205 protein-coding genes, 2 tRNA genes, 5 pseudogenes and 2 riboswitches (2 of these 214 only partly in view) are annotated in these 230,686 nt (G+C 67.3%); of the genes and pseudogenes, 133 read left to right on the top strand and 79 right to left on the bottom strand.

Annotated elements, in window-relative coordinates; all coding sequences use genetic code 11:
- Window positions 1-166: the start of an Lrp/AsnC family transcriptional regulator gene (locus ABLE92_RS03340; RefSeq protein WP_348803150.1), read on the bottom strand. 878 nt of this gene lie to the left of the window's left edge; the window shows 166 of its 1,044 coding nt (coding positions 1-166); its start codon is at window positions 164-166; its stop codon lies beyond the left edge, outside the window.
- A gap of 126 nt (window positions 167-292) precedes the next feature.
- Between ABLE92_RS03340 and ABLE92_RS03335 the strand changes: the two genes are divergently transcribed.
- Window positions 293-1,759: an MFS transporter gene (locus ABLE92_RS03335; protein WP_348803149.1), complete on the top strand. Its 1,467-nt coding sequence runs from the start codon at window positions 293-295 to the stop codon at window positions 1,757-1,759.
- Here the strand turns inward: ABLE92_RS03335 and ABLE92_RS03330 are convergent.
- The 5 genes from ABLE92_RS03330 to ABLE92_RS03310 all read right to left on the bottom strand — a co-directional run bounded on the left by ABLE92_RS03330 (window position 1,725) and on the right by ABLE92_RS03310 (window position 6,030).
- The gene (locus ABLE92_RS03330; RefSeq protein ID WP_348803148.1) at window positions 1,725-2,966 is read right to left on the bottom strand and encodes an ABC transporter permease; all 1,242 of its coding nucleotides are present in this window, start codon (window positions 2,964-2,966) and stop codon (window positions 1,725-1,727) included. The genes ABLE92_RS03335 and ABLE92_RS03330 overlap by 35 nt on opposite strands.
- Window positions 2,963-3,859 carry an ABC transporter ATP-binding protein gene (locus tag ABLE92_RS03325; RefSeq protein WP_348803147.1) on the bottom strand — a complete coding sequence of 299 codons (897 nt, stop codon included), beginning with the start codon at window positions 3,857-3,859 and terminating at the stop codon, window positions 2,963-2,965. Before ABLE92_RS03325 ends, ABLE92_RS03330 begins: the two co-directional genes overlap by 4 nt.
- Entirely contained in the window at window positions 3,856-4,503 is a 648-nt protein-coding gene (locus ABLE92_RS03320; RefSeq protein ID WP_348803145.1) for a hypothetical protein, read from the bottom strand. The genes ABLE92_RS03325 and ABLE92_RS03320 overlap by 4 nt, the downstream gene beginning before the upstream one ends.
- A 32-nt stretch (window positions 4,504-4,535) precedes the next feature.
- Window positions 4,536-4,817: a helix-turn-helix transcriptional regulator gene (locus tag ABLE92_RS03315; RefSeq protein WP_348803144.1), complete on the bottom strand. Its 282-nt coding sequence runs from the start codon at window positions 4,815-4,817 to the stop codon at window positions 4,536-4,538.
- Between the two features lie 61 nt (window positions 4,818-4,878).
- The gene (locus tag ABLE92_RS03310) at window positions 4,879-6,030 is read right to left on the bottom strand and encodes an NAD(P)-binding domain-containing protein (RefSeq protein ID WP_348803143.1); all 1,152 of its coding nucleotides are present in this window, start codon (window positions 6,028-6,030) and stop codon (window positions 4,879-4,881) included.
- 83 nt (window positions 6,031-6,113) lie between these two features.
- Here ABLE92_RS03310 and ABLE92_RS03305 point away from each other — a divergent pair, with 83 nt between their 5' ends.
- The 3 genes from ABLE92_RS03305 to ABLE92_RS03295 all read left to right on the top strand — a co-directional run bounded on the left by ABLE92_RS03305 (window position 6,114) and on the right by ABLE92_RS03295 (window position 9,458).
- Window positions 6,114-6,725, top strand: a complete 612-nt coding sequence (locus tag ABLE92_RS03305; RefSeq protein WP_348803142.1) for a hypothetical protein — start codon at window positions 6,114-6,116, stop codon at window positions 6,723-6,725.
- A gap of 40 nt (window positions 6,726-6,765) precedes the next feature.
- Window positions 6,766-7,497 (top strand): enoyl-CoA hydratase, encoded by a 732-nt coding sequence (locus ABLE92_RS03300; RefSeq protein ID WP_348803140.1) that lies wholly within the window; start codon window positions 6,766-6,768, stop codon window positions 7,495-7,497.
- A 203-nt stretch (window positions 7,498-7,700) separates the two neighbouring features.
- Entirely contained in the window at window positions 7,701-9,458 is a 1,758-nt protein-coding gene (locus ABLE92_RS03295) for a purine-cytosine permease family protein (RefSeq protein WP_348803222.1), read from the top strand.
- Here ABLE92_RS03295 and ABLE92_RS03290 read toward each other — a convergent pair.
- From ABLE92_RS03290 to ABLE92_RS03275, 4 genes are read right to left on the bottom strand one after another with little or no spacing between them, the layout of a single operon-like run.
- Window positions 9,411-10,493: an XdhC family protein gene (locus tag ABLE92_RS03290; protein WP_348803139.1), complete on the bottom strand. Its 1,083-nt coding sequence runs from the start codon at window positions 10,491-10,493 to the stop codon at window positions 9,411-9,413. The two genes, ABLE92_RS03295 and ABLE92_RS03290, sit on opposite strands and share 48 nt — an antisense overlap.
- A gap of 36 nt (window positions 10,494-10,529) precedes the next feature.
- Complete coding sequence (locus ABLE92_RS03285; RefSeq protein WP_348803138.1) at window positions 10,530-11,870, bottom strand: D-arabinono-1,4-lactone oxidase; 1,341 nt, start codon at window positions 11,868-11,870, stop codon at window positions 10,530-10,532.
- Window positions 11,867-13,135 (bottom strand): alanine racemase, encoded by a 1,269-nt coding sequence (locus ABLE92_RS03280; protein ID WP_348803137.1) that lies wholly within the window; start codon window positions 13,133-13,135, stop codon window positions 11,867-11,869. Before ABLE92_RS03280 ends, ABLE92_RS03285 begins: the two co-directional genes overlap by 4 nt.
- Window positions 13,119-13,733 (bottom strand): TetR/AcrR family transcriptional regulator, encoded by a 615-nt coding sequence (locus ABLE92_RS03275; protein ID WP_348803220.1) that lies wholly within the window; start codon window positions 13,731-13,733, stop codon window positions 13,119-13,121. Before ABLE92_RS03275 ends, ABLE92_RS03280 begins: the two co-directional genes overlap by 17 nt.
- A gap of 152 nt (window positions 13,734-13,885) precedes the next feature.
- On the opposite strand from ABLE92_RS03275, the gene ABLE92_RS03270 reads away from it, so the two are divergent.
- Genes ABLE92_RS03270 through ABLE92_RS03260 form a run of 3 tightly spaced genes read left to right on the top strand, consistent with a single transcriptional unit; the run spans window position 13,886 to window position 17,866 of the window.
- Entirely contained in the window at window positions 13,886-15,070 is a 1,185-nt protein-coding gene (locus tag ABLE92_RS03270; protein WP_348803136.1) for an MBL fold metallo-hydrolase, read from the top strand.
- Window positions 15,071-15,072: 2 nt separating this feature from the next.
- Complete coding sequence (locus ABLE92_RS03265; protein WP_496560763.1) at window positions 15,073-17,613, top strand: HAD-IC family P-type ATPase; 2,541 nt, start codon at window positions 15,073-15,075, stop codon at window positions 17,611-17,613.
- Between the two features lie 4 nt (window positions 17,614-17,617).
- Window positions 17,618-17,866: an antitoxin gene (locus ABLE92_RS03260; protein WP_348803134.1), complete on the top strand. Its 249-nt coding sequence runs from the start codon at window positions 17,618-17,620 to the stop codon at window positions 17,864-17,866.
- A 5-nt stretch (window positions 17,867-17,871) separates the two neighbouring features.
- On the opposite strand, the gene ABLE92_RS03255 is transcribed toward ABLE92_RS03260, so the two are convergent.
- The gene (locus ABLE92_RS03255; protein ID WP_348803133.1) at window positions 17,872-18,519 is read right to left on the bottom strand and encodes a DNA-3-methyladenine glycosylase; all 648 of its coding nucleotides are present in this window, start codon (window positions 18,517-18,519) and stop codon (window positions 17,872-17,874) included.
- On the opposite strand from ABLE92_RS03255, the gene ABLE92_RS03250 reads away from it, so the two are divergent.
- From ABLE92_RS03250 to ABLE92_RS03230, 5 genes are all read left to right on the top strand, one after another.
- Entirely contained in the window at window positions 18,497-18,934 is a 438-nt protein-coding gene (locus tag ABLE92_RS03250; protein ID WP_348803131.1) for a type II toxin-antitoxin system Rv0910 family toxin, read from the top strand. The two genes, ABLE92_RS03255 and ABLE92_RS03250, sit on opposite strands and share 23 nt — an antisense overlap.
- A gap of 53 nt (window positions 18,935-18,987) precedes the next feature.
- Window positions 18,988-20,757 carry a VWA domain-containing protein gene (locus ABLE92_RS03245; protein ID WP_348803129.1) on the top strand — a complete coding sequence of 590 codons (1,770 nt, stop codon included), beginning with the start codon at window positions 18,988-18,990 and terminating at the stop codon, window positions 20,755-20,757.
- A gap of 99 nt (window positions 20,758-20,856) precedes the next feature.
- Complete coding sequence (locus ABLE92_RS03240; RefSeq protein WP_348803128.1) at window positions 20,857-21,366, top strand: FMN-binding protein; 510 nt, start codon at window positions 20,857-20,859, stop codon at window positions 21,364-21,366.
- The gene (locus ABLE92_RS03235; protein WP_348803127.1) at window positions 21,329-22,312 is read left to right on the top strand and encodes an FAD:protein FMN transferase; all 984 of its coding nucleotides are present in this window, start codon (window positions 21,329-21,331) and stop codon (window positions 22,310-22,312) included. Before ABLE92_RS03240 ends, ABLE92_RS03235 begins: the two co-directional genes overlap by 38 nt.
- Window positions 22,313-22,338: 26 nt before the next feature.
- Window positions 22,339-23,874, top strand: coding sequence for an FAD-dependent oxidoreductase (locus tag ABLE92_RS03230; protein ID WP_348803219.1), 1,536 nt, complete (start codon window positions 22,339-22,341; stop codon window positions 23,872-23,874).
- Between the two features lie 29 nt (window positions 23,875-23,903).
- Here ABLE92_RS03230 and ABLE92_RS03225 read toward each other — a convergent pair whose 3' ends face one another.
- Window positions 23,904-24,794 carry a LysR family transcriptional regulator gene (locus tag ABLE92_RS03225; RefSeq protein WP_348803126.1) on the bottom strand — a complete coding sequence of 297 codons (891 nt, stop codon included), beginning with the start codon at window positions 24,792-24,794 and terminating at the stop codon, window positions 23,904-23,906.
- A gap of 94 nt (window positions 24,795-24,888) precedes the next feature.
- On the opposite strand from ABLE92_RS03225, the gene ABLE92_RS03220 reads away from it, so the two are divergent.
- The 4 genes from ABLE92_RS03220 to ABLE92_RS03205 are packed head-to-tail and all read left to right on the top strand — an operon-like array spanning window position 24,889 to window position 28,425.
- Entirely contained in the window at window positions 24,889-26,112 is a 1,224-nt protein-coding gene (locus tag ABLE92_RS03220) for an acetyl-CoA C-acetyltransferase (RefSeq protein WP_348803124.1), read from the top strand.
- Window positions 26,109-26,885: a 3-oxoadipate enol-lactonase gene (gene pcaD, locus ABLE92_RS03215; RefSeq protein WP_348803123.1), complete on the top strand. Its 777-nt coding sequence runs from the start codon at window positions 26,109-26,111 to the stop codon at window positions 26,883-26,885. The genes ABLE92_RS03220 and pcaD overlap by 4 nt, the downstream gene beginning before the upstream one ends.
- A complete protein-coding gene (locus ABLE92_RS03210; protein ID WP_348803121.1) occupies window positions 26,882-27,670 on the top strand; it encodes a CoA transferase subunit A in 789 nt (262 codons plus the stop codon). Before pcaD ends, ABLE92_RS03210 begins: the two co-directional genes overlap by 4 nt.
- Before the next feature lie 50 nt (window positions 27,671-27,720).
- The gene (locus tag ABLE92_RS03205; protein WP_348803119.1) at window positions 27,721-28,425 is read left to right on the top strand and encodes a CoA transferase subunit B; all 705 of its coding nucleotides are present in this window, start codon (window positions 27,721-27,723) and stop codon (window positions 28,423-28,425) included.
- On the opposite strand, the gene ABLE92_RS03200 is transcribed toward ABLE92_RS03205, so the two are convergent.
- The 5 genes from ABLE92_RS03200 to benA form a co-directional block, all read right to left on the bottom strand.
- On the bottom strand, window positions 28,371-30,893 hold the full coding sequence (locus ABLE92_RS03200; RefSeq protein ID WP_348803118.1) for a helix-turn-helix transcriptional regulator: 2,523 nt from the start codon (window positions 30,891-30,893) through the stop codon (window positions 28,371-28,373). The genes ABLE92_RS03205 and ABLE92_RS03200 overlap by 55 nt on opposite strands.
- Before the next feature lie 403 nt (window positions 30,894-31,296).
- Complete coding sequence (locus tag ABLE92_RS03195; RefSeq protein WP_348803117.1) at window positions 31,297-32,562, bottom strand: HNH endonuclease; 1,266 nt, start codon at window positions 32,560-32,562, stop codon at window positions 31,297-31,299.
- 713 nt (window positions 32,563-33,275) lie between these two features.
- The gene (benC, locus tag ABLE92_RS03190; protein WP_348803116.1) at window positions 33,276-36,089 is read right to left on the bottom strand and encodes a benzoate 1,2-dioxygenase electron transfer component BenC; all 2,814 of its coding nucleotides are present in this window, start codon (window positions 36,087-36,089) and stop codon (window positions 33,276-33,278) included.
- Between the two features lie 15 nt (window positions 36,090-36,104).
- On the bottom strand, window positions 36,105-36,692 hold the full coding sequence (gene benB / locus ABLE92_RS03185) for a benzoate 1,2-dioxygenase small subunit (protein WP_496560756.1): 588 nt from the start codon (window positions 36,690-36,692) through the stop codon (window positions 36,105-36,107).
- A gap of 52 nt (window positions 36,693-36,744) precedes the next feature.
- Entirely contained in the window at window positions 36,745-38,151 is a 1,407-nt protein-coding gene (benA, locus tag ABLE92_RS03180; RefSeq protein WP_348803114.1) for a benzoate 1,2-dioxygenase large subunit, read from the bottom strand.
- A 230-nt stretch (window positions 38,152-38,381) separates the two neighbouring features.
- Between benA and ABLE92_RS03175 the strand changes: the two genes are divergently transcribed.
- The 6 genes from ABLE92_RS03175 to ABLE92_RS03150 all read left to right on the top strand — a co-directional run bounded on the left by ABLE92_RS03175 (window position 38,382) and on the right by ABLE92_RS03150 (window position 43,887).
- Window positions 38,382-39,359, top strand: coding sequence for a LysR substrate-binding domain-containing protein (locus ABLE92_RS03175; protein ID WP_348803113.1), 978 nt, complete (start codon window positions 38,382-38,384; stop codon window positions 39,357-39,359).
- Window positions 39,356-40,456 (top strand): mandelate racemase/muconate lactonizing enzyme family protein, encoded by a 1,101-nt coding sequence (locus tag ABLE92_RS03170; RefSeq protein WP_348803112.1) that lies wholly within the window; start codon window positions 39,356-39,358, stop codon window positions 40,454-40,456. The genes ABLE92_RS03175 and ABLE92_RS03170 overlap by 4 nt, the downstream gene beginning before the upstream one ends.
- 14 nt (window positions 40,457-40,470) lie before the next feature.
- Window positions 40,471-40,755 carry a muconolactone Delta-isomerase gene (gene catC, locus ABLE92_RS03165; protein WP_348803110.1) on the top strand — a complete coding sequence of 95 codons (285 nt, stop codon included), beginning with the start codon at window positions 40,471-40,473 and terminating at the stop codon, window positions 40,753-40,755.
- 71 nt (window positions 40,756-40,826) lie between these two features.
- Window positions 40,827-41,708 (top strand): catechol 1,2-dioxygenase, encoded by an 882-nt coding sequence (gene catA, locus ABLE92_RS03160; protein ID WP_348803109.1) that lies wholly within the window; start codon window positions 40,827-40,829, stop codon window positions 41,706-41,708.
- A gap of 33 nt (window positions 41,709-41,741) precedes the next feature.
- The gene (locus tag ABLE92_RS03155) at window positions 41,742-43,325 is read left to right on the top strand and encodes an AAA family ATPase (RefSeq protein ID WP_348803108.1); all 1,584 of its coding nucleotides are present in this window, start codon (window positions 41,742-41,744) and stop codon (window positions 43,323-43,325) included.
- 16 nt (window positions 43,326-43,341) lie between these two features.
- Window positions 43,342-43,887 carry a molybdenum cofactor biosysynthesis protein gene (locus tag ABLE92_RS03150; RefSeq protein ID WP_348803107.1) on the top strand — a complete coding sequence of 182 codons (546 nt, stop codon included), beginning with the start codon at window positions 43,342-43,344 and terminating at the stop codon, window positions 43,885-43,887.
- A 4-nt stretch (window positions 43,888-43,891) separates the two neighbouring features.
- On the opposite strand, the gene ABLE92_RS03145 is transcribed toward ABLE92_RS03150, so the two are convergent.
- The 5 genes from ABLE92_RS03145 to ABLE92_RS03125 form a co-directional block, all read right to left on the bottom strand.
- Window positions 43,892-44,839 carry a proline dehydrogenase family protein gene (locus tag ABLE92_RS03145; RefSeq protein ID WP_348803106.1) on the bottom strand — a complete coding sequence of 316 codons (948 nt, stop codon included), beginning with the start codon at window positions 44,837-44,839 and terminating at the stop codon, window positions 43,892-43,894.
- Between the two features lie 12 nt (window positions 44,840-44,851).
- Complete coding sequence (gene pruA, locus ABLE92_RS03140; protein ID WP_348803104.1) at window positions 44,852-46,486, bottom strand: L-glutamate gamma-semialdehyde dehydrogenase; 1,635 nt, start codon at window positions 46,484-46,486, stop codon at window positions 44,852-44,854.
- Window positions 46,487-46,711: 225 nt separating this feature from the next.
- Window positions 46,712-48,343, bottom strand: a complete 1,632-nt coding sequence (locus ABLE92_RS03135; RefSeq protein ID WP_348803103.1) for a PucR family transcriptional regulator — start codon at window positions 48,341-48,343, stop codon at window positions 46,712-46,714.
- A gap of 105 nt (window positions 48,344-48,448) precedes the next feature.
- On the bottom strand, window positions 48,449-50,620 hold the full coding sequence (locus tag ABLE92_RS03130; RefSeq protein ID WP_348803102.1) for a glutamine synthetase III family protein: 2,172 nt from the start codon (window positions 50,618-50,620) through the stop codon (window positions 48,449-48,451).
- A 147-nt stretch (window positions 50,621-50,767) separates the two neighbouring features.
- On the bottom strand, window positions 50,768-51,892 hold the full coding sequence (locus tag ABLE92_RS03125) for an FUSC family protein (RefSeq protein ID WP_348803101.1): 1,125 nt from the start codon (window positions 51,890-51,892) through the stop codon (window positions 50,768-50,770).
- A 103-nt stretch (window positions 51,893-51,995) separates the two neighbouring features.
- Between ABLE92_RS03125 and ABLE92_RS03120 the strand changes: the two genes are divergently transcribed.
- A complete protein-coding gene (locus tag ABLE92_RS03120) occupies window positions 51,996-52,454 on the top strand; it encodes a MarR family winged helix-turn-helix transcriptional regulator (RefSeq protein WP_496560762.1) in 459 nt (152 codons plus the stop codon).
- 17 nt (window positions 52,455-52,471) lie between these two features.
- A complete protein-coding gene (locus ABLE92_RS03115) occupies window positions 52,472-53,764 on the top strand; it encodes a DUF2254 domain-containing protein (RefSeq protein WP_348803098.1) in 1,293 nt (430 codons plus the stop codon).
- A 22-nt stretch (window positions 53,765-53,786) separates the two neighbouring features.
- Here the strand turns inward: ABLE92_RS03115 and ABLE92_RS03110 are convergent, their stop codons facing one another.
- Complete coding sequence (locus ABLE92_RS03110; RefSeq protein ID WP_348803096.1) at window positions 53,787-54,437, bottom strand: DUF305 domain-containing protein; 651 nt, start codon at window positions 54,435-54,437, stop codon at window positions 53,787-53,789.
- A complete protein-coding gene (locus tag ABLE92_RS03105) occupies window positions 54,434-55,951 on the bottom strand; it encodes an LVIVD repeat-containing protein (RefSeq protein ID WP_348803094.1) in 1,518 nt (505 codons plus the stop codon). The genes ABLE92_RS03110 and ABLE92_RS03105 overlap by 4 nt, the downstream gene beginning before the upstream one ends.
- A gap of 253 nt (window positions 55,952-56,204) precedes the next feature.
- Between ABLE92_RS03105 and ABLE92_RS03100 the strand changes: the two genes are divergently transcribed.
- Entirely contained in the window at window positions 56,205-57,815 is a 1,611-nt protein-coding gene (locus ABLE92_RS03100) for a GMC oxidoreductase (RefSeq protein WP_348803092.1), read from the top strand.
- Here the strand turns inward: ABLE92_RS03100 and ABLE92_RS03095 are convergent.
- Window positions 57,804-58,367, bottom strand: coding sequence for a TetR/AcrR family transcriptional regulator (locus ABLE92_RS03095; RefSeq protein ID WP_348803091.1), 564 nt, complete (start codon window positions 58,365-58,367; stop codon window positions 57,804-57,806). The two genes, ABLE92_RS03100 and ABLE92_RS03095, sit on opposite strands and share 12 nt — an antisense overlap.
- A 139-nt stretch (window positions 58,368-58,506) precedes the next feature.
- Between ABLE92_RS03095 and ABLE92_RS03090 the strand changes: the two genes are divergently transcribed.
- Both ABLE92_RS03090 and ABLE92_RS03085 read left to right on the top strand, forming a co-directional pair.
- A complete protein-coding gene (locus tag ABLE92_RS03090; protein WP_348803090.1) occupies window positions 58,507-58,938 on the top strand; it encodes an SRPBCC family protein in 432 nt (143 codons plus the stop codon).
- 52 nt (window positions 58,939-58,990) lie between these two features.
- On the top strand, window positions 58,991-59,794 hold the full coding sequence (locus ABLE92_RS03085) for an SDR family NAD(P)-dependent oxidoreductase (RefSeq protein WP_348803216.1): 804 nt from the start codon (window positions 58,991-58,993) through the stop codon (window positions 59,792-59,794).
- A gap of 4 nt (window positions 59,795-59,798) precedes the next feature.
- On the opposite strand, the gene ABLE92_RS03080 is transcribed toward ABLE92_RS03085, so the two are convergent.
- On the bottom strand, window positions 59,799-61,169 hold the full coding sequence (locus ABLE92_RS03080; protein WP_348803089.1) for an NAD(P)/FAD-dependent oxidoreductase: 1,371 nt from the start codon (window positions 61,167-61,169) through the stop codon (window positions 59,799-59,801).
- 22 nt (window positions 61,170-61,191) lie between these two features.
- A riboswitch (ZMP/ZTP riboswitch) is annotated at window positions 61,192-61,271 on the bottom strand.
- A gap of 136 nt (window positions 61,272-61,407) precedes the next feature.
- A riboswitch (SAM riboswitch) is annotated at window positions 61,408-61,491 on the top strand.
- Between the two features lie 7 nt (window positions 61,492-61,498).
- Here ABLE92_RS03080 and ABLE92_RS03075 point away from each other — a divergent pair.
- From ABLE92_RS03075 to ABLE92_RS03045, 7 genes are read left to right on the top strand one after another with little or no spacing between them, the layout of a single operon-like run.
- Complete coding sequence (locus tag ABLE92_RS03075; protein ID WP_348803088.1) at window positions 61,499-62,632, top strand: LLM class flavin-dependent oxidoreductase; 1,134 nt, start codon at window positions 61,499-61,501, stop codon at window positions 62,630-62,632.
- On the top strand, window positions 62,632-64,260 hold the full coding sequence (locus ABLE92_RS03070; RefSeq protein WP_348803087.1) for an ABC transporter substrate-binding protein: 1,629 nt from the start codon (window positions 62,632-62,634) through the stop codon (window positions 64,258-64,260). The genes ABLE92_RS03075 and ABLE92_RS03070 overlap by 1 nt, the downstream gene beginning before the upstream one ends.
- Before the next feature lie 8 nt (window positions 64,261-64,268).
- Window positions 64,269-65,264, top strand: a complete 996-nt coding sequence (locus ABLE92_RS03065; protein WP_348803086.1) for an ABC transporter permease — start codon at window positions 64,269-64,271, stop codon at window positions 65,262-65,264.
- Window positions 65,257-66,147 (top strand): ABC transporter permease, encoded by an 891-nt coding sequence (locus ABLE92_RS03060; protein WP_348803085.1) that lies wholly within the window; start codon window positions 65,257-65,259, stop codon window positions 66,145-66,147. Before ABLE92_RS03065 ends, ABLE92_RS03060 begins: the two co-directional genes overlap by 8 nt.
- Complete coding sequence (locus ABLE92_RS03055; protein WP_348803084.1) at window positions 66,144-67,715, top strand: dipeptide ABC transporter ATP-binding protein; 1,572 nt, start codon at window positions 66,144-66,146, stop codon at window positions 67,713-67,715. Before ABLE92_RS03060 ends, ABLE92_RS03055 begins: the two co-directional genes overlap by 4 nt.
- On the top strand, window positions 67,708-68,901 hold the full coding sequence (locus tag ABLE92_RS03050; protein WP_348803083.1) for an LLM class flavin-dependent oxidoreductase: 1,194 nt from the start codon (window positions 67,708-67,710) through the stop codon (window positions 68,899-68,901). The genes ABLE92_RS03055 and ABLE92_RS03050 overlap by 8 nt, the downstream gene beginning before the upstream one ends.
- A gap of 12 nt (window positions 68,902-68,913) precedes the next feature.
- Window positions 68,914-70,281 carry an NtaA/DmoA family FMN-dependent monooxygenase gene (locus ABLE92_RS03045; RefSeq protein WP_348803082.1) on the top strand — a complete coding sequence of 456 codons (1,368 nt, stop codon included), beginning with the start codon at window positions 68,914-68,916 and terminating at the stop codon, window positions 70,279-70,281.
- 3 nt (window positions 70,282-70,284) lie between these two features.
- Here ABLE92_RS03045 and ABLE92_RS03040 read toward each other — a convergent pair whose 3' ends face one another.
- Window positions 70,285-70,653, bottom strand: a complete 369-nt coding sequence (locus ABLE92_RS03040; RefSeq protein ID WP_348803081.1) for a cupin domain-containing protein — start codon at window positions 70,651-70,653, stop codon at window positions 70,285-70,287.
- A gap of 56 nt (window positions 70,654-70,709) precedes the next feature.
- On the opposite strand from ABLE92_RS03040, the gene ABLE92_RS03035 reads away from it, so the two are divergent.
- A complete protein-coding gene (locus ABLE92_RS03035) occupies window positions 70,710-71,162 on the top strand; it encodes a MarR family winged helix-turn-helix transcriptional regulator (RefSeq protein ID WP_348803080.1) in 453 nt (150 codons plus the stop codon).
- A gap of 9 nt (window positions 71,163-71,171) precedes the next feature.
- Here the strand turns inward: ABLE92_RS03035 and ABLE92_RS03030 are convergent.
- The 4 genes and pseudogenes from ABLE92_RS03030 to ABLE92_RS03015 form a co-directional block, all read right to left on the bottom strand.
- Window positions 71,172-71,681: pseudogene (locus tag ABLE92_RS03030) on the bottom strand (GMC oxidoreductase); the annotation flags it as partial.
- 59 nt (window positions 71,682-71,740) lie between these two features.
- Window positions 71,741-72,109, bottom strand: a pseudogene (locus ABLE92_RS26105) (M24 family metallopeptidase); the annotation flags it as partial.
- Window positions 72,110-72,725: 616 nt separating this feature from the next.
- The gene (locus ABLE92_RS03020; RefSeq protein ID WP_348803076.1) at window positions 72,726-73,760 is read right to left on the bottom strand and encodes a helix-turn-helix domain-containing protein; all 1,035 of its coding nucleotides are present in this window, start codon (window positions 73,758-73,760) and stop codon (window positions 72,726-72,728) included.
- Window positions 73,757-74,371: a hypothetical protein gene (locus tag ABLE92_RS03015; protein WP_348803075.1), complete on the bottom strand. Its 615-nt coding sequence runs from the start codon at window positions 74,369-74,371 to the stop codon at window positions 73,757-73,759. Before ABLE92_RS03015 ends, ABLE92_RS03020 begins: the two co-directional genes overlap by 4 nt.
- A gap of 312 nt (window positions 74,372-74,683) precedes the next feature.
- On the opposite strand from ABLE92_RS03015, the gene ABLE92_RS03010 reads away from it, so the two are divergent.
- The 3 genes from ABLE92_RS03010 (at window position 74,684) to cobF (ending at window position 76,386) form a co-directional block, all read left to right on the top strand.
- Window positions 74,684-74,756 (top strand) — tRNA-Arg (locus ABLE92_RS03010).
- Between the two features lie 37 nt (window positions 74,757-74,793).
- Window positions 74,794-75,627, top strand: a complete 834-nt coding sequence (locus tag ABLE92_RS03005) for an SDR family oxidoreductase (protein ID WP_348803073.1) — start codon at window positions 74,794-74,796, stop codon at window positions 75,625-75,627.
- A 3-nt stretch (window positions 75,628-75,630) separates the two neighbouring features.
- Window positions 75,631-76,386 carry a precorrin-6A synthase (deacetylating) gene (gene cobF, locus ABLE92_RS03000; RefSeq protein ID WP_348803072.1) on the top strand — a complete coding sequence of 252 codons (756 nt, stop codon included), beginning with the start codon at window positions 75,631-75,633 and terminating at the stop codon, window positions 76,384-76,386.
- Between the two features lie 20 nt (window positions 76,387-76,406).
- On the opposite strand, the gene ABLE92_RS02995 is transcribed toward cobF, so the two are convergent.
- Entirely contained in the window at window positions 76,407-77,150 is a 744-nt protein-coding gene (locus tag ABLE92_RS02995; protein WP_348803071.1) for a 3'(2'),5'-bisphosphate nucleotidase CysQ, read from the bottom strand.
- Between the two features lie 25 nt (window positions 77,151-77,175).
- Between ABLE92_RS02995 and ABLE92_RS02990 the strand changes: the two genes are divergently transcribed.
- Genes ABLE92_RS02990 through ABLE92_RS02975 form a run of 4 tightly spaced genes read left to right on the top strand, consistent with a single transcriptional unit; the run spans window position 77,176 to window position 80,153 of the window.
- Window positions 77,176-78,078 (top strand): Fpg/Nei family DNA glycosylase, encoded by a 903-nt coding sequence (locus ABLE92_RS02990; RefSeq protein WP_348803069.1) that lies wholly within the window; start codon window positions 77,176-77,178, stop codon window positions 78,076-78,078.
- Between the two features lie 14 nt (window positions 78,079-78,092).
- Complete coding sequence (locus ABLE92_RS02985; RefSeq protein WP_348803067.1) at window positions 78,093-78,863, top strand: N5-glutamine methyltransferase family protein; 771 nt, start codon at window positions 78,093-78,095, stop codon at window positions 78,861-78,863.
- 17 nt (window positions 78,864-78,880) lie between these two features.
- Entirely contained in the window at window positions 78,881-79,624 is a 744-nt protein-coding gene (locus ABLE92_RS02980; RefSeq protein ID WP_348803066.1) for an SDR family oxidoreductase, read from the top strand.
- Window positions 79,625-79,634: 10 nt separating this feature from the next.
- A complete protein-coding gene (locus ABLE92_RS02975; RefSeq protein ID WP_348803065.1) occupies window positions 79,635-80,153 on the top strand; it encodes a hypothetical protein in 519 nt (172 codons plus the stop codon).
- 5 nt (window positions 80,154-80,158) lie between these two features.
- Here the strand turns inward: ABLE92_RS02975 and ABLE92_RS02970 are convergent, their stop codons facing one another.
- Complete coding sequence (locus ABLE92_RS02970; protein WP_348803064.1) at window positions 80,159-80,839, bottom strand: hypothetical protein; 681 nt, start codon at window positions 80,837-80,839, stop codon at window positions 80,159-80,161.
- An 18-nt stretch (window positions 80,840-80,857) separates the two neighbouring features.
- Between ABLE92_RS02970 and ABLE92_RS02965 the strand changes: the two genes are divergently transcribed.
- Window positions 80,858-81,394 carry a hypothetical protein gene (locus tag ABLE92_RS02965; protein WP_348803062.1) on the top strand — a complete coding sequence of 179 codons (537 nt, stop codon included), beginning with the start codon at window positions 80,858-80,860 and terminating at the stop codon, window positions 81,392-81,394.
- A gap of 23 nt (window positions 81,395-81,417) precedes the next feature.
- Here ABLE92_RS02965 and pgi read toward each other — a convergent pair whose 3' ends face one another.
- Together pgi and ABLE92_RS02955 are read right to left on the bottom strand one after the other, a co-directional pair.
- On the bottom strand, window positions 81,418-83,091 hold the full coding sequence (pgi, locus tag ABLE92_RS02960; protein WP_348803061.1) for a glucose-6-phosphate isomerase: 1,674 nt from the start codon (window positions 83,089-83,091) through the stop codon (window positions 81,418-81,420).
- A 56-nt stretch (window positions 83,092-83,147) separates the two neighbouring features.
- Window positions 83,148-83,522, bottom strand: coding sequence for a chorismate mutase (locus ABLE92_RS02955; RefSeq protein WP_348803059.1), 375 nt, complete (start codon window positions 83,520-83,522; stop codon window positions 83,148-83,150).
- A 47-nt stretch (window positions 83,523-83,569) separates the two neighbouring features.
- Here ABLE92_RS02955 and ABLE92_RS02950 point away from each other — a divergent pair, with 47 nt between their 5' ends.
- Window positions 83,570-85,540 (top strand): hypothetical protein, encoded by a 1,971-nt coding sequence (locus tag ABLE92_RS02950; protein WP_496560755.1) that lies wholly within the window; start codon window positions 83,570-83,572, stop codon window positions 85,538-85,540.
- Window positions 85,541-85,564: 24 nt separating this feature from the next.
- Here the strand turns inward: ABLE92_RS02950 and ABLE92_RS02945 are convergent, their stop codons facing one another.
- Complete coding sequence (locus ABLE92_RS02945) at window positions 85,565-86,179, bottom strand: hypothetical protein (protein WP_348803057.1); 615 nt, start codon at window positions 86,177-86,179, stop codon at window positions 85,565-85,567.
- Entirely contained in the window at window positions 86,176-87,147 is a 972-nt protein-coding gene (locus ABLE92_RS02940; RefSeq protein ID WP_348803056.1) for a hypothetical protein, read from the bottom strand. The genes ABLE92_RS02945 and ABLE92_RS02940 overlap by 4 nt, the downstream gene beginning before the upstream one ends.
- 343 nt (window positions 87,148-87,490) lie before the next feature.
- Here ABLE92_RS02940 and ABLE92_RS02935 point away from each other — a divergent pair, with 343 nt between their 5' ends.
- Window positions 87,491-89,971 carry a UvrD-helicase domain-containing protein gene (locus ABLE92_RS02935; protein WP_348803055.1) on the top strand — a complete coding sequence of 827 codons (2,481 nt, stop codon included), beginning with the start codon at window positions 87,491-87,493 and terminating at the stop codon, window positions 89,969-89,971.
- A 348-nt stretch (window positions 89,972-90,319) separates the two neighbouring features.
- On the opposite strand, the gene ABLE92_RS02930 is transcribed toward ABLE92_RS02935, so the two are convergent.
- Entirely contained in the window at window positions 90,320-91,435 is a 1,116-nt protein-coding gene (locus tag ABLE92_RS02930; RefSeq protein ID WP_496560754.1) for a M23 family metallopeptidase, read from the bottom strand.
- A 363-nt stretch (window positions 91,436-91,798) separates the two neighbouring features.
- Between ABLE92_RS02930 and sucC the strand changes: the two genes are divergently transcribed.
- Together sucC and sucD are read left to right on the top strand one after the other, a co-directional pair.
- Window positions 91,799-92,962 (top strand): ADP-forming succinate--CoA ligase subunit beta, encoded by a 1,164-nt coding sequence (gene sucC, locus ABLE92_RS02925; protein WP_348803053.1) that lies wholly within the window; start codon window positions 91,799-91,801, stop codon window positions 92,960-92,962.
- A 13-nt stretch (window positions 92,963-92,975) separates the two neighbouring features.
- Complete coding sequence (gene sucD / locus ABLE92_RS02920) at window positions 92,976-93,878, top strand: succinate--CoA ligase subunit alpha (RefSeq protein WP_348803052.1); 903 nt, start codon at window positions 92,976-92,978, stop codon at window positions 93,876-93,878.
- A 79-nt stretch (window positions 93,879-93,957) separates the two neighbouring features.
- On the opposite strand, the gene ABLE92_RS02915 is transcribed toward sucD, so the two are convergent.
- Window positions 93,958-94,428 carry an SRPBCC family protein gene (locus ABLE92_RS02915; protein WP_348803051.1) on the bottom strand — a complete coding sequence of 157 codons (471 nt, stop codon included), beginning with the start codon at window positions 94,426-94,428 and terminating at the stop codon, window positions 93,958-93,960.
- Between the two features lie 112 nt (window positions 94,429-94,540).
- On the opposite strand from ABLE92_RS02915, the gene ABLE92_RS02910 reads away from it, so the two are divergent.
- From ABLE92_RS02910 to ABLE92_RS02880, 7 genes are all read left to right on the top strand, one after another.
- Window positions 94,541-95,302 carry a hypothetical protein gene (locus ABLE92_RS02910; RefSeq protein ID WP_348803050.1) on the top strand — a complete coding sequence of 254 codons (762 nt, stop codon included), beginning with the start codon at window positions 94,541-94,543 and terminating at the stop codon, window positions 95,300-95,302.
- Window positions 95,295-95,906, top strand: coding sequence for an RDD family protein (locus ABLE92_RS02905; RefSeq protein ID WP_348803049.1), 612 nt, complete (start codon window positions 95,295-95,297; stop codon window positions 95,904-95,906). Before ABLE92_RS02910 ends, ABLE92_RS02905 begins: the two co-directional genes overlap by 8 nt.
- Window positions 95,903-97,753 (top strand): carboxyl transferase domain-containing protein, encoded by a 1,851-nt coding sequence (locus ABLE92_RS02900; protein WP_348803048.1) that lies wholly within the window; start codon window positions 95,903-95,905, stop codon window positions 97,751-97,753. Before ABLE92_RS02905 ends, ABLE92_RS02900 begins: the two co-directional genes overlap by 4 nt.
- Before the next feature lie 55 nt (window positions 97,754-97,808).
- On the top strand, window positions 97,809-98,219 hold the full coding sequence (locus tag ABLE92_RS02895; RefSeq protein WP_348803047.1) for a hypothetical protein: 411 nt from the start codon (window positions 97,809-97,811) through the stop codon (window positions 98,217-98,219).
- A gap of 86 nt (window positions 98,220-98,305) precedes the next feature.
- Window positions 98,306-98,926: a nitroreductase family protein gene (locus ABLE92_RS02890; protein WP_348803046.1), complete on the top strand. Its 621-nt coding sequence runs from the start codon at window positions 98,306-98,308 to the stop codon at window positions 98,924-98,926.
- Between the two features lie 58 nt (window positions 98,927-98,984).
- On the top strand, window positions 98,985-99,644 hold the full coding sequence (locus tag ABLE92_RS02885; protein WP_348803045.1) for a TetR/AcrR family transcriptional regulator: 660 nt from the start codon (window positions 98,985-98,987) through the stop codon (window positions 99,642-99,644).
- Entirely contained in the window at window positions 99,641-100,297 is a 657-nt protein-coding gene (locus ABLE92_RS02880; protein WP_348803043.1) for a hypothetical protein, read from the top strand. The genes ABLE92_RS02885 and ABLE92_RS02880 overlap by 4 nt, the downstream gene beginning before the upstream one ends.
- 360 nt (window positions 100,298-100,657) lie before the next feature.
- Here ABLE92_RS02880 and ABLE92_RS02875 read toward each other — a convergent pair whose 3' ends face one another.
- Complete coding sequence (locus ABLE92_RS02875) at window positions 100,658-102,148, bottom strand: serine/threonine-protein kinase (protein ID WP_348803042.1); 1,491 nt, start codon at window positions 102,146-102,148, stop codon at window positions 100,658-100,660.
- Between the two features lie 409 nt (window positions 102,149-102,557).
- Between ABLE92_RS02875 and ABLE92_RS02870 the strand changes: the two genes are divergently transcribed.
- On the top strand, window positions 102,558-103,298 hold the full coding sequence (locus ABLE92_RS02870) for a DUF5336 domain-containing protein (protein ID WP_348803041.1): 741 nt from the start codon (window positions 102,558-102,560) through the stop codon (window positions 103,296-103,298).
- A gap of 53 nt (window positions 103,299-103,351) precedes the next feature.
- Here ABLE92_RS02870 and ABLE92_RS02865 read toward each other — a convergent pair whose 3' ends face one another.
- Window positions 103,352-106,888, bottom strand: coding sequence for an indolepyruvate ferredoxin oxidoreductase family protein (locus ABLE92_RS02865; RefSeq protein ID WP_348803040.1), 3,537 nt, complete (start codon window positions 106,886-106,888; stop codon window positions 103,352-103,354).
- Between the two features lie 244 nt (window positions 106,889-107,132).
- Between ABLE92_RS02865 and ABLE92_RS02860 the strand changes: the two genes are divergently transcribed.
- The 13 genes from ABLE92_RS02860 (at window position 107,133) to ABLE92_RS02800 (ending at window position 125,099) form a co-directional block, all read left to right on the top strand.
- Window positions 107,133-108,728: a carboxyl transferase domain-containing protein gene (locus ABLE92_RS02860; protein ID WP_348803039.1), complete on the top strand. Its 1,596-nt coding sequence runs from the start codon at window positions 107,133-107,135 to the stop codon at window positions 108,726-108,728.
- A gap of 8 nt (window positions 108,729-108,736) precedes the next feature.
- On the top strand, window positions 108,737-110,854 hold the full coding sequence (locus ABLE92_RS02855) for an acetyl/propionyl/methylcrotonyl-CoA carboxylase subunit alpha (RefSeq protein WP_348803038.1): 2,118 nt from the start codon (window positions 108,737-108,739) through the stop codon (window positions 110,852-110,854).
- A gap of 61 nt (window positions 110,855-110,915) precedes the next feature.
- A complete protein-coding gene (locus ABLE92_RS02850) occupies window positions 110,916-112,061 on the top strand; it encodes an acyl-CoA dehydrogenase family protein (RefSeq protein ID WP_348803037.1) in 1,146 nt (381 codons plus the stop codon).
- A complete protein-coding gene (locus tag ABLE92_RS02845; RefSeq protein WP_348803036.1) occupies window positions 112,058-112,552 on the top strand; it encodes a MaoC family dehydratase in 495 nt (164 codons plus the stop codon). The genes ABLE92_RS02850 and ABLE92_RS02845 overlap by 4 nt, the downstream gene beginning before the upstream one ends.
- 58 nt (window positions 112,553-112,610) lie before the next feature.
- A complete protein-coding gene (locus ABLE92_RS02840) occupies window positions 112,611-113,489 on the top strand; it encodes an HpcH/HpaI aldolase/citrate lyase family protein (protein ID WP_348803035.1) in 879 nt (292 codons plus the stop codon).
- A 4-nt stretch (window positions 113,490-113,493) separates the two neighbouring features.
- Window positions 113,494-115,143, top strand: a complete 1,650-nt coding sequence (locus ABLE92_RS02835; protein ID WP_348803034.1) for an AMP-binding protein — start codon at window positions 113,494-113,496, stop codon at window positions 115,141-115,143.
- Complete coding sequence (locus ABLE92_RS02830; RefSeq protein ID WP_348803033.1) at window positions 115,140-117,143, top strand: acetoacetate--CoA ligase; 2,004 nt, start codon at window positions 115,140-115,142, stop codon at window positions 117,141-117,143. Before ABLE92_RS02835 ends, ABLE92_RS02830 begins: the two co-directional genes overlap by 4 nt.
- 487 nt (window positions 117,144-117,630) lie before the next feature.
- Entirely contained in the window at window positions 117,631-118,911 is a 1,281-nt protein-coding gene (locus ABLE92_RS02825) for a DUF5336 domain-containing protein (protein WP_348803032.1), read from the top strand.
- 147 nt (window positions 118,912-119,058) lie between these two features.
- Window positions 119,059-120,672, top strand: coding sequence for a cell division protein PerM (locus ABLE92_RS02820; protein ID WP_348803030.1), 1,614 nt, complete (start codon window positions 119,059-119,061; stop codon window positions 120,670-120,672).
- A 117-nt stretch (window positions 120,673-120,789) separates the two neighbouring features.
- Window positions 120,790-121,371 carry a phosphoribosylglycinamide formyltransferase gene (gene purN / locus ABLE92_RS02815; protein WP_348803213.1) on the top strand — a complete coding sequence of 194 codons (582 nt, stop codon included), beginning with the start codon at window positions 120,790-120,792 and terminating at the stop codon, window positions 121,369-121,371.
- Window positions 121,368-122,945 (top strand): bifunctional phosphoribosylaminoimidazolecarboxamide formyltransferase/IMP cyclohydrolase, encoded by a 1,578-nt coding sequence (gene purH, locus ABLE92_RS02810; RefSeq protein WP_348803029.1) that lies wholly within the window; start codon window positions 121,368-121,370, stop codon window positions 122,943-122,945. The genes purN and purH overlap by 4 nt, the downstream gene beginning before the upstream one ends.
- Before the next feature lie 138 nt (window positions 122,946-123,083).
- Window positions 123,084-123,830: a sulfite exporter TauE/SafE family protein gene (locus ABLE92_RS02805; RefSeq protein ID WP_348803028.1), complete on the top strand. Its 747-nt coding sequence runs from the start codon at window positions 123,084-123,086 to the stop codon at window positions 123,828-123,830.
- 321 nt (window positions 123,831-124,151) lie between these two features.
- Complete coding sequence (locus ABLE92_RS02800) at window positions 124,152-125,099, top strand: TauD/TfdA dioxygenase family protein (RefSeq protein WP_348803026.1); 948 nt, start codon at window positions 124,152-124,154, stop codon at window positions 125,097-125,099.
- Window positions 125,100-125,186: 87 nt separating this feature from the next.
- On the opposite strand, the gene ABLE92_RS02795 is transcribed toward ABLE92_RS02800, so the two are convergent.
- Window positions 125,187-125,993: a hypothetical protein gene (locus ABLE92_RS02795; RefSeq protein WP_425476228.1), complete on the bottom strand. Its 807-nt coding sequence runs from the start codon at window positions 125,991-125,993 to the stop codon at window positions 125,187-125,189.
- Between the two features lie 288 nt (window positions 125,994-126,281).
- Here ABLE92_RS02795 and ABLE92_RS02790 point away from each other — a divergent pair, with 288 nt between their 5' ends.
- Genes ABLE92_RS02790 through ABLE92_RS02780 form a run of 3 tightly spaced genes read left to right on the top strand, consistent with a single transcriptional unit; the run spans window position 126,282 to window position 127,719 of the window.
- A complete protein-coding gene (locus ABLE92_RS02790; RefSeq protein ID WP_348803023.1) occupies window positions 126,282-126,650 on the top strand; it encodes an ArsR/SmtB family transcription factor in 369 nt (122 codons plus the stop codon).
- Complete coding sequence (locus tag ABLE92_RS02785; RefSeq protein WP_348803212.1) at window positions 126,644-127,138, top strand: SRPBCC domain-containing protein; 495 nt, start codon at window positions 126,644-126,646, stop codon at window positions 127,136-127,138. Before ABLE92_RS02790 ends, ABLE92_RS02785 begins: the two co-directional genes overlap by 7 nt.
- Window positions 127,135-127,719 carry a TIGR03086 family metal-binding protein gene (locus ABLE92_RS02780; protein WP_348803022.1) on the top strand — a complete coding sequence of 195 codons (585 nt, stop codon included), beginning with the start codon at window positions 127,135-127,137 and terminating at the stop codon, window positions 127,717-127,719. The genes ABLE92_RS02785 and ABLE92_RS02780 overlap by 4 nt, the downstream gene beginning before the upstream one ends.
- 5 nt (window positions 127,720-127,724) lie before the next feature.
- Here ABLE92_RS02780 and ABLE92_RS02775 read toward each other — a convergent pair whose 3' ends face one another.
- On the bottom strand, window positions 127,725-128,201 hold the full coding sequence (locus tag ABLE92_RS02775) for an OsmC family protein (RefSeq protein ID WP_348803021.1): 477 nt from the start codon (window positions 128,199-128,201) through the stop codon (window positions 127,725-127,727).
- Window positions 128,202-128,397: 196 nt separating this feature from the next.
- On the opposite strand from ABLE92_RS02775, the gene ABLE92_RS02770 reads away from it, so the two are divergent.
- Together ABLE92_RS02770 and ABLE92_RS02765 are read left to right on the top strand one after the other, a co-directional pair.
- Complete coding sequence (locus tag ABLE92_RS02770; protein ID WP_348803020.1) at window positions 128,398-129,843, top strand: sigma 54-interacting transcriptional regulator; 1,446 nt, start codon at window positions 128,398-128,400, stop codon at window positions 129,841-129,843.
- A 12-nt stretch (window positions 129,844-129,855) separates the two neighbouring features.
- Complete coding sequence (locus ABLE92_RS02765) at window positions 129,856-131,841, top strand: vWA domain-containing protein (RefSeq protein WP_348803019.1); 1,986 nt, start codon at window positions 129,856-129,858, stop codon at window positions 131,839-131,841.
- Window positions 131,842-131,870: 29 nt separating this feature from the next.
- On the opposite strand, the gene ABLE92_RS02760 is transcribed toward ABLE92_RS02765, so the two are convergent.
- On the bottom strand, window positions 131,871-132,446 hold the full coding sequence (locus tag ABLE92_RS02760) for a hypothetical protein (protein ID WP_348803018.1): 576 nt from the start codon (window positions 132,444-132,446) through the stop codon (window positions 131,871-131,873).
- A gap of 144 nt (window positions 132,447-132,590) precedes the next feature.
- Here ABLE92_RS02760 and ABLE92_RS02755 point away from each other — a divergent pair, with 144 nt between their 5' ends.
- Window positions 132,591-133,199: a DUF1707 SHOCT-like domain-containing protein gene (locus tag ABLE92_RS02755; protein WP_425476232.1), complete on the top strand. Its 609-nt coding sequence runs from the start codon at window positions 132,591-132,593 to the stop codon at window positions 133,197-133,199.
- A gap of 9 nt (window positions 133,200-133,208) precedes the next feature.
- Here ABLE92_RS02755 and ABLE92_RS02750 read toward each other — a convergent pair whose 3' ends face one another.
- The gene (locus ABLE92_RS02750) at window positions 133,209-133,853 is read right to left on the bottom strand and encodes a TetR/AcrR family transcriptional regulator (protein ID WP_348803016.1); all 645 of its coding nucleotides are present in this window, start codon (window positions 133,851-133,853) and stop codon (window positions 133,209-133,211) included.
- 84 nt (window positions 133,854-133,937) lie between these two features.
- On the opposite strand from ABLE92_RS02750, the gene ABLE92_RS02745 reads away from it, so the two are divergent.
- On the top strand, window positions 133,938-135,443 hold the full coding sequence (locus ABLE92_RS02745) for an MFS transporter (RefSeq protein WP_348803015.1): 1,506 nt from the start codon (window positions 133,938-133,940) through the stop codon (window positions 135,441-135,443).
- A 46-nt stretch (window positions 135,444-135,489) separates the two neighbouring features.
- Here ABLE92_RS02745 and ABLE92_RS02740 read toward each other — a convergent pair whose 3' ends face one another.
- A complete protein-coding gene (locus ABLE92_RS02740) occupies window positions 135,490-136,422 on the bottom strand; it encodes an AEC family transporter (RefSeq protein WP_348803014.1) in 933 nt (310 codons plus the stop codon).
- A gap of 148 nt (window positions 136,423-136,570) precedes the next feature.
- Between ABLE92_RS02740 and ABLE92_RS02735 the strand changes: the two genes are divergently transcribed.
- The 3 genes from ABLE92_RS02735 (at window position 136,571) to ABLE92_RS02725 (ending at window position 138,273) form a co-directional block, all read left to right on the top strand.
- Window positions 136,571-137,227 (top strand): DUF4190 domain-containing protein, encoded by a 657-nt coding sequence (locus tag ABLE92_RS02735; protein ID WP_348803013.1) that lies wholly within the window; start codon window positions 136,571-136,573, stop codon window positions 137,225-137,227.
- 150 nt (window positions 137,228-137,377) lie between these two features.
- Window positions 137,378-137,551: a 50S ribosomal protein L32 gene (gene rpmF, locus ABLE92_RS02730; RefSeq protein ID WP_348803012.1), complete on the top strand. Its 174-nt coding sequence runs from the start codon at window positions 137,378-137,380 to the stop codon at window positions 137,549-137,551.
- An 83-nt stretch (window positions 137,552-137,634) separates the two neighbouring features.
- Window positions 137,635-138,273 (top strand): trimeric intracellular cation channel family protein, encoded by a 639-nt coding sequence (locus ABLE92_RS02725; protein WP_348803011.1) that lies wholly within the window; start codon window positions 137,635-137,637, stop codon window positions 138,271-138,273.
- Between the two features lie 376 nt (window positions 138,274-138,649).
- On the opposite strand, the pseudogene ABLE92_RS02720 reads toward ABLE92_RS02725, so the two are convergent.
- Window positions 138,650-139,419 (bottom strand): annotated as a pseudogene (locus ABLE92_RS02720) (SDR family oxidoreductase).
- A gap of 167 nt (window positions 139,420-139,586) precedes the next feature.
- Here ABLE92_RS02720 and ABLE92_RS02715 point away from each other — a divergent pair.
- The 9 genes and pseudogenes from ABLE92_RS02715 (at window position 139,587) to ABLE92_RS02675 (ending at window position 149,390) form a co-directional block, all read left to right on the top strand.
- Window positions 139,587-140,534, top strand: coding sequence for an AurF N-oxygenase family protein (locus tag ABLE92_RS02715; protein ID WP_348803010.1), 948 nt, complete (start codon window positions 139,587-139,589; stop codon window positions 140,532-140,534).
- On the top strand, window positions 140,534-142,117 hold the full coding sequence (locus ABLE92_RS02710; protein WP_348803009.1) for an FAD-dependent oxidoreductase: 1,584 nt from the start codon (window positions 140,534-140,536) through the stop codon (window positions 142,115-142,117). Before ABLE92_RS02715 ends, ABLE92_RS02710 begins: the two co-directional genes overlap by 1 nt.
- Window positions 142,118-142,134: 17 nt before the next feature.
- Window positions 142,135-142,505 (top strand): annotated as a pseudogene (locus ABLE92_RS02705) (DUF2834 domain-containing protein).
- A gap of 103 nt (window positions 142,506-142,608) precedes the next feature.
- On the top strand, window positions 142,609-143,295 hold the full coding sequence (locus ABLE92_RS02700) for a response regulator transcription factor (RefSeq protein WP_348803008.1): 687 nt from the start codon (window positions 142,609-142,611) through the stop codon (window positions 143,293-143,295).
- 182 nt (window positions 143,296-143,477) lie between these two features.
- Window positions 143,478-144,896 carry a HAMP domain-containing sensor histidine kinase gene (locus ABLE92_RS02695; RefSeq protein WP_348803211.1) on the top strand — a complete coding sequence of 473 codons (1,419 nt, stop codon included), beginning with the start codon at window positions 143,478-143,480 and terminating at the stop codon, window positions 144,894-144,896.
- Between the two features lie 153 nt (window positions 144,897-145,049).
- The gene (locus tag ABLE92_RS02690) at window positions 145,050-146,630 is read left to right on the top strand and encodes a S1C family serine protease (protein WP_348803007.1); all 1,581 of its coding nucleotides are present in this window, start codon (window positions 145,050-145,052) and stop codon (window positions 146,628-146,630) included.
- Between the two features lie 86 nt (window positions 146,631-146,716).
- Window positions 146,717-147,346, top strand: a complete 630-nt coding sequence (locus tag ABLE92_RS02685) for a MogA/MoaB family molybdenum cofactor biosynthesis protein (RefSeq protein ID WP_348803005.1) — start codon at window positions 146,717-146,719, stop codon at window positions 147,344-147,346.
- A 639-nt stretch (window positions 147,347-147,985) separates the two neighbouring features.
- Entirely contained in the window at window positions 147,986-148,645 is a 660-nt protein-coding gene (locus ABLE92_RS02680) for an MspA family porin (RefSeq protein ID WP_348803004.1), read from the top strand.
- A 67-nt stretch (window positions 148,646-148,712) separates the two neighbouring features.
- On the top strand, window positions 148,713-149,390 hold the full coding sequence (locus ABLE92_RS02675; RefSeq protein WP_348803003.1) for an MspA family porin: 678 nt from the start codon (window positions 148,713-148,715) through the stop codon (window positions 149,388-149,390).
- Between the two features lie 321 nt (window positions 149,391-149,711).
- Here the strand turns inward: ABLE92_RS02675 and ABLE92_RS02670 are convergent, their stop codons facing one another.
- The 3 genes from ABLE92_RS02670 to ABLE92_RS02660 all read right to left on the bottom strand — a co-directional run bounded on the left by ABLE92_RS02670 (window position 149,712) and on the right by ABLE92_RS02660 (window position 151,859).
- The gene (locus tag ABLE92_RS02670; protein ID WP_348803002.1) at window positions 149,712-150,113 is read right to left on the bottom strand and encodes a hypothetical protein; all 402 of its coding nucleotides are present in this window, start codon (window positions 150,111-150,113) and stop codon (window positions 149,712-149,714) included.
- 76 nt (window positions 150,114-150,189) lie between these two features.
- A complete protein-coding gene (mscL, locus tag ABLE92_RS02665; protein ID WP_348803210.1) occupies window positions 150,190-151,035 on the bottom strand; it encodes a large conductance mechanosensitive channel protein MscL in 846 nt (281 codons plus the stop codon).
- A 167-nt stretch (window positions 151,036-151,202) separates the two neighbouring features.
- Window positions 151,203-151,859 carry an SAF domain-containing protein gene (locus ABLE92_RS02660; protein ID WP_348803001.1) on the bottom strand — a complete coding sequence of 219 codons (657 nt, stop codon included), beginning with the start codon at window positions 151,857-151,859 and terminating at the stop codon, window positions 151,203-151,205.
- Between the two features lie 263 nt (window positions 151,860-152,122).
- Here ABLE92_RS02660 and nhaA point away from each other — a divergent pair, with 263 nt between their 5' ends.
- From nhaA to ABLE92_RS02645, 3 genes are all read left to right on the top strand, one after another.
- Window positions 152,123-153,484 (top strand): Na+/H+ antiporter NhaA, encoded by a 1,362-nt coding sequence (gene nhaA, locus ABLE92_RS02655; RefSeq protein ID WP_496560761.1) that lies wholly within the window; start codon window positions 152,123-152,125, stop codon window positions 153,482-153,484.
- Window positions 153,485-153,591: 107 nt separating this feature from the next.
- Window positions 153,592-153,924: an FmdB family zinc ribbon protein gene (locus ABLE92_RS02650; protein WP_348802999.1), complete on the top strand. Its 333-nt coding sequence runs from the start codon at window positions 153,592-153,594 to the stop codon at window positions 153,922-153,924.
- Window positions 153,925-154,100: 176 nt separating this feature from the next.
- Window positions 154,101-154,556, top strand: a complete 456-nt coding sequence (locus ABLE92_RS02645; protein ID WP_348802998.1) for a hypothetical protein — start codon at window positions 154,101-154,103, stop codon at window positions 154,554-154,556.
- Between the two features lie 52 nt (window positions 154,557-154,608).
- On the opposite strand, the gene ABLE92_RS02640 is transcribed toward ABLE92_RS02645, so the two are convergent.
- Entirely contained in the window at window positions 154,609-155,193 is a 585-nt protein-coding gene (locus ABLE92_RS02640) for a 5-formyltetrahydrofolate cyclo-ligase (RefSeq protein ID WP_348802996.1), read from the bottom strand.
- 73 nt (window positions 155,194-155,266) lie between these two features.
- Between ABLE92_RS02640 and ABLE92_RS02635 the strand changes: the two genes are divergently transcribed.
- The 3 genes from ABLE92_RS02635 to ABLE92_RS02625 all read left to right on the top strand — a co-directional run bounded on the left by ABLE92_RS02635 (window position 155,267) and on the right by ABLE92_RS02625 (window position 158,370).
- Complete coding sequence (locus tag ABLE92_RS02635) at window positions 155,267-156,220, top strand: UTP--glucose-1-phosphate uridylyltransferase (protein ID WP_348802995.1); 954 nt, start codon at window positions 155,267-155,269, stop codon at window positions 156,218-156,220.
- A gap of 128 nt (window positions 156,221-156,348) precedes the next feature.
- Window positions 156,349-157,653, top strand: a complete 1,305-nt coding sequence (gene glp, locus ABLE92_RS02630) for a molybdotransferase-like divisome protein Glp (RefSeq protein ID WP_348802994.1) — start codon at window positions 156,349-156,351, stop codon at window positions 157,651-157,653.
- Between the two features lie 60 nt (window positions 157,654-157,713).
- Window positions 157,714-158,370, top strand: a complete 657-nt coding sequence (locus tag ABLE92_RS02625; RefSeq protein WP_348802993.1) for a GNAT family N-acetyltransferase — start codon at window positions 157,714-157,716, stop codon at window positions 158,368-158,370.
- A 244-nt stretch (window positions 158,371-158,614) separates the two neighbouring features.
- Here ABLE92_RS02625 and ABLE92_RS02620 read toward each other — a convergent pair whose 3' ends face one another.
- Complete coding sequence (locus tag ABLE92_RS02620) at window positions 158,615-159,499, bottom strand: hypothetical protein (RefSeq protein WP_348802992.1); 885 nt, start codon at window positions 159,497-159,499, stop codon at window positions 158,615-158,617.
- Between ABLE92_RS02620 and ABLE92_RS02615 the strand changes: the two genes are divergently transcribed.
- Entirely contained in the window at window positions 159,498-160,148 is a 651-nt protein-coding gene (locus ABLE92_RS02615; RefSeq protein ID WP_348802991.1) for an SIMPL domain-containing protein, read from the top strand. The two genes, ABLE92_RS02620 and ABLE92_RS02615, sit on opposite strands and share 2 nt — an antisense overlap.
- 134 nt (window positions 160,149-160,282) lie before the next feature.
- The gene (locus tag ABLE92_RS02610) at window positions 160,283-161,575 is read left to right on the top strand and encodes a SepX/GlpR family protein (protein ID WP_348802990.1); all 1,293 of its coding nucleotides are present in this window, start codon (window positions 160,283-160,285) and stop codon (window positions 161,573-161,575) included.
- Here ABLE92_RS02610 and ABLE92_RS02605 read toward each other — a convergent pair.
- Window positions 161,532-162,311, bottom strand: a complete 780-nt coding sequence (locus tag ABLE92_RS02605; RefSeq protein WP_348802989.1) for a hypothetical protein — start codon at window positions 162,309-162,311, stop codon at window positions 161,532-161,534. The two genes, ABLE92_RS02610 and ABLE92_RS02605, sit on opposite strands and share 44 nt — an antisense overlap.
- Window positions 162,312-162,417: 106 nt before the next feature.
- Between ABLE92_RS02605 and ABLE92_RS02600 the strand changes: the two genes are divergently transcribed.
- Window positions 162,418-162,490 (top strand) — tRNA-Ala (locus tag ABLE92_RS02600).
- A gap of 246 nt (window positions 162,491-162,736) precedes the next feature.
- Here the strand turns inward: ABLE92_RS02600 and ABLE92_RS02595 are convergent.
- The 4 genes from ABLE92_RS02595 to ABLE92_RS02580 form a co-directional block, all read right to left on the bottom strand.
- Window positions 162,737-163,561, bottom strand: coding sequence for a formate/nitrite transporter family protein (locus tag ABLE92_RS02595; protein ID WP_348802988.1), 825 nt, complete (start codon window positions 163,559-163,561; stop codon window positions 162,737-162,739).
- 363 nt (window positions 163,562-163,924) lie between these two features.
- Window positions 163,925-164,323: a PIN domain-containing protein gene (locus ABLE92_RS02590; protein ID WP_348802987.1), complete on the bottom strand. Its 399-nt coding sequence runs from the start codon at window positions 164,321-164,323 to the stop codon at window positions 163,925-163,927.
- Window positions 164,320-164,577, bottom strand: a complete 258-nt coding sequence (locus ABLE92_RS02585) for a hypothetical protein (protein WP_348802986.1) — start codon at window positions 164,575-164,577, stop codon at window positions 164,320-164,322. The genes ABLE92_RS02590 and ABLE92_RS02585 overlap by 4 nt, the downstream gene beginning before the upstream one ends.
- A gap of 61 nt (window positions 164,578-164,638) precedes the next feature.
- Complete coding sequence (locus ABLE92_RS02580) at window positions 164,639-166,456, bottom strand: hypothetical protein (protein ID WP_348802985.1); 1,818 nt, start codon at window positions 166,454-166,456, stop codon at window positions 164,639-164,641.
- Window positions 166,457-166,724: 268 nt separating this feature from the next.
- Between ABLE92_RS02580 and ABLE92_RS02575 the strand changes: the two genes are divergently transcribed.
- Together ABLE92_RS02575 and ABLE92_RS02565 are read left to right on the top strand one after the other, a co-directional pair.
- Window positions 166,725-167,798 (top strand): GGDEF domain-containing protein, encoded by a 1,074-nt coding sequence (locus ABLE92_RS02575; protein ID WP_496560753.1) that lies wholly within the window; start codon window positions 166,725-166,727, stop codon window positions 167,796-167,798.
- A gap of 9 nt (window positions 167,799-167,807) precedes the next feature.
- The gene (locus tag ABLE92_RS02565; RefSeq protein ID WP_348802984.1) at window positions 167,808-168,758 is read left to right on the top strand and encodes an esterase/lipase family protein; all 951 of its coding nucleotides are present in this window, start codon (window positions 167,808-167,810) and stop codon (window positions 168,756-168,758) included.
- Window positions 168,759-168,774: 16 nt separating this feature from the next.
- On the opposite strand, the gene ABLE92_RS02560 is transcribed toward ABLE92_RS02565, so the two are convergent.
- Both ABLE92_RS02560 and ABLE92_RS02555 read right to left on the bottom strand, forming a co-directional pair.
- A complete protein-coding gene (locus ABLE92_RS02560) occupies window positions 168,775-169,098 on the bottom strand; it encodes an AzlD domain-containing protein (protein WP_348802983.1) in 324 nt (107 codons plus the stop codon).
- Window positions 169,095-169,860: pseudogene (locus ABLE92_RS02555) on the bottom strand (AzlC family ABC transporter permease). Before ABLE92_RS02555 ends, ABLE92_RS02560 begins: the two are co-directional and overlap by 4 nt.
- 19 nt (window positions 169,861-169,879) lie before the next feature.
- On the opposite strand from ABLE92_RS02555, the gene ABLE92_RS02550 reads away from it, so the two are divergent.
- A complete protein-coding gene (locus ABLE92_RS02550) occupies window positions 169,880-170,464 on the top strand; it encodes a helix-turn-helix domain-containing protein (RefSeq protein ID WP_348802981.1) in 585 nt (194 codons plus the stop codon).
- 61 nt (window positions 170,465-170,525) lie between these two features.
- Here ABLE92_RS02550 and ABLE92_RS02545 read toward each other — a convergent pair whose 3' ends face one another.
- The 3 genes from ABLE92_RS02545 to ABLE92_RS02535 form a co-directional block, all read right to left on the bottom strand.
- The gene (locus ABLE92_RS02545; RefSeq protein WP_348802980.1) at window positions 170,526-171,347 is read right to left on the bottom strand and encodes a hypothetical protein; all 822 of its coding nucleotides are present in this window, start codon (window positions 171,345-171,347) and stop codon (window positions 170,526-170,528) included.
- A 130-nt stretch (window positions 171,348-171,477) separates the two neighbouring features.
- The gene (locus ABLE92_RS02540) at window positions 171,478-173,004 is read right to left on the bottom strand and encodes a 4Fe-4S binding protein (protein WP_348802979.1); all 1,527 of its coding nucleotides are present in this window, start codon (window positions 173,002-173,004) and stop codon (window positions 171,478-171,480) included.
- Window positions 173,005-173,067: 63 nt separating this feature from the next.
- Window positions 173,068-174,069, bottom strand: a complete 1,002-nt coding sequence (locus tag ABLE92_RS02535; RefSeq protein WP_348802978.1) for an AurF N-oxygenase family protein — start codon at window positions 174,067-174,069, stop codon at window positions 173,068-173,070.
- Window positions 174,070-174,280: 211 nt separating this feature from the next.
- Between ABLE92_RS02535 and ABLE92_RS02530 the strand changes: the two genes are divergently transcribed.
- Window positions 174,281-176,071, top strand: coding sequence for a cation:proton antiporter (locus ABLE92_RS02530; RefSeq protein ID WP_348802977.1), 1,791 nt, complete (start codon window positions 174,281-174,283; stop codon window positions 176,069-176,071).
- 25 nt (window positions 176,072-176,096) lie between these two features.
- Here the strand turns inward: ABLE92_RS02530 and rpsR are convergent, their stop codons facing one another.
- The 4 genes from rpsR to rpmB are packed head-to-tail and all read right to left on the bottom strand — an operon-like array spanning window position 176,097 to window position 177,101.
- The gene (rpsR, locus tag ABLE92_RS02525; protein ID WP_348802976.1) at window positions 176,097-176,351 is read right to left on the bottom strand and encodes a 30S ribosomal protein S18; all 255 of its coding nucleotides are present in this window, start codon (window positions 176,349-176,351) and stop codon (window positions 176,097-176,099) included.
- 44 nt (window positions 176,352-176,395) lie between these two features.
- The gene (gene rpsN, locus ABLE92_RS02520) at window positions 176,396-176,701 is read right to left on the bottom strand and encodes a 30S ribosomal protein S14 (protein ID WP_348802975.1); all 306 of its coding nucleotides are present in this window, start codon (window positions 176,699-176,701) and stop codon (window positions 176,396-176,398) included.
- Window positions 176,701-176,865, bottom strand: coding sequence for a 50S ribosomal protein L33 (gene rpmG / locus ABLE92_RS02515; protein ID WP_348802973.1), 165 nt, complete (start codon window positions 176,863-176,865; stop codon window positions 176,701-176,703). Before rpmG ends, rpsN begins: the two co-directional genes overlap by 1 nt.
- Entirely contained in the window at window positions 176,865-177,101 is a 237-nt protein-coding gene (gene rpmB, locus ABLE92_RS02510) for a 50S ribosomal protein L28 (protein ID WP_348802972.1), read from the bottom strand. Before rpmB ends, rpmG begins: the two co-directional genes overlap by 1 nt.
- Window positions 177,102-177,222: 121 nt before the next feature.
- Between rpmB and mrf the strand changes: the two genes are divergently transcribed.
- The 8 genes from mrf (at window position 177,223) to ABLE92_RS02470 (ending at window position 186,381) form a co-directional block, all read left to right on the top strand.
- A complete protein-coding gene (mrf, locus tag ABLE92_RS02505; RefSeq protein WP_348802971.1) occupies window positions 177,223-178,584 on the top strand; it encodes a ribosome hibernation factor-recruiting GTPase MRF in 1,362 nt (453 codons plus the stop codon).
- Entirely contained in the window at window positions 178,581-178,889 is a 309-nt protein-coding gene (locus ABLE92_RS02500; RefSeq protein WP_348802970.1) for a type B 50S ribosomal protein L31, read from the top strand. Before mrf ends, ABLE92_RS02500 begins: the two co-directional genes overlap by 4 nt.
- Before the next feature lie 111 nt (window positions 178,890-179,000).
- Window positions 179,001-179,546, top strand: a complete 546-nt coding sequence (locus tag ABLE92_RS02495) for a hypothetical protein (RefSeq protein ID WP_348802968.1) — start codon at window positions 179,001-179,003, stop codon at window positions 179,544-179,546.
- Window positions 179,543-181,363, top strand: coding sequence for an FAD/NAD(P)-binding protein (locus tag ABLE92_RS02490; protein ID WP_425476244.1), 1,821 nt, complete (start codon window positions 179,543-179,545; stop codon window positions 181,361-181,363). Before ABLE92_RS02495 ends, ABLE92_RS02490 begins: the two co-directional genes overlap by 4 nt.
- 1 nt (window position 181,364) lies before the next feature.
- Complete coding sequence (locus ABLE92_RS02485; protein ID WP_348802967.1) at window positions 181,365-181,805, top strand: hypothetical protein; 441 nt, start codon at window positions 181,365-181,367, stop codon at window positions 181,803-181,805.
- The gene (locus ABLE92_RS02480; protein WP_348802965.1) at window positions 181,802-183,427 is read left to right on the top strand and encodes an FHA domain-containing protein; all 1,626 of its coding nucleotides are present in this window, start codon (window positions 181,802-181,804) and stop codon (window positions 183,425-183,427) included. The genes ABLE92_RS02485 and ABLE92_RS02480 overlap by 4 nt, the downstream gene beginning before the upstream one ends.
- Window positions 183,428-183,455: 28 nt before the next feature.
- On the top strand, window positions 183,456-185,549 hold the full coding sequence (locus ABLE92_RS02475) for a cation:proton antiporter (RefSeq protein ID WP_348802963.1): 2,094 nt from the start codon (window positions 183,456-183,458) through the stop codon (window positions 185,547-185,549).
- Window position 185,550: 1 nt separating this feature from the next.
- Window positions 185,551-186,381: a protein kinase domain-containing protein gene (locus ABLE92_RS02470; RefSeq protein ID WP_348802962.1), complete on the top strand. Its 831-nt coding sequence runs from the start codon at window positions 185,551-185,553 to the stop codon at window positions 186,379-186,381.
- Window positions 186,382-186,434: 53 nt separating this feature from the next.
- Here the strand turns inward: ABLE92_RS02470 and ABLE92_RS02465 are convergent, their stop codons facing one another.
- Window positions 186,435-188,171 (bottom strand): serine/threonine-protein kinase, encoded by a 1,737-nt coding sequence (locus ABLE92_RS02465; RefSeq protein WP_348802961.1) that lies wholly within the window; start codon window positions 188,169-188,171, stop codon window positions 186,435-186,437.
- A gap of 128 nt (window positions 188,172-188,299) precedes the next feature.
- Window positions 188,300-188,614 carry a hypothetical protein gene (locus ABLE92_RS02460; RefSeq protein ID WP_348802960.1) on the bottom strand — a complete coding sequence of 105 codons (315 nt, stop codon included), beginning with the start codon at window positions 188,612-188,614 and terminating at the stop codon, window positions 188,300-188,302.
- Between the two features lie 205 nt (window positions 188,615-188,819).
- Between ABLE92_RS02460 and ABLE92_RS02455 the strand changes: the two genes are divergently transcribed.
- The 7 genes from ABLE92_RS02455 (at window position 188,820) to ABLE92_RS02425 (ending at window position 196,131) form a co-directional block, all read left to right on the top strand.
- Complete coding sequence (locus ABLE92_RS02455) at window positions 188,820-189,683, top strand: universal stress protein (RefSeq protein WP_348802959.1); 864 nt, start codon at window positions 188,820-188,822, stop codon at window positions 189,681-189,683.
- Window positions 189,684-189,699: 16 nt separating this feature from the next.
- Window positions 189,700-190,146: a redox-sensitive transcriptional activator SoxR gene (gene soxR / locus ABLE92_RS02450; protein WP_348802958.1), complete on the top strand. Its 447-nt coding sequence runs from the start codon at window positions 189,700-189,702 to the stop codon at window positions 190,144-190,146.
- A 71-nt stretch (window positions 190,147-190,217) separates the two neighbouring features.
- Entirely contained in the window at window positions 190,218-191,243 is a 1,026-nt protein-coding gene (locus ABLE92_RS02445) for a patatin-like phospholipase family protein (RefSeq protein ID WP_348802956.1), read from the top strand.
- A gap of 43 nt (window positions 191,244-191,286) precedes the next feature.
- Window positions 191,287-192,501, top strand: a complete 1,215-nt coding sequence (locus ABLE92_RS02440; protein WP_348802955.1) for an MFS transporter — start codon at window positions 191,287-191,289, stop codon at window positions 192,499-192,501.
- A gap of 264 nt (window positions 192,502-192,765) precedes the next feature.
- Complete coding sequence (locus ABLE92_RS02435; RefSeq protein WP_348802954.1) at window positions 192,766-194,010, top strand: arginine deiminase; 1,245 nt, start codon at window positions 192,766-192,768, stop codon at window positions 194,008-194,010.
- A 40-nt stretch (window positions 194,011-194,050) separates the two neighbouring features.
- Complete coding sequence (locus ABLE92_RS02430; RefSeq protein WP_348802952.1) at window positions 194,051-194,446, top strand: GntR family transcriptional regulator; 396 nt, start codon at window positions 194,051-194,053, stop codon at window positions 194,444-194,446.
- A gap of 32 nt (window positions 194,447-194,478) precedes the next feature.
- Window positions 194,479-196,131 carry a BCCT family transporter gene (locus tag ABLE92_RS02425; RefSeq protein WP_348802951.1) on the top strand — a complete coding sequence of 551 codons (1,653 nt, stop codon included), beginning with the start codon at window positions 194,479-194,481 and terminating at the stop codon, window positions 196,129-196,131.
- A 54-nt stretch (window positions 196,132-196,185) separates the two neighbouring features.
- On the opposite strand, the gene ABLE92_RS02420 is transcribed toward ABLE92_RS02425, so the two are convergent.
- Window positions 196,186-197,784 (bottom strand): dolichyl-phosphate-mannose--protein mannosyltransferase, encoded by a 1,599-nt coding sequence (locus tag ABLE92_RS02420; RefSeq protein WP_348802950.1) that lies wholly within the window; start codon window positions 197,782-197,784, stop codon window positions 196,186-196,188.
- Window positions 197,785-197,854: 70 nt separating this feature from the next.
- On the opposite strand from ABLE92_RS02420, the gene rsmI reads away from it, so the two are divergent.
- The 3 genes from rsmI to ABLE92_RS02405 all read left to right on the top strand — a co-directional run bounded on the left by rsmI (window position 197,855) and on the right by ABLE92_RS02405 (window position 199,389).
- Window positions 197,855-198,703, top strand: a complete 849-nt coding sequence (rsmI, locus tag ABLE92_RS02415) for a 16S rRNA (cytidine(1402)-2'-O)-methyltransferase (RefSeq protein WP_348803207.1) — start codon at window positions 197,855-197,857, stop codon at window positions 198,701-198,703.
- Window positions 198,704-198,766: 63 nt separating this feature from the next.
- Entirely contained in the window at window positions 198,767-198,973 is a 207-nt protein-coding gene (locus ABLE92_RS02410) for a DUF2191 domain-containing protein (RefSeq protein WP_348802948.1), read from the top strand.
- Complete coding sequence (locus ABLE92_RS02405) at window positions 198,964-199,389, top strand: PIN domain-containing protein (RefSeq protein ID WP_348802947.1); 426 nt, start codon at window positions 198,964-198,966, stop codon at window positions 199,387-199,389. The genes ABLE92_RS02410 and ABLE92_RS02405 overlap by 10 nt, the downstream gene beginning before the upstream one ends.
- Here ABLE92_RS02405 and ABLE92_RS02400 read toward each other — a convergent pair.
- From ABLE92_RS02400 to metG, 3 genes are read right to left on the bottom strand one after another with little or no spacing between them, the layout of a single operon-like run.
- Window positions 199,333-200,130, bottom strand: a complete 798-nt coding sequence (locus ABLE92_RS02400) for an SGNH/GDSL hydrolase family protein (RefSeq protein ID WP_348802946.1) — start codon at window positions 200,128-200,130, stop codon at window positions 199,333-199,335. The genes ABLE92_RS02405 and ABLE92_RS02400 overlap by 57 nt on opposite strands.
- On the bottom strand, window positions 200,115-201,323 hold the full coding sequence (locus ABLE92_RS02395) for an aminodeoxychorismate synthase component I (protein WP_348802945.1): 1,209 nt from the start codon (window positions 201,321-201,323) through the stop codon (window positions 200,115-200,117). The genes ABLE92_RS02400 and ABLE92_RS02395 overlap by 16 nt, the downstream gene beginning before the upstream one ends.
- A gap of 9 nt (window positions 201,324-201,332) precedes the next feature.
- A complete protein-coding gene (gene metG, locus ABLE92_RS02390) occupies window positions 201,333-202,919 on the bottom strand; it encodes a methionine--tRNA ligase (RefSeq protein ID WP_348802944.1) in 1,587 nt (528 codons plus the stop codon).
- Window positions 202,920-203,076: 157 nt separating this feature from the next.
- Here metG and ABLE92_RS02385 point away from each other — a divergent pair, with 157 nt between their 5' ends.
- Together ABLE92_RS02385 and ABLE92_RS02380 are read left to right on the top strand one after the other, a co-directional pair.
- Complete coding sequence (locus ABLE92_RS02385) at window positions 203,077-204,192, top strand: alpha/beta hydrolase (protein WP_348802943.1); 1,116 nt, start codon at window positions 203,077-203,079, stop codon at window positions 204,190-204,192.
- A 156-nt stretch (window positions 204,193-204,348) separates the two neighbouring features.
- Entirely contained in the window at window positions 204,349-205,464 is a 1,116-nt protein-coding gene (locus ABLE92_RS02380; protein WP_348802942.1) for an alpha/beta hydrolase, read from the top strand.
- 38 nt (window positions 205,465-205,502) lie between these two features.
- On the opposite strand, the gene ABLE92_RS02375 is transcribed toward ABLE92_RS02380, so the two are convergent.
- Complete coding sequence (locus ABLE92_RS02375; RefSeq protein WP_348802941.1) at window positions 205,503-207,857, bottom strand: glycoside hydrolase family 65 protein; 2,355 nt, start codon at window positions 207,855-207,857, stop codon at window positions 205,503-205,505.
- Entirely contained in the window at window positions 207,854-208,564 is a 711-nt protein-coding gene (locus tag ABLE92_RS02370; RefSeq protein ID WP_348802940.1) for an HAD family hydrolase, read from the bottom strand. The genes ABLE92_RS02375 and ABLE92_RS02370 overlap by 4 nt, the downstream gene beginning before the upstream one ends.
- A gap of 135 nt (window positions 208,565-208,699) precedes the next feature.
- On the opposite strand from ABLE92_RS02370, the gene ABLE92_RS02365 reads away from it, so the two are divergent.
- From ABLE92_RS02365 to rsmA, 4 genes are all read left to right on the top strand, one after another.
- Window positions 208,700-209,542, top strand: a complete 843-nt coding sequence (locus ABLE92_RS02365) for a PhzF family phenazine biosynthesis protein (protein ID WP_348802939.1) — start codon at window positions 208,700-208,702, stop codon at window positions 209,540-209,542.
- A gap of 47 nt (window positions 209,543-209,589) precedes the next feature.
- Entirely contained in the window at window positions 209,590-210,582 is a 993-nt protein-coding gene (locus ABLE92_RS02360) for a TatD family hydrolase (RefSeq protein ID WP_348802938.1), read from the top strand.
- A gap of 121 nt (window positions 210,583-210,703) precedes the next feature.
- Entirely contained in the window at window positions 210,704-211,786 is a 1,083-nt protein-coding gene (locus ABLE92_RS02355; protein WP_348802936.1) for a resuscitation-promoting factor, read from the top strand.
- Entirely contained in the window at window positions 211,750-212,670 is a 921-nt protein-coding gene (gene rsmA, locus ABLE92_RS02350) for a 16S rRNA (adenine(1518)-N(6)/adenine(1519)-N(6))-dimethyltransferase RsmA (RefSeq protein WP_348802934.1), read from the top strand. Before ABLE92_RS02355 ends, rsmA begins: the two co-directional genes overlap by 37 nt.
- Here the strand turns inward: rsmA and ABLE92_RS02345 are convergent.
- Window positions 212,656-213,660, bottom strand: a complete 1,005-nt coding sequence (locus ABLE92_RS02345) for a TIGR03557 family F420-dependent LLM class oxidoreductase (RefSeq protein WP_348802933.1) — start codon at window positions 213,658-213,660, stop codon at window positions 212,656-212,658. The genes rsmA and ABLE92_RS02345 overlap by 15 nt on opposite strands.
- A 170-nt stretch (window positions 213,661-213,830) precedes the next feature.
- On the opposite strand from ABLE92_RS02345, the gene ABLE92_RS02340 reads away from it, so the two are divergent.
- Genes ABLE92_RS02340 through ABLE92_RS02325 form a run of 4 tightly spaced genes read left to right on the top strand, consistent with a single transcriptional unit; the run spans window position 213,831 to window position 218,511 of the window.
- Window positions 213,831-214,463 (top strand): HAD family hydrolase, encoded by a 633-nt coding sequence (locus tag ABLE92_RS02340; RefSeq protein WP_348803206.1) that lies wholly within the window; start codon window positions 213,831-213,833, stop codon window positions 214,461-214,463.
- A 28-nt stretch (window positions 214,464-214,491) separates the two neighbouring features.
- Window positions 214,492-215,451, top strand: a complete 960-nt coding sequence (locus ABLE92_RS02335; RefSeq protein WP_348802932.1) for a 4-(cytidine 5'-diphospho)-2-C-methyl-D-erythritol kinase — start codon at window positions 214,492-214,494, stop codon at window positions 215,449-215,451.
- Between the two features lie 11 nt (window positions 215,452-215,462).
- A complete protein-coding gene (locus ABLE92_RS02330; RefSeq protein WP_348802931.1) occupies window positions 215,463-216,608 on the top strand; it encodes a lipase family protein in 1,146 nt (381 codons plus the stop codon).
- Between the two features lie 43 nt (window positions 216,609-216,651).
- Window positions 216,652-218,511: an ABC-F family ATP-binding cassette domain-containing protein gene (locus tag ABLE92_RS02325; protein ID WP_348802930.1), complete on the top strand. Its 1,860-nt coding sequence runs from the start codon at window positions 216,652-216,654 to the stop codon at window positions 218,509-218,511.
- Here the strand turns inward: ABLE92_RS02325 and ABLE92_RS02320 are convergent.
- Window positions 218,445-219,257 (bottom strand): alpha/beta fold hydrolase, encoded by an 813-nt coding sequence (locus ABLE92_RS02320; RefSeq protein WP_348802929.1) that lies wholly within the window; start codon window positions 219,255-219,257, stop codon window positions 218,445-218,447. The two genes, ABLE92_RS02325 and ABLE92_RS02320, sit on opposite strands and share 67 nt — an antisense overlap.
- A 99-nt stretch (window positions 219,258-219,356) precedes the next feature.
- Between ABLE92_RS02320 and ABLE92_RS02315 the strand changes: the two genes are divergently transcribed.
- Both ABLE92_RS02315 and ABLE92_RS02310 read left to right on the top strand, forming a co-directional pair.
- The gene (locus ABLE92_RS02315) at window positions 219,357-221,648 is read left to right on the top strand and encodes a carbon starvation CstA family protein (RefSeq protein ID WP_425476245.1); all 2,292 of its coding nucleotides are present in this window, start codon (window positions 219,357-219,359) and stop codon (window positions 221,646-221,648) included.
- Entirely contained in the window at window positions 221,645-221,863 is a 219-nt protein-coding gene (locus tag ABLE92_RS02310) for a YbdD/YjiX family protein (protein WP_348802927.1), read from the top strand. The genes ABLE92_RS02315 and ABLE92_RS02310 overlap by 4 nt, the downstream gene beginning before the upstream one ends.
- Window positions 221,864-221,869: 6 nt before the next feature.
- On the opposite strand, the gene ABLE92_RS02305 is transcribed toward ABLE92_RS02310, so the two are convergent.
- Window positions 221,870-223,432, bottom strand: coding sequence for an ABC-F family ATP-binding cassette domain-containing protein (locus tag ABLE92_RS02305; RefSeq protein ID WP_348802926.1), 1,563 nt, complete (start codon window positions 223,430-223,432; stop codon window positions 221,870-221,872).
- 179 nt (window positions 223,433-223,611) lie between these two features.
- Between ABLE92_RS02305 and ABLE92_RS02300 the strand changes: the two genes are divergently transcribed.
- Window positions 223,612-224,619, top strand: a complete 1,008-nt coding sequence (locus ABLE92_RS02300) for an enoyl-CoA hydratase/isomerase family protein (RefSeq protein WP_348802925.1) — start codon at window positions 223,612-223,614, stop codon at window positions 224,617-224,619.
- Between the two features lie 803 nt (window positions 224,620-225,422).
- A complete protein-coding gene (locus tag ABLE92_RS02295; RefSeq protein WP_348802923.1) occupies window positions 225,423-227,063 on the top strand; it encodes an HNH endonuclease signature motif containing protein in 1,641 nt (546 codons plus the stop codon).
- Window positions 227,064-227,391: 328 nt separating this feature from the next.
- Here ABLE92_RS02295 and ABLE92_RS02290 read toward each other — a convergent pair whose 3' ends face one another.
- The gene (locus tag ABLE92_RS02290; RefSeq protein WP_348802922.1) at window positions 227,392-229,002 is read right to left on the bottom strand and encodes a peptide chain release factor 3; all 1,611 of its coding nucleotides are present in this window, start codon (window positions 229,000-229,002) and stop codon (window positions 227,392-227,394) included.
- Between the two features lie 66 nt (window positions 229,003-229,068).
- Window positions 229,069-230,085, bottom strand: coding sequence for a beta-ketoacyl-ACP synthase III (locus ABLE92_RS02285; RefSeq protein WP_348802921.1), 1,017 nt, complete (start codon window positions 230,083-230,085; stop codon window positions 229,069-229,071).
- 182 nt (window positions 230,086-230,267) lie between these two features.
- Here ABLE92_RS02285 and ABLE92_RS02280 point away from each other — a divergent pair, with 182 nt between their 5' ends.
- A protein-coding gene (locus ABLE92_RS02280; protein ID WP_348802920.1) for an ATP-binding cassette domain-containing protein crosses the window boundary here: on the top strand, window positions 230,268-230,686 show its 5' end (the start). 595 nt of this gene lie beyond the right edge of the window; the window shows 419 of its 1,014 coding nt (coding positions 1-419); it begins with the start codon at window positions 230,268-230,270; its stop codon lies off the right edge, out of view.

Genomic DNA, 230,686 nt, shown 5'->3' with positions numbered 1-230,686 from the left:
CGTCGCGGCGCATCCGCCGATATCGTCGCGCCACCGTCTGCTCGGCCACCCCGAGGATCTCCCCGAGTTCGCGGAACGAGACACGCGGAGAGATCTGCAGCGAACGAGCGATCTTCGCGTCGAGGTCGTCCAGGGTGGAGGAATTCAGCGCCACGCGAGAGCTCATGATCAACAATCTACATCGCGAACCTCTCGCCGTGACCGCGGGCGAACTCCTGCAGGACACTGAATCCAGCAGGCCCGCATGGCTTTTGACGTCAGGAACGGGCAATCGACGCGAAAGGTGCATTTCATGCAGAGAAAATGGTGGACGCTGGTCGTCGTCTGCGCCGCGACATTCATGTTGCTGCTCGACGTGACCATCGTCGTCGTCGCGCTTCCCGACATCCAACGCGCCCTCGGTGCGAGCTTCAGTCAATTGCAGTGGGTCACCGACGCCTATGCGCTGGCCCTCGCATCGCTGCTGCTCACGTCCGGGTCGATCTCCGACAAGTTCGGCCGACGCCGGATCTTCTCGATCGGGCTGGTGATCTTCACGATGGGTTCGCTGCTGTGCGGCGTGGCGCAGGACCCGACGATGCTGATCGTCTCCCGGGCCCTGCAGGGGATCGGCGGTGCGATGCTGTTCTCCACCTCGCTCGCCCTGCTCGCGGCGACCTTCCACGGTCGGGAGCGCGGCGTCGCGTTCGGCGCGTGGGGGGCGGTCACCGGGGTGTCGACCGCGCTCGGTCCGATCCTCGGCGGTGTCCTCACCACCGGACTCACCTGGCGGGCCATCTTTCTGGTGAACCTGCCGATCGGGATCATCGCGCTGCTGATCACCCTGCGCATGGTCGACGAGTCACGTTCGCCGCATGCGCGTCGCATCGACCGGGCGGGCGTGCTCACCTTCACCGCCGGGCTCGTCGCCCTGATCTACGGCCTCACCGAGGCCGGGCAGCGGTCGTGGACCGATGGCCTCGTCGTCGGCTGCTTCATCGTGGCCGCGCTCCTGCTGGTGGCGTTCGTCGTCGTCGAGATGCGGGTGGCCCAACCTATGTTCGATCTCTCGCTGGTGCGGACCCCCACCTTCACCGGGGGACTCATCGCGGCCTTCACGATGAACGGGTCGCTGTTCGCGATGCTGCTCTACATCGTGCTGTATCTGCAGAATTCGTTGGGCTACTCCGCTTTCCAGACCGGCCTCCGTCTGCTGGTGATGTCGGGGTGCACGATGGTCGTGGCCACCATCGCCGGTCGTGCCTCCGACGCCGTGCCGGTGCGCTGGCTGATCGGTCCGGGATTGCTGATCGTCGGGGTGGGACTGTTCGTGATGGCCGGCCTCGACGCCGACTCCTCGTGGACGCATCTGATCCCCGGCTTGATCGTCGCCGGCATCGGCAGCGGTCTGGTGAATCCGCCGCTGGCCGCGACGGCGGTCGGCGTGGTGGGAGTGCACCAGTCCGGCATGGCCTCCGGTATCAACACGACCTTCCGGCAGATCGGGATCGCCGTCGGTATCGCGGTCTACGGATCGATCTTCAGTACCCGGATCGCCTCGTCCCTGCACGACAACCCCGCGGGCGGTGTTCACGCCGCATATGCCAGTGGCCTCGACCTGCTGTTCCTCGTCAGCGGGGCCGTCGCCGTCGTCGGTGGGGTGTGTGCGCTCATCCTGATCCGGGGCAGGGATTTCGTTCCCCACGGGCCGTCGGCACCCGCCGCCGCGGGTGCCGACGCGGCCGTCACCGGGTCATCGACAGCATCTCCGACCACGTGACCCGGCTGCCGGTGCGCAGGATGGATCGTTGATAGATGCGCGCCGCACCCCAGGTGGCGATCGCGCACGCGGCCACCATCAGCAGCAACGACACGATGATCTGGACGGTGTCGGTGTCGCCGGTGGCGATCCGGATCGGGATCAGCACCGCGGAGAAGGGCGGAATCCAGGTGAGCACACTGATGAAGGTGGAGTCGAGCGCCTGGATGCCGAAGATCCCCGCGTACATCACCGCCAGCGACAGCACCGTGAGCGGCATGATGGTGGAGCCGAGTTCCTCCTGCCGCGACACCAGCGCACCGGCCGCGGCGTACAGCGTGGCGAAGAACATGAATCCGAGGACGAACCAGATCAGTGTCGCCGCGAACATCCCGATCGCGGTTCCGGCGATGGTCAGCATGCCGGTGGCGATCCCGGCGATGAGCGCGGTGGCCCCGAGGATGACCACCTGACCGAGTGCGACGATCCCGATGCCCAGGATCTTGCCCCACATGAGGTGCAGCGGTTTGACGGTCGCGAGCAGCAACTCGACGATGCGGGAGGTCTTCTCCTCGACGACGCCGACCGCGATCATGTTGCCGCCCAACATGATCGCCATGATGAGCAGCATCGAACCGACCAGTGCCACGACGATGCGTTGCGCGGTGTCGGGTGTCTGGGGTTCGGTGTCGACGGTCTGGATCACCGCGCGTGGCAGATCCGCGGCGTCGACGCCGCGCTGCGCCAGCCCGTCGGCGAGGGTGGCCTGCTCGATCGAGGACCGGAGCACGCTCGAGAGGTCTTCGGACAGACCGGTTTTGCTGATCAGCGTGTAGGAGTTGTACGGGCCGACGACGACGGCGGCGTCGACGTCCCCGGCCGCCACCTGATCACGGGCCTGCGCATCGGAATCGAGTGTCACCACCGACATCGGGGTGCCGACGGCCTCGCCGATCTCGGTGACGGTCACCGACAGTGAGCGATCCGCGCCCACCATGCCGATGCGTTCGCTGTCCTCGCCGCCGCCGCTGAACGCCTTCCAGACGATCAGCCCGACGACGATCACGAGCATCAGGGCCACCGTGCTCAGCACGAAGGACTTCGTGCGGGCGCGGGTGGAGATCTCGCGCTGGGCGATCAGCCAGACCGACGTCATGGCGCCGGCACCGGCACCGGCGCCGGCGTCTGCGGACGTGGGCGTGGGACGCGTGGGTGTGGGGGTGTTCATGCCGATACCACCTCTCGGAACATGTCGGTCAATGATGGTGTGGACGTGGCGAATCGGTGCACCGGTCCGGTGCGCAACGCGGCGGCCAGGACGGCCTGGTCGTCGATCGTCGCGGGATCGACGCGCAGCAGCGTGGTCTGTCCGTAGGCCGCCTCGAGCACCCCCGGAATCCCGTCCGCCCAGGGCGTGTCGATACCGGGTCCGGCGACCTCGAGGGTCATCCCGCCCCGTGCGCGCAGATCGTCGACGGTGCCCAGGGCACGCATCTCGCCGCTCGCCACGATGCCGACCCGATCACACAGGCGTTGCACCAGGTCGAGCTGATGGGAGGAGAAGATCACCGGGATGCCCTCGGCTGCTTTCTCTTTCAGGACGTCACTCATCACGTCGACGGCCACCGGGTCGAGACCGGAGAACGGTTCGTCGAGAACCAGGACCGCCGGATCGGCGATGAGCGCGGCGGCGAGCTGTACGCGCTGCTGATTGCCGAGCGACAGGTCGGACACGTTGTCGTCGAATCGTGCGGCCACACCGAGACGTTCGGTCCAACGTCGGGCCGAGTCCGCGGCGTCGGCCGCGGTCAATCCGTGCAGCCGGGCGAGGAATCGGAGCTGCTCGCCGACCTTCATCTTCGGGTACAGGCCGCGTTCCTCGGGCATGTAGCCGATGCGGCGCCGGGTCGCCAGGTCGATCGGACGATCACCGAGTGTGACGGTTCCGGAATCGGCGGCGAGCACACCGAGGATGATGCGCATCGTGGTGGATTTTCCCGCACCGTTGCTGCCGACGAATCCGAAGATCTCGCCGGGCCGGACGGTGAAGGTCATGTCGCGCAACGCGATCACGTCGCCGTAGCGTTTGTGTAGGCCATCGATGATCAATGAGTCGGTCATCGCAGCCCTCCCTCCTGGTTGATGGTGGACGAACCGTGCGTGGACGAATTCGGTGTGGGTGGTTCGGCGGTGGGTGGTTCGGCGTAGTCCTCGGGATCGGGGTCGGCCATCCACCAGGCGGTCAGCATCGACGGCAGGACCGCGGCGGCCAGCATCAGCGAGATCAGCAGTATCGCAACGCCATAGATCGCCTGCGGGTCGACGTTGTCGAGATTGGACAGGCCGATGAGGACGAAGTAGGGGATGAACATCAGGCTGAACAGGACGATGAAGGCGATCGAGCGGGCCGAATTGCGTTGGGCCAGCTGGATCTCGTCGAGTGCGGTGATCGGGGCGTCGCCGATCGACCCGGTGATGATGCGCAGGATGCGCTGACATGCCAGGGTCGTCGCCGCGCCGATGAAGAACGGGATGAGGAACCAGTCCGAGCTGAAGAACGCGATGACGGATCCGACGATCATCACGACCACCGCCGCCGCCTGGGCCGCGACGACCCGGCGATAGCTCTTCCGGTTACGCCAGCGGGGCAGTTGGTGGGCGGTGCGGGCGGCGAAGCGACGGTGCCGCCGGCCGCGCCACGCGTCGTAGCGCCGCCACACCGCGGGTTTCGCCGTTTCGGGAATCGCCGAATTCGGGTCGTACATCGTGCACCTCCGGGGTCGGTGGTAGCTCGTGTTCAGCGGATCGGGTCGGTCGACCGCCGTGCGTAGAGTTCGGCCGACATCGCGCCGAACTCGGTGCGGCTGAACACGGCCTCGACCGGGAGATCGAAGACGTCGCAGATGCGAAACGCCAGGTCGAGGCTGGGGTAGTGGTCGCCGCGTTCGAGTGCGCCGACCGTCTGGACGTTGATGTCGACCAGTTCGGCCAGCTGAGCCCGCGACATCCGCCGCTCGGCGCGGAGCACGCCGATGCGGTTGAAGATCGGGAGCTTGTCACCCCGTCGAACCGGACTCATAGAACCAAGTGTTGGGAAAACCCAACAGAATGTCAACCCTGTATTCCGGATCGTTGCCGAGTCAGCCGCGTCCGAGAATCTCGACGACGTTGCGCGCGGCCTCGCGGCCGGCCCGATTGGCGCCGATCGTCGACGCCGACGGTCCGTATCCGAGCAACTGGATACGAGGATCGGCGGCCACCGTGGTGGCCAGCCGTCCGGTCATGGTGATGCCGCCACCGGGCGCACGCAGATGCAGGGGTGCGAGGTGGTCCAGGGCGCTGCGGAATCCGGTGTTCCAGAAGATGACGTCGACGTCGAGATGCTCACCGGCCGGCTTGGTGGGTGAGGCAGTGGTGGCCGAGCCGCAGTCCCAGCACACCCCCGTCTCGGTGATCCGGGTGAACATCGGACGCCACGCCAGGATGCCGTCGGCTCGGGCCGCCTCAATCGCCGGGGTCGACGACAACCCGGTCACCGACACCACCGAGGTGGGTGGCAGCCCGGCGCGCACCCGGCGTTCGACGCGGGCGACGGCCTCCCGTCCCTCGTCGGCGGTGAACGGTCCCGGACGAAACCGTGGTTCGGTGCGCGAACACCAGAAGGTCTGTGCGCCAGGGGCATTGCGGGCGATCTCGATGAGTAGCTGGATGGCGGAGATCCCGGCGCCGACGACGAGTACGCGTTTCCCGGCGAACTCGTCCGGTCCGGTGTAGTCGTGGGTGTGCAGTTGCCGCCCCGCGAAGTCGGCGATCCCCGGGATGAACGGGATGAACGGCCGATCCCAGGTGCCGGTGGCATTGATCAGCGTCCGCGAATGAACCGCGCGCCCGTCGCCCAGCGTGGACACGAAGCCATCGTCGTCGCGCCCGACGCTTTGGACGTGGACGGGACGCCGAACCCGAAGGTCAAACTTCTCCTCGTAGCGGCCGAAGTACTCCGGTACCGCAGTCGCCGCCGGGTACTCGTCGCAGTCGACGCCGAGCGCCTCGGTCAGACCGTATCCGGGCAGGTCGTGGACGTGATTGGCGCCGGCCAGGGTCAACGTCGGCCACCGGAACTGCCACGCTCCGCCGGGGCCGGGTGCGTGGTCGAGGACCACATATCGCCCCGACAGACCGAAGCGTTCCAGGAAGTACGCGGCGGACAACCCGGCCTGGCCGCCACCGATGATGACAACGTCGACGTCCAGGCTGTTACGGCCGGTATCCGGGGCCAGGTCTGTCACAGGCACGACGTCATTCTGCGCCTGTCGGCATTGTTAGGATGCGGGGCGTGCTGAGAACGCATTCCCGCTGGTACGCGACAGCTGTGATCATGGCAGTTCTCGCCGTCGCCGGATGCGGGCTCTTCGATGATGGCATCGAAGATGTCTCTGATGTGTCGTTGCCGCGGCCACCCGCGGGTTTTGCGCTCACGCCACCGGGAGCAACGCTCACGTTGGGCGAGACGGCTCACGTCGCCACAAAGCAGGTCGCATCAGAACTGTTCAACAAGACCGGACCCACCACGTACTGGGCAATCGTCACGCGCCGTCCGAAGGTGGTGGACCCGTCCTTGGTGAGCTCCGGTGACGATGTCGCCCGCCAGGCCACCAAGATTGTCTGTTTCGTCTACGACGTGACTTTCTTGGGGTCCGGTGACGACGGGCCCGGCGACGGGGTCGTCATTGTTCCGCATCTGTACCCGGTAGGTGACGACGGCGGTCTCGCCAATTCGGCGGTGGTGTCGAACAATGTGTGCGATGTCGCGATCGACGATGAGGCGTCCTCGGATCTCGGCCGGCTCGAGGTCGGGAAAACCTATCCGGATGCGTGCATCGGTTTCATCGGCAAGCCGGGCCACGAGGGCGTCGAACCGACGGGGGTCGCGTTCCGCTACGGCGGCTTTGCCGGTCTCTCGAACAAGCCGGTGTGGTGGCAGTCGTAGCAGGCGGCTGTCGGGTCTCGGTTGGGTAGGCTCTGGGGTCATGATTGCAACCAGTGCAGACGGTGCGGTGACCACCATCGAGCTCGATCGGCCCGACAAGCGCAACGCGCTCAACGACGACCTTCTCGATGCGCTCGCCTCGGCGTTCGAGGCGGCGGTGGACTCCGGAGCCCGCGCCATCGTGCTCACCGGTCGTGGCAGTGTGTTCTCCGCCGGCGCGGACCTCTCGGGCCCGGTCTACGATCCGGGCTTCCTCGATCATCTGGTGGCCACCCTGCAGAAGATCGAATCGACGCCGGTGCCGGTCATCGCCGCGGTCAACGGGCCCGCCCTCGGCGGGGGGCTGCAGCTGGCGATGGCCGCCGACCTTCGGGTGATGGCGCCGGACGCCATCGCCGGGATCCCGGCGGCGAAAATCGGTGTGGCGGTGGACGAGTGGACCATCCGTCGACTGGTGTCGCTGGTCGGTGCCGGGCAGGCGGGCGGGATGCTGATCGGCTGCGATCCGCTCTCAGCCGACCGCGCCCACGCCCTCGGATTCGCCAACCGCATCGGTGATCTCACCGACGCGCAGCACTGGGCGGCGATGATCGCCGAACTCGCGCCACTGACGCTGCAGCACTACAAGCTCGTGCTCAACGGCGACGGTGCGCGTGCGGCCGCACCCGCCGAACGCCACGAGGCGATGCTACGGGCCTGGAACAGTGCCGACATGGCCGAGGGGCGCGCGGCCCGATCCGAGAAGCGCAAGCCGATCTTCACCGGAAAGTAATTCGGACACAGAGGTATTCGGGTTTCCCCACGACCGGGCGCGTGTAACGTGACCGATACCTGAGTGATCGCTGGGAGAAACACGGCCACCCTACGTTGGCGGAATCCATGTCCGATTGGGAGTCCGTCCACCAAGGAGTCAGTGTGTCCCCAGAACCCCACCATCACCACGGCGTCGAGGAGTTCACCGCCGAGATCGGTGAGATCGAGAATGCCGAGCACGGCATCATCGCCACCGGTGCCGCCGCCGCGGCCGCTCGCGAGTCCCTCGAGGACTACACGCTGCGTTTCGCGCCCCGCAGCTACCGCAAGTGGGGTCCGGGCGTGGTCGCGATCTCCGCACTCGGCGGCATCGCCTACCTCGCCGACTTCGCCATCGGCGCCAACATCGGTATCGCCAACGGCACCGGAAATGCGTTGTGGGGCATCCTGTTCTTCGCCGTGGTGATCGTGCTCACCGGCTATCCGCTGGCCTACTACGCCGCGCGCTACAACATCGATCTCGACCTGATCACGCGCGGCAGCGGCTTCGGCTACTACGGTTCGGTCCTGACCAACGTGATCTTCGCGTCGTTCACGTTCATCTTCTTCGCGCTCGAGGGTTCGATCATGGCCCAGGGCCTCAAGCTCGGCCTGCACATCCCGTTGTGGCTGGGCTATCTCGCCTCCTCGGTGCTGATCATCCCGCTGGTCATCTACGGCATGAACACCCTGGCCAAGCTGCAGGTGTGGACCACCCCACTGTGGCTGATCATGATGGTCGCGCCGTTCCTGTACCTGGTGATCAGCCACCCCGAGGCCATCGGGCAGTTCCTGGCCTTCAGCGGTGGTACCGATGCGAACAATCAAGCCGGACACGGTGTCTCGTTCGCCGGCACCATGCTGGCCGCCGGTGTGTGTCTGTCGCTGATCGCGCAGATCGCCGAGCAGATCGACTACCTGCGATTCATGCCGCCGAAGACCCCGGAGAACAAGCGCAAGTGGTGGACCGCGGTGCTGACCGCCGGCCCGGGTTGGGTGTTCTTCGGTGCCATCAAGCAGGTCGTGGGTCTGTTCCTGGCCGTCTACATCATCATGCATTTCGCCGAGCAGGCCGGCGTCGCCAACGAGCCGGTGCATCAGTTCCTGGCGATCTACGACGACTTCATGCCCTACTGGCTGGCACTGACCCTGGCCGTCATCCTGGTGGTCATCAGTCAGGTCAAGATCAACGTGACCAACGCCTACTCCGGCTCGCTGGCCTGGACCAACAGCTTCACCCGTGTCACCAAGACCTACCCGGGCCGCCTGGTCTTCCTGATCTTCAACGTCGCCATCGCGATCGTGCTGATGGAGGCCGACATGTTCAGCTTCCTCAACGAGCTGCTGAACTTCTACGCCAACTGCGGTATCGCCTGGATCGTGGCCGTCGCCTCCGACATCGCCATCAACAAGTACCTGCTGAAGATCTCGCCGAAGGAGCCGGAGTTCCGCCGCGGCATGCTCTACAACATCAACCCGGTCGGTTTCGTGTCGGTCATCGTGGCGGCCGGAGCGTCGATCCTGGTGTACTTCCACGCCTTCGGTGACAGCATCCAGCCGTACTCACCGCTGGTCGCGTTGATCCTCGCGCTGGTGCTCCCGCCGATCCTGGCGGTGGCCACCAAGGGCAAGTACTACCTGCGCCGCACCGACGACGGCATCGACATCCCGATGTATGACGAGCACGGCAACCCGACCGACGAGCGACTCCTGTGCTGCGTCACCGGAATCGAATTCGAGCGTCCCGACATGATCGCATCCGCGGTTCCGGGGCCGAACGGGGAGAAGCAGTACATCTCCTCGCTGGCACTGTCGTGCGACAAGAGCGGCAAACACGTTCTGCCGGCCCAGGATTCGTCGACGATGACCTCCGACATCCCCGTCGACACCGATTCATCGTCGGTGGATGGGTCCACGACGGCGGACAAGAGCGACGCCTGAGGCGTCATGCCGTGCGGCGATGAGTTGCGCGGCGATCGAGACGGCGACCTCGGTGGGCGTGTGCCCGCCGAGGTCGAGTCCGAGTGGGGACCGTAAGCGTCCCAACTGTTCTGCCGTCACACCCGCCTGCCGCAGGCGGGTGGTGCGGTCGGCGACGGTGCGGCGGGAGCCGAGCGCACCGACGAACCCGATGGTCGAACCCAGCGCCACGCGCAGCGTGGGAACGTCGAACTTCGCCTCGTGGGTCATCACGCACACGACGGTGCTCTCATCGACGCCGCCGTCGGCGATCTGAGCCGACAGATACCGGTCCGGCCACTCGATCACCACCTCGTGGGCCGCGGGAAACCGTGCGGCGGTGGCGAAGACGGCGCGCGCGTCGACGACCGTCACGCGGTAGCCGAGATCGGCACCCAACGCACTGAGTGCACGGACGAAATCGTTGGCGCCCACCAGGATCAGCCGCGCCGGCGGAGCGAAGGTCTGCACGAAGGTGCGTGGCCGGGAACCGGCCTGGCCCGGGTCATCGCAGTCGTCGACGCCGATGATGCCGCTGCGCCCGGTGGCCAACAGGTCGTCGACGTCGCGATCCAGGCGCAGCCATGGGCCCTGTCCCGGGCGAGACGCCAGATGCCAACGGGGCGTGGCGGTCAGGGTGGTGGCCCAGGCCAGTGGGGTCCCGGCGTCGGCGGCGGCACGGATCCGGCGCAGGTCGTCGAGGCGATCACCATCGAGTCGTTCGATGAACACCTCGACCTCACCACCGCAGGTCAGGCCGACGGCGATGCCGTCGGGGTCGGCGTATCCGAATCGTTCGACGACCGCACATCCGGTGCTCAGCACGTCCGCCGCCGATTCGATGACCGCGGATTCCACACACCCTCCCGACAGCGATCCGATGACCTCGCCCTCGGCGGTGACGACCATGGCCGTGCCGGCCAGGCGGGGCGCCGAACCGGTGGTCGCCACCACCCGTGCCAGCGCGACCGGCGAGTGCTCGAGGCGCTCGATCAACGGGGTCAGGACATCACGCATCCCCCCAGTGTGGGCGCCTCCGGTGGGACCCGCCAGTCAGCCGCCCAGAACCCGCTCGAGATACGGATTGGCGAACACCCGATGCGGATCGAATCGCTCTCGCACAGCGATGAATTCATCGAATCGCGGATACACCGACCGCAGGTACTCCGCGTCGCGGATATGCATCTTGCCCCAGTGCGGTCGGCCGCCGTGGGCGACCATGATGGCCTCGACGTCGGCGAAGTACGCCGCGGAGTCGGCGGCGTCGTCGCCGTGATAGCGGTGCACCGCGATGTAGCCGCTCGCCCGACCCGACGCCGTGGACAGCATCAGGTCATCGGCGGCGGCCGCGCGCACCTCGATGGGGAAGCTGACCCGATATCCGGTGCGCTCGATCATCGTCCGCACCTCCCGCAGCGCTTCCGGGACCGCCTCGAGAGGCAGGGCGTACTCCATCTCGCGGAACCGGACGGTGCGTGAGGAGATGAACACCTTGTCGCTCCGGTCGGTGAAGGTGCGCGCCGACAGCACCCGACCGGACACCTGGCTCAGGGTCGGTACCACCGCGGGCACCCGCGCACCCATCGCGCACATCACCCGAAATGCCCCATTGGACAACAGTTCGTCGTCGATGTACCGGCGCACCGACCCGGCGCCGGATCGTTCGACCCGACCGTCGAGTCGGGTGTTGCTCTTGGCCAGCGTGCAGCGGGTGTGCGGAAACCAGTAGAACTCGTGATGATCCTGGGAGGCGACGCGATCGAGGAAACCGTCGATCGCGTCGTCGACATCGAGGGGATATTCCTGCGCGCGGATGGAGAAGGCGGGGACGCACTGCAGGGTGAGTTCGACGACGATGCCCAGCGCGCCCAGGCCGAGGGCGACGGCGCCCAGATCGGGATCGCCGGCATCGACCGTGATCACCTCACCGGTTCCGGAAACCAGTGTGGCGGAGGTGATCTGAGTGCTGATGCCGCCGAAGCGGCCGCCCGTTCCGTGGGTACCGGTGGAGGTCGCCCCGGATATGGTCTGGCGGTCCACGTCGCCGAGGTTGGTCATCGCCAGTCCGCGATCGGCGAGGAGCCCGTGGAGCTCGTGCAGATGTGTTCCGGCCCGCAGGGTCACCCGGCGGGTCTCGGCGTCGACGGCGACGAGCCCACGCATCCCCGACATGTCCAGCTGCATCCCGGGGGCGAGCGCCACCGGCGAGAAACTGTGCCCGGCGCCAACGGCTTTCACCGTCGAACCCTCATCGGCGGCGCGGGCGACGAGGGCGGCGACCTCCTCGACGCCGGTCGGTCGCTGCACCGACGACGGCACGCACTCCACGGTGCCGCCCCCGTTGCGCCAGGTGGCGGGAGCGTGTGCAGACCCGCGCGTATCCGACCTCGTCACAGAAAACACTTCCCTTCTCCGCGGTAGGTGGGGACCACGGCGTCGACGGTGGCGGTGCCCGATGCGTCTCGGGTGATCATCGCGACGCGGGCCGATCGTTCGCAGATCTCGCCGGACTTGGTGTGCCGGAACCAGACCCGATCACCGATGGTCAGCGCCGAGGTGCCTGGCCCGTGCAGCGGGGTCTGCACCTCGCCGGCCGCCTCGGTGCCCACGTACTCCAGCCCGGGGGGCCACACCGGCCGGGGCAGACGATCCGGACCGGGCGGGCCCGACGCGATCCAGCCACCCCCGGCGCACGTCACGAAGCCCGGGGCGGGGACCCGCACGACGTCGAGGCCGAAGGTCATCGCCGGCGCCGGATGAAAATGCCGGTAGGTGTCGAACAGATGCCCGCCGAACACCCCACTGCCGGCGGCGATGTCGGTGATCGACTGATCGCGTGCGGTGGCCTCCAACGATCCGGTGCCGCCGGCATTGATGATCGCCAGGTCGGCGACGTCGCGCAGCGCGGCGACGACCCGGCCACGGCGACGCCGGATCTCGGCCATCGACGCCCGCTGCATCGCCTGGACGATCCGATTGGTGAGGGGTTTGCCGTCGACCGCATTGCCGACACCGGCGACCTGCGCCTCGTACGACATCACCCCGACCAGATCGAAGCCGGGCCGCTCGGCGATGTGACGGCCGAGGGCCAGTGCCTCGTCGAGGTCGTGAACAGGGGAGCGGCGCACCCCGATGTGGATGCGCCGGCCCAGCCGCAGCGAGGCGTCGAGGTCGACGGCCACCCGCACCGACGGCCGGGTGCCGGGTGCGGCGACGGCGTCGATCGCGTCGAGGTGTGACACCGAGTCGACCAGGACGGTGACCCGGGTGGTGGCGACGTCATCGGCGAGAAACTCCGCGAGGGCTCCGCGGCGCAGCGTCGGATATCCCATCAGGACGTCATCGATTCCGGATTCGGTTGCCAGCCACCGTGCTTCGTCGATGTCGTAGGCGAGGACGCCGGCGAATCCGGGGCGACCGACGATGTCGGCGATGACCGACCGGACCCGCAGCGACTTGCTCGCCAACCGGATCGGGACGCCACCGGCGCGGCGCAGCAGATCGGCCACATTGTGTTCGAGGGCCGCGACGTCGACCGCGATCACCGGGCTGTCGAGGCCGGCGGCGTCGACGGCGTCGGAGAAACCCTCCCAGTAGGCGGCCGGATCACGCCGCCACAACCCGGGCCGCTCCGGACCCATCTCAGTCGGCGACGGCATAGGCCATGGTCTGTCGCACCAGGTAGTCCATCAGGGTGCCGACGACGGCGTCGTCGGCCGTGCTCAGGTAGATCAGGGTGATCGAGATGAGCGACCCGACCATCACCGGCGCGATCTCACTGGTGGGATGGGACCAGCGGATGCCCGCCTGCCGCGCGGAATGGGCGAGGCCCTCGGCGGCGACCGCGTACAGGGTCTCGTACATCCGTTTGCCGTCGCGTTGCAGTTCGGGGTGGTTGTGGGCGTAGATCCCCAGCGAGATCGTCGCCTGCAGGCGTCCCGGGTCGGCCTTGAGCATCGAGTAGAACGCGTCGAGTTGGGTGCGCATGGTGGTTTCCATCAACGCGAGCGTCGACCCGCTGCCGACGTCACCGGTGGCCTGGATGATCCGCAACATCTGGCCGATGTCGGTGGGGACGGCGGTCTCCATCACCGCGCACAGCAGCGCGGTGCGCGACTCGAAGGCGTAGTGGAAACTCGCCAACGGCATGTCGGCGTGGGCGCAGATCCGGCGGGTCGTCGCACCCTCGACGCCGTGGTCGGCGATCACCCGATAGGCGGCCTCGACGAGCGCTGCGCGGCGCTCGGTCACCGACATCCGTGCCAACGTGGTGTTCGCTTCCTTGCTCGCATGCGCACCGGCGGGATCGTCGGTGAGTGCAGGCGAGAATATTAGCAAGCGGAAGCCTGGGGCGCGTCGGTGTGTCGTCATGAGGGGACGACGCGAGGAGATGTCCTACGCTGGTTCTCGTGACGACGCCCATCGAATGGACTCCGGCGGACGCGCTCGGACGAGCGATGAGTTCCGCGGGTGCCCTCGGTGTCCGCGCGGTCGGTGCCGCCGTCGGCGGGCTCGCGTCGGCCGGGCTCGCCTCGGCCCGCGCCATCGGCGCCGATCCCGACAGCATCCGGCCCCTCGTGGTCGCCTCACCCAACTTCAACGGGGTCGCCTTCACCAACCTCGAGCCGCCTACCGCGGGCGTGGCCCCGGACTGGAAGACGATGGTCGACATGGCCCGCCGCCCGGGTCGCCCCGGAGCCGGGATCCGGGTCGAGCGACCGGTGTTCGCCGACGACCCGCGGGCGTTGGCCGCCACCTGGCTCGGACACGCCTCGGTCCTCGTCGAGGTCGACGGCATGCGCGTCCTCACCGACCCGGTGTTCTCCAAGCGGTGCTCGCCGAGTCAGACGGTCGGTCCGGCCCGCATGCATCCGTCCCCGGTCACCGTGGCGGATCTGCCCGCGCTCGACGTCGTCCTGATCAGTCACGACCACTACGACCATCTCGACATGGCCACCGTCGTCGGGATCGCCGCCGCGCAGCCCGACGCGGTGTTCGTCGCGCCGCTCGGGGTGGCAGCGCACCTGCACGCCTGGGGCATCTCCCACGGCCGCATCCGGCAGGCCGATCTGTGGGGCGCCGTCACGCTGACCGGCCGCACCGGAACCACCGTGCGTTTCGTCTGCGGACCGGCCCGGCATTTCTCCGGACGCATGTTCACCCGCGACCTCACCCAATGGGCGAGTTGGGCGATCGTCGGACCCACCCACCGCGTCTTCTTCTCCGGCGACACCGGCTACACCGAGCGGTTCGCCGACCTCGGGGACCGGCTCGGTCCCTTCGATCTCACCCTGATCGCCGTCGGCGCCTACGATCCGCTGTGGCCGGACGTGCACGTCGACCCCGAGGAGGCCGTCGCCATCCACCGGATGGTGTCCGGGTCCGCCGGCACCGACGCGGTGATGTTGCCGATCCACTGGGGAACCTTCTCGCTGGCCCGGCATGCGTGGGCCGACCCGATCGTGCGGCTGCTGCCCGCCGCCGGCCGCAACGCGACGACGGTGATGGTGCCGCAGCCGGGTGGCTCGATCGATCTGACCCACCGCCAGGGCACCGGGCTCACCGACCCGCAGTGGTGGGAGCGCTCCGCGTGAAGCTGACGAAAACCGCGCCCGGCGACCGGGCGCACATCGGTGGGCTGTCCGCCGACGAGGTCGCCCAGCGCGTCGCGGCCGGTCAGGTCAACACCATGCCGGACCGATCCGGCCGCAGCGTCGGCGACATCGTCCGCGCCAACGTGTTCACCCGCATCAACGCGATCCTCGGGGTGCTGTTCGCCCTCGTCGCGGCCACCGGCTCGTTCATCAACGGACTGTTCGGGCTGCTCATCGTCGCCAACAGCGGAATCGGCATCATCCAGGAGATCCGCGCCAAACGCACCCTCGATCGTCTCGCCATCGTCGGGCAGACCCACCCGAAGGTGCGCCGCGACGGGGTCGTCGCCGAACTCGTCCCCGGTGAGGTGGTGCTCGACGACATCATCGAGGTCGGCGCGGGTGATCAGATCGTCGTCGACGGTGAGGTCGTCGAATCCCTCGCCCTCGATGTCGACGAATCCCTGCTCACAGGTGAGGCCGACGCGATCGACAAATTCCCCGGCGACAAGATCCTCTCCGGCAGTTTCGTCGTCTCCGGGTCCGGTGCCTACCGGGCCACCAAGGTGGGCGCCGACGCGTATGCCGCGCAACTCGCCGCCGAGGCGTCGAAGTTCACCCTGGTGTCCTCCGAACTGCGCTCCGGCATCGACCAGATCCTCAAGGTGATCACCTGGCTGCTGATCCCGGCCGGCATCCTGACCATCATCAACCAGGTGTTCATCAGCCAGAACGGATGGCGCGCCTCGCTTCTGGGCATGGTCGCCGCGCTCGTCCCGATGGTGCCCGAGGGGCTGGTGCTGATGACCTCGATCGCCTTCGCGGTCGGCGTGGTGCGACTGGGCCGACGCCAATGCCTGGTCAACGAACTGCCCGCGATCGAAGGGCTCGCCCGCGTCAACGTGGTCTGCGCGGACAAGACCGGCACCCTCACCGAGAACGGGATGCGGCTGTCGGAGGTACGGGGCCTGCCGGATGACACCGCCGCCGACGCCGGCTCGGGCTGGGACACCTCCCGCGCCGAGCAGGTGCTCGCGGCGCTGGCCGCCACCGACCGCAGCCCCAACGCCAGCGTGGCGGCGCTCGCCGAGGCCTACCCGAGTGCACCCGACTGGCAGCTGAGTGCGATCGAACCGTTCACCTCCGCCAAGAAGTGGAGCGGGATGTCGTTCGTCGACGCCACCGGCGCCGATCGGGGCAACTGGATTCTCGGTGCCCCCGATGTACTGCTCGATCCCGACAGTGCCCCGGCCCGGCAGGCCTCCGAGATCGGTGAGTCGGGACTGCGGGTGCTGCTGCTCGGCCACACCGACGTCCCCGTCGACACCACCCCCGCCGACGGCGCGAACGTCCCGGGCACCCTGGTCCCCACGGCGCTGGTGGTCCTCGAACAGCGGGTGCGCGACGACGCCCGCGCCACCCTCGACTACTTCGCCTCCCAGCACGTCGATGTCAAGGTCATCTCCGGCGACAATGCCCGTTCGGTGGGCGCCGTCGCGCAGTCCCTCGGCCTCGGATCACCGGACGCCGCCGTCGACGCGCGGACCCTGCCCACCGACATCGACGCGCTGGCCGACGTCGTCGAGAACGGGGTGATCTTCGGGCGGGTGCGCCCCGACCAGAAGCGGGCGATGGTCGCCGCGCTGCAGTCGCGTGACGACACCGTGGCGATGACCGGTGACGGCGTCAACGACGTCCTCGCGCTCAAGGATGCCGACATCGGGGTGGCGATGGGATCGGGTAGCTCGGCGGCCCGGTCAGTGGCACAGATCGTGTTGCTGGACAACAAGTTCGCCACCCTGCCCTACGTGGTGGGTGAGGGTCGCCGGGTGATCGGCAACATCGAGCGGGTCTCCAACCTGTTCCTCACCAAGACGGTGTACGCGGTGCTGCTCGCCTTGTTCGTCGGCGTCGCCGGACTGGCCGGCAAGATCTTCGGCTTCGATTCGCTCAGCTATCCGTTCCAGCCCATCCACGTCACCATCTCGGCGTGGTTCACCATCGGCATTCCCGCGTTCATCCTCTCGCTCGCCCCCAACAACGAGCGGGCCCGCACCGGTTTCGTCAAACGTGTTTTGCGGCAAGCGGTTCCGAACGGCATCATCGTCGGGCTGTGTGCCTTCATCACCTACGTGATCGTCAATCCCGGCGGTAAGGGCGTGACGCTGGGCGGTGACGGCGTCGATCTCCCTCCGGCGCAGACCCAGGCCGCCACCGCGACGTTGATCTGTCTCATCGCGGTCGCGCTCTACGTGCTGGCCGTCGTCGCGCGCCCCTATACCTGGTGGAAGCTGCTGCTGCTCGCGGTGTCGGTGGGCGCCTACGTGATCATCTTCGCCTGGCCGTGGACGCAGACCATGTTCAAACTCGACTCCTCGAACTGGCAGATGAACAGTGTGGCGTTCATCGCCGCGGCGGTCGGCATCGTCTGCGTGGAGATCGTGTCGCGGGTCATGCCCCGAATCATCGTGTCCGATGGCGGCGGACACCATCACGACCTACACTCGGTGGCCGCCGTGCACGACTCGACGATCAAGGAGTGATCTGATGGATCTCAAGGGACTGGTCGACAAGGCCAAGGCCGCACTCAGGGGAAACCCGAGCCTGATCGACAAGGGTGGCGACGCCATCGACAAGGCGACCGGCGGAAAGTACGCATCGCAAGTCGACAAGGCGCAGGACGCCGCCCGCAAGGCCGTCGGCGCCCCGGATGCCCCCAAGCCTGCCGATGCCCCGAAGCCTGCCGATGCCCCGAAGCCTGCCGATCCGAACACCTCGGGCGAGCAGCCGAAGTAGCCCGCTCACTGCGCCCGCGGATGTCGGCGATAGGCCGACACCGTCGGATCGTCGGCGATCCAGAATCGCCACGCGACATCGGCGGCGCGGCGGACCCCCACACGGGGTCCGCTGTGCAGCCGCGCCGCGGAGACCGGCTGCGCAGGAAACCGCAGCGCGACCGGCTCCGGGCCACCCAGATCGGCACCGAGGTCGGCGGCGGTGATACCCAGTGCGCGGGCCAGATTGCCCGGCCCGCGGGCCAGGGCGGCATCGGCGACGCCACCCCGACGTTCCCGCGCCACGTCGAACCCGGCGATCACCTCTCCCGCGCGCACGAGCACGGCCGACGCCTCCCCGTCAGGGCCGGTCACCACATTCGCGCAGTGATGACCGTGGATGCGGTAGACATACAGCCGTCCGGCCGGCCCATACATGATCTCCGATCGGGGAGTCCGCACGTACGCGTGTGACGCCGGATCCCGTGGTCCCGCATACGCCTCGACCTCGGTGATCCGGACGGTGACACCGTGACCGACCAGCAGCGCATCCAGCAAGGACATCGCGACGACGTCGACCGGCGCCGTGGTGAGGGTGAGGCCCGGGTGCACGTGATCGCCTCGGACTGACTCTCCAGTAGGCTTTCGCACCATGGCCAAAACGAGTGACTCCATCGAGGTCGAGCTGTCACCGGAGGATACCTGGACCGCCGCGTCGGACCTGTCGCGGTTCGACGAGTGGCTGATCCTGCACGACGGCTGGCGCAGCGCCCTGCCTGCCCCGCACGAACTGCGCAAGGGCACCGCGGTGAGCTCCGTCGTCAAGGTCAAGGGCACGCGGGTGCGTTTCGACTGGGTGATCGACCGGTTCGTCGAGGGCAAGGAGGTGCGGCTCAAGGGTTCCGGCAAGGGCGGGGTGAAGTCCACCCTCGACCTCGCGATCGCCTCGACCGCGACGGGGTCGACCATCACCTTCACCGTCGAACTCGGTGGGCTGCCGTTGCTGGGCCCGATAGGCAAGGCCACCGCGATGGCGGTGTCCGGTGACCTGCACAAGTCACTGGACCGATTCCGCGAGGTGTTCGCCTGAGCGTCCCGCTACACTCAGCGGGCGATTTCCACATCCTCAGGGGGATATGACGTATGGGCCGGCACAGTTCGGAATCCGCTGACTCCGATTCGGGTGAGAACTCGACCGGTCCTCGCCGGCGGGTCGATCCGCCTCCCGTCACCGGGCCGACCCCTGCGGCGAAGCCGGGCGACTCGTTCGGCTTCGACCATCGTGAGGTGAAGTCCTCCCATCGGGGCGCATGGCTGTGGGGGCTGGGTGCGCTCGTGGTGATCGCGGCGCTGGTGGCGGGTGTGATCATCTGGCGCACCGTCGGCTCGTCGGAATGCGATGACCGGCAACGTGTCACGGTCGCCGCGGATCCGACGATCGCCGCCTCGCTGCGGGAAGCCGCCGCCACGGTCTCGGCGCAGGGCTGCTACGACTACACCGTCAACGCGGTGTCCGGTGCCGACGCCCCGGGCGTGCTGACCAGTGGCGATCAACGCCCCGACCTGTGGGTGCCGGATTCGCAGACCCAGGCCCGCCGGGTGTCCACGCAGGTGCGCCAGGATCTGAACCTGACTTCCGAGTCGCTGGTGTCCACCCCGACGGTCGTCGTCGGCAAGAAACTCCCGGAACTGACCGGCTGGCAGCAGGTGATGACGCTGCCGGATCTGCGCACCGGCAGCCCGATCGTCACCAGCACGGGTGACGCGCCGATCGTCGGGGCCCTCGCCGAAGTGGATGCCGGCAAGCTGACCCAACCGGAACTGGTCAACGCCATGACCACATTGGCGGTGCAGCAGAACAATTTTCGCACGGTCAACGACAGCGAGGGTATGCGACTGAACCTCGCGAACACCTCCGACGTGCCGGTGGTGACCACCGAACAGCAGTACATTCTGTTCATGCGGACGCATCAGGGGTCGGACCTGAAGTTCGCGATCCCGGCCGACGGCACCGTCCTCCTCGACTACCCGCTGGTCAACACCGCCCCCACCGCGCGCGGTGCCGCGGCCGACGCCGCGGGCAAGGAGTTGGCGTCGGCGATCGCCGGAAACGCCGGGGAACCGTTGGCTCAGGCCGGTTTCCGTGAGCCGGGCGGGCGGGCTGCGCCCGGGGAACACCCGTACGGCACCGGTCAGCCGGTGACTGTGCTGACGCTGCGTGACCCGGCCGCCGTCGACAAGGCGCTGCGGCAATGGCAGGTGCTCGGCGTGCCGATCCGGACACTCGTCGTCCAGGACGTGTCCGGCTCGATGGAGGAATCGGCCGGATCCGGTTCCTCGACGCGAGCCGAGTTGCTCACCGAGGCGTCGCTGACCGGACTCACCCTCTTCCCGAACAACGCCATGATCGGTGGGTGGGCGTTCTCGGTCGACCGTGGACCCGACGGCCAGGACTGGGAACAGCTCGCGGCCATCAAGCGGCTCGACGCCCCCGCCGACAACGGACGCACGCACCGTGACGTGCTCGCCGCCGCGGTGAAGGCGGGTCTGGCGCCGGACAACCTCGGCGGCGGCACCGGCCTGTACGACACCACGCTCGCCGCGTTCAAGCAGGTCCAGGACACCTACGACCCGAACTACTCCAACAGCGTCATCATCATGACCGACGGACAGAACGACGACCGCGACAGCATCAGCCTCGACGACTTGCTCTCGCAGCTCAAGGAGCTCGAGGACCCGGCCCGGCCGGTGCTGATCCTGACCATCGCCATCAGCGACGACGCCGACACCGACGCGCTCAAGCAGATCGCCGACGCCACCGGGGGTACCACCTATGTGGCGACCACCGCGGACGACATCAGGTCGGTCTTCGTCAACGCCATCGCCGCGCGGGTGGAGGCGGCCGGACGGTGAGGCCGGGCCGGGGAGATTGCTGCGAGCTTTCTTAGGACCAGCTAAAAATATCTCCTCGGGGGAGGCGAAGCGGGTCCGTTTTCTCCAAGATGGGGAGCCATGACCCCAGCAATCCGGACCATGGTCCGCAAAGATGAGATCCTCACCATGACCCGCGCGGCGGGCGTGGTGGCCGCGGTCGCCGCCGTCGGACTGGCGACGGCCGCCTGCGGCAGTGACGACAGCTCCGCCTCCGACACCACCACCGGCGCGGCGGCCTCGGAGGCGGCGGGCGCATCGGGCACCGCATCGGACCCGGGCGCCACAACGGGGGAGTATCGCAACGGCACCTACACCGCCACCGGTCACTACACCACTCCCGGTGGTGAGCAGCAGATCGGCGTGACGGTCACCCTCGACGATTCCACGATCACCGCCGTCGAGCTCGATCGCAGTCAGACCCGGGGTACCTCCGCGGAATTCCAGCAGAAGTTCGCCAGCGGGATCGACGCCGAGGTGGTCGGCAAGAACATCGACGACCTCGACGTCAGCAAGGTTTCCGGATCGTCGCTCACCTCGGGTGGCTTCAACGATGCCATCGCCCAGATCAAGACCCAAGCCGCCGGCTGAGTGCGAGTGGGCGTTCGAGGCGCTCGGAACCCGGTGGGAGATCACCACCGATGTTCCCCTCGACGCCCACCGCCGCGACCTCGTCGTCGCCGAACTCGACCGCATCGACCGGTACTGGTCACGGTTCCGCGCCGACTCCACCGTTGCCGAGATGGCGCGCACATCCGGCCGATACACCGTCGCCGCCGAGGACCGGGCGCTGCTGGACTTCTACCGCGAGCTCTACACGGTCACCGAGGGCTCGGTGACCCCGCTGGTCCGGCAGATCCTCGACGACGCCGGATACGACGCGCAGTACTCCCTCACCCCGGCGGCGGCGATGGCCGCGGCTCCGGATTGGGATGACGTGATCGGTTGGGATGGAACATATCTCGACGTTCGAACTCCCGCTGTGGTGGATGTCGGCGCGGCCGGCAAGGGATTCGCGGTGGACCGGGTGGCGGCCATCATCGCCGACGGCCTCGATCGCTACATCGTCGACGCCGGCGGCGACATGGTGATCTCGCCGCGCGACGAACCGGTGCGCATCGCCCTCGAACATCCCCTCGACCCGACCAAGGCGATCGGTGTGGTCGCATTGGCCGGTGGTGCGCTGTGTGGTTCGGCGTCGAATCGGCGGACGTGGGCGGACTGGCACCACATCGTCGATCCCCGTACCGCCCGGCCCACCGACGATGTGCTCGCCACCTGGGTCTACGCGCCGGATGCGATGACCGCCGACGGACTGGCCACGGCGCTGTTCTTCACCGCGGCACGCCGATTGGCGGGTTGTGGCGAGCCGGCCATCCCCGGTCCGGCCGCTGCCACGCTCAGTGTGGGCAGCGATATCGCGGGATTCCGGTTGGAGCGCAATGACATCCCCACCCGCATCCCGAAGCACGTGACCATTCGCAGCAATGGAACGGTCGACCACACCAGGATTCCCGGATTGGAGCTCTACCTGTGACCCGCCTGACGCCCCGATGGCTCACGATGCACCGTGCGGTGCTGCTGGCATTGCTCGCCTTGGCCGTCGCGGCATTCGTCGTCGGAGCCGTCGACGACGACTTCTCCTATACGCCACCAGAACTGGCGTCGACGCTGATGACCTCGCTGGTGGTCAGCGGAGTGGTGACCTACCTGTGTGCGGCCATCGTGCGCGTACCGCCGAACGCGGATTCGTGGGCGATCACCGGGCTCATCCTGTTCTTCCTGATGCCCGGGGTCACCGACACCGCGTCCGCGGTGTCGGTGGTGATCGCCGCGGCGGCGGCCGCGATCAGCAAGTACGTCCTCGTCTGGCGACGGCGACTGATCATCAACCCGGCGGTCGCCGGGGCCGTGGTGTCCTACGCCGTCGCCTACGCGGGCGCGAGTCTCGGTGGGGTGCCGCTGAGTTCACCGTTCTGGTGGATCGCCGCCGAACCGCTGTTCTGGCCGATGGTGATCATCGGAGCGGTGCTGGTGACCGTGCTCCGCGAATGGTGGCTCGTCGGGGTTTTCCTGGTGGCGACGCTGGCCACCGTCGGTGTACTGGAGGCGACGCAGGGTGGTCAGGATCTGCAGTTCGTATTCGTGTCCGCGCCGACCCTGTTCCTCGCCGCGATCATGTTGCCCGAGCCGCTCACCGCGCCGACCACCCGCATCCATCGTGCGGTGTACGCGATCATCGTTGCGGTGCTGATGAATTGGCAGCAGACCTTCGAGATCACCGATTCCTACACCCTGGAGTTCGTACCGCAGATCGCGCTCGCGGTGGGGTGCCTGTACGCCTTCGCGGTGCGGCTGCTCGCCCAGCGTGGCGCCGGGCGGGTGCGCTTGGACACCACCGTCGAGCCGATCGCGGCGAACACCTACCGGATACGCGCACAGGCGTCGTCGCCGTTGGCGTTCCGGCCCGGCCAGTGGGCGATGCTCAGTGCCCCGCGCTGGTCGGCGCCACTGTGGCACCGGACGCGCCGGGTGTTCTCCAACGCCTCGGCGCCGGGGGAGAACCCGGGCGAGTTCGCCTTCACGGTGGCCTCCACGTCGATGTCGTCGTTCAAGTCGGAGTTGGTCACTGCCGGCGGCGGCCGCCTCCACCTCGACGCCACCGGCGGTGACTTCGTACTTCCACGCCGGCTCGGCACCCACCCGATGGTGCTGCTGGCCTCCGGTATCGGCATCACACCGTATCGGGCGATGCTGCGGAGTCTGACCGCGGGTGAGGCCCGGGATCTGTCGTGGCTGACCGTCATCCACGTCGTCAGCGTTACCGAACGGTCCGTCTACGACGACGACCTCGCCGTCATCCGCGCGGCCGGTGCCCGGGTGGAGGTCTCACCCGCGGTCGAGCTGACGTCGGGGATCACCGATCCGGGGCGTCTGACCGATCTCGTCGGTCCGGCGTTGTCGTCGCGCGATGCGCACTATCTCCTGTCGGGCAATCCCCAGTTCGTCGACCGCACCGCGGCGACCATCCGGCGCGCCGACCCGTCGACCCGGTGGAAGTTCTGGCGCGTCCACACCGATGCGTTCCTTGGGTACTGAGTTTCCGGGTGCGAGAACGGCGATGCGATTCACTCTGGTTGCGGCGCAATGCGATGCAGCACCGTGAGTACCTGATCGACGATCGGGGAGTCGGCATCGGCCGGCCGGGCTGCCACCAGATCGATGGCGGCATGCGGGACGAGGTCGGCGTAGCGGACCCCGGCGATGTCGAGAGCGGCCGTGGGTGCCGGCACGATGGCCACGCCCAGCCCGGCGGCGACCAGGGTGACCAGCGTGGAGGTCTCGGCCACCTCGTGCCGGATGCGTGGCACGATGCCGGCGTCGGCGAAGAGCCCTGCGATCACCGAGTTCATCACCGACCGGCCATGCCCGGCATGTGCGATGAGGTCATCGTCGGTGAGGTCGGCGAGGGTGAGCGCGTCCCGGTCGGCGAGCGGGTGGCTGTCGGGCAGTGCGACGATCAGGTGATCGGAGCGGATCGGCTCGATCACCATGTCCGGCTCGGTGATCGGCGGGCGGAGCAGCGCGAGGTCGATGCGTGCATCGCGCAACGCGCTCAGCAGATCCGGGGCCAACATCTCGCCGCGCACGCTGACCTCGACGCCGGGGAGTTCGTCGCGCAGTGCACGGACGAGACGTGGGAGCAGCGAGTACGTCGCCGATCCCACGCAGCCGATGGTCAGGTGACCTTCGAGGCCGTCGGCGACGCGCCGGGCTTGATCGCCGGCCGCGTCGACGGCCTCGAGAATCGCGACCACCCGGGGCAGGTAGGCCGCGCCGGCCGGGGTGAGTTCCACCCGTCGGGTGGAGCGGATGAGCAGGTTCACCCCGAGTTCGTCCTCGAGTTGGCGGATCTGCTGCGACAGTGGGGGTTGTGCGATGTGCAGCCGTGCGGCGGCGCGCCCGAAGTGCAGCTCCTCCGCGACGGCGCGGAAGTAGCGCAGGTGACGAAGCTCCATGAGCTGCAAGAATACGCCTATTGAGACTCAGAGCATATCAATGTAAGCGAAATGGATACTTCCCAATATGAGATGCGGGTCATAACGTCGAGGTATGAGTTCAGGCACCGATGTCGTCATCTGTTCGCCGCTGCGTACCCCGGTGGGTCGCATGGGCGGTTCGCTGGCCGCGCTGACGGTCACCGACCTTGCCACCACCCTGCTGCGTGAACTGGTCGGACGCACCGGCCTCGGCGAGGGCGACGTCGACGACGTCATCCTCGGCCAGGGATACTCGAACGGTGAAGCCCCGGCCATCGGGCGGATCGCCGCCCTCGACGCCGGCCTCGGCATCGGGGTCCCGGGAATGCAGGTCGACCGACGCTGCGGATCAGGTCTGCAGGCCATACTCAACGGCGCATCGCAGATCGCCTCGGGTGGCGCGGATCTCGTCATCGCCGGTGGTGCCGAATCGATGTCGAACGTCGAACACTATGCACTCGGCCTGCGCACCGGGGTGCGCCAGGGCGGGGTGGAACTGATGGATCGCCTCGACCGTGGCCGGCTCACCGCCGGCGGCACCTCCCACCCGATCGCGGGTGGCATGATCGAGACCGCCGAGAACCTGCGTCGGAAGTACTCGATCAGCCGGGCCGAACAGGATGAACTCGCGGTGCAGTCGCATCAGCGTGCCGTCGCCGCCCAGCAGGCAGGACGTTTCGACGACGAGATCGTGCCCGTCACCATCCCCGGTCGGCGCGGCAAGCCCGACACCGTCGTGGACCGCGACGAGCATCCCCGCGCCGACGCGAGCATCGAATCGATGACCAAGCTCCGACCCATCCGGGGGAAGCTCGACCCCGAGTCCACCGTCACTGCCGGCAATGCGTCCGGACAGAACGACGGCGCCGCCATGTGTGTCGTCGCCACTCGATCCGCGGCCGAGAAGTCCGGTCTGACACCACTTCTCGCACTCAAGTCGTGGGCGGTCACCGGCTGCGCACCCGAGGAGATGGGCATCGGCCCGGTCGGCGCCACCGCCGCCGCCCTGGGTCGCGCCGGGCTGACCCTCGACGAGATCGACCTCATCGAACTCAACGAGGCCTTCGCCGCACAGGTGCTCGCCGTGCTCGCCGAGTGGAAGGTCGATCCCACCGACGAACGCCTCAACCCCAACGGATCCGGCATCTCGCTCGGTCACCCGATCGGCGCCACCGGCGGCCGCATCCTGGCCACCGCCGCCTACGAGGCGCAGCGCCGCGACGCCCGCCACGTCCTCGAGACCATGTGCATCGGCGGCGGACAGGGACTGGCCGCAGTATTCGAGGTGATCCGATGAGCGCCGTCGAGGTCGCCGCCTACGTCAGCGGTCGCGACGACGCCCCCGTGGTGGTGCTCTCGAATTCGCTGGGGTCCGACCACCGGATGTGGGATGCGCAGCTTCCCGAGTTGGAGAAGCACTTTCGGGTCGTTCGCTACGACACCCGCGGACACGGCGCCTCGCCGGTGCCGGCCGGACCCTACTCGATCGACGACCTCGCCGACGACGTGATCGCCCTGCTCGATCGCCTCGGTGTCGCCTCCGCTCACGTGGTCGGGCTGTCGCTCGGCGGGATGACCGCCATGCGACTGGCCGTACGCAACCCGGACCGGGTCAACCGGATCGGATTGCTTTGCACCGCAGCGTATCTGCCGCCGGCGACGGGGTGGACCGACCGCGCCGCCACCGTTCGCGCCGGCGGTTCCGGCGCGGTGGCCGACGCCGTGCTGACCCGCTGGTTCAGCCCCGGATTCCTTGCCGACGACGCGAACTCGGATCGGTTGGATCATTTCCGGGAGATGATCGCCGCAACACCGAGTGAAGGCTACGCCGGATGCTGCGAGGCGATCGCCACGATGGATCAGCGGGCCGACATCTCCGCCATCACCGCGGCGACCCTGGCCATCGCCGGTGCCGACGACCCGGCCACCCCGCCGGAGATGCTGGCCGCCATCGCCGATTCCGTTCCGGACGCGAAGCTGCTCGTCGTCGACGACGCCGCCCACCTGGCCAATGCCGAACAGCCCGACACCATCACCCCCGCCCTCATCGAACACCTGGAGAACTCATGAGCCTCGACAAAGTAGCCGCATCGGCCGCCGACGCGGTCGCCGACATCCCCGCCGGCGCAAGCATCGCCGTCGGCGGATTCGGATTGTCGGGTATCCCGAAGTTCCTCATCGACGCACTGCTCGCGCAGGGTGCCGGAGAGCTCACCATCGTCTCCAACAACTGCGGCGTCGACGGTGCCGGACTCGGACTTCTGTTGGAGGCCCGGCGAATCGACAAGGTGATCGCCTCCTACATCGGGGAGAACAAGGAGTTCGGCCGGCAGTTCCTCGCCGGTGAGGTGACCGTCGAACTCACCCCGCAGGGCACGCTCGCCGAGCGGATGCGCGCCGGCGGCAGCGGCATCGGCGCGTTCTTCACGCCGACCGGAGTCGGAACCCTGGTCGCCGAGGGTGGGCTGCCGTGGCGGTATCACGCCGACGGTTCCGTCGCGCTCGCATCGCCGCCCAAGGAGGTGCGGACCTTCCACGGCCAGGAGATGGTGCTCGAGGAGTCCATCGTCACCGACTTCGCGTTGGTGCGTGCCGCCGTCGTCGACAAGGCCGGCAACTGCTGTTTCCATGCCGCCGCCCGCAACTTCAACCCGCCGGCCGCGATGTCGGGACGGGTCACCATCGTCGAGGCGGAGAAGGTCGTCGAGGTCGGTGAACTGGGTCCCGATCAGATCCACCTGCCCGGGATCTTCGTCAAGCGGATCGTCGAGCTCACCCCGGAGCAGGCCTCCGACAAGGGGATCGAGCACCGCACCATCCGGCAGCGGCCGGACGAGGCCGCCGCGCTCGTCTGAGTGCGCCGCCGATTCACCCACGATCCATCACCACGTTCGAGGAGAACATCATGACCTGGACCCGCAACGAGATGGCCGCCCGCGCATCGCGCGAACTGCGGCCCGGCGACTACGTCAACCTGGGTATCGGTCTGCCGACGCTCATTCCCGATCACATGCCCGACGATTCCGACATCGTGCTGCACGCCGAGAACGGCATCCTCGGTGTGGGTCCGTTCCCTTACGACGATCAGGTCGATCCGGACCTCATCAACGCCGGCAAGCAGACGGTGTCGGTGCTCCCCGGCGCGTCGTACTTCGATTCGGCCACCAGCTTTTCCATGATCCGTGGCGGTCACGTCGACGTCGCCGTCCTGGGCGGGATGCAGGTGTCGGCGGGTGGCGACCTGGCGAACTGGATGGTGCCCGGCGCGATGGTCAAGGGTATCGGCGGCGCGATGGATCTGGTCAACGGTGCCGGTCAGGTGATCGTGCTGATGGAGCATGTGAGCAAGAAGGGTGATCCCAAGCTGGTCGCCGAGTGCTCGTTGCCGCTGACCGGGCGGTCGGTGGTCAGTCGTGTGATCACCGACCTCGGCGTGTTCGACGTCACCGGAACGGGATTCGACGTCGTCGAACTCGCCCCGGGTGTGGACTTCGCCACGGTGGAATCGAAAACCGGTGCGCCGGTGGTTGATCGGACCGCCGAGGGTCTGAGCGGTCAGGACCGTGAGGCGGCCAGCTCGGCGCGGGATCGCAGTCCGAGCTTGGCGTAGATCCGGGTGAGGTGGTACTGCACCGTCTTCGGGGAGATGTAGAGTTCGGCGGCCACCTCCCGGTTCGACAGTCCGCGGGCGACCAGCGCGGTGACCGCCTCCTCCTGCGGGGTGAGATCGGTCGCGTCGGCGTCGGTTCGGGTGGTGGCGCTGCGGGTGGTGCTGAGGCCGCCGGCCTTGAGCTCGCGATCACACCTGTCGACATACGTTGTGGCGCACAGGGATTGGAAGATTTCGCGGGCGTTGCCCATCACGGTGTCGGCGGCGCGCCGTTTGCCGGCGCGTCGTAGCGTCTGTCCGTAGGCGAAGTTGACCCGGGCGAGGTCGTATCGGAGTGGGAGTCCGTCGAGTAGTTCGAGCGACTCGTCGAAGGCGCGCCGCGCGGCATGGATGTCGCCGGTGGCGCCGAGGTATCGCCCACGCGCATAGCCGATTCGAGCGGCCGCGGACCGGTGTTTGCGTTTCGCGGTGAGTTCCTCGAATGGGTGCAGGAGCGCGTCGGCGGCGTCGAGTTGCCCGTCGATGACCAGGGCGTTGGCCAGCACATCCACCCATGGCCACCAGCCGGGCTGCACCAGTGCCGGTGTCGTGTGCGCCATCTGCCGAAGCGGTTCGAGGATGCGAATCACCCGGCCGTAGTCGGCGTCGGACTCGGCGACGTGGGCTCGGGCCAACAGGAGGGGGATACGCATGATCTCGTAGTCACCGGCGGGCAATGTTGCTGCGGTGATGTGGAATTCGGCGCGTTCCCGATCGCCTCGCATCGCGTGGATGTGTGCCGCGGTCCAGTTGAGCAGTGGTGTGGCGAGTTCGATGCCGCCCTTGCGGGCGAGATCGCGTCCTTGGTCGACGGTGATGAGTGCCGAATCCCAGTCGCCGGTGAGGAGTTGGACTCGGGCGAGCCATCCGAGCGCCCAGAGGGAAATGCGATTGGAACCGCCGAGTTGGGCCATGGAGACCGCGGTTTCGAGGTCGCTCCGCGCTCCGCCGACCTCATCGATGCCCAGTTCCAGCCACCCGCGCCCCATGGTGACGCGTTGCGCCTGCGGGCCGAATCGCACCCGCTCGGCCAGTTCGGTGTAGGAGGTGAGTGCGGCGTCCGGATCACCCGACCATGCCTGGCCGAGACCGCGGATGGCTGCCGCCTCGATACCCGCCGACGAGGTGTCGCCGGCCATCCCGATCGCGCGGTCGGCCCAGTCGACGAGCTCGTCGCCACGGCAACGCACCAGGTTGTGCAGGACGTAGCGCTGCGCGATGAGCGCTGCAACCTCTGGTTCGCGTTCGAAGTTGACGATGCCCCAGGCACGTTCGAGTCGGAGGGCGGCCTCGGCGGAACGACCGCGCAGGATCGCGAGGTAGGCCAGGGTGGCGTTGCGCAGCGCGGTTTCGCGGAGACTTTCCACGGTCGGGACGAGGGCGGCCGCGCCGACGCAGTCGCCGGCAGCGAGCAACGCGTCCACCGACAGTGTGGTCCGTAGTTCACTCTGCAGTCGGTCGGAGGTGAGGCGGCCGGCCTGTCGGTACAGGTCGGCCGCCGCTGCCCATTCACCATCGGCGGCACGGGTTCTGGCAAGGGCGTCGAGTTGATCGGCGAGTTCCGCGTCGGGGACAGGGGTTGCCGCCACCCGGTGTCCGAGACTGCGGACCGGGTCCTCGATGAGGTCGGCTGCGCGACTGTGCATCTCGCCGACTCGTCGAATGCCCATGACCTGCAGCACCGCCGTCCGGATGAGTGGATTGGTCGGCCGGGGTCGGGCGTCGGCGGGTGTCAGTGCGGCGGTTGTCTGAATCAGGCCGCTGTTCAGTGCATCATCGAGAGCGGCCATGGCATCGTCGATGTGTGCCAATTGGATTGCTGCTCCCAGGGAGTCGCCGTCATCCAGGATGCAGATCGCCTGAATGAGTTCTCCGGCGGCAGCTGGGACCTGCTGCAGCCTGGTCCGGACATCGTCGACGATATAGCGCGGGGCAGGCAGTGCCAGATCGGCCCGCGACCACGCGCTGTTGGGTAGCTCTCCGAACAGGGCGATGACGTCTCGCGCGTTGCCGGCCGTGTGGTCGGCGAGCCGTTCGAGCACTGTGGGGTGGACGACGATGCCGCGTGACGCTGCGAGTTCTGCGATGGCGTGACGGGGCAGCCCGTCGAGAGCGATCGTATCGGCGAGCAGTGCCATCGTGGCCGGGGTGTGGGTGGTCACCGCGATCACGACAAGCAGTGGATTCCCGGCGGTATCGGTTCCGAGTTCGCGTATCGAATCGGAGTCGATCCCGTCGGCGTCGTCGAGAACACGTAGGGGGAGATGCTCGGATTCAGCACGTGCGGCGACGCGACGGAGCACGGTGCTCTTGCCGACGCCCGGCGGCCCGGTGATCACCAGAAACGCCGGATCGGTGAGGCCATCGGTGCGTTGCAGGATCTCGCCGATCTCGTCATCGCGACCGATGCAGCTGGCCTCGATGATCATCGCTCCATGGTAGGCGTTCGAGAGGAATGTGGGGTTCGGATCCGATTGCCGCAGCACCTCCATCTTTGCTGCTCATCGTCGGCTCGAGAACCCCATGGCCGTTGTCACTGTGGAATTGTCAAGGTACCGATGCGGTCCCGGCAGGCCGGGTGCGGGTTGGTTGGTCTGTTATCTATCGGTGAGGCAGGGCTGCTGGGTCACGTCGCTGGTTGCTACCCCGCAACCGGCGATGGGGACGCGTCCCCGCTGGCCGAGCCCCTTTGCCCGTTGGTCGAGCCCTTACTCCAGTGGTCGAGCCACCTTGCCCGCTGGTTGAGCCAGACGGAGCGCTAGCGGAGTCCGTGTCGTTTCGACGGAGCTCAACGCAAGGAGACCTCGCAAGGTAAGGCTGGAACTCGAATCCTCATGCCGCACCCGGCAATCCATCCAAGGTCATGGTCCTGCGGTGATAGGACCGCAACCACCTGCGTTGTGGGTCAACACTTTCCGGTGGGATCAACCACGGGTGGTGGTCGGCTCCCATGACGACGTCCCATCCGTTATGGTGGACATCGTCATGACAGGCTGTGCAGAGCAAAGCGCCGTTCTCCAAACAGGTTTCGCCGCCGTCGATCCAATGCACGATGTGGTGCGCCTGGCAGCGTGAGGCGGGTGCACCGCACTTGATGCACCCCTTATCCCGGTGCGTCAACGCTCGTCGTTGGGCCCGGTTGAACAACCGGATGGTGCGTCCGAGCGACAGGGGTACTTCGTCTTTGCTGACGATCATGACGCCGACGGTGGCGTCGCAGCACAGTTTGCGGGCGGTGGCTTCGGTGACCGATCCCATGAACTGCAGGGATGCCATGGAGGGTGTGCCGGTGGGGATGGTGAGGTTGATCAGTTCGGTGGGCATACGTGGTCCGTCGTCATCGCGATGCTCACCTCTGGCGGCGCGGGCTGCGGTGTCGAGGATGTTCTCCAGGGCGTCGGCACGCATCTGACCTGCGGTGCGCGGATCGCGGGACCCGTCGGGCTGGGGCCGTGGCGCCGACAGGACTTCGATCGCGGTCTTCAACTTCTCACCGAGCACGGCATGCAGGTTGCCGGTGACGGTGAGGCGTCCGTCGTCAGAATCCCGGAAGTCCAGAGTGTTGATGGAACGGTCCTCGCCGGCCGGTAAACCGTCGGTGTCGTCGGCCTGCTGGTTCCCGCGACTCTTGGCGTAGTCACGGATCTCGGCGGGGGTGAAACCGGCGGTGGCATGCCCGAGCAGGGCAATGCTGTGTGCGTCGCGTTCTTCGGCGGTGACAGGTTGTCCAGATCGCTTCTCGATGTGCGTCAATCCTCTCACGATGGCGTCGGCGTGTTCGGCGGACAGTGTGCCCAGTGAGGTGTGGCGGTGCACGCGGTCGATGTCGGGTGTGGTGCCCAGTCGGATCATGCGGGACGCGGAAGCCGGGGCGACACCCCACTCGTGCAACAACTCGTGGAGTTTGCGGCCCTCCTTCTCTGCGACCTTCAGGTGATCACAGAGTCCGACAAGCACACTGGCGTGGTGATCGACCAGATTGCGGATCAGCAGGATGGCGTGCAGCGCACTTTTTGCATCCTCGTGGGTGAGGCTGCCGGTGGTGAAGTCGAGTTCCGACAACAAGTCGATGGTGATGTCAAGTTCCCCCGATGTCATGTACACCACAATACGCCTCGTTGGCGGTCGGCGCAAGGGCCGGCTTTCCGAATCCTGTTGCTGTGCATAACTTTTGGTCTGTGGATAACGTGTTGTCGGCGCGATTATCTTGTCGGTGGGGTGTGGTATGGGGCGACACGTTCGTGGGAGATGTTGTGGTGGTGGGGGTTCCAGCCTCTCCTCACCTGGTCTCGACACGACCCTCCGCTAGCGCTCCGGGTCGGCTCGACCGGCGGGATGGGTCGGCTCGACCGGTGTCACCGGTGGTCGAGGTGTAAGGAGCGCTAGCGACGAGCACCGAGACCTGTTGTGGTGGTGCTGGTTCCATAACAGAGTTGCCTTGCGTGGTCTGACCTCGACAAGCTCGGCCCGGCGGACGCGACCCTCCGTTTCGACGGAACTCAACGCGGCGGCTATCGCTCCGGGGCGGTTCGGCCGGCGGATGGGGTTGGCTCGGCCGGCGGGCTGGGGCCCCTCGACTCGCGGAAGGTCTGCTCGACCGGCGGGAGAGGGGTTGGCTCGACCCTTATCAAAGCGCTGTCAACGGAAATCAGAGCGCTGTCAACGTAATTCAGAGCGCTGTCAACGAAGGGATGAGCGCTGTCAGTGAGGGTGAGGGATGTCGGCGGGGTGGCGGTGCTTCAAGACGGCATCACCGCCGGACGTATGCCGTCCGGCGGTGATGCCGCTATTGAATTATGGAGCGTGGCAGACTATCCCAGGTCTCCGCCGGCCACCGGCAGCACGCTGCCGGTGATGTAGGACGCCTCGTCGGAGGCGAGGAAGCAGATGGCCGCGGCCTGTTCGTCGAGGGTGCCGTAGCGCTTCATCAGTGACGAGGCGACGGTTTGCTCGATGTGGGCGTCGAACCATTGCTGCTCGGTCTCTCCGGTGGGGGTCGGCGTGCCGCGGGAGATTCTCCGCGGCGGTGCCTCGGTGCCACCCGGCGCGGTTGCGCATACTCGAATCCCGTTGTCGGCGTACTCCATGGCGAGGGAGGCGGTGATCGCGTTGATACCGCCCTTGGCCGCCGAGTACGGAATCCGGTTGATACCGCGGGTCGCCGCCGACGACACGTTCACGATGACGCCCGAGCCGTGTTCCACCATCGACGGCAGAACCGCGCGGCAGGCGTACAGCGTGGTCATCAACGACCGGTCGATCTCGGCGCGGATCTCGTCGTCGCTGAACTCGACGAACGGTTTGAAGTTGATCGCGCCACCGACATTGTTGATCAACACATCGACGCGGCCGTAGGTCTCGATGGCCTTCGTCACCACCGATGCGGCACCGGAATAGGACTCCAGGTCCGCGATGGCCTCCACGGCCCGGCCACCGAGTTCGGTGACGTCGGAGACCAACTCGCCGACGAGGTCGGATCGGTCGGCGCACACCAGCTTGCCGCCTTCGGCGGCGATGCGGCGTGCCGTCTGTGCACCGATACCCTGAGCGGCGCCCGTCACCACGACGACCTTGCCGGCGAATCGGCCCGGCGTGATGAACTTGGGCCGTTTGGACGACATCTCGTCGGCCATCGCCCGCCGCATGGTCTGCTTCGACCGGTCGGCGTGGGCGGCGATGAGTCCGCGTGCCTTGTCCCGGTTGCCCGAGGCGAAGGCGTCGACGATATCCACATGATCCTGCGCGCACAGCGGGTGGCACCAGGTGGCGTTCCGCAGCACCTCACCCATGCGGCCCTTGACACCCAGAGCCGTGTACGCGGCGAGTAGATGCTCATTTCCGGTCAGCGAGAACAGGTAATCGTGGAATGCGGCATTGGTCTCGGTGTACTCGGCCGCATCGACGAACGAGTCGCCCTTCACGTAGGGGAGGGTCGCCTCGGCGAGAAGCTGATAGCCGGCGAGTTGGCCGGTGGTCAGTCTGCCGAAGGTCAACTCCAGCGCTCCGAGTTCGAGTGCGGCGCGTGCCTCGAACAACGCGTCGGACTCGTAGATCCCCGGATGCTCCTCGCCGATCTCGTAACCCTGATCGGTGACCGTCGGCGCCGCAGGGGAATCCATCTGCGGCGCAGAAGGTTCTGCCACAGGGTCGTCCACAGTCGAGGGCGCCACCGCTGCCGATTCGCCGACCACGGGCTCGATCGACTCACCCGCGAACACGGTCTGTCCGGCGATGGCCCGCGCTCCGCCGACGGGCACGATCGCACCGTCGTCGGCGTCGAGGCCGATTCCGTTGCCGCCGTCGGTCCAGACCTGTTGTCCGGCAATGCGTCCGATCGCACCAGCATCGTCGAGGTGGTCGGAGCCACCCGGCAACGACCCAAGCGAGCTCGGCGGCAACACTTCCTGTCCGGCAATCGCGCGGGCATCGCCGGCCTCGAGCACCGCTTCGTCGGTGATCTCGACAGGTGCAGCGGCAACGATGCCGGCGTCCTCCTCGCCCGCCGCGGAGGCGGCGGACTTCGCCGGTACCGCCAGTGCGAACTTCTCGTAGTAGAAGCCGACGGGTTCGATCCCGGCGTCGGACACGTGGGAGCGCACCGATTCCACCATGGGCGGGGGACCGCACAGGTAGATGGCGACATCACCGTCGTAGAGATGCTCCGGCGTGATGAGCGACATCACGTAACCCTTGTTGGCCGCGGTGCTCTTCGGGTCCGACACGCAATGATCCCAGGTGAATCCGGGCAATTCCCTTGCGAAGTACTCGATCTCGTCCAAGGCGACGAGATCGGTGTCGGTGGACACCCCGTAGATCAGGTGCACCTTGCGGGAGGTGCTGTCGTCGTGCATCTTTCGCAACATCGACAAGATCGGTGCGAGACCGGTCCCGCCGGCCAGCAACAACACCGGCCGAGTGGCCTCACGCAGGAAGAACGAGCCGTGCGGTCCGGTGAAGGTGATCTCGTCGCCGCGTGCGGCCCGATCGGTCAGGTACTCCGACATCGCGCCTCCGGGAGTCAGCTTCACCATGAAGATGAGGCGCTCCTCGTGCGGACCATTCGCGAACGAATACGACCGGCGCAGGGGATTCCCGTCATCGTCGACGGTGCCGGGCACCGCGATGTTGACGTACTGACCCGGAAGGAACGCCAAGTCACCACGATTGGGGATCTCGATGCCGACCCGCATGGTCGACTCCGACAGCCGTTCCAGGCTCACCATGGTGCCGGCGAAATCACCGGCCGCGGTCTTGGCGATGTCCGACGTCGCGGCGATCTGCAAGACGAGATCCGACTGCGGCTTCATGCAGCAGGGCAGGGCGTACCCGTCGGCGGATTCGGCCTCCGACAACGCATCCTCGATGTAGGTCCCGCCGTCGTACTCGCCGGATTCGCAGAACGCCTTGCACGTTCCGCACGCACCGTCACGGCAGTCCAGCGGGATGTTGATACGCGAACGATACGATGCGTCGGCGACGGTCTGGTCCTCGCGGCAGGTGATGAAGCGAGTGACGCCGTCCTCGAAGGTCAATGCGACCTGATGGGTCGGCTTGTCGGTGGGCGCGCCGGCCCCGTTTGGCCCGGACGTCGTTGTGGCCGAGCCTTTCTCAGTGGTGACGGTCATGGGTGCCTCACCTGCTCAGAAGTGGTAGACATCCACCACGTGGTGAATGTAGTCGTTCTTGAGCACGATCGTCTTGCGCCGGATCAGCGGTGACTCCCCGGAGAAGTCGATCGTGTAGAAGGACGTCCCGTAGTAGGGGTCGACGGTGTGATAGCGGAAATACATGGTGTGCCAGTTGAATCGGACATCCACCAGGTCGCCGCGTCGTTCGATGACCTCAACGTTGTTGATGTTGTGGCTGGTCCGCGGTTCGGGGATCGACGTGGCAGACGACCGTTCGGTACGAATGCGGAAGACGCGATCCTCGAGCCCGCCCTTGTTGGGGTAGTAGATCAGCGAGATGTCCCGCTGGGGATTCTCGACAAGGCGATCGTCGTCGTCCCACGACGGCATCCAGTAGACGACGTCGTCGGCGTAGCACTCGAGCCATTTCTCGAACTCGCGGTCATCGAGATAGCGCGCCTCGCGGTAGAGGAACTGCTCGATCATGTTCTGCGTGATCAGCTTTGAGCCGGCCGCGTCGGTGGTGGTTGCAGTGGGAGTGGATGCAGTGGGAGTGGATGCAGTGGGAGTGGATGCAGCGGGGACGGATTCGGTGGTCATGAGGGGATATCCCTTCTGGGGAGGTGGGCTGGGGAGAACTGGGGCGGACCGATCAGACCGGATCGGCGTCCTCGGCTTCGACGGCCGCACGCATCGTGTCGAGCCAGTAACCGTGCTGCACGGGGTAGAGGCCCTCGTCCTCGTTCTTCTTCCCGGCCGAGATGATCTCGTGCATCCCCAGGCTCTGCGCCACCGGATCGGGTCCGGTCAACCAGTGCTCGGCGCCGCGGCTCATGTCGTTCCAGGGGGCGGCGGTCGCGCGGAAGGTCAGCTGGCAGGAACGGAATTCCTCCAGGTCGTCCGGGGTCGCCATGCCGGAGGCGTTGAAGAAGTCCTCATATTGGCGGATGCGGTGTGCGCGAGCGGAATCGCTCTCACCCTTGGGGGCGATGCAGTAGATGGTGACCTCGGTCTTGTCCGGGGCGATGGGCCGGAAGTGGCGGATCTGCGTCGAGAACTGGTCCATCAGATAGACATTCGGGTACAGGCACAGATTGCGCGAACCCTTCACCATGAATTCGCCCTTGGCGTCGCCGAACTGCTTCTTCAGGTCATCCATCTTGTCCCAGAGCGGGCGGTCCTGCGGGTTGGCGGCCCACGTCCACAGGCACAGGTGACCATGCGGGAACGACCAGTAGCCGCCGCCGGACTTGCCCCAGCCGCCGGCGTCGAGGGCCTTGGTGTCGTTCTTCGACTCGCCGGTGTTGCGGCGCGACGTGGTGGCGGCGTAGTTCCAGTGGGTGGCGGTGACGTGATAGCCGTCGGCGCCGTTCTCGGCCTGCACCTTCCAGTTGCCGTCGTAGGTGTAGGTGGAGGCACCGCGCAGTACCTCAAGACCCTCGGGGGACTGATCGACCAGCATGTCGATGACGACGCGGGTGTCGCCGAGGTGCTCCTCGAGGTCGACGACGTCGGGATTGAGGCTGCCGAACAGGAAGCCGCGGTAGTTGCCGAACTTCGCGACCTTGGTCAGGTTGTGTGAGCCGTTGACGTTGAAGGTGTCCGGGTAGCCGGCGTCGTCAGGATCCTTGACTTTCAGCAGGGTGCCGTCGTTGCGGAACGTCCAGCCGTGGAAGGGGCAGGTCAGCGTCATCCGGTTGTCGGTCTTGCGTCGGCAGATCATCGCCCCGCGGTGGGCGCACGCATTGATCAGGCAGTTCAGCTCGCCATCCTTGGAGCGGGTGATGACGACGGGCTGGCGGCCGATGTAGGTGGTGAAGTAGTCGCCGGGATTGGCCACCTGGCTTTCGTGGGCGAGGTAGATCCAGTTGCCCTCGAAGATGTGGCGCATCTCGAGTTCGAAGATCTCCTCGTCGGTGAAGATGCGTCGGTTGGCGCGGTAGACCCCGGCCTGACGGTCATCGATGACGGCGTCGGAGAGCACCTTGCGGACGTGCTCCGACGGGGCAGACGAGGGAATGGTCGGCGCCGACTGGTCGGGGCGGTCGGTGACAGTCATGAACTACCTCCTATGTGGGCTGTACTTCAGACTTTGGCACGACGTGTTGGCGATCACACTAGGGCTAACCCGAGTCCTGACCAGGTGTCCGATTGATCGATATACACGATCAATTGCCCGAATCTCGGTACTTGTGTCGTATGGATCAGAGTCTTACCGTGATTGATACGTGGCGTCGATCACATGGGCCTCTTCCAGTGATCTGACCGAATGATCGAGGAGGTGAGGGCATGGAACTTCGGCATCTGCGGTACTTCGCAGCGGTGGCCGAGACCTGCCATTTCGGCCAGGCCGCAGCGACCTTGCATGTGGCGCAACCGGCCTTGTCCTACGCCATCCGCCAACTGGAGTCCGAACTCGATGCCACCCTGTTCAACCGCACCACCCGGCAGGTCTCGCTGACCCCGGCCGGTGAGTACCTCAAGGGCGAGGCGCACCGCATCCTTTCCGATGTCGACGACGCGGTCGACGGGGTACGCCGCATCGCGGCCGGCCGCAGCGGGATGGTCCGCATCGGTCTGACCGGAATCGCGGCGTTCTCCCACCTGCCGCGAATCGCGCGCGCGGTCAAGGCGGCGCTGCCCGACGTGGAACTGCGCATCGTCTCCGACCTGCTGACACCGATGCAGTGCGCGGCGCTGGAAGCCCACGAGATCGATCTCGGTGTGCTGCGACCACCGGTGGTCGGTGAGGGTCTCGAACTGCGCACCATCGACGTCGAATCCATGGTTCTGGTGGTCGCCTCCGATCACCGGCTCGCCATCGAACCGGTGGTGGCCACCTCTGACCTGCGCAACGAACCCTTCGTCATGTACGACAGTCGCGACTCCGCGGTCAACGATGCGACGATCCGCACCTGCCGCCGGGCCGGCTTCGTTCCGCAACGAGCACACGAGGCCTCGGGGACACCGGTCCTGCTCGCCCTCGTCGCGGCCGGCCTCGGCGTCGCGGTCCTGCCCGCATCGGTGCGTGCACTTCCCCTGGCGGGATTGGTGATCCGCGACCTGGCCGATGCGGGAACCACCGAGATCGCGCTGGCGTGGAACACCGGTGACGACAATCCCGTCGTCGAGTCCGTCGCCCGGGTGATCGGCGAGGCCTTCGACATGTCCGCAGCAACTCCGTCCTCCGCAGCAACTCCGTCTTCCGCAGCCCCGCCGTCCTTCACCGCCCTGCCGTCCTCCACAGCCCTGGGAGAGAATCCGTGAAAATCACTGAGATCGAGGCGATTCCGTTCGCCATCCCGTACCGCAAACCCTTGCGGTTCGCGTCCGGCGAGGTGTCGGTCGCCGAGCACGTCCTCGTGCGGGTGCACACCGACGAAGGCATCGTCGGTGTCGCCGAGGCGCCTCCGCGTCCGTTCACCTACGGCGAGACCCAACGTGGCATCGTCGCCGTCATCGAGACCGTGTTCGCGCCACAGCTCGTCGGGCTCACCCTGCACGACCGCGAGGTCATGGTCGCCCGGCTGAACCGCACCGTCGGCAATCCCACCGCGAAAGCCGCTGTGGACATGGCGATCTGGGATGCGCTCGGCAAGACCCTCGAGGTTCCGGTCAGTGAACTCCTCGGCGGATTCACCGACCGCATGCGGGTCAGCCACATGCTCGGGTTCGACGATCCGGCGAAGATGGTGGCCGAGGCCGAGAAGATGCGTGATACCTACGGCATCTCCACGTTCAAGGTGAAGGTCGGACGACGCCCGGTATCCCTCGACACCGCCGTCGTGCGTGCCCTGCGTGAACGTTTCGGCAACGAGATCGAACTCTATGTCGACGGCAATCGTGGGTGGTCGGCGTCGGAGTCGTTGCGTGCCATGAAGGAGATGGCCGACCTCGATCTGCTGTTCGCCGAGGAACTCAACCCCGCCGACGACGTGGTCGGAAGGCGTTGGCTCGTCGAACAACTCGACGTCCCGTTCATCGCGGACGAGTCGGTGCCCACCCCGGCAGACGTCACCCGGGAGATCCTCGGCCGCAGCGCCACCGCGATCTCCATCAAGACCGCCCGCACCGGATTCACCTGGTCGCGGCGCGTGCATCACCTCGCCGAGGGCCTCGGCATCGAGGTGGTCATGGGCAATCAGATCGACGGTCAGGTCGGTACCGCCTGCGCACTGGCCTTCGGCGCGGCCTTCGAACTCACCTCGCGGTACGCCGGTGAACTGTCGAACTTCCTCGACATGAGCGACGACCTGCTCGCCGAACCCCTGCAGATCCATGACGGACACCTGCACACGTCCCACCGCGCCGGCCTCGGCATCGAGATCGACCCGGACAAGCTCAGCCGCTACCGGATCGGATAGGAGAACGACACGACATGCTTTTCCACGTACGGATGGATGTGCGCATCCCCCACGACCTCGACCCGGATATCCGGGCGCAGACCGTCGCCCGGGAGAAGGCCTACTCGCAGGATCTGCAGCGATCCGGCAAATGGCCGCACATCTGGCGGATCGTCGGTGAGTACTCGAACTACTCGATCTTCGACGTCGAGAGCAATGACGAACTGCACGCCATCCTGTCCGGCCTCCCACTCTTCCCCTACATGGACATCGCGGTGACCCCGCTGGCCACCCATCCGTCCGACATCGCCGCGGGTTGATCACCCCGATCACCCCTCCGGCACCCGACGTTCACAGCCCAATCACGTTTCAGCACAAAGGAGTACCCATCATGACCAGCACCACCGACACCAGCTTCGACGCCGAGGTCACCGCCAAGGCCGCCGAATCCGGTGCCAACGCGTCGGCCCAATTCGCCGAGCGGATGGCACATTCCGGACGTTCCGGCGTCGTCGACACCGCCCGCGTGGATCACCTCGCCTCCAAGGTGATCAAAGCCGTCACCGACATCGTCCTGGAGGACAAGGTCAGCTACGAGGAGTACAACGCCCTGAAGGCATGGCTGATCAAGGTCGGCGCCGATGGCGAATGGCCGCTGTTCCTCGATGTCTGGATTGAGCACGCCGTCGAGGAGGTCGCCAGCGAGCACCGCGAGGGCTCCAAGGGAACCATCGAAGGCCCGTACTACATCCCGGATTCGCCCGAGGTGGCGTGGAACGGCACCATCCCGATGCGCGACGACGAGCCGGGCAACCCGCTGGTCTTCTCCGGTCAGGTGCGCGCCGTCGACGGCACCCCACTGTCCGGCGCCAAGCTCGAACTGTGGCACGCCGACGATCTCGGCTTCTACTCGCAATTCGCTCCGGGACTGCCGGAATGGAATCTGCGTGCCACCTGGATCGCCGACGAGGACGGCCGTTTCGAGATCCACACCCTGCGTCCCGCGCCATACATGATCCCGACCGACGGTGCCTGCGGTCAGCTCATCGCCGCGGCCGGCTGGCACGCGTGGCGCCCGGCGCATCTGCACTTCAAGGTGAGTGCCCCCGGCTACGAACTGATCACCAGCCAGCTGTACTTCCCCGGCGACCCGCACAACGGCGACGACATCGCCTCGGCGGTCAAGCCCGAGCTGATGCTCGACGTCACGGAGAACCCGAACGGCGAGGGCTTCGTCACCGAGTACGACTTCGTGCTCGATCCGGAAGCCTGATCCGAAACCCCCACCCGGAGAAAGGTGACTCCCATGCTCGTCGCACCCACCACGGTGGTCGCCGGCACGTCCTCGGATGATCTCGCCGCCGTCCGCACGCAGGCGCGGTCGTGGCGTTCACCCGAGATCGGGATCACCGACCGCGACCTGACCGACGCCGCCCTGGCCGATCTCGTGGCCACGGCGTCGTCGGCGGGCGCGGAGTCCTTCGCTCGCGCGGTCACCGCCATCGCCTCGGCTCGGTCGGGGAGTTTCCCGGCGATCCCGCACATCGACGCCGCCGTCGAGATCATGCGGGAGTTCTTGCGGCACAACCTCATCGACGGGTGGCTCTACGTCCGGGAATCCGACGGGTACCTGCATCCGTATCTGGTCATGGATCTCACCCTCGAACACGCCGACCGCACGCATGGTCCGCGGATCAAGTTCACGATGGAGGCCGACAACGCCACCGTCAAGCGCCCGTCGCGCAAGCCACGCGTGCTGTACTTCGAGGAGACCGAGGTCGTCGGTAAGTCGCCGGGCGATGTCCTCGTCGCCGGCGGCGCGTACAAGGAAACCGGAGAACTGAAGGCGGAGTACGAGTCCCGGCGTGCGCGCTACCAGTCGATCATCGACGACGGATTCGGGCGGCAGTACCGGTTCACCGGGCGGGTCATCCGCACCGACGACTACCGCTCCCCGAACATGCGGGAGAACCGCAAGGTGGTCCACGATGTGGCGCCAGGGGAGATCGCGTCGCTGCGCATGGTGGCACCGTCCATCCTCTTTGACGGTGACTCCTACGGGCCGGTGCCGGTGATCACCGCCGTGCGGGTCTTCGATCTCGGCGCCCAGGACTTCCTCGACGTCAACACCGGCGACCTGACCGAATACGTCTACGACGCCCACCTGCAGGACAAGCTGGTGCTGCCCGACGACCAGCGGGAGCTGCTCAACATCCTCACCACCGACATCTCGGTGTTCACCGGCGACATCATCGACGGCAAGTCGGCGGGCAATGTGATCCTGGCGAAAGGCCGTCCCGGCGTGGGCAAGACGCTGACCGCCGAGGTCTACGCCGAGGTCACCGGCCGACCGCTCTACTCCATCCACTCCGGCTCGCTCGGCATCACCGCCGAGTTGGTCCGCAAGAACCTCGAGGTCATCTTCGACCGCGCCAAGCGCTGGGATGCGGTGCTACTGCTCGACGAGGCCGACGTGTTCGTCATGGAACGCGGCCTGGATCTCTCGCAGAATGCGATCGTCGCCGAATTCCTGCGCACACTGGAGTATTTCGACGGCCTGCTGTTCCTGACCACCAACCGTATCGACGGTGTCGACGAGGCCATCCTGGCCCGCTGCGCGGCCGTCATCGAGTATCAGTCACCCGGCCCGAAGGATGCCCGTCAGGTGTGGCAGATCCTGGCGGCGGGCAATGACGTGACGCTCGAGGAGAGCCTGCTCGACGATCTGGTCGGCGGCTTCCCCGACATCACCCCGCGCGACATCAAGATGCTTCTGCGGCTGGCGCTTCGGATGGCCAAGCACCGCGGTACCGACCTCGATCCCGAGGTGTTCGCGAGCAGTGCGCGGTTTCGCGGGCTGCACTACCTCGCACCGGCCGACCGCGGATAGCCACTACGCTGGGGCGGTGGAGTATCGCTTCGAGATCGTGACGTTGCTGCGTTCACCGCGGCACGCGTACTTCGGTCGGCCGAAGGATGGTCCGGCCGACGACGTCGACACCGAGACACCCGAGTCGGTGGAGATCGTCGCCGACAAGGGTATTGTCGGCGACCGATTCTTCGGTGTCCGCGCGCACACCGAGGCCGCGGTCACCTTTCTGGCGATCGAGGCGTGGCAGGCGGCGGCCGGTGCCGCCGACCCGATACTGGCCCGCCGCAACATCGTCGTTCGCGGACTCGAACTCGATCCGCTGCGGGGGCAGGAATTCACCATCGACTCCGGTGACGGGCCCATTCGGTTCCGGGGTGGACGGCCGGCGCACCCGTGTGCGTGGATGGACACCACCGCCGGCGACGGCGTGCGTAAGGCGCTGATCGGGCGCGGTGGCCTGCGGGCGCAACCGCTCACATTCGGTGTGTTGCAACTCGGTTCGGCCGTCATCGGCTGTGACGTCGCACTCGATCCCGCGAGAGCCGCGGATCAGGTGCGACGTGCACAGCCGATGGGGTGAGGCCTCAACCGGCCAAAGCGCGTAGGAAGAACCCGAGGTTCGCCGGCTTCTCGGCCAGGCGCCGCACGAAGTAGCCGTACCACTCCTGGCCGTACGGGATGTACACACGCACGCCCGCGCCGTCGGCGGCGAGGCGTCGCTGCTCGTCGGTGCGGATGCCGTAGAGCATCTGGTGTTCCCAGGATCCGGGTGCCCGCCCGAACTCCGCGGCCATTGGTTGCGCGGCTTCGATGATCGTCGGATCGTGGCTGGCCACCATCGGATACCCGTTGCCCTTCATCAGGATTCGCAGGCACCGCAGGTACGCCTCGTCGATCTGTGAACGCTCCGGGTAGGCCACCGACGCTGGTTCGGCATATGCGCCCTTGCACAACCGGATTCGCGCTCCCGACGCCGCGAACTCGGTGCAGTCATCCTCGGTGCGGCGCAGATACGCCTGCAGCACGGTGCCGAGGTCGGCAAACTCATGCCGCAACGACCGCACGATCTGTAGGCGTTCGTCGACGGTGGTGTGATCTTCCGCGTCGATGGTGACCAGGACGTCGCTGCGTGCCGCGGCCGCGCAGATGGTGTGTGCGTTCTCCTCGGCGATCTTGGCGCCGTGCTGCGGCAACGACTGCCCCAGGGCGGTCAGCTTGAGCGACACCTCCAGTTGGCCGTGTTCGTGTGGCATTCGTGACATCATCTGCAGCAGAGAAAGGTACGCGTCGACGGTGGCGGTCGCCTGCGCCTCATCGGTGGTGTCCTCGCCGAGAAAGTCGATGGTGACCGACAGGCCGTCGTCGAGGGAGCGGCGGATGGCGGCCTCCACCTCGGGGAGGGTTTCGCCGGGCACGAATCGGTTGACCACCCGCTCGGTGACCGGTAGGCGTTGCGAGGTCTCCTTGATGCGGTCGCTTGCCGCGGCCTTCATGATGACCGGCCGCAGGATGGAGTCGAAGAGGGTACTCATGGATGCTCCAAGTCACTCGGACCGCATGTGCGGATAGCCGGATTCGGTTGGTGGGACAAAGGTTTCCTTGATGGTGCGGGTGGAGGTCCAGCGCATCAGGTTGGCCTTCGAGCCGGCCTTGTCGTTGGTGCCGGATGCACGTCCGCCACCGAACGGTTGCTGGCCGACGACGGCCCCGGTGGGCTTGTCGTTGATGTAGAAGTTGCCCGCGGCGTTGCGCAGCACATCCGACGCGGTGGCCACGGCGGCGACGTCGGTGGCGATGATCGATCCGGTGAGAGCGTACCGGGCGCTGGAATCGACTGCCCGCAGCGTCTTCTCGAAGTCGGCGTCGTCGTAGACGTGCACCGACAGAATAGGTCCGAAGTATTCGGTGGTGAACGCCTCGTCGGTGGGGTCGTCACCGAGCAGGACGGTGGGGCGGACGAAGAATCCCTCGGAGTCATCGCACTGGCCGCCGACGGCGACGGTCATCGTCGGCACGGTCTTGGCCCGATCGATGGCTGCCACGTGCTTGTCGAAGGCCCGGCGGTCGATGACCGCGCCGCCGAAGTTGCTCAGGTCGCGGACGTCGCCGTAGGTGAGTTCGGCTGCCTCGGTGAGGAAGTCGTCACCCATCTGCGCCCACACGGAACGCGGGACGTAGGCACGCGATGCGGCCGAGCACTTCTGCCCCTGGTATTCGAAGGCACCGCGAATCATGGCGGTGCGCAACACGTCCGGGTCGGCCGACGAATGGGCGACGATGAAGTCCTTGCCGCCGGTCTCGCCGACGAGACGCGGATAGTTGCGGTAGGTGTCGATGTGCGTGCCGACCTCGCGCCACAGATGCTGGAAGGTGGCCGTGGATCCGGTGAAGTGGATGCCGGCGAGGTTCGGATCGGCCAGTGCCACATCGGATACCGCGATACCGTCGCCGTGTACCAGGTTGATGACCCCGGCCGGCAACCCGGCGGCCTCGAGCAGCTGCATGGTGAGGTGGGCGGAGTACGCCTGCGTCGGGGAGGGCTTCCACACCACCGTGTTGCCCATCAGCATCGGTGCGGTGGGCAGGTTGCCGGCGATGGCGGTGAAGTTGAACGGGGTGATCGCGTAGACGAAGCCGTCGAGGGGGCGATGGTCGAGGCGATTCCACACACCCGGTGAGGAGACCGGCTGCTCGGCCAGGATCTCGCGGGCGAAGGCGACGTTGAAGCGCCAGAAGTCGACCAGTTCACACGGTGCGTCGATCTCGGCCTGCTGCACGGTCTTCGACTGACCGAGCATGGTGGCCGCGGCGATGCGTTCGCGCCACGGGCCGGAGAGGAGATCTGCGGCGCGCAACAAGACCGCGGCGCGGTCGTCGAAGCTGGTGCGAGCCCAGTCCCGGGCGGCCGTGAGTGCGGCGTCGACGGCGTCGCGGGCGTCATCGTGGGTGGCATTCGCGATGGTGGCGAGGACCTCGCGGCGAGCGTGGGGCTGGACGACCGGGGTGCGGTCACCCGACCCGCTGCGCGTGGCCCCGCCGATGACGTGGGGGAGTTCGACGGGGCTTGCCTGCGACCGGCGGTCGAGTTCGGCGACGATTCTGCCTCGTTCCGGCGTGCCCGGGGCGTAGGTGTGTACCGGCTCATTTGCCGGGCGTGGGGGTGTGGTGATGGCGTCCATGGAGCCATTTCACGTGGCCGCATGCACGAAAGCGATGGACGATCGGTTAAAGGAGGTCCTTCGTTGTTGTCTGATCGGACAACATCGTCGTCACGCGGGTTGACTCGGCCCACCGAAACCGGGTCGTGTTGGAGAACCTGGATGCTGTAGCGCCCACCTTCCCCAACAGGACCCCACTGCGGTCCGGGGACTGCTCGAGGACAGGCACACCGGGGTGGTCGCCACTCACCGTGACGACATGCTCGCGCGGAGGGTCAGGGCGACCACCAATCGGGTGGCGGGATCGTCGAGGTCCAAACCGGTGAGTTCCTGGATGCGGCGGATGCGGTAGCGCAACGTGTTGGGATGCACGTGGAGTGCGTCGGCGGAGGCGCGGACATCGCCGAAATGGTCGAGGTATGCCCGCAGTGAGATCGTCAGGTCGCCACCCGATCGGTGATCGCGCTCGGCGAGATCGATCACCCGGGAGTCGATCAGCTCCGGATTCGACTCGATCAGCGCGATGATCTCACCAAGCAGCACACCGGTTTTCGACTCACCCACCGTCGTCACGGGGTGGATCAGGCCGGCCTCGCGATGCGCGGCGTCGAGTACCCGGTCGGCCTGGGCGCGGAGATTCGGCACGGTCGCGACGTCGGTTCCCGGGCCTGCGATCACCGCTCGGGCATCGACGCCGAACTGGCGGTGCGCCGCGGTGACGGCCGCGGTGGCCCAATCGACGGTGGCGTCGAGCGCGGCACCGGGGAGCACGACGTAGGCGCGGCCGGCGAGCGTGGTGGTCACCGACAGTGGGCTGAATGCGCTGGCGTGCAGGGTCAATGCCGACACCACACCCGCCGCCGAGAACGGTGCCGGCGCGTCGGCCTCGGCGCCGGACAACCCGTCGAGGGCCACGACGACGACGCTCGACGACGGCGAGATTCCCAGTTGCCCACACAGATACGGAACATCGACGACATCCCCGCGCGCACCGAGGAGGCGACGCACCACTTCGTCGTGTCCGGTTCCGGCGTTGCGGCGTCGGACGATGATCCGGGCGGCCACCGCCGCGGCACCGGTCAGCACCTCGGCGGCGTCGTCGGACAGCGGTTCACGTCCCTGCTGAATCCACATGGTGCCCAGATGATCTCCGCGGAGCGGGTCCTCGTGTGGGGCGCGGATGCCGACCGCGAGTCGGGGGCGTAGACCGAGGTCCGCCCGTTCGTCGACGGAGACCACCTCGGTGGTGGTGCGCAGCGCATCCATCACACCCCATTGCCGAAGCCACGCAAGCATGTCCGGCGGTCCCTCGCGTCCCAGGATCGACAATCGCCGGAGTTCGTCGGCCTCGTCCCCGGCGCTGCTGTAGGCCAGAACGTGGGAGTGGTCGTCCTCGATGCTCACCAGCCCGTGCGTGCGGCGGGCGACCTCGGCGGCGAGGTCGAACAGGTCGCCGACGGTGCCCGACCGCATGGATTCGGTGTCGGCGGATGGCGCGGCCGCGGAACCGACCACTTGCGTCACCAGGTTGTAGATGCGCTCCCACCGTGCGTGTGGATCGACGGCGACGACGGCGACACCGAGATCGGTCAGATGGGCGGTGAGTTCGGGGGTGGGGGACTTGATCATCACCGCGGCCGGGCGGGCGCTGTCATAGGTCGACAGCCAGGCGATCACGGCCTCCGGTGTGGCCCCGACCAACAGGAACAGGTCGGCGGAGCGGGTCGAGGCCCGCAACGGGAGATGGAGATCGTCGGGATCGAGCAGCGAGACGGAGTCGATGGGGACATCAAGGCCGCGGGGCGCCGCGTCCAGCGACACCAGGGTGCGGTCGAGCGCGAGTACCAACTGCCCCAAACCGATCCCGCCTTTGTCCATATCGACAAAGATACTGTCCGCACAGACAAAAGAACGGCGCCCGCCGGGAGAGATCCCGGCGGACGCCGTTCTGGGGCTGCAGAGTGGTGCAGAGTGTGGTGCGACTCAGAGGATGGTGAGCATCTCGTTGTAGGTGGGCAGCGGCCACAGATCGTCGGCGACGACGGTCTCGAGCTTGTCGGCGACCTCACGGACCGCGGTCATCGCCGGGATCAGCGACTTCAGCGCGTACTCCGACTCCTCCTCGACACCCTCGCCGTGGAATCCGTCGATGGCCTCCTCGAGGGCGTCCATCACCTTGTTGAGCGCCTTGACCGAGGTGGTCATGGTGTGCAGCGCGGGGGTCTCCATGTCGATGCCTGCGGCCTTCAGGCTGGCCGCGGTGCTCGCGAGCTCACCCATGTACCGGGTGGCGGCGGGCAGGATGAGGGTCTTGGCGATCTCCAGGGTCTCCTTGGCCTCCACCAGCAGTGCCAGCGCGTACTGCTCGAGGACGACGTCCTTGCGCGCCTTGAGTTCCCGCTCGGAGAGGATGCCGTACTTGCTCAGCAGTTCGATGTTCGCCGGCTCGTCGAGCTGGCCCATCGCATCGACGGTGGTGCGCAGGTTGAGCAGACCGCGTGCCTCCGCCTCTTCCTGCCAGGCGTCGGAGTATCCGTCGCCGTTGAAGACCACCTTGCCGTGCTCGGTGATGATCTCCTCGAGCAGCTTCTGCACCGCGTCGTTGAACTCGGCGCCGTCTCCGATCGCCTTCTCCAGGTAGGTCGAGACGTAGTCGAGCGACTCGGCCAGGATCGCGTTGATCGCGATCATCGGGTCGGCGATCGACTGGTTGGAGCCGGGTGCACGGAACTCGAAGCGGTTGCCGGTGAAGGCGAACGGGCTGGTGCGGTTGCGGTCGCCGGCATCGGCCTTGAGCGGCGGCAGGGTGTCGACACCGAGCTCTATGACGCCGGCCTGCTTGCTCTCCTTGGCACCACCCTTGGCGATCTGATCGAACACGTCGGCCAGCTGCTCGCCGAGGAAGATCGAGATGATCGCCGGCGGGGCCTCGTTGGCACCGAGACGGTGATCGTTGGAGGCCGAGGCGATCGAGCTGCGCAGCAGGCCGCTGTACTTGTGCACACCGCGGATGATGGCGGCGCAGAACACCAGGAACTGCACGTTGTCGTGCGGGGTGTCACCCGGCAGGAGCAGATTGCCCTGGTTGGAGTTGCCCAGCGAGAAGTTGACGTGCTTGCCCGAACCGTTGACGCCGGCGAAGGGCTTCTCGTGCAGCAACGCCACCATGCCGTAGCGCTCGGCGACCTTCTTGATGGTCGTCATCATGAGCTGCTGGTGATCGTGGGAGATGTTGGACCGCTCGAAGACCGGGGCGATCTCGAACTGCCCCGGGGCGACCTCGTTGTGGCGGGTCTTCGACGGGATGGCGAGCTTGAACAGCTCCCGGTCCAGCTCGATCATGAAGGCCAGCACGCGGTCGGGGATCGCGCCGAAGTAGTGGTCGTCGAACTCCTGGCCCTTGGACGGCTTGGCGCCGAACAGGGTGCGGTTGGTGGTCATCAGGTCCGGCCGCGCGAAGTAGAAGTGGCGATCGATCAGGAAGTACTCCTGCTCGGGACCGGCGAAGGACACCACGGTGTCGACGTCGTCGTGGCCGAAGAGCTTGAGCAGACGCATGGCCTGCTTGCTCATCGCCTGCTGGCTGCGCAGCAGCGGCGTCTTCTTGTCGAGGGCCTCACCGGTCCACGAGATGAAGATCGTCGGGATGCACAGGGTGTTCCCGTTCTTGTTCTCCAGGATGTAGGCGGGGCTGGTGACGTCCCAGCCGGTGTAGCCGCGTGCCTCGAAGGTGCCGCGCAGGCCGCCGTTGGGGAACGACGACGCGTCGGGCTCACCCTGCAGCAGCGTCTTGCCCTGGAACTCGGCCAGCGAACCGTCCGCGCCGTCGGGCTCGAGGAAGGAGTCGTGCTTCTCGGCCGTGAAGCCGGTCAGCGGGTAGAAGACGTGGGCGTAGTGCGACGCCCCCTTCTCCATGGCCCAGTCCTTCATCGCGGAGGCGACGTAGTCGGCCAGGGTCGGATCGAGCGGTGCGCCCTTGTCGATGGTGGCCGCAACGGCCTTGAACACGTGCTTGGGGAGACGAGACTTCATCACCGACAGGCTGAAGACGTTGCGCCCGAAAGTGCCGGCCAACGGCTCATCGAAGCCTTCGGTATCCATCTCGTAGGTGGTCACGGCCTCGATGGCCTGACGGCGCGACATGCTGCCACTCATTCAATACTCCTGGGGTGTGGGTCCCCGGCGCGTGGGCGCTTGACGGTGCGCTGATCACATTGACCGGGACGTTGGTCGAGCGATACGACGCTATGAGTGGCAGGTACCCGCATCGTTGCGTGAATGTGACGCCCGTGAAAACTCAGTTCACGTGGCTGGACGAATCACGTCGGCCGGCCTGATGGTGACGGCCGCGACGACGATGCCGAGCACGATGCCGATCACCGTGTCGCCGACGCGGTCGAGTGCCATCTGTGGCGAGAGTGCGGCACGCAGGCCGGTCAGCAGCAGCGCCATCGGTGTCACCGCCGTCGAACACAAGGCGTAATTCACCGTGGAGAAGATCTCCGCGAGGGTCTGGAACACGATGATCGCGGCGACCGCACCCCAGTATCCCAGCGGCAATGCCAGCAATGCGGCCGCGATCACGGCACCGGCCACATTGCCGAGGAGTCGGGCATATCCGCGGCTCACCGTGTGGTGATACGTGACCCCCTGCATCGCCGCGATCGCCCCCATCGCCGCCCACATCGGATGCGCCAGTCCGACGCCGGCCGCGATCGTCGCGGCGATGGCCGATGCCGCCGCCATCCGCCCGGCGATCACCAGCAGGTGACGGTGCCCGGCGGCGGAACGGCCGCCGACCAGGGTGCGCCACAGGGATTCGCGCGTGGCCGAGTCGGGCGCGGTGGTGGAGGGGCCCGACCGCAACAACCAGGGCGCCAACGCCGCCGCGATCCCGATGACCGCACCGACCGCGGTGGCGGTGACCGCACGTCCCACGTCGGCGGCATCGTGGGCGAAGCCGGCGGCGCCCGCCGCCGCGAACACCAGGATGACCGCACCCGGACCGACGATGTGCAGCGCCGAGACCAGATAGGACGCGACACCGGCCAGCAGGGAGATGACGACGATCTCCACCGCCAGGGGTGCCGATGACGCGCCGAGCGTCGCACCCACGGCGATGGCCCCGGTGATCGCGACACCGAGTGCCACCAGGCGGGTCGCGCGCACGGGGTAGGGGTCCGGCCGGCAGAACGCCGAGACCAGCGCACCGAGTGCGGCGAGGCCGGCGACGTCGCGGTGCCCGAGCGCTCCGCCGGCGATCAGGACGACCCCGACGGCGATCCCGACTCGGATCGGGGCGGCCACACCCGCGCGGCTCAGGTCGATGTGCATCGCATCGCGCCACGCTTGAGTGCTCACCGCGTGCCGGAGGGCGGCGCGGCGGTGGGGCACGGCGTTGGGCATGGGATGAACAGCGGACGTCATAGAATTACTTTATCACTATTTTACTAGTGAAATATGTGATGGTCACTACGATGACGAGGTGACCGAAGACGCCGCGCGCCCGCCGGACCTGGTGGATCGCATCATGGGTGAGTGGGCGGCGGCCTACGCCGATCTGGATGTCTCGCCGATCGGGATCCTCGGGCGGGTGCAGCGGATCGCGTCGGTGACCAGCGCCCAGCTCGACCGCAACCTCGAGGCACACGGGATCGGCCGCTCGGAGTTCGACGTCCTCGGCGCCCTCGTCCGCGCCACCCGTCCGTTGCGGGCCAGCGAGGTCGTGTCGACGACGATGCTCAGCGGGGCGTCGGTCACCAAGATCAGTGACAGTCTTTCTCGCCGGGGCCTGCTCGAACGTCGCAAGTCCGATCGGGACGGGCGGGTGGTGCTGCTCGTGGCGACCGACGAGGGACGACGCCTCGTCGACGAGGAGATTCCGCGGCGGCTGGAGGATGACCGGCGCGTGTTGTCGGCGCTCAGCGGTGCGGAGCGAGGCGTGCTCGCCGAACTGTTGCGCAAGATTTCGATGACACTGGGGGAATGAGAGCAGGGGGAGTGTCTGTGGGCAGGCTACGTCTGGCGCAACTGCGTGACGCCTTCTGGCTCGTGCCGATGTTGCTCGGAATCGCCGGGATCGCACTGGCTCAGATCCTCGTTGCCGTCGACCGGAAGGTGGGGTCGGCCGGCTCGGGTGGAGAGGGTGCACTCCTCTATCAGGTCGGGGTCAGCGGTGGCCGCGACATCCTGGGCGCGATCGGCGGGTCGATGCTGGCGGTGGCGGCCACCTCGTTCTCGATCACCATCTCGGTATTGGCCACCGCCAGTTCGACGTACGGCCCGCGGCTCGTGCGCAACTTCATGAACGATCGCGGAAACCAGTTCGTCCTGGGAATGTTCGGTGCAACGTTCCTGTACTCGCTGATGGTGCTCCGCGCGATTCGGGGTGGCAGCGAGGTCGGCGAGGAGTTCGTGCCCGACATCGCCATCAACGTCGCGGTACTCCTCGCGATCATCGATGTGATCGTCCTGGTGTACTTCATCAATCACATCGCCCGCTCGATCCAGGTGTCGACGCTCTCGGCGCGCGTACGCAGCGAGCTGGATGCCGTTGTGCGCACCCAGTACCCCGAGTCCGAACCGGAAGAGTCGTGCCCGGCTCCGGCGCCCGACGGCGGTAGCGCGGTGGACTCGCGGACCTCGGGATTCGTCATCGGAATCGACGAGGACGGTCTGCTCGACGAGGCCGAGAAGTCGGACTGTCTCATCGTCCTCCGTGTGCGTCCCGGCGATCACGTCATCGACGGTGACCGCCTGGCGACGCTGCACGGAACCGATGATCGGCAGAGCGTGAGCGCGGACGTGTGCCGCCACGTCCATCTGGGCGAGACGCGAACCCCGTACCAGGACATCCAATTCGCGGTGCAGCAGCTCACCGAGATGGCGGTGCGGGCGCTGTCGCCGGGAACCAACGATCCCTACACCGCACACAACGCCCTCAATGAACTCGCGGCGTCGTTGGTGCCGTTGGCCCGACGCCGCGCACCGCAACTGGGTCGGCGCGGCGACGACGGGACCTTGCGGCTGGTGGTGACCCGGCTGCCGCTGACCGAGCTGATCGACGACGTGTTCGGGGCTGTGCGCACGTATGCGATCGGCCATCCGATCGCGATGACCGCGGCGATCCTTCTGGCCCGTCGGCTCGGTGTCGCGGCCGTCGAACCCGATGTCCGCGCCGCAGTGCTGTCGCATCTCGAGCTCATCTACGACGCTCTCGATCGTGTCGACGACCAGGTCGACGCCCAGTTCTGCCGTGGCGAGATCGACGAGGCGCGCACCGCGATTGCGGCGGCATGAGCATTCCGGGGATGCGCTGGATTCACCCGACCGGCCTGGTGGCCGAGCGCTGTTCGAGCATCACGCCGATCAGTCCCACCTCGGACGACTGAGTGCTGATCATGTCCCGCACCGTCTGACGCACCGCCCCGTGGACCACCATTGGGTCGACCGTCTGTGCCATCGCGATGCCGCCCTGATGGTGGCGATACATCAGCGTGAGGAAGAGGTCCTCGGCCGCTTGCCCCGACGCGGCGGCCAGGCGATCGAGTTGTTCGGTCGTGGCCATACCCGGCATGGCGGTATGCGGCATGGCCATACCCTGCATGGTCGTGTCGTGGCCGGCATGCATCCAGGTCATGGGGGTGGGGTTCTGCAGCGGTGCGCCGGTCAATCGCAGCCATCCGATCATGGTCCCCAGCTCATACTGCTGTGTTTCGGCGATCTGACGTGCCAGCGCGCGAACTCCCGGATCGATGCCGTCGCGGTCGACGGACTTGCCCATGACGACGGCCTGCTGATGGTGGCCGATCATGTCCTGCAGGAAGGCGGTTTCCGTCGACGTCAGCGGCGCGGGGTGCGCGGCGGGTGCGCCATCGATCGCGGGCCGCGCGAGGTAGCCGGCGATGGCCGCCCCGACGACGAGGGCAATCACCACCGCCACAGCGCTCGGCCGGGGTCGGGGTAGGGTCATGATCCCACCGTCGACTGTTGGTCCGCCGGTGGTGAATACACGCCGTCAGCGAGCCGGAGAACCTGAAAACCGCTGTCCGAGCAGGTAACCCACAGTTCACGTCCGCGCCACTCCGGCGGTGAGGCGCACCAGTCGGTGGACTGGTCGGCCGTCGTCGAACCGATGCGTGGGCTGATGGCCTGATCGGGATCGAACGAGCCGTCGGCGATGGAGTGCAGGATCGCGGGAGCGCTGAGCAGCGGTACCCCGAGCGCGGCGAGCAATGCGTGTGGCGAGTTGGTGAGAACGTCGCCGTGGCGAGGATGTGTCGGCGGGTTGTAGTACGCGATCTCGCGGACCTGCAACGGATCACGGACATCGAAGACGCGGACTCCGGAGGAGAACCACCCGCACGCCAACGCCGTCGGATTCGTCGGGCGATCGGCCGCGCAGTAGTGCGATTCATAGGCGAAGACGCCGCCGCCCGAACTCGATGCGACCGACGAATCCTGATTCTGTCGGAGGTTGATCTGTAGTTTCAGCCGGTTGACGATACGCGGATTGCGGGGATCGGAGACGTCGATCACCTTGACCCCGCCGGAACCGCCCTCGTCGACCGTGAACGCGAAAGGCTTGTCGCCGTAGGTGACCGGAATGGCGTGCTGGGTGGCCCAGCCGTCGCTCCAGGTGAGTTCGGACAGCCGCACCGCACTCGGATGGTGCTCACGACGATGGATCGAGGAGACGTCCCAGACGCTGATCCCGCCGGTGTTGCTCGCGAGATACAGACGATTGCCGTCAGCACTCACCCCGATGCCGTGCGTGGACAGCCCCGTGACGCCCTGCCAGAGCACGTGCGGATGTGCGGGGTCGGTGAGGTCGACGGCGCTGAGGAATCCCGGGCCGAGTCCGGACGCCCAATAGGTGCGCCCATCGGGGGAGAAGCCGCCCTCATGCGCGGTGACCGGCAACGGCATCGAGGTCGACCCGGTATCCGGATTGAGGAGTCTGGGTGCGGCACAGTCGGATACGTCGTACACGGCGAGAAGACCCGCGCCGAAGAGGGCGGGCACCCCGGTGCCGACCAACAACTTCGAGGTGCGGTTGGCCTTGAGGGATTCCCACGTTCCGGCGAGCATGGCGGGCGCGGTGAGTCGCTGGGTCGGACGCGGATTCCGTGGATCGCTCGCGTCGATCACCTGCACGCCCGTTTCCGGTCCGAACAGGCTGCCGGGAAACAGGCTCCCCATGTAGGCGCAGGTGTCATGGCTCGTCGAGGTGATTCCGCCGCCTCGTCCGGCATATGCGCCGACCGCGGAGATGTTGCACGAGTAGCCGCCCGCGCTGCGTCCCGAATCGCGTTCGGCGGCAGGAACATCGCCCTGCAGGCCGGGTTCCGGGTGGGAACCGGGTCCGCACTGGGCAACGGCGACCGCGGCGGGTGCCGGATCGGCGTGGGCCGGCCAGCCGACGAGGGCGGCGACGACGGTCGCGGCGATCATCGACGCGCAGGCCTGATGGCGAGTGACAAGCATGCAGAGACGCACGGAATCCCCTTGGAGAGTGGCGGGTGCGACAGTCGGAGCAAATGAGTGTGGTGGACCACTGTGCCGCCAATTATTGACACATACCACTGCAGTTGTCTAGTTTTGGGGTCGTTGTGTCCCGGTGATCGGCGCGGTCGGGGGGTCGTTCCGGCGCCGACGTCGTACTGTCCTGTCCTGCAGTCGTTTTCATGTCCGTGTTGAGCCCCGTGTGGGGCGTCGACCCTGAGGGGGATCTTCTTTGATGTCATCACTCGTCACATCGTCGGTCTCGCGCCGCGGATTTCTGATCGGTGCCGCATCCGCGGGCGCCGCCGGTGTCGTGGCCGCGACGGCCGGCGTCGGCCGCGGTTTCGGCGCACCGACCCGCACCACCCCCGTCACCCGCGAAGAACATCGCGTCGTCGTGATCGGGTCCGGTTTCGGCGGTGGGGTCGCGGCGCTGCGCCTCACGTCCGCCGGCGTGCCGGTGACCCTTCTCGAACGCGGTCGGCGCTGGGTCACCGGTCCCAATGCCACCACCTTCCCGAACGCGACCAACCCGGACAAACGCATCCTCTGGCATCAGTCCACCCCACAGGTGTTCGGCAAGCCGCTGTCGGTCGATCCCTATGTCGGACTCTTCGAGTCGATCAGCGACGAGAACATGACCGTCATGGTCGCGGCCGGACTCGGCGGCGGATCGCTTGTGTATCAAGGGATGACGCTCAAGCCCATCGAGTCGGTGTTCACCTCGCACTTCCCCGCGGGCATCGACTGGCGTGCGATGGACACCATCTACTACCCCCGGGTCGCCAGAATGCTCGGCGCCGCGGTCGCACCCGACTCGCTGATCCGCAGTCCGAATTACCGTGCCGCACGGGAATTCGCCGCCCATGCCCGCCGCGCCGGACTGCCCGTCCAGAAGATTCCGATGCCCATCGACTGGAATTACGCCCTCGCCGAACTGGCCGGCAAGATGCGTCCGGCCTACACCGACGGGAGCGGGGCCATCGGCGTCAACAATGGCGGCAAGCACAGCGTCGACGTCACCTACATCGCGCAGGCCGAACGCACCGGACTCCTCGACGTCCGAACCCTCCACGACGTCACCGACATTCGTCGGGCGCGCGACGGGCGCTGGGTCGTCGAGGTGCACCGCACCGACGAGACCGGACGTGTCCTGGAGACGAAGGTGCTGACGACGGGCGCGCTGATCCTGGCCGCCGGAAGCATGAACACCACGCGAATGTTGATGTGCGCCAAGGCGACCGGTGGCATCGGCGACCTACCCGACGCGTTGGGGCAGGGGTGGGGGACCAACGCCGACCGGATCTACATCTGGAACAGTCTGACGTCGGATTTCGGTGCGACACAAGGTGGTCCAGTGGTCTACGGCAGTCCCAACTGGTCAGATCCCGCGAACGCCTTCACCCTCATCCAGGCCTCCATCCCGCCGCTACCGGTGGATGCGCACAGCACGATGATGGTCGGCTACGGGGTGAGCAACGCCCGCGGTCACTTCACCTACGACTCGGCGCGCCACCAGGCGGTCCTGCGCTGGCCGCACGAGGGCGATGCATCGATCCAGACCCGCCACCTGCATCCGGCCGCCACCCGGATCGCCGGTCCCGGATCGACACTCGTCGACACCAACGCCATCGTGCCGTCGACGTGGCATCCGGTGGGCGGCGCGAACATGGGGTCGGTCTGTGACCTCGACGGACGCGTGCTGGGGCAGCGGGGCCTCTACGTGGTTGACGGCGCGCTCATGCCGGGTAACTCGGCGGCGTGCAACCCGTCGATGACGATCGCGGCCATCGCCGAACGGGCGCTGGACCGCATCGTCGCCGCCGACGTCGGATCAGCCATCTGAGGCGCGGGCCATCGCATCGAGGGCGGGTCGCAGCCAGCGACCGAGGAACGCCCGCAGTTCGTCGTCGGATCGCTGGCCGTCGTCGACGGCGACGAGCGAGACGCTCAACAGTGCGGTCATGTCGACGATGTCGGCGAAGTGCGGTCGGTACTCGGGTTTGCCGGCGACGGCCGGTCGCAGGATCTCCGCGGCCACCTCCCGGGTGCGTGCCATCGCGCCCTCGTCGAAGAACGGGTGACTCTCCTGCGAGTTCAGCAACACCGACAGGGCCGGGTCGGCGATGGCCATCGAACGGCCCGCGATGATGAACTCGATCAGAAAGTCACCGAAGTCGGTGATGCCGTCGAGTCGCTCATGGATCTCGCGCATGGCGGAGATGGCGAGTTCGCCCATCGCTTGGGACACCATGTCCTCGCGGGAACCGAAGATCGAGTACACCGTCTGCCGGGACACTCCGGCCTTCGCCGCGACCGCAGCGATGCTGGCCGCGGCGAAGCCGTCGGTGGAGATCAGGTCGAGCGTCGCCTCGATGATCTTGCCTCGCGATCGCATACCGTCATTATGGCTCGGATGGCGGCGACCGAACGCCGTGACGGGGTACATGCCGTCGGGCATTGTCTCAGTGCGTAGTGTGGCGCGTGAGTCGGCGCACGTGACGTGCGCCTCGGCAAACCGACAGGAGGGTTCCGTCATGGGCGTTGTCAGGCATTCGTCCCAGATCTCCGTGCCGCGCGCTGCGGTGTTCGACTACATCAACGACTACACCAACGTCCCCGAGTACATGTTCGGTGTTCACAAGTTCGCGCCGCAGACCGATGTCACCAGCGGCGTCGGGTCGGTTTTCGACGTCGAGTTGAAGGCCGGGCCGAAGACCCTGAAATCGGTCGTCGAGACGATCGAGTGGGTGGAACACGAGTTCATCGTGCTCAAGGCGATCGACGGGTTCCAGGCCAACACCACCTGGAGGTTCCACGACACCGACGGCGGCACCGAGGTGCATGCCGAGTTCGAGTACATCCTGCCCGGCGGACTCGCCGGCCGTGCGCTGGGCGCGATCATGGAGCCGTTCGCGGCCCAGGCCGTCCGGCACACCGAGAAGAAGCTGCGCGACGAGCTGGAGTGACTCGGTGGTCTCCTTGTCTCCGCGATCGGTGTCGGCGGCGGTCTTCGACGTCATGCAGCGGCGGACGATGTTGCCGGCGGTCATCGAGGACACCCTCACCGGTCGCGGACGAGACGTCGCCGGCCTGCGGGTGGTGGTGACCGGCGCGTCCGCCGGGATCGGCCGGGTGGCCACGCAGCAACTCACCGCGCGCGGGGCGCAGGTGATCGCCGTGGCGCGCCGCGAGGAGGAGTTGGCCTCGCTGGCCGACGAGACCGGCTGCGACTACCTGATGGCCGACCTGTCCGACGAATCCGACACCGACCGGCTGCTCGGTGAGCTGTCCGGGCGGGAGGTCGACGTCCTCGTGAACAATGCCGGCCGGTCGATCCGGCGGTCCATCATCGACTCCACCGACCGGCTCCACGACTACCGGCGCACCATGGCGATCAACTACTTCGCCGCCGTCCAACTGAGCCTGGGGCTGCTGCCCGGCATGGTCGAGCGCGGTCACGGGCAGATCGTCAACGTCTGCACCTGGGGACTGATGGCCGGAACGTTCCCGCGGTTCTCCGCCTACGCGGCATCGAAGAATGCGCTGTCGATCTTCGGCCGGAGTCTCAACGCCGAACGGCCCCATCCCGGAGTGCGTGCCACCAACATCTACTACCCGCTGGTGCGGACCGAGATGATCTCGCCCACAGCCGAATACGACGATGTGGCGGCACTGTCGGTGGATGAGGCGGCGAGTTGGATCGTCCGGGCGATCACCCACCGGCCCGAACGCATCGCTCCCGCCGCCCTGCGGACGGTGCTGCCGGTCCTCGATTACCTCTCGGCACCCACCGCGGACCGGACGATGGGTGCCATCACCTGAGAGATCAGGCCGCGAGGTCGTGTGACAGCCGATCGATCGCCGCCCGCGCGAACACCTGTTGCTCGGTGACCGCCAACTGATGACGGTTGCGGGAGGTGAAGGCCAGGGTCCAGTCGATGAACGTGATGAACCGATTGCGGAACCCCACCAGGTACAGCAAGTGCAGGAACAGCCACCCCAGCCAGGCGAAGAAGCCGGAGAACTCGACGGCCCGTGAGGTGCCCGGGATGGGTACCCGGGCGACCGCGCAGTGCCGGGCGACTGTCGCCATCGACCCCTTGTCCCAGTAGGTGAACGGCTTTCGGTCGCGATGGGTGCCGTTGATCCGGGCGGCGACGGCGTCGGCGGCGTACCGCCCGGACTGATTGGCGGCCGGGGCCTGACCGGGGACTCCGTCGACGGCCATCATGTCACCGATCACGAACACCTCGGCATGGCCGGGGATGGTCAGGTCGGGTTCGACCCGTACCCGACCCGCGCGGTCGAGTTCCACCCCGCACTGCTCGGCGAGCTGTCGGCCGAGCGGACTGGCCGCGACCCCCGCCGACCACACCTTGCACTGACTTTCGATGCGACGCGTCGAACCGTCGGCCTGGCGCACCACGAGTCCGTCGTAGTCCATGTCCACGACCATCGCACCGAGTTGCACATCGACTCCCAGTGCGCGCAAACGCTTCTCGGCTCGGGAGCCCAACCTTTCACCGAACGGCGGCAACACCGCCGGTGCGGCGTCGAGCAGGATCACCCGTGCCTGCGTCGAGTCGATGGACCGGAAGGTGCCGCGCAGCGTCGTGCCGGCCATCTCCGCGATCTGACCGGCCATCTCGACGCCGGTGGCCCCGGCTCCGATCACCACGAACGTCAGCAGGCGATCACGCTCGATCGGGTCGGTGGACAGTTCGGCCTGCTCGAACGCCCCGAGGATGCGGCCGCGCAACTCGAGTGCATCGTCGACGGTCTTGAGGCCCGGCGCGAACTCCGCGAAATGATCGTTGCCGAAATAGGATTGGCCCGCACCGGCGGCGATGATCAGACTGTCATACCGAGTGGTGGTGACACGTTCGAGCATGCGTGAGGTCACCGCACGATTCTCCAGGTCGATGGCCTCGACATCGCCCAGTGCCACCGTCACATTCCGTTGGTCGCGAAGAATCACCCGCACCGGCGGTGCGATCTGGCCCTGCGAGATCACCCCGGTGGCGACCTGGTACAGCAACGGCTGGAACAGATGATGAGTCGTGCGTGCGATCAGGGTGACGTCGACGTCGGCATGCTCGAGTCGACGAGCGGCAGCCAGCCCGCCGAACCCCGATCCGACGATGACGACATGGTGCCGGCGGGTCCTGCCGCCGGGAACCGGTACGCGCTGGGTCATGGCACGTTTCCTTCTGGTGTGGAATCGACACCCAGGCGGACGATGTCGGGAAACGGTGCTCCTTGCCGGTGGACTCCGGCTGCGCCAGTCGCACAACCGACGATAGCCCATCGAGCAACCGGTGGCGAGGCCGACTTAAATTCTTCGGCGCGAGAAAATCGTCGCCGCATTCGGGCGTGGACGGCGTCCGTCCCGACATTCTCTTTGCCTGTCTCAGCATCACGGGCCTACGGTGAATCGACCATCTGGAGCGACCGAGAGACCCGGCTCGTCGACGTCGCAGCAACCCGCCCCAGGGTGCTAACGCCGGGATCGATGGGAGACACCCCGTGACGTTTCGTGACCATGCCCCGCTGTCGGTGCTCGACCTCGCACCTATCAGCGAGGGTTCCGATCCTGCTGCTGCGCTGCACAATACGATCGATCTCGCGCAGCACGCCGAGCAGTGGGGGTATCGCCGCTACTGGGTGGCCGAACACCATTTCGCCGCCGTCGCGAGTTCGGTGCCGGCGCTGCTCATCGGTCAGATCGCCTCCGCGACCCGATCGATCCGCGTCGGATCGGCGGCGGTGCAGGTCGGGCAGACGACGGCGGTATCGGTGGCCGAGTCCTTCGGGATGCTCGACGTGTTCCATCCGGGCCGAATCGACCTGGGGCTCGGCCGATCCGGACAGCGACGCGCCGAGGCGGCGGCAACACCCGCGGGTCCGGTCGCGATTTCCGCACCGACCCCGAGTCGGCTCGTCGACGGGGTGGTGATCCCCGAACCCCTCGATGTGACTGCGCTACTGGCACATTCGCCTCTCGCACGCAGCTTCGAGGTGTTGACGCAGCCGGGTGCGCAGCCACCGGACTTCGACGAGCAGGTCGACGACATCCTGTCGCTCCTCGACGGCACCTACACCAGTCCGTCGGGTCAGGAGCTACATGCGGTTCCCGGCGAGGGGGCCGACGTGCAGGTGTGGATCTTCGGCAGCAGCAAGGGGCAGAGCGCTCACGTCGCCGGCGCCCGCGGACTCCCGTTCGCAGCCAACTACCACGTCAGCCCCGGCACCACCCTCGAGGCGGTCGCGGCCTATCGGGAGGCGTTCCGCCCGTCGTCGGTGCTGGCCGAACCCTACGTGGTGGTGTCCGCCGACGTGGTGGTGGCCGACGACGACGACACCGCGCAGCATCTGGCCAACGGCTACGGGCAGTGGGTGCACAGCATCCGCACCGGCCACGGCGCCATCGAGTACCCCGACCCGGCGACGGCGCAGCCGCTGCCCGCCGACCAGCTGGCACTGGTCGCCGATCGGCTCGAGACCCAGTTCGTCGGATCACCCGACACCGTCGTGCAGCGGCTCGCCGCACTCGGGCGGCTCACCGACGCCGACGAACTCGTCATCACCTCGGTCACCCATGACCATGCCGACCGGCTGAGGTCGCATGAGCTGCTCGCCAAGGCATGGGGGCTGATCTGATGAATCGCATTGCTGTCACCGCGAAATCGGCCGTCTCCACACTCGCCGTGGTGGCCGTGGCCGGTGTGCTCACCGCCTGCGGTTCTGGGTCCTCGGGCTCCGACGACGCCGGACCGCCGGTGCTGGGAGGCACCCTGCGCTACGGACTCTCCGACGCCCCCACATGCTCGGACCCGGCCCAGAGCGGCACCAACCAGACGATCTATGTCACCCGGCAGGTCGTCGATTCACTCACCGATCAGGACCCGGGTGATGGCAAACTCAAGCCCTGGCTCGCCCAGAGCTGGGAGGTGAGCCCGGATGCGCGGACCTTCACCTTCCACCTCAAGCCCGGTGTCACCTTCAGCGACGGCACGCCGCTCACCGCCGAATCCGTCAAGGAGAACTTCGACGCCATCGTTGGGCCGCTCGGCGCGGCCAAGGCACCGTTGGCGGCGACTTACCTCGGCGGATACACCGGCACCACCGTCGTCGATCCGCTGACCGCGCGGGTGGCGTTCGGTGCCCCCAATGCGCAGTTCCTGCAGGCCACCTCGACTCCACAGTTGGGGATTCAGGCCGAGGCCACCGTCGCCGCGACGCCGGAGGAGAGGTGCCAGGGCACCAACATCGGATCAGGACCGTTCGTGTATTCGGGCTGGGCGCAGGGCAAGTCGGCGTCACTGCGCAAACGCACCGGATACCGCTGGGGATCGTCGGTCTTCGGTCACGCCGGTGACGCCTACCTCGACGGCATCGACTTCACGGTGATCGCGGAGTCCGGGGTGCGCACCGGATCGCTCGCCTCCGGGCAGCTCGACGCGATCAGCGATGCCCTGCCCAACGACAAGCCGCAGATCACCGGGGCCGGTGGACAGGTCCTCACCGCGGTGAACCCGGGTGTGCCGTTCGGGTTGCAGCCCAACGTATCCCGTGGTGTCCTCGCCGACGCCGCGGTGCGGCGCGCACTGCTGCCGGCGATCAACCGGCAGGAGTTGGTGACCACCGTCCTCGACGACGACTTCCATCCCGCCACCGGCGTCCTGGCGTCCAACACCCCCGGATACTCGGACTCCTCGGCCGAGTTGCGCTTTCAGCCGGACACGGCGAAGAAGATTCTCGAGGACGCCGGCTGGAGGGCCGGCGCCGATGGAATCCGGACCAAGGACCGACAACGCCTGAGCTTCTCGGTGCTCTACAGTCCGGTGTTCGCCGGCAACCAGGCCATCCTCGAACTCGTCCAGCAGCAACTGAAGAATGTGGGCGTCGAACTGAAACTCGACGTCGTGCCGGCGGCCACGGCCACGGTCCGGCAGAACTCCGGTGACTACGACGCGATCTACTACAACGTGACCCGTGCCGACGGCGACATCCTGCGCACCCAGTTCGGGCTCACCGGACGAAACCTGAACCGGCGCGGACCGATTCCCGCTCTCGACGTGGCCCTGGCCGGGGAACAGTCCACCACCGACACCGCGCAACGCAATGCCCACCTCGCGACCGCACAACAACAGATCCTCGACAACGGACTGTTCGTCCCGACCATCGAGTTGTCGCAGGCCATCGGTGCCGCGGCCACCACCCATCAGGTGACGTTCGATGCCTCGTCGCGGTTGCAGTTCCACGACACGTGGCTGTCCGGGAGGTGAACGCGACGATGCTGCGTTATCTCGGAATCCGGTTGCTCTCCGCCCTCGGGGTGCTGTGGGCGGCATTCACCGTGGCCTTCGTCATCCTGATTCTGCTGCCCTCCGACCCGGTGGCCATCGCCACCTCCGGCGATGCGTCGACACCGGTGGATCCGGCGGCGGTCGAGGCCCTCAGGGCCCGCTACGGCCTGAATCAGTCGGTGTGGCAGCAGTATTGGTCGGCGTTGACCGGCGCGATCCACGGTGACTTCGGTGTGTCGATCTCTCAGGGCCGGCCGGTCACCGCGGTCATCGCCGACGCACTGCCGAGCACCGTCGCCCTGACACTCACCTCGGTGCTGCTCGCCGTGTGTCTCGGGGTGGGATTGGCCGTCACCGCCACCTACACCTCGTGGTCGTGGCTGCGGCGCGCACTGCTGTCGGTCCCACCGCTGGTCGTGGCCCTGCCCACGTTCTGGGTCGGTCTGATCCTGCTGCAGATCTTCGCTTTTCGGCTCGCCTGGTTGCCGGCGTTCGGTGACACCCGGTCCGGTTCACTGGTCCTGCCCGTGATCACCCTGGCGATCCCGTATGCCGGAGTCATCGGTCAGGTTCTGGCCACGAGCATGAGCGCCACGGATGCCGAGCCATTCGTGCAGACGGCGACCGCCAAGGGGGCGAGTCGGATTCGGGTCATCACCCACCACATCCTGCGGATCGCCTCCTTGCCCGCGTTGACCGTGGCCGGCGTCGTGGTGGGCAACCTCCTCGGCGGTGCGGTGGTCGTGGAGACCGTCTTCTCCCGGCCCGGCGTCGGCAAGCTCGCTCAGAGTGCCGTTCTGGCGCAGGATATCCCGCTGGTCCTTGCCCTGGTGACGTTCTCCGCCGCGGTCTTCGTCACCGTGAACCTGCTGGTGGACATCGCCTATCCGTTCATCGATCCTCGAGTGGTGAGGCGGTCCGCCCCGACACCGACCACCGTGTCCGTCGACGATCGCAGCCCACGTGAGGTGGTCAATGTCTGAGCAGAGTGCCCCGTCCTCGGTGTCGTCCGCGTCGTCGTGGTCGTGGCCGGTCTGGCGTGCGCGCCCCGACGCGATCGGGGTGTGGTTGCGCCGCAACGCCACCACGATCCTGAGCGTGGCCGCGATCGCCCTCGCGCTCGGATTCGCCGTCGTACCATCGGTGTTCGCCGATGGCGATCCACTCCTCGCGGTGCCCGCCGACAAGCTCCGGGCGCCGAGCGCCGAGCACTGGTTCGGCACCGACAACCTCGGTCGGGACGTCTACACCCGCTTCGTCCACGGCGCGGCGTTGTCGCTGACCGCCACGGTCTCCGCCGTCGCGATCGCACTCGCGATCGGTGCCCTGCTCGGGTTGATCGCCGGCACCGCGGGTGATCTCACCGACGGTGTGATCATGCGGGCCATCGACGTGATGCTCGCGATCCCGCAACTGCTGTTGGCACTCGCGATCATCGCCGCACTCGGATTCGGCACCACCAAGGTCGCCATCGCCGTCGCGGTGGTGCTCATCGCGGGATTCGCGCGCGTCATGCGGGCCGAGGTGTTACGGGTGCGTCATGCACCGTACGTGGAGGCCGCCCGGGCGTTCGGGGTGCCGCGACCGGTGATCCTCGGCCGTCACGTGCTGCGCAACTCATATGCTCCCGTACTCGCGCTGGCCGCAGCCGAATTCGGCATGGCGATCCTGCTGATCTCCTCCCTGTCGTTCCTCGGGTTCGGAGCCACCCCACCGGCTCCGGAGTGGGGTTCGTTGATCTCCGAAGGCCGCAACTATCTGGCCACCGCATGGTGGATGACCACCCTGCCGGGATTGGCGATCGTCGCGGTGGTGCTCGCCGCGCACACCATCGGCCACCGCATCGCCGAGGGGGAACATCGATGAGCCCGCTGTTGACGGTGTCGGATCTGCGGGTGCGCTACCGGGTCGATGGCACTGACACCGATGCCGTCGCGGGAGTCGACCTGAGGATCGAACGGGGCGAAACCGTGGCGGTGGTGGGGGAATCCGGCTCCGGCAAGTCGACGCTGGCCCACGCCATCATCGGACTGCTGCCGCGCAACGCATCCGCGTCGGGACGCGTCGAGTTGACCGGCGATCGGATCGACGACCTGTCGGCGCGGGCATTCAACCGGATCCGCGGGGCACGCATCGGTTTCGTGCCGCAGGATCCCGGTACCGCGCTCAACCCTGTACAGCCGGTGGGTGATCAGGTCGCCGAGGTCCTGCGGATTCATGGTCGTGCCGCACGCAGGACCGCCCGTGCGCACGCCGTCGAGCATCTCGTGGAGGCCGGCCTCGACGATGCCGACCTACGCTACGGTCAACTCCCGCACCAGCTCTCCGGCGGACAACGGCAACGCGTGCTGATCGCCATCGCCGCGGCCTGCGAACCGGAGTTGATCATCGCCGACGAGCCGACCAGCGCGCTCGATGTCACGGTGCAACGACGCATCCTCGATCATCTCGAGGAGCGGACGAGCAGTGGGGCGACGGCACTGCTGCTGATCACCCACGACATCGGCGTCGCCGCCGACCGGGCCGACCGCATCATCGTGATGGCGGGCGGACGTATCGTCGAAACCGGCACGGCACAGCAGATCCTCGATGATCCGCAGCACGGATACACCCGACGCCTGATCGCCGATGCGCCCGGGCTCACCTCGCGACGGCTGGTCGCCCCGATACCGCCGGAGGCGCCGATCGTCGCACGCGCAGAACATGTCTCGAAGACCTTCCGGGTCGGGCGCGCCGGTCGGATCGCGGCCGTGAACGACGTCTCGCTGCGGGTGCGGTCCGGGGAGACGCTCGCGCTCGTCGGGGAGAGCGGGTCGGGAAAGACCACCACCGCGAGAATCCTGGCCGGCCTCGAATCGAATGACGCCGGTCGGATCGAGGTGGGTGACCGACGCAGTGACGTGGGGTTCGTCTATCAGAATCCCTACGCCGCGATGAACCCGAAACTGACGGTGGCGCAGATCATCGCCGAGCCGCTGGGCCGGACACCGCGCGCCGAACGAGATCGCCGGGTGCGGGAGCTGCTGATCGCGGTGGCGCTGGATCCGGCTCTGGCCACCCGTCGCCCGACCGCGCTGTCCGGCGGCCAGCGTCAGCGGGTGGCGATCGCCCGGGCACTGGCCACCACACCGCGCCTGCTGATTCTGGACGAACCGGTGTCCGCGCTCGACGTCACCGTGCAGGCGCAGGTGCTGGCATTGCTCGCCGACCTGCAACGCGACCACGGCATCGGGTATCTGTTCATCTCCCACGATCTGGCGGTCGTCCGTCAGATCAGTCACCGCGTCGCGGTCATGCGGGCCGGTGACATCGTCGAAGAGGGCGACGTCGCAGATATCTTCGGCGATCCACGTCACGACTACACCCGCCAACTCATCGCGGCCATCCCCGGAGAGGGTCGCGCCCATCGCCCCACGGAGGCCACTCATGGCTGATCACATCCACCTCGCCGTCGCCCTTGCCGATGCCGGATGGCATCCGGGGGCGTGGCGCGAACCGGCCGCGCGGCCCACCGAACTGCTCACCGGCGGCTATTGGGCGGACCTGGTGGGCGAGGCCGAGGCCGGAGTGCTCGACTTCGTCACCATCGATGACGGACTCGGTCTGCAGCGTGATCATCCGTTCGTCCCGGACCGACGTACCGACCGGGTGCGGGGCCGGCTCGACGCCGTGCTCATCGCCAATCGGATCGCCCCGACGACGCGGGCGATCGGTATCGTCCCGGCCGCGATCACCACCCACACCGAACCATTCCACACATCCAAAGCGGTTGCGACACTGGACTTTGTCAGTTCCGGGCGGGCGGGCGTGCAGTTGCGGGTCGACGGCAGCGCCGCCGATGCGGGACTCTTCGGCCGCCGGACTCTACCGGATCTGGTGCCCGGTGACCTCGATCCGGTGGTCGTCGACGCGCTGTTCACCGAGGCCCGCGACCACGCCGAAGTCCTTCGGCGCCTGTGGGATTCGTGGGAGGACGACGCCGAGATCCGTGACGTGGCGACCGGCCGGTTCATCGACCGGGACAAGCTGCACTACATTGACTTCGAAGGTGAGTACTTCCGCGTGCGTGGTCCCGCGATCACGCCACGGCCGCCTCAAGGGGCACCTCCGATCGCGATCCTTGGGCACAACAGTGCCGCCTACGCCCTGATCGGGGCGTCGGCCGACATCGGATTCATCACCCCGAACTCGGCCGCGGAGGCCGTCGCGTCGGTGGCCGAGATCGCTGCCACCCGACGCGCGGCCGGCGGCGATCCTCCGGTGCGGGTCTTCGCGGACCTGACGGTCATCCTCGCGGAGACGGATGCGGCCGCCGCAGCGCGGCAAGCGCATCTCGATGATCTGGCCGGGAGCGAATTCGTCAGTGACGCGCGGATCTTCGTCGGCACCCCAGCCGGACTTGCCGATCTCATCGAGGAGTGGGTGCCGCGCGGCGACGGCGGCCAGGCCCTTGCCGGGGTGCGGTTGCGGCCCGCGGTACTGCCCGACGATCTGATCGTGATCAGCCGCGACCTCACCCGGGAATTGGTGCGTCGCGGCCGATTCCGGGATCGCTACACCGCCCCGACACTCCGCGGCCACCTCGGCCTTGCTCGACCCGCCAACCGCTACGCAGCCTGATCGGAGAGCGCCATGACCACGCCACGCAAGGAGATCCATCTCGCCGCCCACTTTCCGGGCGTCAACAACACCACCGTGTGGAGCGACCCGACGGCGGGCAGCCACATCGAATTCGAGTCCTTCCGGCACTTCGCGCAGACTGCCGAACGCGGCAGGTTCGACTTCCTGTTCCTCGCCGAAGGGCTGCGACTGCGCGAGCAGAACGGCCTGATCTACGATCTCGACGTCGTCGGACGACCCGACACCTTCTCGATCCTCGCCGCACTCGGCGCGGTGACCGGGCGACTCGGGCTCACCGGCACCATCAACTCCACCTTCAACGAGCCGTACGAGGTGGCGCGGCAATTCGCCAGTCTCGATCACCTGACCGCCGGGCGGGCCGCGTGGAATGTCGTCACCTCCTGGGATGAGTTCACCGGTGAGAACTTCCGTCGCGGCGGCTATCTGGCGAGCACGCAACGGTATTCACGCGCCAAGGAGTTCCTCGACACCGCCGTCGAACTCTGGGGATCGTGGCGTGGTGACGAGATCGTCGCCGACAAGGAATCCGGCCGATTCCTGCGTGACGGCGACGTCGGTGAATTCGTCCACACCGGAGAGCAATTCGACATCGCCGGCCAGTTCGCTGTGCCGCGCAGTCCGCAGGGGCGTCCGGTGATCTTCCAGGCCGGTGACTCCGAGGAAGGCCGCGAGTTCGCCGCCGCGAAGGCCGACGCCATCTTCTCCCGGCACAGTGCATTCGACGAAGGACAGAAGTTCTACCAGGACGTGAAATCACGGCTGTCGAAGTACGGGCGTCGCCGCGAGCAACTGCTCATCCTGCCGGCGGCCACCTTCATCCTCGGTGACACCGACGCCGAGGCCGCCGAGTTGGCGCACGAGGTGCGACTGGCCCAGGTCAGTGGGGCCACCGCGATCCGCTTCTTGGAACAGGTGTGGAATCGCGACCTCTCCGACGTCGATCCCGACGGGCCACTGCCCGACATCGACCCCGACCTCGGTGAGCACACCGTTGCGCGTGGCCGGGCCAGCGTGCGCTCCTACCGCGACCCGCTCGAGACGGCCCGCGAGTGGCGGGAACGCGCGCAGTCCCACGGGTGGTCCATCCGCGAACTCATCATCGAGGTGACCGGACGGCAGGCGTTCGTGGGCAGTGCTCGGACCGTGGCCGACACCATCGATCGATTCGTGCAGAACGACGTCAGCGACGGTTTCATCCTCGTCCCGCACATCACCCCGGGCGGTCTGGATCGGTTTGTGGACGAGGTGGTTCCGCTACTGCAGGAGCGGGGTAGTTTCCGCACCGAATACGTCGGGACGACCCTGCGCGAGCACTTGGGACTGGATCGGGTAGCCGACGCCGGCCGAGCGGCGTCGTGACGCTCACAACGTCCACGGCGGTGTGATCCGCTGCCCCTGCGCGGTGGTCGCCGTCAGCCCCACGGGCGCGGACACCCACACCTGGCATTCGTCTGCTCCCGGATTGTCCAGGCGGACAGAGCTTCCCGCGGGCACAAACACCACGTCACCGACGTGGGCGTGGGTGACCAGGCCGTCCAGCGTGATCCGTGGAGAGCCGGCGAGTACCAGGAACACCTCCTCGTGGTCGACGCGGTGGTCGGCTCCGGGCTGAGCGGGGCCCAGCGTCGTCCGCCAGGCGCACAGTTCGCGACTCCCGGTGGACGGGCAGACGTAACTGCTGAAGGTGGCCCCGTGCAGGTCGTGGTGGCGGGGCGAATCGATGAGCGGCATGCCGGACTCCCAGGTAGACAGTGTGACTGTCTTTATAGGACAGCTAGACTGTCCATATGTCAAGTGTTCCGTCGGTCGAACCGATGCTGCCGTTCTTGTTGATGCAGGCGGAATCCGGGGTGAACGAGCGCATCAACCGCCGCGTCGTCGAGGCCGGTCATCACGGGCTGCGTCCCGTTCACGGTCTGGTCTTCGCCCGGATCGCCGATGGCGGGGCGTCGATCAATGACATCGCCCGGCACCTCGGGGTGACCAAGCAGTCGGCGGCGGCCATCGTGGAATCGCTGGAATCGAACGGGTACGTCGTGCGAACGGCTCATCCGAGTGACCGCCGGGCGCGACTGATCGAACTGACCGATCGGGGTGAGTCGGTGACGCGGCTGGCCGGTGCGGCCGCCGCGGCGGAGGTCTCGGCGCTGACCGACGTCATCGGCGAGGCCGCCACGCGTGTGGTCATCGACGCATTACGCATCCTCGGCGACGGCGCGTCTCCCCGTCCCTCGTGGTGAGGAGTGCGATCAGCCCGTGTGTGATGTGGCAGTGAGCGGCCAGAGGGGCAGTCGCAGTGCGCCGGGTGCGGTGTCCGGCACCGTCGGGTGCTTCGGTGGCACCGGCGGTACGGGTTCATACGGGGCGCCGAGCGGGGGCCGCGGATCTGCCTCGGTCGCGTTGGGCCACATGGCCATTGCGCGTTCGGCCTGTGCGGTGATCGTCATGGACGGGTTCACTCCGAGGTTTGCCGACACCGTCGACCCGTCGACGATGTGCAGGCCCGGGTGCCCGAAAGCCCGGTGGTAGGCGTCGACGACGCCGGTCGACGGCGAGTCGCCGATGGCACACCCGCCGAGGAAGTGGGCGGTCATCGGGATGTTCACCAGGTCGAGGATCGAACCGCCTGCATCGCCGTCGATCTCGCGCGCGGCCTCCCGAACTGCGATGTGGCCCTCCGGAATCCAGCGGGGCGGTGGATCGCCCGGTCCCGGGCGGCTACGGAGGATCGGGCCGAATCGGCGACGCCGAACACGTAATGGAACTCGCCGACGAGATGTCCGGCGATCTGGCCGCCGAAGATGAAGCCGGCGTCCTCGCTCAGGGCGACCACGTGATCGAAGAGCTGGGCGCCGGTCATGTCCGGAGTGGTCCGGAAGTACTCGCGTCCGGCCGCCCAGATGACGGGAAGGGCTTGGGCCAGAGCATGTTTGGCCGGGTCGTCGCCGAGGACGAAGGTGCGCCCGAAATCGGCCTCCCACTCTTCGAAGATCGGCCCGAAATCGAGGAAGGCGATCTCATCGTCGGCGATGACCCGGTCCGGGGGATTGGCCCGGTAGGTCTCCAGGGTGTTCTCGCCGGCCCGAACGATGCGTTTGTGCCAGTGGCGGGTGACGCCGAACATGTCGGCGGCCAGATCGCGGATCTCGTTCGAAAGTTCACGCTCGGTGACGCCGGCCCGGATCATGCCGCGGTCGGTGACCTCCTGGAAGAGGCTCTCCGCCTTGGCCTGCGCATCGAGCAGGCGTGCCGCGCGTTCGGTTTCGGGGTCCGTCACACAGTCATGGTTGCACGGGCGAGCGCCGGTGCATGCCTGCACAGGGCCCACGGTGTCTACGCCGGTCGCCTCCACCTCTCTGGTCACCCCGGCCTCGCCGATCGCCCCCATCTCGCCGGTCGAGCCCGACGAAGCGAAGCTGAGGAGGCGTCGAGACCCGGTGAGAGAAGGCTGGAACCTTCCGACCACGGTTCCCCACCGATCGTGTCTACCTACAGCGTGACCGGGACGAGCTGCACCGCCCGGCGTCTCGAAGAGTACTCGGCGACAAGCCGATCCAGGCGCGCTGCCATAGGGGTCAGATCGGTGGTGGAGAACGGTGTAACTGCCCACAGGTCAGCGAGTTCAGCAGTGTAGCCTGCGATTGCTGTGTGGTTGCCCCCGGTCACCCCGGACCCGATGCCGAAGCAGTACCGCTCGCGGCGAAAGCCCTCGACGCGGCATTGGCGAACGACATGACCCCGCACAAACCTCACCCGGCCGAACAGCACCAAGTATTCGTCTCCGGGCAGGTAAGTCGGCCGTTTCATACCGCGCGGAGAGGGGCGGTTGTGGAAAGTAGTCGGTTGTCGGCGTCTGAGTGGTAACCGGTGATGTGGGCGATCTCAGCCGCGGTCAGTCCCTTGGCTTCGAGTGTTGATCGTAGGTGTCGCTGGAGACGAGGTGTTTCGGGTGGGATTCGATCGGAACCGGGTTCGGTGATACGGAACCCCTTCGCGCTGAGCATCTTGAAGAGACGGGTGCGTTCGACGTTTGTGATGGTGCCCAGGGTATGGGCGCGTTGGATGAGTGCGGCGATGGAGACTCCCCATTCTTGTTTGAGGTCAAGGAGTTTGCCGAGCGTGGGCTTGGTGAGGCTGGTGCGAATGGCGGTGGCAGGCATCAGGAATTCGGCGGCGAATTCGTCGGCTTCGGCTTCGACGTCGCCGGTGACGTAGTCGCTGTGCAGTACCAGGTGTCCGAGTTCGTGGGCGAGTGTCCACCGCAGCCGGTCTGTCGGTGCTGAGGCGTTGATGAGCATGAGGGGGTGGTCGTCGATCCATTGCGACAACCCGTCAAGGCGTGGGCTGCCGAAGTCTTCGATGATGACGAGGCATCCGGCGGCTTCGAGCCAGTGAACCAGGGTGCGCGCGGGGCCGACGGGCATGCGCCACTGCATGCGCACCATCCGGGCGGCGGTGTCTGGATCATCCCCATCGAAGCGGGGCACGATCTGGTCGGAGTGCAGTGACACCTCCTCGAACAGCCTGTTGGCATGCAGTCGGAGTTCGTTGAGTTGTGCTTCGCGTTGCCGCCACAGCGATGCCTTGGCTGAGGCGCGGCGACGCATGTGCGCGTCAACGGCCATCGCCGCGTGGCGCTGCTGCCCGTGCTGGAGGAACTCGATGGTCACACCGAACGCTCTCGCAAGAGTGTCGATGGCATCGGGTTCGGGTGTGCGCATCCCGTTTTCGTAGCGCGATAGCGTGCCCTGCCGGATACCGGTCTGCGCCTCCAGTTGGGCTTGGGTCCAGCCTCGGGCGAGACGCAGTGTCTCCAGAAGCTGCCCGAGGTTTCTCACGATGAATCGCCGGTCGAGGACCCGGCATCGGTGTCGGTGTCGGTGACCACATCTGGTAGCCGCGGGCCATCGGGGCCGGTCGGCGACAGAGGCGTGGCGGAACTGCCGGTGGCGGGTGTGCCCAGCAGTTCCAGCCAGATGACATTGTCTATTGAATCGCGCAGGGAGATGACAGCATCGAGGACCGCGCGTGTTTCGCGGTCCCACAGGTAACCGCCGATGAGCCGGACTTCCTCCATGCCATCGAGCGTGAGTTGCTGCTCCATGAAATCCAGCGCACCCTGGGTCGGATACGTTGCAATGGAACCGTATTCGTCGTGTCGCTTGGCGCGAAAGTGGTACTTGGTACCGACGCGGAAGTGCCGTTCGGGCTCATCGTTGTCGAACGTGCACTCCGGTAGATGCTCCAATTGGCGCTGCAGGTGAGCCCACAGGCGATCGTGAATCCAGTTCGCCAACCCGCGCTCCGAATGCTCGGCCACCCACGCGGGCCGCATCTCCCGATACTCGGCGAGGCCCCGACGGGTATCACGTACCGCGATCGCGATACCATCGACAACCTTGTCGCCAAGGTCGTCGAGCACCGCTGAAGATTCATATGCGGATTTCATGCCGGAAAATATACCACCGGGGTTGCGGTGGTTGGGTGTGGCTGGAGCGCGTGGCGCCAGTCGCGGGAGATGACCGACCGAAAGCTCGACCTGTCGAGATCCGAATGCGCATGAACGTCGGCTGGTTGTGAGGGCGTCACCTCACCGGTGCGAGGTGCGTTGCCATGTCCGCACCCGCCTGCCGTAGACTCCTCACGTCGGCAGCCGGAGCGTGCGCGGTCACCGACACGGGCCGGACGAAGGAAATCCCAGGTAGAAGCCTCGCGAGAGCACGACATCGCGGGAACTTCCTCCATCACTTCACCCGGTCCCGCCTCAGTAGCTCAGGGGATAGAGCATTCCTCTCCTAAAGGAAGGGTCGCAGGTTCGAATCCTGCCTGGGGCACAGTACGACTCTGCCTGGGGCACAGTACGGTGGTCGCGTGGCTCCCGAGAACACTTCGTCCGCGAAACCCCAGACCGTCCTCGTCACCGGCGCGACCAGCGGCATCGGCGCCGAGGTGGCTCGCCAGATGGTCGCGCGCGGCCACCGCGTGTACGGGACCAGCCGTCATCCCGACACGGTGACCGACCCGATCCCCGGCGTCACCTACGTCCGGCTCGACAATGCCGACTACGACTCCGCGGCAGCGGCGGTGGCCGAGGTCGGCGCCGTCGACATCCTGATCAACAACGCGGGCGAATCGCAGGCCGGTGCCCTCGAGGACACCCCGATGAGTGCCATCGAAGATCTGTTCCGCGTCAACGTCTTCGGGCCCGTCGCCATCACCAAGGCGGTGTTGCCCGGTATGCGGGAGCGCCGCCACGGCACGGTGGTCATGGTCGGGTCCATGCTGTCGAGCTTCCCGGTCGCGTTCCGCTCCAACTACGCCGCCACCAAGTCGGCGCTCAAGGCGTTCGCCCTCGCCACCCGCAGAGAGGTTGCGCCGTACGGTATTCGGATGATCAGCGTCGAACCCGGCACCATCGCCACCGGCATCGGCGACCGCCGCAGCATCCATATCGCCGACGGCTCGCCGTATGCGCAGGAGTACCAGACGCTCGCCGCGGCCACCCGCCGCAACGAGGAACAGGGCATCGACGCCGAGACCATGGCCACGACCATCGTCGACGCCGCCCTCGCCGAGCACCCGAAGCCGTTCTACGCCAAGGGAAACAGCGCCGGAATCGTCTTTCTGCTGCGCCGCCTGGCACCTCGTCAACTGATCCTCGACATCACCGCGCGCAAACACGGCCTGCCGCGCGTCAAGATCTAAGGCATGCACGTCACCATCCGCGTCATCGGTATCGGACCCGGCGACCCACGACAGATCACACTGCAGGCCATCGAGGCCATGGCCGACGTCGATGCCTTCCTCGCCCTCGACAAGGGTACGAGCAAGGGTGGCCTGCTCGATGCGCGCCGCAACATCCTGGACCGGCATGCGCCACAGGGCTATTCGCTCATCGAGATCGGTGATCCGCCGCGCGACCGGCACCCCGCCGACTACGACGCCGAGGTCCGCCGGTGGCACGCCGCCCGCGCCGAGGTGATCGCCGGTGCGATCGGTGAGCACGTCCCCGAGGCCGGCATCGCCGCATTCCTGGTGTGGGGTGATCCGGCACTCTACGACTCGACGCTACGCATCGTCGACGATCTCGCCGCCCGTGACGATCTCGAGGTTGCCGTCGAGGTCATTCCCGGCGTGACCAGTGCGAGCGCCTTGACCGCCGCACACCGGATCGTCGCCAACCGCGTGGGCGAACCGATCCACATCACCACCGGGCGTCGGCTTGCCGACACTCCGCCGGGTGCCCACACCAACCAGATCGTGATGCTCGACGCCGATCTCGCGTTCCGGCACACCGCCGATGCCGACGACCACATCTGGTGGGGTGCCTACCTCGGCACGGCGGACGAGATCCTCATCTCCGGTCGCGTCGGCGACGTCACCGACGAGATCGTCCGCGCGCGCGCCGAGGCGCGTGAGCGCATCGGCTGGATCATGGACATCTACCTCATCCGCAAGGGCTGAGTGGTCTCAAGGGTTGAGCCTCACCACCACGTCTCACCCATGATGTCGAGGATCGGCGCGGCGAGCTCGGGCCGGCAGATCACGAAGTCCGGCATGTACGGCTGCGGCTGGTTGTAGACGATCTCCGACCCGTCGAGGCGACTGCAGTGCAGACCGGCGGCCAGTGCGACCCCGACGGGTGCGGCGTTGTCCCACTCGTACTGCCCGCCGGAGTGCACATACGCATCGGCGTCACCGCGCACCACGGCCATCGCCTTCGCTCCGGCGGACCCGATCGGCGTCGTACGCAGATGCAGACGTTGCGCCACCACCGCCACCTCGTAGCTGGTTCCCCAGCGCGACGTCGCGATCCGGCCGGAGGGCTGGGTCGGCGGGGGATCGACTGTGTCGGTGCGGAAGAGTTCGCCGGTCGCGGGCAGGGACACGGCCGCATCGGTCACCACGCCGTGCCGGGTCAGGGCGACGTGCACCGCGAAGTGACTGCTGCCGGCCGCGAATTCGCTGGTGCCGTCGAGCGGGTCGATGATCCAGACACGATCGGCGCTCATCCGGTCGCCGACGTCGACGGCCTCCTCGCTCAACACCGCATCGCGCGGCCGGTGACGCTGCAGGACCGTCCCGATCCACGCCTGTGCCAGCGCATCACCCGCATCACCGAGAAGCCGGCCGCCGAGAAGGCCGCCGGACCGCACGCCGAGCAGGATCTCACCGGCACCCGCCGCGATACGAGCGGCCAACTCGGCGTCGGAAAGAGCGGAACTCATCTGATTACTAGAGCACACTGGAGCCATGCCCGAACTGCCCGAGGTTGCCGCGATCGCCGATTTCGTGGACGGTCGTGCCGCCGGACTGCCGATCCGCCGCGTCGACGTCGCGTCGCTGTCGGTCCTCAAGACCGCCGATCCGCCGTACACCGCCCTGGTCGGCCGGACCGTGGAATCGGTGGGCCGAGTGGGGAAGTACCTCATCATCCGCACGATCCCGGGCACACCCGACGACCCCGAACCGGTGATCAGCCTGGTCATCCACCTCTCCCGGGCGGGCTGGCTGCGCTGGAGTGACGACCTCTCGCCGCGGCCGTTGCGTCCCGGCGGCAAGAGCCCCATCGCGCTCCGGGTGCACTGCGGCATGCCGGCCGCCGGTGGCGGTGGGGAGGGCTTCGACGTCACCGAGGCCGGAACCCAGAAACGTCTGGCGGTGTGGATCGTCCGCGACATCACCGACGTCGAACGCATCTCGACCCTCGGGCCCGACGTGCTCGCGCTCGACCGAGACGAGTTCGCCGACATCCTGGCGGGCGCGACGGGACGCATCAAGAACGTCCTCACCGATCAGCGGGTGATGGCCGGCATCGGCAACGCCTACTCCGACGAGATCCTGCACGCCGCCAAGCTGTCACCGTTCGCGTCGGCGAAAACCCTGAACGCAGAACAGGTCGACACCCTGTACGCGGGCATGCGGGACGTCCTCACCGACGCCATCGGCCGGCTCGAAGGTCAGGGGGTGGCGAAGCTCAAGTCCGAGAAGCGAACCGGACTCAAGGTGCACGCCCGTACCGGTCTGCCCTGCCCGGTGTGTGGTGACACGATCCGCGAGGTGTCCTTCGCGGATCGCTCCTTTCAGTACTGCCCGACCTGCCAAACCGGCGGCAAGATTCTCGCCGACCGTCGCATGTCCCGACTGCTCAAGTGAGCGCCGGCGCGACAGTGACGGCGCACCAACGGGATTCGCTGGTCACCGCGTTGCGGCGGGCGGGATGCGTCTTCGCCGAGGAGGAGGCGTCGATCCTGCGCGAATCCGCCCGCGACACCGGAGAACTCGAGCGCTTTCTCGCACGCCGCATCGCCGGTGAACCACTCGAGCACATCGTCGGCTGGGTCGAATTCGCCGGCCGACGCCTCTCGGTGGGCCCCGGTGTCTTCGTGCCGCGCAAGCGATCCGAGATGATCGCGGCGGTGACGATCGCGCACGGGGCAACCGTCCGACGCCCACTCATCGTGGAGGCGTTCAGCGGGGTCGCCCCGATCGCGGCAACCGCGCAGGCGTGGCTGCCCGACGCCGACGTCCACGCGACCGACATCGACGACCGCGCACTGCGGTACGCGCGTCGGAACCTGCTGGGACACGGTCACGTTCATCGAGGCGACGGCCTGTCGGGACTACCCACGTGCTTCGTCGGAGCCGTCAGCGTGATCGCGGCCGTCCCGCCCTACGTCCCGGACGCGGCGATCGACCTCATGCCCCGCGAGGCGGCCGACCACGAACCCCGTGCCGCGTTGACCGCGGGCGCCGACGGCCTCGACCACATCCGCGGGCTCGTCGCCGCCGCATCCCGATACCTCGCCGATGACGGCGTGCTGGCGCTGGAGATGAATCTCGCGCAGGCCCCCGCGGCCGCCGCACTCGCCCCGGACGCACGGACCGAGGTGATCGAGGGACCCGACGGCCAGACCGCGGTACTCCTGAAGCGGTGGTGATCGGTAGGTTGGCCGGTGTGAGTGCACGCAACAAGATCATCATCACCGGTGCGAGTTCGGGACTCGGCGAGGGGATGGCCCGCGAGTTCGCCGCGAAGGGCCGGTCCCTCGGGCTCGCGGCCCGCCGCATCGATCGGCTCGAGACTTTCGCCGACGAGTTGCGGCCGACGGCCGCGCAGGTGGCGGTGACCGGACTCGACGTCACCGACGTCGACGCCGTGCCCGTGGCGTTCGGGAAACTGCGCGACGAACTCGGCGGCCTCGACCGCGTCATCGTCAACGCCGGCCTCGGCAAGGGTGCACCACTGGGCACCGGCAAGATGCACGCCAACATCGAGACCATCCAGACCAACCTGATCGGCGCGCTCGCGCAGGCCGAGGCGGCGCTGGAGATCTTCCGCGCACAGAATCACGGCCATCTCGTCCTGATCAGTTCGATGAGCGCCATCCGCGGCATGCCGAAGGCGCAGACCGCGTACTCGGCGTCGAAGGCGGGACTGACCGCGATCGGGCAGGGCCTGCAGGCGGAGTTCGCGAACTCACCGATCACGGTGTCGATCGTGCTGCCCGGCTACATCGAGACCGACATCAACCGGGGCGTGAAGACGTCACTGATGGCCGACACCGACGACGGTGTGCGCGCCATGGTCGCAGCCATCGAGGCCGAGAAGGCTTACGCTCCGGTGCCGTCGTGGCCCTGGCTGCCGATCGCCGCGGCCCTGAAGTTCCTGCCGTCGGCGATCACCCGGCGGATGATCTGAGGTTCGCGTGATGTGCAGGCGCCGGTCATGGGCGGTGGCCGGTGGCGTGCTGATCGTCCTGGTGGTCGGCAGCGCATGCACACCGGCGAGCCCACCGGTCCCGCGGACCTCGGCCACCCACGTGGCAACCACGTCGGCCGCCACATCTGCGTCCGCGCTGCCGGTCCGCACCGACCTGGGCCCGCTCCTTGCGCGGTTCCCGGCACTGGACGGCGCGAGCTCGGCGTCATGGATCACCTGGGGCCTGCCCGGCGGTGGTGACCGGCTGTCGCCGCCGGGGCCGTCGACGTACTGGATACAGGCGGTGGTGCACCTCGGTGCGGATCGCGTTGCCGCGCTGGCCGACACGCACCACGCGGTCCCGGTCGCGGCACCGCAGCTGCGGGCCGAACTGGCCGCCGACCTCCCGGCCGGAGAAGTGCTCGGCGGACCGGGGGTCGACGCGGCGTTCACCGGTGACGACTGGCGGGCGACGGCGTATCTACTGCCGGCGACCGGCGACGTCGTAGTGCTCGGAATCGACGACTGAGCGACTCAGGCAGGCGCCGACGAGGCCGTCGAACTGCCCGACGGGACGACCGGCGTCCCCCACAGCACCGGCGAGGACTTGAAGTCGAAGCCCTCATCGCTGGTGGTGTCGGCCCAGTAGATGACACTCGTCAGTTGCTGGTCGGAGTCGGCGTAGGCGACCAGGCAGGTGGCATACGAGTCGCCACGCTTCATCGTCTCCGGCGGTTCCGGGTTGGCGCATGCCGTCAACGGCACGGGTGGCGGCAGCGTCAGCGCGGCGGTATGGCCGTCCGGGCTGCCGGCGAACCCGACGACCCCGGGAGCGGGCGACGGACGTGACGCCAGCGACGTGACGGTGAGGTAGACGAAGTACGCCTTACCGCCCTGGGTCGAGGTGTCCGGGACGCCCTCACCGGGCGTGATCCCGGTGACCGTGTACATCGCGGTCGCCCCGGACGGTGCGAAGGCGTTGACGGGAAGCACCGCGGAGTCGCCGAAGTCCAGCGTCGTGCCGGGCCCGGTACGTGCGGGGGCACCGGGCGGAACCGACACCGGCACCGATGTCGGGAACGACGATGTGCCCGGCGCCGACGAGGGGGTCGACGACGAGCAGGCGGTCGCGGTCGCGGCGAGCGCGGCAGCGGCCAGTGCCGTGCCGAGGATGCGTGAGCACCCCCGGGAAGGGGACGGCGCAGACGATGTCACCTGCGTAAGGTAGCCGATGTGTCGAATACGACGAGCCAGGTGGTGGCCCACGGGGTGTTTGCGGTCTTCGGTTCGTCGGAGGTGACCGGGGCCGTGAACGAATTGCTGCGCGATGTCTTCGGGCGCGAGGACCTCGCCGCCTTCGCCGCCGACTGGCGCGGCATCGTCTACTTCACCCTTGCCGACGACGAGACACTCGACGCCAACACCGTCGTCGGATTCGACGCCTCCAGCGGGAGTTCGGGGCCGCTGGCCACCGTCGACGAGGTGCTGGCCGCGATCGCCGACGGTGACATCGCCGAAGCGGTGGACGGTGAGAGTTTCGATGCGTGGCGTGCGGCCACCGGTGTCGAGAATCTCGCGCTGGGTCAGTGCGTCCCGCCCACCGTCCCCGAGTTCATCGGTGGTGATCCGGCCGAACGTGCTGCCGAACCCGCCGACCTGATCTCCCACATCGCCTCGTGCGCCGCCCTGATGGCGCGGATCGAGGCCCTCGATCTGCAACCCGGTGACGTCATTCCCGACGAGGTCTTCGATTCGGCTCGCTGGGACTGAACCGGGCGGGAGCGGCGAGCGTCTCAAGCCTTCCGGCCCCGATGCGTGCGGTACCAGCGCACCAGCTCGTCGGTCGACGAATCATCCAGTGCCGCAGGCGCATCGGTCTCGGTGATCACGCCCAGGAGTTCCATTGCCTGGGTCTTGCCGAGTTCCACACCCCACTGGTCGAAGGGGTTGATCCCCCAGATGGCGCCCTCGACGAACACCTGGTGCTCGTACAGGGCGACCAACTGGCCGATCACCGACGGCGTCAGCGTCGGCGCCATGATCGACGTCGACGGCCGGCTTCCCGGCATCACCTTGTGCGGCACCACTTCTGGATCGACACCCTCGGCGGCGATCTCGTCGGCGGTCTTGCCGAACGCGAGCACCTTGGTCTGCGCGAAGTAGTTGCTCATCAGCAGGTCGTGCATCGAACCGGTGCCGTCGGAGGTCGGCAGATCGTCTGTGGGATCGGCGAATCCGATGAAGTCGGCCGGGATCATCCGCGTACCCTGGTGCAGCAGTTGATAAAACGCGTGCTGACCGTTGGTGCCCGGCTCACCCCAGAACACCTCGCCGGTGTCGGCGGTGACGTGATGGCCGTGTGCGGTCACCGATTTGCCGTTGGACTCCATCGTCAACTGCTGCAGATACGCCGCGAATCGCGCCATGTCATTGGAGTAGGGCAGCACCACCCGTGACTGGGCATCCCAGAAGTTGGAGTACCACAAGCCGATCAGGCCGAGGATGACCGGGGCGTTCTGCTCGAGCGGCTGGGTGCGGAAGTGTTCGTCCACCAGGTGGAAGCCGTGCAGGAACTCGCCGAATCGGTCCTTGCCGATGGCCGCCATCACTGACAGTCCGATCGCCGAGTCGACCGAATACCGGCCGCCGACCCAATCCCAGAAGCCGAACATGTTGACCGTGTCGATACCGAAGGCCGACACCCGATCGGCGTTGGTGCTCACGGCCACAAAGTGTTTCGCGACCGCAGCCTCGCCGGCGCCGAGCGCCTCGAGCAGCCACCGCTTGGCCGCGGCCGCGTTGGTCAGCGTCTCCAGCGTGCTGAAGGTCTTCGACGCCACGATGAACAGGGTGGTCTCGGCGTCGAGGCCGTCGAGGGTGGCGACCATGTCGGCGGGGTCGACGTTGGACACGAAATGGCAGCGGATCGGCGAATCCACGTAGTGCCGCAACGCCTGATACACCATCACCGGGCCCAGATCGGAGCCGCCGATGCCGATGTTGACGACGTCGGTGATCGCTTTTCCGGTGTGGCCCTTCCATTCTCCGCTGCGCAGTGTGTCGGTGAAGGCGCCCATCGCGTCGAGGACCTCGTGGACGTCGGCGACGACGTTCTGGCCGTCGACGACGAGTTCGGCATCTGCGGGCAGGCGCAGAGCGGTGTGCAGGACCGCGCGGTCCTCGGAGGTGTTGATGTGGACGCCGGCGAACATGTCGTCGCGCTTGTCCTCGAGGCCGGCGTCGCGGGCGAGGCTGAACAGCAGTTCCAGCGTCTCACGCAGCACGCGATGCTTGGAGTAGTCGATGTGCAGATCGCCGACGTCGACGACGAGTTCGCGACCGCGATCCGGGTCGGCGGCGAACACCTCCCGCAGATGCATGGATGCGATGTGATCCTGATGTGCGGTCAGGGCCTGCCAGGACAGGGTTGCGGTGATGTCGTGCTCGGTGCCATCGAGGTCACTCATGGACACCACCCTATGTGCTGATGGCGTGCCCCGCGACACCTCCCGGCCAGGAGTCCTCAGCGGCCGAGCGGGCCCCGTCCGAGGCGCAACAACAGCATGGCGAGGGTGTGTCCCTCCTGGCCGAGTTCGGCGAACCGGTCGAGGACCTTGACCTCGCGACTGTGCACCAGACGCGGTCCGCCGGAGGCCATCCGCGCGGCGCCGATCTTCTTCGACACCGCCGAGCGACGTTTGACCGCGGCCAGGATGATCGCGTCGAGACGATCGATCTCGCCCCGCAGCACATCGATGTCGTCGGAGAGTTCGGCGACATCGGCGGACAGCTCGTAGTACGACAGGTCGATCGAATCGGCGAACGATGCGCCCGTGCCGGTCGACGGGGCTCCGGGCACCCGCGCTCCGGGCGACGGCTGGCTGCTGGGGTCGGTCATCGTGCCGATTTTGCCACGCGCTCGCCACGGCAGGGACACTGGTCGCCATGCCGAGTGCCGTGACGTCGTCGTCCGCCCCCGCACCTGCCACCACTGCGCGGTTGGCCGCCCTGGTGATGCCCGCCGCGTTCACACTGATCATTGCGCAGCTCGTGGTGCGCGGCTGGCTGGTCGCGACGGGGAACTTCTACTGGGACGACCTGATCCTCATCGGGCGCGCCTCGACCATGCCGATCCTGTCGTGGGAGTTCCTCGGCAACAGTCACGACGGTCACTTCATGCCCGCGGCCTTCCTGGTCGCCGGGGTCTCCACGGTCCTGGCGCCGGTGCAGTGGATGGCGCCGGCGCTCACCCTGGTGATCTTCCAGGCACTCGCATCGCTGGCGGTGTGGCGCATGATCCGGGTGCTGCTCGCACCCGCCGGCGGACCGCGCGATGTCGCACGCGACCTGGCGGGGTTGGGCGCGTTGGTGTTCTACCTGTTCACCCCGATGACCGTGCCGGCCTTCATCTGGTGGTCGGCCGGCCTCAATTCGCTGCCGTTCCAGGCGGCGATGGCGTGGATCATCGCCGACGCGGTGATCGCGGTGCGCGACGATCCGACACCGCGTCGACGACGACTGATCGTCATCCGCTCCGCGGTGATCTTCGTCGTCGCGTTGGCGTTCTTCGAGAAATCGCTGTACATCCCGCCGGTGGCGTTGGTGGTCGCGGTGCTGGTCACCCGGTTCGCTTCGCCGACCTCGCCGCCGCCGACCTCACCACCCACGACGCCCGACGACGAACCGGATCGCGACACCCACCTGGGGCCGCTCGGGATCGCGGTCGTCCGGGCTCGCGCGCTGTGGGCCGCTCTCGGCGCGATCTTCGTGGCGTGGGTGCTGCTGTTCTTCTCGGTGTCGGATGCCACCGCCGGCGCGCACTCCCTCTCCCAGACTGCCCAACTGGTCTGGCGTTCGATCAACCATGCCGTCGTCCCGTCTCTGGTCGGTGGGCCGTGGGACTGGGAACGGTGGATCCCCAGCCCGCCGATGGGATTTTCGGCGGTGTGGATGATTGTGGCCGGCTGGGTCGTGGTGGCCGCGTTCGTCGCGTGGGCGGTGCTGACCCGGCGCGGCGTGATCGCCGTGCTCGTGTGTGCCGCGCTCTACGTGGCGATCGCGCAGGTGCCGGTGATGTGGAACCGGTCCTCGGCCAACACCGCCCTCGAACTGGCCCAGACGATGCGGTACCTGCCGGACTCGGCGCTGGTGATCGTCGCCGCCCTGGCCCTGGTGATCGCGGCGCCGGCCCGGTCGACCCGTCGGCACCGACACGAGGCGACGGCGACCGACCGCGATCGGGATCGGCACTCCGAGCGGGGACCGATCCTGGCGGTCGGAGTGGGCGTACTCGCTGCGCTGGCCGTCGCGTCCTCGCTCATCTCGACGGCGTCGTACCAGTCGTCGTGGAGCGACGACCCGACCGGTCCCTACCTGGCCAACGCGAAGAAATCGCTCGCGGCCAACCGCAACCATCCGATGTTCGATCAGGCGCTACCGCTGGAAGTGCTTCTGCCCGTTGCCTATCCGTACAACCAGATCAGTGCGACGTTCGGGCGGCTGACCGACCGCCCGGATTTCGGCTCGTGGACCGACAAGCTCTCGGTACTCGACGCCGCGGGAAACCTCACGCCCGGCGCGGTCACCCCGCGACGCACCTTCGCCGCCGGGTCGGGGACCTGCGCCCGCCCGGAGCTCACCGGTGCCGACCGCCTGCAACTCGACGGCCCGCTCATCCAATGGCGCTGGACCGTCGCGCTCGGCTACTGCGCCAACGCGGCGGGCACGGTCGAGTTGTCACTGCAGGGCGGCCCGGCGGTGCGGGTCCCCGTCCAGGCCGGCCTGCACGTCGTCTACGTCCAGCTCGACGGACGGGGCACTGCCGTCGCGATCACACCGATCACCCCGGGGCTGGCGTTGCACACCGGCGACGGGCGGGTCGGTGAGGTCGTCGACGCCCGGTTGCTGGGGCAATAGGAGTCGGGTCAGTAGGCGTGCCGGTCAGTCCTCCGGCTCGCTGTAGAAGACGAAGATCTTGTCGCCGTACCCGGCCTCGGCCACCATCGCCTTGAGAGCATCGGTGGTCGACTGCTCCGCCGCGTAATACGCGATGCTCCCGTTGTCGCCGACGGCCTGGATCTGCTGACGCATCTGATCACGCAACGTCTGCGTACCCGGCCAACTCGGATCGAAGGTCGTTCCGGTGACGTGCTGGGCATATCCCTCGGCGAACGACACCAGATAGTCGCCCGCCGGGCCGTATCCGTCGAACAGGTAGTCGCCGGCCTTGACGGCGTAGCTGCTCGGCAGTGCGGTGACGCTGAAGCCGTAATTCGCGGCGTCGGGCTTCTTCGAACCGGTGCGCATCATCGTGAACTGGCGCTGGGTGGCGGTGCTGTTGTCGTCGATGTAGGAGTTGAGCCGGTCGGCGGTGTAGTCGAGGAACGGCAGGTAGGTGTAGGTGACGTTGGGTTTGATGCTGCCGTCGCCGCTGCCGAGATTGGTGGCCGTGCATCGGGTCCCCGCGGTGCGGTCGAAGTCGGTGCGGACCACCGGCGAGCAGGTGCCGCCGAGCGCGCCGGCCGGAAGATCGTTGACGATGAAGTTGACCTTCAACCCGTAATTGACGTGGCCCGGCGGCCGTCGGAGCCCGCCGCCGGGGTACCGCCGACGGTGAAGTCGTATCCGCATGCGGCGGTGGTGCAGCCACCGGTCTGCTTCCAGCCCACCTGACCGGCCTGACCGCCGGGCACGTCGTCGATCTGCAGGCCCGGAATGGGCACCGACGTCAGATCGGCGACCAGGGAATGCTGCTCGGTGAACACCGACGACACCTCGGCGAACGGCAACGGCGTCACATCGGCGTCGATGGCGGTGGTCGTCGATTCGACCTTGTAGGAGCCCTTGATGTGGGTGATGGCCTTGGTCGACGGATCGAAGGTGATGGTCCACTCGCCGGTCTTCACCTGGTTGTCACCGATGGCGGTGATCGGCGGATCGGAGGTCGGCCAGAACCGCGCGTCCGGGGTGTCCTTGTTCGGCGTCGACAGTTGTGCGCCGAGGTCGGGGGCGTCGACGAGGTCGGCGTTGAGACGCCCGGCCAGGATGTTCGGCGACAGCACGTATCCCAGCTTCGGCAACGCGGCCTCGGCGCTGGCCCACTTGTTGTCCACCGGACCGAGGTCGAGATTCTCCTTCTGCTGCTCGGTGAGGATGCCGTTCCAGAAGGCCGTCGGCCCCTTGGCGAAGTAATAGTTGCCGATCTGGGTGTACTCGGCCTGCTGATTGTTGACCGTGATCGTCCCGCTGGCGTTCTCCGACAGCGTGACGATCAGATCGGTGAACTCCACCTTGACGACGTCGCCGTCGGAGTAGGTCCGTGTCAGCGAACCGCTGTACTTGGCTCCCGGGCTGGTGCCGTACTGGAACGCGGTGTCGTCCAGGTCGTTCTGTGCCGCGAATGCTGCGGTCGGCCCGCCGGAGCCCTCGATACCCCACGGGATGAACGACAAGATGAGCGCGATGATGACGGCGACTGCGCCGACGGCGGCGAGTACCAGGCCAGTGATCTTCGAGGTGTTCATAGCTCGCTTCCCTGCGCAGTCGGCATCGGCCGGCGGACGGGTGGACCATCCTGAGTCATTCGGGTGGAGTCAAGCACGAGTGAGGCGTCACCGGCACTCGGCATGCGACGACCGAATGACGGCCGCGGCCCGGTAACGGGTGGATCCGGATGCGACCACATTCCTGCTCGTTCCTCCCTGGCGGTGGCAGAAGGTGACCGATCTCGCATCGACGCCCCCCGCGGTGCTCCGTCATCGTATCCGCACCGACCGATGCCCGGTTTGCCGCATGGCGAATCGGCGGGATCGCGACGATTTCGCCCCCGCGAGTCCTGTCGGAGCCCCGGAGTAGCCTGAACTACCGATGACCACCAGCTCTGTTCCCCCCGCCCGAGTCGTTCCCGGCCGGCCCGATTCCGCGGGTGCGGCGGCCGACGACCGTGTTGCCCGTCTGCTCGACGGGCTCAACCCGCAGCAGCGGGCCGCGGTCCTGCACAGCGGCCCGCCACTGCTCATCGTGGCCGGTGCCGGTTCGGGCAAGACCGCGGTGCTCACCCGCCGCATCGCCTACCTGCTCGCGGCTCGTGACGTCACGCCGGGACAGGTCCTGGCGATCACCTTCACCAACAAGGCCGCCGCCGAGATGCGCGAGCGGGTGATCGATCTGGTCGGACCGCGCGCCGCCTACATGTGGGTCTCGACATTCCACTCCACCTGTGTGCGCATCCTGCGCGCGCAGTCCGGACTGCTGGAGAATCGCAACTCCAACTTCTCCATCTATGACTCCGATGATTCCAAGCGCCTGCTCGGGATGATCATCCGCGATCTCGATCTGGATCCGAAGAAATTCAGTCCCCGCGGGGTGGCGGTGAGCATCTCGAATCTGAAGAACGAGTTGATCGCCCCCGACGACGCGCACGCCGCAGCGGGGGAGGAGCCGACCGCGCGCACGATCGCCGAGATCTACGCGGAGTACCAGCGGCGCCTGCAGACCGCCAACGCCTTCGACTTCGACGACCTCATCGGCGAGACGGTGGCACTGCTGCAGAGTCACCCGTCGGTTGCCGAGTACTACCGTCGTCGATTCCGGCACATACTGGTCGATGAGTATCAGGACACCAACCACGCACAGTACGTGTTGGTCCGGGAGTTGGTCGGGCGTGACGACGACGAGTCGGCGGTGGGGCCGTCGGAGTTGTGTGTGGTGGGTGACGCCGATCAGTCCATCTACGCCTTCCGTGGTGCCACCATCCGCAACATCGTCGAATTCGAGCGCGACTTCCCCAATGCCGAAACGATTCTGCTGGAACAGAATTACCGTTCGACCCAGACGATCCTGTCGGCGGCCAACGCGGTCATCGCGCAGAATCCGAACCGTCGTGACAAGCGACTGTGGACCGACTCGGGTGACGGTGAACTGATCGTCGGCTATGTGGCCGAATCCGATCGCGAGGAGGCGATGTTCATCGCCACCGAGATCGAGCGGCTTACCGATCACACCATCGGCGGCGCGCAGTCCAACACCTACTCCGACATCGCCGTCTTCTACCGCACCAACACCGGCTCCCGCGCCCTGGAAGAGGTGTTCGTCCGCCACGGGATCCCGTACAAGGTGGTCGGTGGCACGAAGTTCTACGAGCGCAAGGAGGTGCGCGACGTCGTCGCCTACCTGCGCGTGGTGGCCAACCCGGAGGACTCGGTGAGTCTGCGCCGCATTCTCAACACGCCGCGTCGCGGGATCGGCGATCGCGCCGAGGCCTGCGTGGCGGTGCATTCGGAGAACCGGGGGATCTCCTTCTATCAGGCACTCATCGAGGGCGCCCAGGGCGGGGTTCCGCTGCTCAACACCCGTGCGGTCAAGCAGATCGGTGGGTTCGTCGACCTCATCGAGGGGCTGCGCAACGACTTCCTCACCACCTTCGGTGACGCCGAGTCGGGTGACCCGGACGCCGCCGTCGTCGACGCGACCGGCGACGGAGCCGACATCGGCGAGCTGGTGGACGCGATCATCGATCGGAGCGGATACCGCACCGAGCTGGAGGGTTCGAACGATCCGCAGGATGCGGCCCGGCTCGACAATCTCAACGAATTGATCTCGGTGGCAATCGAATTCAGTCGCGATGCCGCGGAGGCGGACGAGCTCAACGATGATGACGACTCCGAGCGCGCGCAGCTACGGGAGGGGGAGCCCGCGCCCGGATCGCTCGCGGCGTTCCTGGAGCGGGTGTCGTTGGTCGCCGACGCCGATCAGGTCCCCGACGAGGGTGAGGGCGTGGTCACCCTGATGACGCTGCACACCGCGAAGGGCCTCGAGTTCCCGGTGGTCTTCGTGACCGGTTGGGAGGACGGGCATTTCCCGCATCTGCGGGCCCTCGGCGACCCGGACGAACTCAGCGAGGAGCGCCGCCTGGCGTATGTGGGGATCACCCGCGCCAAGGAGCGGCTGTACCTGAGTCGTGCGCTCACCCGGGCGTCCTGGGGCCAGCCGGTGTCCAATCCGGAATCGCGCTTCCTGCAAGAGATTCCGCAGCACCTGGTGGATTGGCGCAAGACCGAGAAGAAGCGGGGCGGCCGTGGTTTCGGCTCCTCCGGCGGCGTGTTCGGCCGGGATGAGGGGCGCAGTGGCCTGGGCCGGTCGTCGTTCTCCGCGGACCCGAATCGTGGGCGTAACAAGCAGATTCACCTCGAGGTGGGCGACCGGCACAATCATCCCAAGTACGGGATGGGCAAAGTGGTCGCCAAGGAGGGCAGTGGCGCCACCGAGCGTGTCGTCATCGACTACGGCGGCAATACCGGACGGATGACCCTGCTGACCATCGGTGGGATACCGGGGGAGAAGCTGTAGCCGCGACCGCGCGATGTTGACAGCGCTCTGAATTCCGCTGACGGCGCTCGGTTTTGCGTTGACAGCGCTCTACAGGACGTTGACAGCGCTCTGCTGGACGTTGACGGCGCTCTGCTCGACGTTGACAGCGCTCGCTTCGACGTTGACGGCGCTCTACAGGACGTTGGCAGCGCCCTGCTCGGAATTCAGAGCGCTGTCAACGGAAACCAGAGCGCTGTCAACGGAAATGAGGGCGCTGTCAACGGAAACCAGAGCGCTGTCAGTGGTGCGGAGGGCGCTGTCAACGCGGTAGAGAGCGCTGTCAGTGGTGCAGAGGGCGCTGTCAGTGATGCGGGGGTGGTGCTGCCGTCAGCCTGTGTAGGCGGCCATCCGCACACCGTGCGAGGCGAGCCACGGGGCCGGATCGATCTTGGTGGTGCCGTTGAGCCACACCTCGAAGTGGCAGTGCGGGCCGGTGGACTGGCCGTCGTTGCCGACCAGGCCGATCACGTCTCCGGCCACGACGTGCTGTCCCTTGTGGACGAGGACGCCGTTGGAATACATGTGCCCGTACACGGTCACGGTGCCGTCGGCGGCCTTGACCTTGATCCAGTTGCCGAATCCCGACGCCGGTCCGGCCGCGATCACCTCACCGTCGGTGGCGGCGTGGATCGGGGTGCCCAGCGGGGCGGCGAAGTCGACGCCGGCGTGGAAACTGCCCCAGCGCATCGCGTAGGTCGACGTGAACTGGTAGGACCCCAGCGGAAGCGGGGAGGCGAACAGCGGCTTGCTCGCGGCGGCGACGCGGGCGGCCTCGGCATTGGCGAGCTGCTTGCCGACCACGAGTTGGTCGGCGTACATGCTCATGTCCTGATCGGGGGTCGACGGCGCGATCCCGGGGCCGGTGACGGCCGGTGCGGCTGCGGCATCGCCGGTGGCGGCCGCGGGCATCGGCGACGTGGCCGGTGCGGCGTCATCGGAGGCTTCGGAGTGCGTCACCGCGGCGGCGACGGCTGCGCCAGCTGCCATGGCGACAAATGCGGCGCGACCGCCACGCAGGGCCTTGGGGGGCGCGCTGATGCGGTGCTTGCCGCGGGAGCGACTCGGGGCGCTCGCCGGGTTGCGACGGAACGCCGGCTCATCGGAGAGGGCGCCGCGGTCGGCGTCGTCGTCGAAATCGTCGGCGGCGGCACCGACGACGTCGAACGGTTCGTCATGGCGGTACTCGTCGAACTCACCCTCGGGGATGAGGATGTCCTGGGTGATCTCCGAGGTGGTGGTTCGGCGGGTGCGGCGCGAGGAGGCCGGCTCGGTGTCGACGTCCCAGTCGAGATCGGCGGCGTCGGACTCGTCGATCGGGATGATCGTGGTCATCTCATCGGCGGTGACGTCGTCGAATCGATCGTCGAGACGCCTGCGCCCACCTGTCATGGTGCTGCCGGCAGACGACCCGCCTGGAAAACCATGTCCCGCCAAGTCGTCCACCTCGCTTACCTGTGTGAGTTCAGGGCTCCGAAAAAACCTTTGTCCCGCGGGCGTTTGTACCCCCTGAATGACCCTGACTGCCTGCCGACGGTAACGAAATGATTGCGACAAGTCCAACCCTGCGCACAAGAAACGGCACCGAAAGTGAGTTGGGTCACAGGATGTGTTGCAGAATTGAGATCTGGCGAAGCATCAATGCGATGAGATGTAGATCGGGCGTCGAGGGCATCGGGGCGACCGACCGAGTGATCTGTCGCACAAGGTGAGGAGGTCTCCGAAACGCCGATCTGCGGCAGGTTTAGAGTCCGATATGGCCCGCGTTACACCCAGACCAGCGGGCAAATCTACGAAATGGTGAGCTGAATGGATCTCTTCGAATACCAGGCGAAGGAACTGTTCGCCAAGCATGGGGTTCCCACCACACCCGGGCGGGTGACCGATACTGCCGCCGACGCGCGGGCGATCGCCGAGGAAATCGGCAAGCCTGTGATGATCAAGGCTCAGGTCAAGGTCGGTGGACGTGGCAAGGCCGGCGGCGTGAAGTACGCCGCGACCCCTGATGACGCACAGTCGCATGCCGAAAACATCTTGGGCCTCGATATCAAGGGCCACGTTGTCAAGAAGTTGCTCGTCGCCGAGGCGAGTGACATCGCGGAGGAGTACTACATCTCCTTCCTGCTCGATCGCGCCAACCGCACCTACCTGGCCATGTGCTCGGTCGAAGGCGGCGTGGAGATCGAGGTGACCGCCGAAGAGAACCCGGACGCACTCGCACGCGTGCCGGTCGATGCGGTGACCGGTGTGGATCTCGCGCTGGCCCGTGAGATCGCCGAGAAGGGCAAGCTGCCCGCCGAGGTGCTCGACGCCGCGGCCGTGACCATCCAGAAGCTCTGGGAGGTCTTCGTCGGTGAGGACGCCACCCTGGTGGAGGTCAACCCGCTCGTCCGTACCCCCGACGATCAGATCCTCGCCCTCGACGGCAAGGTGACCCTCGACGCGAACGCCGACTTCCGGCATCCCGACCACGAGGCCTTCGAGGACCGCGACGCCACCGATCCGCTGGAGCTCAAGGCCAAGGAGAACGACCTCAACTACGTCAAGCTCGACGGCGAGGTCGGCATCATCGGCAACGGCGCCGGACTGGTCATGTCCACCCTCGACGTCGTCGCCTACGCCGGTGAGGCCCACAACGGCGTCAAGCCCGCCAACTTCCTCGACATCGGTGGCGGTGCCTCCGCCGAGGTGATGGCCGCCGGACTCGACGTCATCCTGAACGACGAGCAGGTCAAGAGCGTGTTCGTGAACGTCTTCGGTGGCATCACCGCGTGTGACGCGGTCGCCAACGGCATCGTCGGCGCGCTGAACAAGCTGGGTGACGAGGCCAACAAGCCGCTGGTCGTCCGTCTGGACGGCAACAAGGTCGACGAAGGCCGCAAGATCCTGGCCGATGCGAATCACCCGCTGGTGACGCTCGCCGAAACGATGGACGCCGGCGCCGACAAGGCCGCCGAACTGGCGAGCAAGTGAGGACTGAGTAGCCATGTCGATCTTCCTGAACAAAGACAACAAGATCATCGTGCAGGGCATCACCGGCGGTGAGGGCACCAAGCACACCGCACTGATGCTCAAGGCGGGCTCCAACATCGTCGGCGGTGTCAACGCGCGCAAGGCCGGCACCACCGTCGCCCACACCGCCAAGGACGGCTCGGATCTCGAGCTGCCCGTCTTCGGCAGCGTGTCCGAGGCCATCAAGGAGACCGGGGCCGACACCTCGATCGCCTTCGTGCCGCCGAAGTTCGCCAAGGACGCCATCATCGAGGCCATCGACGCCGAGATCCCGCTGCTCGTCGTCATCACCGAGGGAATCCCGGTGCAGGACAGCGCCTATGCGTGGGCCTACAACGTCGAGAAGGGCAACAAGACCCGCATCATCGGGCCGAACTGCCCCGGCATCATCACCCCCGGCGAGTCCCTCGTCGGCATCACCCCGGCCAACATCACCGGCAAGGGGCCGATCGGCCTGGTCTCCAAGTCCGGCACCCTGACCTACCAGATGATGTACGAGCTGCGTGACCTCGGCTTCTCCACCGCCATCGGCATCGGCGGTGACCCGGTCATCGGCACCACCCACATCGACGCCATCGAGGCCTTCGAGAAGGACCCCGAGACCAAGGTCATCGTGATGATCGGCGAGATCGGCGGCGACGCCGAGGAGCGTGCCGCCGACTACATCCAGGCCAACGTCTCCAAGCCGGTCGTCGGCTACGTCGCGGGCTTCACCGCACCGGAGGGCAAGACCATGGGTCACGCCGGTGCCATCGTCTCCGGTAGCTCCGGAACCGCGCAGGCCAAGAAGGAGGCCCTCGAGGCCGCCGGCGTCAAGGTCGGCAAGACGCCGTCCGAGACCGCCAAGCTGGCCCGGGAGCTGTACGAGGCGCTGTAAGCCTCACCCCCCACACGCAAAACTCCCACTTGCACACAATGTTTCCCGTGCAGGTGGGAGTTTTTCGTGTTTCTGGTGCCTAACCGTTCTCGCTGACGGACTTCAGCTGCGCCAACCCCTTCTCGAAGTCCTTGCCGAGGAGTTTGTCGAAGAAGCCGAGGGGTGCGGCCACCCGGCTGAACAACGAGTGCTTACCGGTCATCGTCCAGGTGACCTCGCTGCGGCCGTCCCCGTCTGCGCCGACGATGTCGAAGGAACTGACGCTGGTCGACTTCATCGGCTTCTCGAATCGCACATCGATCGCGACGTGCGACGGCTCGGTGGCCTCGATGATCTCCATTTCGCCGACCCCGGCCTTGCGGTTGCCCGACCATGCGTAGCGTGCGCCGACCCCGGCCTCGGATCCCGAATAGGTGCGCTGAAGTTCGGGGTCGAGCCCCTCCCAGGGCGACCAGTCGGACCAGCGGTGCAGATCGTTGATGCGCGCGTAGATTTCCGACGGTGGTGCGTCGATCGTCGTGCGGCGGGTCACGGAGTAGGTATCGGCCACGGCGGGGTTCCTGTCATCGGTGCGGTGTTGTCGGCGATTATGACCGCATGGTCGCCGAAAAGTCATCGATGATCGGCGGATTCGGCCGATGATCACGTGCGATAATCCGTCGGTGAGTGACGATGGATCTGCGCGGCCCGGCGTGTTCGCCGTGCTGGGCATTCCGCGGCAGATCGCTTCCGCCGCCGCCGACATCGCCGAGCGTGTCCCGGTGGCCGGTGGTGCGGTGGCATCGGTGCGCCGCACCGCGCATGACGTCGTCGACGGTGCCGGCGCCGCAGCGATCGAGGCGTCGCGCACGTCGTTGCGTGCCACCATCCGGACCGTCGTCGAGGAGGTGACCGCGGCCGTCGACGTCACCGAGGTCATCGTCGACAACGTCGACCTCAATCAACTCCTCGGGGCCGTCGATCTCAACGCCGTCCTCGCCCAGGTGGATCTCGATAGCCTGCTCGGGCGCCTCGACCTCAACGCGATCCTGGCGCGACTGGACCTCGACGCCCTGCTCGCAGGCATCGACCTCGACGCCCTCATCGGGCGACTCGACGTGGCGGCCATCGTCGACAAGGTCGACATCGGCGCCGTCGTCCAGACGGTCGACATCGACGCGATCGTGGCTCAGGTGGATCTCGACCGGGCGGTGACGCGCGTCGACCTCGACGCCATCATCAACCGCATCGATCTGATCGGGCTGGCCGACGAGATCATCGACGGCGTCGACCTCCCCGACATCATCCGGGAGGCGAGCACCTCGGTCACCGCCGACGTGATGACCGACGTGCGCGGCACCAGCGAGCGGGCCGACGACGCCGTCGCCGAACTCGTCAACCGCATGCTTCGCCGTAAGAGTGTGGAGGAACGCCGAAATGGCTGAACCCCAACCGCATTCGGTATCCCCGAATCCGGATCCGGACGCCTCCGCGGACGATCCCACGCCGCCGGCCACGGTGACGCCCCTGCATCCGGGGCGCCCCGCGTCGTCCGCCGCACCGAGTGTCGGAGGGTCGCATGCGCATCACGTCCCGGCCTCCGAACCCGGTACCAATCAGATTCTCGACACCGACCGACCGGCCGGAATCGTCAGTCGCGGAATCGGGGCCGTTGTGGATGTGCTGGTCGTGGTCGTCGTCATGGGTGGGATGTATGTGGGTTTCATCGTTGCCCGGCTGATCTACAACGTGCAGGGTTTCTCCCTGCCGGAGACCAACCCGTTCTTCACCGTCGGTGCCTTCGTCCTGGTGTCGTTGCTGTATCTGACCTCCTGCTGGGCGGTGTCGGGACGCACCGCCGGTTCGGTGGTCATGGGCCTGCGTCTGGTCAGCCGCAAAGGGAAACCGCGGGTACGTCCGTCGGTCGCCTTCGTCCGTGCGCTGATTTGCGTGTTCTTCTCCGTCGGGCTGCTGTGGGTGGCCGTCGACCGGAATCGGCGTTCGGCGGCCGACCTCGTCGTACGCACCCGGGTGATGTACTCGCGATGACCGGGGAAACCAACGGCTACAAGGGTTCCCGTGCTATGGAGTTGATCGACGGCCTCGTCGACACGGGCACCTGGACGGTGTGGAACGACACTCCCGACGACATCCCGCAGCACGTCGATGCCGACGAGTTGGGGCGTGCCGCGACGAGATCCGGCACCGACGAGTCGGTGATCACCGGCCGGGCCGAGATCGCCGGCGAACCGGTCGCGCTGATCGTCAGTGAGTTCGCCTTCCTGGGCGGCTCGATCGGCCGGGTGGCCGGCCATCGCATCGCGAGCGCGATCCGACGGGCGACGGCCGATGGGCTGCCGGTCGTGGGCCTGCCGTGCTCAGGTGGCACCCGGATGCAGGAGGGTACACCGGCATTCCTGGAGATGGCCGCGATCACCGGGGCCGTCGTCGATCATCGGGCCGCCGGGTTGCCATACCTGATCTACCTCCGACATCCGACCACCGGCGGAGTGTTTGCGTCGTGGGGGTCGCTCGGCCACGTCACCTGGGCCGAACCCGATGCGCTGGTGGGGTTTCTGGGCCCGCGAGTGGTGGAAGGGCTGACCGGCGAACCCATCGCCGACGGCGTGCAGCGCGCGGAGAACCTCATGCGGCACGCGCTGATCGATGACGTCGTGCCGGCGGACGAACTACGTGATCGCCTCGCACGGATCGTGGCGACCTTGATGCAGGCCATCAGAGAAGCCGCAGACCCGCCTGTGCCGCAACAGGTATCATCGGTCGCTGTCGCTGGTGCCGGCAATCGCCTGCCCGCATGGGACGCGATCACCGCCACCCGTCACCCGGGGCGCCCCGGGGTTCGCGAACTCCTGCCGGAAGACGCCGTGATCATCGCGGATCATGGTCCGATCGTGCTGGCGCTGAGCCGCTTCGGTGTCCGCACCGCACTGGTCATCGGCCAGGACGCCGACCGGCAGCGGACCGGAGAGTTCATCGGACCCGAACATCTCCGGATGGTCCGACGGGGACTTGCCCTCGCCCGGGACCTGCGGATTGCGGTCGTGACCGTCATCGACACCCCGGGAGCCCGGCTGTCGGCCTCCGCCGAGGAGGGTGGCATCGCCGGTGAGATCGCTCGGTGCACAGCCGAATTGATCGCGCTGCCGGCGGCCACGGTATCGGTGCTGCTCGGCCAAGGTGGTGGCGGTGCGGCGCTGTCACTGTTCCCGGCGGATCGGCGCATCGCGACCGTCGACTCCTGGTTGTCGCCGCTGCCGCCGGAGGGTGCGAGCCTGATCGTGCACCGAGACATCGAGCACGCCGCGGAAATGGCTGCACAACAACATGTTCTGGCGGTTGAGCTGGCGCGCAGGTCGGTGATCGACACCATCGTCGACGCGCCGTCCCCGTCGTCGATGTCCGGGATCCGGGCGGCGATCGGTGCCGCACTCGACGGGATCGCGCAGCCGTCGCCGGCAGCACGGACGCGAGTACCCGTGGCCCCGCGCATCCCCGCGGTCGGTGCCATCGTGCGCGACGACGCGGGCAGATTCCTGCTCGTGCAGCGTGCACACGAACCGCAAGCCGGTCTGTGGACGGTCCCGGGCGGCAAGGTCGAGCCCGGAGAGTCGCTGCAGCAGGCGGTGATCCGGGAGATCGGCGAGGAGACCGGAATCGTCATCGAGGTGCTCGACGAGGCGTGGGTGGTCGACATCCCGGATGGGACGGGCGCGGTCTTCGAGGTCCACGACTTCGTGGCGACACCGCTGACCACCGATGTGACCGCCGCCGACGACGCCGCGGACGCCGGATGGTTCACGATCGAGCAGATGCGCGAGTTGCCATTGACGCCGGGACTCATCACCTACCTCGACCGGCACGGACTCCTGGACTGAGGCTGCTGGACTGATAGGCTCGCGGGTCGCGAAGCGCAACGGATGGGAGTGGGGGATGGACATGCGTCGGTGGATGTCGTCGGTGCTGTTGACGGCAGGTCTGGCGATCGGGGTAACCGCCTGCGGCAGTGACGCATCGGAACCGGTGTCGGGTGATTCCAGCTCGATCGACGTGCCCGCATCGAGTGCGTTGTCCGGATCGTGGACGGGGACCTGGAAGACGGGTGGACGCTCGAGCGAGGCGCATCTCGGAGTGGTCTCCGACAACCCGTTCCTCGCCACGGTCGACGTCGCGGGGTCGTGCGGCGCCACGTGGAAGGAGACGTCGCGTGAGGGGTCCACCGTGACCGCGACGTCGACGGTGACCTACGGGAACTGCCCGGCCGGTGACTGGACGATCACCATCACCGACACGTCGATCTCCGCCACCGGAGGCGATGTCACCGCGCAGTTCCACCGCGACTGACATCCCGGGCCGGCACATCGCCTCGGGCGTGCAAGATGGGGAAGACGGCCACGGCGCCGTCAACCGTCCACCACCCGAGGAGTGAGATGACCGAGTTACTGCCACTGAATCCCGACGAACTGCTCACCACCACCCGGTCGGTGCGCAAACGCCTCGACCTCGAGCGACCCGTCCCGATCGACGTGGTGCGCGAGGCCCTGGAGGTGGCGATGCAGGCGCCCACCGGAAGCAACAGTCAGACCTGGCACTGGATCGTGCTGACCGATCCGGAACTGAAGAAGAAGGTCGGCGCCTACTACGCCCGATCCTTCGCCGCCTACTCGGCCGCCAAGACCCTGCCCGATGACACCGCGCGTCGAGTGGCGTCGAGTGCCCAGTACCTTGCCGACGTCATGGGGGAGGTTCCGGTGCTGGTGATCGGCGCGATCTACACCGGTGGTGACCTGCCGGCCGGCAATCAGGCCGGAGTGTGGGGATCGCTGCTCCCCGGTGCGTGGAGCCTGAGCCTCGCGCTGCGCGCCCGCGGACTGGGTTCGGCGTGGACGACGCTGCATCTGACCTATGAGAAGGAGATCGCCGACCTGCTCGGCATCCCGTCGACGGTGCACCAGGGTGTGCTGCTGCCCGTCGCGTACACCAAGGGCACCGACTTCAAGCCCGCCGGACGCAAGCCGCTCGACGACGTTCTGCACATCGACGGCTGGTGAGCGGTTTCGGGCGGCTCCCCGCCGTTATGGGGCGCGGCCGGTAGAGTTCACAGACACCATGGCCGACTCCGAGACCCCGCGCCCATCCGCCGATCGCCCGCCCAATCGACGTACCGCGGCGAAGGCGGCACGTCGGGCCGATCTGCTGACCGCGGCCGCCCGGCAGATGGCCGAACGCGGATTCGCGAGCGTGCGGCTCGAAGACATCGGTGGCGCCGTCGGGATCAGTGGACCGGCGATGTACCGGCACTTCGCCTCGAAATCCGAACTGCTCGACGAGATGCTCCTCGACATCAGCCGGCGGCTCTACGCCGGCGGTACCGAGGTGGTCGAGCGTGGTGATCCGCCCGCCGCAACCCTCAACGCGCTCATCGCATTTCACATCGACGTGCTGGTGACCAAGCCGGATCTCATCGCGGTGCAGGACCGTGACCTGTCGTCGTTGACGCCCGAGGCCAACCACGAGGTCCGCAGCCTGCAGCGCCGGTACGTCGAGCGGTGGGTGGATGTGCTGATGGCCGAATCCGCGCAGAGCATCGACGGTCTGGAACGGGACGAGGCGCGGGTGCGCGTCCATGCGATGTTCGGTCTGCTGAACTCCTCACCACGACTTCCCGAGTTCGATCCGTGCCGCCTGCGCCGGCTGCTGGCCGCGATGGCGTTGGCGGCGTTGCATGTCCCGGCGACCGCGCCCGGAGACGGGACGAGTCGACCGTGACGCGCCGCCTGTCGTCACCGATCCGGGCACTCCGGCCGGCGTCGGTCGCCGTGTTCGTCGCCCTCGCCGTCGGTGTCACCGGCTGCTCGGTCTCGGGGTCGGCCACCAGTGAGGACGACGCCGCCGGTGGTGGGAACGCCTCGGCGCCGTTGCCGGCGGCCCCGCAGTTCTCCGGGGCCGCCACCGTGTGTTCGGGTGGATCGGTCGTCGGGACCACCGACATCACCCATCCGAGTTGGGGACCGACTCGGATCTTTGCGCTCACGACGGCCGCCGGTTCCGGTGGGGGTCAGGCGTGCCTCGTGGCGCAGAACGCCGCCGGGGTGCAGTGGAGCCACGCCGAGGATTCCGGCCCGACCACGGCGAAGTGGCGGTTCGCCGACCCGGCCACCGACAACACCGGCAACACCTTCGTCATCTACAACCCGGGCCGCTACGACGGGGTGATCGTCCTCGTCCCCACCACCGACGGCTTTGCGCCGATCGAGCAGTCCTATCAGACCGGCCAAAACCGTTACTACTACGCCGAATTGGTGGGTCCGCAGGACGGGCGCTACGCGATCGAGGCGAGCGCCAATGACTGCGAGCCGGATTGTGCGAGTGGCAGAATCACTCGTCGCACGTTGCAGTGGAACGGTTCGACCTACAGCTGAGACCGGACCGACCGGCACCGCCATGGTCACGACGGTGCGTGCCCGTCCGAGCACCCAGGTGGCGCTACAGCGCCCGATGATCAGTGCGGTGACCAGATAGGGATTGGCCCCGATCGATCCGGCGGTGTCACCTGCGACCGCGGCGTCGCCGGTCTCGGTTGCGGCTGAGGTGGTATCGCCGTGTCGAGGAGGATCGCGCATCCGGTCGCGACGACCAGTACACCTACCACGTGACGGCGATTGCGATCGGCGCGAATCATCGCGGCAACCACAAAGATCATAGCACCGACTATGCGGCACCCCTCGTATGCCGCATATATCGGTGGTGCGGAGATTCAGGACGATCGCCCGTCTGGCGGATCAACAGATCTGCCGGTTCATCGTGTCGCCGGCGTAGTTGACGATGACCCGAATGCAGGTGTTGGCGGGCGCGTACACGGCCGGGGTGAAGAACTGTTGCGGCGCAGCCGAATAGGAGGGCGAGGCCTGCCATCCGGAGGCCGCCGACCAGATGCGGGCACTGCCGGCCAGGCCACCGGGCGTGGCCACCTCGAGCCAGTTGTACCCCGACGGCGACAGATACAGGATCACCACCGCATTACCCAGGGACATCCGCCAGACCTGTCGACCGTTGGCGGGCAGGACCGGCGCCGACGGCGCGGACGAGAGCGGTGGAGGCACCTGCGACGGCACGACGGACGGCGCGGGGACCACCGAGGATGCGGGGAGGGACGGCGCTGCCGCATTCTCCGACGGCTCGTCGGAGGCTTTGGTTGTGAGGAACCATCCGCCGACGCCGAGCAGGGCGATCACGAGAATCGCGATGACGGCGATCAAGCCGTAGGTCGACGCTCGGGAGGTTGCTCGGGTCGGTTGCGTCGGTACGGGCGCAACCGCTTCGCGGGCGATGCGCACCACCGTGGGGTGACTGAACTCCGTCGTGGGTCGCGCAGTGGGGACCTGGGTCGGTGCACTGACGAGCCCCGCCGGATGGAACCCCGCCGGGTTGAGCCCCGCCGGATTGAGCCCCGCCGGATTGACCTCGGTCGGCCTGGCTGCCGCCGGGGGATGGTGCACAGCGCGCCGGGCATCGGCCACGAGCGTCGCAGCATCGGGATATCGATCCGCCGGATCCTTGGCCATGCCCCGCCTGATCACCCCATCGACCGGTGAGTTCAGTGGCGCCGGCAATTGATGCAGATGGGCGGAGATGATCTGCTCCGGATTCGTCTGCTGCGCGAAAGGTGCTCGACCAGAGAGACATTCGTAGAGGACCCCGGTCAGTGCGTAGATGTCGGCGGGTGGGCCGACGGTGTCGTCGGCGAATCGTTCCGGCGCCATGTAGCGAAACGATCCGATCGCATAGCCCGCTTGGGTGAAGTGCGTATCCGAATCGGTCATCGCCAGTCCGAAGTCGACGAGGTAGGCGAAGTCGTGCCGATCCACAAGGATGTTGTCCGGCTTGACGTCTCGGTGGGTCAGGCCCTCCTGGTGCGCGGCATCGAGGGCGGCGCCGATCTGCTCGACGATGTGCAGGGCGCGTTCGGGAGGCAGCGGGCCGTCCTCGGCGAGCACCTGGCGCAGGTCGCGGCCGTTGACCAGACGCATATCGATGAAGAGGTGACCGTCGATGGTGCCCCAGTCGTGGATGGGGATGATGTGCGGATCATTCAGGGCCGCGGCCATGTGGGACTCGCGAATGAAACGATCCCGCGCGGTCGGATCGTCAGCGACCGTGCGGCTGAGAAGTTTGATCGCGACGACGCGGCCACGTTTGGTATCGGTCGCCCGGTACACCTCGCCCATCCCGCCGCGACCGAGCAGTTCCTCGAGCCGATACTGCCCCAGCATGGTTCCAACGCGGTCGGTTCCTGACGGGGGTGTCGCTCCTGGAGTGTCTCGGGCATAGGGCATGTCTCCCATTGCCCTGTGCGGGTCGTGGCGGCTCGATTGGCCCCTGGCTGCGTTGTCGTCGGTCACACTGGCTCCGCTATTGCTCCCTCCTGCGCCTTGCCGCGGAACCATCGATTCCGCCAACCCCTCGCAGAAGCGGTGGGAGACACGCCCTGGTGGGCCCTGGCGGCGGCCAGGGAGCTTCGGATACTACCGCCCGGGGGCCGCCGATGGGGATCGTCCAATCGGACGAAAAGGACAGGTCGGGGTGAATGAATCTCGCGTCCGCGGTGCACCGGCACGGCATGCGCCCTCTACTCTGACCACCACGTGAAGGCCGTCCATGACGTGAAGGGAAGACGACGACGTGAATCCAGGCGATCCGAACCAACCGCAACAGACCTGGGCTGCCGGGCAACCGGCACCCGGGGCACCCGAGACCGCCGCGCCGGGGGTTGCCGGTGCGGCGCCCGGTCAGTATGCCGCGCCCGGTCAGTACTCGAGTCCCGGGCAGGTGCCCTATCCGCCGTCGCAACCCGTGCCGCCGCAACCCGTGCCGCCGCAACAGGCGCCGTCGGGCCAGTGGGGTGCCCAGCCCGGCCCGCAGGGCTGGGGTGCACCATCGCAGCCGGCACCGGCACGTCAATTCGATGTGCGTGCACAGCTGCCGGCGCTGCTGTTGATCGCGTCGACCGTCGCCGGCCTGGTCACTTACTTCATGGGCTTCGTCAGTTGGGTGGTGCCCGACAACTCCGCCTCCGAAACCGAAATCGAGAATTGGGCCGATAACTACGCGAACGGAAGCTCTGGTATCCCGGGGTTCGCGTCGTATGAAATCGTGCTCAATCCGGGCAAGTTCCTGATCGTGTTGGGCGCCATCGCGATTGCCGCCGCCCTGGTCCTGATACCCCGGTTCCGTAAGGCCGTGCCGTTCCTTGCGGTGGCCGCCGCCGGGGCCTGGCTGGCGCTGTTCTCCGCCGCGGTGACGACGACGTCGGTTCCGGTCATCGGCATCGGTGCCGGTGCCATCGTGGCGTTGATCTTCGGCTTCCTCCAGGTGGGGTTGCTCCTCGGAGCGGCGGTTCTGGGCGGGTTGCGCAAGGAGTGAGGTAGGGGTGGCGGGGGACGGGTGGTGGGCACCGAGCCCACCACCCGCGTCGGTCAGATCCCGAGAGCGTCGCGTCGCTCTGCCAGCGCTTCCCGGTACCTCTCCACATTGGCCATCTTGATGTGCTCGTAGCCGCGCACCATGTCGGGTAGGTCGGCCAACGCCACCGCGGCCGGGATCTCCTCGGCACCGATCCGACCCGATGCAAGTCCGGTGCACAGCGCGTCGAGCAGCTCGCGGTATTCGACGATCAGCGCGCGTTCGGTGCGTCGGATCTCGTTGTGGCCGAACGGGTCCAACTTGGTGCCGCGCAGTTTCTTCATGCGGCTCAGTGCGGTCATCCCGGGCTTCGCCCATGCGCCCAGCGAGATCTTCTCCTTCATCCCCAACGCCCGCAGCGTCGGCGGATGCAGCCGGATGGCGACCTTGGCGTCCGGGCCGTACTGGTCGGCGATCTGCGCGGCGAAGGCCGGATCGGCGGACAGGCGGGCCACCTCGTACTCGTCCTTGTAGGCCATCAACTTGTACAGATTGCGCGCCACCGCGTCAGTGAGAGCGTCACCGGCGCCGAGACGATGCACCCGCGCGATGTCGTCGACGTAGCGGCGCGCGTAGCGTTCGTCGGCATAGTCGACGAGATCGTCGGCGCGCAGTGCGATGGTTCGCGCCAACTCGTCGGTGATGGTGCCCAACGTCGAAACCCATGCGCGCGCACGATCGCTGGGCTGCGTCGCCGCCAACTGCGGATGCAGCCGGGCGATCTCGGTGCTCACCGCATCCTGGTCGGCGACGGCCTGGCGGCCACGCCGGAAGGCCTGGATGTTGGCGGCCACCGCGACGCCGTTGAGGCCGATCGCGCGCTCGATGGAAGCCGCGGTGATCGGCAGCGCCCCGGACTGATAGGCGGCACCGACGGCGAGCATGTTCGCGTACTGCTCATGCCCGAACAGGTCCGTGGACAGTGCTCCCGGATCCAGATAGACGGTGCGTGCCACCCGTGGCTCGATGACGTCGTGAATCTGCGTGTCGGAGGGGAATCCGACGGAGGTGTCGACGACCATCGACCCGGTCGGGATGCGGGTGGTGGAGACGACCGCGGTGGTGCGCTCCGGCGAGGTGACCTTGAGGTTGGTGGCGTCGGCACCGACCAGCGAATCGCAGGCCAGATACAGATCGCAGGTGCCGCCGGCCACCTTGGCGGCCAATTCGATGGGCCGCGAGGAGATCTTGATGTCACTGACCACCGCGCCGCCCTTCTGCGCGAGGCCGGTCATGTCGACGGTGCGGGCGGCGTGACCGTCGAGATTGGCCGCGGTCGCCAGCACCTGGGACAGGGTGACCACGCCGGTGCCGCCGATACCGGTGATCCGGATGGTGGCGACGTCGGTGTCGACCCCCAGGCGTGGCCGCTGAAGTGCCGGTGGGGCAACGGTATTCGCGTCCAGGTCGGCGGCCACAGCCCCGATGGCGCGCGTCGCGGTGCCCGGCGTCACCGTGACGAACGACGGGCAGTCACCGCTCAGGCACGAGTAGTCCAGGTTGCAGGAACTCTGATCGATACGGGTCTTGCGGCCGAACTCCGTCGGAACCGGATGCACCGACAGACAATTGGACTTCTCGCCGCAGTCACCGCACCCCTCGCAGATGCGTTCGTTGATCATCACCCGCGTCGTCGGGGTCTCGACGGTGCCGCGCTTGCGCTTACGGCGCTTCTCCGCGGCACACGCCTGATCGTGGATGAGGACGGTGACACCACTGATCGCGGCGAGCTCCCGCTGCACGTCGGCGAGATCGGCCCGCGGACGCACCTCGACGCCACGGGCGAGACCGGCCTTGCGGGTGCGCGTCACGTCATCGGAGGTGACGACGATCTTGGCGACATTCTCGGCGGCGAGAAGTGCGGTGATGCGTCCCAGGCTGAACTCGCCCACCGGATCCTGACCGCCGGTCATCGCCACCGTGCCGTTGTACAGCAGCTTGTAGGTGATGTTCTCACCCGCGGCGACCGCCGCGCGGATGGCCAGTGAACCCGAATGGGTGAAGGTGCCGTCGCCGAGGTTCTGCACGAAGTGATCGGCGGTGACGAACGGTGCCATGCCGATCCACTGCGCGCCCTCGCCACCCATCTGGGTGACGCCGGCGACATCGCCCACCTGATGCGGGTCCATCAGCAGAACCATGGCGTGGCAACCGATTCCGGCGCCGACCAACGTGTCGTCGGCGACCTTCGTCGAGCTGTTGTGCGGGCATCCCGAGCAGAAGTACGGGGAACGCACGGCCAGCGGGAGTTCGATGCGGGTACGTCGACGAGACGAGCGGTCGAGCCAGTCGATGGCCTCGTCGACGTGATGATGCCGCGCCAGGCGCATCGCGAGTCCGCGGGTGACTGCGTCGACGTCGAGTTCACCGAAGCGGGAGAACAGCGTTGAGCCGTTCTCATTGACCTTGCCGACGATGTGCGGGGCGATCGGGTCACGAAACAGGATGTCGCGCATCATCGTCTCGACGAAGTCACGCTTCTCCTCGACGACGATCACCTCGTCGAGGTGTCCCGAGGCGGTGTCGGTGATGAAGCGCCGCAGGATGTCCTGCTCGAGCGGATAGACCATGCCGAGTTTGAGAATCCGGATACCGAGGCGATTGAGGTCGGCCTCGGTCAACCCCATCAGATGCAGCGCCTCGCGGACGTCGAGATAGGTCTTGCCCGCGGCGACGATCCCGATGCGATCGTCGCTGCTGCGCACCGTGATCCAATTGAGGCCGTTGAGGCGGGCGTACTCCAGGGCACGGGGGAGGCGGGTGGTGAGCTGATTCTGTTCCAGCTCCATGAGATTCGCGCCGAGCAGGCGGCCGGACGGGATGTGCGGGCTGCGTCCGAGGGCGCCGTAGCGGGGATCGACCCGGGTGGGATCGAGCTGGACGGTCGACGCGCCGTCGGCCACATGCGCGGAGATCTTCAGCGAGGTCCACAGACCACTGGCCCGGCTCATGTGCGCCGCGTGCACCCCGAGATCGAGGATGTCCTGCGAATCGGCGGGATAGAGGATCGGGATGTAGAGATCGGCCAGGGCCATCTCCGATGCGCACGGCACCGTGGAGCTCTTCGCGCCGGGATCGTCGCCGACCAGGGCGACCGCGCCGCCGTCGGGATGGGTGCCGATGATGTTGGCGTGGCGCAGGGCGTCGGATGCGCGGTCGAGGCCGGGTGCCTTGCCGTACCAGTAGCCGACGATGCCCGAGCGGGCCTGACCGGCGGCGTCCGGGGCGAGCCCGGTGACCTGCGCGGCGACCTGCGATCCCATCACCGAGGTCGCGGCGAGCTCTTCGTTGAGGCCGGGGCGGTGGACGATGTCGAGGGGTTCGAGGAGCGCCCGGCGCTTGGCGAGCTCGAGGTCGTATCCGGCGAGGGGGGAACCTTCGTAGCCGGAGATGAAGGAGGCGGTCCGCTGATTCATGCGTCGATCGACGAGAGCGCGATCACGCACCATGCGGACGAGGGCGGCGATGCCGCCGAGGAAGACGGTGCCCGACTCGCGGACGTAACGGTCTTCCAGACCGCTGGTCGCGGGGGCATGCGGGGCGAGGGTCATGGGTTTACCTGGCCTTCTGTAGTTGTGGCGCGCGAACCGTGGGTGTCGGTCCGCCGTCGTGCGTGATGGGCCCGGGGGTGGTGGGCTCACCCACACCATACGAAAAATCGTGATGGCCGTCACGTCCGGGTGGAGAATGGTCGATGTGCAGCAGAGCCGATGAAAAAACGGCGGGCGCGTGACAGTGGGCAGTGACGTACGCTACAGTCACTTCAGTTAATTGTCACTAACTGAAAGGGAGCTGGTGGGTCCGACAGTCACAACCTCCGCCCCGACCACGGGTCCTCGCGCCGTCCACCTGTCCAATGTCGCCGAACTCCGCGAGAAGCTGCGGACCGCGGCTGCCGGCGGTGGCGAGCGTGCCCGGGCGCGCCACGAATCCCGCGGCAAACTCCTCCCGCGCGCCCGCGTCGACGGACTCCTCGACGTCGGATCGCCGTTCCTCGAGGTCGCCCCGCTCGCCGCGATCGACATGTACGACAGCAAGGTGCCCTCCGCCGGTGTGGTCGCCGGGATCGGGCGGGTGGCAGGCCGCGAATGCATGATCATCGCCAACGACGCCACCGTTTCCGGCGGCACCTACTACCCGATGACGGTGAAGAAACACCTGCGTGCCCAGGAGATCGCTGCCGCCAACCGGCTGCCGTGTATCTATCTCGTCGACTCCGGTGGCGCGATGCTGCTGCAGCAGGACGAGGTGTTCCCCGACCGCGAGCACTTCGGCCGGATCTTCTTCAATCAGGCGAACATGAGCGCCGCGGGCATCCCGCAGATCTCGGCCGTGCTCGGCTCGTCCACCGCCGGCGGCGCATACGTGCCCGCCATGAGTGACGAGACGGTCATCGTGCGCAACCAGGGCACCATCTTCCTGGCCGGCCCGCCGCTGGTGAAGGCGGCGACCGGCGAGGACGTCACCGCCGAGGATCTCGGTGGCGGTGCCATGCACTCGTCGGTGTCCGGGGTGACCGATCACCTCGTCGACAACGACGAGCAGGCCCTGGCCAAGGTCCGCGAGATCGTCGCGACCCTCGGACCGCGCGACCCGGCTCAGTGGGAACTGACCGCGGCGCAACCCGCCACGCGGCCCCAGACCGACATCTACGACGTCGTCCCCACCGACCCACGCATCCCCTACGACGTGCGCTCGGTCATCGAGATCCTCGTCGACGGTGGCGAGTACACCGAATTCAAGGCGAACTACGGGACCACCCTGGTCACCGTCTTCGCCCATCTGCACGGGCACCCGGTCGGCATCATCGCCAACAACGGGGTGCTGTTCAGCGAATCCGCGCTCAAGGGAGCACATTTCATCGAACTGTGCGACCAACGCCGCATCCCGCTGATCTTCCTGCAGAACATCACCGGCTTCATGGTCGGACGCGCCTACGAGGAAGGCGGTATCGCCAAGAACGGTGCCAAGATGGTCAACGCCGTTGCCTGCGCACGCGTCCCCAAGCTGACCGTGATGATCGGCGGCTCCTTTGGCGCCGGCAACTATTCGATGTGCGGACGCGCATACTCGCCGCGTTTCCTGTGGAGCTGGCCCAACGCCCGGATCTCGGTGATGGGCGGACCGCAGGCCGCCGACACCCTGGCGACGGTGCGCCGCAACCAGATCGAACGCTCCGGGGGCGAGTGGTCCGCCGACGACGAGGACGCCTTCAAACAACCCATCCGCGATCAGTTCGAACACCAATCCGATGCGTACTATTCGACGGCGCGACTCTGGGACGACGGCATCATCGATCCCGCCGACACCCGCACCGTCCTCGGCCTGGCACTCGAGGCCTGCCGATACGCCCCGTTGACCGATCCGCGCTACGGCGTCTTCCGGATGTGAGGCAGGCAATGTCTGTGACTTCTGAAATCCCCTCGACCACAGGTGAACACATCGATGACGATCGAGGCGTGTCCGCCGCTCCGCGCGTGATCCGCACCGTGCTGGTGGCCAATCGGGGCGAGATCGCCTGCCGCGTCATCGCCACCCTTCGTCGGCTCGGGCTGCGCAGCGTGGCCATCTACTCCGACCCGGACGCCCACGCCCGTCACGTGCGGGAGGCGGACACCGCCGTGCGAATCGGACCGGCGGCGGCGACCGCCAGCTACCTCGACATCGACGCGGTCGTGCGCGCCGCCCAGGCGACCGGCGCCGACGCCGTCCACCCGGGCTACGGATTCCTCTCGGAGAACCAGCAATTCGCGGCGGCACTGGCCGCCGCCGGGATCACCTTCATCGGCCCGCCGGCATCGGCCATCGCCACGATGGGTGACAAGATCACCGCCCGCGCCGCCGTCACCGAACGTGGTGTGCCGGTGGTACCGGGTCTGTCTCGTCCCGGGCTCACCGACTCCGACCTCATCGCCGCCGCCCCCGAGATCGGCTTCCCGGTGCTCATCAAGCCGAGCGCCGGTGGTGGCGGCAAAGGCATGCACCGGGTGGAATCGGCTGCGGGACTGCCCGATGCGCTGACCCGCGCCCGCCGCGAGGCGGCCGCCGCCTTCGGCGACGACGCCCTGTTCCTCGAGCATTTCGTCGACACGCCCCGGCACATCGAGGTGCAGGTGCTCGCCGACACCCACGGCAACGTCATCCATCTCGGTGAGCGGGAATGCTCGCTGCAACGGCGCCATCAGAAGGTCATCGAGGAGGCGCCGTCGGCGTTGCTCGACGCCGCGACCCGCGATCGCATCGGGCAGGCTGCCTGCGACGCCGCGCGCAGCGTCGGTTACACCGGCGCCGGGACCGTCGAGTTCATCGTGTCGGCGCACCGACCCGACGAGTTCTTCTTCATGGAGATGAACACCCGACTGCAGGTGGAACACCCCGTCACCGAGATGGTCACCGGAATCGACCTGGTGGAGCAGCAGATCCGGGTGGCGCGCGGTGAGACGCTGGCCATCGCGCAGAGCGACGTCACCTTCACCGGGCACGCCATCGAGGCCCGGGTGTACGCCGAGGATCCTGCAAACGGCTTCCTGCCCACCGGCGGTGAGATCGTCGCACTCGCCGAACCCGATATTAGTGCGGGACAGGGCGTGCGACTGGACTCGGCCATGCTGCCCGGACTGGTGGTCGGCAGTGACTACGACCCGATGCTGGCCAAGGTCATCGCCCACGGGGCCGATCGCGCCGAGGCCATCGAACGACTCGACCACGCGCTCAGCGACACCCGGGTTCTGGGAGTGGTCACCAACATCGACTTCTGTCGCTACGTCCTGGCCCGCCCCGAGGTTCAGGCGGCCCGCCTCGACACCGAGCTGCTGGACCGTCTGGCGGCCGATTACGTTGCCCCGGAACCGGTTCCCGAGGCGCTCGCACTGGTCGGCCTGGCCCGCGTGGGGCAACGACGTACCGACGACGTGTGGGATGCGGCGGTGGGCTTCCGGATCGGCGACCACGCGCCGGTCATCAGCAGGCTGTCGGCGGGAACGCATTCGCGGACGGTGTCCGCGGCGGTGCACGGAGCAGACGATCGGTGGGTGACCGCGGATGTCACCATCGTCGATGCGGACGAGGAGAACGCGGCGCCACCGTGGTCGGCGCATGTCGAATACCTTGCCGCGCATGCGACCACCTCCGGTCGCACCGCCCGGCTGATCGTCGACGGCATCAGCCAGCAATGGTCGCTCGCCGACATCGGCGACCAGTGGTGGGCAGGCGGGCCACAGGGAACCTGGATCGTCCAGCTGACGCGCACCACCCTCGATGCCGATACTGGTGAGGCGGCCGGCGACATCGCCTCGCCGATGCCGGGCACCGTCGTCGCCGTCGCGGCGTCCGACGGCGACGAGGTCACCGCCGGAACCGCGATCGTCGTCGTAGAGGCCATGAAGATGGAACACAGCCTCACCGCGCCCGTCGACGGGACCGTGACGGTCTCGGTCGCGGTGGGCGACAAGGTGTCCGCGGGCCAACTCCTCGCGCATGTCGACGCCCATCACGACCCCGCGGCGGATCGGTCATGACGATCGCGGCCGTCATCGCACATTCGCCCGAGTTCATCACACGCACAAAGGAACCCCAGCCATGGAGTTGACCCAGGACTACCTCGACCTGATCCACACGGTGCGTGACTTCGCACAATCGGTGGTGGCACCGGTCGCGGCGAAACACGATGCCGAACACAGCTTCCCGTATGAGGTCGTCGCCCAGATGGGCGCGATGGGACTGTTCGGACTTCCCTTCCCCGAAGAGGAAGGCGGAATGGGCGGTGACTACTTCGCGCTGTCGCTGGCCCTCGAGGAGCTCGGCAAGGTCGATCAGTCGGTGGCCATCACCCTTGAGGCCGGTGTGAGCCTCGGTGCCATGCCGATCCACAAGTTCGGCAGCGACGAGCAGAAGCAGCGGTGGTTGCCGTCGCTGACCGCCGGTGAGAATCTGGCCGGTTTCGGACTCACCGAACCGGGTGCCGGCTCGGACGCAGGTGCCACCGCCACCACCGCCAAGGACGACGGCGATTCCTGGATCATCAACGGCTCCAAGCAGTTCATCACCAACTCCGGTACCGATATCACCTCGCTGGTCACCGTCACCGCGGTCACCGGGACGAAAGACGATGGACGCAAGGAGATCTCGACGATCATCGTCCCCACCGACACGCCGGGATTCGTCGCCGAACCGGCGTACAACAAGGTCGGCTGGAATGCCTCGGACACCCATCCGCTGACCTTCACCGACGTGCGGGTCCCCAAGGAGAACCTCCTCGGGGTGCGCGGACGCGGGTACGCGAACTTCCTGTCGATCCTGGATGAGGGCCGAATCGCGATCGCCGCGTTGGCCACCGGCGCCGCGCAGGGCTGCGTCGACGAGAGCGTCAAGTACGCCAAGGAACGTCAGTCCTTCGGCCGGCCGATCGGGGAGTACCAGTCGGTGTCGTTCGCCATCGCACGTATGGAGGCCCGCGCGCACGTCGCCCGCACCGCCTACTACGACGCCGCGGCAAAGATGCTGGCGGGCAAGCCCTTCAAGAAGGAGGCGTCGATCGCCAAGATGGTGGCCAGTGAGGCGGCGATGGACAATGCGCGGATGGCCACCCAGATCCACGGGGGCTACGGCTTCATGAACGAGTACCCGGTGGCGCGGCACTACCGTGACTCCAAGATCCTCGAGGTCGGCGAGGGCACCACCGAGGTGCAGCTCATGCTGATCGCCCGGGAACTGGGGTTCGCATGAGTGAGCAGCAGACGCCCACCCGAATCGTGCAGCGCGGACTGTGGTTCGAGGAGTTCGAGGAGGGCACCATCTACGAGCACCGGCCCGGGCGGACCGTCACCGAGGCCGACAACGTCCTGTTCACGACGCTGACGATGAACACCCAGGCACTGCACCTCGACGCCGCGTGGTCGGCGCAGCAGCCCGGTTTCGGTGGACAGCGGCTCATCAACTCGATGTTCACGCTGTCGACCATCGTGGGATTGTCGGTGTCGCAGTTGACCCAGGGCACATTGGTGGCCAACCTCGGGTTCTCCGAAGTGGCCTTTCCGGCACCGCTGTTCGCCGGTGACACCCTGTACGCGGAGACCGAATGCACGGGTATCCGCGAATCGCGGTCCCGCCCCGGTGAGGGCGTGGTGAACCTGCTGCATGTGGGGCGTAACCAGGACGGGGTGGTGGTGGCGCGGGCCGCTCGTGCGACGCTGGTTCGGCGGCGTCCCCTCCAGTGACGACGGGGCGTCGGAGAAGAGTGTCAACGATGACGACGACGGAGGAGCGCCCGATAACATGACCTCGCAACCGGTGGAATCGTTCGGAAAGTCCTGGCTGCCAGGGGGACCGGCGATGTTGTTCTGTCCCGCCGACCGGCCCGAACGCTATCAGAAGGCCCTCGAACGGTCCGACGTGGTGATCCTCGATCTCGAGGACGCGGTGTCCCCGGAGAACCGGGTGGCCGCCCGCGAGGCCCTGGTCGCCCATCCGCTCGACCCCGATCGGGTGGTGGTCCGCATCAATCCCGCCGGCACCGGCGACTACCGGCGTGACCTCGCAGCGCTCGGCGACACCAACTACCGGGTGGTGATGCAGGCGAAGTCGGAGACGGCCGAGTCGATCACCGAGACCGCCTTGCAGACGATCGCCCTGATCGAGACACCGGCCGGGGCGGTCCGCGCCCACGAGATCGCCGCCGCCGTCAACTGCATCGGATTGATGTGGGGCGCCGAGGATCTGGTCGCCGGGCTCGGCGGCAAGTCGAGCCGCTTCGGCCCGGAGGAACGCAACCCGGGAACCTACCGCGACGTGGCCCGCTACACCCGGTCGGTGGTCCGCCTCGCCGCCGCGGCCGCCGGCAAGTTCGCCGTCGACGCGGTGCATCTGGATTTCCGTGACACCGAGGGCCTGGCCCTCGAGGTCACCGACGCGGTGGCACTCGGATATGTGGCCACCGCATGTATCCACCCGTCGCAGGTCGAGACGATCCGTGCCGGCTACACGCCGACCGACGACGAGGTCGCCTGGGCCCGGCGCGTCATCGACGGATCGGCGGACTTCGGGGGCGGTGTCTTCAGTATCGACGGGCAGATGATCGACGGTCCCGTATTCCGCCAGGCCGAGGCGGTTCTCTCGCGTGCGGCCACCACCACCGAGTCAACGAAGGAAGAGTGAACCGATGTCCGAACTGGCCTACGCCCATGGCGAATCCGAGCCTGCCCTGCTGACGGAGACGATCGGGCAGACCCTGGCGCGGATCACCGCCGACCACGGTGATCGCATCGCCCTCATCGATGCGCCCAGCGGTCGGCAGTGGACCTACGCGGAGTTCCGGCGGGATGTGCTCGCCCTCGCGGCGGGGCTGGTTCGGCTGGGTGTCCAGGCCGGTGACCGGGTCGGACTGTGGTCACCCAACCGCGCGGAATGGGTGTTCACCCAGTACGCGACCGCGGAGATCGGGGCGATCCTGGTCAATCTCAACCCCGCCTACCGGCAACACGAGATCGAGTACGCGCTGACCCAGTCCGGCGCGAGCGTCGTCGTCGCCGCGTCGAGATACAAGGACTCCGACTACGCCGGGATGCTCGCGGCCGCCCGCCCGAACGCGCCCGAGTTGCGTGAGGTGATCCTGTTCGACTCGGCGGAGTGGGCGTCGGTGACGAGCACTCCGACCGATGCGGAGCTCGACGCGGTGGCCGAGCGGGCCGCGTCGTTGCGTCCCGACGACGCCATCAACATCCAATACACTTCCGGCACAACAGGGTTCCCGAAGGGTGCCACCCTGTCGCATGCGAACATCGGCAACAACGGCTACCTGGTGGGTGAACTGCTCAACTACACCGCCGATGACCGGATCTGTATCCCGGTGCCGTTCTATCACTGCTTCGGCATGGTGATGGGCAATCTCGCCGCCACCAGTCACGGTGCGGCCATGGTCATCCCGGCGCCCACCTTCGATCCCGAGGCGTCGCTGCGGGCGGTCGCCGAATACGGTTGCACCAGTTTGTACGGCGTCCCCACCATGTTCATCGCTGAACTCGCCCTGCTGGATTCGGGAGCGGAGTTCGATCTGTCGACGTTGCGCACCGGCATCATGGCGGGCTCGCCGTGCCCCGAACACGTGATGCGCCAGGTCGTCGACCGCATGCACATGAGCGAGGTGTCCATCTGCTACGGCATGACCGAGACCTCGCCGGTGTCCACGCAGACCCGCGTCGACGACGAACTGTCCCTGCGGGTCGGCACCGTCGGGCGGGTGGGTCCGCACCTGTCGATCAAGGTGATCGATCCGGTGACCGGCGAGACCCTGCAGCGCGGCGAGACCGGCGAATTCTGCACGCGCGGTTACAGTGTCATGAAGGGATACTGGAATCAGCCGGACAAGTCCGCCGAGGTACTGGTGCCCGACGCCGACGATCCCGACGGCGGACCGTGGATGCGCACCGGCGACCTCGCGGTGATGGACCCGAACGGCTACGTGCGCATCACCGGCCGCATCAAGGACATGGTGATCCGCGGTGGTGAGAACATCTATCCGCGTGAGATCGAAGAGTTCCTCTACACCCATCCCGACATCCTCGACGCCCAGGTGATCGGCGTTCCCGACGCGAAGTACGGCGAGGAACTCATGGCGTGGATCCGGTTGCGGGAGGGCGCAACCGAACTCACCGTCGACGACGTCCGGGACTTCGCGACCGGACAGATCGCCCGGCACAAGATCCCGCGCTACGTCCACGTCGTCAAGGAGTTCCCGATGACGGTCACCGGAAAGGTTCGCAAGGTGCAGATGCGCGAAGAATCCGTCGAGATCCTGGGACTGCTGCGATGACCGGAAGCGTCCCGGACGTGGTCGAGGTGGGGGAGACCGCACAACTCGACGCCTTCGCGGCGGCCGTCGCCGACCGGTACGGGGTCGACGTCGGCGACTACGCGTCGCTGTGGGAGTGGTCGACGACGCGGCCCGCCGAGTTCTGGCGGGCCGTGTGGGAGTTCTACGCATTGGTGGAGATCGGCGGAGAACTCGACGACGGCGATGCTGCGGTTCTCGCGTCCACGAACATGCCGGGATCGCAATGGTTTCCGGGCGTTCACCTCAACTACGTCGATCAGGTGTTGCGTCATGCGGTGACCATCGGGTCGGCCGACAGTGCCCGCGCGGCGATCGTCGGAATCGACGAGGACGGCGTGCGGTCGGAGGTGACGTGGGCGGAGTTGCCGGACCTCGTCGGGAGATTGGCCTCGACGCTGCGCGGGTTGGGAGTCGGGGCCGGTGACGTCGTCGCCGCCTACCTGCCCGACGTGCCCGAGGCGGTGGTGGCCTTCCTCGCGACCGCCTCTCTCGGTGCCATCTGGTCGGGCTGCGGGCAGGACTACGCACCCGAGGGAGCGGCCGGCCGACTCGGCCAGCTCGAACCCAAGGTCCTGTTCAGTGCCTCCGGGTACCGCTACAACGGCAAAGATGTCGACAAGGTCGCCGACAGTGCGGCGCTGGCGTCGTCGCTGCCCGGCCTGGTGGCCCACATCGTGGTGGGAGATGCTGCGCGTCACCAGGATTCGGGCGTTCGGGTGCTCTCCTATGTGGAAGCCGTGGCCGCCGACGCGGTGGTGCGGCCGGAGCCGGTGCCCTTCGACCACCCGCTGTGGGTGCTGTTCAGTTCGGGTACCACCGGACGGCCGAAAGGGATCGTGCACGGACACGGCGGCGTCGTCCTCGAGCACCTGAAGGCCGCCGGTCTGCATGCCGGGCTCGGCGAATCCGACGTGTTCTTCTGGCAGACCGCGCTGAGCTGGATGATGTGGAACTTCCAGGTGGCCGGTCTGCTGTGCGGGTCGACCATCGTGTGCTACAGCGGATCTCCGCTCTATCCGGACGCCGACCATCTGTGGCGGATCGTCGCCGACGAGAAGGTCACGTATTTCGGCACGAGCCCCGGACAGTTGCAGGCGTCGCGTAAGGCGGGACTCGTGCCCGGACGTGATCACGACCTGTCGGCGTTGCGTGCCCTGGGAAGTACCGGATCGTCGCTGGCCGGCGACCTGTTCGACTGGGTCGAAGAGAATGTGGCACACGGACTTCCCGTCTCGTCCATCAGTGGGGGCACCGACGTCGTCACCGCGTTCGCCGGCGGATCGGTCGGGGTGGCGGTGGTTCCCGGTGAACTCTCGGTGCGCTATCTCGCTGTGGCACTGGAGAGTTGGGCGCCGGATCGGACGCCGCTGATCGGTGAGGTCGGCGAGATGGTCATCACCGCACCGATGCCGTCGATGCCCGTCGGATTCTGGCGCGATGACGAAGGAAAGCGCTATCGCGCAGCATATTTCGAGCATGAATGGACCGACGGTGGGGCCGACTCGTCCCCGGTGTGGCGGCACGGCGACTGGGTGACCGTGACCGATCGCGGATCGCTGATCATCCACGGACGCAGTGATGCGACGTTGAATCGTCACGGAATCCGGATGGGTTCGGCCGACATCTACGAGGTCGTCGAGAGCATCGACGAGATCGCCGAGGCCTTCGTCCTGGGAGTGGACGGACCCGACGGCGCCTACTGGATGCCGCTGTTCGTCACCCTCGTCCCCGGAGCAGAACTCGACGACGACCTGCGCGCGCGCATCGCCGCCGACGTCCGGAAACGGCTGTCGCCGCGCCACGTCCCCGACGAGGTGATCCTGGCGCCGGGCATTCCGCACACCCGGACCGGAAAGAAGCTCGAGGTGCCGGTGACCTCGGTGCTGGCCGGTCGTCCCGTCGACATCGACCCGCGGTCCGTCGACGATCATTCGCTGATCGACTGGTACGCGCAGCAGGGCGCCCAACATCGGTGGTGAGCCCGCGATCGTCGGGCTTCCCTGTCGTTGACAGCGCTCTCCCTGGCGTTGACAGCGCTTTGCTGGTCGTTGACAGCGCTTGCCTCGTCGACGTTCCGACGGTGATCGCTGCTGATTCGACTGTGTGACAAGCACTCCCGACGTCCGGTGGCGGTGTGGAGAGCGCTGTCAACGTCGACGAGAGCGCTGTCAGTGAGGAGGAGAGCGCTGTCAGTGGAGACCAGAGCGCTGTCAACGTCAACGAGAGCGCTGTCAGTGAAGAGGGGAGCGCTGTCAGTGAGGACGAGAGCGCTGTCAACGACGCGGGGTCATTCAGGCGACCGAACCGCGGGTCGGGATTGCCGGAATGATCCACAACTTCGACGTCGGCCCTGTGGCCCGTGCGCGAGATGTATTAGCGTGGTCAAAAGTGTGCCCCGGGGTGCGGTGAACGCATGGCGTTCGGGGGTGCAGCGAAACCAAGACGTCTTTGTGGCAGGAGAAGTAGATGACCTACCCATCCGGAGGTGCCGGTTACGGGCAGCAACCCGATCCGGGACAGTCCTATGGACAGCAGGGCGGGGGATACTCCCAGCCCGGCGATGCGTCCGCGTCCCAGGGCTACGGGCAGTACGGCCAGGGCTACGGTGATCCGTCCACGTACGGGCAGCAGAGCTATCCCCAGGGATACGGCCAGCAGGGCTATGGCGACCAATCGGGCTATGGCCAGCAGGGATATGGCCAGCAGGGATACGGTGATCCGTCGTCCTACGGTCAGCAGGGATACGGCCAACAAGGGAATGGCCAGCAGGGCTACGGCCAGCCCGCCGCTCCCAAGCAGCCGTTTGCCGGGTTCCCGCCGATCGTTGCACCCGTGCTGGCCGCCACCATCGGTGTCCTCGGCGTGGTCGTGTTGTTCTGCGGTTTCGCCGCAGGGCTGACCGGAAGCGAGACGGATCCGTTCACCGGCCAGGAAGTCCAGGGGTCCATCGAACTGTTCGCGAGTTATCTGAACGCGGCCTACGTCCTTGTCGTCCTCACCGGATTTCTCGCCTTCACCGGGCTGCTCAAGTCCTATCGTGTGGCTCCGGCAGTCGCAGCGGCGTCGGTCGCCGGGGTGTTCATCACGATCCTCACCTACGTCGGCTCCGATCTGCAGGAGAACACGGAGCACGGCGCGGGCGCCATCATCCTGCTCGTGCTGTCGATCCTGATCTTCCTGCTGGCCATCTTCTGGTTGCTCCTCGACCTCAAGGTCATCAAGACCGCACCCGTGCCCGACGCGACCGCCGCCGGAGCCACCGCAGCCACTGTCACCGACCAGGCGTCCACCGACCCGACCGCACCCGCCGCGTCGGCATACGGCCAGCCGGCCGGTTACGGAGCGGTGTCGCAGCCGCAGGCCACCAGCGTCATCCCGGCCGGTTCCGAGCATGCGACGACGGTGTACCCGTCCGCGGCAGCGTCGGCTCCGGCCGCGTCGACCCCGGCAGCGGCCACGCCGGCCACGGCCTCGCAGCCGGGGACGGCCGCAGCCCCGGCGCCGTCCGCCTATGACCCGTCGGCGTATGCCGGATACGGTCACGGTCAGCACGCGGCCGCATCGCCGTCGACGCCCGGCACCCAGATCCCCGGTGCCTCCGTTCCCGGCGCCTCGATCCCCGGCGCATCCGTCCCCGGGACCACCCCGGGGGCGTCGGCGAGTCCGCAGGCCGCCGGCGAGGCCACACCCGGTTCGGAGAACGCGACGTCGATCTTCCAGAAGCCGGAGCCGCCGAAGGCCCCGTGAGCGACGCTCAGCACATCGACATCGGCCCCCGATCCCTGCCGGGATCGGGGGCCGACTCGTTTCTCCACGGGTGTCGTCGGTCGCTTTCTGCTGACGACGCGGCGCGTCTACGGGACCTCACTGGTCACACATGTCACTCTCGATTCGATGCCCACGCTCAAATCCGTCCCGGTCGCCGACAACCTCGCATCCCGCCTCCGTGATGTGCGGCGGGCCCGTCGCGCGCAGACGGAGGCGACCGAACACCGGCCACGTGAACTGGTTCTGATCGCCTTCGCCGTACCGGTCATCACCACCCTGGCCTGCCTCGTCATCGTGTTGGCCGTGCTGCTGATGGCGGGGAGCGGACTGTCCGGCGTGGGTGCGGCAGTCGCCACCTGTTGGCTGGCGATCAACCAGACCCCGATCACCGTGAGCGGTGTGACCGTCGGGGTGCTCCCGCTCCTGCCCACCTTCCTCGTCGCCGGGGGCACCGTGAAAGTGGTGGCGTCCAGCGGTCGCAGTCGCCGTCGCCTGCCGGAGCTCGTTTCCGCGGGTGCTGCCGCGGTCGGCGGGTCACTGCTGGTCACGGCCATCGCGCTGGCCGTGGTGATGGACGGGTCGTCGTCGCTGCCGATCCAGAGTCCGAGCCCGCTCAAGGCGTTCGCGCTGACCCTGCTGATCCAAGGGCTGGCCGCCGGACTCGGCGTGATCCTGGGACACCGCGATCTGCGCGACCGGGCGAGCGCCGCCGATCGGCGGGGAATCCGCTACGGCGTGGTCGCCGTCCTCGCGCTCTTCGCGGCCGGCGGACTGTTCGTCGTCCTCCGCCTCGTGCTGCGATTCCGTGTTCTGTGCGACCTGATCGCGACCGGCGTCGACTTCGACGGCCATCTCGGTCTGACGATGCTGTCGATCCTGTACCTGCCCAACATCATGATCGGGGCCGCCGCGGTGCTGGTCGGCTCGCAGGTACATGTGGGGCCGGTGTCCGCGGATCTCTTCGCGGTGCGGGGTGGTTCGGTACCCCCGCTTCCCGTCCTGGCCGTGCTCCCGACGCAGTCGGTGTGGTGGGCCGCATTCGGGTTGGTCGTGCCGGCCGCCATCGCTATGTTCGCGGCGTGGAAATGCCGGTCGGCGGATCTGGCCGGGTACGCGCGGTCGGTGGGGATGGCCGCAGCCCTCGCCGCCACGGCAATGGTGTTCTTCGGGTGGCTGGCCGGCGGATCGCTCGGCGAGATCGGGACGACCGGGGTCACGGTGGTCACCGCCGGCGTGTTCACCCTGGGATGGTTCGCCGCGGCCGGAATCGTTGTCGCATTGATTCACAACATCGTGCCCATGCTGCGCCGTGGTTCCGCCCCTGTCGCAGACGACGATGACTGGCTTGACGAGATGGACTTCGACGACGACTACCTCGCCGAGGACTACGACGACGACTACGACGAGGATTACCTGGCCGAGGACTACGACGAGGCGGCCGCGGACGACGAACTCCGGGACGACGAGGCCTGGGACGACCAGGACCCGGACGACGAAGCCGTTCTGGATGCGGAATCGGTCGACGGTGATGACGAGCCAGTCGATGTCGCCGCTGATCGGGACCCGCAAGACATGGCCGCCCCGACCGCCGACGACCGCGTCGACGCCGCGCGACACCGTGCGGGTCCGCGTTCCGATCCCGCCGACGAGTGGGATGAGGACGGCGATGGGGAGTGGGACACCACCACACGTGATCTCGGCCATTCCACCGGCGACCGGCAGGCCCCGACCCAATCTTGATCGAACGATCGTCATGCCGCCCCGGCGCATCCGGGTCGGTGCCCGCCCACTAGGCTTTGCGTCGTGACACCTGCTCCATCCGACGGCACCTTCGCCCCGCGCGCGGCGATCGTCGTGATGGCTTCGGGAACCGGGTCGTTGCTTGAGGCGATCCTGGCGCGGGCCGCCGGTCCGGCGGCGCCGTTCACGGTGGCCGCGGTCGTCGTCGACCGTGATTGCCGCGCAGGCGACCTCGCCGCGCAGGCCGGCATCAACGTCCTCACCTGCAAGGTCGGTGATCACCCTGATCGTGCGGCGTGGGACGTCGCGTTGCGCGATGCGGTGGCCACGGTCGGACCCGACTGGGTTGTCACGGCAGGCTTCATGAAGATCCTTGGGCCGAGTTTTCTCGAACGGTTCGCCGGCCGGATCGTGAACTCGCATCCGGCATTGCTGCCCGCGTTTCCCGGGGCGCACGGTGTGGCCGACGCACTCGCCTACGGGGTCAAGGTCACCGGCACCACGGTGCACCTCGTCGACGCCGGCGTCGACACCGGCCCGATCCTGGCGCAGGTCGCGGTGACCGTCGACACCGGGGACACCGAAGAATCCCTGCACGAACGCATCAAATCGGTGGAGCGCGTGCTGCTCACCGACGTGGTGACAGAACTTGTCACCCGAGGAGTTGTCATCGACGGACGAAAGGCCCACATTCCGTGAACGCACCGAGCACCGACGCGACTCGTCGCCCCATCCGCCGCGCACTGGTCAGTGTCTACGACAAGAGTGGACTCGCCGAGCTCGCGGCCGCGCTGAACGCTGCGGGCGTGGAGATCGTGTCGACCGGTTCGACCGCCAAGACGATCGCCGCCGAGGGCATTCCGGTGGTCGAGGTCGCAGACGTCACCGGTTTTCCGGAATGCCTCGACGGTCGCGTGAAGACCCTGCATCCCAAGGTCCATGCCGGCATCCTGGCCGACAGCCGCAAGCCCTCGCACGTCGAGCAACTCGCCGAATTGGGCGTTGCCGCTTTCGATCTCGTCGTCGTGAACCTCTATCCGTTCACCGACACCGTCAATTCCGGTGCCACGCCGGACGAGTGCATCGAGCAGATCGACATCGGCGGTCCGTCGATGGTTCGTGGTGCGGCCAAGAACCATCCGAGCGTCGCGGTGATCGTCGACCCCAACGACTATGACGCGGTGGCCGCCGCTGCCGGGGCGGGCGGATTCACCCTCGCCGAACGACAGGGATTCGCCGCCAAGGCATTCCGGCACACCGCCGAGTACGACGTGGCGGTGGCGTCCTGGATGTCGGAGGTGGTCTCGCCCGCAGCGGACGGCTCGGAGTTCGGTGAGTGGGCCGGTGCGACCTACCGTCGTTCGGCGGTACTCCGCTATGGCGAGAATCCGCATCAGGCCGCAGCGCTGTATCTGTCGACCTCCGACTACGAGGGTCTGGCGTCGGCAGAACAGTTGCACGGCAAGGAGATGAGCTACAACAACTACACCGACTCCGATGCGGCGTGGCGTAGTGCCCATGACTTCGACGTCCCGGCCGTCGCGATCATCAAGCACGCCAACCCCTGTGGCATCGCCGTCGGCGCCGACATCGGTGAGGCGCACCGCAAGGCGCACGCCTGCGACCCGGTCAGTGCCTACGGCGGTGTGATCGCGGCGAATCGTGAGATCACCGTGGAGATGGCCGAACAGGTCGCCGAGATCTTCACCGAGGTCATCATCGCCCCCGGTTTCGCCGACGGTGCACTCTCGGTTCTGCAGCGCAAGAAGAACATCCGCATCCTGCGTGCGGTTCCCCCGGTCCGCGGCGGCATCGAGACCCGTCCCATCACCGGTGGTCTGCTGATGCAGGACCGCGACATCCTCGACGCCGACGGTGACGATCCCGGCAACTGGACCCTCGCGGCCGGTGCCCCCGCCGATGATGACACCCTCGCCGATCTCGAATTTGCTTGGCGGGCATGCCGTTCGGTCAAGTCCAATGCGATCCTGCTGGCCAAGGACGGCGCGTCGGTCGGTGTCGGCATGGGTCAGGTCAACCGCGTCGACTCGGCACACCTCGCGGTCACTCGTGCGGGTGAGCGTTCGGTGGGCAGCGTCGGTGCGTCCGACGCGTTCTTCCCCTTCCCGGACGGCCTGCAGGTCCTCATCGCCGGGGGAGTCAGCGCCGTGGTCCAGCCGGGTGGATCGATCCGCGACAACGAGGTGATCGAAGCGGCGAACGAGGCCGGGATCACCCTGTACCTCACGGGTGCACGACATTTCGCACACTGACCGACCTGCGGCGCCCACTCGACGGGATATGGCGCCCACTCGACGGGATATAGCGCCCACTCGACGGGGTATTGCGCCCACTCGACGGGATATAGCGCCCACTCGACGGGAAATGGCGCCCACTCGACGGGGCCGCGGGTGAGCGTTCTCGAATTCGGTTTGCTGATCCTGGCGGGCTTCGGGGCGGGTCTCATCGGGTATGTCACCGGCCTGGCGTCGGTGGTCAGCTATCCCGCGCTGCTGGCCGTCGGCCTGAGCCCGATCGCGGCCAATGTCACCAACACCGTGGCGTTGGTGACGGTCGGCGTCGGCAGCATGGGGCAGTCCGGTCGGATTCTGCTCGACGGTGACCGTCGTCGCCTGTACACCGGCGTGGTCGCGTCGCTGATCGGCGGAACCGTCGGTGCGCTCATCCTGCTGCTCGCCCCGGCCGACAGTTTCAAGATCATCGTTCCCTACCTGGTGGCGCTGGCCGCGGTGGCGTTGCTGATCCAGCCGCAACTGCGGCGCATCGCCGCCAAACATGCCGACCGCCCGTGGATCTGGTTCCTCGGGCTCGGTATGATCTCGGTGTACGGCGGCTATTTCGGGGCCGGCGCGGGGATCCTGCTGCTGGCCCTCGCGCTGGTGGTGACCAACGAACCGCTGTGGCGGGCGACGCTGTTGAAGTCACTGTTTCTCGGCGTCGCCAATCTCGTCGCCGCCATCGGGTTCGCCTTCTTCGGGCCGGTGCATTGGCCGGCGGCATTCGCGATGGCCATCGGATGTCTGATCGGTGGGTGGTGTGGACCACCGGTCGTCAAACGCCTGCCCGCCGGGCCGTTGCGGATCGCGGTCGGGATCGGCGGACTCGGCCTGGCGGTGTGGCTCGCCGTCAATCCCTGACGGTTCGGTGTTCGAGGGTTTTTCCCACGCTGACGCCAACCCTTCGCCGATGTGCCGGGACCGGATAAACAGGTGGGGTGACCCGATCCAGCCGACCCGCCTCGACGTGCCGCCCGTCGTCATCCGTGCGACACTTCGCTCTACCAGCGGTCGGTCGATGCGGATCTCGATACGCGCTTCGACGGCGGCAGGGAAGGTACGCGATGACTCGGTACGGCATCGGCCATCGCATGAACTGGTCGGACGGTTCGCATCACGGATCACCACCGTGGGCTCTCGGAATCCCCGGAATCACTCACCTGCATCCGAGAAGGAACCCGCATGACCATCTCCATCCCCGGCAAGCCCACCACTGACCTCACCGACGCCGACCTCACCGGCACCGACCTCACCGGCACCGTCACCGATCCCGTCGTCACCTCCGGTGTCGAACTCGACATCGACGAGTTCGGTCCCAGCTTCGGTGCCGAGATCCGCGGCACCAGCGTGGCGCTGGCCACCGACGACGAGGTCCGCGCCATCCGCGCGGCGCTCATCGACTACAAGGTGATCGTGTTGCGCGATCAGTACCTCGACGACGCCCAGCACATCGAGTTCGGTCGCCGACTCGGCGATCTCACGATCGGACATCCGGTGTGGGACAGCGGGGATGTGCCCGACGAGGTGTACGCCCTCGACAGCGCCGACAACGGTTTCGCCGACGTCTGGCACACCGACGTCACGTTCATGCCGCGTCCGCCGATGGGATCGATCCTGCGCCCGGTGGTGTTGCCCCGCAACGGCGGTGATACCAACTGGGCCGATGCCGAACTCGCGTATCGGTCGTTGTCGGAGCCGGTCAGGGCGCTCGTCGAGCAGCTCCGGGCGGTACACGACGGTAGCCGCGAATTCGGGTACTACCTCAAGCAACGGCGTAGCGGGCGTGGAAATGTGTGGGACGGAAAGGAAGTCACCGAGCTTCCGCCGGTGAGTCATCCGGTGGTGCGCGTGCACCCGGAGACCGGACGTAAGTCGCTGTTCGTCAACCCGGGCTTCACCTCCCACATCGAGGATGTGTCCGACGCCGAGAGCCGCGGCATCCTCGATCTGCTATATGCCCACCTCACCAAACCGGAACACATTGTGCGCCATCGCTGGCGTGCCGGTGACCTGGTGCTGTGGGACAACCGCAACACCCTGCACTACGCCAACCGCGATTACGGCGACAACCGCCGCGTCATGCATCGCATCACGTTGCGTGGCGATGAGCCGCGCGGGGTCGCACGCTGATCCGGTCCACCCGAGCGAGGCGCCAACTCGAGTGACTGAAAGCGTCCCCGTGGGACGGTCTCGCCGGATTATTGCGGTGAGACCGGCTCAGGGGGACGTTTTCGGTCGTGACAGACGGTGCTTCCCCGGCTTGGTGATGGCGAGGATGTCCTCGAGTGTCTCGTCCCAGCCGTATAGCACGTCGTCGTAGGTCAGGCGCATGCTGATGAGGTTCTGCGCGACCGATTTTCGATCACGTCGCCGGTCCTTTCGGTAGCTCTCGAGGCTGGTGTGGTGCAGTTTGCTGTCGCACTCGAGGAGTAAGCGTCCGAGCTTGAGGTCGACGTGGCCGACATCGTCGATCGCCGGCTGCACCTCCACATGAAAGCCTCTCAGGTACAGGCGATCTCGAACGAGGCTCTCGGTGCCGGATTGGGAACGATGGTCGCACCGCAGCAGGAGTCGGTCGATATGGGCGCTGACGTAGGGCAACTGGGAGCGTAACTCGGCGACCTTGATGCCCTGGGAGTTCATTACCGAGTCGGCGCAGGCGATCCAGTCCTCGTCCGTCATGCATCTCGCGGCGCAGGCCAGTGCGACCGGGACGGAGTCCAGAATCGTGTCGATCGGCAGCGGTCGTCCGGGCAGTACGCAGAAGTCACGGCGACGGCACTGAGCGTGTTTGGTGGCCCGAACGTGCAGGGAGTCATAGCCGGGCGGCACCCATACCCCGTGCTTCTTCAGCGCCGAGACGCAGCTCAGGCTTCCGCCGCGTCGGCATGCGGACAGTGCGGTGGTGTCGGCATCGGGCTTTGCGTACCAACCGCGCCGCACCTGTGTCAGTTCGCCTCTGCGCACCATCCGGCGCAGGTCGTTGTCGGTGAGGTCGGATGCGAGTAGTTCGGCGCGGGACATGATTCCGAGGTTCATGCGGGATTGGACGCGCGGCGGGCCGCGACGGTTCCGTCGGAACCGTGGGAAAAGGTGGCGCAACGCGCAATGCCCACAAACGTCCCCGTGACGCGGTCTCGTCGCAATATTCCGGTGAGCCGGTGCCACGGGGACGTTTGTGGTCATCGGCGCCGGTGCCCTTCGGTCTCGGGTGTCCGGCTCCGACCAGACCCGCCGAATTCAACCAAAAGGTTGACAAACAGGCCGTACCGGCGCAGAGTCGTATTCAACCAAACGGTTGAGGAGGGCAGGGTGGCCGACGACGAGCTCTCGAAAGTGTTCGCCGCACTGGCGGATCCGACGCGACGCGACATGGTCGCGCGGCTGGCGGTCTCCGATGCGACGGTCAGCGAACTCGCAGAACCCTACGACGTCAGTATCCAGGCGGTCTCCAAACACCTCAAGGTGCTCGAGGACGCCGGGGTGGTCTCCCGAACCCGTGAGGCACAGAAACGTCCGGTCCACCTGGAGGCGCAGGTCTTCGATCTGATGGCCGCGTGGATCGACCGATACCAGCATGCCGCCGAGGAGCGTTACCGCCGCCTCGACGCACTTCTGGACGACATGAACGACATGAACGATGACGCATCACCCCACCACCAGAAAGGCCGCGCATCATGAGCACGTCCACCCGCTACCCCGAAGCCGTCATCGAAGCCGACGCCGAGGTACCCATCATCCACATCACCCGCGATTTTCGCGGTACCCCAGCGCAATTGATGCGCGCCCACACCGATCCCGAACTGTTCGTGCGCTGGGTCGGGCCGTCGTCGATCTCCAGTCGCATCATCGACTGGGATGTCCGCGACGGCGGCAGCTGGCGTTACATTTCCGAACGCGACGGTGAGCAGTACGGCTTCCGTGGCTGCTTCCACACCGTCTCCGACGACACGATCGTTCAGACCTTCACCTTCGAGGGCATGCCCGATCAGGTTGCGCTGGAGACACTCTGGTTCGAAGACCTCGGCGACGGGATGACCCGCCTGCACGCCCAGTCGCTGTGCGACTCGTTCGCCGCCCGCGACGGCTGGCTGGCGTCGGGGATGGAGGTCGGGGTCAACGAGGGATACGCCGCCCTCCAGTCGCTGATCGAATCGGGACAGATGTGAACGCGCCACCGGCGGTGACCGATCTGCCTGCGGCGCAACGCCACCGGTTCATCGCCGACGGATTCACCAATGTGGTTGTCGCCGTTTCGGACTGGGATGCGCCGACGCCCGTGGCGGAATGGACCGCGCGCGATGTCGTCGCCCACCTCGTCGAATGGTTCCCCGGATTCCTTGCCGGCGGCGGTATCACGCTGCCGCCGACGCCGCACCCCGCCGACCGCCCGGTCGCCGCCTGGCGAGCGCACGCCGCCGCCGTGCAGGACCTGCTCGACGGGCCGTCGGCGCGCCAGACCTTCAGCCACCCGATGGTGGGGCGGTTCCCACTCGCCGATGCCATCGACACCTTCTACACCGCCGACGTCTTCATGCACACCTGGGACCTGGCCACAGCGGTCGGCATCACACCCGACCTGGACGCCCGCTTCGCCGAACACCTCCTCGACGGGATGGTCGGGATGGAGGACATCCTGCGATCATCCGGACAGTACGGACCGGCGGTGCCGGTGGACCCCGACGCCGACCCGGTCACCCGTCTCGTCGGGTTCATCGGCCGCGATCCGCAGTGGCGTCGGGGCACCTGACACGCTCAAACGTCGAGCGGCGCCTGAGTCCAACGATTGGTGAAACGCAGACCGCTGCGAATGAACAGCTGACTCACCGGGCACCGACGCTCCACCTCGGAGACGAAGCGGTCGAACTGTTCCGGAGACGCATCGGAGCTCACGGTCGCCTCGACGGTGACCGCCTCGAAGTTCGCGTTGCCGTCGGCGCCGGTGACCAGCACCGCGGTGTCCAGATCGCCCTGAATGCGAAAGTCGAATGAGCCCAGCCTGATTCCGAGGTCCTTGGCCACCAGAGCGGCGGTCACCTGATTACACGAGGTGAGGGCGCCGAGGGCGTAGAACAGCGGGCTCGGCGCCTCGTCGCGACCACCGAAGGCGGGGTAGGCGTCGGTGTCGAACTCGTGGCCGGCGTCGCCGTCGACGACGAGATGCTGGGCGACCCCGGTGCCCGTGGCAGTCACCACGAACGGGACGACGGACGTACGGATGGTTGATGTCATATGGGCTCCTCGGGGCCGATGAGGTGGCAACTGGGGGGCGGGAACGTCACGAGTTTCCCGGGGAGGCGGCTGCGCGCCCAGGGTTGTGCGCGTGCTGGGCGCAAGTGGTCCGGTCCGCCCGCGTCTCCGCGGCCCGCCGCACCCCGAGGGGAGGGCCGCTCGCGAACCGCGTGCCCGCCTCGGCAACGGGAGTACCGTGGAGAAGGTGCCAGAGGAGAACACCATCGCCACCACCTCTCAGAGAACCGAAACCCGCCACCCCTCACCCCGGACGCTGGGCGAACTCCGCGCGAGCGGTCACATTCAGCGCAGCGTGCGCGACGAGATCCGCAACAACCTCCTGATCGCGCTGCGGGCGGGAAACGATCCGTGGCCGGGCATCGTCGGCTTCGAGGCCACCGTCGTGCCGCAGCTCGAACGTGCGTTGCTGGCCGGTCACGACGTGGTGATGCTCGGCGAACGCGGTCAGGGCAAGACGCGCCTGCTGCGCACCCTCGTCGGGTTGCTCGACGAGTGGACGCCGGTGATCGCCGGCTCCGAACTCGGTGAGCATCCGTACGAGCCGATCACCCCAGCGTCGATCCGCAAGGCCGCCAATCTGCTCGATGACCTGCCGATCGAATGGCGACACCGCAGCGAGCGCTACAGCGAGAAACTCGCCACCCCGGACACGTCGGTGGCCGACCTCGTCGGCGACATCGACCCGATGAAGGTGGCCGAGGGCCGCAGCCTCGGTGACCCGGAGACGATCCACTTCGGGCTGATCCCGCGCGCCCATCGCGGCATCGTCGCCATCAACGAACTGCCCGACCTCGCCGAACGTATCCAGGTCTCCATGCTCAACGTGATGGAGGAACGCGACATCCAGGTCCGCGGTTACACGCTGCGCCTGCCCCTCGACGTCCTGGTGATGGCGAGTGCGAACCCGGAGGACTACACCAACCGCGGTCGCATCATCACCCCGCTCAAGGACCGCTTCGGCGCGGAGATCCGCACGCACTATCCGCTTGAACTCGACGATGAGATCGCCGTCATCGAGCAGGAGGCCGACCTCACCGCGACGGTGCCGACCTTCCTGATCGAGATCCTGGCGCGGTTCACCCGCTACGCCCGCGATCATCCGTCGATCGACCAGCGATCCGGTGTGTCCGCGCGCTTCTCGATCGCGGCCGCCGAGACAGTCGCCGCCGCCGCGTTGCATCGCGCCGCGGTCGCCGGCGAAGAGACACCCGTTGCCCGCGTCGTCGACCTGGAGTCGGTGATCGAGGTACTGCGCGGCAAGATCGAATTCGAATCCGGTGAGGAAGGCCGCGAACTGGAGATCCTCGAACACCTGATGCGCAAGTCGGTCGCCGACACAGTGCGGGCGCACCTGGGCGGAATCGACATGGCGCCGTTGGTGTCCGCGCTGGAATCGGGTGACCTCGTCGTCACCGGCGACCGGATCACCGCCGCGGACTTCCTCGACTCATTGCCGTCGCCGGAGACCACCGGCGAGGTCATCGACGACATCGCCGAACGGCTCGAGGCGACCTCCGACGGTGAACGCGCCAGCGCCGTCGAACTCGCGTTGGAGGGCTTGTTCCTCGCCCGACGCATCGGCAAGGAAGCCGATGAGTCGGGGCAGACCATCTACGGCTGAGGGGAGAACCCCGTGGTGGGAAAGAACTTTCACCGGTCCCGCTATCAGCGCTACACCGGTGGGCCGGATCCGCTTGCGCCACCGGTGGATCTGCGGGAGGCGCTGAGCGAGATCGGCGACGACGTGATGAGCGGCGCGAGTCCGCAGCGGGCGCTGCGGGAATTCCTGCGCCGCGGGTCGCAGAACATGACCGGGCTGGACAAGCTGCGTGAGCAGGTCAATCGGCGACGCCAGGAACTGCTCAAGAAGCGCAACCTCGACGGGACGTTCACCGAGATCCGGGAACTGCTCGACCGCGCGGTACTCGAGGAGCGCAAACAACTCGCCCGCGACCTCGACGACGACGCGCGCTTCGCCGAGATGCAGATCGGGTCGTTGCCGCCGTCCACCGCGCAGGCCGTCGAGGAACTCGCCGACTACCGGTGGCGCAGCCCGCAGGCCCGCGAGGACTACGAGAAGATCAAGGATCTGCTCGGCCGGGAGTTGCTCGACCAACGATTCGCCGGCATGAAGGAGGCGCTCGAAGGGGCGACCGAGCAGGACCGCCAACAGATCTCGCAGATGCTGTCGGATCTCAACGCACTCCTCGACGCCCACAACCGTGGTGAGGACACCACCGAACAGTTCGCCGACTTCATGGACAAACACGGCGATCACTTTCCCGAAAACCCCGGTAACACCGAAGAACTCATCGATTCGCTGGCGCAGCGGGCCGCGGCGGCGCAGCAGTTCTACAACTCGTTGAGCCCTGAACAACGCGCCGAACTCGACCAGCTCGCCCAGCAGGCGTTCGGTTCGCCGGAGTTGATGAGTCAACTCGCGCAGATGGATTCGGCGTTGCGGCAGGCGCGTCCCGGGCTGGATTGGGATGGCTCGCAAGAGTTCTCGGGGGATCAGCAGATGGGCCTCGGGCAGGGTGCCGCGGCGTTACGTGACATCTCCGAACTCGAGGCGCTGTCCGAACAACTCTCGCAGCAGTATGCCGGTGCGCAGATGGACGACATCGACATCGACGCCCTCGAACGTCAGCTCGGGGAGCAGGCCGGTGTCGACGCGCGCACGCTGCAAGAACTCGAGAAGGCGCTGCGCGAGGAGGGCTTCTTCGACCGCACCTCCGACGGCCAACTTCGCCTGAGCCCCAAGGCGATGCGTCAACTCGGACAGTCGATCTTCAAAGACATCGCCGATCAGATGCACAGCCGCGGCGACCGTCAGACCCGCAACAGTGGGCTGCTCGGTGAACCGACCGGAGCCACCCGCGAGTGGGCGTTCGGTGACACCGATCCGTGGGATGTGTCGCGGACGGTGTCCAATGCCGTGCTGCGGACGGCGGCCGAAGGTGCGCCGAGCACCGCCGGGCAGCCGGCGGTGCGGATCGACGTCCGCGACGTGGAGGTCGCCGAGACCGAGGCGCGGACCCAGGCGGCGGTGGTGCTGCTGGTCGACACCTCGTTCTCCATGGAGATGGAGGGTCGCTGGACGCCGATGAAGCGCACGGCGATCGCCTTGAATCACCTGATCTCCACCCGATTCCGCAGCGATGAGCTGCACCTCATCGCGTTCGGGCGGTATGCGCGGTCCATCGACATCGCCGAGCTGACCGGGCTGCAACCGCGCATGGAGCAGGGCACCAACCTGCATCACGCGCTGCTGCTCGCGCAGCGGCATCTGCGGCGATTCCCGAACGCCCAGCCGGTGGTGCTGGTGGTCACCGACGGCGAGCCGACCGCCCACCTCGATCCCAGCGGCGAACCGTTCTTCTTCTATCCGCCGCATCCGCAGACGATCGCATTGACCGTCCGCGAACTCGACCACGTCGCCCGGTTCGGTGCGCAGGTCACCTTCTTCCGGTTGGGGGAGGATCCCGGTCTGGCGCATTTCATGGATCAGATCGCCCGGCGCATCGGTGGGCGGGTGGTGGCACCCGACGTCGACGGACTCGGCGCGGCCGTCGTCGGCGATTACCTGAAATCACGGCGGGGTCGTCGACGCGGATAGGCGGGTCGGCGTCAGGGCGTGAAGCTGGGTCAGAGTGTGAATCCGGGCCCGGCGGCGGGACCGCCGGGCGGACCGAGCGGCGGCGGAGTGCGCCGGTCGCGATTGCGGCCGACGAGCCACAGGATGATCCCGACGACGATGATGAACAGTCCGAACAAGCCGCCGAAGACGGCCAGCAGGATGCCGCCGATCCCGGAGAGCAGGCCACCCACGGCCAGCGGCGGTGCCCCGACGACGTAGGTGTCGCCGCAGTCGATGACGTAGTCGCCGGTCTCGGTGAAGGAGTACTGCGCGAAGGATCTCACCGTGGTGTGGTTGTAGGTGAACGACGACGTGACGTTCGAATCCTGTCGCTGCACACCGGGTCCGGTGATGGTGCACTGCGGCAGGGCGTCCTCGAAGGCGGTCTGGGTGCCGGGGGCGTAGAGCGCGAGGCTCTCATCGGCCCAGAAGTGTTTGGTGGTCGGGCCGTGGATCTCGAAGGCGCTGTTGGTCTGATCGGTGACCTTGGAGATGCCGGTGACCCCGAGGAGCACCCCGGCACCGACGCTGAGGACCAGCGCCACGACGCCCAGAAAGGTGAGGACCTTGCCGACTCGTGTCATCAGGCGATCGTGCCAGAAAACCGGCCGACTCAGGGTGTATCTCAGGGTCATCACTCATGCGTCGGGGCGACCGACCCGCCTAACCTTGGTGGCGTGACCACTTCTGACGATTCGACGGCATTCGGTGACGACCGCGCGGCGCGGATGCGTGCCGCCGACGCCGACCGGGAACTCGTGCACGAGATCCTGTCGGCGGCGATGGAACAGGGCAGTCTGTCTCCCGAGGAGTACTCCGACCGAGCAGGAAAAGCGTTGACGGCGAAGACATTCGGTGATCTCGACGCGTTGACCGACGATCTGCCGGTCACCCAGCTCGGAGTGCGGCTGCCGGCCGCCGGGGCGCCGTATCCGTCGCGGGTCACCCCGCACAGTGGTCGTGAGCCGGTGCGGTCGCGGTTGGCGATCATGTCCGGCAGCGAACTCAAGGGGCAGGCGGCCGTCGCCGAGCATCTGTCGGCCACCGCCATCATGGGTGGCGTCGAGATCGACCTGCGCCAGGTCGAGTTCACCGAGCCGCACCTGACGATCCAGTGCGTGGCCATCATGGGTGGCGTCGACATCACCGTGCCGCCGGATGTCACCGTCGAGATTGACGGATCGGCGGTGATGGGCGGCTTCGGCGGCAAGGCGGCGGGACCGGGGGCACCCGGCGCTCCGGCCGTGCGCGTCACCGGATTCGCGTTGATGGGTGGCGTCGAGGTGAAACGCAGGGAACGGGGCGAGGCGCCCAAGAAGTTCTGGGGTTGTGGCTGATCGGGTGAGTCAGTCGAGTATTCCGTAGATCATGCGGATGATGGCCTCCGCCAAAGCATTCCGGGTGGCGATGTAGGCCGTCTCCGACGTCGTGGTGGTGGCCGTCAGATCGGCGAGACGTCCGTCACGCACGATGTAGACCAACGTGGCCAATTCGGTCGCCGGTGGGCCGTCCGGCGCCAGCCCGAGTGCCCGGTCGCGGTCGATCTTGGTGGCCAGTCGTTCGATGAACCGCTGCCGCGCACGACCGATGAAGTCCTCGAGTGGGGGATAGCCCGAACCCTGGGGGGACTGGCCGACGCATGCCAGGATCGGGCCATTGGCGCGCCAGATGTCGGCGATCGCGTCGAGTTGGGCGCGGAGCAGGTCCGGGTGCGGGCCGTCGGAGTCGAACCACTCGTGGGTCGTGGAGAACTGATCCCAGGTCTGCTCCATCAGCGTCGCGAGCACGGCCTGCTTCGAGGGGAAGTAGAAGTAGAAGCTCGTTCGGGAAATGCCTGCGGCCGAAGCGATCTCGTCGATCGTGACGTCGGCCATCGGACGGTGCGTCAGTAATGACCGGGTGGCGGTGAGGATCTGCTCCTCGCGTTGGTCACCCTTGGAGGGGGTACCCCGGCGACGGGCGGAGGTGGTCCGCGCGGTGCTACTGGCCATGAGTTCATCGTAGAACCCGCCCAAAACAGACACTGTGTCGACTCGAATCGACACGATGTCGACTTTCGTCTTATGGTGGTCGTCATGACCGCATCTCAGACCTCCACGAGGGCGTCGTCGCCGACGCTGATCCTCGTCGCCGCCGCGTCGTCGGTGCTGCTTCTCGCGATGATCCAGACCCTCGCGGTGCCGGTGCTACCGCAGATCGGAGAGCAACTCGGTGTCTCGTTGACGACGGTCGGATGGGTGACGACCGCGACGATGCTCTCGGCGTCGGCGCTGACGCCGCTGCTCGGCCGTCTCGGTGACGTCTACGGCCACAAGCGCATCATCCTGATCGCGCTGGTGATCACCTTGGTCGGCAGTCTGCTTGCGGCACTGACCCATTCGATCGGAGTGCTGATCGTCGCGCGGGTGTTGCAGGGCGCGAGCTTCGGCCTGTTCCCGCTGGCGATCAGCGTGCTCCGGCACGAACTTCCCCACCAGCGGCTCACCGGTGCCATGGCGATCACCGCCTCGGCGCTCGGGGTGGGCAGTGGTCTGGCGCTGGTCGCGACCGGGCTGCTGACCAAGGGCGACGCCGACTACCGGCGCATCTTCTGGCTGTGCGTCGCGATGACGGCGATCGTGCTGGTGATGATGGTGTTCGCGGTCCCGGATCGTCGGGGCGCCGGCGGCAGCGTCGACTACGTCGGTGCCCTGGTCCTGGCCGTCGGGCTGGTGTGTCTGCTGCTGCCGACCTCGCAGGGCCACGATTGGGGCTGGGGATCGGCCCGCGTCATCGGCCTCTACGTCGCGGCCGTCGTCGTCCTGGTCGGGTTCTGGATTCTGCAGTCGCGCAAGCGTTCTCCGTTGGTGTCGGTGGACCTGCTCACCCGGCGCGCGGTGCTCGCCACCAACACCGCCTCGCTGTGCGTCGGATTCGCCATGTTCAGCGTGTTCCTCGGCGCCACCTACTTCGTGCAAACCCCCGACGCGATCGCCGGATACGGATTCGGTGCGTCGGTGCTGACGACCAGCGTGGTGTTCATGCTTCCCGGCGCGGTGGTCTCGATCCTGGTCGGACCCGTCGCCGGTGCGGCGGTGGCCCGCCGCGGTCCGCGCGTGGTGCTGCTGGTCGCCGCGGTCGTCGGCATCATCGGCATGCTGCTGCTGACCTTCCTGCACGCCAACACCGGCGAGATGATCGTCGGGCTGGTGATCGCCAACGTCGCTGTCGCGGCGGCGTACGCGGCGATGCCCGCGCTGCTGGTCGGCAACGTCGAACCGCACGAAACCGGCATCGCCAACTCGATCAACTCGATCATGCGGACCGTCGGCGGGGCGGTCGGCAGTGCCGTCATCATCACGGTGCTGGCCGCCGAGGCCGCGTCGCACGCGGTGGGTGGTACGTCGGTGTCGCTGCCCACCGAGAACGCCTACCGGGTGGCGTTCCTGCTGGGTGCCGGCGCGTTCGCGCTCGCGGCCTTGCTGGCGGCGTTCGCCATCCCACGGCATGCGGCGCATCAACTGACGGCCCATCAGCGCGAGGAGGAGATCGCCCTCGGCGCGGCCGGCGAGTTCGCCACCGCGTCGGTCGACGTCGACTGATGCGCGACGTCGACTGATACGTCGGCGGTCGGTCGGCGCCGGCTACTCAGGCCAACAGCCACGCGATGATCGCGATGGCCGGGATCGAGGCCAGGGTGGTGATGAGCGCGGTGTCGCGGGCCAGGATCTGGCCTCGCCGATAGCGGGTGGCGTACACCACGACGTTCTGCGCGGTCGGCAGCGCGGCGATGACGGTCTGGGCGAACAGCTGGTGACCGGTCTGGTGGAAACCCCAGCGGGCGATCACATAGGTCAGCAGGGGCATCGCCACCATCTTGAGAACCGTCGCCAGCACGATGTCGCGACGCGGACTCTCGCCCTTCTTGAAGATCGCCGCCCCCGTCAACGACAGACCGAACGCCAGCAACGCCCCCGGCACCGACATGTTGCCGAGCATCTTCAGCGGTTCCAGAACCGCCTGTGGGAGGTGCCATCCGAGTGCGGAGATGACGACACCGGCGAGCCCGCCGATGACGATCGGGTTGGTCAGCGGCAACACCACCGCGTCCCGGAACGGGTGCCCGGTGCCGCGTTCGAGGGCCGTCATGTCCAGTGCCGCGAGCGCGATCGGCGAGTAGATCAGGATCTGGAACAACAGCAGGGGCGCGATGAACGAGGCGTCGTCGAGCACGAAGATCGCGATCGGGACGCCGAGGTTCACGCTGTTGACATACGACGACGCGAGCGCGCCGATCACCAGATCGGGGGTGTCGCGCCGCAGGATCACTTTCGCGATGACGGCGTACAGCGCGCCCACCGCGAGCGCACAGCCACCCGCGATGACCAGCGTTGCCGAGAAGATGGTCGACAGATCGGTGGTGACCAGCGAGTAGAACAGCAACGCCGGAGTCGACACGAAGAAGACCAGGCGGGAGAGCACCTCGTGGGCGTGCTCGCCCAGCACGCCGGTGCGGCCGAGGAGGAAGCCGACGCCGACCATGATGAAGATGGCGGTGAAACCGGACACGACTCCTGACACTCGAGTGAGTCTATGACCGCCAGTCCGGGCCGGACGCAACGCGTGCGTTCGGATGAATCGGACCGTTCCGACGCTTGCGAGACGCCGGGTGCTGGTTACGCTGGGCGCGCACACACGACGTGTGACAGTGACGCAGGGAGGCCGTTCCATGCCCGAACCGACCGACAATCCCGTGCCGGGATCGGGTCCGTTCGACCCCGTCGAGAGCGAGAAGACGACCATCGCGCCGCGGCCGAGTATCGACTTCTCCAAGAAGCCGTCGCCGGGGTCGTCGCACGGATCGTCGACGCCGTCGGGTGCTGACTCGTCGCAGTGGCAGCCGACCCGGCTCAATCCGGTGTCGGCGCCGACACCGTCGCTGCCGCCCCGTCCACCTGCGCCACCGGCCCTCCCGCCGCTGCCACCGCCTGCCGCGGCCACGCCGCCACCGGTGTACGGCGCGCCGCAACCGCCGCTGCCCACCTACGGCACACCGTCGGCGCCGCCGCCGATCGGGGTTCCCGTGTACGGGCAGCCGGTCTATGTGACACCCCTGGTCGTCGGCGCGCCGGCACGCAGGACCAACGGCATGGCAACGGCCGCGCTGGTGGTGTCCATCATCGGATCGTTCATGTGTCTGGGCTGGTTGGGCATCATCTTCGGGCTGATCGGCCGCAGACAGATCCGGGAGTCCCAGGGCGCCGAAGACGGTGACGGGATGGCGATTGCGGGCATCGTCATCGGTGCACTCAACCTGCTCGGGCTGGTCGTTACGGTGCTCTGGTACGTGTTCGCGATCCTGTTGGTCGCGTCCTCCGGTTACTGAGGTCCCGGCCGTTTTGGATCCCGGCCCATCCGGCCTGTAGTCTGGTCGGGTTGCGTGTCGCGCCCCATGGCCGCCGACGCGCTGACCAAGAGCAACCATCCCCTTCGCGGAGCGGATGGTCGGCGAGACCACGTAGAGAAGGGCACGATCATGGCTGTACCGAAGCGCCGGATGTCGCGGGCGAACACCCGTACCCGTCGTTCGCAGTGGAAGGCGGAGAACCCCGCACTCCAAGAGGTGAAGGTCGCCGGCGTTGCGCAGCGCATCCCGCGCCGTTACGCCAGGGCCGCGCAGGCCGGGATCATCGATCTCGACCGCCGCTGAGTTAGGCCGACCGGTCACCGGTCACTGACACCACGACCGCTCCGGGAGACCGGGGCGGTCGTTTTGTTTGGTCGTAGGCTTCCATGCTTCTCGAGATACTCAACATCGCCGGCATCGCGGTGTTCGCCGCGTCGGGCGCACTCCTCGGTGTTCGCAAGGACTTCGACCTCTGGGGCATCCTCACCGTCGGCGTGCTCACCGGCGTGGGTGGTGGCATCCTGCGCGACGTGCTGCTCGGCATCACCCCGCCGACGGCCGTGCAGAACTGGCCACCGATCCTCACCGCGGTCATCGCGAGTCTCGTCGTGTTCTTCTTTCACCCCGCCTTCGCCGAACTCCGACGCACGATCCTGGTGCTCGACGCCTTCGGTATGGGTCTGTTCGCGACGACGGGCGCCGGCATTGCACTCGACGTCGACGCCAGCGTATTCGCGGCGATCCTGGTCGGGATGCTGACCGCGATCGGCGGCGGAGTCCTGCGTGACGCTCTCGCCAACGAGATCCCGCTGCTGCTCCAGCCGGCCGACCTCTACGCGGTGCCCGCGCTGGTGGGCGCGTGCCTGTACGTGGCCGGCGAGACATGGCTGCCACAGTTTCACAACCTCGTCCTCATCGTTTCGGCGATCACCGCCACCGCCCTGCGTCTGGCCGGGCTGGCGTGGCGATGGCGACTGCCCACCGCCCCCAACATCGTCCGGTGGCCGAGGCGCCGCCGGCCCTGACGACCGCCCGCTCGCCGGCTCCCGCCGGCCGGCTCTGCCCACCTACCCGCAGGTCGAGGTGTGAGGAGCGCCGGCGACGAGCCTCGAGGCCTCTTGTGCAGCTGCTGGTTCCGGCCCAACGGCGGCGTCGTGTGGAGGGGTCTCGACGGGCTCGACCGACGGAAGGGCGTCTCGACCGACGGAAGGCGAGCGCTGTGAACGTCGAGGCGAGCGCTGTGAACGTCGAGGTGAGCGCCGTCAACGTCGAGGTGAGCGCCGTCAACGTCGAGGAGAGCGCGGTCAGCCGGGGCCGGTTTCATTCTGCGTGAGTGAATCGGACGATCAACACGCTTCCCGGCCTTCCCTTCAACGGCGGATCGGCGACGAGGGACGAGAACTACTGGGCCAGGAACTTGTTGACGGTCCGGTTGACGACGTTCGGGATGAACTTGGCGGCGTTGCCCAGCACCAGGGTCTGGGTGCCCACCGAGTAGCTGGTGCGATGCAGTAGCCGATCGACGCGGTTGGGATGCACCGATTCGAAGACCTTGTGGCCACCTGTTCTGGGGTGATGTGCACGCCGAGGGTCTTGGTGGTCTTGGCGTCGTTGTCGGCGAGGGCGGTCTTGGCCCACAGCGGCCAGATGCTGACGACGCGGATGTCGTCGGACTCCCACTCCAGCTCGAGCGCTTCGGTCAGCCCGGCGACGTAGAACTTCGCGGCACTGTAGGTGGCGATGCCCGGCTGGCCGTAGATCGCCGACGCCGAGGCGATGTTCACCAGGTGGGCGCCCGGGGTGGCCTTGAGGTAGCGGTAGGCGGCCTGCGCACCGAGGGTCACGCCGAGGGCGTCGATGTCGATCTGCGCGCGGATCGCGGCGGGGGAGATCTCGTCGAGGCGACCGGCCACCAGGACACCGGCGTTGTTGTCGAGCACATCGAGGGTGCCGTCGGTGTGCGAGGTGAACTCGGCCAATGCCTGCTGCCACTGCTCGGGCTCGCGGACATCGAGCACCCCGGTGATGAAGTTCGGGTGATTGGCCTTGACCTTGTCGACGGCGTCCTGATTGACGTCGTAGACCCCGACGGTCCATCCGGCCCGCTCGAATCGCTGCGCCGTGGCCAGCCCGATACCGGCCGCACCGCCGGTGATGAAGATCGATGACATGTGCTCTCCTAGCTTCTGAACTGCAAAGACGCCTCGCCCCACAGAACTTACTCACGAGTATAGATCTGTGGCTGTTTACTCCGTCACAGCCTCCTGCTATCTTGACAACAAGCGTTGATAAGACAACATCCGTTGTCATCGACCAGGACGATACGGAGGCACGCGATATGACCGCCGCAATGGAACACGCCGCACACGACCACGACGAGCAGGACGCCGTCGTGGTGAGCATGCAGGATCACGACACGAATGAGGTGTCGGCCCGGCTGCTGGCGTCGGCGGCCCGGCTCTCCCGCAACGCCATGACCGAGATCGACTGGGACCTGCCGATGGACCCCACCAAGTACGGGTGCAGCCCGGAATGGTCGTCGCTCTACGGCACCGCGTACTGGGACGAACTCACCGAGGAGCAGCGCATCTCGGTGACCCGTCACGAGTTCGCGTCGATCATGAACATCGGCATCTGGTTCGAGATGATCCTGCAGGAGATGGTCGTCCGCGACCAGTACCTCGGCGAGTACCACAGCCCCGAGTTCCAGTTCGCGCTCACCGAGATCGCCGACGAATGCCGTCACTCCATCATGTTCGCCAAGGCCAGCGAGAAGATGGTCGGCACCTCTTACCGCCCGTCCAAATTCGTTGGCCGACTGGGCAAGTTCTTCAAGGCCACCGCCAAGAACGAGGTCGCCTACGCCGGCATACTCGTGGCCGAAGAGGTGCTCGACGTGTTCCAGCGCGGCTGCATGCGTGATGATCGGGTGCTCCCGTTCATCCGGACCGTCAACGAGATCCACGTCCTCGAGGAGTCGCGGCACATGAAGTTCGCGCGCCAGGAGGTGCGCGAATCCCTGGAAGGTGTCGGCCGCGCCCGACGCGCCTTCAGCGCCCTCTACATCTCCATCGGCGCTTACATCATCGTGTCGAATCTGGTTCAGCGCCAAGCGTTTGTCGATGCCGGCCTTGACGCCGACCGCGCCGTCGCCGAGATGAACGCCAACTCGCACTTCCACTCGATGATCCGCAGCAGCTGTGCGCACCTGATGGAGTTCCTCGACGAGGTCGGACTGCTGACCCGTCCGGCGATGTACTACTACCGGAAAGCCAACATGCTCTGATGTTTGTCATCACTCAATCCTGCTGCAGCGACGCGGCGTGCGTGTCGGTCTGCCCGGTCAACTGCATCCACCCGACCCCCGAGGAACGCGGCTTCGGCAGCTCCGACATCCTGCACATCGACCCGGTGGCCTGCATCGACTGCGGTGCCTGCGCCGACGCCTGCCCCGTCGACGCGATCTTCCCGGCCGACAAGCTCGGCACCCGTGACAAGGTCTTCCTCGACATCAACGCCGACTACTACAAGAACAACCCGGACGTGACGTCGGGCTGGAGCGGCGTCACCTATCCCGACATCCCGAAACTGCCTGCGGGACTGCGTGTTGCGTTGGTCGGGACCGGGCCGTCGGGTGGCTACGCGTTGCGCACGCTGCTCGATCGCACCGAGGCCGACGTCACCGTCATCGACCGGCTGCCCACCCCCGGCGGACTGGTCCGCGCCGGCGTCGCCCCCGACCATCCCGGCACCAAGGGTGTGCTGCACGGCTTCGACCTGCTCTACCGCGATCCGCGGGTCACGATGGCCACCAATGTGTCTGTGGGACAAGGCCCGGACGACATCACGCCGGCCGAACTCGCCGAGCACTTCGACGCCGTCTTCTACGCGGTCGGCGCCAGTGAGTCACGGCGCCTGGGCATTCCGGGTGAAGACCTGCCCGGTTCCACCTCGGCCACCGAACTCGTCGCGTGGTACAACGCGGTGCCCGGCGCCGACGTCGCCCCGCCGATCCGCCACGACGACGCGGCATCGGGCCGCGCGGTGATCGTCGGCACCGGCAACGTGGCACTCGACGTCGCCCGCATCCTGGTGTCGCCGCCGGAGTTGTTGGCCACCACCGACATCGCCGATCGCGCACTGCACATCCTGGAACAGCAGAACGTCCACGAGGTCGTCGTGCTGGGCCGTCGGGATCAGGCCCATGCCGCCTACACTTCGGCGGAATACCGTGCGCTGTCCACGATTCCGGGTGTCGAGGTCGTGGTCCACGACGACCCGGAGGCCCCGTTGCCGGATCTGTCGGGTCCGGCCGACCCGGCCTCGCGACGCATCGTCTTCCTGTTCCACAGTGCGCCCACCGCGATCATCGGCACCGCCGGTGTCGAGGGCGTCGACGTCACCACCGGTACGCGTGAGCACCGCATCGCCGCCGATCTCGCCGTGCGTTCCATCGGGTACCGCTCGGTGCCCATCGCCGGATTGCCGTTCGACCAGACGCGGGGTGTCTTCCCGAACGACGAGGGCCGCATGCTCGACGAACACGGCGCGGTGATGCCCGGCGTGTACGTCGTCGGCTGGGCCAAACGCGGCCCCAGCGGCGGCATCGGCGCGAACAAGTTGTGCGCGCAGAACACGGTGGAGGACTTCATCTCCGACGCGGCCAACGGTGTGCTGCCGCGCAGTGCCCGGGAACCCGGAGACTTCGGCAAACTGCTGCGGGCCCGGACACGTCACGTCATCGGGTACCGCGGCATGCGGGCCATCGACCGCATCGAGCGTCGACGCGGCCAGGAACAGGGACGTCCACGCGTCAAGTTCACCCGCATCCCCGACATGGTCGGGGCGGCGGGCAGACGTCGGAAGTAACGGTGCCGGACGTGACGGTGCCGGCGACGACGGCGGCAGGTACCACGCCGGACGTCCACCCGGCGTGGTACCGACGTTCGTTGCTCGTGGTGTTCGTGGCTTCCTTCATCACTCAGAACGCCATCGCCGTGCCCTACGTCATCCAGAACGGTCCGGGTTCGGTGAAGGACTTCTTCGTCGGCGACATCCTGCGGTCGACACCCGGCCGGTTCGCCATGGTTAACCTGGCCTTCGTGGTGATCGGATTCCACCTCTGGGCCTTCGCCGAGGCACGCTCGCTGGGCATTCTGCGGTGGTGGCTGGCGTCGCTGGCACTGACCTTCGGAGTCGGGATCGCACGGCCATCCCGTTCTTCCTGCTGGCGCGGGAACGGGCGCTGGCGGGTTGAGTACCTCGGGTGCCGGGCGCGGACGCCGTACCCGTCACCCCTGCACGGATGACGTGGGGTGTTGCTCAGCCACATCTCAGACGTTGTGGATAAAACTAGACACATGCGCATACTCGTGGTCGACGACGATCGTGCTGTCCGAGAGTCGTTACGCCGATCGCTGACGTTCAACGGATACTCCGTCGACACCGCGGGCGACGGCATCGAGGCGCTGGAGAAGATCGTCGCCGAACGACCCGACGTCGCCATCCTCGACGTGATGATGCCGCGTCTGGACGGACTCGAGGTGTGCCGCCGGCTGCGCTCCACCGGCGACGACCTCCCGATCCTGGTGCTGACGGCCCGTGATTCGGTGTCCGAGCGGGTCGCCGGGCTCGACGCCGGAGCTGATGACTACCTCCCCAAACCCTTCGCGATGGAAGAGCTCCTCGCCCGGCTGCGGGCGTTGCTGCGTCGCGCCGCACCCGACGACGGAGCCGAATCCGAGACGCTGACCTTCGCCGACCTGTCCCTGGACCCGGTGACCCGTGACGTCTACCGCGCCGAGCGGCAGATCAGCCTCACCCGCACCGAGTTCGCGTTGCTGGAAATGCTGATGGCCAACCCGCGTCGGGTGCTCTCCCGCAGCCGCATCCTCGAGGAGGTGTGGGGCTATGACTTCCCGACGTCGGGCAACGCCCTCGAGGTGTACGTCGGCTATCTGCGACGCAAGACCGAGGCCGAGGGTGAGTCGCGGCTGATCCACACCGTGCGCGGTGTCGGATACGTCCTGCGAGAGACTCCGCCGTAGTGGGTGACCCGGACGATCTCATGGTGAATCTCGATCCCGTGCCCGGCGCGGCGCAGCGGCACGCGTCGGTGCCCGACGCTGCCGCATCGGGGTCGGCCACCGGCGCACACCGGGTGACGCCGCCGGCTGCCAAGCGTCGATTCCGGCTGGGCGGCAACGGCAACGGCAGGGACGACGGAGAGATGCGCGATCCGCTCACCCTCACCCGCACCGTCTCCCTGCGGGTCCGGGTGACGTTGCTGTCGGCGACGGTGGTGTTGCTCGCCGTCAGCCTGATGGCCGGCGCCGCCTACTTCGTCGTCTATCGGGCGATGTACAACGAGATCGACACCGGTCTGGAAAGCCGCGCCGACGGCATGACGTTGCTCGCCAAGCTCGGGACGCTCAATCAGCGCCCGACCGCGCTGATCACCGGCACGGTGTTCTCCACCAACATCTCGATTGCCCTGGTCCGGCCCGACGGCTCGGCGCTGCGGATCGGCATCGTCCCGTTCGGGGACACCGAACGGGCCATCGCGGAGTCGACCAACAGCCCGGGCACCAACAATCAGAGTCTGCGCACGGTGAACGGTCAGCGAGTGCTGGCCCGCAAACTCGACGACGGCAACACCCTGGTGCTGGCGCAGTCGTTGCTACACACCGACCGCATCCTCAAACGCCTGGCGTGGGTGATGCTCGTCGTCGGCTGCGGCGGCGTCGCGCTGGCCGCGCTGGCCGGGATGACGGTGGGGCGCACCGGGCTGAGACCGGTGGCCCGATTGACCAGGGCCACCGAACGGGTGGCCCGCACCCAGGACCTCACGCCGATACCGGTCACCGGTAACGATGAATTGGCGCGCCTGACAGAGAGTTTCAACACCATGCTGCGGGCCCTGGCCGAATCACGGGTCCAGCAGGCGAGATTGGTGGCCGACGCCGGCCACGAACTGCGCACACCGTTGACCTCGTTGCGCACCAACCTCGAATTGCTGATCGCGGCAAGTGAACCCGGGGCACCGCCGGTGCCGGTGGCCGACATGGTGGAACTGCGGTCGGATGTGATGGCCCAGATCGAGGAACTGTCCACTCTCGTCGGTGACCTCGTCGATCTGGCCCGCGAGGATGCGCCGGAAGTGGTGCTCGAGGAGATCGATCTCGCCGAGGTGATCGAGAATGCTCTCGAACGGGTCCGTCGTCGGCGCACCGATGTCGAGTTCACCACCGAGGTCAGCCCCTGGTACGTCTTCGGCGAACCGCAGGGACTGGCGCGTGCGGTGCTCAACGTGCTCGACAACGCCGCGAAATGGTCGCCCCGCGGACGCGCCGTGGTGGTCACCCTCACCCAGATCACCGTGACGACGGCCGAACTGACCGTCGCCGACGCCGGCCCCGGTATCCCCGAGGAGGATCGCGACCTTATCTTCGAGCGGTTCTACCGCTCCACCCAGTCGCGATCCATGCCGGGATCGGGTCTGGGGCTGGCGATCGTGCGTCAGGTGGTGACCCGGCTCGGCGGGACGGTGCGTGCCGAACAATCCGACCTCGGCGGTGCACTCATCCGAATGACCCTGCCCGGGCATCCGGTGCCGGTGGAACCTTCCCCGCAGGTGGTTCGTCACTAGATCAGTGGACGCGAACGCCGTTCTACCGGCGGTTCGCGGTACCCATCACCTAGGGTTGTTTGCGCTGCCGAATCAGGCCGCGCGGCGCCCACGGTCCAGCCCGTGCCGTCGAGGCAGAAACGTAAGGAACAAGCAGATGTGGGGACGACGAGGATGACCGGTGGAGGTTCGCAGCGCGGACCCTTCGACGATGCGCAGAATCCGGGCGGACCCGGGTGGCCGACGTCGGGCCGACGCGGCCAGGGCGCGGGCGGCGACGACGCGACGGACAGTGGGCAGTTCCCGGCCTACGGGGGAGCGCCGTGGGAACGCACGGCCGGTTTCGCGCCGTCGACGAGCCCGTACGGGGCCTCGGACCCATCCTCGGCCGCCGACCCCGGACAGAGCGCGTCGGCGCCCGGCTACGAACCGCCGACCCAGACCTACGGCGCACCGGGCTCCGGCTACGGGGGTCCCGGCTACGGATCGTCCTCGCCCTACGGCGCGCAGCCTCCCTCCGGTGGGGTGCCGCCGGAGTACGGCACGACCGGCTCGGGTCCGTCGACCCCACCCGGTCCGCCCACACCGCCGCCGCCGACGGGATTTGGCGATCCGGTGCCGGCCGGTGAGCCGTCCCAGCCGAAGAAGAAGGGGCGAGGTGGACTCGTCGCCGGGCTGATCGGCGGTGCCCTCGTCGTCGGGCTGGTGGCCGGTGGGATCGGCGGATACGTCGGTTCACGTGTCGGCGACGACTCGGCGAGCAACACCGCCAATTCGCAACCGCTCGGCGGCGATCCGGATGCGCAGGACACCGAACCCGCTCCGGCGCCGGCCGGGTCGGTGCAGGAGGTGGCGGCCAAGACGCTGCCGTCGGTGGTGTCCATCGATGTCACCGCCGGCAACGAGCAGGGTGAGGGGTCGGGTGTGGTGCTCGACGATGACGGCACCATCATGACCAACAATCACGTCGTCAGTGGCAGCGACGGCCGCCTCGCCAGCAACGTCGTGGTGAATTTCAACGACGGATCCCGGGCCACCGCAAAGGTTCTCGGCGCCGACTCCATTTCCGACATCGCGGTCATCAAGGTCGACAAGGACGGACTCACCCCGATCGACGTGGGTACCTCGAAGAACCTGGCCGTCGGCCAGGACGTGATCGCCATCGGCGCGCCACTCGGGTTGGAGGGCACGGTGACCACCGGCATCATCTCCGCCCTGAATCGCCCGGTGTCGACGTCGCGGGAAGGTGGGACCACCTCGGTGATCGATGCCATCCAGACCGACGCCGCGATCAACCCGGGTAACTCGGGTGGAGCCCTGGTCAATGCGAAGGGCACGCTGATCGGTATCAACACCGCGATCGCCACCCTCGGCGGCAGCCAGGAGCAACAAACCGGCAGCATCGGTCTGGGCTTCGCGATCCCGATCGATCAGGCGATCCGCGTCGCGAACGAACTCCGGGACACCGGGAAGGCCACTCATGCCGGACTCGGCGTCACCGTCCGACCCAGTACCGACCCGGACATCCCCGGCGCCCTGATCGCCGAGGTGACCGCGAATGGCCCGGCCGACAAGGCAGGCATTCCCAAGGGTGCGATCGTCACCAAGATCGACGACCGCAACATCACCTCCGGGGACGCCCTGGTGGCGGCGGTGCGCTCCTACAATCCCGGTGACACCGTGACCATCACCTATCAGGCGGGTGGCCAGTCGAAGACGGCACAGGTCACCCTGGCCACACTGCAATCCAACTGAGCACGCACAATCGAAGCAGCAGAGCACGAAGCACAGCAGAGCACAGCGCGCCGGGCGGTTATCGACCGCCGGAGAGGACGAGGGCAATGACGAGCAACTCCGGTTTTCAGGTGGTCGATCCCGCCGAGGACGGTGCTGATCTGGACGTTGATCTGGATCCCGCCGACGTGGTCGCGGCCGACGCCGCGGCGCGTGCGTCCGCTGCCCGCGAGGTGCGTGCCGAGCATGAACCGACCGGCGACGAGGTGGGGCGTGCTCTGGTGGTGGTCGTCGATGACCGGGCCACCCACGGCGAGGTCGACAGCCCGCTCGGCCCGCTGGTGGGGGAGTTGTTGGCGGAGGCCGGTTTTCACGTCGACGCGACGATCGTCGTCTCCGGTGATGAGGTGGAGATCCGCAACGCGCTGAACACCGCCGTGATCGGTGGTGTGGATCTTGTGGTCTCGGTGGGTGGCGTCGGAGTGGGAGCGCGTGATGTGGCACCTGAGGCCACCGAACCACTCCTGGATCGTCGTCTGCGCGGGATCGAGGAGGCGGTCCGCAGTTCCGGGCTGGCGGCCGGCGCCACCGACGGTGGGCTCTCGCGCGGTCTGGCGGGGATCTCGGGGCAGACCCTGGTGGTGAATATTGCCGATTCGCGGGCGGCGGTGCGCGACGGAATGGCCACCGTCGCACCGCTCGCAAAATATGTGATTTCTAACATCAGCGAGTTCTGATCCGTTAGGGTCGGCAAGCGGCGAAAGGATATGGGTGTGTCCGCATCTGACGGTCCGGAGCCGAATCCCGAGCCAACGGCAGATGAACAGTCGGCGCCCGGGCAGTCCGGGGGTTCGCGGCGATCCGCGCGCAGGCGTCGTGATCTGGACGCGATCTTCGGTGATGACCTGCCCACCGTTACCTCCGACGAACGTGATCTGAGTCACAGTGAATCCGATCGTTCGCCGTACGACAGGGACCGTCCGCCGCATTATCTGTAATTGTTCGGCCCCGTCTCGACGCCAGGTTCAGCCAGTTTTCCTTCCGTTAACATTTCCGGATTCCATCGTCGTCGACTTCCGGTTTGAGATCACCAATGACAATGCTGAGACACGGCTGATTCCAGCTGTTGCCCTCTTCGTGACCTCTCAGATAGCGTTCGCGTGGACGACACCGGTGCCCGACGTGGCGTGCCGGTTCAAGTCCTGCGGAACGCGCCTAATCGCGGCCCGCTGTGGTGGCACACATCGTCCACACGTAATGGCTCCTGGTGTTTCTGGGGGGAACGATTACGAGTGCGGCGGGTCAGTCACCAATGGTCAACCTGAGAATTGCGGGTGCAACTCTCAGATAACACCGAATCCTGTGAGAGGGAACGAATGAGCAAGTTCAGCAAGCTTGGGCTGCGCCGTGCTGCGGGGGCATGCGCCATCTCCGCCGTGGCGGCGATCGGTCTGGCAAGCATGGGAACGGGGAACGCGGCAGCGGCTCCGCTCGCGAACGGATCCAAGTCCGTCACCGGTCTTGAGGGCGAGAAGATCACGACCACCAGCAAGGGCAACTCGCAGTACTCGGTTGCGCGCGTCGCCAATAACGGGCTCGGCCGCACCGCCCTGCTGTCGGGAACGTTCTCTGCCGAGGGCAGCGAAGGCGTCAATGGCACCCTGACGATCTACGTCTTGGCCGGTTGCCAGATCAACGTCAGTGACTTTTCCGGGACTACCGGTGGAACTCTATCGGTGCTTCCGACGCCCTCGTTGACGGTTTCCGGCGGAATCAGCCTGCCCATCTCCCCGGGCGAGGCGACCGTGCAGGCTGTCTCCGTCAGCAAGGACTTCGAGTCCGGCAAGAAGGCCTACGTCCAGCTCTCCGATTTCGAGATCGAGTTCCCCAACTGCGGTGGCTACGCTTCCGCTCGCACCATCGCGCAAGCCGTGGGCGGCAAGGGATATGACATCAGCGACGATGATGACACCGTCACCGGTGAGGGCACCTTCCTCAAGTCGTCCCTCTACGGCCAGCCCTTCTTCGTCAGCTGACCGAGCAGATAACACACTCTGAAGACTTATCTGCTCCGGGCAGATCTACTTTCCACGAAGGGGAATCATGAACAAGATCATCACACGTCGCGTTGCGGCGGGCGTCGGTGTTACCGGCGCCGCGTTGATGGCGATCACCGCGACCGGCACGGGCGACGCTGCCGCCGCTCCGGTGCCCAACACCACCCTGGTCAAGAATCTCGTCGACGGCACGCCCGTCAAGATCGAGCTCTTCGGTCAGAGCGCCAAGTACCAGAACTCGATCGTCGAGTCCTTCAACCTGGTCCGCGAGGTCTGGGTGTCGGGCAAGGTGCGTGTCACCGTTGGCGGCGAGGCCACCGGCGGCACAATCGCAGCCGGTTACATCGTTGGCTGCCAGGTGAATATCGGACTGGGGGCAGGCGCTGACGGTGGGGTTGAGGGCTCTGCAGCGCCGGATCCCGCCGGGGGTACTGCCCCTGTCACGAGCGTGGCTCCGTCTGCCGGCGCATCCACCACGCTTTCGCTCGGACCCGGCCAGGCGGGCTATGTGCCGATCATCCAGACCACCGACAGTGACGATGACGGCGTGACCGACTACACCTTCAGCGGTAGCTCCGGTGGTGTCGCCTACGGCGACGAGACCTTCAAGGTCAGCAACTGCGGTGGATTCGCAGAGGCGAAGGCCAAGGTCACCGTGACCGTCGATACCGACGCAGTCAAGGGTGTCGTGACCCTGTACGGTCAGCCGTTCAGCCTCGGCTGATAGCTGTTTGGGGATCACCGATCCCTCCACGCCACAAAGGGCGGGAACCTCGAAAGACGTTCCCGCCCTTTGCTGTTGCTAAGGCACGTTGTTGAGGTGAGAGGGAGAACGCGCGTACGTGGGATGCGGTCGAGCGCCGTGACCGCGCCGACCGACGCGGGTCCGGTCGACACGAATCAGGCTACGAATCCCACCTTGTGACAACGTCTCTGCCTCCTGTGCGATTGCTGTCGCGAACCGGTTCCCCCAATCGGGGGAGGGTGGATCCTCCGGTTCATCCCCCGGCCGGTCGATGCCGACCCGATCCTTGCGAGACGAAACTCAATGGTGTTCACAGAGATTCGGACAGCAAGGATCGACCACCATGATCGCCACAACCAATAACGAGACCTCGGAGCCCACCGGCAAGACATCCAGCAACGCCCAGGACTCCCGGCACCGGCGCAATGCGATTTTCGTCGGCATCGCCGGGGTGGCCGTCGCCGGCGCGGCATTGTTCGGAGTGATGATGGTCGGACACGGCCATGCCACCGTGACGCCCACGTCATCGATCACCGCGCCGGCATCAACTCCCTCGGTGTACCCGGCCGTACCGGTGACTCCATCGGGGACGATCTCTCCGGCGGTGCCTGTCACTCCGACCGTGACTCCCGCTGTGCCTGTCACTCCGACCGTGACTCCCGCTGTGCCGGTCACCCCGACGAGCACCATCTCGCCCGCCACCCCGGTCCTGCCCTGAGACCGCAGAAAGCGAACGGCCCCGCGTCCAGAGACGCGGGGCCGTTCGTGATGCGGATTATCAGCGAGAGTGCCGTCCGGGGGCATCCGGGGGATAGTCGCCGGGGAATTCTTCTCCGGGGTAGCCCTGGCCGGGGGGATAGGTTCCCGGCGGGTAGTTCCCCGGCTGCCCGGTGGGCGGATAGTTTCCGGGTGGTGGGTAACTGCCCGGGGCCGGAGTCGGTGTACCGGATCCGCCGGGGTAGGACACACCCTGAGTCGATCCGGGCGGCGTCAGCGGACCCGACGGTGCGGGATCGGAGTACGGCGCGGGCTCCGACGAGAACGAGGCCGGCGGCGGGGTGACCCGCTTGGTCTCGATGACTTGGGTCTTGTTCGGGTCGCCGACGCCCTCGGGGAGTCCACCGGATGGCGGACCGCCCGGGTCGTTGAGATGCGGCGGCAGCACGGCCTGCGCCTGCTCCTTGGCCGACGAGGTGTCCTCGGGAGCGAGGATGTCGCGGATCTCGGTGAGCAGCGCGATCTCGGTGACCTCGGCTTCGTCGGGCTTCTTGCCCAGCGATGCGAGCTTGTTGTAGGGCACGATGATGATGAAGTAGATCACCGCGGCGACGATCAGGAAGTTGATGATCGCCGCGATCAGTGCGCCGAAGTCCAGGTAGGTCGCGTCGTTGTCGGTGACTTTGAATCCGAGTCCACACACCGACACCGGAGCAGCGACAGCATCCGGGTCGCTGGTCGTCTGTCCGCAACTGTCGTTGCCGGTGGGAATCGCGGCCAGCAGCGGATTGATGATTCCGGTGGTGAAGGCGGTGACGATTCCGGTGAAGGCAGCGCCGACGATGACCGCGGTGGCCAATTCGACGACGTTGCCCCGGAGTATGAAGTCCTTGAAACCCTTGAGCACTTCCGGTCCTTCCTGATTGATCATTGGTGCCGGGCATCCATGCCGGGTAGTGCTCAAGAAGGCACGGACTTGAGGGAACTCTATCCAGGATGGTAAACGAGGCGACGCGTTCTGCCCGGCTGAATTCGCGGGCGCGTTCGATTGTCGCAAAGTTTCGCCGGGCCATTTCAGTGCAGGACCACCGCCAGCGGCACATCCAGACCGGCGCCGGCCACGCGATGTGCGGCGGTGCGGCCCATGGCGAGCAGGATCGGGGGAGTGGCACTCGCACGCGTCGGCGACGCGGCGGCGGCGGTCGGCACCAACGCCACGATCGCACCGCTGGCCAGCACATCGGTGTCCGCGGTGAGCACGTCGACGACGTCACCGGCCCGCACCAGCGACGCCACCGAGTCGTCGGCGAGCCGAACGGGAACCAGCCGCGCGTCGGCGTCACCGGTCAGTTGAACGGGCAACCGCGGCGACAACAACCGCGAACCGGTGACGATCTCACCGGAGCCGATGGGACCGGTCACGGTGTGCGCCTCACCGTCGGCGGACAGCCGCAACGCGCCCTCGGGGACGAGATCGATCGGCACCGACTGCTGACGCAGATCGGCCGCGACCAGCGCGTGGCCCGGTGCCAGATCATGCGCGGCCACCAGCACCGACGTGTGGGTCTCGGTCCGTTGAGCCTGTATCCCCACCGTCACTGCGGCGGCGATCAACACCAGGGACACCGTTCGTCGGATCGCCACCGAACGTGCCCAGCCCGGACGCATCGCGTGGGTGGCCCGATCACGCAGCCGAGGACCCATCGAGGTCCGGGTCAGAGGTAACCGCATGCGGGCACGGTAGGTCCCGCGTGGTGCCCACGGACCAGCGAGCCCTGGACCTGTGGACAGACGCCTACAAGCGGTGACATCTGCACAGGTCACCCGATCGAATGGACGAGGCATGCAGTGAACTGGGAGAATGGTCGCAGGTGTGCCGGGAAGTCTGGTCGGCTCCGCCCCACAACACGGGCGGGAATGCTCTACTCAATGACCCCGATCGCAGCGTCACCGCATGCGATCCCAGCTACCAGGAGCCGCCCGTGACAGGTCCCATGATCAATCCCCGGTCCGGAACGACCCAGTCCTCCGAAACCGATTCGACAGATCCGTACCCTGCCGATTCCGACACCACCGCCACGCCGAATGCCGACACCCCGGACTCCGGCGAGTCACGCTGGCGCACGCTGAATCGACGAGAACGCTTCCGCCGAACCCTGTCCCTTGACACGACGAGCGGCATCCTGCTGCTCGCCTTCGCCGCCGTCGCGGTGATCTGGGCCAACACCCCCTGGCGTGAGACCTACCACGACCTGCTGGCCATCGAGGTCGGGCCGGAGGCGCTGCACCTGCATCTGTCGCTGGCGCACTGGGCCGCCGACGGTCTGCTGGCGATCTTCTTCTTCGTCGTCGGCGTGGAGCTCAAGCACGAATTCGTCGCCGGCAGCCTACGTGACATGCGCCTGGCCGGCGTGCCCATCGCCGCCGCCGTCGGCGGCATGGTCACCCCCGCGGCGATCTACCTGCTGATCGTCGGACTGTCCGGGGATTCGTCGGCACTGCACGGCTGGGCGATCCCCACCGCCACCGACATCGCCTTCGCGCTCGCGGTCCTCGCGATCTGCGGACGCGGTCTGCCGCTGGCGCTGCGCACCTTCCTGCTGACGCTCGCGGTGGTCGACGACCTGCTCGGCATCATCGTGATCGCCACCGTCTACACCGACACCATCGACCTGCTGATGCTTGGTGCCGCGATCATCGTGGTGGCCGTCTTCGCGATCGCGGTCCGTGCCCCGCGCACCCACTGGTGGATGCTGCTGCCGATCGCTCTGGTCGCCTGGGGATTCATGCACGCCTCGGGGGTGCACGCCACCGTCGCCGGTGTGCTGCTGGGTTTCGTCGTCCCCGCCAAACCGATCCGCGGTGAAAAGCTCAGTCGCACAGAACTGTTCGAGGAGTCGATCCGTCCGTGGTCGTCGTCGGTGGCGTTGCCGGTGTTCGCCTTCGCCGCTGCCGGGGTTTCCGTCATCGGTGGTGAGGGCAGTCTGGTGCAGCCCGTGTCGATCGGTATCGTCGCCGGGCTGATCGTCGGCAAGATCGTCGGTGTGATGGCCGCGACCGCGGTGATGGTCCGGTTCACGCCGCTGCGACTGCCCGACGCGATTGGCCTGCGTGACCTGGTGCCGGTCGGCATGCTCACCGGTGTGGGCTTCACGGTGGCGCTGCTCATCGCGGAGTTGTCCTTCGAGGATGACGCCGTGCATTCCGCACCCGCCAAGGCGGCCATTCTGATCGGATCGGTGCTCGCCGCCGGCATTGCGGCGCTGCTGCTGCGCTGGGATGCGCGGCAGGCCCGTGACCCGGACATGAACCGCGACGGCATCCCGGATCGCGACATCGAGGTCATCGGCGGCTGATCAGTCGCTGACCTGCACAGAACGCCGAGGTTGGCACTCGGAATGCTGGAGTGCCAACTTCGGTTAAACTATGCGACAGTCATAACGTTTCCCGGCGGAGGTTTGCGGTGCCCACTTACTCGTATGCGTGCACAGAGTGCGACAACAAGTTCGACATCGTTCAGTCGTTCTCCGAGGATTCCCTCACCGAATGCCCGCAGTGCACCGGTCGCCTGCGCAAGCTGTTCAACTCCGTCGGCATCGTCTTCAAGGGCAGCGGCTTCTACCGCACCGACTCCCGCGGCGGGTCCAGCTCGTCGGAGAGCAGTTCGTCGAGCGAGTCGTCGTCCACCTCGAGTTCGTCGAGCGAGTCGAGCAGCAGCAGTTCATCGTCCTCGAGTAGCGAGTCGAAGTCCTCGTCGTCGAGCGACAAGAAGGCGGCAGCGCCGGCGTCGGCGTGAGTCTCCGCGAAATCTTTGTGGACGCGTGGTGACGTTGAGGTGAACCGTGTCGTCCGGCCGATGGGTTAGTTGTGTGTAGCTCGGCCTCGGGTTGCGTCGAGTTTGTCCTTTGCTAGGTTCCATACAGGCCCCTCTCAGTTCTCAGTCGGGGGGTGGGATTCAAAAGGAGATTCTTTATGGCCAACAGCACTCGTCGTAATCTGCGGGTCCTCGGAGCGGCTGCCGCATTCGTCGGCGCGGGAGCACTGTCTGTCGCAATGGCGGCGCCGTCCGCGGCCGCTGTGGACAGCGTTGAGATCACGACCCCGTCGGGCTATGGCTCTACCGCAGGGGTGTACGGCCCAGGCTGCTCCTACGAGGTCGAAGCGGTAATCACCAGTCAAGCAGCCGGCGATAGTGTCAAGTTCGAGGTCACCAAGGGCACAGGTGCTCCGACCGAGCTCGAAACCGTGGAGCCGACCTTGGGTAAGGGAACGGTCAGCACGACGTGGAAGCCGACCGAACCAGGTTCATACAAGATCACTGCCACCCAGAATTCGGTGTCGGCAAGCACCAAGACGCTGACCGTGGGTACGTTCGCCATTCAGAACGACTCCCTGAGTGATGGCACCTGCGTCGTCGTGATTCCCTGATCGACGCTCTTCTGAAATGCGCCCCCAGCATTGTCTGGGGGCGCATTTCTGCTTAATGGGACTCGATTTCTTCAAACCCACCCTCCGGCGTCACCACCCACCCCATCGGAACGTCGTAGGCGTCGCCGGGTAATTCGTCGACGACCTCGCCGTCATAGACCACCGCGACGAGCGTCGCCGGCACACCCGCGATCGACCGGTCGTAATACCCGGCGCCGCGCCCCAGCCGCACCCCCGACCTCGAGACGGCCAGCGCGGGCACGATGATCACCGACGCCGACCGGATCGCATCGGTACCCAGGTGTGGGCCGGTCGGTTCCAGCAGGCCCCAGCGTCGACGTTCCAGCGATGCGGGTCCCGTGTAGCTCACCCACTCCAGGGGTTGCGGATCTCCGGGCGGTACGACGGGCAGCAGCACCGTCGCGCCGGTATCGGCGAGGGCATCGAGCATGGCCACCGATCCCGGTTCGGCCCCCACTGGCACATACGCCGCGACCGTCGCGTACTCATCGAGTCCGAACGGCGTCGCCGCCATGTGCGCGGCGAGCCGTGCCGCGGCCGCGTCCCGCTCGTCCACCGACATCGCCGCGCGTCGCGCGACGAACTCCTCGCGCAGTTGCCTCTTGGTGGTTCCCACCTCACACCCTTCGCCCGGTGATCTCACACTGCTCCTGTGGCTGGTTGCCAGCATCCAACATTAGGGTGGGTTCATGACGGCCAGCACGAAGTCTTCGCCCACCGAATTCCCCGAGTACAGCGACGTACCCGACACCCCGCCGATTCCGCGCACCGCGGTGGTCCCGGCGGCCGGTCTGGGTACCCGATTCCTGCCGGCGACCAAGACCGTTCCCAAGGAACTGCTGCCCGTCGTCGACACCCCGGGCATCGAACTCGTGGCCGAAGAGGCGAAATCGGCAGGCGCCGAGCGGCTGCTGATCGTCACCTCCCCGGGCAAGGACGGCGTCGTCGCGCACTTCGTCGAAGACCTCGTCCTGGAGAACACCCTGGCCAAGCGGGGCAAGGCCGCGATGCTCGCCAAGGTCCGCAAGGCTCCGTCGCTGCTCGACGTGGCCTCGGTGGTCCAGGAAAAGCCCCTCGGGCTCGGTCATGCCGTGGGATGCGTGGAGAACTACCTCGACGACGACGAGGACGCCATCGCGGTGCTGCTGCCCGACGATCTGGTGCTGCCCGGCGGGGTCCTCGAGGTGATGGCCCGCACCCGGCAGCGCCGCGGCGGGTCGGTGCTGTGCGCCATCGAGGTGCCGCCGGACCGCATCAGCGCCTACGGCGTCTTCGACGTCGAGGAATTGCCCGACGCCAACAACCCGAACGTCAAACGCCTCAAGGGCATGGTCGAAAAGCCCGAACCGCAGGACGCGCCGTCCAATCTGGCCGCGGCCGGTCGCTACATCCTCGACCGCAAGATCTTCGACGCGTTGCGCCGCATCAAGCCCGGCGCCGGCGGCGAACTGCAGCTGACCGACGCGATCGCCCTGCTCATCGAGGAGGGCGAGCCCGTGCATGTGGTGGTTCATCACGGCACCCGTCATGACCTCGGCAACCCCGGCGGCTACCTCAAGGCCGCCGTCGACTTCGCCCTCGACCGCGACGACTACGGCCCCGACCTGCGTGAGTGGCTGACCCAGCGGCTCGCCGAGGACTGACAGTCGACCGCGACGCGCTCGCCGCATCGGGTCACCTCGGTCGGGTCCCCGCGCGCCTGACACATCGGGCATCGCGGGCCTACTAACCTCGATGCGATGGAGCCGGGCCCGGCGGTAGGTGAGGTGAGATGCGTTCGGTTGAAGATCATCTGACGTTGGTGACGGCCGCTGCGGTCGCACCCCGTCCGGTGCGGGTGGCGATCTCTGAGGCGCAGGGCCTGATGTGCGCCGAGGAAGTCCTCACTGAGGCGCCGATGCCCGGATTCGACCAGGCCGCCGTCGATGGGTACGCGGTGCGCGCGGTCGACGTCGTGTTGGCCGGCGAACCGGCACCGGAGGACCTCGAGGACTTCGACGCCGGTGGCGCCGACCTGATCGACCTCGAGGCCGGTGAACCGATGATCGTGTCGCTGCCGGTGGTCGGCGAGATCGCACCCGGAGCCCGCACCCCCACCCGACTGCAGCCACGGCAGGCCGTCCGCGTCGAAACCGGTGCGCCCATGCCCACTCTCGCCGACGCGGTGGTGCCGCTGCGCTGGACCGATGGCGGTGACTCCAAGGTCAAGGTCGGCCACGGCGTCGACAGCGGTGACTACGTCCGGCGGATCGGTGACGACGTCCAACCCGGCGACGTGGCGGTGCGCGCCGGTGCCATCATCGGCCCCGCCCAGGTGGGACTGCTTGCCGCCGTGGGACATTCACGAGTGCTGGTGCATCCGCGGCCGCGGTTGTCGGTGATCTCGATCGGCAGTGAACTCGTCGACATCGACCGCACCCCCGGGCCCGGACAGATCTTCGACGTCAACAGTTACGCGCTGGCCGCCGCGGCCCGCGACGCCGGTGCCGACGTCAACCGCGTCGGCATCGCCGAACGCGACAGTTCCCGCATGCGCGAAGTCGTTGAGGCGCAACTCATCCGATCCGAGATCGTGGTGATCTGCGGGGCGATCGGCGGTCAGGCCGGCCGCTCGGTGGTCGATGCGCTCTCGGACCTCGGTGACCTCGAGGTGGTGCGGGTGGCGATGCATCCGGGCTCGGTGCAGGGCTTCGGACGCCTCGGCCGCGACGAGGTGCCCACCTTCCTGCTACCGTCCAACCCGGTCAGTGCCCTGGTGTCCTTCGAGGTGATGGTCCGGCCGCTGATCCGCATCGCCCTGGGCAAGCGGCAACCGATGCGCCGGGTCATCACGGCCCGCACCATCGGTCCCATCGCATCGGTCAAGGGCCGCAAGGGATATCTGCGCGGTCAATTGATGCGCGACGAACGGTCGGGGGAGTACCTGGTGCAGGTGCTCGGCGCCTCACCCACCGGATCGAGTCACCTGCTCGCCGAACTCGCCGAGGCCAACTGTCTGATCATTGTCGAGTCCGACGTGGAGGAACTGGGCATCGGCGACGAGGTCGAGGTGGCGTTCCTGGCCCAGCGGGGCTGAGGCGATCGGCACGGCGGTTACCCGCCCGCCGTGTGATCGTCACCGCATAGACTCCCAGATGTGTTCAGGTGGTTGAGTGGTGATCCGGTCAGCCCGGGGTGGCCTGCGACGCTCGGTCCGCTCGGTACGCGGGCCGGCGCGGTCAGTCTGCGCCCGGTGAAACTGCGCGATGGCAAGGACTGGAGTGATCTGCGGATTCGGAACCAGAATTCGCTGCTGCCGTGGGAACCGTCCGGCACCGGGTCATGGGCGTCGCGACACCAGGTCAGTTCGTGGCCGCCGCTGTTCTCGGTTCTCAAATCCGAGGCGAAGCGGGGCACCCTGCTGCCGTTCGTCATCGAACTCGACGGTCGATACGTCGGCCAACTCACCGTAGGCAACATCCAGCGCGGCGCGGTGCGCACCGCGTGGATCGGCTACTGGATCGACGCCGCACATGCCGGGCAGGGGATCACCACCGCAGCCGTCGCCCTCGGCGTCGACCATTGCTTCGGCCCCGTCGGGCTGCATCGACTCGAGGCCACCGTGCAGCCGGAGAATGCGGCCTCGCAGGCGGTACTGATGAAACTCGGGTTTCGGCGTGAGGGCCTGCTGGAACGCTACATGGACGTCAACAAGCGCTGGCGTGATCACTACCTGTTCGGGTTCACCGTCGAGGAGGTCGAGGGCAGCGTCGCCGAGGCCCTGGTGCGGTCCGGGCGGGCTAGTTTCCTCTGATCTGACGGTGTCGGCCTCATCTCCGTCGAGTGGGCGCCGTTTTCCGTCGAGTGGGCGCCCTTTCGCGTCGAGTGGGCGCCGATTCTCGTCGAGTGGGCGCCGTTTCTCGTCGAGTGGGTGTGCTTTTTCGTCGAGTGTGCGTCCGGGTTGCCTCTTTGGGCACGCCTGCCGATCTCACGGCCATGCGACTGCGCACACTCGACGCGAAGGGGCGCCCACTCGACGCTCGTCGGTCCGGCAGCGCTCATCCGCCGACGAAGAAACCCGTCAGCGCCGCGGCCGGGTGTAGTGCCGAACTCAGGTTCGCCGCGCTCAGCAGTCCCCATGCCGCTGCGCCGAGCAGGCAGGCGGTGACGGCGGCGGTGCGGCGCAGCCGCGATGACCGGGATGCCGTGCTCGACCGGCGAATGAGGTATGCCCCGACGGCCAGGAGCACGACGGTCAGCAGCGCGGCGGCGACCGCCACGACGACGTGATAGCGGGCGAAGTCGTCGACGAGGACGGTCAGGGCGGGATGCGCGTCACCGGAGGCCGGATACCCGCCGAGGGCGTCACCGACCGGCCGGGCCGCGCCATTGCCGCTGGGCAGGAAGGACAGCACCGATGACAGCGGGGCCAGCGTCCCCTGGATGTTGGCGACCAGCACCACCGTTGCCAGTGATGCGGTCAGCGCCGCCCCGCCGGCGCCGACGGCCGACCACCGGGATGGGCTGTGCGACCGCCACCGACGGTACAGACGAACCGACAGCATCAGCGACAGCGCGAGAAGTGCCACGGCGAGAACGGCTTTCGCCGCGTGGAAGTGCTGCCACTGGGCCACCATGTGTGCCAGCTCCGGGGTGGGCGCGGACTGGCCGGAGTGCCAGTACTCGGCGACGGCGGTGGTCGTCGACGCGGCCGCGCGGCCCGGCGCGAGATCACCACCGGCCACCATCGCGGCGGGCACGGCAAAGGCGCAGATTCCGACGACGACCGTCGCCGCGATGAGAGCCGTTGTGGGCAGCCGGTATTCACCGATACTGCGGTGCGATGAGCGATGTGCCATGGTGGGGACTCCTGTGCGTCGGGCCGCGACCTCGTCGCTCCATCGTGCCCGATCGGCGGTGGCGGTGCCGTAGCGTGTGGCCATGTCGTCGTTGGAGATCGTGGTCCGGGGTAATGCGCGCGAGGTGTACGAGCCGGAGCTGGCGCGAGTGCGCGTGGCGGTGAACATCTCCGGTGGGCAGCGGGAGGCGGTGTACCGGCAGGCCGTCGAGGTGCATGCCCGGGTGACCGCCGCGGTGGGCGAACTCGCCGAACGATCGGCGGTGCGGGAGTGGACCTCCCAGAGTGTGTGGGTGAGTTCCCACCGCCCCTACAACCGGGACGGGCAGCTGCAGGATCCGGTGTACTCGACCGACATCGGCGTGGACGCGACCTTCGTCGACTTCGACGAACTGGGCCGCTTCGTGGATCGATGGGCGGTGGAGCCCGGTGTGGATGTCGGTGGTGTGCGCTGGGCGCTCGGGGAGGACAGCCGGCGTCGGCATCAGGTGGAACTGCGGCGGCTGGCCGTCGACGATGCGGTGGCCAAGGCGCAGGCCTACGCCGACGCGGTGGGGCGGGGACCGGTGGTGGCCACCCAACTCGCCGACCCCGACATGCTCTCCGGGCCGACGCCGACGCCCCGGGGGATGGTCCTGGCCGGCGCTCCGATGGACTCCGGCCCGCAACTGGATCTGAGGCCCGGCGACATCGAGATGACGGTCGCCGTGGATGCCCGATTCGTGGCCGAATGACGCCGCGACCGCTGGGCGCACCTGAGAATCTCCTCAATCTCGGTGTGCGTCGGCGCGTCTGCGCAGCGTCGACGTCGGATGACCCTAGATTGTGGAGTGGCCTCGTGTAACCAGAGTGACAGAAAGGGAGAGCCATGCCCACCTCCGTCTTATGGGTCTGCCTCGTCGCAGTGTGGCTCTTCGTGCTGGTTCCGATGGTCATCAAGGGCCGCCCGCAGATGAAGAAGTCCACCGACGCGGCCAAGGCGACTCGCCTGCTGCACCGCGGTGGCACCCGCACCCGTACCGCCCGGCGTCGGGCGTCGGGCGCACATCCGCATGACCCGTCGTGGAAGTCCGAGCGCGTGTCGAGCCGCCGGTCGGCCACCGCCGTGTTGGACGCCGACGACGATTCCGACGAGGACATCATCGATGAGACCGTCGACGATGCGACCGCCACCGACAGTGCGGCGACGGCCGACGACGTCACCGATGACGCGACCGCCGACGCCACCGAGGCAGCCGCAGAACAGGATTCCGACACCGACGAGGACGCCGAGAGTGACGTCCTCACCGGCGAGGTCGAGACCGAGGCGGCGACGGCGGCCGACACCGACGCACCCGCCGCGGTCACGGTGACACGCGTCGAGATCGACGTCGTCGAGGTGGACATCGAGGAGATCGATCTCGTTGCGGCCGACGACGAATACGACGCCGACGATGAGTACGACGACTACGACGACTACGAAGACGACGAGTACGACGACGATCTCGACGACGAGTACGCCGACGACGAGTACGAGGATGACGGCGACTACGAGGATGACGCCGAGTATGACGACGATCTCGAGGATGAGTACGCCGACGACGACGTCGACCTCGACGATCCGCACGACGACCTCGACGAGGTGGAGGTCCGGCCGGCCGCCAAGAAGACGGACCGGGCAACCGACGAGCCCGCCCCAGAGGCGAAGCCGGACAGGAAGTCTCGTCGACGCGCCGCATACTCGATCGACACGCAGGGAGATGCCCTGCGGTACAAGGAACGTCAGCGGGTCACCCTCACGCTGCTGGTGCTCGTCATCGCCGCCATCGTGAGCGGTGTGGTGTTCGGCCTGTACGGCTGGGTCGCCACCGGCGTCACCGGCGTCATGTTCCTGGCCTACATGTTCTATCTGCGTCGAACGGTGAAGGCGGAGCAGCAGATTCGGGCTCAGCGCATCGCCCGGGCCCGTCGCGCGGCCCGCGAGGACGACGAGCGTCGGCGTCGTGAGGAGCAGACACCGGAGTTCGCCGCGACCCCCGCCCCGGCACGCCTACGACGTCCCGGCGGTGCGGTGGTCCTCGAGATCGACGACGAGGACCCGGTATTCGATCATCTGCCGCCGTTCCAGCGGCGTCGGGTCATGCGAGAAGACCCGGACTTCCGGCAGGCTGCGGCGGGCTGACGTCGATCGACTCCGGGTGCTCGGCAATCCACGTGCGCCCGGCCTTCACCGCACGGCACAGGGCAAGGCGCTCACCGACATACAGTGACGGGGCGCCGATCAGCGGAACCCACGACAATGTCGAGAAGGGTCGACGCGGTTGCGGTCGATGACCCATCTCGTCGTCGACCTTGCGGAGGATCTGTCCGGTGTGCCAGAGCATCCGGATCGGTGATCGACCGTGGCGGGGAGCCGAATCGGGTCCCACCGGTGACACCGCCGACGGCAGGGCCTCATCGGGAAGGTCGCGGCCGCACAGCACCGACGCGAGAAGCCGTGTCTGCCAGGCGCGGTCGGTGACCCCGTACTCCCGGGCGATGGCGACCAGCACGATCGCCTGATTGGCGAATCCGAGCGGGGTGGCGATCGGTAGGAACTTCACCCACGCACCGAAGACGCCGGGGTAGGCGAGCGCGATGGTGTTGATCGCGCCGATGCGGCTGATCCACCAGTCGGCACGCTCGTTCATGGACAGTTGTGTCCAGCCCTGGGTGCCGGGCCAGTCGGCGACGTCCAACGCGATGGCCAGCGCGTGTTGCACCCTGGCGATCGGCCCGTGGGGTTCGGGGTCTTCGGCGAAGGTGTGTTCCTTGAGGCGCAGCGGGTCGCGTTCGGCGAGCAGATCCAGGAGCGGATCGATGACGCCGATCGCCTTGTCCAGTGCTGTCGCGAGTTGTTCGTCGGTCATGGAGGCCACGTCCGCGAGCGTAGCGAACGGGTCGGCGGCAGTGCCGTGACCAGCTGTTTGTGAGGACTGTGCCGCGTGCTGCTAGAGTGTCTGAGGCTGGTCGCGAGACCGGCACGGGGCTATGGCGCAGTTGGTAGCGCGACTCGTTCGCATCGAGTAGGTCAGGGGTTCGATTCCCCTTAGCTCCACTCCAGAAAACCCAGGTCAGGACACTTTCCGGCCTGGGTTTTGTTGTCGGAGGGTGTCCCCGGTACGCAGTGGTCCCGCACCGGGTTCACTCGCGACCAGCACACCGGTATCGACAAGGATCAACGTCCGAAGTCGTCGGCCAGTACTTCGTCGACCGGCTCGGAGTCGTTCGGCTCCTCTTCGACCAGTCCCAACGAGCGGGGCCCAGGTCCCGGTCATCACCATCCGCCTCGCCACGATCGTGCTCATCCGCGGCTGTACTTGCCGTGCTCGCGCTCCTCTTCGACCAGTTCCTTGGTCCGCAGGAGCCGCAGCGATGTCACGAGCACGACTCCACCGACGATGTTGAACAGCACTGCGTACCAGAACCATTGGAGCCAATCGACGATGCCGACGTCGGCACCCGAGAAGATGCCGCCGAAGATCAGTAGCGAGTCGAGGACCGAGTGGAACAGTTGAAGACCGGCGAGCAGGAACGCGGCACCGACGCACGCCACTATCCGGGCGACGGGCGAATCGGTGCCCTGTTGCATCCGCGTCAGCAGGGTCATCGTGCTCCCGCCGAGCACCGCCAGGCAGATGGATTGCAGGTTGAGGGGCGCGTGGACGAAGTGCTCGGCCGACTCGGCCAGCGTCGCGCTCCACTCGGGAAACGCGCGGGTCACGATCCACATCATGATCGCGCCGCCGACCAGATTGGCCGCCAGGGTGCCGATCCACAGCTTGCCGAGGTCACGCAGCCTGCCGTCCCGCGACACGACTGCCGCGATCGGCATCAGGAAGTCTTCGGTGAACAATTCGCTGTGTGCGAGGTAGATGGCGATGAGTCCGATGGCGAACGCCACGCCGGCGAGAAGGTGATTTCCGGTCTCGTGGAGCACGGCCAGCATGGCCATGATGCCGACCGACACCTCGATCCCGCCGAACAAGCCGGTGACGAGGACTGCGCGTGCGGTGCGATGCAGGCGTTCGGCACCCTCGGTGACCACCGCTTCAAAGCTGCGCTCGAGTTCATCCTCGACCGGTCCGTCGTTGGGGCCGATCTGTCGGCGCTGTGCATCGTCACTCATGGTTGCCTACCTGTCGGCACCCGAGACTGCAGTGTCGTCGCTGCCGGTTGTCTTGTCGTCGCCGGCAATTCCTGTCGGGCGTCACAGGTCGATCGTAGAAGGCGCCGGGGGCGGATCGCCGGAAGTAGGCCGTCGTTGAGGCCTTCATTCCGTCAACTGCGTCCGCGCACCACGCGTGGAACGTGATCATCACGTCGGCGAGTAGAACCGCCCCCGGTCGCCCTCGACGAGATTCTCGAGGATCGAAACCGACGGTGACGACCCTCGTGGTCGACTCATTGGTCGTGATCGCGCTGCCTTGTGCGCCAGGCGTTCGATGTCGCGTCGAATTGTGCTGAGCGGCAAGGGCGTGTCGCCGATCCGTCAGAGCAAGGGGTTGACGACACGAACTCCGCGGAGAGTGCTTCCATGCGTGAGGTCTTCGGTCCAGAGTTCGTCGCAGCCTGCGCGGGCTGCTGCCTCGAGAATCATTGCATCGAAAATGGACAGTTCGTGTCGCGCCGCCGTATGAGCGGCCAGGCGGACAAGTTCTGCGTCGGCGGCGATCACGTCGAGAGGTAGTGCGTCGAGGACGCGAGCGGCGTCGGCACGGCTGCGCCCGAGCTTGCGTGTCAGAACCGAATGCAACTCGATCAGGACTTGGGTGCTGATCACCGCGTCCCCGGCACGCGCGACGAAGACCTCCCGCGCACGGGATTGCTTTTCTGGGAGGCCGTCGTCGAACTGATAAGCGAGGAGATTGGTGTCGAGGAAGACGGTCACTGATCGGCCTCGGTTGTGTGGTCGTACAGTTCCTCGCGTATCCAGCCTCTGCCGCCCGTGCTGCCACTGAGCTCGCGTGACAGTTCGACGAAGTCGTCGGCCGCGCGTTGGCGCCGCAAGCGCGCTTCGTCCTCGCCCGCGTACTCGGTCAGGCGTTGCGCGAGAAACTGATTCACTGACTCCCCACGTTCGATGGCGCGAATGCGTGCTCGCTTGAGCGTGTCATCGTCGACGGTGATGGTGAGGTTTGCCACGTGATCAGTGTAGCGCTGAATCCGTGCTACGCGAGGTGATCGGTGGCCACGTCCCCCGCACTCATGACCCGCCGACTCCCGCCGCGCCACCGATTCCCCCGGCGCCGCCGGTCCCGTCTGATCCCGGGGTCGCGGTGCCGCCCGATGCCGAACCGCCGTTGCCGCCATGGCCACCCGTCCCACCGACGAGTCCCGACTCGGCACCGTTGCCGCCGTTGCCTCCGGTCGTGACGCCACCGGTCGACGCCGCCGAGCCGCCATCGCCGCCGCTGCCGCCCGTGCCGGTGCCGATGAACCCGCCATATCCGCCGTCACCGCCGTTGCCGCCGGTGGCCGTGGTTCCGCCGGACGCGTTGCCACCGTCGCCGCCGTTCCCGCCGTCACCGCTGAGCATCCCGCCGCCGATGCCGCCATCGCCACCGTCGCCGCCGGTGACTGTTGCTGTGCCACTGGCGTTTCCGCCATTTCCGCCCTGCACACCCGCGTTGCCCTGGCTGACGGTGTGGCCGCCCTCGCCGCCGTTTCCGCCTGTCGCAGAACCATTCTGGGTGGTGGCATCACCACCGTCGCCGCCGCTGTTGGAGGTCCCGGCGAAGACGTTTCCACCCGCGCCGCCATTGCCGCCGGTGGCATCACCGGTTCCGGTGACGGTGGCGGCACCACCGGCGCCGCCCGGCCCGGCGGTGTTCCACTTGCCGTTCCCGCCGAAGCCGCCGCTGCCGCCGATCGCGTTGCCGTTCACCGTCGTCGCGTCACCTCCCGCACCACCGCCCAGAGTGCTGCCCGCCGGGTTGAGGTCCGAGACACGCGGTCCGCTGTCGCCGCCGTTGCCGGCGACGGCATTTCCGGTGACCGCGGAGGCGTCGCCGCCGTCACCACCGGCACCCGGATTGCCGCCGAACAATCCGCTGGTTCCGCCGCGACCGCCGTTGCCGCCGATGGCATCGCCGGTCCCGGTGTTGAGGTCCGAACCGCCGTTGCCGCCGTTCCCGCCGCTGCCGCTGAACAGGCCACCGTCACCGCCGACGCCACCCGCGAGCGCCGCGGAGATCAACAGCCCGGATTGCGGGTCGTAGACGGCGTCGACACCGTCGCCGCCCGCCCCGCCGTCACCGGTCATCCAGGCGCTGCCACCGGCTCCGCCGTAGGCGCCGTCGCCGCCGTTGCCGCCGAGGATTCCGCCGTCCTCGCCGACGCACATGCTGGTGCAGGTCGGGTCGAGGACCAGGGCGTCGCGGCCGTTGCCGTAGAGCCATCCGCCGTTGCCGAACATCGGTCGGGCGTCGGTGGTGGAGGCGGCGCTGGTCGAGGTGTCGGTGCTGGTCGTGGTGTCGGCGGCCGCCGCATACGTGACCGGCTGCGCGTCGTCAGCGCTGGGGGAGCCGAACTCGGAATCACCCGACAGCGTGTACCGCGTACCCGCGGCGGTCCCGGCCGGCCGCAGCGTGAAGACCGCGGGCGTCGACGCCACCACGGCACCGGCGGGCGCGTAGACCACCGAACGTTCGGCGCCGGTGTTGCCGAACAGCCACCCGGCGCCGGCATCGCGATGAGTGCCGACCCGGATGCGTAACTCACCGTTCGGCCCGGTGCAGGTGCCGCCGGTGCAGCCGAGATCGATGGACAACGAGCGTTGACCGTTGCGGTAGACCCATGTGCCCTCGCCGGCGAGCGGAACCGTCGACGACGTCGCGGACCCCGGCGACTCGTCGGCCGCCGCGGCGAGGACCAGGGAGCCGCCGCCGGACGCCGCGGTGGGCTCGGCGACCGGGGCGAGGTCGATCGTCCACGCCGCCAGAATGCCGTTGAGGCACACCGACGCGACGATCACCGCGACGCGCCGGGAAGAACGTCGAGAATTCGGCACGGTCATGGACATGGGTGCTCCGTTCCTCGCGTGACGACTGCCAGGGCGGCCGGATCGGTATGGGCCGGGTCCAGTGAACTCGACCCCCAGTGAACTCGACCGACGTGCGGTGTGTGTCCGGTTGTGCAATATCGGAGAAATGTGAGCGGACAGGCGATACCGATGCCGAGCATGGTTTGCCCGGCTCCCACCCGAGTTGCATGATGGACGAAGGGGTAGGGGGATCGGCGTGAGCATCACGACCAGGCCGAGAATGTTCGGACCACGAGCGAGGATTGTTGTGCAGGGGACCGCTCGGAACGACGATGCGCTCGTCGATGACCGACTTGTCATCACGGTGTTGGTCGGTGCACTGCTCTTTCTCGCCGTCGGGCTGAGCCAACTGTCGGTCGATCACACCCGCGGCGCCGTCCCCGCGTCGCTGTTTGCGCTGGCCACCGCGGGTGTTCTCGGTGTGGTCACGCTGGTTCTGTGGCGATGGCCGGGCGTCATCACCCCGCGGAATGCGGTGTGGGCGGTGGCATTGACCGCGATCGTGGTGGGCGCGAACCCGGTGGTGTACATCGTGTGCACCGGAATCGCCTACCCGTCGGTCGGGACGTTGCTGGTGATCGTGGGTATCGGCGCCCTCGTGCCCTATCCACGCGTCGCCGCGGGGCTGATCCTCATCCTCAATGTCATCGCGGTGCTGTGCGCGATCCGGTACCCACAATCCGCCTCGGTCGGCATGGTCGCCATGCAACTGCTCAAGGCCGACCTGCTCGCCGTGATCATCGCCGTGACGTGGCGACGCACCGAGCGCCGGTTGCGCGACGCCAACGAGACGATCCGGCAGATGGCGGTGACCGACGACATGACCGATCTGCTGAACCGTCGCGGATTCATCGAACGCGGCGGCCGATACCTGAACGACGCCGAACACCGCGGTCGGCACCTGCTGCTCGCCTTCGTCGACATCGACGGACTGAAACAGATCAACGACTCGCAGGGGCATGCGGCCGGCGACGTGACCATCACCGCGGTCGGCGAATCGTTGCACTGGGTCCTCGACAACGGGGGATGTGGCCGCGCGCATCGGCGGCGACGAGTTCGCGGTGCTGATGGCCGCCGACGACGCCGACGCCGTCCGCGCCCTGCAAACCCGACTCGAGCAGCGGCTGCGGGGGATCGGCCACCCGGTGACGGTCGGCTGGGTGCATCACGAGCCGGGGTATTCCGGCACCCTGGAATCACTCATCGCCGAGTCGGACCTGACGATGCTGTCCCTGAAACGGTCGAATCCCGGGTTCTGATCCGCACCGTCGAGATCCGCCGGTCGGCTCGTTCGCCCACACCTCGACCAAGCACTTGTTAGGTTGGCGGTATGAGGTCGAGGGGTATTGTCGTCGCCGTTTCCGTCATCGTCGCCGCCGTGGTGTGTGCGCTCGGACCGGGTGGGGGTGTCGCGCGGGCGGCACTCCCGGTGTCCTACAACTTTCTCGGCGGCATCCCGTCGGAGCTCGCCCACCCCGGCGGATCGCTGCCCGGATCCAATGACTTCACCTGCAGGCCATCCGCAGCACATCCCAATCCCGTTGTGCTGGTGCATGGTACGGGTGGCGCGCAACAGACCAACTGGGGAACGTATGTTCCGCTGCTGAAGAACGAGGGCTACTGCGTCTACGCGTTGACCTACGGCACCATCGACGGGCTGCCGTTCCCGTTCACCGCGATCGGCGGGATGGCGCCGATGCAGGACAGCGCGGCCGAGTTGGGGCGCTTCATCTCTCGGGTGCTGGACGCGACCGGGGCGCAGAAGGTGGACATCGTCGGGCACTCGCAGGGTACCGTGATCCCGGACTACTACGCGAAATACCTTGGCGGACAGGACAAGATCGACAAGTACGTCTCACTCGCGCCGCTGTGGAACGGGACCACGCTGGCCGGAACGGATCTGATCCTGCCGATCGCCCGGCAACTGGGTGTGCCGGCCGACGGATTCCCGATCTGCAACGCCTGCGGTCAGTTCGACGCGGCGTCGCCGTTCATGACCAAACTGCGCGACGGCGGGATCTACCTGCCGAACATCACCTACACCAACATCTCCACCCGCTACGACGAACTGGTGGTGCCCTACACCTCGGGGCAGCAACCCGGCGGCGCCAACGTGCACAACATCGTCGTGCAGGACGGATGCCCGGTCGACTACACCGAGCATGCCGGCCTGGCCGGATCGCGACGCGGCGCGTATTTCGTACTCAACGCCCTGGATCCGGCACATCCTCGTCCGGTTCCCTGTGACCGGGCCGCACCGATCACCGGAAGTGCGTTCTGACGCAGCCGATCTGCGGTCAGGCCACCCCGATCGCCCGTAACCCGGCAGCAGTGGCGGCGGCGAGGACGACGACCACGACGATCGGTGCCTTGCACAGTGCGGCAAGCACTCCCACGGCCACACCGGTCGGGCGGGCCCACCCGGCGACGTCGTGACCGCTGTAGATGGCCCCGGTGAGAGCGACGGCCACCAGCAGCACCACCGCCGCCCGGTCCAGCAGTGCGGCCGCGGCCGCGGAGACCCGCACTCGACTGCGCAACGCAGGTCCGGCGATACGCAGCAGATAGGTGCCCACGGCGAGCACCGCCACGCCGACGGTCAGGGCCACCGAGTGGCTCATCGCGGCACCTCCATCGGGGCTTCCTGGTCGAGATCATCTGCAGCCGAGAGGTTTTCCGGATCGTCGTGAATCCGGTAGCGCACCGTGGCGACGACGCCGACCAGGGCGATGAGGACGGGGACGCCGGCCGGCACGAACGGCGTGGCGGCCAGTGCGGCCGCACCCCCGATGGCGGCGGCGCCGACGACCGCGCGATCACGTAACGCGGGAATCGCCAACGCCGCCAACAACGCCGGGAACGCGGCGTCGAGTCCGAGGGATTCGGGTCGGGCAACCGCGTCGCCGATCACCGACCCGAGTGCCGCGCCGGCCGGCCAGCACCAAAATGCCTGTGCCGCACAGGAAGAAGACGGCCTGCCCGCGTCGTCGATCGGACTCCGCGGTGGCCAGGGCGGCGGTCTCGTCGTTGATGAGATGCGCGCCGAGCAGCATCGGCACGCCCCGATCGAGGTGCCGACCCACCGCCAGGCCGTATCCGAGGTTGCGGGTGTTGACGAGCAACCCGGCCGCCGCGCCGAGAAGTGGTGCGCCCCCGGCGGCCAGGACGGCCACGAACACGAACTCCGACGACCCGGCGAGCACGACGGTCGCGATGATCGTCAGCTGCCACCAGGTCAGGCCGGCGCCGTGACCGGACACCCCGTAGGACATCCCGATCACCATCACCGACAGGCACATCACCGCGACGGCACGCACGGTGGGCGCGTCGAGGGCACGCCACGGACGCCACCGGTCGGCATTCGTTCTGTCTGATGAACGCATGGCCGCTATGATGAACCTTATGGTCAATGTTCGTCAAGAGGGACGATCGTTCGATGAACCGGACCCCAAGAAGCTCGTTGCCGCGGGCATCAAGCGTGAACGGGCCCGCGCCGGGCTGTCGCTGGGGGAACTCGCGCGGCTGGCCGGGGTCGGCAAGTCGACGTTGTCGCAGCTCGAGTCGGGTGAGGGTAATCCGAGCGTGGAGACGATGTGGGCGCTGAGCACCGCACTGGGAATTCAATTCTCGACGCTGCTCGACGCGCCGGAACGTCGTGTCGAGGTGATCCGCGCGGGTCAGGGCCCGGTGATCGCCGCCGCCGACGCCGATTACCTCACCACCTTGCTGTCGGCGGCGCCACCCGGCGCGCGCCGCGACCTGTACCTGATCCGGGCCGAACCGGGTGCCCCGCGCCGATCCGAACCGCACGCACGAGGCGTCGTCGAACACGTGGTGCTCAGTGCCGGACGCGCGCTCGTCGGCCCGCAGGACGAGCCGGTCGAGATCGGTCCCGGCGACTACATCTGCTACCCCGGCGACGTCGCGCACATCTTCGACGCACGCGAACCGGGCACGGTCGCGGTGATGATCAGTGAGGCGATGTAGGACTGAGGCGATGTGGGACTGAGGCGACATAGCAACTGTCCGGCGCCGATACCGGGTGGTGTCAGCAGGTGTGGCTGCGTGCCGCGGCGAGTCTGCGGTTGAGTCCGAAGGCCAGCCACGGGCGCGAACCCCAGCAGACGGCGCGTCCACCCAGCACCGCCGACATCGCCGAGAAGCGGCCGTGGGCGGCCAGGACCACTGACACCGGATCTACGCTGATGATCACGTCGGGCCGACGCGGCTCGGCCGGATCGATGTCGAGGTAGCCGTCGGTGAATTCGTAGACGATCCGCTCGCGGGTGCCACGGATGCGGATCTGGTAGGTGGCCGTGTGGCCGCCGCACAGATGATCGTCGGCCCACGGGCGCAGCAGTTGATGACCGCCGCGGGTGACCAGGGGGGCGATTGACGGGTCGATGGTCCAGCGCGCCCCGAGGACTCGCGCGATGTCCCGGCCACGCACGGCGATCTCGCCGATCAGAATGCCGAGCGCGGTGTCGGAGCGGACGAGCCGGCGCCCATCCATCAGCATCATCGGTACCCGGGCGCCGAAGTGTCCGACGGTGTCGAGGAGTTCGTCGAGATCGGAGAGGAACTGCTCGGCGAGCGTCCCGGTGTCCCGGGTCGTCAGGTTCGCGATCTGTTTGGCGTAGATGTCGGCGAGTTCCCGCGGGTGGCGTGGCCATTCGTCGACGCCGTGGGCGAGATCGAGATACCTGCCCGGTTCACAAGCGATGTGTCCGACGCAGTCGGCCAACGACCAGTTGCGATGCGATTCCACACGCACATCCGGGGAATCGACGTCACGCACCATCTCGGCGAACTGGCTGCCGAGACCGCGTGCCGCATCGATGTAGTCGAAGCGAGAAATCGTCTCGCTCATCAGGCGCACCCCCTCATCGCGCCTGAACGTTACTCGTGCCCGGCCCAAATCGCACCGGTGGAAACCAGACCTGAGTCTGAATTGTGATCGGGGTGATGCCGGGGGCAGGGGAGGCGACCCGGCGGGCCGATCAGCGTCGTCCGACGCGCAGCAACGAGCGCCGCGAGGAGGCCCGGACCGGCAGACGACCGGATTCCAGATCGTCGACGAGGGAGGCCACCGTCTCACCGGAGTCGGTCTTGTTGGTGCCGATGAATCCGGACGGTCCGCGTTTGATCCAGCCGGTCACATACATCCCCGGAACCGGACCCGACTCGTCGCGAACCCGCCCGGCGTCGTGCGGGATGACGCCGCGATCGGCGTCGAACGGCAGGCCGGGGACCGGACGGCCGCGATAGCCGATCGAGGTGAGCACCAGACCCGCATCCAGGAGTTCCTGGAACCCGTCGGGCCGGTCGACGACGACCCCACGTGCCCGACCGTCGACGACCGTGATCTCACGCGGTGCACGGCCGAAGGCGAACCGGATGTGCGGCCCGGTCGGTACCGGCCGGGCCGCGATCTCGGCGAGCACCTCGAGCTTGGTCCGTGACGTCGGATCTGTCGTCGACCCCGGCGACGGCAGATCCTGCGCGTCGACGGTGACCGGGATGCCGCCGTCGACGAGGCCGACCAGCTCGGGCAACGTGAACGCCGCATGTTCGGCGCCGCGGCGGCCGAGGACGGTGACCCGTCGGACCCCGGACGTGCGCAGCGCGGAGAGTGCGGTGGCCGAGATCGAGGTGTCGGCCAGATCGTCGGGGTCACGCACCAGGATGCGGGCCACGTCGAGGGCGACGTTGCCGGTGCCGATCACCACGACCTCGCGACCCGACAGGTCGACGTCGAGATCGGCGAAATCCGGGTGATCGTTGTACCAGCCGACGAACGAGGTCGCACTGGTGACGCCGTCGGCATCCGCGCCGTCGATCGGCAGGGGTTTGTCGGTCGGCGCACCGCCGGCCCAGATCACCGCGGTGTGACGTCGGCGCAGCTCATCGAGGGTGACGTCGCGCCCCACCTCGGTGTTCAGTCGGATCTCCAGGCGCGGGTTGCGGGCGATGTCGTCGAACAGCCGCATCACCGAGCGGGTGGACTGATGGTCGGGGGCGACCCCGAACCGGGACAGGCCGAACGGGCGGTCGAGGCGTTCGTACATGGTGACGCTCACCTGCGGATAGCGCAGCAGATCGTCGGCGGCATACATCGCCGACGGCCCGGAGCCGACGATGCCGACCGACACCGCGCCGTCGACGTCGAGGGCGTCGGGATGCGCGATGGGGGCCAGCGGCAGCCGGCGGCCCCGATCGACCGGGAAGCGGGCCTCGGTGAGCCCGATGTCGGGTCCGGCGGCCCCCGACCGGGTCATGCCGTACATGCTCGCGTTGATGTCGATGAACCGTTCCTGCCCCTCGGTGAGGCGATGCCCGGCGCTGATCGCGCCGACCGGGCACGCGGTCACGCAGGCGCCGCAGTCGACGCAGGTGTTCGGATCGATGTAGAGCATCTCGGCGATGCCGAAGTCGGGCTCGTCCGGGGTGGGATGTATGCAGTTCACCGGGCAGGCGTAGACGCAGGACGCGTCCCCGCAGCAGGCCTGTGTGACGACATGAGGCATGAGGGAGGTGTGCTTCTTCTCAGTCGGTGGATCGTCGGCAGTGGGATCGTCGGCGGCTGCGGCTCAGGGAGCGGTGTAGATCGGCTCGCTGCGGAATCGCGACGACCGGCCGGAGATACCCAACGCACGCCACAACACCCGCGACACCGGATTCATCAGCCCGCACTGATCGCCGAGCATCCGGACGTCACCGAAGACATTGCGCCGCACTCGTTTGGATTCCTTTGAGCGCCAGAAGATGTCGCGCATCACCGAATCGGGGATGTCGAATTCGCGGCGGAAGGAACGCGGCGGCACCATGATCGCCCCGAGCAGGATGCGCATCGTCAGCGGCAGCATCAGCGACAGGATGAACCGCTGGACCGGACCCTTCTGCGGCACGGTCTCCCGCAGGTGATGGTGCGCGAAGGAGATGTGGCGGGCCTCCTCGGCGACGTGCAGCTGCATCACCGCGGCCATCGCCGGGTGTAGATCGTCGGTGGTGCGCAGGAAGTCCTTCTGCAGGTGATCGATCGGCTCCTCGCCACCGAGCACGCCGAAGAAGAAGACGGTCGGGAAGATCGTCGAGGCCAGCGGCACGAACATGGAGATGCGGCGGTAGAACTTCTTCGCGCCGGGAACGTCCATCCCGATGCGGTTGACCAGCTCCTGGAACATCAGGGTGTGGTTGCACTCCTCTTTGGATTCGTGCGTGGTGTAGCGGAACTGCTTGTCGCCGTTGTCGAGCTTGAAGCTGTACTGCATGAGTCCGCGGATCAGGATTGACTCGAACTGCAGACCCACCTTGGCGACGTTGGCCTGACGCCACATGCCGATGGCGATCTGCGTGTCCTCCGGCTGCGCCTGATACCAGGCACTGCGCCCGATGGGGTCGACGTCATACGACAGAATCCAGCGGCGATCATGCGAGATGACCGCCATCTCGGGTGCGTCCCAGTCGATGTCGAGGTACGGATCGAAGTTGCGGTGCACCGATGCGGCCGACAGATCCTCGAGAACCTGCTGGTAGTCGCCGTCGGTGGTGGCCTTGTCGTGCTCGGGCACGTAGCGCAGTACGTCGGTCATGGCTGATGCTCCTGTTTTCGATGGCGGCGCAGGTGGGTGACGGCCGCAGCGATTCGACAACAAACGTTGTCACGACGGTAGGCGGAAGCCGTCCTGTGTGTCAACAGTCAATGGCACAGTCGCAGGTGTGGAAAGTGTCCTCATGTTCTCGGGTGCGGACGACACGGCACCAGGTGGCCGCGACGCGACCATCCGAGAGAACATGTGACCCATGGACAAGATCCTGATCGTCGTCGGCGCCATCCTGCTCATCGTCGCCGTCATCGAGATCAGCCCCCGGGTGCGGGTCCCGTCCGCGCTGGCGCTGGTGGTGATCGGCGCGGTCATCGGTATCCTCCCGATCGTTCCCGAGGTGCATCTGGACCCCGAATGGATTCTCGTGGGCGTGCTGCCACCGCTGCTGTACTCGGCGGCGGTACAGATGCCCGCGATGGAGTTCCGCCGTGACTTCGGCGCGATCAGTGCGTTGTCGGTGGTGCTGGTGCTGATCAGCTCGGTTCTGCTCGGCCTCTTCTTCTGGGCCGTGGTGCCCGAGATCGGCATCGCCACCGGCATCGCGCTGGGCGCCATCGTCAGCCCCACCGACGCGGTGGCCACCTCGATCGCCAAGAAACTCGGGGTGCCCTCGCGGGTCACCGCGGTCCTCGAGGGCGAGAGCATGCTCAACGACGCGACCGCCCTGGTGCTGCTGCGGGCGGCCGTCGCGGCGATCGCGACGACGATCTCCTTCGGCGGGGTCGTCGTCAACTTCGTCTGGGCGGTCGTCGTGGCGGTGACGATCGGTGCCCTCGTGGGGGCGCTCAACCTGCGCGTCCGGGCCCGGGTCAACGATCCCGCGGTCAACACGGCCATCTCGTTCACCGTGCCGTATCTGGCCTATCTACCCGCCGAGCAACTCGGTGCATCCGGGCTGGTCGCCGCCGTCACCGCGGGCCTGATCACCGGTGCCGGCGCGGCCCGATTCCTGACGCCGAGCCACCGCATCTCCGACACCCAGAACTGGCGGATGGTCGAGATGCTCGCCGAGGGCGGCGTGTTCTTCCTGATGGGGCTGGAACTGTTCGCGCTGATGCGCGATGTGCAGCAGGAGCGCACCGGTGTCACCCACGCGATCTGGCTCGGTCTGGCGGCTCTCGGTGTGGCGCTGGTGATCCGGGCGATCTATGTCGTGCCCACGGTGTGGTGGCTGGAACGACGACGCCGCCGCGGCGACCGAATCCGGCCGGTGCTGGAGGGTTTCACCGCGACACCGTCGCCGACCTCCCCACCGGACGGGGAGGGGGTGGTGAGCCGTCGGCTCTCGAGGTGGCGTTGGCGGGCCCGGTTCCGGCGCCACAAGAACCCCGACCTCGCCGACCTGTCCTACGTGTCCCCGGAGACCGCGGGGCGGATCAACGCCCGCGTCACCCGGGCGCTGGCCGACATCGACTACTACGACGACACCCCGGTCGGCCCCAAGGAGGGCGTCATCATGGTGTGGGCGGGCCTGCGTGGCGTCGTCACGGTGGCCGCCGCGCAAACCCTGCCCACCGACACCCCGGCCCGTTCGTTGCTGGTGCTGACGGCCTTCGTCGTCGCGGCGGCGTCGCTGTTGATCCAGGGCGGCACCCTCGGCTGGCTGATCCGCACGCTCCGCCTGCCCGACACCACTGCCGACGATCGGGCCGAGCGGGTCCGGCTCCGCCGCGAGATGGACGAGGCCATGCAGAAGGCGATGACCGAGTCGGAGAAGATCCGGGCGATCCCGTGGATGCGTGACCGCATAGAGCAGGCGACCCGGGAGGCCGAGAACTCCGCGGACGGACCCGGATCCGGCGTGACGAGCGGCCTCAGCCAATCCGAACGGGTACAGATGCGGGTGGTCCGCCGCGAGATCATCGCCGCCCAACGACGCCGCCTGCTGCGCCTGCGCAGCGAGGGCAGCTACTCGTCGGAGGCGTTGTCGCGCATGCTGAGTCAGCTCGACGCCGAGGAGATCAGCCTCGACATCCAGGCGGGCTGACGCCGTCTTTCGGTGAGGCGGTCCGTCAGTACGGCAGCAGCGCCATCTCGCGGGCGTTGCGGATGGCGGTGGCCACTTGCCGTTGCTGCTGTGGGGTCAGGCCGGTGACCCGTCGCGACCGGATGCGCCCACGATCGGAGATGAAGTGGCGCAGGGTCGCGACGTCCTTGTAGTCCACCGTGGCCGGGCCGCCGTCGGCGGCCTTGAGAGCGCGCAGCCGGTTACGTGGGCGGGCGGGTGTGGCGAGTTCGCGCGAACGACGTCGTGCTGGTTTGGGCATGATCTTCCTCGGGTGTCAGATGTGGGGATGGGGGTCCGGTGATGTCACCAGCTCGACTTGTGGATGCCGGGCAGTTCGCCGCGGTGGGCCAGCTCGCGGAATCGCACGCGCGAGAGGCCGGCCTTGCCGATGTAGCCGCGGGGCCGCCCATCGACGCTGTCGCGGTTGCGGATTCGGATGGGGCTCGCGTCCCGGGGCAGTGCCTGCAGCCGCCGCATCGCCTCGGCCCGCTCCTCCGGGCTCGCGGACGCGTCGGCGATCGTCTGCTTGTATGCGGCACGCCGTTCGGCGTACTTCGCGACGGTGGCCTTGCGGCGCTCGTTGGCGATGATCTTCGATTTCTTGGCCATCAGCGGTCCTCCTTGAAGTCGACGTGGCGTCGGGCGATCGGGTCGTACTTGCGCAGCACCATCCGGTCGGGATCGTTGCGCCGGTTCTTGCGGGTGACGTAGGTGTAGCCGGTGCCGGCCGTCGACCTGAGTTTGATGATCGGCCGGATCTCGTTGCGCGCCATCAGATCTTCTCCCCACGCGCCCGGATCTCGGCGACCACGGCCTCGATGCCGCGGCGGTCGATGGTCTTGATGCCCTTCGCGCTCACCGTGAGGGTGATGTAGCGGTCCTCGGCGCGCAGGTAGTAGCGCCGGCGCTGGATGTTGGGGTTGAACCGGCGCGAGGTGCGCCGGTGTGAGTGCGACACCTTCTTGCCGAATCCCGGCGTGCGTCCGGTCACCTGACAATGGGCAGACATGCCCACCTCCTTGCTGTTTGCGATCCATGCGAACCGTCTTATTGGTAACGATTGGCATTAACGTCGTCGAGCAGGCTACCGTGGGGCATCGTCAAATGGAAATTGTTATCAACAAGGAGTCATGGTGGAGTTCGAGTCGACGGCGACATCCGGTGATCTGATGCCGCCCCGCACACCGGTTGTCCTGGTGACGGGGCTGGATCCCGAGGCGGTCGCCCGGACCGCCGACGCGCTCGTGGTGGCCGGCACCACCCTCGTCCATCACGACCTCGACGCGGTCGGGTCGGGACGAGTGGTCCGCACCGTGCGAGCGGTCGACCTCGACGGCAGCGAGATCACCCAGGTCACCGAGGTCAACCTGGCGCACGGATGCGTCTCATGCACCCTGCGACTGGACCTGCTCCCGCTGTTACGCCGGCTGCATCGGCGAAGCTCGGTGGAAAACATTGTCATCCAATTGGATTCGGCACTCGAGCCGGAGGCCGTCGCGTGGGCGATCGACGAGGTCGTCGTCACCGACATGCCCGGATTCATCGACGCACCGGCCGGCGGCGACGTCGTGATCGACGCGACCATCGCCTGCGTCTCGGAGTCGGACTGGCTCGACGCCGCGACCGGGGACGAGACCCTCGGCGGCGACGGTGATGACGGCGGCAGCGGTGAGGACGACGACCGCACCCTCGCCCAGGTGGCCGTCGCCCAGGTCGGATTCGCCGATGCACTGGTGGTCGCCGCCGCCGACCCGGCGATGCGCGACCAGTGGACATCGGCCCGGACGATGGCGGTCCTGCGACGACTGGCGCCCCGGGCACCGATGGTGATGGAACTGCCGCAGCGCCCCATCCGCCCGCTCATCGCGGTGCAGTTGTTGCGGGCCATCCCCGAGGGCGCACGCCGCGGTCGCATCGACGGTCCACACGACCCGCTGCTTCGTGATCGGCCGCCACTGGAGGAGGAGTGCGGCGTGCGCGTCGTCGAATTCACCGCCGAACGGCCCTTCCATCCGCAGCGACTCCACGCCGCCCTCGACGTCCTGCTCGACGGTGTCGTCTGCACCCGGGGACGGATGTGGTTGGCCAACCGGCCCGACGACGCCTTCTGGGTCGAATCCGCCGGCGAAGGCCTGCGAGTGGCGATCGGCGGTCCGTGGCTGGCGGCGATGTCGGCGCAAGAGCGTGAGTTCGAGGACCCCGAACGCCGGGCGATGGCCGCCCTGCGATGGGACGCCGAACACGGGGATCGCCACAGCGCGCTGGTGATTCTCGCGCACCGCGCCGACCCCGACACCATCACCGGCACCCTGTCGGAGGCCGTGCTCACCGACGCCGAGATGGCCGACGGGCAGGCCCTGTGGATGGCCTACCCCGATCCCTTCGGCGTGGCCCACTCCGACCCGTGTGACGACCTCGAGCAAACCGATCGGCGAGCGCCCGCCGCCGACAGCACCACCGATACCGATACCGACCGAAAGGGCCAGCAATGAAACCAGGCATCCACCCCGACTACCATCCCGTCGTGTTCCGGGACGCCTCGACCGGAAAGCAGTTCCTCACCCGCTCCACCATCGAATCGGACATCTCGGTCGAGTGGAGTGACGGCAACACCTACCCATTGGTCGTCGTCGACGTGACCAGCGATTCCCATCCGTTCTGGACCGGGGCCGCCCGTCTCGTCGACACCGCCGGACGTGTCGAACGGTTCCGGCGTCGGTACGCCGATATCCCCCGACACGCGCCTCGCGGTGGTTCCGCGACGCCCACGCAGAAGCCGACAGACCGGCCCGAATAGGCCTTCACCAGCAAGGACTTGGTGTAGTACGTTCGGCTGGTTGGCGGTCGGCCGAGTGCGCGGACGGGTTAGAGTTACACCCGTCCCGCACTCGACCTCACTGGAGGGAACATGCGTCCGCGCGTCCCGAGCCACCGCCATCTGGTGCGACTCGCCGTACTGGTCGCGGTCATGGTCGGCGCTCTGCTCGCGCTCGGCGGCCCGGCGCTCGCCGAGACGACGGCCCCACCGGCGCCGCCCGTCGTCGACACCGGTGAACCCGGCCAGGTGGACACCGAGGTGCCCCCGGACCCGGGTGGTGGCAGTGAGGTGACCACCCAGCCGGAGGTGACCACGCCGGAGGTGACCACCACCGAGGAGCCACCGCCGGTCACGACCACACCGCCGCCGGTGTCCACGACGACGGTGACCCCGCGGACCGTCCCGACCACGGCGGCGCCCACCTACACGCAGCCGATCCCCGAAGCCACCAGCAGCACCACGCCGCGGACCTCCGCCCCGACCACGGCGACGCTCAGCAAGAACGTCGTCCCGGTGGCGCAATCGACGCCGACCTCGTCGAATATCGCCTACATCGTCGTCGCGGTCATCGGAATCGGCGGCGCCGCAGGCATTCTCGGCTATCTGCTGATCACCAAGATGCGGAGCCGGCGATGACCACCCGGGGCCCGGTGCCTCAACCCGGTCAGCCCCAACCCCGTCAGCCCCGCCCCGGCCATCCGGGGGCGCCGCAGTACCCACCGCCGCAACGTCCCGGGCACCCGGGTCCACCCGGACCCGGACCCCGACCGGGGCAGTATCCGCCCGGTCCGCCGCGCCGCCCGGGACCACCCCCGGCAGGCCCGCCCGGACCCGGTCCGGGGCCCTCGTCGGTCCCGGCGCCCGAACCCGGCGACTTCGCGACCGCCCACATCGGACGTCCCCGGGGGACCGGCGATCTCACCCCCGAGTTGGTCGACACCGACGTGTGGACCGACGCCATGGTCGAGCAGGCCGGAATCCCGTTGATCGATGTCCCGTTCGTGACCGTCGGATCGGGCATCGGCTCCTTCGTGACCGTCGACTACCTGCGCATCTGCGGTGTGCCGCTGGACCGCATCGCGGTGCTCGGCCCCCAGGACGTGCCGTGGCACTCCTACGAGTATCTGACCCGCGTCTCACAGATCCCGCGTGGTGAACGACTGCGCTCCGACTCGGCGTCGACACCCGACAACATCTGGGGTTTCCCGTCGTACGCCACCCGCGAGGCGTGGGCCACCAAATCGATCAAGCCACTGTGGAACGTGGCGGTGGAACCGATCTTCGCGAACTACTACACGCCCAAGGCCGGGCATGCGTTCGAGTCGATGGAGAAGGAGTGCAACCGGATCGGCTACCTGCAATGCCTGCGGCAGGGGCAGGTGCGGATGATCCGACGCCGCGCCGGCGGCGGATATTTCACGATCCTCACACCGCCGCAGGGTACTTCGCCGACCAAGCGGGTCGCGTTCCGCAGTCAGTGGGTGCACGTGGCCATCGGCTACCCGGGCATCAAGCTGCTGCCCGATCTGCAGGCCTTCCGGGAGACCTACCGGGACGCCAGCAAGGTGGTCAATGCCTATGAGCCACATGAGCACATCTATCAGGCGCTACGGCGACGACCCGGCATCGTGATGATCCGCGGCGCGGGCATCGTCGCCTCCCGGGTGCTGCAACGACTCGTCGACGACCGCGACGCCTACGGCCTGCAGACCCAGGTGGTGCACCTGTTCCGCACCTACGTCGACAAGGCGCACGGACCGCATATCTTCATGCGCCGCAAGGGGAAAGACGGCTGGGCCTATCAGGGGTTCAACTACCCGAAGTCGGTGTGGGGTGGTCAGCTCAAGGCCCGGATGCGCAAACTCGAGGGCCACGACCGCGCCGAGGCCTACAAGCAGATGGGCGGCACCAACACCCCGGTCCGCAACGACTGGCAGGAACAACTCAAACGCGGCCGCAAGGAGGGCTGGTATCGGGTGGCGGTCGGCAAGGCGCAATCCCTCGTCCCGGCACCCGGTGGCCAGGGCGTGGTGGCGACGGTGAAGGTCGACCCGCACGCATCGATCAAACAGGAGGCCGGCCCGGACGGGACGTTCGAGCTCTACGCCGACTACGTCATCGACTGCACCGGGCTGGAAGCCGATGTGCGCGAACATCGTCTGCTCGCCGACCTGCTCGATCACACCGGTGCCGGCATCAACCCGGTGGGCCGGATGGACGTGGAACGCAACTTCGAGCTGATCGGTACCCGCAACGGCAACGGCAGGATCTACGCCTCGGGATCGGCCACCCTCGGTGGCTATTTCCCCGGCGTCGACACCTTCCTCGGGTTGCAGATCGCGGCGCTGGAGATCGTCGACGACCTGGCCGACCAAGGGTTCTGCAAGAAACTCTCACCATGGCGGTCGACCCGACAATGGTGGCGATGGGCGCGTGGGAAGGGAGTCGACTGACATGCTGCCAACCCTGTGGGGCCGCATCCAGACGCGAATCCTGGTGCTGGGCATCGTCGGTGGGATCTGGACGCTCATCATCGGGCCGTTCCTGCCCGACGGTGCACCCATCGACAAGACCTACATCGGCGCGTTCATCGTGCTCGCCACGGTCATCGTGCTCGGCGTCGCCTGGGAGTTCATCTACCACTTCCTGCAGCAGTTCCGGTGGGAGAAGGACTGGCCCACCCTGTTCGGTCTGCTCACCGGCATCAACGAGGGCATCGCCACCTGGTTCGTGGTGACGTACGCGCCGATCTTTCCCGAGGGCACCGGACCCCCGTCGCCCGGGGTGTTCGCCATCCAGTTCGGGACGACCTGGCTGGTCGTGTGGATCATCCTCAACGGCCCGCTGCGAGCGATCTTCCCGCACTGGAGATTCCAAGGAGGTCGGTTCTTTTGAGCGCGCCCGCACCCAGTCCGAGTGTGACCCCGACGGTGACGTTGGTGCCCGGATCGGGCATCGTGATCCGCAAACCCGCATTCCTGTGCGTACTCGGGGAGTCCTCACGCGTCCTGCTCCCCGACATCCTGGCCATCGAGACCTCCGTGGCCACCCCCGACCGCATGCCGCGCCGCGGCCGGCACGTGGTACGCGCCCTCGCCCAACTGGTCGCGACCGCCGATCTGGATCAGCCCGCCGACATCGGCTTCGCCGCCCCCGACAGCGTCGGGATCGCCATCTACCTCAGTGGATCGGTGTTCGGTGAGGCCGACGGGCGTCGGCTGCAGTCGGGCGCGACCGGCGAACCGTTCGACCGGGCCATCCCATGGCCGTACGAGGGACTCGGGCTCTACCTCGCCGGTGCGGTGCCCGCCGAGCCCGGCGAGGAGACCTACGACCTCGTCGAGGGTCACGTGCCCGCCGCCGGCGCCCTGCTGCACACCCCGCTGGGGATGCGCGGCACCGAGGTCTACGACCTCAGCTCTCGTGCCGGGACGGCCGACGACCATGCCGATCACGATCACGGCGATCACGACCATGCCGATACCGCCGATCACATGCACGACGATCAGATGCACGCCGATCAGATGCACGAGGTGGGCGATCGCGCCGACGACGCGATGCGGTCCGCGCCTCCGCGCACCGCACCGCCGGCCCCGGAGTCCGAGCCGGCCCCGGCCCCGGAGTCCGAGCCGAACCCCGAACCCGAGCCGGCCCCCGAATTCCGTTCCACCCCACTGATGTCCAAGCCGCCTGCGCCCGAACCCCATGCGCCCGAGCCGCCCGCACCCGAACCGGCCGCACCCGAGCCGCGGGCGTTCCAGTCGAGCGCACTCGGTGCCGACCCGGAGCCCACCCACCCCGAACCGCCGCATCCGCCGGCGCCGCAACAGCAGGCGCCGCAGACGCCCCACCAGCCCTGGCCGGCGACGCCACCCCCGGCGCCGACCCCGCCCCCGCCACCCGCCCCACCGGCGCCAGAGCCGCCGATCGACTTCAAGGTCGACTCCCTGCAGGACGTCCTGCCCGAACAGCGTGACCCGCTGCCGGTCCAGGTCAAGCAGAAGTCGGCCACCGAGGTCGTCAAACTGCCCGAATCGCGGGCGCACGTCCACGGAATCCGATGTTCGCGAGGACATCTCAATCATCCCCGCTCCTGGCTGTGCGGGGTGTGCGGCATCCGGATGGATCAGCTGACCGGCATCCTCGTCGAAGGCGAGCGCCCACCGCTGGGCTGGTTGCTGCTCGACAACGGTTCCACCTACCTGCTCGACGAGGACCTGGTGATCGGCCGGGAACCCGGAACCAGTGGTGGCCGCGGCAGGTCCAACCCGAAACCCATTCGCGTGCAAGACGAGTCCGGGCAACTCTCCCGCCGGCACATCGAGCTCCGGCTGGTCGAGTGGGACGTGCACCTGATCGACCTCGGCTCGGCCAACGGCACCTTCGTCAGCGACCCCGCGATGGGCACCCGCGAGATCCGGTTGGCTCCGCGTCAGCCGCACATCCTCTCGCCCGGTTCGCATGTGCGAATCGGCGGCCGCCACTTCATCTTCGAATCCCCCCACGCCCGGACGTGACGGACGAGAACCCCATGGGCGTGTGCTGATGGACAAACACCTGGTGGCCTTCCTGCTCCTCGACGTCGCGGTGATCATCGTGGCGGCGCGGATCGGTGGCCGCATCGCGGCCGCCTGCCGCCAGCCCGCGGTGGTCGGTGAGATCGCCGCCGGAATCGCCCTTGGCCCCAGCCTGCTCGGTCTGCTGCCCGGCGATCCGACCGAAGCGCTGTTTCCCAGCGACGTCCGGCCCCTGCTGGGTGCACTCGCCCAGATCGGGCTGGTGCTGTTCATGTTCATCGTCGGGCTCGAACTCGACATGCGGCTCATCGCCGGCCGCGAACGGGCCGCCGCCACCATCTCCCTGTGTTCGATCGTGGTGCCGTTCGCCCTCGGAGTCGGACTCGCGGTGGTCCTCTACCCGACGCACGACGTCGTCGGTGGCGAACAGATCGGCCTGCTCGGCATGGCACTGTTCCTCGGTATCGCGATGTCGATCACCGCGTTCCCGGTGCTGGCCCGCATCCTCACCGACCGCAACATGCAACGCACCCCGCCGGGGGTGTTCAGCCTCGCCGCCGCCGCCGTCGACGACATCATCGCCTGGACCGCACTGGCTTTCGTCATCGCGATCATCTCCGGCGGCAGCATGTCCGAGGTCGCCAAGATCGTCGGCCTGACCGTGGTGTACGTGGCCGTGATGTTCGGGATCGTCCGGCCACTGCTGCGGCGGCTGATCACCTGGCGCGACGCCGCCGGACGCATGACACCCGACATCCTCGCGGTGATCCTCGTCGGCCTGTTCCTGTCCGCGGCGGCCACCGACGTCATCGGCATCCACCAGATCTTCGGTGCGTTCGTCTTCGGGGCCATCATGCCCAAGGTGGGCGGTGAGGCGCTCACCCGCGAGATCCTGGAGCGACTCGAGCAGGTCAGCGTCCTGTTGCTGCTCCCGATGTTCTTCGTCGTCACCGGACTGAGCGTCAATCTCGCCGACATCGGTGCAGGCGGATGGTGGCAACTGCTGCTGGTCCTCGCGGTGGCCATCGTCGGGAAGTTCTCCGGCGCGTTCCTGGGTGCGCGACTGTCGGCGATACCCAACCGTCAGGCGTCGGCGATCGCCGTGCTGATGAACACGCGTGGTCTCACCGAACTGGTGATCCTCACGGCCGGAAAGGAACTGGGCGTCCTCTCCGACGAACTGTTCGCGATGATGGTGGTGATGGCGCTGGTCACCACCGTGCTCACCGAACCGCTGCTGCGGGTGGTCTACCCGGATTCGGTGGTCGCCCGCGACATCGCGGCCGCCGAACGCCGGGCCCTGGCCACCGGCAGCGCCTCACGCACCATGATCGTGCTCACCGACCTCGACGCGGATCTCGACGACCTGCTCACCCGGCACCGGCGTGCCTTCGCCGCCGGTGCGGGTACCGACGTCGTGCTGGCCGGGGTCCTGGCCACCCCCGGACGGGATCAACGCCTCGAACTGGGTGTGCCGCTGGTACCCGACCTCTCCGCGATGGCCTCGGCGGTGGAGAAACTCACCGCTCTCGGGACCCGCCTGCCCGGCGCCGGATCGGTGTCGGTGCTGTGCCGGTTCAGCGCCGATCCCGCCACCGATCTCGAGGAGATGGCCGCCAACAGCGGCGCCGACGTCGTCATCGTCGACACCGGTGCGCTGCCGATGGTCGAATCGCTTACCAGCGCACCGATTCTCGTCATCGACGAGACGCCGGCGGCCGGGCGTGGTCCGTCGTCGACCGCCGCGCTGGTGTGTGTCGCCGCGGACAGTCGCGCCGGGCGCACCGCCGTCGTGGTGGCCGCGTCGCTGGCGTACGGCGGTGGTTCGGACCTCACCGTCGTCACCGGATCATCGCGTCGCCGCATGTCCGCGGATCTGTCCGCGCTGTCCGATCTCGGCGTGCGGGTCACGGTCACCGACCGCACCGATGCGCTGATCATGCCGGGCACGCTGGTGCTGGTTCCCGACGACGCCGAGATGACCACGGTCCCCGCCGCATACACCGTCATCGACCGGACGGGAACGTCGGAACGATCATTGTCCGAACGCATCGAGGAACGCTTCGCCGGCCAACCACCGGTCACCGAAACCACCACCGTCGCATCACCCGAGAGGCACTGAGATGGCCACAGTCGATGTCCCGCAACAACTCGCGGACTTCACCGTCTTGAGCAAACTGGGCGAGGGCGGCAACGGCACCTTCTACGTCGCGGTGCCGCCCGCCCGCCTCGGCCTGTCGACCGATCGCGTGGTGCTCAAGGTGTTCAGCGGGGTCTGCAGCGACGACGCCTACCGCCGCGGGGTCCGCGAACTGCGGGCCTTCGCCGCGGTGCGCTCGCCATATCTGGCGTCACTCTACGACGCGGTGCTGCAGGGGCAGTTCATGTATGCGATGGAGTACTTTCCGCTCGGTTCGCTGCAGGCGCCCACGAGCCCGCTGACCCGTGAGGTCGCGCTGGGTGCGCTCGCCGACGCCGCCCGCGGCGTCGACGCGCTGCACGAGGCCGGGATCGCGCACGCCAACATCACTCCGTCGAGCGTCATGATCACCGAGAGCGCCGACGGCACACACCGCCCGGGCGGAAAGATCTCCGATCTCGGGCTGGCCCGGGTGCTGGCCGCCGACGAGCCGATCACCAGCTTCGCCCAACCCGGCGCGGTGCAGTACATGGATCCGGCCCTGCTGGCCGGTGACGTGCCGTCGCGGGCCACCGACATCTGGTCGCTCGGTGCGGTGCTGCACCGGGCGCTCACCGGCAGCGGGGTCTACGGCGACGTGCCGGATGCGCAACCTCTCCTGGCGATCCGGGCGGCGCTGTCCACGCCGCCGGCGCTGTCGGAGAATCTCAGTCGCGAGGAACGCACCCTGATCGCCAATTGCCTTGCCCTGTCCGGGGAACGACCCACCACCGCCGGTGAGGTGGCCGAACGGATCGGACGGCTCGCCCGCTGATCGGAACCCGGGCTGCTCGGAACCCCGCAGCTCGGAACCGGGCCGCCCGGATGTCAGAACGGCGCGTCGCGCCACCACTCGTCGAGGATCTGCTGTCCGGTGTGCCCGGTCCAGGTGGCGACGATGGTGTACGGGGCGCGCGCGGCGTCGGTGAAGTTGGTGATCACCCAGCCGTCGCGCACGGCATCGCCCGACACCCGCACCGGCCCGTCGGTCCACTGTCGCGGTGTGCCGGGCTGATTGCCCAGGGTGGCGTCGATCTGCTCGCGTTGCTGCGCCGTGGGGGTGTGCCACACGGTGTAGCGCACACCGGAGGCGGCCCCGGAGTTGGTGACACAGGTGATGCCGTCGATCCCGTTCGATGCCGCCGGTGCGCACTCGGCGCCGCCCCAGCCGTCGGCGTTGGGACCCTCCGGCAGGAGTTGCGAGAACCCGGTGGCGATGGGTTGCTGTGCGGCCGACCAGGTTCCGGGGTCGTCGGGGCGGTTGAGGAAGGCCAGCACGCCGGCGATGATGCCGATCAGCGCCAGCACCGTCGCCACCGAGATCAGGATCGTGGTCCGTGGGCTCTGCGTCGCCGTGCCCGGCGAGGCGGGTGGGCGGTCGGACGTGGTGCGCCGCCCGGTGTTCACCAATTGTGTTGCCGTGTCCGGGTTTCCGGTCGGAGAGAACACCCGGCCGGAGTTCGCGACGGTCTGCGGATCCGACAGGCGCGGGTCGGAGGCCACCGAGGTCGGCGTGCGGCGCGGCCCGATCAGGGAGGTGTTCTCGGTGCCGGTTCCCCATGGCCCGCCGGGTGGGAAGGTCTGGCCCTGACCGGGATAGGAGACGTGGCCCGGACCGGTGGGGAACGGAGTGCGCATCCCGCCGGACAGTCCCGACGGGGGTGCCGGGGCGAGTCCGATGGCAATGGCTGCGGCGTAGGCGAATTCGGCACACGAGGCGAAGCGTTGCGCGGGTTCCTTGGACAGTGCCCGGGCCACGGCCGCGTCCACCTCGGCCGGTAGTCCCGGTACCCGTTCGCGCACCGACGGCGGGGCGTCGTGCAGGTGGGCACTCATCGCGGCCAGGCGATTGTCGCGGGGGAACGGTGGTGCGCCGGTGAGCAATTCGACGAAGGTGCACGCGAGCGCGTACTGGTCGGCACGTCCGTCGAGCTCGTGACCGTGCAGTTGCTCGGGTGAGGCGTACGGTACCGACGCCACGGTCAGTCCGGTGTCGGTCAGGTGCATCGCGTCATCGACGGCGCGGGCAATACCGAAGTCGGTCAGCATGATTGCGCCGGTGCCGCCGTCGTCGTCGGATTCGATGAGGATGTTGGCGGGTTTGACGTCACGGTGCACCATGCCGCGGCGGTGGGCGTGGTCGAGTGCGGTGGCGATCTCGCCGATGATGTGGACGGCGAAGGCGGGATCGACGCCGGACGGGCAACTGCGGATGAGTGAGGACGCGTCGTAGCCGCGGACGTAGCGCATCGCGATCCACAACTGCCCGTTCTCGGCGCCGCGGTCATAGACCGACACGATGTTGCGGTGATCGAGGCTGCCCGCGAGATCGGCCTCGCGCTCGAAGCGGGCCCGGAAGCTCGGGTCGTCGGTGAACGACGCGTTGAGGAGTTTGAGGACGTCGAGACGGGGGAGGCGGGGATGGGTCGCCACGTACACGGTGCCCATGCCGCCGCGGCCCAGGATTCGATCGATGCGATAGCCGGCGAACAGGGTGCCCGGCGCCAGTTGACCGGAGGCCGATGCCGGCCCCGTCGGGGTGCCGGTGTCCTCGCCCTGCGTCACGTTGTCACTCCCGGCCGATTCCCTGGCGTTGGTCCCTCCATCATTGCCGCCTCGAGTGTAGCCGGTGACCGAATGGCCCGGCCGGGGTCATGTCCCACGTTCGGCGCACCGCCGCTGGGATACCGGGGTCATTCCAGCAGGTAGGGGGCGGTGGAGAAGAGGAACACCAGGAACAGTGCCAGGAGGAACCATGCGGCGCCCTGCCACACCTGCCACTGCCCGCCGGAACGCCATTCGGTGTAGGTGCGCCACAGCGCTCCGATCGCGCCGCCGCCGACGATCACCGGGGCGGCGATGACCAGTACGGTACGCAGGCCGTCGGACGATGCCACCGCCACGACGAGGGTCGCGATGCCCAGTCCGATGATCACCGCGTCGTAGATGACCGCGCGCCGGAATGTGGAGGGGCCGCGTGGTGGTGGGGGAGTGTTGTCGGGGCTCATGACGTGCGGGGTGGGGTCGGGTTGTGACGTTGACGATCACGGAATTGGGTTGGGCGCCAACGACTGTGGATTCAAGGGTACACCGCGTAGGCGGAGCGGTTGGCCGGGGACCTTCTACTCATTGCTGTTCGGCGGCGTCAAGGGCAGGATAGAGATGTCAGAGCTGTGTCATTGGGATTTCCACCGAGAGGGAGATGACGAACACATGAGCGCGATTCTCGTCGGCGTTGACGGGTCGGAAGCATCGACGGCCGCGGTCGGTTGGGCCGCGAAGACAGCTCAACTCGAAGGCGACGAACTCAAGCTGGTCGGTGTCTACGACGCCAGCACCAGTGATTACGCACCGGGCCTCATCATTCCGCAGGACGTCATCGACGCCATCCGTCAGGACGCGACCGACGCCGTGCACGCCGCCGCCAAGGTCGCCGAAGAGGCGGCACCGGGGCTGACCGTGCACTGCTCGATCGTCGACGGTGACGCCAGCCGCGTGCTGCTCGAACTCGGCAAGGACGCCTCGGCGATCGTTCTCGGGACCCGTGGGCTCGGCGGTGTCAAGGGACTGTTCCTCGGCTCGGTGTCCACCACCGTCGCCGCGCATTCGCACGGCCGTGTGGTGGTGATCGGTGGTCCGTCCAAGGACGGGCCGGTCGTGGTCGGCGTCGACGACTCCAAGGTGAGCGACGGCGCGATCAAGGAGGCCTACGCCCAGGCGTCGCTGCGCAACACCAAGCTCATCGCCGTGCACACCTGGACCCCTCTCGACGCCGACGCTCTGCACGGCTACGGAATCGATCCCGACGAGGTCGAACGGATGTCGGAGGACGCGGTCGCCGCCGTCGCCGAACGTCTCGCCGGCTACGGCGAGGACTATCCGGACGTCGAGGTGGTGCGCGAGGTGCTGCCGGAGGAGCCGGCCAAGGCCGTGCTCGAGGCCGCCGAGAAGTACGACGCCGGACTCGTCGTCGTCGGTAGCCGTGGACGTGGTGGCTTCAAGGGTCTGCTGCTGGGCTCGACCAGCCAGAAGATCCTGCATCACGCGACGCTGCCGGTGATGGTCGTTCGCAGCTGAGGCGCTGCGCGCTCGCATGGGCCTACGAAAGCTCGAGTTGTCGGTTGGTGAGCTTGCCCAGCGAGCCGGAATCGCTCCCTCCGCGGTGCGGTACTACGAAGACCAGGGTCTGATCTTCGCCCGCCGCACCGCGGGCAACCAACGTCGCTATCACCGCGCGATGCTGCGCCGGGTGGCGTTCATCAAGGCCTCGCAGACCGCGGGGATTCCGCTCGCCGTCATCGCCGACGTGCTCGGCGAACTCGGTGACACCGAGTCGCCGTCGACCCAGATGTGGGAGGCGGCGTCGAGGCGGTGGATCGATGATCTCGATCAACGGATCGCGCTGCTGCAGAAGATGCGGGACATGATCGGTTCGTGTGTCGGCTGCGGGTGCCTGTCGCTGAGTGCCTGTCACCTGCTCAATCCCGGCGACGAACTCCATCGGCAGGGGCCGGGGGCGCGTCGGCTCATGCCGGACTGAAGCGGACCGGCGCCGGAACCGCGCGATGCCACTGGCGATAGCGCGATGCCCGTGGCGATAGTGTGTGATCCATGCCCGGTGGATCACGCGTCGCGCTCGCCCTCGGTAGCGGTGGGGCCCGCGGATACGCGCACATCGGGGTCATCGCCGAACTCGAAGCCCGGGGATTCTCGCTGGTCAGCGTCGCCGGATCGTCGATGGGTGCGCTGGTCGGCGGGTTGTACTGCGGCGGCGGACTCGATGCGTACGAGGAGTGGATCACCGACCTCGGCCAACTCGACGTGATGCGTCTGCTCGACGTCTCCCTGAGCAAGCCGGGTGGTGTGATCAAGGCCGAGCGCATCATCGCCCGCGTCGGGGACATCCTGGGCGACGCGGCGATCGAGGACCTGGCGATCCCGTTCACCGCGGTCGCCACCGACCTGATCTCCGGCCGCTCGGTGTGGTTTCAACGGGGCAACCTCGTCGACGCCATCCGCGCGTCGATCGCGATCCCCGGGGTCATCACCCCGTATCAGCACGACGGTCATCTCTTCGCCGACGGCGGCATTCTCGATCCGCTGCCGGTGGCACCCACCGCCGCCGTCATCAGTGACGTCACGATCGGTGTGGTTCTCGACGGTGACGGCCCGGCCGAAGGCGCGGCGCGGCAACCGACCGCCAAGGGCATCATCCGCCGCAACGTCGATCCGATTCTCTCCAGCGACTTCGTCCGGTCGATGCGTGATCGTCTCGGTCTCGATTCGTCTGCCGCGCCGGACCCCGACGCGCCCGACCCCGACGCGCTCGAGACGGACCTGTCCGCACCGGCCGACGACGTGGACCTCGAGGCACCGACGAGCGGCACCGACGACATGACCGCCGATCTCGTAGCGGCCACCCCGTCCATGGGGCGTATCGAGGTGCTGACCCGATCGTTGGACATCATGTCGATCGCGTTGACCCGCCATCAGATCGCCGGTTATCCGCCCGACATCCTCATCCGCGTGCCGCGAAAAGCGGTGCGCACCCTCGACTTCCACAAGGCCTCGGAGATGATCGAACTCGGTCGGACGCTCACCGCCGAGGCGCTCGACCAGTTGCCCGAAACATCGTGAGCGGGCCGCGAGGCGTGCGGGACGGCCAGATGGGCGACGGATCATGAGGCAGATCCCCCGTGGCATCTGGGTGCTGCTGAGCGCGAACGTGGTGATCGCACTCGGCTTCGGGCTGATCGCACCCGCGTTGCCGAGCTTCGCGCGCAGCTTCGACGTCGGCTACACCGCCACCTCGGCGGTGGTGTCGGCATTCGCGGTGATGCGACTGCTGTTCGCCCCCACCGCCGGGCGTCTGGTGACCAAGCTCGGCGAACGACGAATCTACCTGAGCGGCTTGCTGATCGTCGCCGCCAGCACATTCGCGTGCGCCTTCGCGCAGAACTACGTGCAGTTGCTGATCTTCCGGGGGCTCGGTGGCATCGGTTCGACGATGTTCACCATCTCGGCGATGGCGCTGCTGATCCGCATGTCGCCCAACGAGATCCGCGGTCGCATAGCGGGGTTCTTCTCGGCCGGATTCCTCATCGGCAACATCACCGGGCCGCTCGTCGGTGCGGCCCTGGTCGGTTTCGGTCTGCGCATGCCGTTCATCGTCTACGCGATCGCGCTGGTGATCGCGTCGGTCGTGGTGGCCACGCAACTCCGCGACGCCGGTGACGCCGATGCCGATACCGCCGGCGAGAAGCCCGGCGTGATGTCCTTACGGGCCGCATTGCGCGACAGTGCATATCGGGCGATCCTGGCATCCAGCTTCACCCAGGGCTGGGCGTCGATGGGAGTCCGGGTGGCGGTGGTTCCACTGTTCATCACCGACGGGCTCGGCGAGCAACCGGCGATGGCCGGTGTCGTGCTGGCGGTCTATGCGGTGGGCAATGTGGCAGCGATCGTGGCGGCGGGGCGATTCTCGGATCGGTACGGTCGCCGGCGGGTGATGCTGCCCGGGTTGGCGATCATGGCGGTGTCCACGGCGCTGCTGGGGTTCTCGCCGAATCTGGTGATTGCGCTGGCACTGTCGATGTTCGCCGGCGTCGGTTCCGGACTGTTCGCCCCAACCCATCAGGCCGCCCTCGCCGATGTCCTGGGTGCGCGACGGCAGGGCGGTTCGGCGTTGGCCGCCTACGGCATGTCCTCGGATCTCGGCGCCATCGGCGGTCCGCTGATCGTCGGATTCGTCGCCGACCGTTTCGGTTTCGGCCCGGCCTTCGTCCTCACCTCCGCCGTGGCCGCCGCCGCGTTCGTGATGTGGATCGCGGCGCGGGAAACCGCCCCCGAGGTGGTCGGCACTCCCGCCAAACTCTCCGATCCGGACGCCCCCTGACGGGGTGCCCGGACCAGGGGAGCCGACGTGGGGCCCGCGTGCATCTCAGTTACGGGCCGGCCTGAGAACTCCCGTCGGAGAATCTGGGTCCTGTTGGAGAAACTGGGCGCTACAGCACCCACGTTCGCCAAAACGACCCAACTTCTCACCCGCCACGTTGAAAGCGCTCGCTTCCACGTTGACAGCGCTCGCCTCCACGTTGACAGCGCTCACCGGTCGTCATCCCTCACGGTGGAGGTGCACCACATGGCCTACGGTTGACCCATGCTGACAGCGGCGGTCTCCTCCCATACGCAACCTGCCTCGTTCGGGGTCGACTCCGAGGTGGGTGTGCTGCGCGCGGTGATGGTCCATCGCCCCGGACCCGAACTCGATCGGCTCACCCCGGCCAATGCGGCGGGCTTCCTGTTCGCCGGAGTTCCCGACCCGGCCCGGGCCCGTGACGAACACGACGCGTTCACCGCCGCACTCCGTGACCGCGGAGTCGAGGTCTTGCTGCTCGGCGATCTGCTCGTCGAGGCGATTGCCCACAGCGGCGCGGCGCGGATACAGGGCATCGCCTCGGCGGTGCACGTGGGCCGTCTCGGTGCCCGGCTGGCCGAGGAATTGAGCCGGCACCTCCGTGGGCTGCCGGCGCCGGAGCTGGGTCGAATACTCACCGCCGGAATCACTTTCGACGAGCTACCGGATATCGCAGTCTCCGCCGGCGGGTCGTTGGTGCGGCAGATGTACACCGGCGCGGAGTTCGCCATCGAACCACTGCCGAACCTGCTCTACAGCCGCGACAGCTCGTTCTGGGTCAGGGAACGATTCGCGATCTCGTCGCTGGCGCGGCGGGCGCGAGTGCGGGAGGCGTCGCTGGTCGACCTCATCTACGCCCACCACCCGCGATTCATGGGTGCCCGGCGCGCATACGAATCGCGGGTCGCCCCGGTCGAGGGAGGTGACGTGTTGTTGCTGGCGCCGGGCGTCGTCGCCGTCGGCGTGGGTGAACGCACCACTCCCGCAGGCGCGGAGGCCCTCGCCGAAAGCCTGCTCACCGACGGGCTCGCGCACACCGTGTTGGCCATCCCGATCGAACGACCCGGCGCCTTCATGCACCTCGGCACGATGTGCACCATGGTCGACGTCGATGCCATGGTCGTCCATCCCGCGATCCGGGATGGCATGTCCGCGTTCACCATTCGCTCCGATGACAACGGGGGTGTGGTGGCGTCGGGGGCACGTCCGTTCGCCGACGCCGCGTCCGACGCGATGGGCATCGCCGGGTTGCGTCTCATCGATCCCGAGATCGCCTCCGCGACAACGTCTCCGGGAACCTGGGACGACAGTTCCAACACCCTGGCGATCTCACCGGGCGTGGTGGTGTCCTACCGCCATAACGCCGACACCAACCGGCGCCTCGTCGACGCCGGTGTCGAGATCATCGAGATCGACGGTGCGGCGCTCGACGTCGGGCACGGTGGGCCACGGTGCATGTCGTGTCCGCTCGCGCGCGATCCGCTGTGAACCCGACGCACCACGACGCGAGCCGAGAAGGAGACATGTGATGAGTGGACAGCCGGACACCCCGGTCGACCTCGCGTCCCTGCTGCACATCGACCCGACGGCCGACTCGCCGCCGTTCGAACAGGTGCGTCTCGGCGTGATCGGACTCGTCGACCACGGAACGCTGTTGGTGGGCGCCCGGATACCGACGGTGCGGGCCCTGGCCACCGACCTGCACCTGGCCGCCAACACCGTGGCCCGCAGCTACCGAGAACTCGAGGCGGCCGGCATCATCGAAACGCGGGGTCGGCACGGCTCTTTCATCAAGGCCGGACCCGACGCGCGGCTGTCGGCGGCCCAACGGGCCACCGTCGACCACGTGAAAGCGCTGCGTGAGCAGGGAATCGACGATGACGTGATGGTCACGTTGTTGTTGCGTGCACTCGGTAGGAGTTGAGAAAACACATCAAGGTTTGGTTGTGTGAATTGGTGTCCACTCAATTTCCTCCCCGCCGAACGCGAGTCACGCTGGATCCGACGGTCTTCGGCGTCACCGCTGTGCTCATCATCGCCTTCGTCATCTGGGGTCTGGCCGCGCCCGACAACCTGAACACCGTCACCGACACCGTGCTCGGCTGGATCACCGGAAATCTCGGTTGGCTGTTCGTGTTGTCCGCATCGGGTTTCGTCATCTTCGCGGTGTATCTGGCGCTGTCGAAGTACGGACGTATCCCGCTCGGCCGCGACGGGGAGGCGCCCGAGTACCGCACGATCAGCTGGATCGCCATGATGTTCAGCGCCGGAATGGGAATCGGCCTGATGTTCTTCGGTTCCTACGAGCCGTTGTTCCACTACGTGTCCGCACCCCCGGAGATGTCCGCGGAGGACGTACGCACCGCGATGGCAACAACCATGTTCCACTGGGGTTTTCACCCGTGGGCGATGTATGCCGTTGTGGGCCTCGCGATTGCGTACGGCACCTACCGGTGCGGTCGTAATCAGCTGATCAGTTCGGTGTTCTCGCCGATCCTCGGCTCACGGGCCCACGGTCCGATCGGCAAGGTGATCGACATCCTCGCGATCTTCGCGACATTATTCGGGACCGTGGCGTCGCTGGGACTCGGTGCGCTGCAGATCGGATCGGGAATCAGCAAGGTCGGGTGGGTCGACAATCCGGGGGTGATGCTGCTCGTCGCCATCGTCGCGGTCCTCACCGCATGCTTCGTCCTGTCGGCGGTATCGGGGATCGCCAAGGGCATTCAGTGGTTGTCGAACATCAACATGGTGCTGGCGTTGATCCTCGCGGTGTTCGTCTTCGTCGTGGGCCCCACGGTCTTCATCTTGAATCTGATGCCCACCACGCTCGGTGCCTACCTCAACGACCTGCCGTTCTTCTCCGCCCGATCCGGTGCCACCGTCGACGCCGACGGACAGGAGTGGCTGGCCGGCTGGACGATCTTCTACTGGGCGTGGTGGGTGTCGTGGACGCCGTTCGTCGGCATGTTCCTGGCGAAGATCTCGCGCGGACGCAGCATCCGCGAATTCGTCTTCGGCGTGATGGTGGTGCCGGTCGCGGTGTCGCTGGTCTGGTTCGCTGTCTTCGGTGGCACCGCCATCCGGCAGAACATGGACGGCGTCCTTCCGTTCGACCCGGCCACCGCGGCCAGCGAGGACACCCTGTTCGACGTGCTGGCCAACCTCCCGTGGACCGGGATCGCCTCGGCACTGGTGATGATCCTGGTCGCCATCTTCTTCGTCTCCGGCGCCGACTCGGCGTCACTGGTGATGGGAACCCTCAGCGAACGCGGCGCGGAGGAACCACGTCGCCTCACCACCATCTTCTGGGGTGTGCTCACCGGCGGCGTGGCGGCGCTGCTGCTCGCGATCGGCGGCGACGATCCCAACCACGAGGCGCTCAACGGCATCAAACAGATGGCGATCATCGCCGCCCTGCCGTTCGTCCTGGTGATGATCGGCATGTGCGTATCGCTGTTCATGGATCTGCGCCGCGACCCGCTGATCGTGTCGCGGCAGATCCTGGCCGGTCAGGTCGACGATCACATCCGCAAGCAGGCCGAGGTGATCAGCACCGGAGAGATGCCGGCCGTCGACGTCACGCCCATCGTCCCGCGCTCCGACTGACGTCGAGTGGGCGCCCATTCGCGTCGAGTGGGCGCCCATCGCGTCGACTGGGTATCAGCCCCAACTCGGCAGCCAGATCTGCTGGCGCCACATGGTCGGTGAGATGGGGGATGCGGTCAGGATCGGCCACAGCCAGGCGAAGTTGGCCACCACCAGCCCGACGTAGATGGCGACGACGAGGACCGCGAGGGCCTGACGTTCGGGTCTGGTACCGGGTACCGCCCGTCTCGAGCCGCGCAGGATGTCGCCGCAGCACAACGCCAGCCCCATCACCAGGAACGGTGCCAGGACGGTCGCGTAGAAGAAGTACATCTGCCGATCGAGTTCGATGAACCAGGGCAGGAAGCCGGCGGCGTAAGCGGTGACGACGGCGGCGTAGCGCCAGTCGCGACGGACGAACCACGACCACAGGCCCCACAACAGCATCGGCAGGGCCAGCCACCACATCGCGGGAGAGCCGATCAGCATCTGCGCGCGGACGCATTCGCCGCCGCCGCAGCGATCGGGTCCGTTCTCCAGTGCGTAGAGCATTGGACGCAGGCTCATCGGCCACGTCCAGGGTTTGGATTCCCACGGGTGATGGTTGCCCGCGGAATTGGTCAGGCCTGCGTGGAATTTGAGAATTCCGGCCTCGTAATACCAGAGTGAGCGCCACGCGCCGGGCACCCATGACCAGGTGCCGCCGGTGCCGATCGTGTTGCCCACCTGATAGCGGTACACCGACGTCTCGCCGGAGAACCACGGGATGAACGTCGCCAGGTAGATCGCGACCGGCATCACCGCCATGCTCAGACCCGACGGCACCACGTCGCGCATCAGGGTGCCCACCCACGGACGCTTCACGTGATAGGCGCGTCGCGCGGCGACGTCGAATCCGAGGGAGAGTAGCAGGAAGAAGATGACGTAGTAGATGCCGGACCACTTGGTGCCACAGGTCAGGCCGAGCATCACACCCGCGGTGAAGCGGTACCAGCGGAAACCCATCCGCGGCCCGTACACCGAATCGCCGATGCGGCCCTCGAGGTAGACCTTGTGCATGCGTGCGCGCACCTGATCGCGGTCGGCGATGACCGCGGCGAAGGTCGCGACGACGAACAAGGCCTGGAAGATGTCGAGCATGCCGAGCCGGGATTGGACGAACAGCACGCCGTCGCAGATCGCGAAGATGCCGGCGATCGCGCCGATCAGCGTCGAGCGTGTCATCCGGCGCACGGACGCGTAGATCATCACCACGATCGCGATGCCGGCGAGCGCGGACATGACGCGCCACCCCATCGGGGTGTACCCGAACATCGACTCGCCGATCGCGAGGAGCCACTTGCCGACCGGCGGATGCACCACCAGGCCGTAGGCCGGGTTGTCCTCGATCCAATTGCCGCCGGTGAGCACCTGCCAGCCCTGCGGGACGTAGTGCTTCTCGTCGAAGATCGGGGTGCCGTCATCGGTGGGCGTCCACAGCAGCCAGAACCGGGTGAGGGTGGCGATGGCGCCGATGATCAGGCCGACGATCAGCCCTCGCCGCCGATCCGTCGCCCCGAACAGTGGGGTCGGGATCTCCGGGCCCGGGGTCGGCGAGGTCGCATGCGCCGACGCCGTGATCTCGGCGCTGTGATGCGGCTCGCCCAATACGACGCCGCCGGCGGTGAGTGTCACTCGTCCGATCGTAATGGTCGGTTGGTGCCGGCTTACGCAGCCGTACGCTGTCGGCATGACTTTGCCGGATATGTCGTCACCGGACGGGCCGGGCGCGTTGGTCCTCGCGGCCACCCCGATGGGCCGCTACGACGACGCGTCGCCACGGTTGGTGGCGGCACTCGAGTCGGCCGACATCGTGGCGGCCGAGGACACCCGTCGCGCCCGCGCCCTGGCCGCGGGTCTGGGCGTGTCCATCGGCGGTGAGCTGATCAGCTACTACGACCAGGTGGAGGCCGCGCGCACGCCACGGCTGGTGGAGGCCATCGCCGGTGGGGCGACGGTGCTGCTGATCACCGACGCCGGGATGCCGTCGGTCAGCGACCCGGGGTACCGCGTGGTGGTCGCGTGCGCGGAGGCCGGCCTGCGGGTGACCGCGCTGCCCGGGCCGTCGGCGGTGACCACCGCACTGGCGGTGTCGGCGATGCCGTCGGAGCGGTTCAGTTTCGAGGGCTTCGCACCCCGCAAACCGGGGGCGCGACGCGACTGGCTGACGACGCTGCGCGACGAACCGCGCACCGCGGTGTTCTTCGAATCGCCCCACCGGCTGGCCGATCTGCTGGCGGTGGCCGCCGACGTGCTGGGTTCGGATCGTCGTGCGGCGGTCTGCCGGGAGCTGACGAAGACCTATGAGGAGGTGCGCCGCGGCACCCTGGCCGAACTCGCCGAATGGGCAGCGGCTGGGGTGAAGGGTGAGATCACCGTCGTCCTGAGCGGCGCCACGCCCGCCGAGGCCGACATCGACGATCTCGCCGCCCGGGCGCAGGCCCTCGCCGACGGTGGCATGCGGCTCAAGGCCGCGTGTGAGGAGGTCACCCGGGGAACCGGCGTCTCCCGACGTGAGGTGTATGAGGCGGTGCTGGCGGCGCGGTCGGAGTGAGGTGGCCGCGGACCGGCGGTTGTATATACTGTGAACTCGGCAGATATATGGTGGAGGTTGGAGATGACGAAACGACTGATCGATCTCGACGATGATCTACTGGCGGCGGCCCGAGCCGAGTTGAAGACGACCGGCGTGTCGGACACGGTTCGAGCGGCTCTACAACAGGCCGCGGCAGCGTCCGCGCGTGCGCGTCAGGTGGACTGGCTCGAACGCGGTGGACTGGCATCGATGACATCGTCGGACAACCGAGACGACGTGTGGCGCTGATTGCCCGCTACCTGATTGACACCAGTGCAGCCGCACGCATGACACACGCGTCGGTGGCTGCCCGGCTGGCACCACTCATCGACGCCGGGCTGGTGGCAACGACGGCGCAACTCGACGCGGAGGCGCTCTACAGCGCTCGCAATCGGCAAGAATACGAACAACTCTGGTCTGATCGTCGGTTGGCCTATGAGTACCTGGCCACCGACGATGAGCACTGGCGGTATGCTCTCGATGCCCAGCACGAGTTGTCACGCACCGGGCGACACAGAGCAGTCGGTATGGCCGATTTGTTGATCGCGGTGATTGCCGCATCGAGTGGCGTAACGGTGATCCACTACGATCACGACTTCGACATCGCGTCAGAAGTGATCGAGTTCCGTCATCGTTGGGTCGCCACACCCGGATACTTGCGCTGATTCCCCGCTGACGGTGTCCGCCCGCAACACCGCGTCGATCTGCTCGGCGTAGATCGCGTGGAAGTTCTCCGACGGGTGGAATCCGTCGGCGGCGAAGAGATCGGCACCGCCGGGTGGCACGAACCGCGCGAAGCGGCCGATGCCGGCGAAACCCGCGGACACCTGCGACGCGATGTCGTCGAAATGTGCTGCGCGCGCACCCAATACGGTGGCCAGGGTGCGCGGCAACGCCGGACACATCTGCAGCATCGGGACCGGCAGCAGCACGATTCGCGCGGATTCGGCCGCGCCGGAAGTGATCTCGGCCAGCAGTGCGGTGAGTTCGGTACGCCAGCGACGCGGGGTGTGCATGTTCTTCGTGTCGTTGGCGCCCACTGACACGATCACCACGTCCGCGTTCGCGAGCAGGTCCGGGTCGATGAGTGTGATCACTTCGCCTGCGGTGTAGCCGGTTCGGGCGCGGACGTGCCATGCCACCTCACCGCCGAGTCGTTCGGCGAGTCGCCCGGCGACGCCACCGGCGAGGGTGTGGTGGTGATGCGCCACGCCGACCCCGCCGGCGAGGCTGTCACCGATCACGAGGAGTCGTGTTGTCCCACCGCCGGTGTCGCCGGTGATCACACCGTCGTCGCCGTCGGCCTGGGGGAGGCGCAGGACGATTCGCTGGGCGCGCAGACCCTGCCACAGCGCGGTCGGGGTCCGCCATCTCGCTGCGGTCGCCAGTGTCACGATTCGCGGCACGACATTCCCTCCTCGAGATCGACTGTGGCGGTGGCGGTCACGATGCTGGCGGCCTTGTCGAGGCATTCCTGCCATTCGCGCGCCGGATCGGAGTCGATGGTGATGCCGCCGCCGACACCGAGGTGTAGCCCGCCGTCCGGAGCGATCTCGACGGTCCGGATGGCCACGTTGAGGTCGAGGAGACCGTCGGGTCCGGCCAGGCCGACCGCGCCGCAGTACACACCGCGCGCGTGGGATTCCCAGTCCTCGAGGAGTTCTCGGGCCCGGATCTTGGGGGTCCCGGTCACCGACGCCGGCGGCCAGGTCGCCTCCAGCAGTCCGGAGTTGCCCACCTCGGGTGGCAGGATCGCCTGGACCCGGGACACCAGGTGCCACACCCCCGGCGCGGCGACCACTTCGAGGAGGCTGGTGACGTGCACCGAACCGGTGACCGCGACACGGCTCAGATCGTTGCGGACCAGATCGACGATCATCACATTCTCGGCGATGTCCTTGGTCGAGGCGGCCAAGAGGTTCGGATCGGCGTCGGCCGGCAGCGTGCCCTTGATGGGTGAGGACGTCACGATGTTCCCCGTCCGGCGCAGGAAGCTCTCCGGGGAGAAACTGGTCACCGCGCCCCAATCGCCTTGCAGAAAAGCGGATTTCGCGGGTCGGGTGGTGGCGGTCAGGTCGCAGTAGAAGTCGAGGGGTGCCCCGTCGAGGGCGCCGTCGAACCGGGTGCACACGCACGCCTGATAGATCTCGCCGGCTCGAATGGCCTCGAGACATTCCTCGATGGCGGCGAGGTGGTGATCACGATCCGGTGGCGTCCACGTCGCGGCCCAGCCGGCTCGGGACGGCGCCGTCGCCCACGACCGCTCCACCACATCGTCCACCCACGCCGGGGGCGTCGAGTCGTCGGCGGACACCGTGTGCCACCGTCCCTCCCGCAGCACCAGCAGATGGGCCGTGACGCCGCCCGCACTCACCGGCAGCGCCGCCTCGTCCCGTCGTCGACCGTCGAATCCGCGGTAGCCCAACCAGAATCGGTCCGGCCGATCCTCCGGCAGGTGACCGGCCCGGATGTCGATGGACGGTGCGATCACCGCGTCGGCATCCCACCAGTCGCCGATCAGTGCGGCCGGCGGGGGGAGGCCGCGTTCACGGGTGTGGGCATGCAGCGCCCGCAGGACGTCCGGTGCGGTGGCCGACATTCCCTCCGGTCATCCCTCGTAACGCGGGAAAACCGGTGTGGGCTTGGGCAACTGCGATCCCGGCGTGAGTCGGTCGGCCACGGCGGTGAAGTCGCGGCGCTCGCCGACCGTCAACAGATCGAGCAGCTTCCCACACGACGTCGGCAGTACCGGCTGGGCCAGCAGTGCGACGACGCGGACCACTTCGGCGCAGACGTAGAGCACGGTGCCGGTGCGTTCCAGATCGGTCTTCGCCAGTTTCCACGGTTCCTGGGCGGAGATGTAACGATTCGTGTCGGCCAGCACCGACCACAACGCCTCGAGGCCGAGGTGGATGGCCTGGTTGTCGAAGTGGGTGCGCACCGTCGGCAGCAATTCGCCTGTGGCGGTGAGCAACGTCTGATCGGCGTCGGTGAACTCACCCGGGCTGGGCACCACCGAGTCGAAGTACTTGCCGATCATCGACAGCGTGCGTTGGGCGAGGTTGCCGAACTCGTTGGCGAGATCGGCGTTGATGCGCGCCACGATCGCCTCGGCGGAATACGATCCGTCCTGACCGTAGGACACCTCGCGCAGGAAGAAGTACCGCACCGGATCGAGGCCGAACTCGTCGATGAGGTTGTCGGGGTCGACGACGTTGCCGACGGACTTGCTCATCTTCTCGCCCTTGTTGAACAGGAAGCCATGGGCGAACACGCGTTTCGGCAGCTCGATGCCCGCGCTCATCAGGAACGCCGGCCAGTACACGCAATGGAAGCGGATGATGTCCTTGCCGATCACATGCAGATCCGCCGGCCAGTACCTCTCGAATGTCGTTGTGTCGTCCGGGAATCCGACGCCGGTCAGATAGTTGGTGAGGGCGTCCACCCAGACGTACATGACGTGATCGGGGTGCCCGGGCACCGGCACTCCCCAGTCAAAGGTGGTGCGCGACACCGACAGATCGGTCAACCCGCCCTTGACGAAGCTGATCACCTCGTTGCGGCGGACATCCGGCCCGATGAACTCCGGGTGGCTCTCGTAGAGATCGAGGAGCTTGTCCTGGTAGGCCGACAAACGGAAGAAGTAGGTCTGCTCCTCGGTCCAGGTGAGGACGTGACCGTTGTCGGTGGCCACGCGCTCACCGGCGTCGTTGACCTCGGTGTCGGACTCGGCGTAGAACAGTTCGTCGCGGATGTCGTACCAGCCGGAGTAGGCATCGAGATAGATGTCGCCGGCCTCGCTCATGCGCTGCCAGATGGCCTCCGATGCACGCTTGTGATCGTCGTCGGAGGTGCGGATGAACCGGTCATAGCTCGATCCGAGCCGGTCCTGGAGTTCCTGGAACCGGTCGGAGTTGCGGCGCGCGAGCTCGGCGGTCGGGATGCCCTCCTTCTCCGCGGTCTGCTGCATCTTCTGACCGTGGACGTCGGTGCCGGTGAGGAACCGGACGTCGAAGCCGTCGAGTCGCTTGAACCGCGCGAGGGCGTCGGCCGAGATGTACTCGTAGGCGTGCCCGATGTGCGGGGCGCCGTTCGGGTAGGCGATCGCGGTGGTCAGGTAATACGGGCGGCCGGCGCCGTGGGAGGTCGGGCCGTCCGACGAGCCTGCGTCGGTGCTGGTCAGATCAGTGGGCATAGTGGTTGTCAGGATACTGGGTGCATGCGGTCGGCCCGACCCGTGGCCCGGCGGCGCTCGCCTCTCGCCGACCGCCGCCTCTGGGGAGTGGCCACGACACGGAATCGTCGACATTGTCCGCAGGTGAGCTCCGAGCGCACGGCCTAGGCTGGTGGCCATGGTGATGGCTGACCGCCCCGAGGTGGAGACCGCGTCCGGACCGGTGACCGCGCTGACGTTGGTCGGCCTGGCCGACGGCATGCTCAACGGCCTGGCCAGGGTGCCGTTCCGCAGATTCTGGAACGGGCCGAGCGGGCTGCTCGACAATGTCGGGCAATCGGTCACCCGGCAGGCGGTGCGGTCGTTCATGGGCTACATCGTCGGCCTGCCGATCGAGGAGTTCCGGTCGATGGAGAAGGTTCTCGACGACCTGTGCCGTGTGGTCATCCCGCCGTTCATCCACCTCACCGACGACGTCGAGGTCACCGACGACGAGATCAACGGTGTGCCCGGTCTCTGGTTGCGCTCGCGCGCCAGTTCGGACGAGTTCGTCGACGACGACCAGCGCAAGACCGCGATCGACGGCACCATCCTCTACCTGCACGGCGGCGGCTACATCGGCACGACACCGATGATGTACTCGGCCTTCGCCGCGTCGCTGGTCAGTGGTACCGGCTGCGAGGTCTTCATCGCCGACTACCGGATGGCACCGGAGTTCCCGTTCCCGGCCGGTGTGCATGACGCCGCCGACGTCTACCGGGGTCTGCTGGAACGCGGTGTCGACGCCGATCACCTGGTGATCGCGGGCGACTCCGGCGGCGGTGGCCTGGCGACCTCGCTGGCCGGGTACCTCCGCGAGGTCGGGCTGCCCCGCCCGGCTGCGGTCGCCCTGTTCTCGCCCGAGGTCGATCTCGACATGGACCATCCGTCGATCACCGAGAACGCGAGCACCGACATCCTGCCGTGGAATGTGCCGGTCACCCCGTACCTGCACGGCGTGCAGCCCGACGACAAACGCGTGTCGATGGTCTACGCCGAACCGGACGACGAGTGGTTCCCGCCCACCTTCGTGTGCTGGGGTGCAGACGAGATGTTCCGCGATCCGATCCGCGACTTCGTCACCTCGCTGGAGAAGGCGGGTATCGAGGTGACCGCACTCGAGGAGCGGGGCATGTTCCACGTCTTCCCGATCCTGATGCCGTGGGCGGAGAGTTCGCACGAGGTGTACCGCACACTCAATGAGTTCGTCGGCCGGCATGTCGCATCCGATCCGGAGGCGACGCCGACCCACTGACGCCGACCCACTGACGCCGACGTGGGGAGGATTTTCGCCGTCGACGTCCTCGGCAGGTGCAGGAACGTGTCATTCGGGGCGCGCATTCGCGCCGTACGTCGATCGTGACCACGCGCTCGTTTGGCCCGGATTCGGCGGTCCCCATACCCTGGCGGCATGGTGATGGCTGATCGAGACGACGTTGACACGGCGTCGGCGCCGATTACGGCGCTGGCCGTGGTGGGCCTTGCCGAGACGATGCTCAACGGTTTGGCGCGGGTCCCGTTCACGCAACCCTGGCGCGGCCCGGGTGGCCTTCTCGACAACGTCGGACAGTCGGTGACCCGGCAGACGATCCGGGCGTTCATGGGATATTCGATGGGCCTTCCCATCGAGGAGTTCCGGTCGATGGAGAAGATCATCGACGACATCTGTCAGGTGGTCCTGCCGCCGGTCATCGGGGTGGCCGGGAAGGTGGAGATCGTCGACGACGAGATCGGTGGGGTTCCCGGGATCTGGTGCCGGGCCAAGGACAGTTCCGATTCCTATGTCGACGGTGACGGAACCAAGAGTTCGATCAACGGCACGATCCTGTACCTGCACGGCGGCGGCTACATCGGTACATCACCGATGATGTACTCGGCGTTCGCGGCCGCCCTGGTGCGGATCACCGGCTGTGAGATCTTCATCGCCGACTACCGGATGGCGCCGGAATTCCCCTTTCCGGCAGGCATTCTCGACGCCGCCGACGTCTATCGGGGCCTGCTCGGACGTGGGGTCGACCCGGATCATCTGATCGTCGCCGGGGATTCCGGTGGCGGCGGACTGGCCACCTCGCTGGTGTCCTACCTGCACGACCACCAGCTGCCGAAACCCGCTGCGCTGGGGCTGTTCTCGCCGGAGGTCGATCTCGATCTGGACCATGACTCGGTGGTCGACAACGCCGCCCACGACATCCTGCCGTGGAGCATTCCGGTCGCCCCGTACCTGAAAGGCGTGCAGCCCAACGACGCCCGGGTCTCCGCGGTCTATGGTCACCCCGACCCGGAATGGTTCCCGCCGACCTTCGTCTGTTGGGGTGAGGTGGAGATGTTCCGGGACGGCATCCGGCAGTTCGTGCGCAATCTCGAGGCCGCCGACGTACAGGTGATGGCGATGGAGGAACGCGGCATGTTCCACGTCTTCCCGATCCTCATGCCGTGGGCCGAATCGAGCAAACGGGTGTTGCGCAAGCTCGGTGAGCTCGCGAACCGTTACGTCACCCCGGATCCGGGTGCGTCACCGACGCATTGACGGATCCGGGGTGCCCGGTGCCAGGTGCGGCGGCGCTTCTACAGCAGGCGCTGATACGGCTCGCATCCCGGCGGTGCCTTGGGCGGGTCGCGTCGTTCGATCTCCGGGATCGGCATGCTCACCGGTGTGCCCTCGGTGAGGGTGAACTTCTCGCCGTGGTGGGCCAGATCGATCGCCGGACCCGACAGCAAACGATAGGTGGCGGTCGACTTGTCAATGGCGACAACGATCTTGGAGTCCCGGACGATCATGCGGAAGGACAGGTAGTCCAGCTTGCTGGGCAGTCGCGGGGCGAAGGTGATGTGTCCGCCGAAGTCGCGCATACCGCCGAAGCCGGCCACGCAGTCGGTCCACGCGCCGGCCAGGGCGGCGATGTGGAGGCCGCTGGCGACGTTGTCGTGCAGGTCGTGCAGGTCGGTGAACACCGATTCGGCCATCAGGTCGTAGGCCAGATCGAGGTAGCCGACCTCGGCCGCGGTGACCGCCTCACAACACGCCGACAGTGACGAGTCACGCACCGTCAGCGGATAGTAGTAGTCGAAGTTGCGTAGCTTCTGCTCGGGCGTGAAGGCGTCGCCGAACATGTACATCGCGAACACCAGATCGGCCTGCTTGACCACCTGCTTGCGATACAGGTCGAAGTACGGATAGTTCAGCAGCAGTGGGTATTTGCCCTTCGACTCCTCGAAGTCCCAGGCGCCGAGCAGGGTGAACGCCTCACACTGCTGATGCACCCCGAGGGCCTCGTCGTAGGGCAGCGTCATGTCGTCGGCGCACGATTCCCAGTGTGCGGTCTCGGCATTGGTGACGCCGAACTGCTGAGCGAGATCGGGGCGTCGATGCACCGCGGCGATCGCGTCGCGGAAGTTCTGTTGCGCAGCGAGATTGGTGAAGACGTTGTTGTTGACGACCGCGGTGTACTCGTCGGGCCCGGTGATGCCGTCGATGCGGAAATTGCCGTTGATGTCGTGATGGCCCATGCCGGCGAACAGGCGCGCGGTCTCCACCAGAAGTTCGACGCCACACTCGGTTTCGAACTGCTCGTCGTGAGTGGCGCGCAGGTAGCGCCCGGTCGCGTTGGCGATGTCGGCGCTGACGTGCACGCCCGCGGTTCCCGCCGGCCAGTAGCCCGAACACTCGTCACCGTTGATCGAGCGCCACGGGAACATGGCGCCGCGCTGGGCCAATTCGGCCGCACGCGATTTCGCCTTGTCGATGGTGGCGTGACGCCACCGCAGTTCCTCGCCGGCCGCGGCGGGCACGGTGTAGGTGAGCATCGGCAGGATGAAACTCTCGGTGTCCCAGAAGGTGTGGCCGTCGTAGCCGGGACCGGTGAGTCCCTTGGCCGGGATGGCGCGGGACTGGCCACGGGCGCCGGCCTGCAGGACGTGGAACAACGCGAACCGGACCGCCTGCTGCAGTTCGGGATCGCCGTCGACCTCGACGTCGGCGTCGCGCCAGAAGTCGTCGAGGTAGCGGCCCTGATCGGCTTTCAGTGATTCCCAGCCGGTTTCCATCGCCATGGCCAGCGCGGCGTCGACCTGTGCGCGCAGGGCGGGCACCGATCGTCGGGCCGACCAGCCGTATCCGATGTACTTGGTCAGGCTGAGCTTGGTGCCCTGCGGGACGTTGGCGGCCACGGTCAGGCGTGCCAGATCACCGTCGGCGCGGATGAAGGTGTCCGCACGGTCCGGGAAGTCGATCTCGTGATCCATACCCGCGGCCATGTGCAGACCGGACTTCTTGGTGTGGTGGACCAGGATTCCCCAGTAGTTGCGGCAGGTCGCCAGGTCGGAGACCAACGGCGAATCCAGCGCCGCGGCCAGACGCGGATCGTTGCCGGGAAGCGGAACCGGTTCGTTGGCAAGCAGATCCGACTGCAGGACGAGTTTCATGTCCTCGTCGATCGGCTCCACCTCGTAGTGGATGGCGGCGATGGTGCGTTTGGTGAACGACACCAGACGTTCGGACCGGATGCGCACGGTGCGGCCCGTCGGCGAGGTCCACAGGGTGTTGCGTCGCAACGTGCCGGTGCGGAAGTCGAGGACCCGCTCATGCTCCTCGGTGCGTCCGTAGCGCAGGTCCATCGGCTCGTCCTCGACGAGCAGGCGGATGATCTTGCCGTCGGTCACGTTGACCACGGTCTGGCCGGATTCCGGGTAACCGTAACCACTTTCGGCGTACGGCAGGCCGCGCTGTTCGTAGTACCCGTTCAGGTAGGTACCCGGATGGTCGACGGGTTCACCCTCTTCGAAGGTGCCACGAAGGCCGAGGTGGCCGTTCGACAGGGCGAAGAGTGTCTCGGTGCGACCGAGCATGTCGATGTCGAGCCCTCGCCAGCGCAGCTGCCAGGGGTGGACGTCGAATCCGAATGCGTGATCACTGGTACTCATGCAGGCAGCAATTCCTCGAGATCGTTGACGACGATGGATGCTCCGGCGGCCGTCATCGACGCGGCCTGGGTGCCACCGACCCGGTCGATGCCGACGACATAGCCGAAGTTGCCGGCGGCGCCGGCCTGAATTCCGGAGATCGCATCCTCGAAGACGGCCGCGGCGGCCGGCTCCACACCCATGCGCTGCGCGCCGAGCAGATACGAATCCGGTGCCGGTTTACCCGGCAATCCTGCTGCGGCGGTTTCCAGTCCGTCGACGCGCACCTCGACGAACTTCGACAGATCGGCCGCGTCGAGGACGGCCTTGCCGTTCTTCGACGACGTCACCACCGCGATCCGCAGTCCCGCGTCGCGGGCCGCCTCGAGGTAGCGCACCGATCCCGGGTACGGGTTGACGCCGTCGCTTTCGAGGCTGGCCAGGAACATGTCGTTCTTGCCGCTGCCGATCGTGTCGGCATCGGCGGTGGAGACATCGTCGATGCCGCGGGAGGCGAGGAACGCCCGCACGCCGTCATCGCGGGGCCGGCCGTCGACGTAGTCGAGGTAGTCCTGCTCGGTGAACGGGGTGAATGCGTCGCCATCCCGCTTGCGCAGGAAGGCGTCGAAGGCGGCCTTCCACGCCCGTTGATGGAGGACAGCGGTACTGGTGAGGACGCCGTCGAGATCGAAAAGTGCGACGGTGACCGTATCTGGCAAACCCAACACGTTGGCAAACGCTACCTGTCTGCGGCGGATCGGGCTCGGTATGCACGGATGTCGGCGCGGGCACCCGAATCCGAGCCGTCCAGATGATGAGAAATCCGGTGGACGTCGCCGACGCGAATGATCAAACATGGGGCCATGTCTCGTCGTTTAGCGCAGGTCGATGTGTTCGCGTCCGCTCCGATCACCGGAAACCCGGTGGCCGTCGTCCTCGACGCCGACGGCATCGACGACGAGCAGATGGCCGCCTTCGCGCGGTGGACCAATCTGTCGGAGACGACCTTCGTGCTGCCGCCCACCGATCCGACCGCCGACTACCGGTTGCGGATCTTCACTCCTGGTGGCGAACTGCCCTTTGCGGGGCACCCCACTCTCGGGTCCGGGCACGCATTCCTCGCGACAGGAGCCGACATCACCGGCGAGTACCTCGTCCAGGAATGCGGTGTCGGACTGGTGCGTATCCGACGCGACGGGCAGCGTCTCGCGTTCGCCGCACCGCCGCTGAGCAGGTCCGGTCCCGTCGACGCCGCCACCGTCACCGAGGTGACCGCGGCCCTGGGCGTCGATCCCGCGCACGTTCTCGCAGCCGAATGGGTCGTCAACGGACCCGAGTGGATGGTCCTGCAGCTCGACTCGGCGCAACGCGTCCTCGACGTACGTCCGGACTTCGCCGCGCTCGGTGACCACGAGGTCGGGATCGTCGGCGAGCATTCCGACGCCACCCGCCCCGAGCCGGGGGTCCTGTTCGAGGTGCGGGCCTTTGCTCCCGGCGACGGGGTGCCCGAGGATCCGGTGACCGGCAGCCTCAACGCCGGCATCGCGACGTGGCTGCGACGCGACGGCCGCGCACCGCAGAGCTACGTCGCCGCCCAGGGGACCGCACTCGGGCGGGCCGGTCGGGTGTTCGTCACAGACGACGGCGACGACATCTGGATCGGCGGTGAGAGCACGACGGTGATCACCGGAACCGTCGAACTCTGAGCGGAGCGGGGACATCCGCCCGGATCGTGCCCCATACAGTGGGGCCCATGTCCGCCGCCGACAGCCCGACCCCCGCTGACAGCGCTCACTCCCGCGTTGACAGCGCCCAGAATCCCACTGACAGCGCCCAGAATCCCACTGACAGCGCCCAGAATCCCACTGACAGCGCCCCCGTCAAAGAACTGAGCGCCAAGGAGGCCAAGAAGCGTCGCCGTCGTGAGCCGCCGCCGGATCCGGAGCCGTTGCCCGGCCTCGTCGACGCCCACACCCATCTCGCCGCGTGCGGTGGCCGTGACCCGGAGTCGGTGCGGGCGATCCTCGACCACGCCGACGCCGTCGGGGTCGGGCAGGTGATCACCGTCGCCGACGACATGATCGACGCGCGGTGGGCGGTCGACGCCGCGCGATGGGACGAGCGGGCGTTCGCGGCGGTGGCACTGCACCCCACGCATGCCGGCGACCTCGACGACGCCGCCCGCGCCGAACTCGAGCAGATGGCGGTCGACCCGCGGGTGGTGGCGATCGGGGAGACGGGGCTGGATTACTACTGGCCCGGTCGCTCGGAGTCGGCGGCCGAACCCGCCGTCCAGAAGGACGCCTTCGCCTGGCATATTGATCTCGCCAAGCGCGTCGGCAAGCCGTTGATGATCCACAACCGCGAGGCCGATCGCGATCTGCTCGACATTCTCGCGGCCGAAGGGTCGCCCGACGTCGTGATCATGCATTGCTTCTCCGGTGACCGAAACGTTGCACGCGAATGCATAGATCGCGGGTATCTGCTGAGTTTCGCCGGAACTGTGACATTCGCCAATGCCGCGGAGCTTCGTGAGGCGGCTCGTCTGGTGCCCGTTGAGCAGATCCTGGTGGAGACCGATGCGCCGTTCCTCACCGCGCATCCCTACCGTGGCCAGCCAAATCAGTCGTATTGCCTGCCATACACGGCGCGTGGACTTGCCGACATCCGCCAAACGGACGACGTGACGATGGCTCGGCAACTCGGCGTCAACGCGCGACGCGTCTACCGGCTACCTTTGCGCTGAGCAAACTGTCTCGTTATCGTATTGTGATCCGTCAGCCTGTGGGGGTTCCAGACGGACGCCACGTTCCCGATCAGGATGCTTCACCTTGTCTGTTTTAGCGAAGATTCACACGTTGGACTCGATGCGTGCGCGCGTCGCCATCGGAGCGGTGCTGTGCACCGTCGCCGCCGGTGGCGTGATGGGCGTGACGATGCACAAGAACGTCACCATCGACGTCGATGGACAGAAGATCCAGGTCGCCACCATGTCCATGGACGTCGACTCACTGCTGAACTCGCAGGGCTACGACCCGGCCAACGGCGACGTCGTCGAACCGGCACTGGACTCGTCGTTCTCCGACGGGCAGACCATCGTCTTCCACCGCAAGAAGCAGGTCGTCCTCGACGTCGAGGGCCAGCGACGTGTCGTCGAGACCACCGCGGTCAACGTCAACGATCTCCTCGCGCAGCAGGGTCTGTCCCACGGTGACGACGCCACCAACTTCAACGCCGGTGGTCCGATCCCGGTCAACGGCGCGGTTGTCGACGTCACCCTGCCGAAGAAGCTCATCATCATCGACGGCGGCGTGCCGTCGATCAAGAGCGTGCCGGCCGAAACGGTGTCCGAGGCCCTCGCCGACATCGGCGCCCCGCTCGCCGACACCGACAAGGTCACCCCGGCCGCGACCGCCAAGGTCGCCGACGGCATGACCATCAACGTGACCCGCATCCGCACCACCGAGACGACGGTGCCCGAGAACATCACCGCACCTGACATCACCCAGGACGATCCGACGCTGATCAAGGATCGCCGCGTGGTGGTCAAGCCCGGTACGCCCGGCAAGGCCAACGTCCGCTACGAGGTGACCACCGTCAACGGCAAGGTCGTCAAGCGCGTCAAGGTCGGCCAGGAGGTCCTCACCCAGCCGGTCGCCGCGACCGTCCGGGTCGGCACCAAGCCGGGCGCCCCGTTCGTGCCCGTCGGCGTCTGGGATCAGCTCGCACAGTGCGAGGCCACCGGCAACTGGGCCATCAACACCGGCAACGGCTTCTACGGCGGCGTCCAGTTCGACCAGAACACCTGGGAACGCTGGGGCGGCCTCGAGTACGCACCGCGCGCCGACCTGGCCACCCGCGAGGAGCAGATCGCGATCGCGCAGAAGACCCAGGCAGCTCAGGGCTGGGGTGCGTGGCCGTCGTGCTCGGCCAAGCTGGGCCTGCGCTGAGCATCGACGACGCTGGGTCCGGGGACGATTCCGGACGGCTCCTGGGACCCGCGCAGATCCGTCGGCTCGCCGACGAACTGGGTGTCCGTCCCACCAAGACGCTCGGACAGAACTTCGTCCATGACGCCAACACGGTGCGACGCATCGTCGCTGCCTCCGGGGTCGGACCCGATGACGTCGTCCTCGAGGTCGGACCGGGTCTCGGATCGCTGACACTGGCGTTGCTCGGCACCGTCTCGCGGGTGATCGCGGTCGAGATCGACCCGGTGCTTGCCGGTCGGTTGCCGCAGACCGCGGCGGACTACGCACCCAACGGATCGCTGGACGTGGTCACCGCAGACGCCATGACCGTGCGCGCCGACGACCTGCCGGCCGCACCCACCGCGCTCGTCGCCAATCTGCCGTACAACGTCGCGGTCCCGGTGCTGCTGCACCTGATGAGTGAATGTCCCACCATCGCAACGGCTTTGGTGATGGTGCAGGCCGAGGTCGCCGACCGGCTGGCCGCGCCGCCGGGCAACAAGGTCTACGGGGTGCCCAGCGTGAAGGCACGCTACTTCGGTGACGTCGCGCGCGCGGGCGCGGTGGGACGCAACGTGTTCTGGCCCGAACCCAAGGTGGAATCGGGCCTGGTGCGCATCGACCGCCGCGACACGTACTCCACCGATCCCGCCCGGCGCGCCGCGGTGTTCGCGGTCATCGACGCGGCCTTCGCTCAGCGCCGCAAGACCATGCGCTCGGCGCTGGCGACATGGGCCGGCTCACCCGCCGAGGCCGAACGACGCCTGCGCGCCGCCGACATCGATCCGCAGATCCGCGGCGAGAAACTCGACGTCGACGATTTCGTGCGGTTGGCGCAGGTGGCCGCCTCAACCGGAGGCTGAGCGGAGCTTGTCCAGCAGCGCCGGTGCCACCTCGTCGAGGAAACGCTCCTGGCTGCCGCCGCCGATCTGCACCAGCGCGACGTCACTGAAGCCCGCCTCCCAGTAGGGGCGAATCCCGTCGACCAGCTCGTCGAGGTCGGGTCCGCACGGGATGTTCGCGGCCACATCGTCTTTCGTGACGAACTGGGTCGCAGCGGCAAAGCCGGCAGTGGTGGGGAGGTTGGCGTTGACGTCCCAGCCGCCGGCGAACCAGCGGAACTGCTCATGGGCACGCGTCACGGCGACATCGCGATCGGGGTCCCAGCAGATCGGGATCTGGCCGATGGCGCGGGCCGGGGCGAGTGCGGGGCCCTGCCCGATGGAGGTGGTGTCCGGGTGGGCGTTCCACTGCTCGATGATGTCCGCGCTGGGTTCGACGGCGATGAGATGGTCTGCCGGCGGACCGAATTCGTCGATGCCACGGCTCCCCGACACCGCCACACCGATGGGGACCCCGTCGGCGGGGAGATCCCAGAGACGGGCCGAATCGACCTGGAAGAACTCCCCGCGATGGTCGACGACGCCGCCGTCGAGAAGCGCGCGGATGATCTCGATGGCCTCGGTCAGCATGGATTGCCGTTCACCGAGGGCGGGCCATCCCGCACCGACGACGTGCTCGTTGAGGTTCTCGCCGCTACCGAGTCCGAGGATGAATCGGCCGTCGGAGAGCAACTGCATCGTGGCCGCCTTCTGCGCGATCACCGCCGGGTGATAGCGCATCGTGGGACAGGTCACGTAGGTCATTAGTTCGACGTCGTCGGTGGCGTGGGCGACCGCGCCGAGCACCGACCACGCGTACGGGGCATGTCCCTGCGCCGACAGCCAGGGTGAGTAGTGGTCGCTGGAAACCTCGAAATCGAAACCCGCCGATTCCGCCGCGATCGCATCGCGGACCAGCTGCCGGGGGCCGGCCTGTTCGGTCATGAGGGTGTAGCCAAAACGTGTCGCCATGATCTCGCTCTCTGCCTCCGGAGAACTCCGGTGGCAAGGTGGAGTGGGGGATGTGGGCACGTGGTCTGGACCCGGGAGGAGCATCTGTGGATTCATCAGGATCGACCGACGGTCGCCGTGACACGGGATCGTCGGATCGGGCCGGGCCGGATGGCGGCTCGGTCGACACCGTGCTCCTCGACGTCGACGGTACGCTCATCGACTCCGGCTACCTGCACGCTCTGGCATGGCAGCGGGCGTTCGCCGCTCACGGGCTCACCCCGCCGTGGTGGCGTGTGCACCGGGCCATCGGCATGGGCGGCGATCTGCTGGTTCGGGAGGTCTGTGGGTCCGAGGTCGAGGATGCCCTCGGCGACCGATTGCGCGATGAGTGGGCCGAACGGTACCGCGAGGTCCTGCCGGAGGTACGTGCCATCCCCGGCGCATCCGACCTCGTCCGTGCGTTGACCCGCTCCGGCTACCGGGTGGCGATCGCGTCGTCGGGAGCCCGGGAGTTCACCGACGCCGCACTCGAGCGTCTCGGACTCGCCTCGACCGACGTCGACGTCGTGACCAGTGCCGATGATGCCGACAACTCCAAGCCGGCCCCGGACCTGCTCACCGTGGCGCTGCGCCGGGCCGGTGGTAGCAGTGCGGTCCTGGTCGGTGACAGCGTGTGGGACGTCGCCGCGGCGACAGCGGCGGGCATGTCCTGTGTGGCCGTCCGCACCGGTGGCACCGCGGCCGCCGAACTACTCGACGCCGGCGCGGTTCGGGTCGTCGACGATGTCGCGGTGCTTCTGGACACGCGATGGCGGCCGTGACCGGGATGAACGCCTACTCTGGATCCCCGTGTCCCCAGCATCCCTGTCGGTGATCTCCGACGCCGTGACGGTGCGCGTGCCCGCCAAGGTCAACCTGCACCTCGGCGTCGGCCCGCTGCGCGATGACGGCTACCACGATCTGGTGACGGTCTATCAGGCACTATCGCTCTACGACGACGTCACGGTGGCGCGTGCCGCGGGTCTGTCGGTCGAGATGACCCGCGACAGTGGTCGCGGCGCCGACGTCGCGGAGGTGCCCCTCGACGACGACAACCTCGCGGTGCGCGCCGTGCGAGCACTCGGTGAGTACGCCGGTCGTGATCCCAAGGTGGCCATCGAAATCGTCAAACGGATTCCGGTGGCCGGGGGTATGGCCGGCGGCAGCGCCGACGCGGCGGGCGCGCTGGTCGCATTGGCGGCGTTGTGGAAACTCGACATCCCGCGCGCCGATCTCCTGGACATCGCAGCCGGTCTCGGCAGCGACGTGCCGTTCTCGGTGCAGGGTGGCACCGCCCTGGGCACCGGCCGCGGTGAGCAGCTCATGCCGATGCTCGCGCGCGGGGAACTGCACTGGGTGCTGGCCTTCGCGCGCGACGGACTGTCCACGCCCTCGGTATTTCGTGAACTCGACCGGCTCCGCGCCGACCGTGACCTGACACCGGACCCCGACGAGCTCCGGCCCGACGCACTCGTCCAGGCGCTCGCCGCGGGTGACCCCCACGTCATCGCCCCCTTGCTGCACAACGATTTACAGCCGGCGGCGCTGAGCCTGCAGCCGGGTCTGCGTCGCACGTTGCGCGCCGGAATCGATGCCGGCGCCCTCGGCGGCATCGTCTCCGGGTCCGGCCCGACGTGCATGTTCCTGTGCGCCGACGCGGATGCGGCCGTCGCGGTGGCCGCCGAACTGTCCGGCGCCGGCGTGGCCCGTTCGGTACGCACCGCATCGGGTCCGGTCAGTGGTGCGACGCGGCAGGTGCCGAGCGCGTGAGCAGACGACGCATGCACTCGACCGTGACGACGGCGGGTGTCCTCGGGACTGCGCTGAGCGCGGCGGTCACCGCCGGTGTGATCACCGCCGCACCCGCCTCGGCCGCGCCGCTGGCCGGCCGGGTGCTGAGCGCCGAATCGATTGCCGCCGAAGACCTTCCGCCCGGCGCCGCATCGGGCGAGCGGGTCACCTACGTGACGCGTGACCAGAACGATCGGATGGCCCTGTCCACCGGGGTCGTCTACGTCCCGAAGGGCACGGCACCGAGCGGCGGGTGGCGCATCTTCTCGTGGGCGCACGGCACCACCGGGATCGCCGATCAGTGCGCACCGAGCCGCACCCGCAAGGGCAGCGGCGTCGACCGGCCCGTCATCGACGCACTCGAGGCCGGCTATGCCGTCACCGCCACCGACTACGCCGGTCTCGGCGCCGCGGGCGAGACCGAATACCTCGGTGGACGGGCGGCCGCACACTCGGTGATCGACATGATCCGCGCCGCCCGCTCGACCGAGGCGAGCCTGGGTACCGAGTGGGTGTCGGTGGGCCACTCCCAGGGCGGGCACGCCGCACTCTTCGCCGGGCACGAAGCGCCGTCGTACGCACCGGAACTCGATCTGCGGGAGATCCTCGCGATCGCACCGGCCTCGGGGATCGAGGGGGTGCTCACCAAGTCGTTCACCCCGAGCGTGCCGAGCCTGGGACGGGTCAACACCGTCAGTGCGCTCTACCTCTACATCCTGGCCGGGCTCGATCATGCCCGGCCGGACCTGCACATCACCGACCGGCTCTCCGACGACGGCAAGCGCTATCTCGATATGGCCCGGTCACAGTGCAACGGCGAGGTGTCCGACGCGCTGCGGTCGGTGTCACCGGGATCGCTGTTGGACGAACCGCTGGGCGACGACGCCGTCACCGCCGCACTCGCCGACTACACCCGCGTCCCGACCGGCGGTTACACGGTGCCGATCCGCATCGACCACGGACTGCTCGACCCGATCGTGCCGTTCCCGCTCACCGCGACCCTGGTCCGGTCGATGCAGGATTCCGGTACCGACGTCGACCTGCACACCCACAGTCGCGATGATCACACCGAGGTCGTCGCCGGCGCGCTCGGTGAGGTGATGACGACGGTGTCCTCGGCATTCGGGCGGGACTGACGGTGATGTGCCGGTGCGCCATGGCGGTTGATACCGTCTACCGGTGTCTCCTGCCCCCGCATCCGCGCTGATCAACGCCGATCGCATCAGTAAGAGCTACGGCATCCGCGCACTGCTCGACGAGGTGAGCCTCGGCGTGCACGAGGGCCAACGCATTGGCGTCGTCGGCCTCAACGGTGGCGGTAAGACGACGTTGCTGGAGATCCTCGGTGGTGTCACCGAACCCGATTCCGGCCGGGTGTCGCGGGCCGGTGGTGCACGCATCGCCGTCGTCACCCAGCGCGGTGAACTCCCGGCAGGCAAGACCGTTGCCGAGGTCGTCGTCGGTGGCCCCGAGGTCGCCGCACATGAATGGGCCGGCGACGCGCGGGTCCGTTCGATCCTCGCCGGCATCGGCATCGACGAATTGCTCGACACCCGCGTCGACGAACTCTCCGGTGGTCAGCGCCGCCGCGTCGGTCTGGCCGCGGCGCTGGTCTCCGACGCCGATGTACTCATCCTGGACGAGCCGACCAACCACCTCGACGTCGAGGGCGTGGAGTGGCTCGCCGAGCACCTCATCACGCGACGCAGCGCGCTGGTGGTGGTCACCCACGATCGCTGGTTCCTCGACACCGTCGCCATGCGCACCTGGGAGGTGCACGACGGCAGTGTCGACGAGTACGAGGGCGGCTACAACGACTGGGTGTTCGCCCGCGCCGAGCGGGTCCGGCTGGCCGACGCCGCCGAGGAACGTCGTCGCAACCTCGCCCGCAAGGAACTGGCGTGGCTGCGACGTGGTCCGCCGGCGCGAACATCCAAGCCGCGCTACCGGATCGAGGCCGCCGAGAAGCTCATCAGCGATGTGCCCGAACCGCGCGACTCGGTCGCGCTGTCGGCGTTCGCGCGTCGTCGGCTGGGTCGGGTGGTCATCGAACTCGAGGACGCCCACATCGAAACCCCTTCCGGGGAAACCCTTCTCGACGATCTGACCTGGCGGCTGGCGCCGGGGGAGCGGATCGGTCTGGTGGGGGTGAACGGTTCGGGCAAGACGACGCTGCTGCGTGCACTGGCCGGGGAGGTCGACGTCGCTCCCGGCCGGCGTGTCGAAGGTGTCACGGTGACCATCGGGTGGTTGCGTCAGGAACTCGACGACCTCGATCCCGACCAGCGGGTGCTCGACGCCGTGGAATCGGTGGCCGCGCGAATCATGCTGGGCGACAAGGAGATGTCGGCGAGTCAGCTCGCCGAGCGCCTCGGCTTCTCGCCGGCCCGTCAACGCACCCCGGTCGGTGATCTGTCCGGCGGCGAGCGTCGTCGGCTGCAACTGACGCGGGTGTTGATGGCCGAGCCGAACGTCTTGCTGCTCGACGAGCCGACCAACGATCTCGACATCGACACGCTGCAGCAACTCGAGGATCTGCTCGACTCGTGGGCGGGCACGCTGGTGGTGATCTCGCACGACCGTTATCTGATCGAGCGGATCTGCGATTCGACGTGGGCGCTGTTCGGCGACCGCACACTCACCAACCTGCCCGGCGGCATCGCGCAATATCTCGTGCGCCGTCGGGAGATGCAGCGTGGCGCATCGGCATCCGGCTCGGCGGTGGGGTCGTCGCAGGCGGCATCGGGCGAGGCCACCGCGGCATCGTCACCGTCGGCGGACGGTGCCGCCGAGGCCGCGAGCGCCGCGGCTCCGGCCGTCAGCGCTGCCGAACACCGCGAGGCCCGGAAGGCGGCCAATCGCGCGGAGCGTCAACTCGAGCAGCTGTCCAAACGCGAGGAGCAACTGCATCTCGCGCTTGCCGAGGCCGCCACCGATCCGGACAGGCTGGTGTCGCTCGGCGCCGAGTTGCGTCAGGTCATCGAGGACAAGGACGCCGCCGAGGCCGCGTGGCTGGAGGCCGCGGAAAAGCTGGAGTGAGTGAGGCTCGAGGTGAGTCGCCGGGTGTGGCTCAGCCTCGCATCGATCCGGGTCGCGAAATCGCCGATCATCGCCCCGGTCATCTCCGGCTGGATGAGCGGGTAGAGGTGCGACGCCCGGCCGATGATGCGCAGTTCGGCCTGCGTCGACAATGCGGCGAAAGTCTTTTCGTGGATGCGGAATTGGTCCCAGCCGCCGTTGGCGAAGAGCATCGATCCCGGGTAGGCGGACAGCTCACCGAGCGCGTCGAAATCCGCGATCGCGTCGACGACGTCGGCGATGGAGTGCAGTGCGAGTCCACCGGCCTCCATGTCCTGCGCCACCTGCCGGCCCAACGCGACTCGCGTCAGGCCGCGGCTGATGGCCGCGGCCTGCGCGGGGAGCACACTGGTGGCCGCTCCGAACGCCCGAAACGGTGCTGCGAGAAGCGCACTCGGTTGCGCGGTCGATCCCATCGTCACCAGCCCGGCGACCGAGTCTGGGTGACGCCCCGCGGCGGCCATTGCGACGTAGCCGCCGAGGGAGATCCCGGCGACCACCGCGGGTTCCCCGACGGTTGTGATGGCGTCGAGGACGGCGTCGACGGCGTCGTCCATCCTGAACGTTTCGGCGCTGCGGTCGCCGTGGCCCGGCAGATCCGGGTGGATGACGGGGCGTTCGGTGATCGCCGCGGCGATACGGTGCATCGACGCACCGCTGACGCGGAGACCGTGGACGAGGACGACGGGAGTGGCGTTGCTGCTCATCGGGTGTCAGTATGCCGCCGCGAGGACCGCGCGTATAGTGACGCAGGCCACTGTTTGTGGACCTGTCGAGCAATCGAAAGGCACGCCACCGCCATGACGATGACCGAGACATCACCCATCACCGAACGTCGGGACGGCTACCCGGACGTCGAATTCGTAAAGAACGATCCGGATCTGCCACCGGTCGCGATTATCGACCGGACGCCGATGACGACGCCGAAGAAGATTCTCTTCGCGATCATCGGACTGCTGGGTGCGGTGGCGTGGGCTCTGATCGCCTTCATTCGTGGGGAGAACGTCAACGCGGTCTGGTTCGTTGTCGCGGCGGTCGCCACCTATGTGATCGCCTACCGCTTCTATGCGCGGATGATCGAGATGAAGGTGGTGCGTCCGCGTGATGATCACGCCACGCCCGCTGAGGAATTCGACAACGCGCAGGACTACATGCCGACCGACCGGCGGGTGCTGTTCGGTCATCACTTCGCCGCGATCGCCGGGGCCGGGCCGCTTGTCGGGCCGGTGCTCGCCGCGCAGATGGGTTACCTGCCCGGCACGATCTGGATCATCCTCGGTGCGGTGTTCGCCGGCTGCGTGCAGGACTACCTGGTGCTGTCGATCTCGACGCGGCGCCGCGGACGCAGCCTGGGACAGATGGCGCGCGACGAACTCGGGCCGGTCGGCGGTATCGCGGCGATCCTGGCCGTGTTCGTCATCATGATCATCCTGATCGCGGTGCTGGCGCTGGTGGTGGTCAACGCCCTGGCCGAAAGTCCGTGGGGTGTCTTCTCGATCGCGATGACCATCCCGATCGCGCTGTTCATGGGTGTCTATCTGCGGTACCTACGGCCCGGTCGGGTCAGCGAGGTCTCCATCATCGGGGTGGTGTTGTTGCTCGCGGCCATCGTGGCCGGCCGCTACGTCGGCGAATCATCCTGGGGCAGCGACTGGTTCAGTCTGTCGCCGGTGTTTCTGAGCTGGGCGATCATCATCTACGGCGTGGCTGCCGCGGTGTTGCCGGTGTGGTTGCTGCTCGCGCCACGTGACTACCTCTCGACCTTCATGAAGGTCGGCACCATCGCGCTGCTGGCGCTCGGCATCGTCATCGTGCAGCCGGTGATGCAGGCACCCGCGGTCAGCGAATTCGCCTGGAACGGCAAGGGTCCCGCGTTTGCCGGTGCGCTGTTCCCGTTCCTGTTCATCACGATCGCCTGTGGTGCGCTCTCCGGATTCCACGCCCTGATCGCCTCGGGGACCACCCCGAAACTCCTGGCCAAGGAGGGACAGGCGCGGATCATCGGCTACGGCGGCATGCTCACCGAGTCGTCAGTGGCGATCATGGCGCTGATCACCGCATGTATCCTCGATCAGCACATCTACTTCGGGATGAATGCCCCGAAGGCGCTCACCGACGGTACCGCTCAGGGCGCCGCCGACTACGTCAACGGTCTTGGGGTGCATGGTCAGTCGGTGACGGCCGAGGACTTCACGCAGGCCGCAGAGGCGGTCGGGGAGTCGTCGATTGTGTCGAAGACCGGTGGCGCACCGACGTTGGCGATGGGGATGGCCGACACCTTGCAGGATGCGATCGGTGGAGAGTCGTTGCGGCCCTTCTGGTATCACTTCGCGATCATGTTCGAGGCGTTGTTCATCCTGACCACGGTGGATGCGGGTACGCGGGTGGCGCGCTTCATGCTCTCCGACGGCATCGGCAACATCCCCGGCGCTCAGCGATTCAAGGACCCGTCGTGGCGGCCAGGCGCCTGGCTATGCACGGTGATCGTCTGCGCCGCATGGGGTTCGATCCTGCTGATGGGTGTCACCGACCCGCTCGGCGGCATCAACACCCTCTTCCCGCTGTTCGGCATCGCCAATCAGCTGCTCGCCGCCGTCGCGTTGACCGTCGTCACCGTCATCCTGTTCAAACGGGGACAGTCCAAGTGGGCGTGGGTGTCCGGTGTTCCGCTGGTATGGGATGTGATCGTCACGATGACGGCGTCCTGGCAGAAGATCTTCTCGTCGAATCCGTCGATCGGGTACTGGGCGCAGCACAGTGCCTTCGTAAACGCCAAGGATGCCGGGGAGACGAGTTTCAAGACCGCGAAGAACCTCGACGAGATGAATGCGGTCATCCGCAATACCTTCATCCAGGGGACGCTGTCGATCATCTTCGCCGTGCTGGTGCTGATCGTAGTGGTCGTCGGGGTGTACCTGATGGTGAAGGCGTGGCGGCGCGGTGGGTTGCCGACCACCGAGGAGAAACCGGTGCCGTCCCGGATCTTCGGTCCACGCGGCCTGATCACCACCGCGCCCGAACGCGAGGTGCAGCACGAGTGGGATGCCCTCCAGGCGCAGAAACACGGGCACCGGTCACCCGCGGAGGCGGCACCGTGACCGGCGCGCAGGTCATCGCGTCGCTGCGCCGCGCCGGTGGTCAGGTGGCGTGGTATGTGGGCAGCGTGATGGGCGACCGGGACTATCAGCGCTACCTCGACCATCACGCGGCGCATCGCGCCGACGGTGATGACCGTCCGCCGATGACCGAACGCGAATATTGGCGGGCGCGTTGGGATCACACCGAGAAGAACCCGCAGGGACGGTGCTGCTGAAGCGGATCACGCGCTCGGCACGGTGATCTCGCGGTCGATGCGGATCTGCCGCCGGAACTCGGTGTCGTGACTGACGATCAGCAGTGCTCCCGTCCACTGTCGTAACGCGGACATCAGTTCCTCGGTGGTGTCGATGTCGAGGTTGTTCGTCGGTTCATCGAGGATCAGGAACTTCGGCGTCGGATCGGTCAGCAGCGCCGAGGCCAGCGCCACGCGTAGTCGTTCACCACCGGACAGTTCGGCCAGCACCCGGTCACCTGCGCTGCCGCGGAACAGGAATCGGGCCAGGTGGGCTCGGACCTGCTGGGTGGTCGCCGCGGGGTGGGTGGCGGCGACATGTTCGGCAATGGTCTGCTGCGGGTGGGGAAAGGTGATGCGTTGCGGTACATACGCATAGGGCACGACGATGTGACCGCGCTCGATCAGGTCGGTGATCAGCGTGGTCTTCCCCGATCCGTTGGCGCCGACGAGGGCCACCCGCTCCGGTCCGTCGATCCGCGTCCGGTCGTCGACGACGATCTGCGCATGTGAGGCCAGGTCGACCGTGGGCATGGCGATCCGGGTGCTGCGGTCGTCGCGGACATCGGCGCGGGTCGACTCGAGGCGATCGGCCGCGGCCAACACGTCGTCGCGGTGTTCGCCCCGGAACTTGCCCGCCGAGACCTGCGCGGCGTCGTGTCGGAGGTGGGCGACGATCTTCGGGACCCGTTTCTCGCGTTCGGCTTTCGCGGCCGTGCGCGCCCGACGATCCAGGGCGACCTGGGCGTCGACCATCTCCCGTTTCTGCTTGCGCAGATCGTTCTCGGCGTTGGTGACCGCTGCCGACGCCGCCTGCTGCTCGGCGTCGATGATCTCGCGGTAGGCCGAGTATCCCCCGCCGAAGAGTCGCAGATCTCCGTGGTAGAGCTCGAGGGTGTGCTGGACGCGTTCGAGTAGTTCCAGGTCGTGACCGACCACCAGGACCGTCCCGGGGAATCGCTCGATCGAATCGAAAAGCCTTGTTCGGGAATCCCTGTCGAGGTTGTTGGTGGGTTCGTCGAGAAGCAGGATCGACGGACGGCGCAGGAGTGTCGAGGCGATGGCGAGCATGGTCGACTCGCCACCGGACAGGGTGCCGACGGTGCGGTCGAGATCGGCGACGAGTCCGAGCGAAGCGAGTTCGCCGGCGGCGCGTTCCTCGATATCCCAGTCGTCGCCGATGATCTCGAAGTCGAGCGGATCGCTCGACCCGTTCTCGATGCGCGACAGTGCCGAGCGTTTCGCGGTGATGCCCAGGACATCGGCGATCGTGGCGGTGGGGTCGGCGTCCGGGTGCTGGGGGACCAGCCCGACGTCGCCGCGGACGCTGACGCTGCCACGGGTGGGCTGGAGAGTGCCGGCGATGAGGTGGAGCAAGGTCGTCTTGCCCGCGCCGTTGGCGCCGACCAGCGACACCGAACCCGACGGGATCGTGAGTGAGATGCCGTCGAAGACGACGGTGCCGTCGGGCCAGGCGAACGTCAGGTTCGAGAGGGACAACGATGTGGGTGTGCCGGGCGTCGACGGGTGCGACGCAGGGGAGGAAGCCATGGGTACTCCTGAGGTGCGGTGGGGTCGCGAGCATCGGTGACGTCGCGATGGATGACCGGCCTCAGTGGTTCATGGTGTGAGATCACTCCTCGGGTGGGCAACAAGAACTCGACCATATCCCCTGACGGCGGGTCGGTGTCAATGGCTTTTACGGGAGGGGACGCGCTAGCGTTGAGTTCATGTCGTTCATCCGCACGCACGTTGCCAACGGTGTCGGCGAGGTCATTCTCGATCGGCCCAAGGCGCTCAACGCACTCGACCAGTCGATGGTCGACGACATGGATCAGATCTTGCGCGAGTGGGCCGACGACGAGTTGATCGAGACGGTGCTGCTGACCTCGGCCAGTGAACGAGCGTTCTGTGCCGGCGGCGACATCCGCGCCATCCGGGATTTCGCGATCGACGGAGACCATGAGGCGATCACCCGATACTTCGCGGGGGAGTACCGCCTGAATCAGCTGATCGCCGAGTACCCGAAGCCGCACATCGCCCTGATCGACGGCCCGGCGATGGGTGGTGGCCTCGGTATCAGTGTGCACGGCGAGATCCGGGTGGTGACCGAGAAGGCGATGATCGCCATGCCGGAGACCGCGATCGGCTTCTTCCCCGACATCGGCTCCACCTACTTTCTCCCGCGACTTCCCAGCGGCGTCGGAATGTGGTTGGGACTGACGGGTTCTCGAGTGCGCGGATCGCAAGCTCTGTCGGTCGGGCTGGCGACCCACTTCGTACCGTCGGCGGATCTGCCGTCCGTGGCCGACCGAATCCGTTCCGGCGCACCGCTCGGCGACATACTGGTGCCCGATCCGACCAAGCACGAGGATCATCCACCGCTGCCGGTCGAGGCGATCGGTGAGTACTTCGCCGATTCGAATGTCACCGCGATCGTCGGTGGCCTGCGCGGCGCCGTCGGCGACGAGTGGGCCGCCGAAATGCTCGATCTGATCGGCAACGCATCCCCGACCAGCCTGTGGGTGACCGCCCGACTGCTCGAACTCGGAGCCGACTCGCTACTCGACGAATGCCTGGAACGAGAACTCCACGCGGCCGAGAACATCACCATGACAAACGATTTCCGTGAGGGAGTGCGAGCGGTACTCGTCGACAAAGATCGCTCACCGAACTTCGACCCGGCCGAGATCGACGACGTGGACCCCGCCACGGTGGCAGCCATCATCGGAGCCTGACCTGGTCGCCCGGCCGTTCCCACAGGTCGAGTGCACGTAACCCCGCTGGCCGAGTGCCGACGAGCTTGCGAGTCGGTGTATCGAGGCCACCTCCGCAACCCCCGCTGGTCGAGTGCGCCGCGCGAGCGTAGCGAGCTCGTCGCGTATCGAGACCACTTCCGCATGCCGAAAGCATCACGTATGCACCAGCTTCCACTCGCCAGGGTGGCCTCGACCTCGACAGGCTCGGCCCGACGGATACGGGGCTCCGCAAGCTCCGCCCCACTCGGCCAGCGGTGGGCACCTCCGCTGGCCGAGTGCACGTAACCCCCGCTGGCCGAGTGCACGTAACCCCCGCTGGCCGAGTGCACGTAACCCCCGCTGGCCGAGTGCACGCAACACCCGCTGGTCGAGTGCACGCAACACCCGCTGGTCGAGTGCCGACGAGCTTGCGTGTCGGTGTATCGAGGCCACTTCCGCAACCCGACAGCGCAACACCTTTCCCCGCTGGTCGAGTGCGCCGCGCGAGCGAAGCGAGCTCGTCGCGTATCGAGACCACTTGCGCAAGGTGAAAGCCTCACGCAAACAGGCAGTTCAGTAACCCCCGCTGGTCGAGTGCGCCGCGCGAGCGAAGCGAGCTCGTCGCGTATCGAGACCACCTTCGCGACCCGACATCGAAACCGGGCCACCGCCACCCGAACACAGCTCGGCCGACGCGGACGTCATTCATCCCCAACCGATTCCGCGCCGGAAAAACTTGTCGGTGCCCCTCGCTACACTTGACTCAGTTCAGTTGATCCGACCGAGCAGAGGGGGTGAACATCATGGCCGACACCATAATTCGCACGACTACCGCGCCGAAACTGTCGATGACCGCCGCCGACGCCGCCATGATCGATCACCTCCCCACTGAAGCGGCCACCGCACTCGCCCGATCCCTGCAACGCCAAGAACGACAAGTGATCGCCCGGAAAGTGCTCTCCGCGGCGCGGATCGGGCACACCGTGTACGACGAGATGCTGCTCTCGGGCCATCAGACCAACGTCCACACCACCGGCGCCGTCGACAAAGCCGCCACCGGCAAGGTATCGACCACCCTGGGTGTATCGGTGCCGCAAGCCACCGCGTGGATGACGCTGAGCTTCCTGCTGTCAACGCTCCCGACCGTGACCGCAGCATTCCTCGACGGTGACGACTCGCTGGAACGTATCCGCATCATCGCCAACGAGATCGCCGTCCTATCCGACGACGATGTGCGCGCCTTCGCCGAAACCCGCGCACTGCAACTGGCCGAACGCAATCAGGCGGATAAGACCCTGCGGGATCAGGTCGTCGAGATGGTGATCGCCCTGGATCCCGACGGCGCCGCAGACCGACGCGAGGAAGCCGCCGCACGCGACCAGAACGTGCGAGTGCGTCGAGACACTAACGGGCACTGCAGCATCTCGGTCTACGCACCCGGAGAAATGGGAGCACACCTCGCCGCGCGGATCGCGAAGATGATCAGCGAACGGATCTGCCCACGTGATCCGCGTCGCCAGGGTCAGGTGCAGGTCGCGGCATTCGCCGAGATCCAAGGACTACCCGGCGCACACTTGTCTTGTGAGTGCGGGCGAGGCGACTGCTCGCGGGCGATCCCGCTGCCGGAAGAACCCAGTGGCCTGACCGACCTCGACATCGATGTCGACGACGACGCGCCTGATCTTTCTGTCGATGTCGATGCGGACGCCGATCATGTTGAGTCTCATGAGATCACCGAACCCGAGACGACCGACGATCCCCAGTCGGACACCGCCGATGTGACCGTCGATCCCGAGACGATCACCGACGACGACGCTGACGGTGCGGCAATGGATACCGAAGAGGCGCAACCCGACACCGACACCGACTCGCAGTTGTCGCTGTCGTTGATCACCGACCCGTCCGGGCAGCGGGAGGCCCGGTTGGAGTACTTCGGCGTTGTCGACGACGCCCACGCCCGATCGTTGATCAGTGCGGGGCAACTGGTGACCGTCAGCGAGTTTCCCACCCTCGACATAGCCAGCATCAACACCGCCACCTCACTGGAACGGATACCGGCGGCGTGGCGTCGCCTCGACGATCCGTTCCCCGCGGCACCGATCGACCCCACCGGACACGGCGGCTATCTGCTGCCGCCCTCGGGTGCACTCACGTATCGGATTCCGGCGTGGTTGCGGGAGAAGATCATCGAGTTGGATGGCACCTGCCGGTACCCGCATTGCGGCCGACCGGCCAGTGAATGCCAGTTCGATCACCTGGTGAAATTCGTGCACCAGGATCCGATAACCGGTGGCTGGACCGTGGAATTCAACCTGATGCCGTTGTGCACCCCGGACCATCAGAGAAAACACATGGGGTTGCTGCTACCCACCATGCTCGCCGACCGGGCTGTCGTGTGGCGCGACCCTGTGTCCGGGGAAACCATCACCACCTATCCGCGGTAGGTCACTGCTGTCGGGTGGTGCTCCGCTGTGATCGGGTTCCAGCGTCGTGTTGCGTGGTCTCGAGGCTCGTCGCCCTGGGGGCTCCTCGCACCTCGACCGGCGGGGGTTGGGTTGCGCTGCAATCGGTTTCCAGCTTCTGTTGCGTGGTCTCGACCTCGACAAGCTCGGCCCGGCGGACACGCCACGGGCTCGCAAGCTCGCACGAGGCGGCTCGACCGGCGGGATGGGCTGCTCGACCGGCGGTACGGGCGCCTCGACCGGCGGGTGTAAGGGCGGCTCCACGGGCGGTCAGGCACCTCGACCGGCGGAACCGGGTTTGCGGTCTACGTCAATCCGCTGCGGCCACAAGCGGTTCCAGCGTCAGCTCGGGGAGTTCCTTCTCGATGTACTGCAGCCGCCACTTGTCGCTGAACAGGGCGAGGAGAACGCCGTCGCTGGTGCGGGTGAACACCTCGACGCCGCGCTGACGGTTGAGTTCATCGGCGCTCTCGGCATCGGTCTTGCGGGCCAGGGTGTAGCCGAGGGGCTCGATTATCGTGTCCACGTTGAATTCTGACTTCATGCGTGCGGTGACCACCTCGAACTGCATCGGCCCGACGGCCGCAAGCACCGGGGACGTGTCGCCGCGGATGTCGTTGCGCAGCACCTGGACCACGCCCTCGCTGTCGAGTTGCTCCATGCCTTTGCGGAATTGCTTGTACTTGTCGGCGGTGGTGGCACGCAGTGACGAGAAGTGTTCCGGCGCAAAGGAAGGAATCGGCGGGAACTGGATCTTCGGATCGTCGTAGAGAGTGTCGCCAGGGGCCAGGGCGGTCGCGTTGACCAGACCCACGACGTCGCCGGGATAGGCGGTGTCGACGGTCGAGCGATCACGACCGAAGACGGCCTGGGCGTACTTGGTGGCGAACGGCTTTCCGGTCTGCGCATGTGTGACGACCATGCCGCGTTCGAACTCGCCCGACACGATCCGCATGAACGCCAACCGATCTCGGTGGCTGGCATCCATTCCGGCCTGCACCTTGAACACGACGGCGCTGAACGGATCGGTGGGCTCACGGACGGTACCGTCGATGCCGGTGCGCGATCCCGGCGCCGGGGCCAACTCGACCAACGTCTCCAACAGTTGTCGCACACCGAAATTCAGCATCGCCGAGGCGAAGATCATCGGCGACGTCTGTCCGCCGAGGAACAGTTCCTGGTCGTGATCCTGCCCCATCTCCGAGAGCAGGTCGCTCTCCTCGAGAGCGTCGTTCCATGCGTCACCCTCGCGGGCCGACGCGGCGTCGGCATCCAGGATCTCCTCGGGCGCGATCGTCGCGCCGCCTGCGGTACGGGTGAAATGGATGTAACGACCGGTGCGTCGATCCAGCAGACCACGGAAATCACCGGCGATGCCGACCGGAACATACAGCGGCGTCGGCAGCAGGCCGATCCGTTCGTTGATCTCGTCGATGAGTTCGAGCGGCGCCTGGCCCGGCCGGTCCCACTTGTTGATCACGGTGATCACCGGGATACCGCGATGGCGACACACCTGGAACAGCTTCAGCGTCTGCGGTTCGAGTCCCTTGGCGGCGTCGATCAACATCACCGCGGCGTCGACCGCGGTGAGCACGCGATAAGTGTCCTCAGAGAAATCCGCGTGACCGGGGGTGTCGACGAGATTGATGACGGCGGGCTCGTCGTCGGCGCCGGCACCTCGAGGGGAGTAGTTGAACTGCAACGCCGTCGACGACACCGAGATTCCGCGCGCCTTCTCCATCTCCATCCAGTCCGAGACGGTGGACTTGCGTCCCGCCTTGCCGTGGATGGCACCCGCCTCGCTGATCATGCGGGCGTGCAACGCCAGGGCCTCGGTCATCGTCGACTTACCGGCGTCGGGATGGGAGATGATCGCGAAGGTACGGCGACGCTTCACCTCGGTGGCAACATCAGAACTCACCTGACGAGGCTATCGGGCGAGGTCGGAGCCCACCAAAACGTCAGACGCGAGGCGTCGGATGCGGCATCACTCGAACGGCACCGGCGGCAACTTGACCACCTGTGCGGCGTAGCTGAGACCGGCACCGTAGCCGAGCAACAGCGCGGTGTCGCCGGGCTTGGCCTTGCCCGTGGACAGCAGATCCTCCATGGCGAGCGGGATCGACGCCGCCGACGTGTTGCCGGTGTGCTCGATGTCGTTGGCGACGACCGTGCCCTCGGGCAGATGCAGGTTCTTGGCGAGCAGGTCGTTGATACGAGAATTGGCCTGATGCGGGACGAACACGTCGAGGTTCTCCGCGCCGATCTTGGCCGCCTCGAGGGCACGCTGGGCGACCTTGCCCATCTCGAACGCCGCCCACCGGAACACCGCGGTGCCCTCCATGCGCAGGTACGGGCGCTGCACCCGGTCGCTGTCAAGGAAGGTCACCCAATCGATGTCCTGGGCGATCGCGGTGTACTGGGTGCCGTCGCTACCCCAGACGACCGGGCCGAGCTGCTGGTCCTCGGTCGGTCCGACGACCACGGCACCGGCGCCGTCACCGAAGATGAAGCAGTTGGTGCGGTCGGTCATGTCCATGGCCACCGACAACTGCTCGGCGCCGATGACGAGAACGTGGGTGGCGCTGCCGCCGCGCACCATGTCGGTCGCGATGGCCATCGCGTACCCGAATCCGGCGCAGCCGACCGTGACGTCGAAGGCCGGGACACCGTTGGCGCCGAGTTCGGTGGCCACCTTGACCGCGCCCGCCGGGGTCAGCAGCAGGTGCGTGTTGGTGGCGAGGATGACCGCGTCGATGTCGGAGCCGGACAGCAGGGCGTTCGCGATGGCCTTACGCCCGGCGTCGACGGCCATGTCGACGACGGTCTCGTCGCGCCGCGCGAAGCGTCGCGTCTTGATGCCGGTGCGGGTGTAGATCCACTCGTCGGAGGAATCGATGTTCTCGCAGATCTCGTCATTGGTCACGACGCGTTCAGGGCGGTAGGCGCCGATCCCGAGCATGCCGATGTTGTTCACGCCGGTGGTTTCTGCGATCACGGTCATCGTGAGTTCCTTCCGCTATGCGATCCGCCATAGACCGTCTCACACAACCCCCACTACTTGGAAGTAGGCGTGAGCAGACGGTGTACGCGGACACTCATTGTCCGCAATCCGATGAATGCTGGGTCGCACAGTGGTCATAACACCAATTCGACCGCCATCCACCCAGCGAGACGAGGAGACCCATGATCCACGCACGAGGCCTGGTGCAGACCTTCCAGGCCGGACGAGGGAAGAACAAACGCGAGGTCAGAGCCGTCGACGGAGTGGATCTCGACATCGCCGAAGGCGAGGTCGTCGGCTTTCTCGGCCCGAACGGCGCGGGCAAGACCACCACCCTGCGCATGCTCACCACGCTGCTGCGTCCGACCGCCGGCACCGCGACCGTCAACGGTTACGACATCGTCGACGATCCGGTCATGGTGCGGCGCAGCATCGGCTACGTCTCCCAGGCCGGCGGGACGTTCAGTCAGGCGCAGGCCGGCGACGAGGTCGTCGACCACGGCATGCTCTACGGGCTCTCGCGCGCCGACGCCACGAATCGGGGCAGAGCACTGTTCGAGCGGTTGCAGCTCGACGGCCTGTGGGATCGCATGCCCAAAAA

The organism is Gordonia oleivorans (genome assembly GCF_040044975.1).
GTDB lineage: Bacteria > Actinomycetota > Actinomycetes > Mycobacteriales > Mycobacteriaceae > Gordonia > Gordonia oleivorans.
This window is presented reverse-complemented; position numbering and strand designations above follow the sequence as displayed.

Bases quoted from the DNA above. Each gene is read 5' to 3' on its own strand.
- ABLE92_RS03250 (WP_348803131.1), top strand. From the start codon at position 18,497: ATGGCCAAAACGAGTGACTCCATCGAGGTCGAGCTGTCACCGGAGGAT.
- ABLE92_RS03200 (WP_348803118.1), bottom strand. From the start codon at position 30,893: ATGATCATCGAGGCCAGCTGCATCGGTCGCGATGACGAGATCGGCGAG.
- ABLE92_RS02800 (WP_348803026.1), top strand. From the start codon at position 124,152: ATGACCATCTCCATCCCCGGCAAGCCCACCACTGACCTCACCGACGCC.
- ABLE92_RS03120 (WP_496560762.1), top strand. From the start codon at position 51,996: ATGGGTGAGTGGGCGGCGGCCTACGCCGATCTGGATGTCTCGCCGATC.
- ABLE92_RS03290 (WP_348803139.1), bottom strand. From the start codon at position 10,493: ATGCGTGATGTCCTGACCCCGTTGATCGAGCGCCTCGAGCACTCGCCG.
- ABLE92_RS02735 (WP_348803013.1), top strand. From the start codon at position 136,571: ATGCCCGAACCGACCGACAATCCCGTGCCGGGATCGGGTCCGTTCGAC.
- pruA (WP_348803104.1), bottom strand. From the start codon at position 46,486: ATGGACGCCATCACCACACCCCCACGCCCGGCAAATGAGCCGGTACAC.
- ABLE92_RS03100 (WP_348803092.1), top strand. From the start codon at position 56,205: ATGTCATCACTCGTCACATCGTCGGTCTCGCGCCGCGGATTTCTGATC.
- ABLE92_RS03045 (WP_348803082.1), top strand. From the start codon at position 68,914: ATGACCACGCCACGCAAGGAGATCCATCTCGCCGCCCACTTTCCGGGC.
- ABLE92_RS02610 (WP_348802990.1), top strand. From the start codon at position 160,283: ATGCCCACCTCCGTCTTATGGGTCTGCCTCGTCGCAGTGTGGCTCTTC.
- ABLE92_RS02885 (WP_348803045.1), top strand. From the start codon at position 98,985: ATGGCCGACTCCGAGACCCCGCGCCCATCCGCCGATCGCCCGCCCAAT.
- ABLE92_RS03230 (WP_348803219.1), top strand. From the start codon at position 22,339: ATGCACCGTGCGGTGCTGCTGGCATTGCTCGCCTTGGCCGTCGCGGCA.
- ABLE92_RS02855 (WP_348803038.1), top strand. From the start codon at position 108,737: ATGTCTGTGACTTCTGAAATCCCCTCGACCACAGGTGAACACATCGAT.
- ABLE92_RS02365 (WP_348802939.1), top strand. From the start codon at position 208,700: ATGTCTCGTCGTTTAGCGCAGGTCGATGTGTTCGCGTCCGCTCCGATC.
- rpsR (WP_348802976.1), bottom strand. From the start codon at position 176,351: ATGCCCAAACCAGCACGACGTCGTTCGCGCGAACTCGCCACACCCGCC.
- ABLE92_RS03255 (WP_348803133.1), bottom strand. From the start codon at position 18,519: ATGGAGTCACTCGTTTTGGCCATGGTGCGAAAGCCTACTGGAGAGTCA.
- ABLE92_RS02490 (WP_425476244.1), top strand. From the start codon at position 179,543: ATGACCACCCGGGGCCCGGTGCCTCAACCCGGTCAGCCCCAACCCCGT.
- ABLE92_RS02550 (WP_348802981.1), top strand. From the start codon at position 169,880: ATGGTCAATGTTCGTCAAGAGGGACGATCGTTCGATGAACCGGACCCC.
- ABLE92_RS02645 (WP_348802998.1), top strand. From the start codon at position 154,101: ATGGCCAACAGCACTCGTCGTAATCTGCGGGTCCTCGGAGCGGCTGCC.
- ABLE92_RS02875 (WP_348803042.1), bottom strand. From the start codon at position 102,148: ATGCTGGGGCAGTATCGGCTCGAGGAACTGCTCGGTCGCGGCGGGATG.
- ABLE92_RS02675 (WP_348803003.1), top strand. From the start codon at position 148,713: ATGAACAAGATCATCACACGTCGCGTTGCGGCGGGCGTCGGTGTTACC.
- ABLE92_RS02695 (WP_348803211.1), top strand. From the start codon at position 143,478: ATGCGCGATCCGCTCACCCTCACCCGCACCGTCTCCCTGCGGGTCCGG.
- ABLE92_RS02580 (WP_348802985.1), bottom strand. From the start codon at position 166,456: ATGTCCATGACCGTGCCGAATTCTCGACGTTCTTCCCGGCGCGTCGCG.
- ABLE92_RS03070 (WP_348803087.1), top strand. From the start codon at position 62,632: ATGAATCGCATTGCTGTCACCGCGAAATCGGCCGTCTCCACACTCGCC.
- ABLE92_RS02385 (WP_348802943.1), top strand. From the start codon at position 203,077: ATGGTGATGGCTGACCGCCCCGAGGTGGAGACCGCGTCCGGACCGGTG.
- ABLE92_RS02955 (WP_348803059.1), bottom strand. From the start codon at position 83,522: ATGACCGACCCCAGCAGCCAGCCGTCGCCCGGAGCGCGGGTGCCCGGA.
- ABLE92_RS02660 (WP_348803001.1), bottom strand. From the start codon at position 151,859: ATGCGGTTACCTCTGACCCGGACCTCGATGGGTCCTCGGCTGCGTGAT.
- pcaD (WP_348803123.1), top strand. From the start codon at position 26,109: ATGAGCGCCGTCGAGGTCGCCGCCTACGTCAGCGGTCGCGACGACGCC.
- ABLE92_RS03125 (WP_348803101.1), bottom strand. From the start codon at position 51,892: ATGACGTCCGCTGTTCATCCCATGCCCAACGCCGTGCCCCACCGCCGC.
- ABLE92_RS02845 (WP_348803036.1), top strand. From the start codon at position 112,058: ATGAGTGAGCAGCAGACGCCCACCCGAATCGTGCAGCGCGGACTGTGG.
- ABLE92_RS03040 (WP_348803081.1), bottom strand. From the start codon at position 70,653: ATGCCGCTCATCGATTCGCCCCGCCACCACGACCTGCACGGGGCCACC.
- ABLE92_RS02355 (WP_348802936.1), top strand. From the start codon at position 210,704: ATGCGTGCGCGCGTCGCCATCGGAGCGGTGCTGTGCACCGTCGCCGCC.
- ABLE92_RS02300 (WP_348802925.1), top strand. From the start codon at position 223,612: ATGTCGTTCATCCGCACGCACGTTGCCAACGGTGTCGGCGAGGTCATT.
- ABLE92_RS02900 (WP_348803048.1), top strand. From the start codon at position 95,903: ATGACCGGGGAAACCAACGGCTACAAGGGTTCCCGTGCTATGGAGTTG.
- rpmF (WP_348803012.1), top strand. From the start codon at position 137,378: ATGGCTGTACCGAAGCGCCGGATGTCGCGGGCGAACACCCGTACCCGT.
- ABLE92_RS03315 (WP_348803144.1), bottom strand. From the start codon at position 4,817: ATGAGTCCGGTTCGACGGGGTGACAAGCTCCCGATCTTCAACCGCATC.
- benB (WP_496560756.1), bottom strand. From the start codon at position 36,692: ATGACCACCGAATCCGTCCCCGCTGCATCCACTCCCACTGCATCCACT.
- ABLE92_RS03095 (WP_348803091.1), bottom strand. From the start codon at position 58,367: ATGCGATCGCGAGGCAAGATCATCGAGGCGACGCTCGACCTGATCTCC.
- ABLE92_RS02475 (WP_348802963.1), top strand. From the start codon at position 183,456: ATGGACAAACACCTGGTGGCCTTCCTGCTCCTCGACGTCGCGGTGATC.
- ABLE92_RS03065 (WP_348803086.1), top strand. From the start codon at position 64,269: ATGCTGCGTTATCTCGGAATCCGGTTGCTCTCCGCCCTCGGGGTGCTG.
- catA (WP_348803109.1), top strand. From the start codon at position 40,827: ATGACCAGCACCACCGACACCAGCTTCGACGCCGAGGTCACCGCCAAG.
- ABLE92_RS02760 (WP_348803018.1), bottom strand. From the start codon at position 132,446: ATGACACGAGTCGGCAAGGTCCTCACCTTTCTGGGCGTCGTGGCGCTG.
- ABLE92_RS03080 (WP_348803089.1), bottom strand. From the start codon at position 61,169: ATGACCCAGCGCGTACCGGTTCCCGGCGGCAGGACCCGCCGGCACCAT.
- ABLE92_RS03235 (WP_348803127.1), top strand. From the start codon at position 21,329: ATGCCATCGCCCAGATCAAGACCCAAGCCGCCGGCTGAGTGCGAGTGG.
- ABLE92_RS02375 (WP_348802941.1), bottom strand. From the start codon at position 207,857: ATGAGTACCAGTGATCACGCATTCGGATTCGACGTCCACCCCTGGCAG.
- ABLE92_RS03105 (WP_348803094.1), bottom strand. From the start codon at position 55,951: ATGCTTGTCACTCGCCATCAGGCCTGCGCGTCGATGATCGCCGCGACC.
- ABLE92_RS03205 (WP_348803119.1), top strand. From the start codon at position 27,721: ATGACCTGGACCCGCAACGAGATGGCCGCCCGCGCATCGCGCGAACTG.
- ABLE92_RS03015 (WP_348803075.1), bottom strand. From the start codon at position 74,371: ATGAAATCCGCATATGAATCTTCAGCGGTGCTCGACGACCTTGGCGAC.
- ABLE92_RS02745 (WP_348803015.1), top strand. From the start codon at position 133,938: ATGACCGCATCTCAGACCTCCACGAGGGCGTCGTCGCCGACGCTGATC.
- ABLE92_RS03240 (WP_348803128.1), top strand. From the start codon at position 20,857: ATGACCCCAGCAATCCGGACCATGGTCCGCAAAGATGAGATCCTCACC.
- ABLE92_RS03175 (WP_348803113.1), top strand. From the start codon at position 38,382: ATGGAACTTCGGCATCTGCGGTACTTCGCAGCGGTGGCCGAGACCTGC.
- ABLE92_RS02935 (WP_348803055.1), top strand. From the start codon at position 87,491: ATGACCACCAGCTCTGTTCCCCCCGCCCGAGTCGTTCCCGGCCGGCCC.
- ABLE92_RS02830 (WP_348803033.1), top strand. From the start codon at position 115,140: ATGACCGGAAGCGTCCCGGACGTGGTCGAGGTGGGGGAGACCGCACAA.
- ABLE92_RS03220 (WP_348803124.1), top strand. From the start codon at position 24,889: ATGAGTTCAGGCACCGATGTCGTCATCTGTTCGCCGCTGCGTACCCCG.
- ABLE92_RS02840 (WP_348803035.1), top strand. From the start codon at position 112,611: ATGACCTCGCAACCGGTGGAATCGTTCGGAAAGTCCTGGCTGCCAGGG.
- ABLE92_RS02865 (WP_348803040.1), bottom strand. From the start codon at position 106,888: ATGACCCTCGCCCCGCATGCCCCCGCGACCAGCGGTCTGGAAGACCGT.
- ABLE92_RS03210 (WP_348803121.1), top strand. From the start codon at position 26,882: ATGAGCCTCGACAAAGTAGCCGCATCGGCCGCCGACGCGGTCGCCGAC.
- pgi (WP_348803061.1), bottom strand. From the start codon at position 83,091: ATGAGTGACCTCGATGGCACCGAGCACGACATCACCGCAACCCTGTCC.
- ABLE92_RS02495 (WP_348802968.1), top strand. From the start codon at position 179,001: ATGCGTCCGCGCGTCCCGAGCCACCGCCATCTGGTGCGACTCGCCGTA.
- sucC (WP_348803053.1), top strand. From the start codon at position 91,799: ATGGATCTCTTCGAATACCAGGCGAAGGAACTGTTCGCCAAGCATGGG.
- ABLE92_RS02500 (WP_348802970.1), top strand. From the start codon at position 178,581: ATGAAACCAGGCATCCACCCCGACTACCATCCCGTCGTGTTCCGGGAC.
- ABLE92_RS03055 (WP_348803084.1), top strand. From the start codon at position 66,144: ATGAGCCCGCTGTTGACGGTGTCGGATCTGCGGGTGCGCTACCGGGTC.
- ABLE92_RS02995 (WP_348803071.1), bottom strand. From the start codon at position 77,150: ATGAGTTCCGCTCTTTCCGACGCCGAGTTGGCCGCTCGTATCGCGGCG.
- rpmG (WP_348802973.1), bottom strand. From the start codon at position 176,865: ATGGCGCGCAACGAGATCCGGCCGATCATCAAACTCAGGTCGACGGCC.
- ABLE92_RS02755 (WP_425476232.1), top strand. From the start codon at position 132,591: ATGCGTGCCGCCGACGCCGACCGGGAACTCGTGCACGAGATCCTGTCG.
- ABLE92_RS02775 (WP_348803021.1), bottom strand. From the start codon at position 128,201: ATGACATCAACCATCCGTACGTCCGTCGTCCCGTTCGTGGTGACTGCC.
- ABLE92_RS02795 (WP_425476228.1), bottom strand. From the start codon at position 125,993: ATGTCCCGCGCCGAACTACTCGCATCCGACCTCACCGACAACGACCTG.
- ABLE92_RS02975 (WP_348803065.1), top strand. From the start codon at position 79,635: ATGTGCAGGCGCCGGTCATGGGCGGTGGCCGGTGGCGTGCTGATCGTC.
- ABLE92_RS03260 (WP_348803134.1), top strand. From the start codon at position 17,618: ATGGATCTCAAGGGACTGGTCGACAAGGCCAAGGCCGCACTCAGGGGA.
- ABLE92_RS02455 (WP_348802959.1), top strand. From the start codon at position 188,820: ATGAGCGCGATTCTCGTCGGCGTTGACGGGTCGGAAGCATCGACGGCC.
- ABLE92_RS02715 (WP_348803010.1), top strand. From the start codon at position 139,587: ATGACCGCCGCAATGGAACACGCCGCACACGACCACGACGAGCAGGAC.
- ABLE92_RS03155 (WP_348803108.1), top strand. From the start codon at position 41,742: ATGCTCGTCGCACCCACCACGGTGGTCGCCGGCACGTCCTCGGATGAT.
- ABLE92_RS02535 (WP_348802978.1), bottom strand. From the start codon at position 174,069: ATGACCGACGTACTGCGCTACGTGCCCGAGCACGACAAGGCCACCACC.
- ABLE92_RS03135 (WP_348803103.1), bottom strand. From the start codon at position 48,343: ATGGACAAAGGCGGGATCGGTTTGGGGCAGTTGGTACTCGCGCTCGAC.
- ABLE92_RS02330 (WP_348802931.1), top strand. From the start codon at position 215,463: ATGCACTCGACCGTGACGACGGCGGGTGTCCTCGGGACTGCGCTGAGC.
- ABLE92_RS02710 (WP_348803009.1), top strand. From the start codon at position 140,534: ATGTTTGTCATCACTCAATCCTGCTGCAGCGACGCGGCGTGCGTGTCG.
- ABLE92_RS02950 (WP_496560755.1), top strand. From the start codon at position 83,570: ATGCCGAGTGCCGTGACGTCGTCGTCCGCCCCCGCACCTGCCACCACT.
- ABLE92_RS02820 (WP_348803030.1), top strand. From the start codon at position 119,059: ATGCCCACGCTCAAATCCGTCCCGGTCGCCGACAACCTCGCATCCCGC.
- rpmB (WP_348802972.1), bottom strand. From the start codon at position 177,101: ATGTCTGCCCATTGTCAGGTGACCGGACGCACGCCGGGATTCGGCAAG.
- benA (WP_348803114.1), bottom strand. From the start codon at position 38,151: ATGACTGTCACCGACCGCCCCGACCAGTCGGCGCCGACCATTCCCTCG.
- ABLE92_RS02850 (WP_348803037.1), top strand. From the start codon at position 110,916: ATGGAGTTGACCCAGGACTACCTCGACCTGATCCACACGGTGCGTGAC.
- ABLE92_RS02320 (WP_348802929.1), bottom strand. From the start codon at position 219,257: ATGAGCAGCAACGCCACTCCCGTCGTCCTCGTCCACGGTCTCCGCGTC.
- catC (WP_348803110.1), top strand. From the start codon at position 40,471: ATGCTTTTCCACGTACGGATGGATGTGCGCATCCCCCACGACCTCGAC.
- ABLE92_RS02430 (WP_348802952.1), top strand. From the start codon at position 194,051: ATGAGTGGACAGCCGGACACCCCGGTCGACCTCGCGTCCCTGCTGCAC.
- ABLE92_RS03050 (WP_348803083.1), top strand. From the start codon at position 67,708: ATGGCTGATCACATCCACCTCGCCGTCGCCCTTGCCGATGCCGGATGG.
- ABLE92_RS02545 (WP_348802980.1), bottom strand. From the start codon at position 171,347: ATGAGCGAGACGATTTCTCGCTTCGACTACATCGATGCGGCACGCGGT.
- ABLE92_RS02635 (WP_348802995.1), top strand. From the start codon at position 155,267: ATGACGGCCAGCACGAAGTCTTCGCCCACCGAATTCCCCGAGTACAGC.
- ABLE92_RS03225 (WP_348803126.1), bottom strand. From the start codon at position 24,794: ATGGAGCTTCGTCACCTGCGCTACTTCCGCGCCGTCGCGGAGGAGCTG.
- ABLE92_RS02700 (WP_348803008.1), top strand. From the start codon at position 142,609: ATGCGCATACTCGTGGTCGACGACGATCGTGCTGTCCGAGAGTCGTTA.
- ABLE92_RS03085 (WP_348803216.1), top strand. From the start codon at position 58,991: ATGCAGCGGCGGACGATGTTGCCGGCGGTCATCGAGGACACCCTCACC.
- ABLE92_RS02620 (WP_348802992.1), bottom strand. From the start codon at position 159,499: ATGGCCACACGCTACGGCACCGCCACCGCCGATCGGGCACGATGGAGC.
- nhaA (WP_496560761.1), top strand. From the start codon at position 152,123: ATGATCAATCCCCGGTCCGGAACGACCCAGTCCTCCGAAACCGATTCG.
- ABLE92_RS03320 (WP_348803145.1), bottom strand. From the start codon at position 4,503: ATGTACGACCCGAATTCGGCGATTCCCGAAACGGCGAAACCCGCGGTG.
- ABLE92_RS02565 (WP_348802984.1), top strand. From the start codon at position 167,808: ATGAGGTCGAGGGGTATTGTCGTCGCCGTTTCCGTCATCGTCGCCGCC.
- ABLE92_RS02560 (WP_348802983.1), bottom strand. From the start codon at position 169,098: ATGAGCCACTCGGTGGCCCTGACCGTCGGCGTGGCGGTGCTCGCCGTG.
- ABLE92_RS03335 (WP_348803149.1), top strand. From the start codon at position 293: ATGCAGAGAAAATGGTGGACGCTGGTCGTCGTCTGCGCCGCGACATTC.
- ABLE92_RS03275 (WP_348803220.1), bottom strand. From the start codon at position 13,733: ATGTCGGTGACCGAGCGCCGCGCAGCGCTCGTCGAGGCCGCCTATCGG.
- ABLE92_RS02595 (WP_348802988.1), bottom strand. From the start codon at position 163,561: ATGAGTGACGATGCACAGCGCCGACAGATCGGCCCCAACGACGGACCG.
- ABLE92_RS02395 (WP_348802945.1), bottom strand. From the start codon at position 201,323: ATGTCGGCCACCGCACCGGACGTCCTGCGGGCGCTGCATGCCCACACC.
- ABLE92_RS02615 (WP_348802991.1), top strand. From the start codon at position 159,498: ATGTCGTCGTTGGAGATCGTGGTCCGGGGTAATGCGCGCGAGGTGTAC.
- ABLE92_RS03130 (WP_348803102.1), bottom strand. From the start codon at position 50,620: ATGAGTGGCAGCATGTCGCGCCGTCAGGCCATCGAGGCCGTGACCACC.
- ABLE92_RS03110 (WP_348803096.1), bottom strand. From the start codon at position 54,437: ATGACCCTACCCCGACCCCGGCCGAGCGCTGTGGCGGTGGTGATTGCC.
- ABLE92_RS03195 (WP_348803117.1), bottom strand. From the start codon at position 32,562: ATGACATCGGGGGAACTTGACATCACCATCGACTTGTTGTCGGAACTC.
- benC (WP_348803116.1), bottom strand. From the start codon at position 36,089: ATGACCGTCACCACTGAGAAAGGCTCGGCCACAACGACGTCCGGGCCA.
- ABLE92_RS03035 (WP_348803080.1), top strand. From the start codon at position 70,710: ATGTCAAGTGTTCCGTCGGTCGAACCGATGCTGCCGTTCTTGTTGATG.
- ABLE92_RS02905 (WP_348803049.1), top strand. From the start codon at position 95,295: ATGGCTGAACCCCAACCGCATTCGGTATCCCCGAATCCGGATCCGGAC.
- ABLE92_RS02530 (WP_348802977.1), top strand. From the start codon at position 174,281: ATGGACAAGATCCTGATCGTCGTCGGCGCCATCCTGCTCATCGTCGCC.
- soxR (WP_348802958.1), top strand. From the start codon at position 189,700: ATGGGCCTACGAAAGCTCGAGTTGTCGGTTGGTGAGCTTGCCCAGCGA.
- rsmI (WP_348803207.1), top strand. From the start codon at position 197,855: ATGTCGTCACCGGACGGGCCGGGCGCGTTGGTCCTCGCGGCCACCCCG.
- ABLE92_RS03280 (WP_348803137.1), bottom strand. From the start codon at position 13,135: ATGCCGTCGCCGACTGAGATGGGTCCGGAGCGGCCCGGGTTGTGGCGG.
- ABLE92_RS02315 (WP_425476245.1), top strand. From the start codon at position 219,357: ATGACCGAGACATCACCCATCACCGAACGTCGGGACGGCTACCCGGAC.
- ABLE92_RS03300 (WP_348803140.1), top strand. From the start codon at position 6,766: ATGATTGCAACCAGTGCAGACGGTGCGGTGACCACCATCGAGCTCGAT.
- ABLE92_RS03245 (WP_348803129.1), top strand. From the start codon at position 18,988: ATGGGCCGGCACAGTTCGGAATCCGCTGACTCCGATTCGGGTGAGAAC.
- ABLE92_RS03145 (WP_348803106.1), bottom strand. From the start codon at position 44,839: ATGAGTACCCTCTTCGACTCCATCCTGCGGCCGGTCATCATGAAGGCC.
- metG (WP_348802944.1), bottom strand. From the start codon at position 202,919: ATGCCCACTGATCTGACCAGCACCGACGCAGGCTCGTCGGACGGCCCG.
- ABLE92_RS02685 (WP_348803005.1), top strand. From the start codon at position 146,717: ATGACGAGCAACTCCGGTTTTCAGGTGGTCGATCCCGCCGAGGACGGT.
- cobF (WP_348803072.1), top strand. From the start codon at position 75,631: ATGCACGTCACCATCCGCGTCATCGGTATCGGACCCGGCGACCCACGA.
- mrf (WP_348802971.1), top strand. From the start codon at position 177,223: ATGGTGGAGTTCGAGTCGACGGCGACATCCGGTGATCTGATGCCGCCC.
- ABLE92_RS02680 (WP_348803004.1), top strand. From the start codon at position 147,986: ATGAGCAAGTTCAGCAAGCTTGGGCTGCGCCGTGCTGCGGGGGCATGC.
- ABLE92_RS02410 (WP_348802948.1), top strand. From the start codon at position 198,767: ATGACGAAACGACTGATCGATCTCGACGATGATCTACTGGCGGCGGCC.
- ABLE92_RS02360 (WP_348802938.1), top strand. From the start codon at position 209,590: ATGTCCGCCGCCGACAGCCCGACCCCCGCTGACAGCGCTCACTCCCGC.
- ABLE92_RS02345 (WP_348802933.1), bottom strand. From the start codon at position 213,660: ATGGCGACACGTTTTGGCTACACCCTCATGACCGAACAGGCCGGCCCC.
- ABLE92_RS02890 (WP_348803046.1), top strand. From the start codon at position 98,306: ATGACCGAGTTACTGCCACTGAATCCCGACGAACTGCTCACCACCACC.
- ABLE92_RS02380 (WP_348802942.1), top strand. From the start codon at position 204,349: ATGGTGATGGCTGATCGAGACGACGTTGACACGGCGTCGGCGCCGATT.
- ABLE92_RS02540 (WP_348802979.1), bottom strand. From the start codon at position 173,004: ATGCCTCATGTCGTCACACAGGCCTGCTGCGGGGACGCGTCCTGCGTC.
- ABLE92_RS02470 (WP_348802962.1), top strand. From the start codon at position 185,551: ATGGCCACAGTCGATGTCCCGCAACAACTCGCGGACTTCACCGTCTTG.
- ABLE92_RS02445 (WP_348802956.1), top strand. From the start codon at position 190,218: ATGCCCGGTGGATCACGCGTCGCGCTCGCCCTCGGTAGCGGTGGGGCC.
- sucD (WP_348803052.1), top strand. From the start codon at position 92,976: ATGTCGATCTTCCTGAACAAAGACAACAAGATCATCGTGCAGGGCATC.
- ABLE92_RS02285 (WP_348802921.1), bottom strand. From the start codon at position 230,085: ATGACCGTGATCGCAGAAACCACCGGCGTGAACAACATCGGCATGCTC.
- ABLE92_RS02990 (WP_348803069.1), top strand. From the start codon at position 77,176: ATGCCCGAACTGCCCGAGGTTGCCGCGATCGCCGATTTCGTGGACGGT.
- ABLE92_RS02940 (WP_348803056.1), bottom strand. From the start codon at position 87,147: ATGAACACCTCGAAGATCACTGGCCTGGTACTCGCCGCCGTCGGCGCA.
- ABLE92_RS03090 (WP_348803090.1), top strand. From the start codon at position 58,507: ATGGGCGTTGTCAGGCATTCGTCCCAGATCTCCGTGCCGCGCGCTGCG.
- ABLE92_RS02750 (WP_348803016.1), bottom strand. From the start codon at position 133,853: ATGGCCAGTAGCACCGCGCGGACCACCTCCGCCCGTCGCCGGGGTACC.
- ABLE92_RS02690 (WP_348803007.1), top strand. From the start codon at position 145,050: ATGACCGGTGGAGGTTCGCAGCGCGGACCCTTCGACGATGCGCAGAAT.
- ABLE92_RS03305 (WP_348803142.1), top strand. From the start codon at position 6,114: ATGGCAGTTCTCGCCGTCGCCGGATGCGGGCTCTTCGATGATGGCATC.
- ABLE92_RS03060 (WP_348803085.1), top strand. From the start codon at position 65,257: ATGTCTGAGCAGAGTGCCCCGTCCTCGGTGTCGTCCGCGTCGTCGTGG.
- ABLE92_RS03330 (WP_348803148.1), bottom strand. From the start codon at position 2,966: ATGAACACCCCCACACCCACGCGTCCCACGCCCACGTCCGCAGACGCC.
- rpsN (WP_348802975.1), bottom strand. From the start codon at position 176,701: ATGGCCAAGAAATCGAAGATCATCGCCAACGAGCGCCGCAAGGCCACC.
- ABLE92_RS02825 (WP_348803032.1), top strand. From the start codon at position 117,631: ATGACCTACCCATCCGGAGGTGCCGGTTACGGGCAGCAACCCGATCCG.
- ABLE92_RS02440 (WP_348802955.1), top strand. From the start codon at position 191,287: ATGAGGCAGATCCCCCGTGGCATCTGGGTGCTGCTGAGCGCGAACGTG.
- ABLE92_RS02435 (WP_348802954.1), top strand. From the start codon at position 192,766: ATGCTGACAGCGGCGGTCTCCTCCCATACGCAACCTGCCTCGTTCGGG.
- ABLE92_RS02895 (WP_348803047.1), top strand. From the start codon at position 97,809: ATGGACATGCGTCGGTGGATGTCGTCGGTGCTGTTGACGGCAGGTCTG.
- ABLE92_RS02295 (WP_348802923.1), top strand. From the start codon at position 225,423: ATGGCCGACACCATAATTCGCACGACTACCGCGCCGAAACTGTCGATG.
- purN (WP_348803213.1), top strand. From the start codon at position 120,790: ATGGCTTCGGGAACCGGGTCGTTGCTTGAGGCGATCCTGGCGCGGGCC.
- ABLE92_RS02460 (WP_348802960.1), bottom strand. From the start codon at position 188,614: ATGAGCCCCGACAACACTCCCCCACCACCACGCGGCCCCTCCACATTC.
- ABLE92_RS02485 (WP_348802967.1), top strand. From the start codon at position 181,365: ATGCTGCCAACCCTGTGGGGCCGCATCCAGACGCGAATCCTGGTGCTG.
- ABLE92_RS02305 (WP_348802926.1), bottom strand. From the start codon at position 223,432: ATGGCTTCCTCCCCTGCGTCGCACCCGTCGACGCCCGGCACACCCACA.
- ABLE92_RS02725 (WP_348803011.1), top strand. From the start codon at position 137,635: ATGCTTCTCGAGATACTCAACATCGCCGGCATCGCGGTGTTCGCCGCG.
- ABLE92_RS02835 (WP_348803034.1), top strand. From the start codon at position 113,494: ATGTCCGAACTGGCCTACGCCCATGGCGAATCCGAGCCTGCCCTGCTG.
- ABLE92_RS03325 (WP_348803147.1), bottom strand. From the start codon at position 3,859: ATGACCGACTCATTGATCATCGATGGCCTACACAAACGCTACGGCGAC.
- glp (WP_348802994.1), top strand. From the start codon at position 156,349: ATGCGTTCGGTTGAAGATCATCTGACGTTGGTGACGGCCGCTGCGGTC.